Origin of the sequence: Phytobacter sp. RSE-02 (assembly GCF_040578655.1) — a bacterium.
Classification (GTDB): domain Bacteria; phylum Pseudomonadota; class Gammaproteobacteria; order Enterobacterales; family Enterobacteriaceae; genus Phytobacter; species Phytobacter diazotrophicus.
Map to the genome: position 1 here is coordinate 451,486 of NZ_JBEULY010000003.1, position 212,895 is coordinate 664,380.

Sequence of the window (212,895 nt, forward strand, 5' to 3'; positions counted from 1 at the left end):
ATCGCTACCCGTCTGGAATACCAGTGGGTTAACAACATCGGTGATGCAAACACCGTTGGTACCCGTCCGGACAACGGCATGCTGAGCGTAGGTGTTTCCTACCGTTTCGGCCAGCAGGAAGAAGCAGCGCCGGTAGTAGCGCCTGCTCCGGCTCCGGCTCCGGAAGTACAGACCAAACACTTCACTCTGAAGTCTGACGTCCTGTTCAACTTCAACAAAGCGACTCTGAAACCGGAAGGTCAGCAGGCACTGGATCAGCTGTATGGTCAGCTGAGCAACCTGGATCCGAAAGACGGTTCCGTAGTGGTTCTGGGCTTCACCGACCGTATCGGTTCTGACGCTTACAACCAGGGTCTGTCTGAGAAACGTGCTCAGTCCGTTGTTGATTACCTGGTTTCTAAAGGTATCCCGGCGAACAAAATCTCTGCACGTGGCATGGGCAAATCCCAGCCGGTTACTGGCAGCACCTGTGACAACGTGAAAGCGCGCCCTGCGCTGATCGATTGCCTGGCGCCGGACCGTCGTGTAGAAATCGAAGTTCGTGGCAGCAAAGACGTTGTAACTCAGCCTCAGGCTTAAGTTCACGTGCTGTAAAAAAACCCCGCGATGCGGGGTTTTTTATTGTCTGAACAAAACCAACTGTACAAAAAATCACTCTTTGCCTAATAGCGCCTGCAAATCCTGTTTCAGTGACGACATGGTGGTGGCGTATTTTTCTTTATGCTCGGCATCTTCAATTAACTGCACAATGGTCTCCGAAAGGGTTTTGCCCCGACGCTGTGCCAGAGCAGCCAAACGTTGCCAGACAACAAACTCCAGATCGATTGATTTCTTGCGCGTATGCTGATGCTCAGCATTAAAATGGCGTTTGCGCCGTGCCCGAATAGTCTGTTTCATGCGGTTCATGAGAGACGGATTAATATGCTGCTCAATCCAGGCATTCACCTGCACGGGTTCATTTTCGAGGGTTAGCAATAAATCGACGGCGTCTTTGGCCGCGCTGGCTTCAATATATCTTGTAATAAGCTCACCTTCCCGGTGCTTTTTCACCAGATACTTCCATTTCCAGCCGCTTTCAAGATTTTCCAGTTGTTGATATTTCATTGCGATCTCAACGTTACCGTGTAACTCTGTTCAGAATATCAGTTTTTTTCTGCTCTGCTGAAAAGAAATCACATTCTGTCTATCCCAACAACATATCTGCAACGGGAAAACGTGTATTCCCTGTGTGCTGCCCATGTGTTTACGGTATAATCCCGCCTTTTACATCAGACTAAAAAAACGACTTTGACCATTACAAAACTTGAATGGAATGAACTGACTCCGGATACCGAGAGCTATCAGGATGTGTTTAAGCAGTCCGCACTCACTGACGAGACGGTCTTCTTCCTGGGCGATACCCAACCCCGATTACACTATGCGCTGGAACAATTGCTTCATCCTGCGGCGACGTCACGCTTTATGCTGGCCAAAGCGCCAGAAGAAGAAGAGTACCTGACGATCCTCGCCGAGGCTGTGTCAGCGCTGCAGTCCGAGGAGATCGACGTTGTAGGTGGCGACTATCAGGTTAATGGTGCGACAGTTACGCTTACCCCTGCGCAAAACGCAGAAGCCAATTTTGCCGGTAAAAACCAGGTAGTTATTGCCGATTGGGTTGAAGCTGAGCAGTTGTTTGGTTGCCTGCGCCAGTTCAATAACGAGATTACCCTGCAGCCAGGACTGGTACATCAGGCCAACGGTGGCACGCTGGTTATCTCTCTGCGCACCCTTCTGGCGCAACCTTTACTGTGGATGCGTTTAAAAACCATGGTGACGCGCCGTCGTTTTGACTGGGTTGCATTCGATGAGTCTCGTCCTCTGCCCGTGTCAGTTCCGTCATTGCCGCTCGAGCTGCGGGTTATCCTCGTGGGTGAACGAGATTCTCTGGCTGATTTCCAGGAGATGGAACCAGAGCTGGCCGAACAAGCTATCTATAGCGAATACGAAGACAACCTGCAGATTAGCGATGCGGAAACACTGGCGCAATGGTGTCAGTGGGTTCAACTGATCGCCCGGGAGGCTGAATTACCTTCACCGTCTGCAGATGCGTGGCCGGTACTGATTCGGGAAGCCGTTCGCTATACCGGCGATCAAGAGACGCTCCCGCTCTGCCCGCTATGGTTAACACGCCAGTTAGGCGAAGTGTCCGCTATGACCGATGCCCAGACCTTTGATGCTGAGCAGCTCACCACCATGCTTACTCAGCGTGAATGGCGAGAAGGCTATCTGGCGGAGCGCATGCAAGATGAAATTCTGTTAGAGCAGATCCTCATTGAGACTGAAGGTGAACAGGTCGGTCAAATCAATGCCCTGTCAGTGGTCGAGTTTCCGGGACATCCACGTGCATTTGGCGAACCTTCACGTATAAGCTGCGTTGTGCACATCGGCGATGGCGAATTTAACGACATTGAACGTAAAGCGGAACTGGGCGGCAACATTCATGCGAAAGGCATGATGATTATGCAGTCTTTCCTGATGGCTGAGCTGGAGCTTGAGCAACAGATCCCGTTCTCCGCATCGCTGACCTTTGAGCAATCTTACAGTGAAGTAGACGGCGACAGCGCCTCGATGGCTGAACTGTGCGCCCTGATCAGCGCCCTGGCGGATGTCCCTGTCAGCCAGAGTATCGCTATCACCGGTTCGGTGGATCAGTTTGGTCGCGCCCAGCCTGTGGGTGGGCTCAACGAAAAGATCGAAGGATTCTTCGCTATCTGTCAGACTCGTGGTCTGGACGGCAACCAGGGGGTGATCATACCCGTTGCCAATGTGCGCCATCTTTGTCTGCGCCAGGAATTGCTGGATGCCGTCAAGGCAGGGCAATTCTCTATCTGGGCCATAGAAGATGTCATGGATGCACTCCCCTTATTGACCAGACTGGTCTGGGATGCAGAAGGACAAACTACACTGAAGCAGACCATCCTGGAGCGTATCGCCCAGGCGACGCAACAAGACGCTCGTCACCGTTATCCGTGGCCGCTTCGTTGGCTTAGCTGGTTCAGTCCCAACTGATCGGACTTGTTCAGCGTACACGTGTTAGCTATCCTGCGTCCGAAACTCACAATAAGGCTTACATAGAACATGGTAGATAAACGCGAATCCTATACAAAAGAAGATCTTCTTGCCTCTGGTCGCGGAGAGCTGTTTGGCGAAAAAGGCCCACAATTACCAGCTCCAAGCATGCTGATGATGGACCGTGTGGTGTCAATGACCGAAAACGGTGGGAATTTCGACAAAGGATATGTTGAAGCTGAATTAGATATTAATCCGGATCTGTGGTTCTTTGGTTGCCACTTTATCGGCGACCCGGTAATGCCGGGGTGCCTCGGTCTGGACGCTATGTGGCAGCTCGTTGGTTTCTACCTGGGCTGGCTCGGTGGCGAAGGCAAAGGCCGTGCGCTGGGCGTAGGCGAAGTGAAATTCACCGGTCAGATTCTGCCGACCGCGAAAAAAGTAACCTACCGTATCCACTTCAAACGCGTCATCAACCGTCGTCTGGTGATGGGCCTGGCCGATGGTGAAGTGCTGGTTGATGGCCGTGTTATCTACACTGCGACCGACCTGAAAGTGGGCCTGTTCCAGGACACTTCTGCATTCTGATGCAGATTGCCATGTAACGCGCCACAAAATGGCGTAGGGCAAAAAAGGCGAAACCTCCGCAATGCGGAGGTTTCTTGTTAAAGAGACAGAATCAGGCAATGACGGCCCTGTCCTCCATGGCTTCTCGCCAGCCTCCCATCCATTCGGATCTCTGATTCAGCGTCTGATAAGGACACATTTCTTTTGGCCGTCCCGTGATTCCGGCCTGATACCCACGTTGATGTGCCCGTTCCAGGCGATCTCGCTTTTGTCTCTTCATGCCTCGTTTCCCTCATTTTTTGGTCTGGTGGAAAAGAAAACAGTGGTTACTAAGTATGCAACCACAGGCTACGAATACCCTGGATACGGTTTGTCGTCAATGCGCAAAATTCACGCCAGTGTCATAAATGTGACCTAAACAGAAGTTCATTTGTACAAAAACTGTGAACCAGCACAGGTAATGAATTGAGCACAAAATAAAAAAAGCCGTCAGACAAAAATGACCTGACGGCAGTGATAATGCAGTCAATTTTACTATGGCAGACGTTTAAGCTCGCTGGCGATGCTTGCCGATTCCTGTTGCCAGGCCTGGGCCAACATTTTCACCATCTCGTCATAGCCATCTTGCTGCTGCTTAAGCTCAATGTGGAAAGGACGCTTAATCAGTTGCCCACGATGATTAACCAGCCATTCGCCACTCACGATAACCCGCCCGTCATAACGACCATGAAAGCCGGTTACGGTGACGTTGAGGGTGTCCTGCTCACTGCCAAGCGGTTGCGAAGCCACAACCCAGCCGGGAAGAGCGTTACTTAAATTCGCTACCAGCGTCGTGCGAAGCTGTTGGTCCAGCGGGCTCGCCCACAGGTTATTAGTGGCAATAACGTATTGCACATCGGTGGTCTGATAGACCACGCCATTTCCTGCGAGATAATCCGGCACCGTCACCTGCTCAACCCACAGCAGGTGTTGCCCACGCGCATCACTTTGCGTCACCGTTGATTGCGGCGGTGATGGTAGCTGATAATAGCTCTTCTTATCGCCGCTCGCGCTGCAGGCCGTCAGAAGCATGGCCAGAAGCGCTATCATTCCTTTTTTCATTCTTTCGCCCTCTTCGGCTGCGGATCGTCTTTACCCTTCGCTTCAAATACGAGCGCATTACTCTTATCGTTCAGCGTTTTGAGCACCGGCTGTAGCTCACGCAACACCTGATCAAGACGCTGCATATCCGCCACCATCTTGTTGTACGCGGCCGACCCCGGCTGGAAGCCCTGCATACTGCGATTGAGCTCACGCAGCGTATTTTGCATATCTGCTGGCAACTGCTGCATAGACTGACTGGCTGTCAGCTTATTCAGATTATCGAGTGTCGTCTGCAGACGGCGCATCGTCTGCTGGCTCGCCGTCAACGTATTGGTTGCCTGCTCGATCATTGGGTTAAGTGGCAGATTGTTAATTTTATCCAGCGTATCCATCAGTTTTTGCTGAATCTGCGCCAGACCGCCGCTGACCGTCGGGATGATGCGATAACCACCAAATTCCGGCATATCGGTGACAGGTGGTGCCTTAGGATAAAAATCGAGGTCGACATACAGGGCACCCGTCACAATATTGCCGGTTTTCAGCGCCGCACGCAGGCCACGTTTCATTAACTCAGTTATATGCTCATCCACGTTAGGATCGCCGCCAAACTGACTAATCAGACGCTGAGGCTCAATACGAATCAGAATAGGTATCCGGTAATCATCATTCAATTTCTGACGCATTTCTGGCGTGAAGAACGGGACTTTCGCCACGGTCCCCAAGCGAATACCGCGAAATTCAACCGGCGCTCCGGGTTGCAGACCGCGAATCGAATCTTTGAAGAACATCAGATAATCGATATGTTCGGTATACAGCGACTCCTGAATACTGCGCTGGTCGTCATACAGCATAAACGCCGTTTTTTCTGCAACAGGCTCGCCCAGTTCATTCCCTTCCGGCACGTCAAAGCTCACGCCACCACCAAACAGGGTACTAAGCGATCCCATTTCAACCCGCATTCCGGCAGAGGTTAAATCAACGGCGATACCGCTGTCTTTCCAGAAACGCACGTTGCTGGTGACCAGACGATCGTTTGGCGCATTAATAAAAAGCTGATAGGTGATCGTACGTTTCTGCGTGTCGAAAGTACTTGTCTCGACAGAGCCGACGCGGTAACCACGGAAAAGTACCGGATCGCCCGGAGAGAGTTGCCCCGCTTTTTTGCTGTCCAGGATAATCCGAATCCCTTTTGCATCCGGCGGTGCCAGCGGCGGCGAATCAAGCAGGTTATATCTCTCCGGCTGATTGCCCTTTTTCCCTGGCTGGAGCTCGATGTAGGCGCCAGAAAGTAATGTCCCGAGCCCGCTGATCCCTTCACGGCCAACCTGCGGTTTAACCACCCAAAAAACGGAGTCGTTGTAAAGCAACTTTTCCATCCCGGTATTCAGGCGCGCTTTAATCTCAACATGGGTAAGATCGTCCGTCAGCGTCGTGCTCTCTACCACGCCGACATCCACGCTACGGCTTTTGATGGTCGTTTTACCCCCGATGATACCTTCGGCATTGGTGGTAATGAGGGTGACTTCCGGCCCCTGGTGGCTGTAATGGTAAAAGAGGATCCACGCACCGATGAGGGCCGTGACGATCGGGAATATCCATACCGGCGACCAGTTTTTAACTTTCTGCACTTTCGCCTCCCCACTGGTTTTCTCCATGTTCTTACGACTCCTCATGGCTCGATTCAGGCTCGCGATCCCAACTCAGGCGGGGATCGAACGTCATTGCCGCAAACATTGTGATGATGACGACCAGCGCAAACATCAGCGCCCCCATGGCCGGATAAATATTCATTAATCCTCCCATGCGCACCAACGCGGAGAGCACGGCGATGACAAACACATCAATCATCGACCAGCGCCCAACAAATTCTACGATTTCATAAATAAAGTGCATACGTTCACTGTCTCGTCGGCCGTGGCCTTTCGCATCCCAGCATAACCAGGCGATAGCGATCATTTTCAAGGTCGGCACCATGATACTGGCGATGAAAATCACCAGCGCAACCGGATACGACCCCTCGCTCCAGAGTAAAATCACCCCGGCAAGGATCGTCGATGGCATCTGATCGCCCAACAGATCGGTAATCATGATCGGCAAAATATTGGCGGGCAGATACAGCAGGATCGACGTCACCAGTAGCGCCATCGTCCACTGCAGACTGTTTCTGCGCCTGACATAGCCTTTGGTATGACAACGCGGACAGACGGGTTCGTCCGCCGCCACAATGGCGGTGCAACATGGGCAACTGCGTAATCCCTGATGAATGCCCGGCACACCAACGCGCAGCGGCGCGACCGGCACCGGCGCAGGGGCGATATCATCCCACAACCAGTGACGATCCACACACTGCATGGTACGCAGTTGTAGCAGGCAAAACAGACACCATGGAATAAAGCTGCTACCGATGCCCACATCCCCATAGGCCATCAGTTTGACAAAGCTCACCAGCACGCCGGCCAGAAAAATCTCTGCCATACCCCAAGTTTTAAGCTGGAAAAGGATACGCGCCAGAAACGTTTTGGTCTGCTGCGACATCGGCACGCGATTGACCAGCAGCAGTATGGTCACCAGGCAAAATGCCGGGACCATCTGAACGAAGAGTAAAAAGAGCGTCCCAAGACTGGCGTAATCTTCCGAGAACATCACGCCCGGGATCTCCAGTAGCGTCACCTCACTGGTGACGCCTGCTACTTTCATATTCACAAAGGGGAACAGATTGGAAAGCAGTAGCATGAACAGCGCCACCAGCGCATACGCGGTGGGCCGTTGTCTGGGCTCATCCCATTGCGTGGTTAATGTTGCGCCACAGCGGGGGCAAGCCGCTTTATGACCATGCTGCAATGGCGGCAAAGCCACCAATAAATCGCACTGGGTACATAAAATATGCCGTGTGGCGTGGTGATGTTCACACATACTGACTTCCTGAGTTATGCGCCGTTTTTTAGAGCCTCCAGATACTCCCAGCGTTCAAACGCTTCTTCCAGCGCCTGTTCCGCCGAAGCCAGTTCGGCTAATACTTTCTGCGTGTGGTCGTGAGGCTGGCTGAAAAAGCTGGCATCTGCCACCTGCGCCTGCAATGTTTCCAGTTCCGCCTCCAGCTTTTCCAGCTTTTGCGGCAATTGTTCCAACTCACGTTGCAGGTTATAGCTTAGTTTGTTACTGGTTCGTTTAACACTTTCTGTTTTGTTAACCGAAACTTCGGCAACTTTCTTCTCGGATGCGGCTTTGTAGGCCTGCGATGCCGCTTGCTGACCACGCGCATCGTGATAACCGCCAACGTATTGACCAATCCGTCCGGCGCCTTCGAAGATCCAGCACTCCGTAACGGTGTTATCGACAAACTGACGGTCGTGGCTGACCAGCATAACAGTGCCCTGGTAGCTGTCGATAAGCTCTTCGAGCAGTTCCAGCGTTTCGACATCCAAATCGTTGGTAGGTTCGTCGAGAATCAATAAGTTACTGGGTTTCAGGAACAAACGTGCCAGCAAAAGTCGATTACGTTCACCGCCAGAGAGCGCGCGAACCGGTGTCATCGCCCGTTTCGGATGGAAGAGAAAGTCCTGCAGGTAGCCCAGCACATGGCGTGGCTTACCGTTCACCAACACTTCCTGTTTACCTTCCGCCAGGTTATCCATCACCGTTCTGTCCGGATCGAGCTCCGCGCGGTGCTGGTCAAAGTAAGCCACTTCCAGCTTGGTACCGCAATGAATACGCCCGCTGTCGGCCTGCAACTGACCCAGCATCAGTTTGAGCAGCGTGGTTTTACCACAGCCATTCGGTCCGATCAGGGCAATCTTGTCGCCGCGCTGAACCTGAGCAGAGAAATCTTTGACCAGCACTTTGCCGTCCACTTGATAGTCGACATTTTCCATCTCAAAGACGATTTTGCCCGAGCGGCTTGCCTCTTCCACCTGCATCTTCGCGCTGCCCATCACCTCGCGGCGTTCGCTGCGTTCGCGACGCATGGCTTTCAATGCGCGCACACGGCCTTCATTACGGGTACGGCGAGCCTTGATGCCCTGGCGGATCCAGACTTCTTCCTGCGCCAGCTTGCGGTCAAACTCCGCATTTTGCAGTTCTTCAACGCGCAGGTTTTCTTCTTTTTCCAGCAAATAAGTGTCGTAATCGCCGGGATAGGTCACCAGTTTGCCACGATCGAGATCGACAATACGTGTCGCCATATTGCGGATAAAGGAACGGTCATGCGAGATAAAAATAATGGTACCGCTGAAGGTTTTCAGGAACCCTTCCAGCCAGTCGATGGTTTCGATATCAAGGTGGTTTGTTGGTTCATCGAGCAGCAGTACTTTCGGTCCGCTGACCAGCGCTCGGCCCAGCGCCGCCTTACGCAACCAGCCGCCCGAGAGCGACGCCAGCGGCATGTCAGCTTCCAGACCCAATTGTGCCAGCACTTCATTGATACGGTTTTCGAGCTGCCAGAGACCGTGGTGGTCCAGCAGTTCCTGTAAGCGCGCCATCTCGTTCAGGTTTTTATCGCTCGGATCGGTCATCACCAGATGCGAAATTTCGTGATAACGCTTGAGGTACTCCGCCTGCTCTTCAATCCCTTCGGCCACAAAGTCGTAGACGCTGCCCGCGACATTACGCGGCGGATCCTGTTGCAAACGTGCCACGATCAAATCCTGTTCGTACACGATGCGGCCATCATCCAGACCCTGTTCGCGGTTGAGGATTTTCATCAGCGTCGATTTGCCCGCGCCGTTACGTCCAACCAGACAGACACGTTCGTTATCCTCGATATGCAGTTCGGCATTATCGAGGAGGGGCGCATCGCTAAACGACAGCCAGGCGCCATGCATACTAATTAATGACATCTATTTATCCTTTCAGGCTGCGGTAATCAGCCAGCAGTTGTGGATCTGACGGTTACGGGCGAAATCTTGCGACTGCGTTTTTTGGGTAATTTCTTGTGCTTTGAGCCCAAGCGTAGCCAGCCCTTCAGTATCCATACGGAAACCGCGTTTGTTGTTTGAGAACATGATCGTGCCGCCTTTACGCAGCAAACGTTTAAGATCTTTCATCAGTGCCAGGTGATCACGCTGGACATCGAAAGAGTCCTCCATACGTTTTGAGTTCGAAAATGTGGGGGGATCGATAAAAATCAGATCGAACTGCTCGTCACTTTCGCGTAACCATGCCAGTACATCGGCCTGTAGCAGGCGGTGCGGGCGACCGGTCAGACCGTTGAGACGCAAATTGCGCTCCGCCCACTCCAGATAGGTACGCGACATATCCACGGTCGTGGTGCTGCGCGCGCCGCCAAGCCCGGCGTGTACACTCGCGCTGCCGGTGTAAGAGAAGAGATTCAGGAAGTCTTTGCCCTTACTCATCTGGCCCAGCATACGGCGTGCGATACGGTGGTCGAGGAACAGGCCCGTATCAAGATAGTCCGTCAGGTTAACCCACAGTTTGGCGTTGTATTCGCCGACCTGAATAAATTCACCCTTTTCATTCATCTTCTGATACTGGTTATTGCCTTTCTGCCGCTCACGGGTTTTCAGCACCAGTTTATTCGGCGCAATACCCAGCACGGCGATGGTAGCGGCAATGATGTCAAACAGACGCTGACGCGCTTTTTGCGCATCGATGGTTTTGGGCGGCGCGTACTCCTGCACTACCACCCAGTCACCGTAGCGATCGACAGCCACGTTATAATCCGGCAGATCGGCATCGTACAGTCGGTAGCATTCGATGCCTTCCTGACGCGCCCATTTTTCCAGTTTCTTGAGATTCTTACGCAGACGGTTGGCATAATCCTCAGCCATCACCGGCGCTTTTGCTTCGCCGGTGTTTTCCGCCAGGTGGTAGTTTTTCTGCACGCAATCCAGCGGGCCATTTTTAGCCTTGAACTGACGGTCAGCACGCAATTGCAGGCAGTTAAGCAAATCGACAGAAGCGCTGAACAACGACAGATTCCAGCCGCCGAACTGCGATTTCAATGTCCTTCCCAGCAGGCTGTGCAGGGCAATCAGCGCAGGTTCGCTCTCCAGACGTTCACCGTACGGGGGGTTGCTGATAACCGTGCCATACGGCCCTTTTGGCAGCGGGTTGCTTAACTGCGCCACGTCTTTTACATCGAAAGTGACCAGCTCACCAACGCCAGCACGGCGGGCGTTACGCTGCGCGCGCTCAATGACGCGAGGATCGTTATCGGAGCCATAAAAATGCGATGTGTAATTAGCCAGCCCAGCCCGCGCGCGGGTCTGCGCCTCGGCTTTCACTTCCTGCCAGATTGCCTCATCATGTTGAGCCCAGCCGCCAAAGCCCCAGCGGCCGCGGTGTAAACCTGGCGCACGGTCGGTAGCCCACATGGCCGCTTCGATCAATAAAGTGCCGGAACCGCACATCGGATCAAGCAGCGGCGTGCCCGGCTGCCAGCCAGAGCGCATCACAATCGCCGAGGCGAGGTTTTCTTTGATTGGCGCCATACCGGTGCCATCACGGTAGCCACGCAAATGCAGCCCTTCACCACTCAGGTCGAGCGCAATGCTGGCTGTCTCTTTGTTCAGCCAGACGTTGATGCGTAAATCCGGCGATTCGCGATCAACATTCGGACGCGGCAGATTTTTGCGCGTAAAGCTATCGACAATGGCGTCTTTTACTTTCAGCGCGCCATACTGACTGTTACGAATTTCTTCATTCAGGCCGCTAAAATGCACCGCAAAGGTGGCGTTCGGGCTGAAAATCTCCGTCCACGGAATCGCCTGCACGCCGAGATAAAGGTCCAGATCGCTGTAAACCTTACACTCACTGAGCGGCATCATGATGCGCGAGGCCAGACGACTCCACATCAGGCTTTGGTAAATCAGCCGTGTGTCACCATGGAAATGGACGCCCCCCTGAACCACCCGGCACTCTTGCCCGCCCAGGTTTTCCAGTTCAGTTTTTAATAGCTCTTCCAGCCCACGGGCCGTACTGGCAAACAGAGAAATCATAAAATCACTTATCGATGAAGAAAATTGTTGCGCATTATAGCCAATCTGGCGTTCATGTCATAAAGTTGAGGGCTTATTTTCGTTCACAGAGGAAATGACGTGGCTACCCTTTCGCGTCTTTTTATCCATCCAGTGAAATCCATGCGCGGTATTGGCCTGACGCATGCCCTGGCAGACACCAGCGGGTTATCCTTTGATCGCATTTTTATGGTGACCGAAGCGGATGGCACCTTTATTACTGCACGACAGTTCCCGCAGATGGTCCGTTTTATTCCCTCTCCCCTGACGGATGGCCTGCATTTAACCGCACCTGATGGCAGCAGCGCCGTGGTGCGTTTTAATGATTTTGCGCCTCAGAGTGAGCCAACGGAAGTATGGGGGAATCATTTTACTGCCCGGGTTGCACCCGAACACATCAACCAGTGGCTCAGCGGTTTTTTTGCTCGAGACGTTCAGCTTCGCTGGGTGGGGCCGCAAACCACGCGCCGGGTAAAACGTTACGAGGATGTTCCGCTCTCATTTGCTGATGGCTTTCCGTTTTTATTGACCAACGAAGCCTCATTACGTGATTTACAAAACCGCTGCCCGGCAAGTGTACAAATGGAGCAGTTCCGCCCCAACCTGGTGGTCACAGGTGCCGGTGCATGGGAAGAGGACACCTGGAAAGTAATACGCATCGGCGATGTCGTCTTTGACGTGGTGAAACCGTGCAGCCGTTGCGTTTTTACCACCGTCAGTCCCGAACGCGGGCAAAAACATCCCGCTGGCGAACCCCTGGCAACCCTCTCCCGTTTTCGCACTGCGCAAGATAATGGCAATGTTGATTTCGGTCAGAACTTAATTGCCCGCAATAGTGGTGTCGTCCGGGTAGGTGATGAGGTCGTGGTCCTTTCCAGTGCACCCGCTAAACCCTATGGCGCAGGACAGGCTGTTGAGTCTGTAGAACAAGAACAGAAAACAGAGGACGTGGTAGATATTGTCTGGCAGGGGAAAAGCTTTCGCGGTAACAATCAGCAAATCTTGCTTGAGCAACTGGAAAACCAGGGGATACGCGTGCCCTATTCCTGTCGGGCGGGCATTTGCGGCTGCTGTCGCATTCGCCTGATTGAGGGTGAGGTCAGCCCGTTGAAAAAATCAGCTATCGCACAAGATGGTTCTATCCTGAGTTGTAGCTGCGTACCTAAAACCTCAGTTCGCCTGGAAAGTTAAACGGCCTGTTCAAAGCTGAAACTGGCAGCACTGAGCTGCGGTTTCAGCCTGTCATTCATGATCTTAATGGGATCGCCTAATTGCATCGTACGCCCGGCGATAACCACACCCGGCTGGGCCAGCAGACAAAGAGCGGCATTTTCACCCGGTTCAACGACCAGTAAACTCACCTCTTCGCCGCTGTCACTCATCACGACGCTCGCAGCTTCTCCTGCACAGGGAGACCACGGCTGATTGTAGCTGGTAAAGTGCCAGCTTTTTGGCATTTGCGGCTTCAGAAAACGAATGGCCACCAGTGCATTAAGCACCAGCTCGGCACGTTGTTCGTTAGAGAGCATCAGGTCGCGGCATTTTTCATCAAAGGAGAAGTATAAGGCGGCATCGTCTACGCAAAATCCGCAGGGGGAAAAGGCATCCGGGGTAAGCATTTTACGAGCAAAACGCGAGCGAAATAACATGCCATTGGCCAGATCGAGCATCATACGATCGTGCTCGTCATCAAAATACCAGCGCCAATTATCGTCAGGTTTAATTCGCATTTCGTTCCCCTCTCTCCGTAAACATCCCTTTGCCTTTTTCATCCTGTGCCGTTTCGCTTATTACGCTAAATAAGCAAAGACTAAAATGTACAAATTAGCAACAATCACGGAATATAAAACAACCAGGGCCGGAAATAAAGCCCTGGTTGTCCGATAGTGAGCAAAAGATTAGATATGGGTAACGATTTCTTTAATCAGTTGCGGTCCTTTAAATATAAAGCCGGAATAAATTTGTACCAGTGATGCTCCCGCGTCCATCTTCTCGCGCGCGGCAATCACAGAGTCGATGCCACCCACGCCGATAATCGGTAAGCGGCCATTTAATTCCTGGGACAGGCGACGAATAATTTCGGTGCTTTTTAATTGCAGCGGACGACCACTTAACCCACCCGCTTCATCACAATTTTTCATTCCGCGAACCAGTTTTCTGTCCAGCGTTGTATTGGTGGCAATGACGCCATCAATATTATGGCGAACTAAACTGTCGGCCACCTGGATCAATTCTTCCTCGGAAAGATCCGGGGCGATCTTCACAGCAACAGGAACATATTTATGGTGGGTCTGATGAAGCTCATTCTGTTTATTTTTAATGGCACCCAGAAGGTCATCCAGCGCTTCGCCATATTGTAATGTTCGCAGGCCCGGCGTGTTTGGCGAGGAAATATTAATCGCGATATAACCGGCATAGGCATAGATTTTTTCCATACAAATCAGATAGTCATCTTTGCCGTTTTCAACGGGCGTATCTTTATTTTTGCCAATATTAATACCCAGTACGCCGTCAAAATGCGCTTTTTTCACATTCTCAACCAGGTTATCAACGCCCAGATTATTGAAGCCCATACGGTTGATCAACCCTTCTGCGTCGACCAGGCGGAAGAGGCGCGGCTTGTCATTGCCCGGCTGCGGGCGCGGCGTCACGGTACCGATCTCGATCGCGCCAAACCCCATAGCCCCCAGCGCATCGATACATTCACCATTCTTATCGAGGCCAGCGGCAAGTCCCAGTGGGTTTTTAAACGTTAGCCCCATGCATTGTACCGGTTTTTCCGGCACACGCTGACGCACCAGTGCCTCTAGCGGCGTACCCGTAATGCGGCGTAATTGTTGAAAAGTAAATTCATGAGCGCGCTCGGGGTCGAGCTGGAAAAGGGCTTTACGAACGAAGGGGTAGTACATGAACTCTCCTGGATTCCCGGTGTGCAAACCGGGGGCGTATTATCTTTGATTAACCAAAGAAATGGAATTGACCTTGGGCAAAAAAAAGGTGAACTGAACGCAATCGTTTCCTTATCCTTTTCTGCATATTCGTTTTTTAACGTGTTTTCACTAAAAAAATCATTTAGCGGAATATAAAACCTCTGCGACACTGAGAAAATAGTTATCGATGCTTGATAAAACGAAGTAAATGGTTATAAGGAGTGAATATGCGAGTTGTTACCCTGGCGGGAAGCCCGCGTTACCCTTCCCGCTCAAGCGCCCTGCTGGAATATGCGCGCGAACGCCTGACGGCCCTTGATGTTGAAGTGTGTCACTGGCATTTGCATAACTTTGTCCCGGAAGATTTGCTCTACGCCCGCTTCGACAGCCCGGCGCTGCAGACACTGCTCGAACAATTACATGAGGCCGATGGGCTGATCATCGCTACCCCGGTGTACAAGGCCTCTTTTTCCGGCGCGCTAAAAACCCTGCTTGATCTGTTCCCCGAACGAGCGCTGGAAGGCAAAGTGGTCCTTCCGGTCGCCACTGGCGGTACCATTGCACATATGCTGGCCGTGGATTATGCGCTCAAGCCAGTTCTGAGCGCACTGAAAGCCCAGGAAGTGTTGCATGGGGTCTTCGCCGATGACAGCCAGGTGGAGGATTATCAGCATAAGCCCCGCTTCACCGCGAATTTGCAGACGCGCCTGGACGGTGCACTGGAAACATTTTGGCAGGCCTTACACCGCCGCGACACGCAAGTCCCCACCTTCGGTGCTCATATACCGGGTGTTGCCAGAGCTTCGTAATAAAAAAAACCGGGTCGCGCTGTAGACGCTAACCCGGCTTGTTATCACACAGGACCTGCCCGCTGAATGTTATGCCAGCGCTTTACTGATTTTCTCAAACAGATCGCCTGACAGATTCGGCAATGCTTTGAGTTGCTCAAGCGCCGCACGCATTTTTTCCTGACGTTTCGCATCGTAACGTTTTAAACGAATCAGCGGTTCAATCAGGCGCGAAGCTACCTGCGGGTTACGGCTGTTCAGTTCTGTCAGCATTTCGACCATGAACTGATAGCCGCTACCGTCTTGCGCATGGAATGCTGCCGGGTTACTGCTGGCAAACGCGCCAATCAGTGAACGCACACGGTTCGGGTTGCTCATCGTAAACGAACGGTGTTTAAGCAGACCGCGCACGGTATCCAGCACATTTTCTGCCGGGCTGGTGGCCTGAAGGATCAGCCACTTGTCCATCACCAGACCATCCTGGTGCCATTTGTCATCGTATTCCTGCATCAGCGCATCACGGCACGGCAGTTGGGCGGCAACCGCGGCAGACAGCGCCGCAAGCGCATCCGTCATGTTATCAGCATTGTGATACTGCTCGCTTACCAGCTTATCGGCCAGTTGCGCGTCGCCGAAGGCCAGATAACGCAGACAGGTATTACGTAAGGCACGCTTACCGATATCCGCATGTTCCACGCGGTAGGTATCCAGCTTATTGGCGTTATAAACGGCCAGCACTTCATCTGCCAGTTCGGTGGCCAGGGTGCGGGTTAGCGCTTCACGTACCGTCACGATGGCTACCGGGTCGATAACGTCAAACAATTCGGCAATCTCATTTGCTGAAGGCAGCGTCAGAATTTCCGCAGCCAGAGCCGGATCGATATGTTCGTCCAGCAGGATCGCGCGGAACGCATCGGCAACGTGCAGTGGCAAAGACAGCGCCTGCCCCTGCTGATGGCGGGCAACGTTGAGCTTAATGTGCGTCGCCAGCAGACTCTGTGCGGCATCCCAGCGAGAGAAATCATTGCTGGCGTGGCGCATCAGGAACGTCAGTTGCTGATCGCTCCATTTATATTCCAGTTTCACCGGCGCGGAAAACTCACGCAGCAGCGACGGCACGGGCTGGAAGTAGACGTTATCAAAGACAAAAGTCTGTTCTGGCTGGGTGACATTCAGCACATGATGCACCGGGTGACCGTCTTTCTGCAGCGGGATGACCTTGCCTTCATTATCATAAAGTTCAATATCAAACGGGATATGTAGCGGGTGTTTCTCCTGCTGTTCCGCTGTAGGCGGCGTACGCTGGCTGATGGTGAGCGTGTATTGCTCGGTCGCCGGGTTGTAATCGTCATGTACCGTGACAATCGGCGTCCCCGCCTGGCTATACCAGCGACGGAAATGCGACAAATCGATATTTGAGGCATCTTCCATTGCCTGGACGAAATCATCACAGGTTGCGGCGCTGCCATCGTGACGCTCAAAATAGAGCTGCATCCCTTTCTGGAAATTCTCTTCACCCAGCAGGGTGTGGATCATGCGGATGATTTCTGAACCTTTCTCATACACCGTCAGGGTGTAGAAGTTGTTCATTTCAATCACTTTATCCGGGCGAATTGGATGCGCCATCGGGCTGGCGTCTTCGGCAAATTGCAGCCCGCGCATGGTACGGACATTATTGATACGGTTTACCGCACGGGAACCCAGGTCCGAGCTAAACTCCTGGTCGCGAAACACAGTCAGCCCTTCTTTCAGGCTGAGCTGGAACCAGTCGCGACAGGTCACGCGGTTACCGGTCCAGTTGTGGAAATATTCATGACCAATCACCCGTTCGATATCAAGATAGTCTTTGTCGGTCGCGGTATCGGTCCGGGCGAGCACATATTTGGAGTTAAAGACGTTGAGGCCTTTATTCTCCATCGCGCCCATATTAAAGAAGTCCACGGCGACAATCATATAGATGTCGAGGTCATATTCGAGGCCAAAACGGGTCTCGTCCCATTTCATGGAGTTCTTGAGCGAGGTCATTGCCCACGGCGCGCGGTCAAGGTTGCCACGGTCAACGAAGAGTTCCAGTGCAACTTCACGCCCGGAGCGGGTTGTAAAGGTATCGCGCAGCACATCAAAATCACCCGCTACCAGCGCAAACAGGTAACACGGTTTCGGGAACGGATCCTGCCACTGCACCCAGTGACGGCCATTATCCAGCTCGCCCTGGTCCACGCGGTTACCGTTAGAGAGCAGGTAAGGATAGGCAGCTTTGTCGGCGATGATTTTAGTGGTAAACCGCGCCAGAACATCAGGGCGGTCCAGGTACCAGGTAATATGGCGGAAACCCTCTGCCTCACATTGGGTACAGAGTGCTTCGCCAGACTGATAGAGGCCTTCAAGCGCAGTATTCGCAGCCGGGCTGATTTCATTCACGATACGCAATGTGAATCGCTCAGGCAGGCCGTCAATGACCAGGTGATTGTCTTCTTCTTTATATTGTGTCCATGGCTGGTCGTTAACATGGATTGACACTAACGTCAGGTCTTCGCCATTCAGACGCAATGGCACTGGAGAGGCGCTATGACGCGAAATAGTGCTCAGCGCAGTGACAACGGTTTTTGCAGCATCCAGGTCAAAGGTCAAGTCAATATCGCTAATCAGGTAATCCGGCGCACGGTAGTCGTGGCGGTATTTGGCTTGTGGCTGTTGTGTCATAAAAAACCTTTAGCATCTTCTGTTTGGTTACGTCTCCAGTCTATTCCTGTTGCGTAAATCCCGCCACGCAGAATGTTCATCTTTTCAGGGAGAAAAGCTCACTATGCTACATTTTAGTAACACGCGGCACGAAATGCCCTCGACCCGTTTTGCGCCTTATGGTGTGATCGGGGTTCAATAAATCAATAAACAAGGTATACTCCAGCGGTTTCCACCTGCTTTGTTTATTGTACTAAACGCTCCTGTGAGAGGATGCTACGGCGCACCATGACACGACTCGCTCCCCCTGCTCTGCAGACGCTGCTGGATACTGATGCCTACAAATTGCATATGCAACAGGCGGTGTTCCATCACTATTACGATGTGCATGTCACAGCGGAGTTTCGCTGCCGCGGCGACGACCTTCTGGGCATTTATGCCAGCGCAATTCGCGAAGAAATTGACGCGATGCAACATCTGCGCCTGCAGGAAGACGAATACCAGTGGCTTTCCGGCCTCCCCTTCTTCAAAGCGGATTACCTGCAGTGGTTACGTAATTTCCGTTATGATCCGTCGCAAGTGACTGTCATTAATGATAATGGCAAGTTGAACATTCGTATGTCCGGGCCATGGCGTGAAGTCATCATGTGGGAAGTGCCGCTACTGGCGGTGATTAGCGAACTGGTGCATCGCTGCCGCTCTCCACAAGTGGGTGTTCAGCAGGCCCTGCTACATCTTGAAACGAAACTGGCAGATTTTGCTACTCGCACCGCAGAGCTGGATATGTCAGGCTTCCGTCTGATGGATTTCGGCACACGCCGCCGTTTCTCGCGCGATGTACAGTACGCCATCGTGGAACGTCTCAAACAAGAACCGTGGTTTATTGGCACCAGTAATTACGATCTGGCGCGCCGTCTGTCGCTTACGCCAATGGGAACTCAGGCGCACGAATGGTTCCAGGCGCATCAGCAGATCAGCCCGGATCTGGCGACCAGTCAGCGTGCTGCACTGGCCGCGTGGCTGGAAGAGTACCCGGAGCAACTTGGTATTGCCCTGACAGACTGCATCACCATGGATGCCTTCCTGCGTGATTTCGGGCCGGTGTTTGCACAACGTTACCAGGGGCTGCGCCATGACTCGGGCGACCCGGTGGAATGGGGTGAAAAAGCCATCGCCCATTATGAGAAGCTCGGCATCGATCCGTTATCGAAGACGCTGATTTTCTCAGACAATCTTGATCTGAATAAAGCGCTGGATCTCTACCGCCACTTCGCCTCCCGCATCAAACTGGGCTTCGGTATTGGCACACGGCTGACCTGCGACATTCCACATGTGAAGCCGTTGAATATCGTCATCAAGCTGGTTGAGTGTAACGGCAAACCAGTGGCGAAGTTGTCTGATAGCCCCGGAAAAACGATTTGTCACGACAAAGCGTTTGTGCGTGCGTTACGCAAAGCATTTGACCTGCCGCAGGTTAAAAAGGCCAGTTAATCCTTGTTAATAAGCGTCCTTATCGGGACGCTTTTTTTCGTGGCGAACGTTCGCGATATGGCCAATATAAAAAGCAAATCCGCGCGCTGTTTTCACTTCTCCGCTCAGTATCTCAGCGTTAGCAAAAGATTAATTTCCGAAATCCCCCTTTTCGCTGCGAATTCTGCTTGTCTGATGGCGCTCGCCAGGTAACATAGGTATCCCCCCTTTGTGGGCGGACAAACGATGATCTTTTCCAGACAATTAACAGAGAGAATATTATGAGCGTTGTGCCTGTAGCCGACGTACTCCAGGGCCGCGTTACCGTTGACCAAGAAGTCACCGTGCGCGGATGGGTACGTACCCGCCGAGATTCAAAAGCTGGCATCTCCTTCCTCGCCGTTTATGACGGCTCCTGCTTTGATCCTGTACAGGCTGTCATTAATAATTCTCTGCCCAATTACAATGAAGAAGTTCTTCATCTGACCACCGGCTGCTCCGTTGTTGTCACTGGCAAAGTGGTGGAGTCCCCTGGTGAAGGCCAGAGCTTCGAGCTGCAGGCGACTCAGGTAGAAGTCACCGGCTGGGTTGAAGACCCTGACACTTACCCGATGGCGGCGAAACGCCACAGCATCGAGTATTTGCGTGAAGTGGCGCACCTGCGTCCGCGTACCAACCTGATTGGCGCTGTCGCCCGTGTTCGTCATACGCTGGCGCAGGCGCTGCACCGCTTCTTTGATGAGCAGGGTTTCTTCTGGGTTTCCACGCCGCTGATTACCGCATCTGACACCGAAGGTGCGGGTGAAATGTTCCGCGTTTCCACGTTGGATCTGGAAAACCTGCCGCGTAACGATCAGGGTAAAGTCGATTTCGACAAAGATTTCTTTGGTAAAGAGTCTTTCCTGACCGTATCGGGCCAGTTGAACGGCGAAACCTATGCCTGCGCGCTGTCCAAAATCTACACTTTTGGGCCAACGTTCCGCGCGGAAAACTCCAACACCAGCCGTCACCTGGCGGAATTCTGGATGCTGGAGCCGGAAGTGGCATTTGCCGATCTGGAAGATAACGCCCGTCTGGCGGAAGCGATGCTGAAATATGCCTTCAACGCAGTTCTGACTGAGCGTATGGATGACATGAAGTTCTTCGCTGAACGCGTTGATAAAGATGCAATTGCCCGTCTGGAGCGTTTTGTTGCGGCTGATTTCGCGCAAGTGGACTACACCGACGCCGTGACTATCCTTGAAAACTGCGGTGAGAAGTTTGAAAACCCGGTTTACTGGGGCGTTGACCTCTCTTCCGAGCATGAACGCTACCTGGCCGAGAAACACTTTAAAGCACCGGTCGTTGTGAAAAACTACCCGAAAGACATTAAGGCTTTCTATATGCGCCTTAACGATGACGGTAAAACCGTAGCAGCAATGGATGTTCTGGCGCCGGGCATTGGTGAAATCATCGGCGGCTCGCAGCGTGAAGAGCGTCTGGATGTGCTGGATGCGCGTATGGCTGAAATGGGTCTTAATAAAGAAGACTACTGGTGGTATCGCGATCTGCGCCGTTATGGCACCGTACCGCATTCAGGTTTCGGCCTGGGCTTTGAGCGTCTGATCGCTTATGTCACCGGCGTGCAAAACGTACGTGATGTTATCCCGTTCCCACGCACACCTCGTAGCGCCACGTTTTAATGATAAAAGCCAGCGTATGCTGGCTTTTTTTGCTCTTCATTATTCCTTCACCTAACCGGGACATCGTGGACCGGTTAACGCTTCCCTATCTTTATCGGCGTTATATCTGTGAAATACTTCTGAACAAAAAATAAAGCACACTTATATTGTGGGTTAGTTTTATCTCATCTGATAGCACGTCTGGATAAAAATCACACAGCTTTCCAGACGGCTAAAAAGGTCAGCGATAAAAAGTAAGATGAGAATGGTTCCTGTACAAGATTCACCCTTATCTCAATTAAACATAAGCAATTCATATATATAGTTATGAGGCCGTTGTTTTTGACAACGATCGCTCCCGAACTTTGAGGTGGTTCACAAAGTTCCTTAAAATACATAAATTCTTACACATAATTGCTTTTTGTAACCTCTTTAAGACATTTGTAGCACTTTCAGGCTAGCGAAACGATTATATGAATGGAAAGATGCCTCTCAGACACAGAAAGACACCAAACTCTCATCAATAGTTCCGTAAATTTTTATTGACGGAATTTATTGGCGGCAGTGGCAGGTGTACAAAAAAACCAATGAGGGTAATAAATAATGATGAAGCGCAATATCCTGGCAGTGGTTATCCCTGCCCTGCTGGTAGCTGGTGCAGCTAACGCTGCAGAAGTTTACAACAAAAACGGCAACAAACTGGACCTGTACGGTAAAGTTGTTGGTGAGCACGGCTTCACCACTTCTGGCGATAACACCTCTAACAAAGATTCTTCCTACGGCCAGATCGGCTTCAAAGGCGAGACTCAGGTAAACAGCGATGTTACCGGTTACGGCCAGTGGGAATACCGTGCTAAAGCGGGCGAAGCAGAAGGCAACCAGACTAACGTAACTCGTCTGGCTTTCGCTGGTATCAAAGTTGCTAACGCTGGTTCTCTGGACTACGGCCGTAACTACGGTGTGGTTTACGATGTAGAATCCTATACAGATATGGCTCCGTCCTTCTCTGGCGAAACTTGGGGTGGTGGTTACACCGACAACTACATGACCAGCCGTTCTACTGGCCTGCTGACCTATCGTAACAGCAACTTCTTCGGTCTGGTTGATGGCCTGAGCTTCGCTGTTCAATACCAGGGTAAAAACGATCGTACTAACCTGAACCAGGCTAATGGCGACGGTGTTGGTTACTCCCTGGGTTACGACTTCGGTTCTGGTTTCGGCGCAACTGCTGCATACAGCAACGCAAACCGTACTGTTGGTCAAAAAGTTGACGGCAAAGGCGACAAAGCCGAAGCATGGGCAGTTGGCGCTAAATACGATGCAAACAACATCTACCTGGCAACTGTTTACGCTGAAACCCGTAACATGAGCATTCTGGACGGCGACGCAACGACTATCGCTACCGGTTACAACGTTGCTAACAAAACTCAGAACTTCGAAGTTATCGCTCAGTACCAGTTCGACTTCGGTCTGCGTCCGTCCGTTTCTTACGTTCAGTCCAAAGGCAAAGAGCTGGGCGCTGGCGTGAAAAACGACCTGGCTAAATACGTTACTGTTGGTGCGTACTACTACTTCAACAAAAACTTCAACGTATACGGCGACTACCGTATCAACCTGCTGGATAAAGAAGACACGACTTACTCCTGGGTTGGCACTGCAGACCAGGCTACTGTTGGTGTAACTTACCAGTTCTAATCAGCACACCTCGTTATTATATGCGTGAAAAACAGGGCTTCGGCCCTGTTTTTTTATTGTCTCGCCGCCAAAAAGACTAACTTCTAAAAAGACGCACGCTTTTTATCGCAAACGGTTGGCAATTGTCACATCAACCGTTAACCTGATAGCGGATCTCCCTTCTGTCATCATAATGGAACCTCGTCATGTTTGAGAATATTACCGCTGCCCCTGCTGACCCTATTCTGGGTTTGGCCGATCTGTTTCGCGCCGATGAACGTCCTGGCAAAATCAACCTTGGTATTGGTGTCTATAAAGACGAAACCGGGAAAACGCCGGTACTGACCAGCGTTAAAAAAGCGGAGCAGTATCTGCTGGAAAACGAAAACACAAAAAATTACCTCGGCATCGACGGTATTCCTGAGTTTGGTCGTTGCACGCAGGAACTGCTATTCGGCAAAGGCAGCGCGATTATTAATGACAAACGTGCGCGCACCGCGCAGACCCCGGGCGGTACGGGTGGCCTGCGTGTTGCCGCTGATTTCCTGGCGAAAAACACCTCAGCAAAACGTATTTGGGTAAGTAATCCAAGCTGGCCGAACCATAAAGGCGTGTTTAACTCCGCCGGCCTTGAAGTGTGTGATTACGCCTATTATGACGCGCAAAACCACGCGCTGGATTTCGATGGCATGGTTGCAAGCCTCGAAGCCGCACAAGCGGGTGATATCGTACTGTTCCACGGTTGCTGTCATAACCCGACCGGTATCGATCCGACGCTTGAGCAGTGGGAGACACTGGCCAAATTGTCCATTGAAAAAGGCTGGCTGCCGCTGTTCGATTTTGCCTATCAGGGTTTCGCCCGCGGTCTGGAAGAAGACGCAGAAGGTCTGCGCGCCTTTGCCGCGCTGCATAAAGAATTGATCATCGCCAGCTCCTTCTCGAAAAACTTCGGTCTGTACAATGAACGTGTCGGTGCCTGTACGCTGGTGGCCGCGGACCAGGAGACAGCGGACCGTGCATTCAGCCAGATGAAGTCAACCATCCGCGCTAACTACTCTAACCCGCCGGCTCACGGCGCCTCCGTTGTGGCAACGATCCTGAGCAATGATGCGCTGCGTGCCATCTGGGAACAAGAATTGACAGATATGCGCCAGCGCATTCAGCGTATGCGTCTGCTGTTTGTAAATACCCTGCAAGAAAAAGGGGCGGATCGCGATTTCAGCTTTATCACCCGTCAGAACGGCATGTTCTCTTTTAGCGGTCTGACCAAAGAGCAGGTGCTCCGCCTGCGTGAAGAGTTCGCTATCTACGCGGTTGCATCAGGACGTATTAACGTTGCGGGCATGACACCGGATAACATGTCGCCGCTGTGTGAAGCTATCGTCGCGGTGTTATAAACGACAATAGACAATAAAAAAGGTCGCGAATGCGACCTTTTTTGTTTTACCAGACCGGCAGTTCATCCTGCAGGAAAGGGTTATGTAGCCGCTCGTTGCCAAGCGTGGACATCGGGCCGTGACCAGGAATAAAGGTCACATCATCCCCCAGAGGCAACAGTTTGGTTTTGATGGCATCAATCAACTGCCCATGATTCCCTTTCGGGAAATCACTGCGCCCTACGCCGCCTTTAAAGATAACGTCGCCGGACACCAACAGCCGGGATTGCGCATCAAAGAAAACCACATGTCCTGGCGTATGCCCAGGACAATGCAAAACATCCAGTCTCACATTGCCTACGCTCACCGTGTCGCCTTCGTTTAACCAACGATCCGGCGTCAGCGGCTGGCAGTCATCCAGACCAAACATACGACTTTGGGCGGGTAGCCCTTGCAGCCAGAACTCATCTTCTTTTTCCGGACCAATCACTGGCACGCCATAGTGCTGCGCCAGCTCGGCAGCCGCACCAACATGATCAAGATGACCATGGGTAAGCAGTATTTGCGTTAACGTCACGCCGGAGGCTGCCACTTCCTGTTTGATGCGTTCAGCATCGCCACCGGGATCCACTATTGCTGCCAGCCGGGTTTGCTCACACCAGACTAACGAGCAGTTCTGGGAGAAGGCGGTAACCGGAATAATACGATAGTTCATACTGCTCCTGTCTCTTTTAACTGAGTTTTACCAGTGCCGTAGCGGCCCGGTATCAATATGCACAAAGTTGCTGATGGGGTAATATCCTACACCACCTGCACGCATAGATAACGCAGCTTTGCGAATATTGCTCAGAGAAATCCCTTCGATATGGAAATCCATCGCCTGTCCTTTGGTGTGATAGCTTTTTTTGGCAACACCAGAACTGTGGGCCCGGAGTTCGTTATTCGTGTCGACAGAACGGTATCCCGAGACCAATTGCACCGGTTTGCTTGTTCCTAACAAACCTTGCAGGCGATAAAGTTGATCAAACAGTCGTGGATCGATGGTTTTAATTTTATTCGCGCGATAATCACGGAAAAAATGGTTGAGCTTTGCTAATTCATCCTGAATATAGCCCCGGCCATCGAAAAACTGCGCCTTAATTGTTTCTCCAGTATGGAGATTATTCAGCGTTAAAATACGCGGACGTGGGGTGGAAAGGGTTGCAAATGCTTGTTGAGGTAAGATGGCTGCACCAAGGGCAATACCACCTAACGCCAACAATTTGCGGCGATTAGCGTCAAATTTGTCCATGATAATCAGGTCTGCAAGATAACAAAGTGATCGTAATTTATGCACTTTTATTGCGCACGAAAGGCACCTTACCGGGCAAAAACGTCTGCGTCAAGGTAGCCAAACCCCAGCAAAGACGGGCCTTACAGCAGATCCGGCCCGTTTTCGCTAATTATTACGACAATGTTATTTCCCGAACTGCTTCATTTACCTGATTAATTGTTCGGCTTTCGCCAGGATTTGTGCGCCAGATCGCGCCGTCAGATCATAATTGTAAATATCTGTACGATATTGGGTACGACCATCTTCGCCAACAAATGCGGTCAAATAATAAAGATTCACCGGTATATTTTGACGGATATTAACGTAACGGGTATCTCCTTGTTTTAATGCATCGGAAATCCGCGTGTCGTTCCATCCCGCATCCTGTAATAGCATATTGGCAAGCTCAGAGGCTTTATTCACCCTCACACAGCCTGAGCTCAACGCTCGCGCATCTTTCTGGAAAAGATTATGGTTGGGTGTGTCATGAAGATAGATAGCGTCAGAACTCGGCATATTGAACTTATAGCGGCCGAGCGAGTTTTGCGCACCCGGCGCCTGCTGGAAGCGGAAAGGCAGATTAGATGGCGTGATGGTTGCCCAATCCACCATCGTCGGGTCAATAGCCTCTTTACTGTTCCAGCCACGCAGCACGGTATAACCATGCCGTTCCAGATAGCCTGGGTCATTCCATACTTTCGGTAGAATATCTTTGCGTGCCAGCGTCGGTGGAACATTCCACGGCGGGTTAACCACCACGTTATTCAGCGCACTGCTCATCATCGGCGTTTTGCGATCCGGCCGCCCGACAATCACGCGGGAGGCCAGCACCTGGTTGCCGTTCAGATAATAGACCAGCGAATATTCCGGAATGTTAACCATAATCCCCGTGGAGAGTTTACCCGGCAGCAAACGCAGACGCTGAATATTCAGCGCCAGAACCCCGGCGCGCTGGGCTGGGGTTACATTCAACCAGTCGCGGGTCGACTGCCCTATCACGCCGTCGGCATGCAGCCCCTGAGCGGCCTGGAAGCGTTTGACTGCGGCAACTAACTGGCGATCATAGTCACTACTGAGCGTACTTGCTGGTTTCGCTTTCTTGGTCAACTGCGCCGTTGTTGTTCCCGCCGTATCAACCGCGATGGCAGACGGACTGACGACGCTGCTCGTTGCATCATCGCCGGGCAGCGCGATTTTCGGTGCATCATCCATCATGCCGCTACGTTGCAGGATTTCGCGCAGCGCGGGTACATCCCTGCTCTTCTGTCCGGGACGCAGTGAAACGGTACTGGTCAACTGCGGCCACGGTGAATTGTCTGCCACCAGCGTCAGTAAAGACTGATGCATCGCAGCATACTGCGGATGATGAGGTGCAAGGGTTTCGATAAATTGCGGCAGGTTGCCTTTATCCAACGCTAATTGCCACTGATTGATTACCGACAGCGGCGGTGTTTCCAGCGTGTAAGGTTTACTGCTGTAGAGCCAGCGGTTGCCTTTCACCGGAATACCGGCGACGAAATGCAGATACCCCATCATGGCGTCCGATAAGACCAAATCCCGCGCCATTCCTGAGATATTCGGATCGGTCAACAGCCCAACCCAGGTCGTGAATTGCGGCTGGAAACCGGCAATCGCGACTTCGGCGAGTTGTTGCTGGAAAGCCTGAACGGCATCACGATTATCCCACATCGGCTTCATTTCACGCGCGGCATACAACGCGGAAAGCGAATCCATGTAGACCGGTGTCCAGTTAGCAGGTAAGAGTGCCTGCAATGCGCTACGCGCGTTAGCAGGCGCATCTGCTGCCGGATAAGGCTGCAAGCCTGCCATCATTGCCGTCGCAGGCGACTGTTCCAGCGGCTGCGATAATGCCGTGGGTTGATCGCCAAGCGTCGCGGAACTGTCAACCGGTACCACCTCAGGCTCATCGGCCAGGGCCTGAGCGCTAAACAGCGGAGCAAATGCGAATGCCAGACATAAACTCAATGTCGACATCCGACGACCATACGATTTCTTAAGCAACATCCCTTGCCCCCTGTTTCTTCATTACACTCACAATGCTCTTTCTATCAGTATATAAAGACAAAAAAGCATTTGCCTTACCAAATGTAAAGAAGTTTAAAGAAGAGCGCGTGGTCGGGTGCGGTGTTTCAGAAAAGAAAAAGGGCGGCATCTCTGCCACCCTCATTGTTTAAGCGAACCGTTAAGAAGCGTCTGCCGTACCAGGTAATGTCTCCGGTAGCTGAGCCGCGAAGCCGCGCAGACCCACAACGTGAACATGCTCATGGTTCTGGAAGACTTTACGCACCAGTTTATAGGTGGTGCCTTTTTCCGGACTGATGTTCTCCGGAGCCGCAATAATCAGTTGCATTTCAAGGCGTTCGCAGAGTTCGAACAAGGTTGCGATGGAGCGGGCATCCAGACGTGCTGCCTCGTCGAGGAACAACAAGCGGCATGGCGAAATATCTTTACCACGCAGACGTCGCGCCTCGTCTTCCCAGCTCTGGACAACCATCACGAGGATAGACATCCCGGTACCGATGGCCTCACCGGTCGACAGGGCCCCGGATTCCGCACGCAGCCAGCCATCCGAACCACGGTTGACTTCCACTTCCATCTCAAGATAGTTGCGGTAATCAAGCAGCTCTTCGCCAATGGTTTGCGGCGTACGCTGACCAAGATCGATTTGCGGATTCAGGCGTTGATACAGTTTCGCCAGTGCTTCGGAGAAGGTCAGGCGATTGCTGTTAAACAGGTCCTGATGCTGCTCATGTTGCTCGGAAAGCACCGTCAACAACATTGCATGACTCTCGCGGACGTTAACATTCAAACGGACACTGTGTACCTGACCGAAGGAGACGTTTTGCAGCCCCTGGTTAAGCTGACGGATACGGTTCTGCTCGCGCTGAATCGTTTTGCGGATGATATTCGCCACGCTACGAGAGCTGATCGCCAGTTTCTGCTCGCGGGAGGTTAGCTCTTCCGTCAGGCGGCTGAGTTCAATCTCCATCTGTTCGATAGCTTCAACAGGATCGTCAGTACGAATAATATCCTGGCGGATACGCTCGCGCAGATGCTGGTATACCGCGACAAAGAACTGAATCTTACGCTCCGGACGTTTCGGATCTTCCGACATACGCAGCACATCACGCAGATGTTCGTTGTCCGCCACGGCGAGGCGCAACGCACCTAACGCCTTATCCGACATGGAACGCAGTTCGTCACCAGAAAGGTAAGCCAGTTCACGACGATGCAAGCGACGTTCAACGCCGTTATCTTTCACCATTCGCATCACCGCACACCAGCCTGCTTTCGCCGTGACGACTTGTTCGCGCATCTCATGATAATCACGTTCAAGGCGACGAAGCGCACGGGTCAGGTTATCCATTTCCGCTTCGCAGAAGGTCAGCGCTTTTTCCAGTTGATTGCGACGGGCACGGTTGCCGGACAACTGGGCATGCAGCTCATCGCGACGAATACGCGCGCGCTCCTCCGCGCCACTGTCGGCACGGACACCAATTTCCTGCAGCTCTTTTTGCAGATCGTTGAGCAGTTCTTTTTTGGTATCGAACGAGCTTTTCAGCGATGCCAATACCTGGTTGTACTGACTGAGCTGGGCCGCGTGGCTACGCAGCGCCTCACGCGTACGGCTACGTTCACGTTCTGCCTGCTCGAGCCGCTGACGCAGCTTCTCGTTGAGATCGTTATTGCCACTGAGCATTTCCGCAGAATCGGAATAGCTAAAGTGCGCCCGGCGCTGTACAACTTCGATCAGCGCAAATGCCTGCTGGCGTGCTTCACGCTGCACTTGCTGGGAATACGCATAATCTTCTTTCAGTTGTTCATACTGTTCCGGGTCGTTTTGCAGCACCGAAACAACGGGCTCCAGTTTCGCCAGATGGTTGCCAAACTGTTGAATAAAACGCACGGCTTCCTGAGCTTCGTCCAGACGCTCCTGAATTTCATCAACGCGATCGGCAAGGGTTTCATCTGCCAGCAAGCTCAGGCGTGGCAGCAGGCGGTTAAGCTGAGCAACCCCCTCTTTCGCCTGCTCGAACTGCATGCGGTTCTGCTGGTTGTCATTCTCATGATTACTCAGCGCGCGCTCCAGTTCACCACGGCGGCCACTGAGCGTACGAATTTCAGCTTCCGGGTCTGCATCAAACGCCACGGCAAGATGGCTACCGATAAAACGGCTGAAGGCCTGATGCAGGCGCTGCGTTTTCTGCACGTCGAAGGATAATGTGGCAAAACGCTCGGCAAGCTCTTCACGCTCGGCGTGGAGCCCTTCGATACGGCTTTCACGTGCGGCACGACCAAACAGCGGCACCGACGGGAAACGGGAGTAGCGCCACTGACGATCGGCTATCTTAACCACCACCGCTTTTTCCAGCTCATCGACGCTGAACACACTGTCATCGAAAGATTGCGGATCCCCTTCAATCAGATAGAGATCTTCCGGGCAATCCTCGAGCCCTTCAAGCTGTTCTGAAATGAGGGAGAGGTCCGGGACCACGATCGCGTGACGTGATGGGCCGTACAACGCGGAAAAATAGGGCGCATCGTCAAGGCTAACGTCATCGTAAATTTCAGAGAGCAGCACACCGCCAAAGCGTTCAGCCAGCGTGTTAAGACGCCCGTCTTCGGATCCACCCGGCTGACTCAGACGTTCGATTTCTTCGTCCACCGCGCGCTTGCGTGCCCCGACTTCATCGCGTTCAACGATAGCTTCGCGTTCACGCTCCAGCAATTGTTGCAGGTATTCCGTCACTTGCTGGCCGGATTCAAACTGCTCGCCGCTCTGCTCACACAACTGGGTCAGGCTGCTTTGCGCTGCCAGCCAAATCGGTGCGCGCTGGGTCAATATTTGGATGCGTGACTGTAGCTGTTCCAGCTCCTGGCGCAACGCCATACGCTGCTCACCGGCCATGGCCACATTCTCGGAAAGCGCGGCAATTTGCGCCTCCAGCTCATGATGCAGAGCCTCAAGTTCGTCAGCATCGTACTGTTTATTCTGCCGTTTGCAGAATTCCGCCAGCATGCGTTCAGCATCCTGTTGCTCACGCAGACGCTGTTCTAGTTCGTTCAGACGCGCGCGCAGCGATGGCGCCTGTTCTGCCAGATGGCGCTGGTTTACCCCTTCTCGTAAAAGGTCACGTGCGACATCCCAGGCTTCATCACGGGCCAGCGGACCATTGATAGCGACGACCAACTGGTAAGCTTGTTCAAACTGGCTGTGCGCGGTTTGCGCCACGCTCATACGTTGGTCAAGCGACAGGAGTTTCTCTGTAGCTTCCTGCTCTTTCGCCTGGAAGGTTTCCAGCCATTCGTCTGCCGTTTCTGCCGTCAGGTCCGGTAGCTGGCAAAGTTCTTTTGCACGCTGTAAGGCCTGTTGTGCCTGATTGTACTGAATCGCGCGGGTTTGCTGCACATCCAGAGCCTGTTGGTAGTCGGCAAGCTGGTTTTTCAGCTCATCCACTTCCAGTTCAGCGGCCTCGGCGCGCGCTTCGTTCTCTTCCTGATGATCGGTAGCTTCGGCCACCACTTCATTTTGTTCTTCAAGGCGGATTTGCAGTTCGTCCAGATCCGACTCGTAGCGCTCAATTTTTTCCTGCTGGCGCAGCGCGGTCTGCACCAGATTCAGGTGATCGCTGGCGGCCTGATAGTCAGCCTCAAGATCCCCTTCTGCCCCGGTGTGTTCTGCCAGTTCGCGCGCCATATCGACATGTTTGTATTGCTCAGCCGCCAGCTTTTGCCGTGAACTGAACAGATCGCGACGGAATGTCAGCGCCTGATCAAGGTGAATACGTCGTTCGTTGGCATGGCGCATGTAATCCGCCGCCACATAGTTGGTCGCTTCACTGATCAAATGCTTGAACAGATCGCGATCCGACTGGGTAACGCGAATCGCTTCCAGCGTCATGCGGTTTTCGCGCAGTGCCGCTTCCATGTCCTGGAAGGCTTTACGTACACCGCTATTTTCCGGCAAGAGATAGTCGCGCAGAGAACGGGTGATCGCACTGGAGATACCGCCATACAGCGACGCTTCGATCAGGCGATAGAATTTGCTGCGATCGGATGCTGAGCGCAAGCGACGTGCGACGATGCCCAAATCGAACATCAGAGAATGATAATCGGTGATGGAGTTGAACTGCTTAAACTGCACCCCTTCCATCGCATCCAGCTTTTCCTTCACTTCCTGCAACGGCAGCACGCGCGCCTGACGCTCGTTAAGCGTTTCTGTCAGCAGTTGTGTCGGCTGAACCGCCGTTGGCAGCCCCTGAATAGCGAACGGTTTGATGTCGACTTTACGATCGCGACCGGCCACCTGTTGCAGGCGAACCCCCACCAGCACGCGCTGATGACGCGAGTTGATCACATCAAGAACAGAGTAGCAGACCCCGGCTTTCAGTTTACCGTGCAGGCCTTTGTCACGAGAGCCAGACGTCGCGCCTGCCTCGGTGGTGTTACGGAAGTGCAGCAGCGTTAAGTCCGGGATAAGCGCGGTGACGAACGCCGCCATGGTGGTGGATTTACCGGCACCGTTTCCCCCGGACAACGTGGTCACCAGTTCGTCCAGGTCAAACGTACGGGCAAAAAAACCGTTCCAGTTAATCAGCGTCAGTGAGCGAAATTTACCGCGATCAATCATTATTCTTCCTCTCCACTATCCGGCTGATTGTCTTCGTTCTCATCATTGAGCTGCAGGTGATTTTCTACAGGCATGGCTTCACCGTCACGGATCAAGCGCCGCTGAGCCTCGCGTGCATCGTCACCGGAGCGCACATCCGCGCCGAAGCGGAACACAGACTCGGTAATACGAAACTTGCTGCTGTCGTTACCCATAAACCAGATCATGCCAAGACGACGCAGGCGGTTCAGGGAGGAACGCACTTTTTCCTGTAATTTTTGGCGATCCAAATCAGAACCGGTTGAGCGGTTGTTCACCAGCTTCAACAGTTTGGCTTCGTCTGCCAGCGCCATCAGCTCGTCATACAGCTCCTGCTGAGTGAAGATGCCTTCATTGGCCAGACGTTCCGGGCTGAGATAGAGGTAACAAAGAATTTTACCGACCATCATGTCCAGTTCAGACAACACCGAGCGTGGGATCAGCGTTGTCGAGCGCGGGCGCAGGTAGAAAAAACCTTCTGGCGCACGGATCAACTCAACGTTGTAACGCCCGTAAAACTCCTCCAGAAATTCCTGGAAATCCATTAAAAAGGCGTGATTATCCAGCTCATCAAGGCCGATATGGCGGCCTGAGCGCAGCGCACTGTCGAGCGCCGGAAAGAGTGGGTTTGCCAACGCCTGGGCCAATTTGATCGGCATCACTTGTTCAATATTTGTCAATGACATGCGCCTGTACCTTGGCTCCGTAATCATTAATCGGCTGCCATTTTGCTGGCAGGCCGGTGAAATCTGCTTGCGCTACGCCGAGGCGTACCGCCTGATCAATGACGATCCGCGCGATATCAAAATGCCGCGCGCGCGGGTACCGCGCCAGATATTCGCGTACAACCAGCCCAAGATCCAGTGGAGCTTGTCTGGTTTTATATATCGCCAGTTGTTCTTCGATCATCGCCGCAAGTTGTTCGCGGATTTCGTTGAACTCTTCATATTCCAGGTCAGGCGGAAGCTCACCTGTAACCTCGGCATCGCTCAACGCAATCTCTTCATCGCGCATATCCAGCAGCCTGTCGGCGTTCGCATAGGTCAATGCCCAGGGAGCATCGAAGTAACCCTGTACCGACTGACGCAAACGCTGGGCAAATACGCGGTTTTTATCCATATCGATAGCGGTACGAATAAACTTGTGTACGTGGCGATCATAGCCAATCCACAAATCGATAGCCTGCTGTCCCCAACTGACGATGCGGTCCAGTTTGCTCTGTAAATCAAAAACCAGCCGATCGACAAACTCCAGATCGTTATGCGCCAGCGTCGCGTCCTGGATACGTAATAAGTTCGCCTGCAGCTTATCCCCTGCCGCCTCCAGCGTATCCTGTAATTCACGCAGCGTACCGGAGGTTTCGGAGAGTAACAGCTCACAGCTTGAAATAGCCGCACGCCAGTCTTTATTCAATAACTGAGCGATATCATCTTTGACTAACTGCTGCTGCTCATCCATCACGCGCTGGGTGAGATCGATGCTGTCGAAAATTTCTGCCACCGAGTATTTCAACGGCGCATAGACGTTGCGATGCCAGTGGAATTCATCCCCACCCTCATCTGCGGCATCAGCAGCGCGTTTCAGTTCTCCCGCCACGATAGATAACTGCATGGACAGGCGCAGCGTAGAAAACTCGCGCTGGCGGATATAGTAATCGGTAATGCCAATGCCGAGCGGCGTCAGACGATAGATGGCATTACCGTCAGCCAGTTCGCTGGTAAAACGGTTTAACAGGCGCTGACGCACCATATCGTTTATGGCATTGTTCGCACGCTGAGCAATGGTTTCGCCGCTTTGTTCAAATGCTTCGCTGACGTGGCGAAACGCATCAACAAGCTCTCCCTCGCTCATTTCGCCATCCAGGCGTTCACCGTTCAGCGTGGCAACCGCCAGCAAAAACGACAGTCTGTCTACCGGAAGCGTGATAGAGAAATCGTTTTTCCTGGCCCAGGCAACCAGTTCGGGAACTGTCTGGGAAAATTCACTCATCGTTCATCCTTTCATCTCTCTGCGGCTTGAGCGCGGTCACATGGATATAACGCCCCAGGCTAATATACGGCTCCTGACGACAATATTGCGTTTCAAGTTCAAGCAAGGAGTCAAAACAGTCACGTTGTTGGTGTTTTTCGCGTAAGTAATCGTGAAACACCCGAACACCCGTTTTCCCCGTGATCTGCCAGCCAATCGCATTCAGCCAGCTATAGACTTCATCCGGATGTCGCGGATAATCCGGGGACAATGTGCGCTTTTTCTTTTTAGGCATACCCGCCAGCACATAGTCGAAATTACCTGCCACCATATTGTGCATCAACAGGCCATTCGCATTGTAAAACATCAACGACAACGTCCCTGCGGGCTTTAAAACCGACCACAGCGTTCGCAAAACGTCCACCGGTTCAGCGACCCATTCGAGCACAGCATGGAACAATATCAGATCGACGGGCGATTCCAAATGTCGCGCAATGTCCTGAGCGGGGCATTGTACAAAATGCATGTTACCGCTCACACCTTTCTCTTCTGCGGCTGCGGTAGCACGCGCAATCATCTCCTGCGACACATCACACAGCGTCACATGATGACCCCGTTCTGCCAGACGAATCGCTGTCTGGCCTTCGCCGCCGCCCGCATCCAGTACACGAAGCGTGCGATCGCCCATTTCGGCGAGAACCCTATCCAAATCCTGCCACAGGATCGCCTGACGCAGTTGACCTTTGGTCGTGCCATAGATATTGCGGGAGAATTTTTCCGCGATGTCATCGAAATTACGATCCTGCATGGCCGCTCCGCGATCCTGACAAAACCGCTATTTTGTCACAGCCGTGCTCAGAATGAACCCATCTGGTGTAAGATCCACGCAAAACGCCTGCTGTATGGTTAAAAAGGAGACGGACGCGTGCTTTTTACGCTCAAGAAATACATTGGCGGCCTGATGCTGCCCCTGCCGGCATTGCTTATATTGATTGGTTTTGGGCTGTTGCTTGTCTGGTTCAGTCGCTGGCAAAAAACGGGCAAAGGCATCATTAGCGCAAGCTGGTTGATTCTGCTGCTGCTGAGTCTGCAACCCGTTGCGGACAAAATGCTCAAACCCATCGAGGACATCTATCCCACCTGGCGCGGCGCAGAGACGGTCAAATATATCGTGGTTCTGGGCGGCGGCTACACCTGGAATGACGCCTGGGCACCAAGCTCAAATCTCATTAATAACAGCCTGCCACGTTTGAATGAAGGCATTCGCCTGTTACATCAGAATCCTGGTGCGAAATTAATCTTTACCGGCGCGGCGGCAAAAACGAACCCGGTCAGCACAGCAGAAGCCGGAGCCAGAGTGGCGGAGAGCCTGGGCATACCGCGCAGCGATATCATCACCCTGGATTCGCCAAAAGATACCGAAGAGGAAGCTGCCGCCGTCAAACAGGCTATTGGCGATGTACCTTTTTTACTGGTGACGTCCGCATCGCATATGCCCAGAGCAATGGTTTTCTTCCGTAATGCGGGGCTCCATCCCCTGCCCGCTCCCGCGAATCAGATGGCTATCGTTTCCCCTCTCAATCCGTGGGAACGCGCCATCCCGTCCCCGGTCTGGCTTATGCACAGCGACCGGGTCGGGTATGAAACACTAGGGCGGATCTGGCAGTGGTTCAAAGGTGACTCAGGAAAGCCAGGGAAGGAGTGACTTAGACGCCAAATCAAAACTGGGGCGACTGAAGTGGCCAGTATTCACCAGTTTCGCCACTTCATCCCACAGCAAATAGAGCCAGCGCCGCCACATAAAGGATTCTGCGACAGGTGCGCGCTGGAGATAATGCCAGAACAGCCCTTCGGCCAGCGGGCCATCCGCCAGGCGGAACAACTCATATTCTCGCGGCGCCCAGAGCATAATACCCGGCCCGACCATCGCCAGAAGCTGGTCGCTCCGGGCATCTTTCAACATACTGCGCAAATTGAAATTGCCATGCACCAGTACACAATTGTCGTTGAACCCTTCGAACAGCGACGGCAGGCACTCTCTGGTGCGGAAGAGGATACGTTTATCCTGCATCGTGAGCCCCGTATTGTGGTACTGATTCAGCGTGGTCCATAGTACTTCTACCCGCTGGCGATACCAGGAGGGCCAGATGTTCTCCTGAGTATTGTCCACCATTCCCACACAGCCGTGGCTGTCCTGTCTGTGCCAGGACAATAATCCTTCCACGATTTGATCTTTCAGATGTTCCCAGCGTTCGGGGGTACGTGCAGGCGCTTCAACCGGCACGCCGCGCAGGCGTTCCATAAGCAGGACATCTGGCCCTGGATGTTCTTCATGGGTCATTACGCCATACACAACAGGCATACGTACCGTGCCACTGCGCGCCAGCATTGAGATTTTCCATGCCAGTTGCCGCGCAAGGCCAGGGGTGGAAAAACTCCTCGCCAGTAACGGCATCGGATTTCCCTGGCTGTCATACAAGGACCATAAGGTTGTATCAGGTCTCTCGCTGACACATTCCATGCGGCTCAGCTTTTCACCCAGCAGGTGGCTTAATTCAGCGCGCAGTTGTTCCATATCAGATTGCCCTCATGAAGACTACTGCTTTTATAATGAGCGCCGGATGACGGGATGTCACCTGATGAGATCAAATCAATACGAGAATTTGCTGGAAAATCGCAAATCCCCCCAGAGTGAGGGGATTGAGAAGGGAAAATTAACGCATTTCAGCGCGCACGCGCACGAGGTCTTCCTGCGTATCAACGCCAGTACCCGGAACTTCCGTCGCAACAGCGACGTGAATTTTTTCGCCGTACCACAGCACGCGTAACTGCTCCAGCATTTCGATATTTTCCAGCGGACTGGCTTCCCAATTTACATAACGACGGATAAAGCCGGCACGATAACCGTAAATACCGATATGACGCAGGAAGGTATCGCCAATTGTCTCACGAGAAACAGCAAAACGGTCACGATCCCACGGAATGGTCGCCCGCGAGAAATAGAGCGCATAGCCTTGCGCGTCGGTCACCACTTTTACCGCGTTCGGATTAAATGCTTCATCGGCATGATGAATCGGCACTGCCAGTGTAGCCATGCCAATGTCGCGAGCGGCCAGATTTTCTGCCACCTGACGAATAATGGCCGGCGGGATCATCGGTTCGTCGCCTTGCACATTGACGATCACGGTGTCATCACTGAAACCACATTTTTCGACGACTTCGGCCAGACGCTCCGTTCCGGACTGATGATCGGCGCGGGTCATGCAAACCTCTCCACCCGCCGCTTCTACCGCACGCGCAACATCAGCATGGTCGGTCGCAACAATAACGCGTGCCGCCCCTGACTCACGCGCACGTTCCAGCACATGCACCACCATGGGTTTCCCATTGATATCAACCAAAGGTTTCCCCGGTAAACGGGTGGACGCGTAACGCGCTGGAATAATGACAACGAAACTCATGGCCGACTCTCTTCTTCTGTTAATGAGCGCGCTTCGTTTTCCAGCAGTACTGGAATGCCCTCGCGCACGGGATAAGCGAGGCTATCCACTTTGCAAATCAGTTCTTGTTTATCCTGGCTGTAATAGAGTTTGCCGTTACAAACCGGACAGGCGATGATTTCCAGTAACCGATGATCCATATTTCCTCCTGGCGGACCTGACGCATGATCCGTAAATTTTACCATATTCATTAGTCAGGCTGCGTCGACTTCCAGCCCCTGACGATGCTCAATAAAAAGCTCTTCCGGCAGTTTTCCAAAGGTAACACGCTGCGCACCTTGCCAGCGGGCAAAATCACCGATAGCGGTTATAAGCCCATTTTCAAGCATGCGTCCCGGTTTTACACCGTTTTCCAGATAGAGCGCAATGACCTCCAGCACCGCTTCTTTGCGATGCATTTTGGCATCCATTCGCCCGACCAGACGGCCACGATGCAATAGCGGCAGCACAAAATAACCGTACTGACGTTTTGGCGCAGGCGTATAGCACTCCAGCCGATAGCTAAAATCAAACAGTTGTTCCGCCCGTTTGCGATCCCACACAACCGGGTCGAAGGGTGAGAGCACAGCGCTATGGGTTGCCGTCAGTTTTCCGGCCGCCGCGAGTTCAAGCTGCGGCAATAAATCAGTATGCAACCAGGCGGGGCCAAGTTTTTCGACATCCACCGGGACAATGTTGCCCTCTTCCTGGAGACGCTCAAGCAACAGCGGTAACGCAGGCTGGCGCAGACGGTAATAATCCGCAAGCCATTCAGCACGAAAGAGGCCCAGACTGCGCGCACTCTTCGCAAGCATAAGGTGCTCGGCCTCAGCCTGCGCCAATAAGTCACGCTCGTCATTCCAGTGTGGCATCACCCGATGAGTAAGATCATAAACGCGCTGGAAATTGCGGCGTTCGATAACCATCACCTTCCCTGCGGTAAACAACCCTTCCAGATGGCGCTTATGTGGCTTCCATTCCCACCAGCCGCTGGCCCCTTTACGCGCATGTTCAAAATCAGCCGAACGAACGGGACCGTTTTGCTGAATGTGTGCGATGAGCGACTCAATTTCCTGCGCATGCTCTTGCATCCATGCCTCGCGATACTTCCAGCCCATCTTATCGGGGGCAAGCATACGATGGCGGAATAAGGCAAAATCGCTACGAGGTAAAAAGCAGGCTTCGTGCGCCCAGTACTCCATCAGTTCGCCATTTTTCAGCGCGTCATCGAGCCACTGGGTAGGGTATTTGCCAAGACGGCTGAAAAGTACCAGATAGGGACTACGCGCCACAATGTTGATGGTATCAATTTGTAGCAACGACATACGTTGAATCGTCGTCAGTATGTCGCCAGGCGTGGCGCGACGGGATGGTTTTCTCAGTAAGCCCTGAGCGGCAAGATGAAGATGACGGGCCGTTTGCAGCGTGATTTGTGGCACAGACATAGGCTTCCCGGTTGTAGAACACGGCGCGCCCCGACAAGAGCGTCAGCGCACCAGATTTATGAGTTCCTGCAACAACTTCTCTGCTTGCTTATCCTCAAGATGCGCATCCACGGGCAGATACCACCAGTTATTTTCCGCAAAGGCGCGACACTTGACGGCATCTTTTTCCGTCATGATAAGCGTCTGCTCTGGCTCAAGCAGTGCCGCAACATCCTGCCGGGAAAGTGCCTGATGATCGGCCAGCGCAACGGTTTTCACCGGCCGCGCGCCGCTTTCATGCAGCGTAGCAAAAAAACGCGGAGGATGACCAATTCCGGCCATTGCAACCAGATTTTGCAACGCATTGACATTACGGCGCTCACCGGTAAGTAAATTCACGGCCAACCCTGGCTGCAATCGCATGGCTATCTCGCCAGGCTGAGCAATGCCACCATTGGTGATCACCGCGTCAACGGTTTTAAGACGCGATGCCCGCTCACGCATCGGCCCTGCGGGAAGCCACCAGCCATTACCAAAACGTCGCACGCCATCAATAACGACAATCTCTTTATCACGGTGCAGACGATAGTGCTGCAAGCCGTCATCGGTGACGATCAGTTGCACAGATGAGTCCGCCAGAAGTGCTTTAACGGCATCGACTCTGGCGGGAGACACAGCGACAGGCGCGCCCGTACGCTGAAAAATAAGCACTGGCTCATCACCTGCCTCGGTAGTCGTAGTTTCAGGGGTAAGCAACAGCGGGTAGTGCGCGGCTTTACCGCCATACCCTCTGGAAACCACCCCTACCCGGATACCGCGCTGCTGTAACTGTTCAACCAGCCAGACAACTACCGGCGTTTTACCGTTGCCGCCGGCAGTCAGATTACCGACCACGACAACGGGAACAGGTGCCTGCCAGGCTTTTTTTAACCCCAGCCGCCAGCACAAACGAATAATGCCGCTGACCAGGCCATAGAGCCAGGACAGCGGTAATAACAACAGCCACAGCGGTGATTCACCGGACCAGATGCGCGCAATCATTCGCCAAACTGCATTTTATGCAACTGCGCATAGACACCACGTTGCGCCAGAAGCTCGCTATGACTTCCACGCTCAACGATGCGCCCATCTTCTACCACCACGATTTCATCTGCCTGCTCGATCGTAGAAAGGCGGTGTGCAATCACCAGCGAGGTGCGGTTTTTCTGCAATTCATTAAGCGCCGCCTGAATCGCACGCTCGGATTCCGTATCCAGCGCCGATGTTGCCTCATCCAGGATAAGGATGGGGCTGTCACGCAACAGCGCACGGGCAATCGCAATACGCTGACGTTGGCCGCCGGAAAGCAGTACGCCGTTTTCACCGATAATGGTATCCAGACCATTGTCCATCTTATTGATGAAATCCATGGCATAGGCCATTTTCGCCGCCTGTTCGATCTGCTCACGGCTGTACTCTTCCGTACGGGCATAGGCAATGTTATTTGCCACGGTATCGTTGAAGAGGTGCACATTTTGCGAGACCAGTGCGACCTGGTTACGCAATGACGTCAGCTTATATTCACGCAGATCATGACCATCCATCAGGATCTGGCCTTTATCAATGTCATAGAAGCGCGTGATAAGACTCGCCATGGTCGATTTACCCGAACCAGAGCGGCCAACCAGCGCCACCGTTTTTCCTGCAGGAATACTCAGGTTGATATTACGCAGTGCAGGCGTCTCGCGCCCCGGATAAGTAAAGGTCACATCACGGAACTCAACGTCGCCTTTTGCACGTTCAATAACCAGCGTACCTTCGTCTTTTTCCTGCTCGCTATCCAGAATCGCGAACAGCGTCTGGCAGGCAGCCATCCCGCGCTGAAACTGTGCGTTAACGTTGGTCAGCGATTTAAGCGGGCGCATCAGAGCAATCATTGACGAGAACACCACGGTAATGGTCCCTGCCGTCAGGGTATCCATCACGCTTGGGAAACTTGCGGCATAAAGCACAAATGCCAGCGCCAGTGAGGCAATAAGCTGAATGATCGGGTCAGAAATGGATGATGCAGAGACCATTTTCATGCCCTGCAGACGCATCTTGTTACTGACTTTCTCAAAGCGGCTGGTCTCTACTTCCTGACCGCCAAACATCAGCACTTCTTTATGACCTTTCAGCATCTGCTCGGCGCTGGTGGTCACCTGCCCCATCGTGTTTTGCATGTTTTTGCTGATATTGCGAAAACGCTTTGACACAACGCGAATAGCAAAAGAGACGATCGGCGCAAGTACAATCAGGATTGCCGACAGTTGCCAGCTGTAATAGAACATCATCACAAACAGACCGATGATAGATGCCCCTTCACGAACCACAGTGATCAGCGCACTGGAAGAGGAAGAAGCGACCTGTTCAGAGTCATAGGTAATGCGGGACAGGAGCGTCCCGGTAGATTGTTTGTCGAAGAAGGATACGGGCATCCCCATCATATGGCCAAACAGGCGGCGGCGCATGGTCATCACCACCTTGCCAGAAACCCATGAAATACAGTAGCTGGATATATAGCTGGTGATGCCGCGTAAAATCATCAGCCCGATAACCACCAGTGGCATCCACAGCAACACTGAGCGGTCCGTTTTACCAAAACCATCATCCAGTAATGGTTTGAGGAGCGATAACATGAATGTATCGCTGGCTGCGTTGAGGATTAACGCTACTCCCGACACGATCAAACCCGTTTTAAACGGCGCAATGATGGGCCAAAGTCGGCGGAATGTCTGCCATGTAGAGAGATCTTTGTCGTTATGCATTCAAAAAACCAGCACTTGTTGAAATAGCCGCATATTCTACCCGTTATCTCCAGGTACGCCAAACCACTGATGATACCAACGTGGGAAAATTTGCTCGCGTAAGCTTAAGATTTTCCAACCTTGCCGCGAGAATAAGACTGTTATTTGTCCATGATGCGGCGTATCAAACCACTGGTAAGCCTGTTGCCGATAGCGCTTTTGCACTTTTACCGACGGCAAACGCCAGTTGTTGTAACGCGATGCCGATGCCAGCGCCACCTTTCCATTCACTCTCTGAATAAAAGGGAGCGTGGAGGAGGTGTTGCTGCCATGATGAGGCACCTGGATAAGTGTAGCCTGGAGATGCTGCCAGTAATGGCTCATCATCGCCATTTCCCCTGCGCTTTCAATATCTCCCGTAAGCAGTATGCTTTGTTGCCCATCATCGACTTTGACCACGCACGAGCGATTGTTTCCCTTCATTTGCACGCCGTTGAGTGGCCAGTGCGCCGTGAAAGTAAGCCCCTGCCATTGCCAGCGTTCACCGCGAAAACAGGGCTGATGGCCGGCCCAGCCCAACGGGCTTTTAACCCACAGTGATGGCCAGTCGGCGAGAAGAGTATTAAGCCCACCCCGATGATCGAGATGCTCATGGCTGAGAATAATGCCTTCCGGTTGCAGATGATGCCAACGCAACCACGGGGTAATCAGTTGCTGCGCGCTATCCCCACCCGGCCAGGCAAGCCCGGTGTCGTACAAAATTGCTTTACCGTTGCGTTCAATAACCATCGCCAGCCCCTGGCCTACATCAAGCATATGTACCGCCCAGTCACCGTCGCGATGGGTCTGCCAAAATGGGAACAGCAGGAGAAGAATTGCCGTACAACTGGCAGCAGGAAAGGTGCGCCAGCAGCGTAATTTTCCCATGATAAGAAAAAACCAGGGAAGCCAGGCTAGCCCAAGCCAGCGCACATCGACATGAATCCAGCCGAGCGGCAAGCTCTGCAGAAACCAGAATAAAATCGCAAGAGAACCATCAGCCAGATACCAGACACATGATTCAATACTTTGCGGGCCGATAAGATGCAGCAGCATGCCGAAGAGGACGAGTGGGACCGTGACAAAGGTAACCAGCGGTACTGCGATTAAATTCGCCACCATTGAACTCAGGCTAAGGCCGTGAAAAGACAAAACCTGCAGCGGCATCAGCAATAATGTCATTCCCGCCTGGATATACAGCAGATCGATGAGGATCCGGCGCCACCAGCACAGGTTATGAATCCGTAACGGGAGCCACTGATACCAAAAAATCAGTGCCGCGACGGCGAAAGCAGACAGCCATAAACTTTGCGACAACACAGCAATAGGGTCGATAAACAGTATACCGGCAATGCAGCACACCCAGACCTGCCATGGTGTCCACAAGCGCCCGGAGAGACGTAATGCAGCCCATATGCCAATAGAGAGACTGGTTCGAAAGGCGGGTGGCTGCATCCCCGTTAAACCGGCATAGCAGATAGCGCAGACCACACCTATCAGTAGCGGTAAATGCCAGTTGATTCGTCTTGCGGGGAAAAAGCGCTGCACGCCTCTGGTCAGTAGCACACCCATCATCGCTGTCAGTGCAATGTGCAACCCCGATATGGCCATCAGGTGGGCTGTGCCCGTCTGACGCATGATATCTTTTACGTCACTATCCAGCGCCGCGCGTTCACCAAGCCCCAGCGCCATGATGACCTGCCGCCAGGGGTACGCTTCCAGGTGCGTACTCAGCGAATCCAGATATCGACCACGCCAGCTACACTTGCCATTTACAATATTTGCCTTCACAAAGCGACCGGTCAGCGGTAAATGCGACGACAGCGCATGGCGCTGAGTATCGAATCCCCCATCATTGAGTTGCCCGTGTACAGGCCGTGCTCTTATGGTCATATCCCACTGCTGACCAACGCACACCGGTTGCGGCAAATATTCGCCATAGAGCGTAATGCCTGCCGCGGGAATGACGCGTTTACCATCCAGGTGGGTGATGTCAGCATAGTGCGTTGTTGCATGATCGGTGCCGGTAATCACTACCCTCACCAGCCGATTCGCACCCGGCAAATGTTGTGTAGGCCAGAGAACCTGCAATGCCGCCAGTAATCCCCAGGCGAAAAACAGAACCGTAAAACCTGCATAGCGAATGTAGCGCTGATGCCTGCTGGCGAGCAGTAATCCTGTCACAGCTATCATCCAGACATGTTCAATTTCAGGCAGTGTCGGGAGAAATAATAGTGGCAATATGCCTAAGTTCACACAAAGTGCTAATGCAGGTAATGGCATGCCCACCTCCTTGTTACGGGAAGTGTGACCAGCGTTACGTATGCCGTCTGGCATGATTTTCTTGTTTTGCGGCGAGGGTGGGCAGATTTAAACGCGCTTGCATCTAAAAACACGCATTTTGCGAGCAGCTTTCCAGGATGCAAGGACCAGAAATGAAAAAAGCACCTGTCGGTGCTTTTCACGATGATTAGGTTTCAATACAGATTAAAACTTAACCTTCATAAATATTGGCGCGGTCACGTAATTCTTTACCCGGCTTAAAGTGCGGAACGTATTTCCCTTCCAGATCCACTTTATCGCCCGTTTTCGGATTACGTCCGGTGCGGGGTGCACGATAGTGCAGAGAAAAACTGCCGAAACCGCGGATCTCAATACGCTCACCCTGGGCAAGAGTAGAGGCCATATGCTCCAGCATCTCTTTCACCGCGTCTTCCACCGCTTTCGCGGGAATGTGCGATTGCTGGCTGGCAAGTCTTTCAATCAATTCTGACTTGGTCATGATTCCTCCGGTTTCCTTCAGGGCAAATTAGCTTAACAGCTTGAACAAGGGCGGCCGTAGCCGCCCTTTGTGCTTGATTACAGGACGAAATCTGTAATCTGTCAAGTATACTCATCATACTTCGCGTGTCAGACACCATTGCTTCGCAATATCGCCCCGGTCATTTACCGAGGCGATGTACTAACAGCCGTCTGGCAGTCCAAAGTATGGAGAAATATTACTCGCCTTTAGCTGCTTTGAAGGCTTCTGCCATAGCGTTGGAGAAGTTGCCGTCTTCCTGTTTGTTGTTAACAGTTGCGATAGCATCTTTCTCGTCAGCTTCGTCTTTAGCACGAACAGACAGGCTAACTACACGGTTTTTACGATCAACGCCGGTGAATTTAGCTTCAACATCGTCACCTACGTTCAGAACCAGAGTTGCGTCTTCAACGCGGTCACGGGATGCTTCAGAAGCACGCAGGTAACCTTCAACACCGTCAGCCAGTTCTACGGTTGCGCCTTTCGCGTCAACTGCAGTTACTTTACCGGTTACGATCGCGCCTTTCTTGTTCAGAGCAACGTAGTTGTTGAACGGATCTTCTGCGAGCTGTTTAACGCCCAGAGAGATACGCTCACGCTCTGCGTCAACCTGCAGAACAACAGCTGCGATTTCGTCGCCTTTTTTGTATTCACGAACTGCTTCTTCGCCTGCAACGTTCCAGGAGATGTCAGACAGGTGAACCAGACCGTCGATGCCGCCGTCCAGGCCGATGAAGATACCGAAGTCAGTGATAGACTTGATTTTACCTTCAACACGGTCACCCTTGTTGTGGGTTTCCGCGAACTGCTGCCACGGGTTAGCTTTGCACTGTTTCAGGCCCAGGGAGATACGACGACGTTCTTCGTCGATATCCAGAACCATAACTTCCACTACATCACCAACGTTAACAACTTTGGATGGGTGGATGTTTTTGTTGGTCCAGTCCATTTCGGAAACGTGTACCAGGCCTTCAACGCCTTCTTCGATTTCAACGAAGCAGCCGTAGTCAGTCAGGTTGGTTACGCGACCGGTCAGTTTAGTACCTTCCGGGTAACGTTTAGCGATAGCAACCCACGGATCTTCGCCCAGCTGTTTCAGGCCCAGAGATACACGGGTACGCTCGCGGTCGAACTTCAGCACTTTAACAGTGATTTCGTCGCCCACGTTGACGATTTCGCTCGGATGCTTAACGCGTTTCCATGCCATGTCAGTGATGTGCAGCAGGCCGTCAACGCCACCCAGATCAACGAATGCACCGTAGTCAGTGAGGTTCTTAACGATACCTTTAACTTCCATGCCTTCCTGCAGGTTTTCCAGCAGTTGATCACGTTCAGCGCTGTTCTCGGATTCGATAACGGCACGACGAGAAACAACAACGTTGTTACGCTTCTGGTCCAGCTTGATGACTTTGAATTCAAGCTCTTTGCCTTCCAGGTGCAGCGTATCGCGAACCGGACGAACGTCTACCAGAGAACCTGGCAGGAACGCGCGAATACCGTTCAGCTCAACAGTGAAGCCGCCTTTGACTTTGCCGTTGATTACACCGGTAACAGTTTCAGCTTCTTCGTACGCTTTTTCCAGCGTGATCCAAGCTTCGTGACGTTTAGCTTTCTCACGGGACAGCAGGGTTTCACCGAAGCCGTCTTCTACTGCATCCAGAGCAACGTCAACTTCGTCGCCAACCTGGATTTCCAGTTCGCCCTGGGCGTTTTTGAACTGCTCAGCCGGAATGGCAGACTCAGATTTCAGACCGGCGTCAACCAGTACTACGTCTTTGTCGATAGCAACAACAACACCACGAACGATGGAACCCGGGCGGGTTTCGATTTCTTTTAAGGATTCTTCAAACAGTTGAGCAAAAGATTCAGTCATGTTTAATCTTCAGGTTAATATTAACGTCCACCTGGCTCCGTGCCGGATGGGGTTGTTTCACATACCCGCCTTCAATCCTTTGCAGCGGGGGTACTACTAATTCTGTCGCGATTACGCGAGTGCCAGTTTTTGGCGCGCATATTGTAGCGCTTTTTCAATCACTTGCTCAATAGTTAAACTGGTGGAATCCAGCACTAAAGCATCTTCTGCAGGAACAAGTGGGGCGACGGCGCGGTTACGATCGCGGTCATCGCGCTCTTTTATCTCGGATAAAAGGCGATCAAAATTAACACTAAACCCCTTTTCCTGCAACTGTAGCATGCGGCGGTGCGCACGCTCTTCGGAGGAAGCGTCAAGGAAAATTTTCACTGGCGCATCGGGGAATACGACGGTTCCCATATCGCGCCCGTCGGCGATAAGACCCGGCGCTTCACGAAAAGCGCGCTGACGACGTAACAGAGCCTCACGCACGCGTGGAAAAGCCGCAACCTGCGATGCTGCATTAGCGACTTCCTGCGTACGAATCTCACCGCTCACGTCCTCACCTTCAAGAATCACTTCAAGGTTGCCGTCAGTCGAGACAAAACGTACGTCGAGGTGCGCCGCCAGCGGAACCAGTACGTCTTCTGAGGTGACATCAACATGGTGGTGCAGCGCCGCCAGGGCCAGCACACGATAGATTGCGCCTGAATCCAGTAGATGCCATTGCAACGCTTCCGCCATTGCCTTGCACAGAGTGCCTTTCCCCGCACCGCTAGGCCCATCAATGGTGATTACCGGGGCAATTGCCGCCATCTTTTTCTCCTTCATAAAGGCATACCGTTAACGTAAACGCCGCGCATTATACGCTGCAACGTCAATGACCGTTACTACCAGGTATAAATAACGGGATTAATCGTGCTGAGTGAAGAAGGTTTGCGCAATTATAGAGGGGCTGGAGGATTACCAGCCCGAAAGTGACAATTATTTACTTTTTATCTGCGGCGATACGATCACGAATGTGCTGCGCGCGCTCTGCTGATGGCGGGTGAGAATCGAACAGTGACTTCGCGTGGCCGGAGTCCATTTTCGCCAGTTTTTCAAAACTGGTCACCAGCCCTTGTGTTTTAATGCCGCGTTTTTTCAGCAAATCATAGGAAAAATCATCCGAATCCGACTCCTGACTGCGAGAAAATGCGGAATTGATAACGCCATTGGCCAAATCCCCCAACTGTGAGCGGGACAACTGCGCTGCAACGCCGCTGGTCGCAGAAATCGCATCGCGGGCGGCAATCGTCGCGTATTCAGCCTGCATGGCTTTCTTCGAATGGCCCAGCGCCACATGCCCAAGCTCATGACCCAGAACCGCTTCGACTTCGTTATCTGTCATCATGTCCATCAGGCCACTGTAAACACGGACGCAGCCGTTCGCCATTGCCCAGGCATTCACATCCGACGTTAAATAGACTTTATAATTAACAGGCGTACCGTCGGCATTGTTGCCCAATGCTTTCGCTATTGTATTCAGGCGTTTTGTATATTTACTTGATGCGCCCGCCACTTTGTTGGTGGCATCCATCTGCTTACAGGCATCGTTCGACAGCGCTTTGACATCTGCATCCGATAATGTTGCCGCTTTGAAGGCAGAGACACCCGAGCTGGCAAGCATATTAGCATTCATATTTTTGCAACCTACCAGCACTACCGCTGCCACGGCTAATGCCAGAAGTTTCTTTGTATTTGTCATGTGAATCATCCGTTGATTAAACATATAAAATATATATAAATCATCACCTTATATTAAGGCGATGCGCAAAAATAGCATTCAATGGGGAAGGCAGCAAGGCGGAGAAAATAACAACGCCGACAGAAGTCGGCGTCAGAAGCAAAGCAACAGGAACAGAATCAGGCAAGCGTACTGATACGCGCCAGTTGCTCGAAATAGTCAGGGAACGTTTTGGCGGTACATTTCGGATCGAGGATCGTGACCGGTGTATCCGACAACGCTACCAGCGAGAAACACATTGCCATACGGTGGTCATTATAGGTGCCAATTTCCGCATACTGAATGTGTGCCGGTGGGGTTACGCGAATATAATCTTCACCCTCCTCCACCTCGGCGCCGACTTTACGCAGTTCTGTCGCCATGGCAAAAAGACGGTCGGTTTCTTTAACGCGCCAGTTATAGATGTTACGCATCGTGGTAGTACCGCGCGCAAATAACGCCGCCGTTGCAATGGTCATCGCCGCATCAGGAATATGGTTCATATCCATATCAATGGCATTCAGCTCACCGTGCGTACAAGAAATAAAATCATCACCCCAGACAACCTGCGCACCCATTTTTTCCAGTACGTCGGCAAAACGAATATCGCCCTGCACGCTGTTGCGCCCAATACCGGTGACTTTCACCGTGCCGCCTTTAATCGCGCCGGCCGCCAGGAAATAGGAGGCAGAGGAAGCATCACCTTCCACCAGATAATTCCCCGGAGAGATGTACTGCTGCTTACCACGCACGACAAAGCGCTGATATTGCTGATTTTCAACCTCGACACCGAAAGTGTTCATCAGATGCAACGTAATGTCGATATAGGGTTTGGAAACCAGGTCTCCTTTAATAGAGATAACGGTATCCTGCGTTGCAAGCGGAGCGGTCATCAGCAATGCAGTTAAAAACTGGCTCGATACGCTGCCGTCAACCTCGACGACGCCGCCGCTGAACCCGCCGCGCAGACGCAGAGGCGGATAATTTTCCTGTTCCAGATAATCAATCTGCGCGCCGCCCTGCCGTAGCGCATCCACCAGATGGCCAATCGGACGTTCTTTCATACGCGGTTCGCCGGTCAGGACAATGTCATTGCTGCCAAGGCACAGCGCTGCTGCCAATGGTCGCATTGCCGTACCTGCATTACCCAGGAATAATTCCAGCGGTTTTTCTGCCGTTAACGGTCCACCGACGCCGGTTACTTCACAGCGGGTACGATCCGCAGACAGCGTGAAGGAAACTCCCAACGCACTGAGCGCATTGAGCATATGGCGCACATCGTCGCTGTCCAGAAGATTGGTCAGAACGGTGGTGCCCTGTGCGAAGGCGGCCAGCAACAAGGCGCGGTTGGAAACACTTTTTGAACCAGGCAGATTAATGGTGCCATCTACCCGCGCGATGGGTTGTAACGTCAGGGATTCCATGAAACTCAACTCTCAACAAACAGAATAAAAACCCCCGCAGCCAGGCTACGGGGGTACGGAGCAAGCCAAATTTAGCCGTGGCGACGTTCGAAGTCAGCCATAAAGTCGGTCAGCGCTTTTACGCCTTCCAGCGGCATCGCGTTATAGATAGAGGCACGCATACCCCCAACCACACGGTGACCTTTCAGTGCATGCAGCCCTGCCGCCAGTGACTCTTCCAGAAAAATTTTGTCGAGCGCGTTGTCAGCCAACTGGAACGGAACGTTCATGCGAGAACGGTTCGCTTTGGCAACATCGTTACGGTAGAAATCGCTTTTATCAATCACACCGTAGAGCAGGTCAGCTTTTTGCTGATTAATACGGTCCATGGCTGCCACGCCACCGTTGTTTTTCAGCCATTTGAAGACGAGGCCAGCCAGATACCAGGCAAATGTCGGCGGCGTGTTAAACATGGAGTCATTTTCCGCCAGGATGGTGTAATCCAGAATTGAAGGGCAAGATTGATGCGCTTTACCCAACAAATCCTCACGAACGATCACCAGCGTTAAGCCTGCCGGGCCGATATTTTTCTGCGCACCGGCATAAATCACACCGTAGCGGGAAACATCCAGCGGAGTTGACAGAATAGTGGAAGAGAGATCCGCCGTTACAACCACATCGGGCGCAAAGTTCGGCGTTTCATTGATGGCAATACCGTCAATGGTTTCGTTCGGGCAGAAGTGCAGATAGGCGCTGTTATCGCTCAGTTGCCACTCGCTCATTGGCTTCACACCACGCAGACCCTCAATAGAGATTTTTGCGTCGATAACGTTTGGGGAGCAGTATTTTTTTGCTTCTTTGATTGCACTCGCCGCCCAGTAACCTGCGTCAACATAATCTGCAGTGGTTTTATCACCGAGGATGTTCAACGGAATACCGGCAAACTGACCACGGCCGCCGCCATGACAGAACAAAACTTTGTAGTTCGAGGGAATATTCAGCAGATCGCGAAAATCCTTTTCTGCTTCCTCAGCCACCTGAATAAATTCTTTACCACGGTGGCTGATTTCCATCACCGATGTACCAAGACCATGCCAGTCACAAAGTTCCTGTTGAGCCTGTTTAAGCACATCCGCCGGTAACATTGCCGGACCTGAACTGAAATTAAAGACCTGAGCCATTTCCCCTCACCACGCTAAAAGCAATAAGTTATAACAGTGGATATCGGTTTTATCATTCAGTGACACGCGCCGCAATGTCTAAAACTTATGACCCCAAATATGCGGTCGCTGTCACACAAAACATTCTTCCGCTGAATCGTCATAAAACCGACATAATGGCTATCAAGTTACCCGAATTCCCCGGCTGGCCTTCGACCATTCTGGATTTGCACAACGCGGACATAATTGATGGCAACCCGCCGGCATGGCAATGATTTTACTGCATTGAACGCAGGCGTAGTCTCCCGCTTCCGGTATGGTAGTGAAACGTTCAGAAAATGCCTTAGGCAAAATACAGAGACCCGGTTTTACATCCTCATCCGTATAGTAAAAGACACTCAGTTGACCATTGGTCTCCAGGATAGCCAGCCTCACCTGCCCAAGATGATCAACGCCACGGATGCGTAGTTCCATAAAGAATTCAAATTCCGTCATGTTCTGCTTATCTAATTTCTCCCAGACAAATTCCCCTTCGCGAATAATGATGGCAGGCTTACCTTCCAGCAGATCCTCCAGTTTCTCGCTGTGCGTCATGAACCACATCACTAAGCGGTACAATACGGCCAGAGTAACAAATACCACCAGTACCGGAAGCATGGGCACATCGTCATAAAACGCAACGTCGCCTGCCGCTGAGCCTAATGTCAGGATGATTAATACTTCAAAGAGCGACATCTGACGCACGCCGCGCCGCCCCGTGATTTTGAGAAATATAAAGACCAAAACAAAGGTATAGAGGCTGCGAAGCGCCACTTCGCCAAGAAACTCCAGAGGAACCTTATCCAACGCCATGCGGTGGAGATCAAACGCTTTCATTTTTTTATGTCCGAACAAAGAGTTAGGTTCATTAATGATAGTCAAAAGTTTTATTTTCGCAGACCGGGTCCCGAAGATAGCGTCAGTCACGTAAAACCCGTATGATTGCCCGCTTTACGTACAAAAAAGTGACTGCTATGACGCAAACCTATATCCCCGGCAAAGACGCCGCACTGGAAGATTCCATCGCTCGCTTCCAGCAAAAACTGCTCGACCTCGGCTTCAATATTGAAGAAGCTTCCTGGCTAAACCCGGTACCGAACGTCTGGTCCGTGCACATTCGCGATAAAGACTGCGCGCTGTGCTTTACTAACGGTAAAGGCGCAACCAAAAAGGCGGCACTGGCATCTGCGCTGGGTGAATATTTTGAGCGTCTGTCCACTAACTATTTCTTTGCCGATTTCTGGCTGGGTGATGAAGTGGCTAATGGTCCATTCGTCCATTATCCAAATGAGAAATGGTTCCCGCTGACCGAAGACGACACACTGCCGGAAGGCATTCTCGATCCGCGTCTGCGCGCATTTTACGATCCGGAAAACGAACTGACGGCAGGCATGCTGATCGATTTGCAGTCCGGCAATGAAGAACGCGGGATTTGCGCCCTGCCTTTTACCCGCCAGTCAGATGAACAAACCGTCTATATTCCGATGAATATCGTCGGTAACCTGTATGTCTCCAATGGCATGTCAGCGGGCAATACCCGCAATGAAGCTCGCGTCCAGGGTTTGTCTGAGGTTTTCGAACGTCATATTAAAAACCGTATCATCAGCGAACGTATCAGCCTGCCTGAAATTCCTGCCGAGGTCCTTGCACGCTATCCTGGCGTTGTGGCATCTATTGAGAAACTGGAAGCCGAAGGTTTCCCGATTTTTGCCTATGATGGCTCGCTGGGCGGTCAATATCCGGTGATTTGCGTTGTCCTGTTTAACCCGGCTAACGGCACCTGCTTTGCCTCATTCGGCGCACACCCGGACTTTGGCGTGGCACTCGAACGTACCGTGACCGAACTGCTGCAGGGCCGTAGTCTGAAAGATCTGGATGTCTTTACCCCGCCGACGTTTGATGATGAAGAAGTCGCAGAGCATACCAACCTCGAAACGCACTTTATCGACTCCAGCGGTTCGATCTCCTGGGATCTGTTCAAGCAGGATGCAGACTACCCGTTTGCTGACTGGAGCTTTGCCGGAACAACCGAAGAAGAGTTTGCCACCCTGATGGCCATCTTCAATGCAGAAGATAAAGAAGTGTACATCGCCGACTACGAGCATCTGGGCGTTTACGCCTGCCGCATCCTGGTTCCGGGCATGTCAGATATTTATCCGGCGGAAGATCTCTGGCTGGCAAACAACAGCATGGGCAGCCATCTGCGTGAAACAATCCTCTCTCTGCCAGGCAGCGATTGGGAAAAAGAAGACTACCTGAATCTTATCGATCAGCTTGATGAAGAAGGTCATGACGATTTCACCCGCGTCCGGGAGCTGCTGGGTGTGGCGACCGGTAAAGACAATGGCTGGTTTACGCTGCGTATTGGCGAACTGAAAGCGATGCTCGCGCTGGCGGGTGGCGACCTTGATCAGGCGCTCTCCTGGACGGAGTGGACAATTGAATTCAACGGTTCGGTATTCAGCGCTGAGCGCATCAATTATTACCGCTGCTTGCAAACGCTGCTGCAACTGTCTCAGGAAGAAGAGCGTCAGCCGCTGCAATATCTGAATGCTTTTGTGCGCATGTACGGCGCGGATGCGGTTGAAGCGGCCAGCGCGGCGCTAAGCGGAGAAGCGCCTTTCTATGGTCTGCAGGCAGCGGATGGTTCACTGACGGCGTTTCCGGCGCATCAGGGCTTGTTAGCGGCTTACGAAAAATTACAACGGGCCAAACGTGCCTTTTGGTCGAATTAACGACAAGTAACACGACAATCTGTAGGCTTAATCACAGGTCTACGTTATATTACGGGGCAATTTCATTGCCCCTTTTTATTTATATTTCGGCAATGAGTGCCAATTGTAATAATTAAGTTAACCATGGGTGAATATATTTATATAAACCCAGGGATTATTGTTACTCTTTATGGCAATTACCCCATTTTAATTAACTGTTGTTTGGGAGGCCGCATAAAAAAGTTCAACTGTAATTGCAAATTTTAAACTTTATTTTTATTTGGATAATCAACATGTTACTCTGCATTTGCTGAAAAACCATGCACTTTGCAGTCCTATAAGCCAGGCGAGATATGATCCATATCAAATTCTCTTCTATAATGCTTTGTTAGTATCTCGTCGCCGACTTAAATAAAGAGAGAGTTAGTGTGAAAGCTGACAACCCTTTTGATCTAATACTTCCAGCTGCGATGGCCAAAGTTGCCGAAGAAGCAGGTGTCTACAAAGCAACTAAGAAACCGCTGACAACGTTCTTTTTGGCGATTACAGCAGGTGTCTTTATCTCCATTGCGTTTGTTTTTTATATTACTGCCACCACAGGGACAGCATCAATGCCGTACGGCATGGCTAAACTGGTTGGTGGGATATGCTTCTCATTAGGGTTAATTCTTTGCGTCATTTGCGGCGCAGACCTTTTCACATCAACTGTGTTGATCGTGGTGGCGAAAGCCAGTGGACGTATCACCTGGGGCCAATTGGCTCGTAACTGGGTAAACGTCTATATCGGTAACCTGATTGGCGCATTGTTGTTCGTGCTGCTGATGTGGTTATCCGGGGAGTATATGGTAGCGAATGGCGGCTGGGGCTTGAATGTCCTGCAAACAGCCGACCACAAACTGCACCATACCTTTATTGAAGCTGTCGCACTGGGTATTCTGGCGAACCTGATGGTCTGTCTGGCCGTATGGATGAGCTACTCAGGTCGCAGTCTGACCGATAAAGCGTTGATTATGGTGCTGCCGGTGGCCATGTTTGTTGCCAGCGGTTTTGAGCACAGTATCGCAAACATGTTTATGATTCCGATGGGTATCGTAATCCGTCACTTTGCGAGCCCGGAGTTCTGGACCGCTATCGGCTCCAGCCCGGAAAGTTTTTCTCACCTGACTATTGCAAATTTCATCACCGATAATCTGATTCCGGTAACAATTGGGAATATCATTGGTGGAGGATTGTTAGTTGGGTTGACATACTGGGTCATTTACCTGCGTGGCGATGATCATCATTGATTGATGCTTGTTTCAGGCAGTAAATAAAAAATCCACTTAAGAAGGTAGGTGTTACATGTCCGAGCTTAATGAAAAGTTAGCCACAGCCTGGGAAGGTTTTGCGAAAGGTGACTGGCAGAAAGAAGTCAACGTACGCGACTTTATCCAGAAAAACTATACCCCTTACGAGGGTGACGAGTCCTTCCTGGCTGGCGCAACTGATGCGACCACCACGCTGTGGGACAAAGTAATGGAAGGCGTTAAACAGGAAAACCGCACTCACGCGCCTGTTGACTTCGACACCTCTGTTGCTTCTACCATCACCTCTCACGACGCTGGCTACATCAACAAAGCGCTTGAGAAAATCGTTGGTCTGCAGACCGAAGCACCGCTGAAACGTGCGATTATCCCGTTCGGTGGTATCAAAATGGTTGAAGGTTCCTGCAAAGCGTACAACCGCGAGCTGGACCCGGCCCTGAAAAAAATCTTCACTGAATACCGCAAAACTCATAACCAGGGCGTTTTTGACGTTTACACCAAAGACATCCTGAACTGCCGTAAATCTGGCGTGCTGACCGGTCTGCCGGATGCCTATGGCCGTGGCCGTATCATCGGTGACTACCGTCGCGTTGCGCTGTACGGTATCGACTTCCTGATGAAAGACAAATACGCTCAGTTCCTGTCTCTGCAGTCTGACATGGAAAACGGCGTAAACCTGGAAGCGACTATCCGTCTGCGTGAAGAAATTGCTGAACAGCACCGTGCTCTGGGTCAGATCAAAGAGATGGCCGCTAAATACGGTTGCGATATCTCTGGTCCGGCTACTACTGCTCAGGAAGCTATCCAGTGGACTTACTTCGGCTACCTGGCTGCTGTTAAATCCCAGAACGGCGCAGCAATGTCCTTCGGTCGTACCGCTACCTTCCTGGACGTGTTCATCGAACGCGACCTGAAAGCAGGCAAAATCACCGAACAAGAAGCGCAGGAAATGGTTGACCACCTGGTCATGAAACTGCGTATGGTCCGCTTCCTGCGTACCCCTGAGTATGATGAACTGTTCTCCGGTGACCCGATTTGGGCAACTGAATCTATCGGTGGTATGGGCGTTGATGGCCGTACTCTGGTTACCAAAAACAGCTTCCGTTTCCTGAACACCCTGTACACCATGGGGCCGTCTCCGGAGCCGAACATCACCATTCTGTGGTCTGAAAAACTGCCACTGAACTTCAAGAAATTTGCTGCGAAAGTCTCCATCGATACCTCTTCTCTGCAGTATGAGAACGATGATTTGATGCGTCCTGACTTCAACAACGATGACTATGCTATCGCTTGCTGCGTAAGCCCGATGGTCGTTGGTAAACAAATGCAGTTCTTCGGTGCGCGTGCTAACCTCGCGAAAACCATGCTGTATGCCATCAACGGCGGCGTTGATGAAAAACTGAAAATGCAGGTTGGTCCGAAATCTGAGCCGATCAAAGGCGATGTGCTGAATTTCGCAGAAGTGATGGATCGCATGGATCACTTCATGGACTGGCTGGCTAAACAGTATGTCACCGCGCTGAACGTCATCCACTATATGCACGACAAATACAGCTACGAAGCCTCTCTGATGGCGCTGCATGACCGTGACGTTATTCGCACCATGGCGTGTGGTATCGCAGGTCTGTCCGTTGCGGCTGACTCCCTGTCTGCTATCAAATATGCGAAAGTTAAACCGATTCGTGACGAAGACGGTCTGGCTGTTGACTTCGAAATCGAAGGCGAATACCCGCAGTTTGGTAACAACGATGCACGTGTAGATGACCTGGCTGTTGACCTGGTAGAACGTTTCATGAAGAAAATTCAGAAACTGACTACTTACCGTAACGCCATCCCGACACAGTCTGTTCTGACCATCACCTCTAACGTTGTGTATGGTAAGAAAACCGGTAACACCCCAGACGGTCGTCGCGCAGGTGCGCCGTTCGGACCAGGTGCTAACCCGATGCACGGTCGTGACCAGAAAGGTGCTGTCGCTTCTCTGACTTCCGTTGCTAAACTGCCGTTTGCCTACGCTAAAGATGGTATCTCTTACACCTTCTCTATCGTTCCGAACGCACTGGGCAAAGACGACGAAGTTCGTAAGACTAACCTGGCAGGCCTGATGGATGGTTACTTCCACCATGAAGCGTCCATCGAAGGTGGTCAGCACCTGAACGTGAACGTAATGAACCGCGAAATGCTGCTCGATGCGATGGAACATCCGGAAAAATATCCGCAGCTGACCATCCGTGTATCTGGCTACGCAGTACGTTTTAACTCCCTGACTAAAGAACAGCAGCAGGACGTTATTACCCGTACTTTCACTCAGACCATGTAATTGGTGTAACCCGATGGATTTCGGGTTGCATCAAGGCGGCAAGAGCGCGAATCCCGATGAGCTTACTCACGTAAGTGATTCGGGTGAGTAAACAAAGCCAACAAAGATGTAGCCTGAAAGACGACGGGTATTGACTGAAATCGCGATTTAAAAAGCGTACAATAAAGGCTCCACACAAGTGGGGCCTTTTTAACACCCCCCTCTCCAGTCTGCTTTGCCAGATATCTATGCCAAAACGATGGATATCAGCCAAAATAGACTTAAACACAGCCGGTGAGCTGTGCATCAATACAGGCCCCGGATGGGCCACATCTGGAGAAAACACCGCAATGTCAGTTATTGGTCGCATCCACTCCTTTGAATCCTGTGGCACCGTTGATGGCCCAGGTATCCGCTTTATCACCTTCTTCCAGGGCTGCCTGATGCGTTGCCTGTATTGCCATAACCGCGATACCTGGGACACCCATGGCGGCAAAGAAATCACGGTAGAAGATCTGATGAAAGACGTGGTGACCTATCGCCACTTTATGAATGCGTCCGGCGGCGGCGTAACAGCCTCCGGAGGGGAAGCCATTTTGCAGGCGGAGTTTGTCCGCGACTGGTTCCGTGCCTGCAAAAAAGAGGGCATTCATACCTGTCTTGATACTAATGGCTTTGTTCGCCGTTACGATCCGGTGATTGATGAGCTGCTGGAAGTGACTGATCTGGTGATGCTCGATCTCAAACAGATGAATGATGAAATTCATCAGGATCTGGTGGGTGTTTCTAATCACCGTACGCTGGAGTTCGCGAAATACCTGGCGAATAAAAATATTAAGGTCTGGATCCGCTATGTTGTTGTACCGGGCTGGTCCGACGATGACGACTCCGCGCATCGCCTCGGTGAATTTACCCGCGATATGGGCAATGTCGAGAAAATCGAACTGCTGCCTTACCATGAGCTGGGTAAACACAAATGGGTGGCGATGGGCGAAGAGTACAAACTGGATGGCGTTCATCCGCCGAAGAAAGAGACCATGGAGCGCGTGAAAGGCATCCTTGAGCAGTACGGTCACAAAGTGATGTATTAATTAAAACGCCCGGTTCCCCGGGCGTTTTAATTTTATTGGAACACACCATTAATAATTGCTGTCACAACGGCAGTACTCAGCGCCACCAAAACTAAGTCGTCGCCTACAATTCGCCATTCATATCCCGGATAGGATGGTAACTGCCCCAACATAGACGCAGGCACCGTTTTCTTCGCAATACCTGGCGGTAGTGCTTTACCGCGCGCAACGTTTTTTGCGATTCCCGGTGGTAAAGAGTCATAGCCCGTCAGGCCATAATTCACAGCCAGCGTACGCGCACGGTCGTAGCTGACATTCACTGAAACATCATTACCGTCTTTTTGTTTAGCGGATTTGTGTTGATTATTTGACGAATGATTTCCGTTATCACCATGTGAGCCGGAATTGCCATGGTTGCCACTATTGCCCTGCCCTCCGCCATTACCATTCCCATTACCGGGATTAGCCATAGCAGGTATTGATACGAGGGAACACGCGAGAAAAACAGCCAATGCGGCAGTATTGAAACGACGTAAAGACATCATGATGGAGGCCTTCTTAAAGTGAGTCCAGGCGCAGAATATCTGAGAGATTCAACGGGTCACAATAGGGAGAACTCCCATAATGGAGGCTTTTCGTCTGCAAAGAGAAAAAGCCTGCGTATGCAGGCTTAAAATCAGGCATGCGCCACTGGCGTTGGATGCTGACCAGCTTTACGCATCAGCATTAGCAGATAGATAAAGGACACGCTGGCAATCATGATAAACAGCAGACTGTCGGAATAGCTCTGCATCAGCATCGCGGTCAGCGTTGGTCCTGAAAGGCTGCCTACGGTATAGCTCAGCAGCAAAGCCTGGTTCATCGCCACCAGTTGATGGTATTCGACTTTTTCGCAGGCCCACGCCATCGCCACCGGATAGAGTGTGAAACCGGCAGTCCCCAATACAAAAAGCGCCGGGGCCATAGCCGCGTTGCTGAGCATTGCGAAACAGCCAAGGATCACAACAAAGACCTGAACACGCAGCACCAGCAGTCGTCCAAAACGATCTGCCAGGCGGCCAATTGGCCATTGCCCAATGATACCGGAGCTCACCATTAACGCCATCCAGAACCCAATACCCGCATCACTGATGCCCTTATGGTTCAGATAAAGCGGCATCAACCCATACAAGGAGCCCAGAATGATCCCGGAAATAATGCAGCCATTAACGCCAAGCCGCGCCTGACGCAGGCGAAGCATAGGCCAGATTGCCGTAGTACCGTGAGATTCATCACGCTGCTCCATAATGCGCGTGAAGAGTAACGGTAAAATCCCTGCCAGTATTAACCCCACCGCCCAGGGCAGCACATGCATCAGTTCAGTGGACAGTTTGCTCACCATCAACTGCCCCAGCACCGTGCCCACGTAATAGACCATCATATAGGCCGCCAGTAAGCGCCCGCGATTACGGGATGTTCCGCTGCACATCAATGCGCTTTCCACCACAACCCAAATCATTGCGCAACCGATACCCGCGACGAAACGCCAGCTAAGCCAGCTCCAGAAACCCACATTCAGCCCCAGCCCTGCGCAACCAACCGCAAAGATGATGGATGCAATGTAATAACTGCGGTTAAACCCAAGTCGTTGGATCACACGCCCGGTCAGCAGTGTCCCCAATAAGTTGCCGGTAAAATAGGATGAGCCGACTATACCAACCTGCCAGGTAGGCATGTTTTCATGGGCGAGCCAAAGCGGGACGAGCGTGTTCAGCACTGCAATCGCCAGCGTCAACAGCAGCAAGCCACAGAGCAACAAAAGCACTGGGCGAGTATAAGTGGGCATGGGTAAAAACCGTGAGGAAGTTCAAGATTCGTGCGCATCATGCCACTGGCAAAAACATTGTCAATCTACCACTTTTATCCATCGGTACGTTTTACGGCTGGACGATATATAAAACTAATCCAGCGAAGTTTCCGTAGGGTTAAAAGTTTCATTACGTGATTGATTAGACTGGCTTATATCAGAATGGCATCGACAGGGTTCAGTTGAAAAAATTCATGATGATTTCTTGTGAAAACAGCCCTGAAAAGCCGGGACTTCCGCCCCGGCTGCTACAACGTTACCCTGCCACCGCCATACCCACGGTCATGTGCAGGCCGTAAAATACGCCACGACCAATCATTTCCCCCACAAGTACCAGGACAAATGCCAGGCTCAGTAACGGGATCGCTGGGTAGTGGCCTTTCAGTTGTGGCGCCACCCAGCATACTACAGCCAGGACCAGTGCAACGACGCGCCATGCCATTAATGCGCCGTAATCCGGCACCAGCGCAGACGCCTGCTGGACGGAACTATGGATAGAAGCAAGTTCACTTCCCTGCATCAGCACGACAACCATACTGGCAACCAGTGCAAGCAAAGTAATCACTGGCAGCAGTCGCATTGCCCAGCCTTCAACGCCCACTATGCGCAGTAACAAATAGCCGAGTAGCGGGCCGCCAATGAACAGCGTCAGGAAGAAACTGAGCGGCGTCCAGAGCGTGTACCAGGTCGGTACCGTATCAATGGTGTTGTATACGCGCACCATCATCCAGACAAACACCACGCCCAGCACCGCCGTCACAATGAGCCACAACTGGCGCCCCCCCTGCGACAGTTTTCCCGCAATCGCCAGCAGCCAACCGATACCGCCAACAGCAAAAAACAACGATCCTGAGGCAATTTCATTGCTTAACGTCGAGGAGCCGATCCGGTTAAGGGAATTCAGCGCCCGCATTGGCGTACCGAGGTGAAGCATTGATGCAATAAAACCAATACCCATCAGTACCCACAGACCAAACATCACGCGGACAATACGTTGCTGCGTCCCGGAGTGAACATCACCTTTCAGGAGCGCCACAGCCAGTACAATGAAGCCACCCACCACACACTGGCCAAAGACAGTGAAGATCATCAGCGGCCATTCATGCCATCCGTTACCCATCTCACACCTCCCGCGGGTTTGCCAGATAGCCGGTGGTATCCCCTGTCGGGCGGCTGTTGGCGTTAGGTTTAATCACGATGCACGGCCTGGTGAAGTGCGACGCCGGGAGCGGGGCGACTGCCGCCAGCTCACCGTATTTTTTACGCAGATCTTCAATGGGACCGAAGTCCAGCGCACGCAGCGGGCAGGATTCCACGCAAATCGGCTTATGGCCCTCGGCAACACGACTGTAGCAGCCGTCGCATTTGGTCATATGGCCTTTTTCGGCGTTGAACTGCGGCGCACCGTACGGGCAGGCCATATGGCAGTAACGACAGCCGATGCAGATATCTTCGTCCACCACCACAAAGCCATCTTCGCGTTTGTGCATCGCCCCGCTGGGGCAGACTTTGGTACAGGCCGGATCCTCGCAGTGGTTACAGGCGATGGAGAGGTAGTAGGCGAAAACGTTCTGGTGCCAGACGCCGTTATCTTCCTGCCAGTCTCCCCCCGCGTATTCGTAAATGCGGCGGAAGCTAACATCCGGGGTTAAGTTCTTGTAATCCTTACACGCCAGCTCACAGGTTTTGCAGCCGGTGCAGCGTGCGGAGTCGATATAAAATCCATATTGTGTAGCCATCTCTTACTCCTTACGCCTTCTCGACCTGAACAAGGTTAGTGTGCGATGGGTTACCCTTCGCCAGCGGTGAGGGACGTTGAGTCGTCAGGACGTTGATACTACCCGCCTGGTCTATACCTTTCGCATCCGGCGCATACCAGGCGCCTTCGCTCAACGCGACGACGCCCGGCATCATGCGCGGCGTCACCTTCGCTTCAATATGAACTTCGCCACGATCGTTAAAAATACGTACGCGATCACCGTTGCTTATCCCACGTTTGCGCGCATCAATCGGGTTGATCCATATCTCCTGTCGACAGGCCGCTTTCAATACATCAACGTTGCCATAGGTCGAGTGCGTACGGGACTTATAGTGGAAACCGGTAAGCTGCAAGGGGAATGTTTTGTTCAGCGGATCGTTGTAATTCTCGAACCCTGGGGTATAAATCGGCAGCGGGTCGATAACATCGCCTTCCGGCAATTCCCAGGTCGCCGCGATCGTTGCCAGCGCTTCCGAATAGATCTCGATCTTACCTGACGGTGTGGTCAGCGGGTTGGCCTGTGGATCGTCGCGGAACCCTTTATAGGCGACGTAGTGCCCATTCGGATCGCGCTGTTTGAACATTCCCTGCTGACGGAAGGTGTCAAAATCCGGCAAATCCGGGATCGCTTTGCGTGAAAGCGCGTGCAGGTGACGCATCCACTCTTCCTGCGTGCGACCTTCGGTAAACTGCTGCTCAACGCCAAGACGTTTTGCCAGCCCGGACATCATGTCGTAGATGGTTTTACACTCGAAACGCGGCTTGATGACCTGATCATTAAAAATGACGTAAGACATATTGCCGCAGGAGGCATCCAGCGCGAAGTCCATCTGCTCAGACGCCGTGCAATCTGGCAGCAAAATATCGGCATATTTTGCTGATGACGTCATATGGCAATCAATCACCACAATCAGCTCGCATTTTTTATCATCCTGCAGGATGTTATGCGTACGGTTGATATCTGAATGCTGGTTGATGAGGCAGTTACCAGCATAGTTCCAGATCATCTTAATCGGCACGTCCAGCTTCTCTTTGCCGCGCACACCATCACGCAGCGCCGTCATCTCAGGCCCGCGCTCAATGGCGTCCGTCCATAAGAACATGGAAATACTGGTTTGTACTGGGTTGTCCAGCGTCGGCATTCGTTCGAATGGCAGGGCGTAAGACCCCTCGCGCGCCCCTGTGTTGCCGCCGTGGATCCCGACATTGCCTGTCAGGATAGCCAGCATTGAAATTGCACGGGTCGCAATCTCACCGTTGGCATGGCGCTGTGGCCCCCATCCCTGGCTGATAAACGCGGGTTTGGTACTACCGATTTCTCGTGCCAGCTTCACAATGCGCTCAGCAGGCACACCGGTAATTGTCGACGCCCACTCAGGCGTTTTGGCCACACCGTCTTTCCCCTGCCCAAGAATATAGGCTTTGTAATGACCATTGGCAGGTGCACTGGCTGGCAACGTTTTTTCGTCGTAACCTACGCAGTACTTATCGAGGAATGGCTGATCAACAAGGTTTTCCGTAATCAGCACCCATGCAATGCCATTTACCAGTGCGGCGTCTGTACCGGGACGAATGGGGATCCACTCATCTTCACGCCCTGCGCCGGTATCGGTATAACGCGGATCGACGATAATCATTCGGGCATTCGATTTTGCCCTCGCCTGTTCAAGATAATAGGTCACCCCACCACCGCTCATACGCGTTTCGCCAGGGTTGTTACCAAATAGCACGACCAGTTTGCTGTTTTCGATATCTGACGGACTGTTACCCGCCGCCCAGCCACCGTAAGTGTAATTAAGCCCCGCAGCAATTTGTGCCGAGGAGTAGTCGCCATAATGGTTAAGGTAACCGCCACAACAGTTCATCAGGCGTGCCACCAACGTTTTTCCCGGTGGCCACGAACGCGTCATTGTGCCACCCAGCGTACCGGTACCATAATTCAGATAGATGGATTCGTTACCGTAGTCTTTAATAAGACGCGTCATATTCTGCGCGATTGTGTCGTATGCTTCTTCCCAACTGATTCGCTCGAATTTACCTTCGCCGCGTTTGCCAACGCGCTTCATCGGATATTTCAGACGATCGGGGTTGTAGACACGACGGCGCATTGAGCGGCCACGAAGGCAGGCGCGAACCTGATGCAATCCATCGTAGTTATCATCGCCTGTATTGTCAGTTTCGACATATTTAATCTCGCCATCCACGACATGCATGCGCAGCGGGCATCGGCTACCGCAGTTGACCGTACAGGCACTCCAGACAACTTTTTCACTGGTGGAAGGTGGAGAAATGGCGTCAGCGGCGCTGACGAGTCGGGAAAAAGGTAAAGTGAAGGCGCTTCCTGCCGCCGCGAGCCCGCCAATAGCGGTTGTTCTCATCAGCCCACGTCGACTCACCTCCACACCGAGTAGTGTATCGGGGGTCTTAGTTTTCATATGTACTCACTTTGCTTACAAAATTAAAATGCGAGTCCGATATATAATTTTCTATATAACGAAATCTCAACTTTTTAGTGATTTATTCTGATTCGGCAAAGTGAATATTAATCTTATTAAAAGTGAGGTTATTGTCGGGAATCAAGGTGGGCAAAAAAAAGCGCCCGTAGGCGCTTTTTATAAGACGGGAGTGCTAGCCGATATACTCAAGCCCACGCATATAAGGACGCAGGACTTCCGGGATCTCAATCCGCCCGTCGGCTTGCTGATAGTTTTCCAGCACCGCAACCAGCGTACGACCGACCGCCAGACCGGACCCGTTCAGGGTATGTACCAGGCGTGTTTTTTTATCGGATTTGCTACGGCAACGAGCCTGCATACGGCGCGCCTGGAAGTCCCAGACGTTGGAGCAGGAGGAGATTTCGCGATAGGTATTTTGCGCCGGCACCCACACTTCCAGGTCGAACGTTTTGCAGGCACCAAAACCCATGTCACCCGTGCAGAGTGCAACACGACGGTACGGCAGGCCGAGCAGCTCCAGCACTTTTTCCGCGTGACCGGTCATCTCTTCGAGTGCGGCCATAGAGTCTTCCGGACGAACAATCTGTACCATCTCGACTTTGTCGAACTGGTGCATACGGATCAGACCGCGCGTATCACGACCATAAGAACCGGCTTCTGAACGGAAGCATGGTGAATGCGCCGTCAGCTTAATCGGCAAGTCGTCTTCGTCGATGATTTCATCGCGAACAAGGTTAGTCAGCGGTACTTCTGCGGTCGGAATCAGCGCATAGTTACTGCTGTCAGCTTCTTCCTCCAGCGGACGCGTGTGGAACAGATCGCCCGCAAACTTCGGCAATTGCCCCGTACCGTACAGCGTATCCTGGTTAACCAGATATGGAACATAGGTCTCGCTATAGCCGTGCTGCTCGGTATGCAGGTCGAGCATAAACTGCGCCAGTGCACGATGCAGGTGAGCGATTTGACCTTTCATCACCACAAAACGGGAGCCGGTCAGTTTAACCGCTGCAGCAAAATCCAGCCCCGCGTGCATTTCGCCGAGCGAGACATGGTCACGAATTTCAAAGTCGAACTGACGCGGCGTACCCCAGCGTTTCACTTCAACGTTGTCGTTTTCATCTTTACCAACCGGAACGCTGTCATCCGGGATGTTGGGGATTGCCAGCGCGATATCACGGATTTCCGCCAGCAGCGTTTCCAGCTCGGCTTTCGCCGCGTCCAGTTGTTCACCCAGTTTGTTCACTTCCAGGCGTAATGGCTCAATGTCTTCCCCGCGCGCTTTCGCCTGGCCGATGGATTTCGATCGCGAGTTACGCTCTGCCTGCAGGTTTTCGGTGTTTACCTGCAAAACTTTGCGACGTTCTTCAAGAGCGCGCAATTTATCTACATCCAGCTTAAAGCCCCGGCGTGCCAGTTTTTCTGCGACTGCGTCTGGCTCGGTACGCAGCAGATTGGGATCGAGCATGCTTATCCTGTGCTTATCGAATTGAAAAAATGAGAAAGTGACCGCAGCCTGCGGCCACAGAGATACACCGACAACATTACCGCAACGCCACTCTCAGCGATAGCGTTTTGTGGGGCTTTTATGATCCTGTTCAGCGAGCCAGGCGAGCTTTTCGCCAATCTTGCCTTCAAGGCCTCTGTTTGTCGGATGATAATAGCGTGTTTGTGCTAACTCTTCGGGGAAATAAGACTCGCCAGCCGCATAGGCATTGGGTTCGTCATGAGCATAGCGATACTCCTGACCATAACCCATCTCTTTCATCAGTTTGGTTGGCGCATTACGTAAATGGACGGGAACGTCGTAATCCGGACGTTCGCGCGCATCAGCCAGTGCGGCTTTGAAGGCGGTATAAACCGCATTACTTTTCGGGGCACAGGCCAGATAAACAATCGCCTGCGCAATGGCCCGTTCACCCTCCGCAGGCCCAACGCGGGTGAAACAATCCCAGGCCGAAATAGCCACCTGCATCGCGCGCGGATCGGCGTTACCAACATCTTCTGACGCAATCGCCAGACAGCGGCGCGCCACGTACAATGGATCGCCCCCGGCGCTGATAATACGTGCATACCAGTACAACGCCGCATCTGGCGCACTACCGCGCACCGACTTATGCAGCGCTGAGATCAAATCGTAGAAACGGTCACCTTTGTTATCAAAACGCGCACTGCGCTCACCGGCAATCTCCGTCAGAAGTGAGGGTTGCAGGACGCGCTTACCGGAGTCATCCAGCTCAGCCATGTCGGCCATCATTTCCAGCGTATTAAGCGCCCGGCGTGCATCGCCGTTGACCAGCTCAGCAATCGCGCGACGGGTCTCATCCGGCAGAGAAATATCCTGACCGCCATAGCCCCGCGCCTTATCTTCCATCGCTTGCGTTAATACCTGTTCAATATCCGCTGTCGTCAAAGATTTCAGCAGATAGACGCGCGCACGAGAGAGCAAAGCGGAATTGAGTTCGAATGAGGGATTTTCGGTGGTGGCACCAATGAAAGTGATCGTACCATCTTCAATATGGGGTAAAAAGGCATCCTGCTGGCTTTTGTTAAAGCGATGGACTTCATCAACAAACAGGATCGTGCGACGCCCCGCATTGCGATTTTGCCGGGCTCGCTCAATAGCTTCACGAATCTCTTTCACGCCCGATGTGACCGCAGAAATGCGTTCAACATCGGCACTGGCATAGCGGGCAATCACCTCTGCCAGCGTCGTTTTTCCCGTTCCGGGCGGTCCCCACAAAATCATCGAATGGAGATGACCGGCTTCAATCGCCCGAGGCAGGGGTTTACCCGGAGCCAGCAAATGTTGCTGACCTATATATTGCGCCAAATTTTCCGGCCGCATACGCGCGGCCAGAGGTTGAAACGCATTGTCGGAAAAATCGAGCGACAGATTGCTCACGCATGCCTCTTAGTTACGTTGATCGTCGACCGTTACGCCTTTTGGCGGAGTAAAGGTAAACTTAGCAGCATCTACCGTGCCATTTTGCTGGGCTTTTAGCTGGTAGTTACTTTTCTGATCATCCTGCTCAATTGCGCTGAACTGGTGAATGGTGCCATCACGGCCAACGTTGATCGTGAACTGCTTGAGGTTGCCATTGCTGCTTTTTGGTGTCAGGACAAAATCATCGCCGTTCTGCTGAATATTGTACTGCTGCCAGTCGCTACTCTGGTTACGCGCAATCAGCATAAACGGTGTGTTGCTGGTAGCATCTTTCAGCCAGGTTGCCGTAGCTTGCTCAACAAACGGGTTGTAGAACCACAATGTTTTCCCATCGGAAACAAGGACACTCTCATCGGGTTGCGTCATGTGCCAGTTGAACAGATTTGGACGCTTGACCCACAAATCGCCCTGACCTTCCTGTACCGCCGCACCGCTTCCGTCCGTCACTTTTTGGGTGAAGCTCGCATGGAAACTGTTCACTTTGTCGAGACGGCTTTTCAGATCGCTGGAAGCATCCGCCCACACGCTGCTCACCATAAAGCTGCCAAGTAACGCACAGGTTATCGCGATTTTTTTCATTGTTTTTCCTCAAAAACGTCGCTCCCGGTACGGGAGAACACTTCTGTCACTCTAAAAGCTCATTGCCACAAGTGACAGAAGAAAAGACTGAATTTTTACGGCTTTACCGATCTTTGCAATCACTCGAACGGCGGAGGCGCTAACACCTCACGGTTGCCATTGTGCCCCTGCTCGCTGACGATGCCCTGCGCTTCCATCTGCTCAATGATACGCGCCGCGCGGTTATAACCGATACGGAATTGACGCTGTACGCCAGAGATGGAAGCCTTGCGTTTCTCGGTGACGAAATTAACCGCCTGGTCGAATAACGGATCCAGCTCTTCACCGCCGTCAAAACCACCGCCGCCGCCCCCTTCGCTTTCGCTATCGGAGGTAATACCGTCAACGTATTGCGGACGACCGCGCGCTTTCCAGTCCTGCACCACGGCATGCACTTCCTGGTCACGCACAAACGCACCATGGACACGTACCGGCATTGTCGAGTTTGGCCCTGAATAAAGCATATCCCCCATCCCCAGCAGTGATTCTGCACCGCCCTGGTCAAGGATGGTACGGGAGTCGATTTTGCTCGATACGGTAAAAGCAATACGGGTCGGGATGTTGGCTTTAATCAGACCGGTGATAACGTCAACAGAAGGACGCTGCGTCGCCAGCACCAGGTGAATACCCGCAGCACGCGCTTTCTGCGCCAGGCGGGCAATCAACTCTTCGACCTTTTTACCTACGGTCATCATCAGGTCGGCAAATTCATCGACCAGCACGACGATGTACGGCAGTTTTTCCAGCACCGGATGGTCAATCGCCATGCTGTCACCCGGTTTCCAGTATGGATCCGGGATTGGGCGGCCCATTTTCGCCGCTTCGGCGATTTTTTCGTTATAACCCGCGAGATTACGCACGCCAAGCGCCGACATCAGTTTGTACCGGCGTTCCATCTCATTAACGCTCCAGCGCAATGCGTTGGCAGCGTCTTTCATGTCGGTGACCACCTCAGTCAGCAAATGCGGAATACCTTCGTACACGGAAAGCTCCAGCATTTTCGGGTCGATCATGATGAATTTCACGTCTTCCGGCTGCGCTTTGTAGAGCATGCTGAGGATCATGGCGTTAACCCCAACGGATTTACCAGAACCCGTGGTCCCCGCAACTAACAGATGGGGCATTTTGGCCAAATCAGCAATCACCGGCTCGCCACCGATATCGTTGCCCAACACGACGGTCAAAGGCGACGGGCTTTCGCGGAATTTCGCGCAGTCCAGCACTTCGCGGAGATAGACGGTCTGACGCTTTTTGTTCGGTAACTCCAGACCAACGTAAGGTTTACCCGGAATCACTTCTACAACACGAACCGCCGCGGTCGACAGGGAACGCGCCAGGTCACGCGACAGGTTAGAAATTCGCGCCGCCTTCACGCCCGGCGCCAGGTTCAGTTCAAAACGTGTAATCACCGGACCCGGAGAGTAGTTCACCACGTCAGCTTTGATACGGAAATCGGCCAGGCGCGCTTCCACCAGACGAGCCATTTGCTCCAGCGCGAAAGTATCAACCGGCTCAACCTCAGCCGGCGGTGGCGTCAGCAAATCCAGCGAAGGCAGTAGTGTCGTCGGTTTTGGCAACGGGCGGCTGTCACCGTTACGCATCAACAGCGGATGAATCAGGCTTTCCTGGGGCGCAGGTGCTTGTGGTCTGGCCGCTGCAGGTTGCGCATGGACAGGCGCGGAAGACGGAGCAGAATAATTTACAGCAGGCTGCTGCGTTGGCTGTTCAGCTTCTGGCATCACGCCGGGCGTAAACAATGGCTCGCCAGGGCCATCATCCACCAGCGCTTTAAACGGCGAGAATGCAAAATCATCAACTGAAAAGGCATGAGCACCTGTCGGCTGTTCACCGGAATAGCGCTGCTGCTGGGTGGCGGCAAACTGACGTGCCAGTTCAGCCTCTTCGGCCTCATCGTCATCAAGAATGGGTGCTGTCGTATCGTGCTGATACTCCTCGCCATAGCGGTTCTGCTGACTGGTCGCGAACTGTTGCGCCAACTCGTGTTGTTGTAGCATGTCGGCATCGTCATCATCCAGCGCACCATTTTGTTGGCGCCCGGCTTCACGCGCGCGCTCTTCTGCCATGCGCTGCGAGGGCAGTTTGATGCCATAGGACGCCAGTTCACGACGTGTAGGCACGCGGACACGGTTCGGGCGCGGCAGTTGTGGTCCAATGCCCTCTTTCACCTGCGGACGAGCAGCACCGCCATCGGCAAGACTAAACACCGGCGCAGTAGCCACTGCCGCTGTCGCAGCGACATCTTTCGCGCCTGCAGCAACAGGCGCGACTGTCGGCACAACGCTGGGTTCAACAGGCGTTGTCGGCGCAGCAGGAACAGAAGGCATTGCTGGCGCGACCGGACGCGTCGGCTCTTGTACCGGCTCCGGGATGGGCTGATACCAGGCGGCAAGCTGTTCACGCTCACGTGCTCGCTGGGCTTCAACCTCTTCAAAATAGTAAAGTGGCGGGCGCGTCTGCTTCACCTCTTCTACTACTTCCGGCTCAATCTCCGGCGCGGGCTCTTCGTATTGAGACTCTTGCCACGCCTGATATGCTTGCGGCTGTGGTGCAACAGGCGGCGCTTCCGGCTGCCACTCATTATTCTGTGCAGGCGCGGCGTAATGCGAAAGCGGAACCTGCTCGGGCTCTGGCTCATATTGTGCCGCATAGTCGCCAGAAGCTGGCTGCCACGGCGGCGTTTCCACCGGAGGCTGGACCACAGGGCTGGCTGGCGCAGCATACGCCTGTGCCGCCGTCATGGCTGCAGCGGCGGCTGAAACAGGTTCGGCTACGCGTTGCCCGCTTAACAGCGGATCGTAAGCGTCGATATCCGGCTGTGTGGCTCTATGGCCAGAAAACAGGACATCATCAGCATCTGCTGCGACACCGCGGGCACTGTAAGCAATATCCTCTTCATCATCATCCATCCGCTTTCCGGAGAACAATGCTGCGTCGGTTTTACGGCCAAGTGGGTTGGCGAATTTCTCCGCGACGCGTTTACGGCGCGCCAGTGCTCCACGCAGAATACGGGCACGACGCGATTCGCGCGGGGCGGCGGGCTCGTCGTCGTACTCCTCTTCTTCCTCGTATTCCTCTTCATCAACCCAGGTATCGTCACGGCGCGTGCGATTACTGGCGAAGGTGAGAATACCGAGGATAATGCCACCGAGTTTTTCAGCAATGGTCACCCAGGACCAGCCAGTAAACAGCGTGAGCCCGGCAGCCCAGACACACAACAAGGCGATGGTGCCCCCGCTGCTATGCAGCAATGGTTGCAATGTTGTGCTCAGCAAACTACCGATGACGCCGCCTGAGGCGAAATACCAGATATCGTCAGCGTTGATAGCCGCCAGACCGCAAGAGGTCAGGATTAGCGCCAACGCGCCAATAAGACGTAATGAAACGGCGAAATAATCAATAAAGTCTTCATTGGCACGATGTCGATAAGCAAACCAGCAACCACCGATGATAATCACCGGCAGGGTGTAAGCCATTACACCAAAAATGAAGAATAACGTATCCGCAAGCCACGCTCCCGGCGCGCCACCCAGATTATGTATGGGTTCATGCCACGCGGTTTGCGACCAACTGGGATCGGAAGGATTAAAACTAATGAGGGCCGCCATTAACCAGACGGCAAACAGAGAAACAAGGATCAGCAACGCCTCAAGGAGTCGACGCCCGCTGCTTAGCTTGGTTAGTGTGACTTCTTTGTCTTCTGTGTATTCCTGGCTCAAGTAAGGCTCTCCAGCTAAAACGGACAACAGCGCCGGGTCACCCCGGCACTGTTGCTGTATGGATTAACAGGAGTGTAATCAAAAAAAGCTGATTTTGCACCTGTTCCGTATTAGCGCGTCTTGATAACCAGACGGTTGCTCTGTTTGACTTCTTCCATCACCACATAAGTACGGGTGTCATTCACGCCCGGCAGTCGCAGCAGGGTTTCCCCTAGCAGTTTGCGATAAGCAGACATATCCGGCACACGTGTTTTCAACAGGTAGTCGAAATCACCGGACACCAAATGACACTCTTGAATTTCTTCAAGTTTTTGTACTGCGGCGTTAAATTGCTCAAACACATCCGGGGCGCCACGATTCAGAGTAATCTCAACAAATACCAGAAGTGATGCATCCAGATAATGCGGGTTCAGCAGCGCTGTATAGCCCTGAATGAAGCCCTGTCTTTCCAGCCTGCGCACGCGCTCAAGGCACGGCGTAGGAGAAAGTCCCACTCGTTTAGAAAGCTCGACGTTGGAAATACGCCCATCTTTTTGCAATTCGTTCAGAATATTACGATCAATGCGGTCGAGATCTTTGCCAGGGCGCTTCTTGCTATCTACCATTATTATTGTCTCTCTGTATTCCTTCCCTACTCCTGTCTTGACCCTGTGCACTTCACTGTTCAGGGTCTTTGCCCGTCGCTTTACGTGCGGGTTAATAACGATAACGCCGCATGTAATCCCAGGGTCTGCATTAAGAAGTCCGTTGCCATACGGCAGCTATCGACATCACGAATGGCGTCTGTCCACGCCATGCGTAGATTTCGCTAGCCCGGTAAAAATGGTATTTACATGCATGAATTTGCATCACGCGCGAAACACTGCTTTTTTTCTTCCTTTGATGTTTTCGCAAATGCGCAGGGGATTGTCAAAGCAAAACATCTTTTTTTAGTACAACATGCCAGATATTCATCATCCCCCTTAGGCGATACTCATTTAATCACCTTATAACGGCCCGTTTTTCAGTAGAAATTGTTATATTTAGGATCTCACTCAGCGTTAAATGATTAATGCCATCTATTACACATATCGTTAACAAAACCGCTGTGCCCTTTTTTTACGCCTGCAAATTCCCTACAATCCAGCCCAATGTCTGCCAAACAATAATGAGGATCTCATGGGTACGGCCAAACACAGTAAGCTGCTTATCCTTGGTTCAGGGCCTGCGGGATACACCGCTGCGGTCTATGCTGCACGTGCAAACCTGGAGCCGGTGTTAATTACCGGTATGGAGAAAGGCGGTCAGCTCACCACGACCACTGAGGTGGAAAACTGGCCAGGCGACCCGCACGATCTGACCGGTCCGCTCCTGATGGAGCGCATGCATGAACATGCCGCAAAATTTGATACCGAAATTTTGTTCGATCATATCAATAAAGTTGATCTGCAAAACCGTCCGTTCCGTCTTATCGGTGATAGCGGCGAATATACCTGTGATGCGTTGATTATCGCCACCGGTGCCTCCGCGCGTTATTTGGGTCTGCCATCTGAGGAAGCATTTAAAGGCCGCGGTGTTTCTGCCTGCGCCACCTGCGATGGTTTCTTCTATCGCAATCAGAAAGTCGCGGTCATCGGTGGGGGTAATACTGCCGTTGAAGAAGCACTGTACCTGGCAAACATCGCCTCTGAGGTACACCTGATTCACCGTCGTGATTCTTTCCGCGCGGAGAAAATCCTGATTAAACGTCTGATGGATAAAGTGGCCAGTGGCAATATCGTGCTGCACACCAACCGCACCCTGGAAGAGGTGACGGGCGATCAGATGGGTGTTAGCGGTCTGCGTATTCGCGATACCGAAAATGCGGATAATATTGAATCACTGGATGTCGCCGGCCTGTTTGTCGCTATTGGACACAGCCCGAACACCGCCATTTTTGATGGTCAACTTGAACTGGAAAATGGCTACATCAAAGTACAGTCAGGTATTCATGGCAATGCCACCCAGACCAGTATTCCAGGCGTTTTCGCTGCGGGTGATGTGATGGATCATATCTATCGTCAGGCAATCACCTCGGCCGGTACCGGCTGTATGGCGGCACTGGATGCAGAACGTTACCTTGATGGGTTAGCACAAAGTAAATAAACGTTACAACTCAGTAACAAAGGTAAATAAGGCGACTATAAGTCGCCTTTATTTTTGCGCCGATGTAACATTGCGAAGCTCAAAAATTCCGATAACTTCACCTGCAAAGCGCGCAATGAATAAAACCCGTCAACAAGAGTTAACCCGCTGGTTAAAACAGCAAAGTGTCATTTCCCGTCGCTGGCTTATGATGTCTCGCCTGCTGGGCGTGGCGAGTGGCGTTCTTATCGTTGCTCAGGCCTGGATACTCGCCAAAATCCTGAATCATATGATTATGGAAAATATCCCGCGCGAAGCATTGCTGCTGCCTTTTGCCTTGTTGGTGCTGATTTTTGTTTTGCGCAGTTGGGTCGTCTGGTTGCGTGAGCGCGTCGGTTTTCATGCCGGCGTCCACATCCGTTTCGAAATACGCCGTCAGGTGCTCGACAGGTTGCAGCAAGCTGGTCCAGCGTGGATTCAGGGTAAGCCCGCAGGCAGTTGGGCTACGCTTATCCTCGAGCAAATCGACGATATGCATGATTTTTATGCACGTTATCTGCCTCAGATGGCACTGGCAGCCAGCGTACCGTTGCTGATTCTCATTACCCTCTTTCCAGTTAACTGGGCCGCAGCCTTGATTCTGCTGGCAACCGCGCCGCTCATTCCGATCTTTATGGCGATGGTGGGGATGGGCGCAGCCGATGCAAACCGACGCAACTTCAAAGCACTGGCGCGCCTGAGCGGCCATTTCCTTGACCGCTTACGCGGCATGGAGACGCTGCGTATCTTCGATCGTGGCGCAGCGGAGACAGAAAATATTCGTCAGGCCTCAGAGGATTTTCGCAGCCGTACGATGGAAGTCCTGCGTATGGCGTTTCTCTCCTCCGGCGTGCTTGAATTTTTCACCTCGTTGTCCATCGCTCTGGTGGCCGTCTATTTTGGCTTCTCTTACCTGGGCGAACTCAATTTTGGCCATTACGGCACGGGCGTAACGCTGTTTGCCGGTTTCCTGGCCCTGATTCTGGCTCCGGAGTTCTTCCAGCCGCTGCGCGACCTGGGGACGTTCTATCACGCGAAAGCCCAGGCTATTGGTGCCGCCGACAGCCTGAAAACCTTTATGGAAGCGCCACTTGCCCATCCGCAGCGTGGCGAGATCGTGCTGAAAGCGGATGAGGCGGTGAGCATCACAGCGGAAGATCTGGTTCTCAAATCGCCAGAAGGCAGCGTCCTTGCCGGGCCACTGAACTTTACGCTGCCAGCCGGTCAGCGCGTGGTGCTGGTGGGGAAAAGCGGCTCCGGTAAGAGTTCGCTGGTGAATGCCCTTTCCGGGTTCCTGCCGTATGAGGGCTCCCTGCGGATAAATGACATTGAGTTACGAGACCTGAACCCGGAGAGCTGGCGTCAGCTTATCAGTTGGGTCGGGCAAAACCCGCAACTTCCGGCCACCACATTACGGGAAAATATCCTCCTGTCTCGCCCGGATGCCAGCGCCGCTGAATTGCAGGCCGTATTGGATAAAGCCTGGGTGAGCGAATTTTTACCGCTCTTACCACAAGGGCTGGAAACAGCTTGTGGCGATCAGGGAACGCGTCTTTCCGTAGGCCAGGCCCAGCGCGTTGCGGTTGCCCGCGCCCTGCTTAACCGATGCCAGCTATTGATGCTCGATGAACCCGCCGCCAGCCTTGACGCGCACAGTGAACAGCGCGTGATGCAAGCGCTTAATGATGCCTCACTGAACCAGACAACGCTGATGGTGACACATCAGTTAGAAGGGCTGGTCGACTGGAGCGCCATATGGGTCATGGATGACGGAAAAATCATCGAACAGGGGACTTTCGCGGAACTCTCCACAGCGCAGGGAGCCTTTGCCGCGCTCCTCGCCCATCGCCAGGAGGACATTTAAATGCGCGCACTTCTGCCCTATCTCGCTCTGTATAAACGCCACTTCTGGTTGCTGTTGCTGGGTGTGATCCTTGCGATTGTCACACTGCTGGCTAGTATCGGCCTGCTGACATTGTCCGGATGGTTTTTATCAGCATCTGCGGTGGTCGGCGCCGCCGGACTCTACAGCTTTAATTACATGCTCCCGGCTGCGGGGGTTCGCGGTGCCGCGATTACCCGTACCGCCGGGCGCTATTTTGAGCGGCTGGTCAGCCACGATGCAACCTTCCGCGTGCTGCAACATTTGCGCGTCACTACATTCAGCAAACTGCTGCCGCTCTCTCCTGCCGGCCTGTCACGTTTTCGCCAGGGAGAGTTACTCAATCGCGTGGTTGCGGATGTCGACACGCTTGATCACTTATATCTGCGCGTGATTTCACCTCTTGTTGGCGCTCTTGTGGTGATTGTTGTGGTCACCGTCGGGCTAAGCGTACTGGATGTCCCACTGGCGCTGATGCTGGGTGGAATTATGCTGGCTACGCTGATCGTCCTGCCGCCGCTCTTTTATCGTGCCGGGAAACCCACCGGCGAAAATCTGACTCAACTTCGCGGACAATACCGTCAGCAGTTAACCACCTGGCTACAGGGCCAGGCGGAACTCACGATTTTCGGCGCCAGCCAGCGCTACCGCGAACAGATGGAAAATACGGAACTAAGCTGGCATGACGCCCAGCGTCGCCAGTCCGATCTGACCGCCGCGTCCCAGGCAGTGATGTTACTGATTGGCGCGATTGCAGTGCTGACCATGCTGTGGTTCGCCGCTGGCGGCGTGGGCGATAACACGCAACCAGGTGCGCTTATTGCCCTTTTCGTGTTCTGTGCTTTAGCGGCTTTTGAAGCGCTGGCCCCGGTTACCGGTGCATTCCAACATCTTGGACAAGTTATCGCCTCTGCGATACGGATTACGCAAATTACCGACTGTCCGCCGGAAGTGCAGTTCCCGCAAACCTCAGTGATGGCCCCCACTGCGGTCAATGTCAACCTGCAGGACATCTCATTTAGCTACCCTGAGCAACCGCAAAAGGCGCTGGATGGCATTAGCCTGTCTATTGCCGCTGGCGAGCATGTTGCTGTGCTGGGGCGTACAGGGTGTGGTAAATCAACGCTGCTACAGCTATTAACGCGTGCCTGGGACCCGCAGCACGGCGAGGTATTACTCAACGGAGTGCCACTGACTCAATATGGGGAAACGGCGCTACGCGCGAGTATCAGTATGGTACCGCAACGTGTGCATTTGTTCAGCGCAACGCTGCGCGATAACCTGCTGTTGGCCGCCCCGCAGGCAACTGATGAGGCGCTGGCTGCTGTACTTACCCGCACGGGCCTTGAGAAATTACTCGATGACAGCGGCCTGAATGCCTGGCTGGGTGAAGGCGGTCGTCAACTGTCCGGCGGTGAGCTTCGCCGTCTGGCTATCGCACGAGCGTTATTGCACGATGCGCCGCTGGTCCTGCTGGATGAGCCGACCGAGGGGCTCGATGCTGCCACGGAGAGCCAAATCCTTGAGTTACTTGAGGAAGTGATGCAGGAAAAAACCGTGCTCATGGTGACACATCGCCTGCGTGGACTGAGCCGATTTGATCAGATAATTGTGATGGACAACGGGCAAATAATTGAGCAAGGTAATCACGCAGCGTTAATGGCAAAACAGGGTCGATACTACCAGTTTAAGCAACGTCTGTAGTCTATGGATGTCGTCATTTTCAGCCTCCCGTTGAGGGATGATTCTAAAGTGCTGTGCCGGAAGTGACGATATATATGGGGTATTCCTTGTTGCGTTGTGGAGCGTTGTGTCATGCGCCTGGTCCAGCTGTCTCGTCATACCCTTGCGTTCCCTTCGCCGGAAGCGGCGTTGCGTGAACCAAATGGCTTGTTGGCACTGGGTGGGGATCTTAGCCCTGCCCGTCTCCTGATGGCGTATCAACGCGGTATCTTCCCGTGGTTTTCGCCAGGCGATCCCATTCTCTGGTGGTCGCCAGATCCACGTGCCGTGCTGTGGCCGGCAGAGTTTCATGTCAGTCGTAGCATGAAGCGTTTTCACAAATCCTCCCCCTATCGTGTTACGGTCAATCATGCCTTTGGGCGGGTAATCGACGGCTGCACAGAAGATCGTGATGAGGGAACCTGGATCACACCGGATGTGGTGCTGGCTTATCACCGACTGCATGAGTTAGGACATGCCCATTCAATTGAAGTCTGGGAGGAGGATGAACTGGTCGGTGGCATGTATGGCGTATCGCAGGGGAGATTGTTTTGCGGCGAGTCGATGTTCAGCCGCCGCGTTAACGCATCCAAAACCGCGTTAATGGTGTTCAGCCACGCCTTCGCTCGCGATGGGGGTCAATTGATTGATTGCCAGGTGCTGAACTCGCATACCGCCTCGCTGGGCGCCGTGGAAATTCCGCGGCGCGAGTACCTTGAATGGCTTAGAGAGCTCCGTTTGCAAAAACTCCCTTCCCATTTCTGGGTCCCCAGAGAACTGTTTTTACCCGCCTGATGAATGTTTTCGGCACATTTTTTATCAGGGTGTTATAATGGACGCTCAGAGCAGCTTCTGCCTGTTACCCCGCCACCATTCGGGAAAGCTTGTATCAGGGACGTCCTTCATTTCCTTCTTCGTTCCCCTTTACACGTTGCGCATATTGCGTGCCGTGAGTGTGGCGTGAGGGTAATGCGCAAAAGCCGCTTTGCTGCGTTTTATCGCACAAATCTTTACTTAACAGACGAACTTCGGCATTATCTTGCCGGTTCAAAAAAATATGGTAGTGATACCCCCGAGGATTAGATGGCCAAAGAAGACAATATTGAAATGCAGGGCACCGTTCTGGAAACGTTGCCTAATACTATGTTCCGCGTAGAACTGGAAAACGGTCACGTGGTCACTGCGCATATCTCCGGTAAAATGCGTAAAAACTACATCCGCATTCTGACGGGCGACAAAGTGACAGTTGAGCTGACCCCGTACGACCTGAGCAAAGGCCGCATTGTCTTCCGTAGCCGTTAATTATTGAAGCACGCACGTGCAAGAATTTGAGAGCCGGACGCGCAGTCCGGCTTTTTTCGTTTCCGAATACGATGCGCCCCGCTTTCCGGGGATGTTGCCAATATCAACACCAGTATGCTACGCATAAAAAAACCGGACATCAGTCCGGTTTTTTATTTCAGGCGGTGAGATTAATGTGCGGCTTCCGGTTTGTGCTTTTGCGCACTCTGGAAGTCATATTTCAGCTCATCTTTCTCTTTATCCAGCGTTACCGTTACCTGGCCGCCATCAACCAGCGAACCAAACAGCAGTTCATTGGCGAGCGGTTTTTTCAGGTTATCCTGGATGACGCGTCCCATTGGACGTGCCCCCATCGCACGATCATAGCCTTTTTCTGCCAGCCAGTTGCGGGCATCCTGACTGACTTCCAGAGACACGCCTTTCTGATCCAACTGCACCTGGAGCTCGACGATAAATTTGTCGACCACCTGATGGATCACCTCAGTCGACAAGTGATCGAACCAGATGATGTTGTCCAGACGGTTGCGGAACTCCGGCGTAAAGATCTTTTTGATCTCTTCCATCGCATCGGTACTGTTATCCTGGTGGATAAGACCAATCGATTTACGTTCGGTTTCACGCACCCCGGCGTTGGTGGTCATCACCAGCACCACATTGCGGAAATCCGCTTTGCGCCCGTTGTTATCGGTCAGCGTACCGTTATCCATGACCTGCAACAGCAGGTTAAAGACGTCAGGATGCGCTTTCTCGATCTCATCAAGCAGCAGGACCGCATGAGGATGTTTAATGACCGCATCCGTCAGTAAGCCGCCCTGATCAAAGCCGACATATCCTGGAGGCGCACCAATCAAACGGCTGACGGTATGACGCTCCATATATTCGGACATATCAAAACGCAGCAGTTCGATACCCAGCGCTTTGGAAAGCTGGACCGTCACCTCGGTTTTCCCGACCCCGGTAGGACCGGCAAACAGGAAGGAACCGACCGGCTTATGATCGTGGCCCAGACCCGCACGGCTCATCTTGATGGCTTCGGTTAATGCCTCAATGGCTTTATCCTGTCCAAAGACCAGCATTTTCAGACGATCGCCGAGATTTTTCAGCGTATCGCGATCGCTTTGCGACACACTCTTCTCAGGAATACGCGCGATGCGGGCCACCACCGATTCGATATCCGCCACATTGATGGTTTTTTTACGCTTGCTGACGGGCATCAGTCGTGCACGCGCGCCTGCTTCGTCAATCACATCAATCGCTTTATCCGGCAGATGACGATCGTTGATGTATTTCACCGCCAGTTCCACCGCCGCACGCACCGCTTTCGCGGTATAGCGCACGTCGTGGTGTGCTTCGTATTTCGGTTTCAGGCCATTGATAATCTGTACAGTCTCTTCGACAGAAGGTTCAGTAATATCAATTTTCTGGAAACGACGCGCCAGCGCACGGTCTTTCTCAAAAATGTTGCTGAATTCCTGATAGGTCGTCGACCCCATCACGCGAATCTTACCGCTGGAGAGCAACGGTTTGATCAGGTTAGCGGCATCCACCTGTCCACCCGACGCGGCACCCGCACCGATAATGGTGTGGATTTCGTCGATAAACAGAATGCTGTTGCTGTCCTGCTCAAGCTGTTTCAACAGCGCTTTGAAACGCTTCTCAAAGTCACCGCGGTATTTGGTGCCCGCCAGCAGAGAACCGATATCCAGCGAATAGACGGTGCAATCGGCCATAATTTCAGGCACGTCACCCTGCACAATACGCCATGCCAGACCTTCGGCAATCGCCGTTTTACCGACACCGGATTCCCCCACCAACAGCGGGTTATTTTTACGGCGACGGCAGAGAACCTGAACAGTGCGCTCAAGCTCTTTGTCACGCCCAATCAACGGGTCAATACCGCCGACACGAGCAAGCTGATTGAGATTGGTGGTGAAGTTTTCCATACGTTCCTCCCCGCCTGCTTGCTCTTCATTATTCGCCTGACTGCTTGAATCAGAAGAGGATTGTCCCGGCTCGTCTTTGCGCGTGCCGTGAGAGATGAAGTTAACCACGTCAAGGCGGCTCACTTCATGTTTGCGTAGCAGATAAGCCGCTTGCGACTCCTGCTCGCTGAAAATGGCAACCAGCACGTTCGCCCCGGAAACTTCGCTACGACCGGAGGACTGAACGTGAAACACCGCGCGCTGTAAGACACGCTGGAAGCTGAGCGTCGGTTGAGTATCGCGCTCCTCTTCACTCATCGGCAGGACGGGTGTGGTTTGTTCGATGAAGGCTTCGAGTTCCTGTCGCAACGCCACCAGGTCCACAGAACACGCTTCCAGCGCTTCGCGGGCCGAGGGGTTACTGAGCAATGCCAGTAACAGGTGTTCGACGGTCATAAACTCATGTCGGTGCTCACGCGCTCTGGCGAAAGCCATGTTTAAACTGAGTTCCAGTTCTTGATTGAGCATTGGCACCTCCCCCAAGTTTTATGCCTGCATTCAGGCTCTTTCCAGCGTACACAACAACGGATGTTCGTTTTCCCTGGCATATTTATTTACCATCGACACCTTCGTTTCCGCGACTTCTGCGGTGAAAACACCACAAATTGCCTTTCCACGATAGTGCACAGTCAGCATCAATTGCGTTGCACGTTCTACATCATAAGAAAAGAACTTTTGTAGCACGTCAATAACAAATTCCATTGGCGTGTAATCATCGTTCATTAACATAACTTTATACATGGATGGCGGCTTTAGCGCGTCACGCAGTTTTTCATCCGCCAGGTGGTCAAAATCCAGCCAGTTATTGGTCTTGCCCATCGTCAGTTTTCATCTTAGGTTACAGGTCCCGACCCAAATCAATCGGCCGATTACATGAGTCTAGATGTATTTTTAATCTACATCAGGTGTTAGATAACTATCATCTATCGTTGTCATCCGCGACGGCTGTCACAAACCCCTCCAATAGCGTTAACTGCTTCAAATTTTTGATTGATGCACCCCGCATAACCCCTGCCAAACGCTTGACGCGATGCCTGATTTCTCTAAATTGTACAGGCGAGAGTTGGCGAGGTTTTGAACAAACCCACACTCTGCCACCGGTTCATTCCATCTTACTTAAATAAGATTTACGAAGGATGTCGAAGCATGGAAACGGGTACTGTTAAGTGGTTCAATAATGCCAAAGGGTTTGGTTTCATTTGCCCCGAAGGCGGCGGCGAAGATATCTTCGCACATTACTCCACCATTCAGATGGATGGTTACAGAACGCTAAAAGCCGGGCAAACCGTCCGGTTTGATGTACATCAGGGCCCTAAAGGCAATCATGCCAGTCTCATCGTGCCCGTAGAAGCAGAAGCCGTCGCCTGACGGCGCTTTCTTCATTGTGTACATGCCGCAGTTAAAATGCCAGTCCAGTCGACTGGCATTTTTATTTACTCGCGAGCCAGCGCATCCACCGGGTCCAGTCGCGCCGCGCTGCGGGCTGGCAACCAGCCAAACAGCACGCCAGTAAAGGTTGAGCAGATAAAGGCCGTCAATAGCGCAACTGGCGAAAAGCCTATCTCCCAACCCGGCAGGAACAATTGTAGCGTGAAAGCGATAGCCATCGAGAGCGCCACACCCAGCGCGCCCCCCACCAGGCATACCAGCACGGCTTCAATCAAAAACTGCGCCAGTACATCGCTCGCCCTGGCCCCCACCGCCATGCGGATACCAATCTCTCGGGTTCGTTCCGTTACTGATACCAGCATAATATTCATTACACCAATACCGCCAACCAGAAGTGAGATTACCGCAACCAACGTTAAAAACAGCTGAAGAGTACGTGTGGTCTTTTCTGCCGTTTTCAATACACCGTCCATATTCCAGGTGAAGAAATCCTTTTTGCCGTGGCGTAATGACAGCAACCGCGTAAGCTGCTGCTCCGCCTGCTCACTGCTGTAGCCTTCATTGACACGCACGGTAATAGAGTTCAACCAGGATTGACCCAGAACGCGCGCCGAGAGCGTGGGATATGGTAGCCAGACGCGCAAAATCTTACTGCTGCCAAACATTGACTGCTTCTCTTCGGCCACACCAATCACCGTGGCGGGCATATTTCCCACCAGAATCACTTCACCTGTAACCTGCGCTTTGTTCGGGAAGAGCTGGCGACGCGTATTGCTGTCGAGAACCACCACCTGTGCCCGTCCTTTTTCCTGCTCGCTGTTGAACGTATTCCCTTCGCTAAAGGTCATGCCATAGACGTTGAAATACTGACCGCTAACGCCATTCGCGCTGGCCGCCACATCAATATTTCCACTGCGCAGGCGCACGTTTTGCGAGACAGATGGTGTGGCCGAGCGCACCCATGGCTGCTTTTGGATGGCAACCATATCGTCGTATTTCAGCGCCTGTTGATACTGCGGGTCGTCATCGCCGAAATCTTTACCGGGGTAGACATCAATGGTGTTGGTGCCAATGGCCCGAATATCAGCCAGTACCAGTTGTTTAGCGGCATCCCCCACCACCACAATCGACACCACCGAGGCAATGCCAATAATGATGCCGAGCATGGTGAGCAAGGTACGCATCTTATTTGCCGCCATCGCCCGCCACGCCATCATCAGCGCTTCCTGGAAACGCCCGGAGAATTGTCGCCAGTTGCCGGGTTCCGTCCCTGCACTCATAGTCTTCGGCGCGTTGTCGTGCTTCGTAGAGGGAGGATTATTAATTATCTCGCCATCGCGGATTTCGATAACTCTTTCAGCCTGTGCGGCAATGTCCGCATCGTGGGTGACGATAATGACCGTGTGGCCGCGATCGCGAAGCTGATGCAGGATAGCCATCACCTCTTCACCCGAATGGCTATCCAGTGCGCCGGTAGGTTCGTCAGCAAGGATAACCTGCCCGCCGTTCATCAGGGCGCGCGCGATACTAACGCGCTGCTGTTGCCCACCTGAGAGCTGCGACGGCGGATATTCCATCCGTTCATCTAATCCCAGTCGCGCCAGCAACTCCTTTGCCCGCGCCAGACGTGCCTTACGGTCAACACCCGCATAAACGGCGGGAACTTCGACGTTCTGCGCGGCCGTAAGATGCGACAACAGGTGATAGCGTTGAAAGATGAAACCGAAGTGTTCCCGGCGTAGCCTGGCCAGCGCATCGCCATCGAGCGTTGCAATATCAATCCCTGCAACCCGATAGCTGCCACTGGTCGGCTTATCCAGGCAACCCAGGATATTCATTAATGTCGATTTGCCGGACCCGGAAGCCCCGACAATCGCCACCATCTCACCGGCATGGATATCAAGGGTGATGCCTTTAAGAACGTCCACCTGCCCGTCACCGGAAGGATAACTACGGCGAATACCTTTAAGTTCGAGCAGCGCCGTCATTTATTAGCCCCTGGTTTGATTTCCGAAATGACCACCTCCTCTCCGGCATCCAGCCCTTTTGTCACCTCAGCATCAGTATCATTGCGGGCACCCAGCGTCACTTCACGATCGCGCACTTCACCGTTACGTAGCACTTTCACTTTGTAGCGGTTATCACCCACCGGATCGCCTAACGCGGCAAGCGGCACAGTAAGGACATTTTTCACACCCGTTAGCTGAATATGTACCTGCGCCGTCATTTCCAGACGAAGAATGCCTTGCGGGTTAGGCACCTCAAAACGCGCATAGTAAAAAATGGCGTCATTCACTTTCTGCGGCGTGGGGAGAATATCCTTAAGTTTGCCTTCATAACGGGTGTCCGGGTCACCCAGCACGGTAAACCAGGCCTTTTGTCCCGGCTTGAGGTGGATGACATCAGCCTCGGATACCTGCGCTTTCACCAACATGGTACTCATATCGGCCAGGGTCAGAATATTCGGAGCCTGCTGAGCGGCAATGACCGTCTGGCCCTGTAACGTGGTGATTTCCGTCACCTCGCCCGCCATAGGCGCAACAATGCGGGTGTAATCAAAATTGGCTTTCGCCGTGTCGAGCGTCGCCTGATTACGCTGAATCTGGGCATCTATTGTGCCAATTTGCGCCTCTTTAACCGCCAGGTCGGTAATCGCCGTGTCCAGGTCCTGACGCGAGATAAGATGCGTTTTAGCCAGTTGTTGCTGGCGTGTGAGCGTGACCGCTGCCAGTTTGCGCTCAGCCTGAGCCTGACGACGTTGCGCACGCAACTCCATCAGGGTCGCTTCCACTTCCTTGATCTGGTTTGTTGCCTGTTCCGGATCGATAACGCCGAGCAGTTGATCTTTTTTAACTTTATCACCGATGTTCACCGACAGCGTTTTGAGCTGCCCGCTGACCTGAGCGCCAACATCAACTTTGCGCAAAGCATCCAGCTTACCGGTCGCCAGCACGCTCTGCTGCAATTCGCCTGGGCGAACGATCAAGGTTTGATAGTGAGGCACTGGCGCATTCAACTGCTTAAAGAGCCATATCGCCGCCAGTACGATCAGTACTATCAGCACCAGCCAGATTTTTCGACTTCTTCCCTTCAAATTCATAACTTTTCCAGATATCCAAACTGACTCTATTGATGCCAGTATTCATTAAACAATTGCTCAACGAAACCTAATCTTCTCTCTTTTCACATAATCCATTTATCCCGCGTTGAGGCACCTTTTGTTGAAATATCGGCACTACGATTACAATTTCGAGTTTGTGTCATGTCCACTATCGCTGGAATCACTTCCCCCGTACTCTGTGCAAAAACAGGCTGGCAACTTTTTTGTCATCTTGCCAGCGGCAAATTAATGCCAGGCCTTGCATGGAAAAATCCCTCTTATCGGCGAAAATTTCTGCTGCGTTCGTTGTTCAAACCTCTCGGTACCGCGAAACTGCTATCCAGCCTGGCACAGCACCCGGATTTATTGCTTATTCTTAATGCCCAACCGGGTTTGCCTTGCCGATTACATCGCCCGTGGCTGTCATTAACCTTCGACGAGAAAAAAACACTCGCCGCGCTCGATTATCATTACAAAACCCTTTGTGCGCAGTTACCCACCGAGGTACGCTCAAGCTTTTTTACGCCGCAGGGCGTTACCTTTGCCGAATTAACCGGCAAGAATGGGGAGCAGTACACTATCCGTTTTTATACGGACCCGATGCAGGACAAAGAAGGTGAAGCGACACTGGTTTTCTGCGATGAACAGCATACCCAACTGGCGGGAATGACCTTCGCGCTGTGCCTGCATCAGGGGAAACGCACGCTGTTTATCGGTGGCTTACAGGGCGCAAAAGCGAATATTCCTCATGAGCTTATCCAGGCCGCAACCAAGAGTTGCCACGGCTTATTTCCTAAGCGCCTGCTGCTGGAGGCCTGTACAGAGCTGGCATCATATCTGGATATTGAACAGATTATCGCTGTCAGTAATGACACGCATATTTACCAAAGCTGGCGCTACCGCAAGAAAAAACAGGACAAGTTGCACGCCGACTACGACAGCTTCTGGGAATCCCTCAGCGGCGAACGCACCGCCGAGGGAACCTTCCGCCTGCCAATGTTGATTGCGCGAAAAACCATGGAAGAGATTGCCAGTAAAAAACGCGCGGAGTACCGCCGCCGCTATGATTTACTGGATTCACTGCAAAACCAGATGCGTCAGATTTTACACCGCTAATCCGCTCTCCCGCGCGCCAGCCAGAGTACGCGGGAGAACATCTTACGTAGAAGTAATGGCACCGACTCCACGCCCCGCCGCCCCGCTTCCATCGCGACTTCAATAGCTAAGTCGGGTTTCGACGAACGATGAATCGCTTTGATAATGATACGCCGCATATTCATCGGCACATTTTCAGGCAACTGCGCCACACGGCGATACACCTCGTCAAACCCCTCGCGAAACATAAAATGCTCCATGTCCAGCGCCGGCAGTTCGGTTAAGTGCTCACGCACCTGGTCACGTTCCTCGTTCAGCAGACCGCGTACCGTTGCCGCATATTTTTTGCCCGCTTCATCCCCGTCGACCAGCACATGCCATTCAATGCCCATGCGTCTGGCGAATTTGATCAAGGGCTTTAACCCGGACTGGGCAAATTCAATAACCTTAATCCCTTCCGCGTCGAAATGGTGCCCGCACTGCCGTGCCAGCTCGTTAATCACCCAGGTCTCCGTTTCCCCTTCTACCAGAAGCCAACAGCGGGCAAACAGCGCCGATGCGCGGTTAAAACGAATATGGAAGGCAATACGCCGCCCCTCCTCTGCGTTCATGCCGCCCGGCCCCAGCCGCCATGCAGCAACCCGTGAGGACTCCCTCACAAGGCGGCATACATGCTCAACCGGGGTGAGCGAAAGCAGTTCTCCTGAGTTAGTGGTCGTGATTTGCTGTAACGGCAGCAAGTTGAGTAATTGCCAGGCGACGGAAAGCATAATGGGGTGCAGTCGTGTTTCCGGATCTTCAACCAACAGAAGCGGTCGGGCGTCGCGATCCAGGCGCACTGTCCCTTTGGCCTGTAACAACGTCGCAAAAAAGCCTAACAGAATGACCCGGTACATACGGCCGCCGGGTTTATCGATCATACGGTTAATGATATCGAGGTAACGCCAGCTACGCTGCTCATCGTGAGAGCGACGGCGCATCAGGCGCTGATGGGATGGACCGCTGCCCTGTTCAGCAAAATAGTGCTCCAGCAGTTGCACCATGGCTGACAGCCCGTGGCGAATTTGCCCGTCGGTCAGGTTTTGCGGATGGGTCACCAGTTCCCGTGAGAGAAAATCAAGCTGACGCGCGGTTGCTTCCACTTCCAGCGTCTGCGGCAGCGAACCATTACGGATACGTCGCATAAAACGCGCATCACGCAGACGCAGCACCGGCATCAGGCGGATAAGATGGCGCGCCAGGTCATCAATATCGTCGAGTATCAACGGGTGCCCCTGGGCATCAAGAAAGCTTCGTAGCGTCATTACGCTCTCATCTTGCGCCAGTTCCCCTTCCAGACGGTAAAACAGACGTTGATAGCCGTCATCGCTGGGCACCCAGCAGGGCTGAAGCGGTCGATAACGGCGTGTACGGTATCGCCCCGGTTCGGATTCACGAAATGTCAGGATAATGTGCAGATGGTGTTCCCGCCCCTGAATGTCTCCCGGCGGAAACCAAAAATCTTCACGTACAAAATGATATAAATCTGTCTCCGGCGAGAGTAACAGCGTCAGCGCATCCAGCAGGCTTGATTTACCCCAGGCATTTTCCCCGATCAGGACGTTGGTTTGTTCCAGCATCAGCGATAGCCGATTGATACCGCGAAACCCGACAATCTCTACGCGCTCCAGAATCATAGCCCCTCCGGGAAATATGTCTTTTTTCCATTAAGTTAGCTCAAGTATAGCGGCATGAAACGGGGCAAAAAACCGTATTTATCATAGATTAAGCATCTTTGAATGTGAGCCAGCGTATCGACGCGCTTATGGTTTAATTTTTTAGCGCATGGCTTATTTCATTCGAAATAATTTCCTGCTGCGTTTCTTCGTTCATTGAAAGGCTATTATCATCATTTTGCCTTAAATCAAATTTAAGCCATTTATTTGGCTGGTCCTCACGCGTCATTATTTCTAAAATAGTGACACAGCAGCCAGAAAAATGTTTTTGGCTGTCTTCACAGGATGTAGATTTTTATTGAGGATATTATGTTTAGAAAATTAGCGGCGGAATGTTTTGGTACATTCTGGCTGGTATTTGGTGGTTGCGGGAGCGCGGTATTCGCTGCGGCATTCCCTGAACTGGGAATTGGTTTTGTTGGCGTAGCGCTGGCATTTGGTTTAACCGTATTAACGATGGCTTACGCTGTCGGGCATATTTCTGGTGGACATTTTAATCCCGCTGTAACCCTGGGATTATGGGCGGGTGGTCGTTTCCCGGCAAAAGAGATTATCGGCTATATTATTGCGCAACTGGCAGGCGGGATAATTGCTGCCGGTGTGCTATACCTGATTGCCAGCGGTAAAGCGGGCTTTGATGCTGCCGCCAGCGGCTTTGCGTCAAATGGCTACGGTGACCATTCTCCTGGTCAATATTCCATGACCTCAGCCATCATAATTGAAGTTGTTCTGACTTGTGGCTTCCTGTTAGTTATTCTCGGCGCGACGGATAAATATGCACCTGCTGGTTTTGCCCCCATTGCCATTGGTCTTGCTTTAACGCTGATACATTTGATCAGTATCCCTGTTACAAATACCTCCGTAAACCCGGCACGTAGCACTGCAGTGGCACTCTTTCAGGGTGGCTGGGCGCTAAATCAATTATGGCTATTTTGGGTCATGCCAATTATTGGCGGCATCCTTGGGGGTATGTTGTATCGCACTCTGCTGGAAAAACGTGATTAATTCGAATTAAGCCCATAGGCTATTGGTTTATTTTATCTCTTCGTTTTACGTTGTCAGTTACTCCGAACATTCCTTCTGCCTCTAAGCGGCAACCGGCGTTTTTCATTTAAGGGAGACGCCGGTATTTTCGCCTCTACCAGTATTGCTAATAATTCTCTTTATTATTAAATGCTCTCTCATTTACCCCCTAAGCGGTAGACTGACGGCCTTAAAATTGCGCTAAATCAATCTCTCTGCACATTGCATAAAAAACATCTTTTAAGCCTTTCGGGAGCAGCATAATCTTAAACATGCATTTCAAATATAACTTTAATTTATAAGGTGTGACTATGTTTTGTGTGCAATGTGAACAGACCATCCGTACCCCGGCTGGTGATGGCTGCGCTTATGCGCAGGGTATGTGCGGCAAAACGGCCGAAACATCGGACCTGCAGGATCTGCTGATCGCCGCGCTGCAAGGGCTGTCAGCCTGGGCCAGCAAAGCGCGTGAATACGGCATTATCGTTCATGACATCGACAACTTTGCCCCGCGCGCCTTCTTCTCTACGCTGACCAACGTCAACTTCGATTCCGTGCGTATCGTTGGTTATGCGCGTGAAGCGATTGCCTACCGTGAAGCCTTAAAAGCACAGTGCCTGAGCAAAGATCCGGCAGCCACGGTTGATAACCCGATGGCAGAACTGCAACTGGTCAGCGACGACCTGGGCGATTTGCAGCGTCAGGCGGCAGCCTTCACACCGAATATTGATAAAGCGGTTATCGGTGAAAATATTCTCGGCCTGCGCCTGCTGTGCCTGTACGGCCTGAAAGGGGCCGCAGCCTATATGGAGCACGCCCACGTACTCGGCCAGTACGACAATGAGATTTACGCCCAGTACCATAAAATTATGGCGTGGCTGGGTACCTGGCCTGCTGATATGAACGCCCTGCTCAACTGCTCGATGGAAATCGGTCAGATGAACTTTAAAGTGATGAGCATCCTGGATGCGGGCGAAACCACCGCCTACGGTCACCCGACGCCGACTCAGGTCAACGTAAAAGCGGTTGCCGGTAAATGTATCCTGATTTCCGGTCACGATCTGAAAGACCTGCATAACCTGCTGCAGCAGACCGAAGGCACGGGTGTTAACGTCTATACCCATGGTGAAATGCTGCCAGCCCACGGCTACCCGGAACTGCGTAAATATAAACATCTGGTAGGTAACTACGGCAGCGGCTGGCAGAACCAGCAGGTTGAATTTGCCCGCTTCCCGGGCCCCATCGTGATGACCTCTAACTGCATCATCGATCCGACTGTCGGTTCCTATGATGACCGTATCTGGACGCGCAGCATCGTCGGCTGGCCGGGTGTTAATCATCTGGAAGGCGATGACTTCACCCGCGTTATCGATCAGGCACAACAACTGGCAGGCTTCCCGTACAGCGAAATCGAGCACCTGATCACCGTTGGTTTTGGCCGTCAGACGCTGCTCGGTGCAGCCGATACTCTGATTGATCTGGTGAGCCGTGAAAAACTGCGTCATATCTTCCTGCTTGGCGGCTGTGATGGCGCGCGCGGTGAACGTAACTACTTTACCGACTTCGCCACCAGCGTACCGGATGACTGCCTGATCCTGACCCTGGCGTGCGGTAAATACCGCTTTAACAAGCTGGACTTCGGCAATATCGAAGGTCTGCCACGTCTGGTGGATGCCGGTCAGTGTAACGACGCCTACTCGGCCATTATTCTTGCCGTCACGCTGGCAGAGAAACTGGGCTGTGGCGTGAACGATCTGCCGCTGTCACTGGTGCTTTCCTGGTTTGAACAGAAAGCGATTGTGATTCTGCTGACCCTGCTCTCGCTCGGCGTTACCAATATCGTGACCGGCCCAACGGCGCCTGGCTTCCTGACGCCAGATCTGCTGGCAGTACTGAATGAGAAATTCGGTCTGCGTTCAATCACGACCGTAGAACAGGATATGCAGCAGTTACTGGGCGCGTAAGGAGTAGAGAATGACGATGCCAACCCCGCAGTGTCCTTGGCGTATGCAGGTTCACCACATCCAACAAGAAACACCGGATGTCTGGACGCTGTCGCTGTTATGCCACGATTATTACCCGTACCGCGCAGGACAATATGCGCTGGTCAGTATTCGCAACAGCGCTGAGCAGATGCGTGCCTATACGATCTCCTCCACGCCGGGCGTCAGCGAATACATCACGCTGACCATCCGTCGTCTTGATGGCGGTCTGGGCTCAGAGTGGCTGACGCGAGACGTCAAACGCGGCGATTATCTCTGGCTGTCTGATGCGCAAGGGGAGTTCACCTGCGACAACAAAGCCAGTGATAAATTACTCTTGCTGGCGGCGGGCTGTGGGGTAACACCGATCATGTCGATGCGCCGCTGGCTGGCAAAATACCGTCCGCAGGTTGATGTGCAGGTTATTTTTAGCGTGCGTTCACCCCAGGATGTGATTTTTGCCGATGAGTGGAAAAACTACCCGGTTACCCTGGTGGCGGAAAACAACGCCACGGCTGGCTTCCTTGCCGGTCGCCTGACGCAAGAGATCCTGCGCAGCGTCCCGGACCTTGCTGCCCGTACCGTCATGACCTGTGGGCCAGCGCCTTATATGGACCAGGTTGAGAAAGACGTTAAAGCTCTGGGTGTGACGCAGTTTTTTAATGAGAAGTTCTTCACCCCGGTGGCAGAAGCGGCAACCAGCGGTCTGACATTCACCAAACTACAGCCGGCGAAAACGTTCTACGGTCCGGTTGGCACTACGTTGCTGGAAGCATTCGAAAGTAACAAGGTGCCGGTCAATGCGGCCTGTCGTGCGGGTGTCTGCGGGTCTTGCAAAACGAAAGTGGTGTCCGGTAAGTACAGCGTCACCAGCACCATGACATTAACGCCGCAGGAAATTGCTGAGGGTTATGTTCTGGCCTGCTCCTGTCACCCGGAAAGCGATCTGGTACTGGCATAACAGCCAGTACCCTGTTAAGCAAAAGCCCTTCCTTTTCAGGAAGGGCTTTTTTTAAACCTTAACGCCACTCGGCTGGCGCAACGGAGTAACGCCCCGCGCCCAGGAAGGCCAGTGCCAGTGCGGCAACAAAGAAATAGACCAGGCTTTCGATCGCCCATGCGCCCGTTTTATCCAACATTGCCGTGTTGTTAATACCCACCATCAACCAGGCAACGACCATTGTAAATGCCAGCACCAGCGCTGCCGGACGGACCAGAATGCCCAGAATGATCAGGGCCGGGCAAATCACTTCGCCAATCAGCACACCGTAAGCGATAAAGCCAGGCAATCCTTTCGCCACCAGCATACCCGCGATGCCATCAATACCGCCGATGAGCTTGTGCAATCCGTGGAACAACATCAATCCACCGACAGTCAAACGCAGCAATAAACGACCAAAGTCTTCGTGCGCTAACATCTTATTAACAGAACCCAACAGAGATTTAACCATTTGAAATGATTCCTATTTTTATTCGACTGTATGCAGATTATTCCTAATCCAAAAATAAATAAAGCCCTAACTAATAAGGGGCAATTTACGCACAAATAATGACATTTCATCGACTACGCTTGTAGACGGAACAATAAGATGGAGGCGTAACGATGAAACAGACTGTAGCCGCTTATATCGCCAGAACACTTGAGCAGGCAGGGGTGAAACGCATCTGGGGTGTAACCGGAGATTCGTTAAACGGATTAAGCGACAGCCTTAACCGCATGGGCACCATTGACTGGATGTCCACGCGCCATGAAGAAGTTGCTGCATTTGCGGCAGGCGCGGAAGCGCAACTTACCGGTGAGCTGGCCGTTTGTGCTGGCTCCTGCGGGCCAGGCAACCTGCATTTGATTAACGGGCTGTTCGACTGTCATCGCAACCACGTACCTGTGCTGGCGATTGCCGCTCACATTCCTTCAAGCGAAATCGGCAGCGGCTATTTTCAGGAGACCCATCCGCAGGAGTTGTTCCGCGAATGCAGCCACTATTGTGAGCTGGTTTCGACCCCCGAACAGATCCCGCAGGTGCTGGCCATCGCCATGCGCAAAGCCATACTTAACCGTGGTGTTTCCGTTGTCGTCATACCCGGAGATGTGGCGTTGAAACCGGCACCAGAGACCGCCAGCAGCCACTGGTATCCGGCCCCGCAACCGGCGGTAGTCCCCACAGAGGAAGAGTTGAAAAAACTGGCGCAGTTGCTGCGCTACTCCAGCAACATCGCCCTGATGTGCGGCAGTGGCTGCGCGGGTGCGCACAGTGCGTTGATTGAGTTTGCCGGTAAGTTGAAAGCGCCAGTCGTACATGCCATGCGCGGTAAAGAGCATGTGGAGTATGACAACCCGTACGATGTTGGCATGACCGGGTTGATTGGCTTCTCGTCGGGTTTTCACACCATGATGAATGCCGATACGCTAATCCTGCTCGGCACCCAGTTCCCCTATCGGGCGTTCTACCCCACGGATGCCAAAATTATTCAAATTGATATCAATCCAGGCAGCATTGGCGCCCACAGCAAGGTAGACATGGCGCTGGTGGGCGATATCAATGCCACCCTCACCGCCCTGCTCCCGCTGCTGGAAGAAAAAACCGATCGCCGTTTTCTGGACAAAGCGCTGGAACACTATCGCGATGCGCGTAAGGGGCTGGACGATCTGGCAAAACCCAGTGAGAAAGCCATCCACCCGCAATATCTGGCGCAACAGATCAGCCATTTCGCCAGCGATGACGCCATCTTCACCTGCGATGTAGGCACACCGACCGTCTGGGCTGCACGTTATCTGAAAATGAACGGTAAGCGCCGCCTGCTGGGATCGTTCAACCACGGTTCGATGGCCAATGCGATGCCCCAGGCTCTGGGGGCGAAAGCAACCTACCCACAACGGCAGGTTGTGGCGATGTGCGGCGATGGCGGTTTCAGCATGCTGATGGGGGATTTTCTCTCGGTGGTGCAAATGAAGTTGCCTGTCAAAATCATCGTTTTTAACAATAGCGTGCTTGGCTTTGTGGCGATGGAGATGAAGGCTGGCGGCTATCTCACCGATGGCACGGAACTGCACGATACCAATTTTGCCCGCATTGCCGAAGCGTGCGGGATTACCGGCATCCGGGTGGAAAAATCCGCCGATGTAGATGAGGCTCTCCAACGGGCGTTCTCCATTGATGGCCCGGTGCTGGTGGATGTGGTGGTCGCCAAAGAAGAGCTGGCCATCCCACCGCAGATCAAACTGGAACAGGCCAAAGGCTTTAGCCTTTATATGCTGCGCGCCATTATCAACGGACGCGGCGATGAGGTGATGGAACTGGCGAAAACGAACTGGCTCAGGTAAAACATCCTTTTTGCCTCGACACAAAATCCTTCATGATGCACCAGGACGGCACGTCCTCTAACCCCAGACGCGGAGATAACAATGCGACAGGGGTTAGCGGGCGCAGCCTGCACAGAGACAGCCTGAGGGATGACGTGTAAATAAGGAAGTGCCATGATCGATTTACGCAGTGATACCGTCACCCGCCCGGGGCGAGCCATGCTGGAACATATGCTGGCAGCGCCCGTCGGGGACGATGTTTACGGGGATGACCCGACCGTCAATGAACTGCAGCGTTACGCGGCTGCGCTGGGCGGTAAGGAAGCCGCGCTGTTTCTGCCTACGGGTACCCAGGCAAACCTGGTAGCGTTGCTCAGCCACTGCGAGCGCGGCGAAGAGTACATTGTCGGCCAGGCCGCACATAATTATCTGTACGAAGCCGGTGGCGCTGCCGTTCTGGGCAGTATCCAGCCGCAGCCCATCGACGCCGCACCGGACGGCAGCCTGCCGCTCGATAAAGTGGCCATGAAAATCAAGCCGGACGATATCCACTTTGCCCGTACCCGCCTGTTAAGCCTGGAAAACACTCACAACGGTAAAGTCCTGCCACGCGACTACCTGCGTCAGGCGTGGGAATTCACCCGCCAGCGCAACCTTGCGCTGCACGTGGATGGCGCGCGTATTTTCAATGCCGTGGTGGAATATGGTTGTGCGTTGCGCGACATCACCCAATACTGCGACTCGTTTACTATTTGCCTCTCTAAAGGTCTTGGCACGCCCGTCGGGTCACTGCTGGTGGGAAGCAAGGATTACATCAGGCGCGCTACCCGCTGGCGTAAAATGACTGGCGGCGGCATGCGTCAGGCGGGAATACTGGCGGCAGCCGGTCTTTATGCGCTTGAGCACAATGTCCAGCGACTGAAAGACGATCATGATAACGCGGCCTGGCTGGCGGCACAGTTGCGTGAAATTGGCGCCGACGTGATGCGCAATGACACCAATATGCTGTTTGTCCGCGTAGGGGAAGAAAACGCGGCGGCGCTCGGAGCCTTTATGCGTGAGCGCGATGTGCTGATTAACGCTTCGCCGATTGTGCGCCTGGTGACCCATCTGGACGTCAGCCGCGATCAGCTTGCCGATGTTGTTTCTCACTGGCAGGCGTTTTTGCAGCGTTAAGGAGCAGGGTGTGCCGCAACGAATTCTGGTGCTCGGGGCCAGTGGCTACATTGGTCAGCACCTGATCCAGGCGTTAAGTCAGCAGGGGCATGAGATTCTCGCTGTGGCACGCCATCTTACTCGCCTGCAAAAACAGCAGTTGCCGGGGGTAAGTTGCCATGAAACGGATCTTATCTGGCCGGACAATCTCCCGGCGCTGTTTCAGGGGATCGATACCCTCTACTTCCTGGTACATAGCATGGGCGAGAGCGGCGACTTTATCGCCCAGGAACGACAAATTGCCCTCAACGTGCGCGATACGCTGCGGCAATGCCCGGTCCGGCAGGTGATTTTTCTCAGCTCATTGCAGGCCAAAGGCTCCAGTGACTCCAGCCATCTGATTGCCCGCCAGCTCACCGGCGATATCCTGCGCGACGCGAGGGTTCCTGTTACGGAATTGCGCGCCGGGATAATTGTTGGCGCAGGCTCGGCCGCGTTTGAAGTGATGCGCGACATGGTTTACAACCTGCCGGTGCTGACGCCGCCGCTGTGGGTGCGTTCACGAACCACTCCCATTGCGCTGGAGAATCTGCTCCACTACCTGCTGGAGTTACGCCATCATCCGTCGCAAGAGCACCGCGTTTTTGAGGCTGCCGGCCCGGAAACGCTGAGTTACCAGCAACAGTTTGAACACTTTATGGCGGTCAGTGGCGTTACCCGTCCGTTGATCCCTGTCCCCCTGCCCACCCGGCTTATCTCGGTCTGGTTTTTACAGGTCATCACGTCCGTGCCACCGACTATTGCGCGTGCGCTGATTCAGGGGTTAAAGCACGATCTGCTGGCTGACGATGGCCCCCTTCGCCAGCTCATCCCCCAACCGCTGATCACTTTCGACGAAGCGGTTCGTCGTACGCTTCGCGAAGAAGAGAAACTGGTGAATTCCAGCGACTGGGGATATTCCCCGCAGGCATTTGCACGCTGGCGTCCACAATACGGCTATTTCCCCAAACAGGCAGGCTTCACCGTTGAAACCGCCGCCAGCCTGGAAGCGCTGTGGGAGGTGGTTAATCAGATCGGCGGTAAAGAGCGTTACTTTTTTGGCAATGTTCTCTGGCAAACCCGCGCCGCGCTGGATCATCTGATCGGCCATCGTCTGGCGAAAGGCCGTCCGCAGCGTCCGTTTTTGCAGCCAGGCGACCAGGTTGATAGCTGGAAAGTGATCATCGCCGAGCCGCAAGAGCAACTCGCACTGCTGTTCGGGATGAAAGCGCCGGGGCTGGGTCGCCTGAGCTTTACCCTCACCGACAAAGGTCAATACCGCCTGCTGGATGTGCGCGCCTGGTGGCATCCGCACGGTATGCCAGGGCTGCTCTACTGGCTGCTGATGATCCCCGCGCATCTGTTTATTTTTCGGGGCATGGCGCGGCGAATTGCGCGACTGGCAGAACAAAACGCAGAAAAAAAGTAAATTCAGACATTATTCTTTCATGTTTCCCATTGCATACCGCCCTGTTTCACGGAAGAATGCGCACGCAATGATTGCGGGTCACTATAGTGGATTGCTATGAAGGTTCTGGTCACAGGCGCAACCAGCGGTTTAGGCCGAAACGCCGTCGAATATTTGCGTCAAAAAGGCATTAGCGTACGCGCAACGGGCCGCAACAAAGCCATGGGCGAGTTGCTGACAAAAATGGGCGCTGAGTTTATTCACGCCGATCTGACCGAGCTGGTCTCTTCGCAGGCCAAAGTGATGCTCGCCGGGGTGGATACCCTGTGGCACTGTTCCAGTTTTACCTCTCCCTGGGGTACACAGGCGGCCTTTGACCTGGCGAACGTCCGGGCAACCCGCCGCCTCGGCGAATGGGCCGTGGCCTGGGGCGTGCGTAACTTCATTCATATTTCATCGCCATCACTCTATTTCGATTATCACCACCATCACGACATTCGTGAGGATTTCCGTCCGGCGCGCTTAGCTAACGAGTTCGCCCGCAGTAAAGCCGCCAGCGAAGAGGTGATTCAACTGCTTGCGCAGGCCAACCCCAATACCCGTTTTACAGTTTTACGTCCGCAGAGTCTGTTCGGGCCACACGATAAAGTCTTTATCCCCCGCCTGGCGCAGATGATGCACCACTACCGCAGCATCTTACTGCCGCGCGGTGGGCAAGCGCTGGTCGATATGACTTACTACGAAAACGCGGCGCATGCGATGTGGCTGGCAAGCCAGCCCGTTTGTGATGCGCTGCCGTCCGGGCGGACCTACAATATCACTAACGGCGAGCCGCGCACCCTGCGTAGCATCGTGCAAAAGTTGATTGACGATTTGGGGATGGACTGCCGCATCCGCTCCGTGCCTTATGCGATGCTGGATATGATCGCACGCAGCATGGAACGTTTCGGCGACAAATCAGCGAAAGAGCCTTCGCTCACCCATTATGGGGTATCCAAGCTGAACTTCGATTTCACGCTGGATATTCAAAGAGCGAAGGACGAGCTGGGATATGAGCCTATTGTTTCTGTCGATGAGGGCATTGCCCGCACGGCTTACTGGCTGCGGGATCACGGGAAGTTGCCGCGCTAAACGGTCCTTCCCTCAAGCGTACTCATCCCTGACCATATTTTTCCAGCAGCGCCTCGGCAATCGCCTGACTTTCCGCATCGGCTATGCCATTCCATAATGTCGGGCGGAAATGCATCTGGAAGGCCATAATCACCCTTTTCTGCTGGGCGGCGCTCATCTCCGGTTTGACCTCATAACCGTAGCGCGCCAGCAGATCGAGCAGTGAGGCCGTCTCTACCGCTTCATACGGCGCTCGGCCATTCAGATAGAATGCCACACGCGCGGCATCCGGCCATGCCCCTATCCCCTGTGCCGCCAGTTCACGCCACGGGAAAAGTGGCCCCGGATCATCTTTGCGCTGCGGGGCGATATCCGAATGCGCCACCACGTTCTGTGGCTGGATATGATAACGACTGACAATGTCTTTCATCAGCGGAACCAGCGCGGCAATCTGTTCAGGCTCAAAGGGGGTAAATCGCTTCACCCCTGCCACGTTTTGCCAGCCACGGTTTTCCAGCTCAATACCGATAGAGGTATCATTGATTCGCGTGGCGTTGCGCCAGTAGCTGATCCCCGCATGCCAGGCCAGCTCACTTTCCGGCACCAGTTGCCAGATACGCGGCTTACCGTGATGGACAGGCGGGTGCGCCGGAATCAAATAGTGCGAACTCACCTGCTTATCGGTGAGCGTCGCCAGCGAAACATCAAAGTCATCCGCCGTGTAGTGCACCACCAGCACTTTGATACGCGGATACGCCGCCTGCGCCTGACGGCGGGTATCAAGCTGGTAACCGTCTTTATCGACGATCCCCTTCTCACCCGCACAACCCACCAGAAGCAGCGCTAACAACAGTAAGGATAAAAAGCGGCTCATCAGCGTGTTTTCACCGCCGTACCGCTCACACTCACCATCAGCATGCTGCTGTCTTTGCCCACCGTTTCGTAATCGATATCGATACCCACGACGGCATTCGCGCCCAGCGCTTTTGCCTGCTCGCCCATCTCGCGAAACGCAATTTCACGCGCCTTGCGCAACTCTTTTTCATACGCGCCTGAACGGCCCCCCACGATGTCGCGAATACCGGCGAAAAAGTCGCGAAAAATATTGGCCCCCAGAATCGCTTCGCCTGTGACGACGCCGCAATATTCGACTATCGGCTGGCCTTCAAGGGTGGGTGTTGTTGAAAATTGCATCAGCGTCTCCTTTTGATACTCAGTGCGTTATAAAGCACATTATCGGAGCAATACACTATTCTTGAAAGGTGGTTATATCCGAAGAGAAAATAAGGAAATCAATATGCGCTACTCTGCTTTGACTCTCGTTTTACCGTGCGCGCTGCTGCTCAGCGCCTGTACCACGGTTACACCAGCGTTTAAGGATATCGGAACCCGCAGCGGCCCTTGTATCGAAGGCGGCCCCGATACTGTTGCACAACAATTTTACGATTATCGCATTGAGCACCGCAGTAATGATTTTTCCGCACTGCGTCCGTACCTGAGCGACGATCTGGCGGCTTCGCTCACCGCGGCCAGTAAAGATAATCGCAATACCACGCTCCTGAAATCCGATCCCTTCTCCAGCAGAACCGTAATGCCGGAGAAAGCGAGCGTTGCCAGTGCCTCAACGATCCCGAACACCGATGCGCGAAACATTCCACTGCGGGTCACCCTGACTCAGGGCTCCCAAAGCTGGCAGGATGAAGTGCTGATGATCCGTGAAGGTCAGTGCTGGGCTGTGGATGATGTGCGCTACCTCGGTGGCGCGGCGCATGCTCCGGCCGGGACATTGCGCCAGTCTGTTGAGCATCGCTAACAAGAGGCCCATGAAAGTGGGAAATATGCATTAATCCCCGCAAAATGTCTGGCATTCCAGCGTGAATGCCGACATTTATGCCTGCTTCCATCACGCCCCGGTATTTTGTGCTAACTTTATGTGTGAATGCGGTTTATATTTAAGTTTTAACGCACAAATATTGCATAACTATTCTGCGAACGTTACTATTTGCGGCCTCAATTGCTATTAGATTGCCTCGATGAGTATAAAATTAAACGGCATTAACTGCTTCTATGGTGCGCACCAGGCGCTCTTTGACATTACGCTTGACTGCCCGCAGGGTGAAACACTTGTGCTGCTTGGCCCGAGTGGCGCGGGTAAGAGCTCATTATTACGCGTATTGAACCTGCTTGAGATGCCGCGCTCCGGTCAGTTAAGCATCGCAGGCAATCACTTCGATTTTGCCAAAGCCCCTTCTGACAAAGCGATTCGCGATTTGCGTCAGAACGTGGGTATGGTGTTTCAGCAATACAATCTTTGGCCGCACTTAACGGTAGCCCAGAACCTGATTGAAGCCCCGTGCCGCGTGCTGGGTCTGAGTAAAGATGAGGCGCTCGCCCGTGCGGACAAACTGCTGGAACGTTTACGTCTTAAGCCCTACAGCGATCGTTATCCGCTGCATCTTTCCGGCGGCCAGCAGCAGCGTGTGGCCATTGCCCGCGCACTGATGATGGAGCCGCAGGTTCTGCTGTTTGATGAACCGACGGCCGCGCTGGACCCGGAAATTACCGCGCAAATCGTCAGCATCATTCGTGAACTGGCAGAAACCGGTATTACGCAGGTTATCGTGACCCATGAAGTGGAAGTGGCGCGCAAAACCGCCAGCCGCGTGGTCTATATGGAAAACGGTCATATTATCGAACAAGGGGATGCGAGCTGCTTTGCTTCGCCGCAGACCGACGCGTTTAAATATTATTTATCTCACTGAGTTCTCGGGGAAATGACAATGAAAAAAGTATTGATCGCCGCGCTACTTGCAAGCGTCAGCCTGTCGGCTTCTGCAGCACAGACTATCCGTTTCGCCACCGAAGCAAGCTACCCTCCGTTTGAATCTACCGACGCCAACAACAAAATCGTTGGTTTCGATGTGGACCTGGCAAACGCGCTGTGTAAAGAGATTGATGCCACCTGTACCTTCACCAACCAGGCGTTCGATAGCCTGATCCCCAGCCTGAAATTCCGTCGTTTCGACGCGGTAATGGCCGGTATGGACATCACCCCGGAGCGTGAGAAACAGGTTCTGTTTACCACTCCGTACTATGACAACTCCGCGCTGTTCGTAGGTCAAACCGGTAAATACACCAGCATTGATGCCCTGAAAGGCAAGAAAGTGGGCGTGCAGAACGGCACCACTCACCAGAAATTCATCAATGATAAGCACCCGGAAATCACCACCGTTCCGTACGACAGCTATCAGAATGCTAAGCTGGATCTGCAGAATGGCCGTATCGATGCCGTATTTGGTGACACCGCAGTTGTCACAGAATGGCTGAAATCGAACGATAAACTGGCTGCCGTTGGCGACAAAGTGACCGATAAAGAGTACTTCGGCACGGGCCTGGGTATCGCCGTTCGTCAGGGCAACACCGAGTTGCAGCAGAAATTCAACACTGCGCTGGAAAAAGTGAAGAAAGATGGCACCTACGAAACCATCTACAACAAATGGTTCCAGAAGTAATCCTTGATGAATGAAATTTTTCCATTAGCAAGCGCCGCCGGGATGACCGTCGGCCTTGCCGTTTGCGCACTGATCATCGGCCTGGTTCTGGCGATGATCTTTGCGGTATGGGAGTCAGCCAAATGGCGTCCTGTTGCGTGGGCTGGCTCGGCGCTGGTCACTATTTTGCGCGGCTTACCGGAAATTCTGGTCGTGCTGTTTATCTATTTCGGCTCGTCACAGCTACTGTTAATTCTTTCTGACGGTTTCACCCTCAATCTGGGGTTCGTGCAACTCCCGATACAGGTGCAGATCGAGAACTTTGATGTCAGCCCGTTCTTCTGCGGCGTGATCGCATTGTCATTGCTGTACTCCGCCTACGCGTCACAGACCTTACGTGGCGCGTTAAAAGCGGTACCGCAAGGTCAGTGGGAATCGGGCCAGGCGCTGGGGTTGTCAAAAAGCGCCATTTTCTTCCGTCTGGTCATGCCGCAAATGTGGCGTCACGCGTTGCCGGGCCTTGGCAACCAGTGGCTGGTACTGTTGAAAGATACCGCGCTGGTATCGCTTATCAGCGTTAATGACCTGATGTTGCAAACCAAAAGTATCGCCACCCGTACCCAGGAACCCTTTACCTGGTACATTGTGGCGGCAGCGATTTATCTGGTGGTCACCCTGCTCAGTCAGTGGATCCTTAAGCGTATCGATCTGCGCGCCACACGCTTTGAACGGAGACCAGACTGATGCTTGAGTACTTACCCGAGCTGCTGAAAGGCCTGCACACCAGCCTGACGCTCACCGTGGCGTCGCTGATTGCCGCGTTGGTTCTGTCGTTGCTCTTTACCATTGTGCTGACGCTAAAGACGCCCGTTCTGTCGTGGATAGTCCGTGGCTATATCACGCTGTTTACCGGTACCCCGCTGCTGGTGCAGATCTTCCTGATTTACTACGGTCCGGGCCAGTTCCCGGTGCTGCAGGAATATCCGGTTATCTGGCACCTGCTGTCGGAACCCTGGCTGTGTGCCTTGCTGGCGCTCTCCCTGAACAGCGCGGCCTATACCACGCTGCTGTTTTACGGGGCGATCCGCGCCATTCCGCAAGGCCAGTGGCAGTCCTGTAGCGCGCTGGGGATGAGCAAGAAAGACACGCTGGCGATTCTGCTGCCGTATGCATTCAAACGCGCCTTATCGTCCTATTCGAACGAAGTGGTGCTGGTGTTCAAGAGTACATCGCTGGCCTATACCATTACGCTGATGGAAGTGATGGGGCACGGCCAGTTGCTGTACGGACGCACTTACGATGTGATGGTATTTGGTGCTGCCGGGGCGATTTATCTTATCGTTAACGGCCTGCTGACCCTGATGATGCGTCTCATTGAGCGTAAAGCGCTGGCCTTTGAGCGTCGCAACTAAAACCACACAAAATGCATAAATAGTAATCAAGAAAGCGAGCAACTTATTAAATGCTCGCTTTTTTTATGTGAAAAATAAAATAATTAATCAAATATATTGCATATAAATTCATTAAATGGCATTGTTAGCCCCATGCCTCAGACACGGCAACCGTAAAACAATAAGATTGACAGACAGGAGCTCCAAAAATGAAAAAACTGATTCTGGCCGCATTACTTGCCTCTTTCGCTGCTGGCGCAACCGCCGCAGACAAAATTAATTTCGGTGTCTCTGCTACCTACCCGCCGTTTGAATCCATGGATGCGAATAACAAGATTGTGGGTTTTGATATCGACCTGGCAAACGCGCTCTGTACCCAGATGAAAGCAGAGTGTACTTTCACCAACCATGCCTTTGACAGCCTGATCCCGTCCCTGAAATTCAAAAAATATGACGCGGTTATCTCCGGCATGGATATCACGCCTGAGCGTAGCAAACAGGTCTCCTTCACCGAGCCATACTACGCCAACTCCGCCGTGGTTATCGCCAAAAAAGATGCGTATAAAACCTTCGATGACCTGAAAGGCAAACGTATCGGTATGGAAAACGGCACCACGCACCAGAAATACCTGCAGGACAAACACCCGGAAGTGAAAACCGTAGCTTATGACAGTTACCAGAACGCGATTATCGACCTGAAAAATGGCCGTATCGATGGCGTGTTCGGTGATACCGCGGTGGTCAACGAGTGGCTGAAAACCAACCCGCAACTGGGTGTTGCGACCCCGAAAGTGACCGATCCGCAGTATTTCGGCACAGGCCTTGGTATCGCGGTACGTCCGGATAACAAAGCCCTGCTGGAAAAACTGAACGCGGCCCTGGCGGCCATCAAAGCTGACGGCACTTATCAGAAAATCAGCGATCAGTGGTTCCCGCAGTAATCGGAATTGAAGAGAAAAAGCCGCGTAACGCGGCTTTTTTTATGCTCTCACGCTCCCTGAAACGGCAGCGTAAAGCGGAAACACGACCCCGGTTGCGCATCCACCAGCCGGATATCGCCACCGTGCAGTTGCAGCATACGCCGGACAATCATCAGCCCCAGCCCGCCGCGCGACTCTCCCGCACTGGCCTTGTCCAGCACCGACGGGCGCTGGAACAACGTAGCCCGCAGCGCACCCGGTACACCGGACCCGTTGTCCTCAACCTCAACCATAAGCTGGTCATCCTGCTGACGGGCGCGCAGATAAATCTTCCCACCGTTGGGCGTATGACGCACCGCGTTATCCAGCAAATTGGTGAGCACCCGTTCCATCATCGACAAATCGGCATACACCAGCGGCAGGTTGGTGGGCAACTCCAGCAGTAATCGGATGTCGCGCGTTTCCGCCATCAGATCGAATTTTTGTGCCACATCCTGCAAAAGTTCTGCCATTGAGAAGGGTTCCGGCTGCGGTTTGATGCCACCATGTTCCAGCCGCGCCAGTTCAAAGAGCTGTTGAGACAGGTGCCGGACTTTGTTTCCCTGGCGCAGGGCGATGCTCAGATAATGCTTCGACTCTTCCGGCGTTAAATGCCCGGCCTTCACCGAAAGGGTTTCCAGGTAGCCCAGTAATGAGGTCAGCGGGGTGCGTAAGTCGTGCGAAATATTGGCGACAAACTCCCGTCGCTGTCGGTCATTGTCTGCCAGTTGATCCCACTGGCTGGCTATCTGCCGGGAAAGCTCAATAAAGGCGTTTTCCAGGACCGCGACTTCATTTCCTGCCTCAGGATCCGGCGCACGCAACGCCAGTTGCTTGATGGCGCTGATGCTATCCTGCTCCAGCCCCTGCACCTCGCGGGTCAATTTTTTCACCGGACGCGTCACCCACCACCAGGTAAGACCGCCTGCCAGTGCGCCAAACACCGCCACTAACAGCAACGACCACAGCAATGCGCTCCACAGCGCTTTTTGCCAGGCAGTATCCGCCAGCGCGTTCAGGTTCTCACCCTGCAAAATAATGTAGAGATAACCCCGCAACTGACCATCGAGGCGAATCGGCGACACGCTAAAGACTTTTTGTTTGTCGATACTGCGCGGATCGTCGCCGTAGACTGGCCAGGCCGAGCCGGATAAAAAGTGCTGCAACGGGGCGACATCAATATGCTCGCGACGAAGATGCCCCGGCGGTGCGGCATCGGCCAGCAAGTCGCCTTCCGGGGAGATCATATACAGCTCGACGCTGGGGTTGAGCGTCATCAGGCGGTCAAACAGCGATTTCAGCGTCTGGCGATTCACTTTGCCCTGGGAATCAAGCAGCGGCTCACTGCTGGCAATTTGCTGAGCAAGACCCGCAGAAAGCCGTTGCACCATCGCATCGCCGTAGCGGGTGCTACTGTAGAGCTGAACGCTGCAGGCTGCGGCGGCGCAGAGCAGGAGCAGCACGGTGAAGAGCAGCGTCAGGCGCTGAGTCAGACTTAAACGACGCATCATTCCCCCTCAGGCTCCGAAACGGCAAATTTATAGCCTTTCCCCCAGACGGTCAGAATAATTTCCGGTGCGGCGGCATCCTTTTCAATCTTCATGCGCAGACGGTTGATATGGGTATTAACCGTGTGCTCATAGCCTTCATGCTGATATCCCCACACCTGATCGAGCAGCGCCAGGCGCGAGAAGACCTCTCCGGGGTGACGGGCAAACCAGTAGAGCAGATCGAACTCGCGCGGCGTCAGATCAATCAACTCGCCGCGCAGGCGCACCTCGCGGGGAAGCGGGTCGATGGTTAAACCGTGACAGGCAATGCTACCCATATCAAGACGCAGGTTGCGTCCCATCGCCTCCTGGCGACGAAACAGCGCCTTCACCCTCGCCACCAGTTCCAGTATCGAAAATGGCTTCGCCAGGTAATCATCCGCCCCCATTTCCAGCCCCAGAACCCGATGTGTCTCACTGGTTCGGGCGCTGATGATAATAACCGGCAGATAGCGGGTCATCTGGCGGATGCGGCGGCAAATCTCCAGCCCATCGACATTCGGCAGCATCAGATCGAGGATCACCGCGTCCCAATCGGTCTTTTCAAGCTGGGCGAGCGCACGCGCCCCATCCTCTTCATGAACAATCTGGTAGCCCTCGTCCTGCAAATTAAGCCGCAGCAGGCCAGCAATATCCCGATCATCTTCGACCAGCAGTATTTTTTTTGCGGTTTCCATAGCCCGTTCCGGTTGCCTTTCTCTTTATTAGCTTACCCAATAGTCGCGCATTGAGTTATCACAAATAATTTATATTTCCGTGAGGAAGTCGTGACCGGTCCAGGCGTAAGCTGCGGCCTGTCACCCACACTTTCCGGAGTCAGGCAAGAGAGTCAGGTGACATCCCCTCTCACCTTGCAAGGAAACCACGATGAAAAAGATGATCCTCACCCTCACCACCCTCTGTGCCTTTGGGGTGGCTAACGCCCATGCCGCCGACGCGATGAGCCAGGACGGTATGAAAAAGCAGGACGACAGCACCATGATGAAGAAAAAGGCGCCGATGAAACATGACGGGATGACAAAAAAAGAGAGCACGATGAAGCACGGCGACATGGCGAAAAAAGGGACCATGGGCAAAGACGACGACATGATGAAGAAAAAATCGGACGGCATGGACAAATAATCTCCCCGCCTGCACCCCGGGCAGTATTGCCGGGGTCACTGGCCGGGCTGCGCCCACTGTTTACCCTAATCCAGAACGATGTCTCTTTTTTGTTGCCGCTCTGGCGTCATGGGCTGCGCATTCAACGCCATGACCATATCACGCAGCGTGATGAGGGGAAAAAACGGGTTGTGGTCAAGATTTTCCAGTGTACGCCCGGCCCTTGTCGCCGCATCAGAGAGCGCATCGAAAAGCTCCTCGTCATCGTCTAAAGCAAAAAGTGCCAGGCTGTCGTCCGCCCGCAGGGGGAAATTCAGCCGCACCAGGTCACGCCCGCCCCACGCCATCACGGTTTCCCAGACAGCGCGGATCACCCAGGCGTCCACATCCCGTCGAGGAAATGCGCGCGCAAACTGGCAAATGCTTTCGCCCTGACGCGCCTGCGCCAGTGCCAGGAGCCTTGCGCGCCGCTTGCGGCTGTCGACCATCCCGGAAACGCTCAACAGCACCACAAACAGCGCAACGGCAAAAATAAAAGGATTCCCCGTGCTAACAAAGTCACGCAACAGGCGATAAGCGCCGTAAAGAACCCCAGCCAACAGCGCAAACAGAACGACGAACGCCACCACACCGGAACCCGGTGCGGCAGGTTTAAGAGGGAATAAGTAACGAGATGGCATACGCATGGTCAGTGCCCCCTGATGAGCGAATGCCTTAAACCGTAGAACATTTCACCAACAGTGTCAGCACTTCGTAATGCGCCGTGTGGGGGAACATATCAAACAGTTGTACACGCTCCACGCGATAGCCCTCCAGCGCGTGTAAGTCTGCCGCCATCGTGCGGGCATTACAGCTTGAATAGACGATATACGGCGGCGCCATCCGGCTCAGATAATCGCAAAGCGCCTGGCCAATTCCACGACGCGGCGGGTTTACCAGCACCAGTTGTGGCGCATCCGTCTGGGCGGTCGCGAACCGGGTGGAGTCCAGCGCCTGAAAGTGCAAATCGGTCAGCCCCAGCTCAGCCGCGGACTGCTTCGCGCAGGCAATCGCCTCCGGGGCGATTTCGATACCGGTGAGCGTCATCTCCGGGGTTGCACAGTGCAGACCAAAACCGCCGACACCGCAAAACAGATCCCACATATGGCGTACCGGCAGCGCTCTTACCCACTCACGCGCCGTAGCGTACAGCGCACTGGCGACAACCGGATTGGTTTGAAAGAAACTCTGCGGGCGGATCCACAACGGCACGCCGTTGAAATTTTCCGCCAGCGCCTGCTGCTCAGTCAGGAAGATTTCCGTCTCCCCTTCCATAATGGCCATGTGCACCGGCTGGATATTGACTGAAATGACGCGAAGCTGCGGCAATTGCGCCTGTAACCACGGCAGCGCGGCACGAAGCTGCTCAAGCTTGGTCTGTGAACGCAGCACAAAACGCAGCATCATGCCGCCCGTGTGCTGGCTTTCGGTTAATAGCAGGTATTTCAACTCACCGCGTTTACGCGCCACGTTGTAGGGCGTTAAGCCCGCACGGCCGATAAAAGGTTTAAGGACGGCGAAAACCGCCTGAAACGAGGCGGGATAAAGCGGGCAATCGGTCAAATCTTCGGGGGTACCGTCGCGATGCAACATGCCGAGCAGCGGTTTCTCCACGCTGCCGCTCACCACCATCTTGGCTTTATTACGAAACCCCTGTTCCGGGCCGCTAACCGGCGCGCACCATTCTGTCACCGGCAAATCCGCCAGCAAGGTGCGGAGATCGGTCATTTTTGCACAGAGTTGGTCGCCAGTCGGTTGTTCAATCCACTGACAGGAGTGACAGCGCCTGGCGTCAAAGAGTGCGCACTGCATAATAAAACCTTCTTAATTGCGGGGCGGCGATTGTACCCCGTTATTGCAGACGGAAAAAGCGTCGGCTGGGAGAAGGGACAAACAACAAGAAGAGTACCAGCAGGTCGGGCATTTTCTGCATCATTAGCGTACGGAAAATCTCACGTTTTGATTCGCCGGCAATACTGAACAGCTCAGGATATCCATACCCCAGCGATGCCGCCCACAGATAACCTGTGGCAATAATTTGCGTCAACAGATACAGCCAGCGCGCCCAGTTTCGCCCCTTCACCACGGAAAAAGCACAGAGGATTTCAACGAAGACCAGCACCAGGCTGCCGAAGAAAATCAGCGTCAGGCTCCAGGTTTGCGCGCTGCGTACCACGAAGTCGATCATTCCCCGTATGCCCAGCACATTGCAGAGCATGAAGACATCCACACAGCGGATAAGAATAATGGCGATAGCCGCCACTTGTACCAGTGCGGGTACATTCGGACGGGCGTGAGACTGATGCGCTTTAGTAAAGAATCCCAATGTGCAATATTCCCTGTGAAAAATGCCGCGACAAGCGCGGCATCCGTGACACAACGTTTAAGATTCTAGAATCATTGTCCCTGTCTTGCACGCTGGATATCGCGCACTCGCTGCTTTTCCGCGCGCGCCATCAGATACCAGGCGATTAAACCAACAATCCCTACGACACCCAGTATCAGGCTCGCCAGGGCGTTGATCTCCGGGTTCACCCCCATACGCACGCTCGAGAAGACCAGCATCGGCAGCGTTGTCGCCCCCGGGCCGGAAACGAAGCTGGCGATAACCAGATCGTCAAGAGAGAGGGTAAACGCCAGCAGCCAGCCAGAGATAATCGCGGGCATGATCATCGGTAGCGTAATAACAAAGAACACTTTCAGCGGCGTCGCGCCAAGATCCATCGCCGCCTCCTCAATTGACCTGTCAAGCTCACGCAGACGTGAGGAGATAACCACCGCGACATAAGCCGTACAGAAGGTCACATGCGCCAGCCAGATGGTGAGCATGCCACGATCCGATGGCCAGCCAATCGCATGGCCAAGGGCAACAAACAGCAGCAATAGCGACAACCCGGTGATCACATCCGGCATCACCAACGGCGCGGTAATCATAAACGCAAAACCGTTGGCGCCACGGAAACGGCCAAAGCGCACCATCACCACTGCCGCAATCGTACCGAGGATCGCCGCCATCGTCGCGGCGCAGGCGGCAATGGTCAGACTCAGTCCCACCGCACTCATCATGGCGTCATCATGGAACAACTCGCTATACCAGCGCGTTGACCAGCCAGCCCACACCGTCACCAGTTTGGAGCTGTTGAAGGAATAGATGACCAGCATCAGCATCGGCGCATAGAGGAACGTGAACCCCAGCACCAGAATCAAAATACGCCACGGGGAACGCACTACCGGCAAGTTATTCATGCGTTGTCTCCCATCTGTTTCTGCTGATGTTTATGGAACCACATGATTGGCACGATCAGCAGCAGCAGCATAATAATCGCCACCGCCGAGGCCACCGGCCAGTCGCGGTTATTAAAGAACTCCTGCCACAGGACGCGACCAATCATGATGCTGTCCGGGCCACCGAGCAGTTCCGGGATCACGAACTCACCCACCGCCGGGATAAACACCAGCATGGAGCCAGCGATAATACCCCCTTTGGTCAACGGCACGATCACGCTAAAGAAGGTTTTCAGCGGGCGCGCGCCCAGATCCAGCGACGCTTCAACCAGCGAGTAGTCAATACGCGTCAGCGCGGTGTAGATAGGCAGCACCATAAACGGCAAATAGGCATAAACGATACCGATATACACCGCCAGGTTGGTGTGCAAAATCGTCAGCGGCTGATCGATAATCCCCAGCCACATCAGGAAATTATTCAGCACGCCGTTACTTTTCAGGATCCCCATCCAGGCATAGACGCGAATCAGGAAAGAGGTCCATGAAGGCAAAATAACCAGTAGCAGCAGAATATTACGCGTCGACGGCTTACTGTGCGCAACGGCCCAGGCCAGCGGATACCCCAGAATCAGACAGCAGATCGTCGACACCGCCGCGACCTGTAATGACTGGAGATACGCTTCAAAATAGAGCGGATCGTCGGTCAGTTGCAGGAAGTTATTGATGTTGAGCGAAATGGTGAGCTGATTATCGGCCCACTCCACCAGATCCGTATAGGGAGGGATCGCGCGCGCCATCTCTGCCAGACTGATTTTGAAGACAATCAGGAACGGCAGTAAAAACAGTAAGATCAACCAGATATAGGGAAGCGCGATAACGAACTTGCGCCCGTGCTTCATCTGAAAACGCGCCAACCACAGGTTAAAACCGCCCGGTTTTTCGACGCGGGTCGGTGGTTCAAGTGTACTCATCACCGCTCCTTAAACCGTCAGAACCACACAACTGTCGGCATCCCAGCACAGGCGAACTTCATCGCCCCATGTCGGGGTACCTTTACGATAGCGGTGCTCGTTCTGCAACTGCGCACTGATCATTTGCCCGCTTTGCAGACGAACGTGGTAAATCGACAGATCGCCAAGGTAGGCAATATGCACCACCTCACCCACCGCGAAGTTATAACCGTCAGCAGGCGGCTCTTCGCAGAGCATGATTTTCTCCGGGCGCAGCGCAACATAGACCGGCACGTTATCCACAACAGAAGCATCCGGGTCCACTTTCAGCGGATGAACCAGCCCCGGCGAATCAATCACCAGACCGTCGTCCTCACGCGCTTTAAGCAGGCCTTCGAACACGTTAACCGAGCCGATAAATTCGGCGCTGTAGCGGGTGGTCGGGTGTTCATAAATCTCTTCAGGTTCGCCAATTTGCACAAACTTACCGCGGTTCATAATGGCGATACGTCCGGCCATGGTCATGGCTTCTTCCTGATCGTGGGTGACCATAACGCAGGTCACGCCAACGCGCTCCAGAATGTCCACCACTTCCAGTTGCATACGGTCACGCAGTTTCTTATCCAGCGCACCCATCGGCTCATCAAGCAGCAGGAGTTTTGGGCGTTTTGCCAGACTACGGGCCAACGCGACACGCTGACGCTGACCGCCAGAAAGCTGATGCGGTTTACGCTTCGCGAACTCCTGCATGTGCACAAGACTCAGCATCTCCGCAACACGGCTGGCGATTTCCGCTTTGGGCAGCCTGTCCTGCTTGAGGCCAAACGCGATGTTCTGTTCAACGGTCATATGCGGGAACAAGGCATAGGACTGAAACATCATATTGATAGGACGCAGATAAGGCGGCACATGCGCCAGATCGACACCATCGAGCATAATTTGCCCGGTCGTTGGCTGTTCAAAGCCTGCCAGCATTCGCAGCAGCGTTGACTTGCCGCAACCAGATGCACCCAGCAGCGCGAAGATTTCGCCTTTATAAATGGTCAGACTGACGTCATCAACGGCGTGCTGGCCGTCAAACGATTTGGTCAGATTGCGGATTTCAAGCAGAGGCGTTAAATCCTTACGGGTTTTCGCCTGTGGGCGGGGGATAGCGTCATTCACTCAAGTGCTCTCCGGCAAAAAAACTCAACCAGTACCAGCTAGTTGTCTACAAATGACCGGACAGAGGCCGATGACCTCTGTCCAGGTTTAGGGCAATTGCACCGCCCTGGTGCAACGCAATCACTGTTCAGGTGATTGATTATTTGCCGCTTTTTACTTTTGTCCACGCGCGGGTTCTTACGCGGTCAATTTTCGGATCCTGCACTTTCAGCGTATACAGTTTCGCGAAAACATCCGCCGGCAGATAGATTGCCGGGTTGTCACGTACTTCTGCGCTGATCAACGGTTTGGACTCTTTGTTACCGTTAGCATAGAAGACGTGATCACTAATGTGCGCGATAACGTCAGGACGCATCAGGTAGTTCAGGAATTGATACGCTTCGTCTTTATTTTTCGCGTCAACAGGCATGGCGAAGACGTCGAAGAACGCCAGGGCGCCCTCTTTCGGAATGATGTAGTTAACATGCACGCCGTTCTTCGCTTCTTTAGCACGGTTAGCCGCCTGCCATACGTCGCCCGCCCAGCCGATGGCTACGCAGATGTCGCCATTTGCCAGATCGTTAATGTACTGAGAGGAGTGGAAGTAGCGAATGTTCGGACGCAGTTTCAGCAACAGATCGGTTGCCGGGCCGGAATAATCATCCGCTTTGGTGCTGTTCGGATCTTTACCCAGGTAGTTCAGCACGGTAGCGAAAATCTCTTCTGGCGCATCCAGGAAGGAGACGCCGCAGCTTTTCAGTTTTTCGAGGTTTTCCGGTTTCAGCACCAGATCCCAACTGTTGACCGGCACATCGCCCAATACGGCTTTGACTTTATCAACGTTATAGCCAATGCCGGTGGTGGCCCACAGGTACGGCACCGCGTATTTGTTGTCCGGGTCATGCTGAGCAACCATTTTCAGCACATCCGGATCCATGTTCTTCCAGTTTGGCAGCTTGCTCTTATCGAGCGGCTGGAACACACCGGCGGTTAACTGGCGCTCAAGGAAGCTTGCAGAAGGCACCACCAGGTCGAAACCGGTGCTGCCCGCCATCAATTTGCCTTCCAGCACTTCGTTGGAATCGAACACGTCGTAAACAACTTTAATCCCGGTCTCTTTTTCAAAGTTGGCGACCGTATCCGGCGCAATATAGTCAGACCAGTTATACACATGCAGCGTCTTTTGCTCTGCGGCGAGTGTGCTGGCAGAGACAGCCATTAATGCACCCGCAACAAGACCTGATAACCATTTTTTACTCAAAGCGGTCATATCTCATTCCTTCTGGAAAGTCCGTTACCATACGAACTAAGTGTACGCATTTAAGATATGCAAAATTCATGCATATTTTGTCAGTCTGCACTGGTCGAAGAGGAAAATTCTTTCGGCCGACGCCGCATGCTTTCAAAGCACCGCAAGAATAACTGTAGCCAGGGTTAGAGGCTATAGGGCAGATTAAAAAACGCCTTTTATCAATTTTTTATGCAGATTCTGTCTATGTGATAAGCCGAAACAACGGGAATAGCGGTGAATAATTCTTTAAAAGAAGGTTAAAAGCAGAATTAAAACATTCATTATGCAGCCGCTCTGGCAGCGACTGCGCTAATGTCAGGCAGGTTTAGTGAAGAAAATTGTGTGCGTCTTCGCCAGCTTTGAGCTCTTCTTCTTCGGGTACAAACAGCATCTGATGGGCGCGGGCTTCAAGGATCACCATTGAAATTTGCTCTTCGCTCTGGCGCATGAACCATGCAAATTGTTCGAGCGTCACCCCGGCGCCTGAGGATAATGTCTGGCAAACGACCAGCTTAGGCAGGTTATCATCCTGAATATCGAGAAATGCTTTCACCGTCAAAGAACTGGCATTAATGGCGGAAAGATCGGCGGCCAGTGCCAGCAAGGCGGAAGGCTTCACTTCCGCCATCGCCGTAAACAGGACAACGTCGTTAATCAGATCGATTTTGGCGTCAAACACCCCGTCGAAATTCTGCATATGCGGCAGGTGCAACGCCTGGCAGGTATCGCATTCGAAGAAACTGATACCCAGTTCATCAAGCCATTGACGAAGCGTGTCCAGACCAGGTGCGACGAGTGAATTCATGCGCAAAACAACCTCTGACGAAAAAATGGGAGCCATAGCTTACGCAAAAAGCAGGCCGCATACCATTATGTAGCACGGAAAATCGACTATCCGCCGGTTTTGAGGCAATAGCCGGGCGTAGCATGGCGCTCAATCCAGGCAATCATTTTACCTGCGATATCCACCCCTGTGGCCTTCTCAATACCTTCAAGCCCAGGCGATGCATTCACCTCCATCACCAGCGGCCCCCGATTGGCGCGCAGGATATCCACCCCGGCGACATCCAGACCGAGCGTCTGTGCGGCTTTAATCGCCATCTCCCGTTCACGCGGAGTGATTGTCGCCACGCTGGCCACGCCGCCACGATGCAGGTTAGAGCGAAAATCGCCCTCTTTCGCCTGCCGCTCAATCGCCGCGACAACCTCATTGCCCACCACCAGGCAGCGAACATCCCGCCCCTTCGCTTCCTCAATATATTCCTGGACCAGAATATGGGCGTTCAGGCCGCGAAAAGCGTCAATCACACTTTCTGCCGCCTGCCGTGTTTCGGCAAGGACCACGCCGATCCCCTGCGTCCCTTCCACCAGTTTTACCACCAGCGGCGCGCCGCCGACCATGGCAATCAGATCACTGGTATCATCCGGTGAATGGGCGATCCCCGTCACCGGCAGATCAATCCCCTGGCGGGCCAGAAGTTGCAGAGAACGCAATTTGTCACGCGCGCGCGTAATCGCCACCGATTCATTGAGCGGATAGCTGCCCAGCATTTCAAACTGGCGCAGCGCGGCGGTACCGTAAAAGGTAATCGCGGAACCAATTCGCGGGATCACCGCATCAAAATGGGGAAGTTGACGGCCTTTGTAATGGACCGAAGAAGCCGCGGGGTCGATATTCATATAACACGACAGCGGATCGAGAATTTCGACCAGATGCCCGCGCGCAATGGCAGCTTCGCGCAGGCGTTTGCATGAATAGAGCGTTCCGTCCCGGGACAATATGGCGATTTTCACCCTGCACCTCTCTGAAAAGACTGGCAATACTCTACCTTTTTCACGTTGCCGGCAGGCGGCAAGTCAGTGAGGCCCGGCAGCATAGACAACGCTATGTCCAGGGCGCGCAGTGACATAGCAAACGCACTGGCAACGTGAAGTATGACGAGTAGAAAGCCTGCGTATCATACACGCAGCGAGACACAGGATGAACGGGAATTAGCGCACTGCCCACCCTTGTTTATGCAAATAGTCGAGGATGAACGGACGGTTTTCTTTAATGATGGTGCGCCGGATATGATCGCTCCAGGTATCCTGACGGGTATTGCTGCCTCGCGACCTATAATACGCGGCAATTTGCGCATCATATTGTGCAAGGATGCCCGCATCGACAGGCTGATAGCTGTTTTCATGCACCACCAGCGCGGCGGGTAAACGCGGCTTCACCTGCGGATCGTCGGCAGGCCAGCCAAGACAGAGCCCAAAGAGTGGCAAAACATGCTGAGGCAAATGAAGTAATTCGGTCACCGCCTCAATGCTGTTACGGATCCCACCGATATACACACCGCCAAGGCCGAGTGATTCCGCAGCCGTCATGGCATTTTGCGCCATCATGGCCGTATCGACGACACCGAGAAGCAGTTGTTCCGCCAGCCCCAGTTGCGCCTGCGGGCAAATTTGCAGATGGCGATTAAAATCGGCGCAAAACACCCAAAATTCAGCAGCATCAGCCACATGCTGTTGACCGCCAGTCAGCGTAACCAGTTGTTGGCGTAACGCCGGGTCGGTCACGCGAATAATTGAACTGCACTGTAAAAAGCTGGAACTGGAGGCGGCCTGAGCACCGGCGATAATCGCTTCACGCTGCGCTGCGGTAATGGGTTCCTGGGTGAAATGGCGGATAGAGCGGTGAGCGCGGAGCAGATCGATAACTGGAGTCATGGTCGTTTTCCCTGGAAACAAAACCCCATTATAGCGAACACTCAGACCGGAAATGCTCGTCAAAATGTGTTGAAAGGTTGCGGAAATTAACATAACAGGCACAACCTGTTTTATGCGTGGGCACAAAAGCCGCATTATATCCCTGCTTACCGTCTGGTTTAAGGAGGATTCATGTACACAGTGATATTTGGTCGCGCAGGTTGTCCACAGTGCGCACGCGTAAAAGAGTTGGCTGAAAAAGTCAGCAAAACACAGGATAATTTTGAGTGGCGCTATGTTGATATCCATGCGGACGGCGTTACCCGCGCGGCGCTGGAACAAGCCGCAGGCAAACCCATCGAAACGGTGCCGCAAATTTTTGTCGATCAAAAACACATTGGCAGCTTTACCGAGTTTGATAAGTTCGTTCGCAAACAGTTCGGTAGAATAAAATAAACAGGCATCAACCGGGCGACGCTGGCCTTAACGCGTCCCGTTGCCAAAGAAACTGCTGATAAACAGATAACAGAGCGCGCCCAGCGCACACCAGAATACCGCACTAAACAGCCACGCCAGTTCCTGCCATACAGAACGCACCGGGGTAAAAAACAGACGCATGACGACGAAGCAGAGCGGTGCGGCGAGGATCGCGCCAAACAGTGGCAACATCACTTTACGGCGACGTGAAAAAATACTGGCAACAGCGCCCGGTAACGTAAAAAACAGCAACCCCAGTTCAGGATGCCCGGACGCACGAAAGGCACCTTTCATATTCGTCACTTCTAAAAAACAGACGACAATGAAAAGTAAAAAACAACAAATGATGCCTGCAAGTCCGCGTTTATGTTTCAAACAATCCTCCTGACTTTTCTCTATCAAACTCTTCATCCGTTGCAATGAACGAACGGTCAGATAAAGCGTTATGGCACTCCCTGCCGAAAAACCCCCGCGCGAATAGATGATTCTTACTAGCCGTTGCAATTCAATACGATTAAACTAGCGGCCAGTTATTGTGTTGCCGGGAATAAAGACGCACTGGTGCGTTTTTCAACCTCAGATTCTTCGCAAAACAGTAGCCCAAATAACCCATTCTTTCAATAGCTTACAAGTAAACAAGAAGTTAGCCTCCGTGAATATAAACGTCGCAGATTTGTTAAACGGGAATTACATACTGTTATTATTTGTTGTTCTGGCGCTCGGACTCTGTCTGGGGAAATTACGCCTGGGTTCTGTACAACTCGGTAATTCCATTGGCGTTTTAGTGGTTTCCTTATTATTAGGTCAGCAACATTTCAGCATAAACACTGATGCCCTCAATTTAGGTTTTATGCTGTTTATTTTTTGCGTAGGAGTGGAAGCTGGGCCAAACTTTTTTTCTATTTTTTTCCGCGACGGCAAAAATTACCTGATGCTGGCGCTGGTATTAGTCGGCAGCGCATTGTTGATTGCCCTTGGGCTCGGCAAATTGTTCGGCTGGGATATTGGTCTGACGGCGGGGATGCTGGCAGGCGCAATGACGTCCACGCCTGTACTGGTGGGTGCCGGTGATACGCTACGTCATTCGGGTATGGACAGTACCCAGCTTTCACAAGCACTCGATCACTTAAGCCTCGGCTACGCCCTGACCTACCTTATTGGCCTGGTCAGTTTGATTGTCGGCGCTCGCTATATGCCGAAGTTGCAGCATCAGGATCTGCAGACCAGCGCCCAACAGATTGCCCGTGAGCGTGGACTCGACACCGACACCAACCGGAAGGTCTATCTGCCGGTCATTCGCGCCTATCGCGTCGGCCCGGAGCTGGTGGCCTGGGCGGACGGCAAAAATCTGCGTGAGCTGGGTATTTATCGCCAGACAGGCTGTTATATCGAGCGTATTCGTCGTAACGGTATTCTCGCGAACCCGGACGGCGATGCGGTGCTGCAAATGGGCGACGAAATCGCGCTGGTTGGCTATCCGGATGCGCATGCGCGTCTCGACCCCAGTTTCCGTAACGGAAAAGAGGTATTCGACCGCGACCTGCTCGACATGCGCATTGTCACCGAAGAGGTGGTGGTGAAAAACCACAATGTGGTGGGGCGCCGTCTGGCTCAGATTAAGCTGACCGACCATGGCTGTTTCCTCAACCGCGTTATCCGCAGCCAGATTGAGATGCCGATTGACGACAACATCCTGCTCAATAAAGGGGATGTCTTGCAGGTGAGCGGTGATGCCCGTCGTGTGAAAGCCATCGCTGACCGCATCGGCTTTATCTCTATTCATAGTCAGGTCACGGACCTGCTCGCCTTCTGCGCTTTCTTTATTGTTGGCCTGATGATCGGCATGATCACCTTCCAGTTCAGCACTTTCAGCTTTGGTATCGGCAACGCGGCGGGCCTGCTGTTTGCCGGGATCATGCTCGGCTTTCTGCGCGCCAACCACCCGACTTTTGGTTACATCCCTCAGGGTGCGCTGAATATGGTGAAAGAGTTTGGTCTGATGGTCTTTATGGCGGGTGTCGGCTTAAGCGCCGGTAGCGGCATTGGTAACAGCCTGGGTGAAGTGGGCGGACAGATGCTGATCGCGGGCCTGATTGTCAGCCTGGTGCCTGTGATGATCTGTTTCCTGTTCGGTGCCTGGGTGCTGAAAATGAACCGCGCACTGCTGTTTGGCGCGCTGATGGGGGCACGTACCTGTGCGCCAGCAATGGAGATTATCAGCGATACCGCGCGCAGTAACATTCCGGCATTGGGTTACGCAGGCACCTATGCGATAGCGAACGTACTGCTTACGCTGGCGGGGACGCTGATAATCATTGTCTGGCCGGGCTTAGGATAACTCCTAACTTAAAAAAATAATTAACACCTGGAGAACTTTTTTTCTCAGCATTAGTCATAACTAGTGCCACTGCTTTTCTTTGATGTCCCCAATTTGTGGAGCCCATCAACCCCGCCATTTCGGTTCAAGGTTGATGGGTTTTTTGTTGCCTTAAAACTGTCCCCTTCCCTCACTCACCCGCAATCCTGCCCACCATCGCGCGAATATCCGCACGGCTCAGCGGTTCCCGGTCCACCACAAAATGCAACGTCATCCCTTCGATAAAGGCATCCAGCGCACGGGCGGTTACCGGGTCGAACCATCGCTCCAGCGTGGTCTGACTGGTGCGCATCCAGTTTTGCATTACGCTTTTCAGCATCGGTTTTTTGCTCATCAGGGCATAAAGCTGATACATCAGCTCCATATTGTGCGGTGTCGTCACCTGAGCACTGAAAATCAGTTCAGTCACGGCATCACAGGCGGTTGCGGCGCTATCAACCTGAGTAAAAAAGGCCGCATATTGCGCGGACATTTGCTGCGTAAACCGGGTAAAAGCTTCATCCAGCAGCGCATCAATGCCGGTAAAATAGTAGGTCATAGAACCGAGCGGCACATCGGCACAACTGGCAATTTTTCGGTGGGTGACGGCATGAATACCGTGCTGCGCAATGGTCTCCAGCGTGGCATCCAGGATGCGTTCACGCCGCTGCGGGTCGTTCGGTCGTCGGCTCATAAATCCTCGCAATCAGATATGTACAAATGTACACATGCTTGCTAGTGTTGTCCTCTCTTTTCCTTGCAGGATGCGACGTAATGCCAGTCACCTCACATCGTAATGCGCTAAAACACCGGCTCTGGGCGCTTTTTACCTTCTTCTTCATCCCGGGACTGTTGATGGCGTCGTGGGCGACCCGTACCCCGGCCATCCGCGACATCTTATCTGTCTCAACGGCGGAAATGGGTGCCGTGCTGTTTGGCCTCTCCGTGGGCTCCATGAGTGGCATCCTCTCATCCGGCTGGCTGGTGAAACGCTTTGGTACGCGCAAAGTCATTCGTGCCAGTATGGCTGCCGCCATTGCCGGCATGCTGGTATTAAGTCTCGCCCTGTGGCTGGCTTCCCCGTTGCTGTTTGCCGTTGGACTGGCGTTTTTTGGCGGCAGTATGGGGGCTGGCGAAGTGGCGATAAATATTGAAGGCGCGGTGGTCGAGCGCGAAATGAACAAAACCGTTCTGCCGATGATGCACGGCTTCTACAGCCTCGGCACGCTGGCTGGCGCAGGGGTTGGTATGACCCTGACCGCATTGGGTACGCCGGCAACCTTGCACATTCTGCTGGCGGCCGTGGTCGCCATTACGCCTATCGTGTTGGCTATTTCTGCCATTCCCGAAGGGACGGGAAAAGACACGCCGGAAGATAAAGCGCGTAACAAAGCGGGCCTGCCCTTTTATCGCGATATCCAACTGCTGCTGATTGGGGTGGTGGTGCTGGCAATGGCCTTTGCCGAAGGTTCTGCCAATGACTGGCTGCCGCTACTGATGGTCGACGGACACGGGTTTAACCCCACCTCCGGCTCGTTGATCTATGCCGGTTTTACCCTCGGCATGACGGTCGGGCGCTTTACCGGCGGCTGGTTTATCGACCGCTACAGCCGCGTCGCCGTGGTTCGCGCCAGCGCAATGATGGGGGCATTGGGTATTGGGCTGATTATTTTTGTCGATAATGCATGGATTGCCGGAATGTCGGTGATCTTCTGGGGACTGGGTGCATCGCTGGGCTTCCCGCTGACCATTTCTGCCGCCAGCGATACCGGCCCCGATGCGCCAACCCGCGTCAGCGTAGTCGCCACTACGGGTTATCTGGCGTTTCTGGTGGGGCCGCCGCTGCTTGGTTTCTTAGGGGAACACTACGGATTGCGCAGCGCGATGCTGGTGGTGTTAGGCCTCGTGCTGGTTGCCGCACTGGTTGCTAAAGCGGTAGCAAAGCCGGAGCGCGACATGCAATCCGCAACCGAGTAATGCGCACACGCGGCAACACATTGCCGGGATCGATTACGCATACTTCGCCCCACTGCGTGGCTGTCGCTCTGCCAGCCACCGTCAATTATCGAGGCGAAAATGAAAATTCAACTGTTAACGGCACTGCTGCTTAGTACGCTCTCCATCGGCGCTCTGGCGCAAAACGTGACGGTCAATGTCCCGGACGGTTACAAAATCGAGTTAGTCCCCATCAACACCCCGACAGCGCAAACGACCTATGTTGCGCCGCAGGTCGTTGCCCCTGCGCCTGTGGTCCGCGTTGCACCTCGTGCCCGCCATCTGGCAAGCGTCGGTGAAGGGATGATCATCGAACATCAGATTGACGATCATCACTAACCCTTCAACAGAAATAACGCGCGCGCATTTTCTTATTTATTTCTGTTTAGTTGTCCTCTCTTCTCTGGCTAGCAGCAGGCTCAATGAAGCAGGTAATACCGTCAGTGTTACCAGCGTGGCCACGAGAAGCCCCCCGATAATGGCATAGGCCATCGGCCCCCAAAAAACCTGATGTGATATGGGGATCATCCCCAGTATTGCCGCGCAGGCCGTTAAAACAATGGGACGTGAACGATGTTCCGCTGCCGCAACGATAGCGTCGCGCGAAGCCATCCCCTGCGCCAGGTTACTGTCCACTTCGCTTATCAGGATGACCGCATTGCGAATAATCATCCCTGCCAGCGCGATCACGCCCAGCAATGCCACAAACCCCATCGGCGTACCTGTCGGCAGCATGGCTAATACGATGCCAGGCAAGCCAAAAGGCGCCATAAAGAGTGCCAGCAACATGCGGGAAAAACGTTGCAACTGAATCATTAACAGAACCAGCATAGCGATGAGCGTCACAGGTAACACCGCGAAAACTGAGCTATTTCCCTTCTCCGATTCCGCGACCGTGCCCCCTTCTTCGATGTGATATCCCGCGGGCAGTTGCGCGCGTAATGTATCGATATCCGCACGCAGAGCAGACGACACGGTCTGTGCATTCAGGTCCGGCGCCAGGTCTGTTTGCACGGTAATGAAAGGCAGTCGTTGGCGACGCCAGATAACCGGATCGTCAACGCCCCATACGGGTGTGGCGACTTCGCCAAGTGGGATTTTCTTTCCCGCCGAGGTTGTCAGCACCAGTGACGATAAGGTGCTGATATCCAGACGCGCCTTATCGTTTGCACGTAGCACCACATCCACGAGGCGATCATTATCCCGCACGGTGGTGACGGTCCGACCAGACCAGACCGTATTAAGCGTTTGAGCAATATCCTCTGAGGAGACGCCCGCTGCCCGTGCAGCAGTCTGGTTAACATTAAAGGTGATCACCCTTTCCGGTTCGCCCGCGGTCAGGTTAACTTCCCGCGTAAAAGGCGACGCTCCCGTTTTAGCGGCAACACGGTTGGCGATCAAGCGCACCTGGGCATAGTCAGGCCCGCTCACGCGGTATTTTATCGGCCAGCCTACTGGCGGCCCTAATTCGAGGGGGGATACCCGCGTCGTCAGCTCGCCAAACTGGCTGGCTAACAGGGCCGAGAGTTGCCGTTGTAAGCGGTCTCTTGCCGCTAAATCCTTCGCGACGATAACGAGTTGCGCAGTGTTTTCATTATCCAGCAAGACTTCCATTGGCAAATAAAAACGTACGGCGCCCGATCCGACATAGGTCGTGTAGTGATCAATATTTTCATTACCGCTTATCGCTTTTTCGAGACGCTCGGCCTGCCGTTCTGTTTCGGGTTGTGACGTATTCGCCGGGAGCGAAAGACTGACGAGCAATTCGGGCCGATCCGATGCCGGGAAAAATTCCCCCTGCATGTAGGTCGCCCCAACGCCTGACAAAATAAGCGCCAACAGGGCAATTCCGATTGTCCTCAACCGATAACGCAACACGCGATCCAGTAACGCACGATAGGCCCGGGCAAGCCTGCCTGCGCTCCCGCCATGATGCTTAACATGCGCAGGAAGTAACCAGGTGCCGGTCAGTGGCGAGAACAGGATGGCGACGACCCAGGAGCAAAGTAGCGCAATCAGGACAACGGCAAACAGTGAGAAGCAATATTCTCCGGCACTCGACGCCGCAAAGCCGACAGGAATAAACCCCGCTATCATCACCAGGGTGCCCGTCAACATGGGAAAAGCCGTGGTTTTGAACGCATAAGTGGCGGCGTTTTTACGCGAGTCTCCCGCCTCAAGCCGCGCCACCATGGCTTCAACCGTTATCATCGCATCATCGACCAGAAGCCCGAGCGCAATAATGAGCGCGCCCAGAGAGATGCGCTGCAAGCCAATATTGGCCAGCATCATGCCGACAAATGTCATTGCCAGTACCAGAGGTATTGCCGCAGCAACGACCAGCCCGGCGCGCATACCGAGCGAGATAAATGAAACAGCCAGAACGATCAGAACGGCTTCGATAAGCACGCGAACAAAGCTGCTGACAGCATCGCTCACGACCACAGACTGATCGGCAACTTTTACCATTTCAATACCATGCGGTAACTGGTTTTTGACCTCCGCCATTCTGGCGTTAAGCGTCTTACCGAAAAGCAACATGTTGCCGGTTGAGGCCATCGAAATCGCAAGCCCTATCGCAGGCTGTCCGTTTACCCGAAAAACAGGGGTGGCGGGCTCGGCAATTTGACGCGTGACGGTCGCAATATCCGTCAGGGGAATGTACCGATCATTGATATGCAGTGTGACACCGCGAAGGCTCTCTTCTGAGGTCAACGCACCGCTCACACGCAAGGCAACGTTATCGTTTCCGGTACGAATCGTTCCGGAGGGTTCAACGGCATTCTGGGCCTTTAATGCCTCGCTCACCTGCTGAACATCTAATCCCATACCGGCAAGTTGTCGGGGGGAAAAGGCGATAACCATCTGCTCCTGCTGTTCACCCAGAAGCGTAATCTTCCCGATATCTTTCACCGACATCAGATTACGCCGGACAGCTTCTACACGATCGCGTAACTCCCGCGAAGTGTAACCGTCTGTAGTGAAACCATAAATAGTGCCGAACGTATCATCAAATTCATCATTCACAGCAGGCCCTTGCGCCCCCTCGGGTAACGAGGTTGCGATATCCTGCATTTTTTTACGCACCTGATACCAGATCCCCTGAACATTCTGCGGTGGCGTGTCGTCTCGCAAATTCACATAAATCACGCTACTGCCTGCCCGGGTTTCACTTTCGATATAATCAAGCCAGGGCGTCTCTTGCAGTTTTTTCTCCAGCACATCGGTCACCAGCCGGGTCGTATCCTCAATGTTGGCGCCGGGCCACTGCGCAGAGACCACCGCCGTTTTTATGGTAAATGCCGGATCTTCATTACGCGGGAGCTTTTGATAACAGAGGATCCCCGCCACGAGAATCAGCATCATAAACATGCTTACCAGTTGCTGATGTTCAAGCGCCCAGGCGGAAAGATTGAAGCGTTGCTTTTTATCGGGAGCGTTCATGGCTGGCGCTCCCCCGGAATAATTTTTTCGCCATCGCGTAACTTAGTCACCCCTGCGGTAATGACTTTATCGCCGGGATAGAGGCCGGATGAAACGAACGCGGAAGCGGCCGAGTAGCCTGATAAAGTGACCTCACGTAACTGCGCCTCTCCGTTATTACCAATAACAAAGATGGCAGGTTTATCGCCCGTGCGACTCAGCGCAGAGGCTGGGATCTTATAACCAGGTAATGTCGACGACGGTATTTCAATGGTCGCGCTTGCCCCTAACGCCATAGCAGGCTGGTCATTAAGAGCAACCCTGACTTGCCAGGTTCGGGTTTGTGGGTCGGCCTGCGGGCTGATATCACGAAGTACGCCGGTGGTCTTTACGTCTGGACTCGACAACAACGCGACCTGAAATACCCGCTCTTTCGCATCGGGTGCGGAAAGTTGCTGCGGGTCAGCAATATCAAATACCACATCGCGTGCCTCACTGGTCGCAAGGGTAAAGACCGTTTGTCCTGCACTGACGACCTGCCCTGCAGAAACACTGACGCGGGTAATCACGCCATCTGCAGGCGCAGTCAGTTTTGTCCAGCCAAGGTTATCCTGCGCATTACGCAACGCGGCCATACTGCTTTTAAGGCGTGACGCCGCCGATTGCCAGTCAGCGCGCGCCGTATCAAGCTGAGTACGGGCGATAGCGCCGGAGGGCAACAATTTTTGCATGCGATTCAAATTCAGCAACGCGACTTGTTCGGCGGCTTTGGCGCTCTCCACATCGGCGCTGGCGCTGGCAAGCTCATTTGTGCCGGTCTGGTTTTCTAATGTGGCCAGCACTTGTCCCGCATGCACATGATCGCCGATATCAACGAGACGGCTCACCATGCGGCCACTCAGTCGGAAAGCGAGCAGGGTTTCATCGTGGGCACGAATTTCTCCGGTTCGCACATCGACCGGCAAAGAGGATAACGTCTGGATAACCACGTAGCGAACGGGCCGCGGCGGCGCAGCCTTGTGCGTATCCTTCTCGCCACAGCCGGTCAGTAAAAAAATGAACACCAGCGGGGCGATAAACGGCAAAAAAGAAAGAATAGAAAACTGACGCGCGGCATTAAAAAGATGATGCACACTTTGACGAAATAACACGGTGAGTTCTTCTGACATAACGCCACTCCTGATCGGTAATGGCGTCATTACATCTTTATGAAGTCGAGATTCTCTTCATTTTTCATCAAGGATTCATCAAGAATGCATTTATCTGTTTTCAGATGGCAGCGTTATTTCTATCAGCAGACCGCCCTTTTCAGGTAAAGACGCGTCAATATTCCCACCGTGGGCAAGGCAAATCGCCCTGGCTATGGATAACCCCAATCCACTGCCCCCGGAATGCCGCGCCCGCGATGCATCGGCCCGCGTGAAGCGCTCGAAGATGATCGGTAAGAAATCGGGGTCCACGCCAGGGCCGTCATCCGCAAAAGTGATGCTGAACACCTCAGCATCCCGACGAATGCCAATGTTTAAATGCCCACCCTGTCGACCATAGCGTAAGGCATTTTCCATAATAATCGTGAAGGCCTGACCCAGACGCAGCGCATCCCCATTGAAAAGCGCAGGTGCAGTATCAACAACATTAATACTCACGCCTGATGTATCAGCCTGTAGCTTTAGCCAGGCTGCACGCTCACGCAATAACTCCCCAAGGCAAAGAGGATGGCGATCGAGCGTCAACTGTCCGGCATCCGCCAGTGAAAGTAAGTGTAATTCCCCGGTAAGACGGTTCAGGAGAAGCAACTGGTTCATCACCATATTCAGTTGCTCTTGCGTAGGGCTAAAGACGCCATCCAGCATCCCCTGCAACCGACCTATGGCCGCCGTTAACGGGGAGCGAAGTTCATGCGCCATCGCCACATGCGAAGCGCGCAGTTCGCGTTCATACAGGGCAAGTTGCTGTGTCATGCTATTAAAATCAACGGCGAAACGTATCATTTCCGCAGGTGCATCCTTGATAAGTTCCGCCTGGCTGCCGAATTGCCCTTGTGTGACTTTATCAGCCGCCTCTCGTAACCGGCTGAACTGTGAGGATAAGGGCCGCGCGTAACGTAGCCCCATAATGACAATAAAAGGGATCATCACCAGGACAAGTACACCAACCATGATCCAGTCGGTCGAGGCAATGGAGGGGGTCGAGTAACTGATTCCCCACCACGTGTCGACAATGTAATGGAAGCGATCCGGGTTCACATGCGGGTTGTCTTTCAATGCGAGGAATTCGGCTCTGACACTGGCGGGCATATCATGCAAAGCCCAGTAATTCTGGACGGCATAACGTAGCCACATGCACAGCGCAATGATAATCACAGTCCCGATGGCAAGGGCAAGGATACGGGCGCAAATCCAGCGCCACAGGGACTGATGAACGGGACTCTTCATAGCTGCTGGAACCTGTATCCAATACCGCGTACGTTTGCCAGAACGCCAGTGACCCCAGCGCTCTCTAATTTTTTACGTAAATTATAAATATGTGTATCCACAACGCGCTCTAGCGCATCGCTGTCCGGAAGGCATTGTTCCAGCAGGAATTGCCGCGTAAAAGGGCGCGTGGGATGGCGCATTAGCGTCGTCAGCATGGAAAATTCAGAGGGCGTAAGATCCAGAACAATCGCCGGTTTTTCGCGATCGGTCACTATGGCTGTAATCGCCACCGTATTGACCGACAGATTTTGCCAGTTAAGTGTCTCTTCGGGTTTTTCAGCACGCGCAGTGCGGCGCAATACAGCCTGGACTCGCGCAACGACTTCACCAGGAAAATAAGGCTTAACAACGAAATCGTCAGCGCCATAGCGCAATGCGCCAATACGTTCCGACGCCTCCCCCATTGCGGTGACCATAATGACCGGGACATCGCTGTCGCGCCGAATGGAAGCCAGCACTTCGGTGCCACTTATGCCAGGGAGCATAATATCCAACAGAATGAGATCGGGTTTAAGGCGCCGCGCCATTTCCAGCCCTTTAGTCCCGTTTTCTGCTATCAGTACGTCAAAACTATCCCGACGGAGGTAGGCTTCCAGTACGTCGGCAGCATCCGTATCGTCTTCAATTATCAATATTTTTCGACAAACCATTTATGTACCCTGGTTTTTTTAGAGAACAGCAATTGCCGATCTGTTACGCCAATACATACAATACTCTTTTCATGACAGTAAACGCGCATCGATAAAATGACAAATGATATAAACCGCCCGGAGAAGATTAAATTCATCAGAGACAGCGCGCCAAAAAGCGGAACTTGACAGTATCTTAACAATTCCCTGACTGATTATTGATAACAGTCCTTCATACTGAACCATCAGAAAACCATGCGCTGAAATAATACGCTTTTAATGATTCCGGAGATGCTCAATGTTCCCCCAAAAAACAGTACCGTTGATGGCAGGTTTACTATTTACCTCGGTAACGTCGTTTGCGAATGCGGATGATACTGCCGCTAATACAGACACGTTTACCATGGGGATTGCAGGGCAATACGCGCCGCGTTACAGCGGGTCAAATCATCAATTTTTCCAGGTCTTGCCCGTTATTCAGGGGCGAAAAGGCGCGTTTTTTGTTGATTCGGAAAAGGGTCTGGGATATGACCTGCAGGCCGACAATGGCCTGTATTTAGAACACACGCTGGGTTATAGCCTGGGGCGTTCTGAGCGTAATTCCAACTGGCGGGATGGCGCAAATGAATTAAAAGGAATGGGCAATATTAAAGCGGCCATGAATACTGCGCTGGCAGTTGGCTGGTCCATAGCGCCCTGGGTAAGCATTGAAGGAAAAGCCATTCTTCCTGTCACTGATAGCCAGGGAGTAGAATATCAGGCTTCCTTTACGCTTATTCCTTTGCAGAATGAAATCGATACTATCGCACTGCAGAATACAGCCATGTTCGGCGATCGTCGATATATGCAAATTCATTATGGTGTCAGCCAAAAACAGAGCGATCGCACAGGATATCAAACATTTACCCCTGGCGGAGGCTTATACGGCATAAGCGCAAATCTGCTGTGGAACCATCAAATTGACACACATTGGGGAACAACCTTAAGCGCGGGTTATAACTGGCTGAATGATGATGTTGCAAATAGCCCTATTGTTTTCAGACGAAATACATTCTCTTTTACCGGTGCCATCACCTATACATTCTAACTACACGTTTTCAAAAATGGAGAGTGAGGATAGACGAGCAAGAGATAATGGCGAGGCGCAGAAAAATGCCACAATTACAAGCAACGGTAATCATGGAAATAACAATGTGGATTGACGCCAACCTGGATAAAAACATCACCATAGCAATCGCCGCAAAAAGAGCGGGGTATTCTAAAAGGCACCTGCAAAGAATCTTCAAACATCACACAGGGCTCAGCCTTGCTCGATACATCAGACAAAAAAAGATCATGGAAGCAACATCAGATCTACAAAAAACCAGTATGCCTATTATTGAAATAGCCTCTAAGTACGGATTTGACGATCAGCAAAGCTTCTCAAAGACTTTTAAGAAAATTCATAATGCGCCACCCAGACAATGGCGAAAAAAGAATGGCGAATAGCAGATAAATGCTCACAGAAGTACTGAGATTACTTTTTCGATAAAATAATTAACAGGGCGTTTTACGTTTAATCCTTTTTTAATTCGTTACCATACAAATAACTGGCATTGCCGCCGGTAACGTTTACCGACGGCAGTGTTGCGAATCAGTGGCTGGCTTTTTTAATCGCGGCCTGAATCTGCTCCGCACTCGCCAGCCCCGGGAAGACGGTGATGTTCTCCGGGGTTGCGCCTTTAACCGGCATCACAATCAGCCCTGGCGTCCCGGTGAGTTCCAGCGTCTGCGCCAGCGTATTGGTGTTCTCAAGGATATTGCTGTAATCCGCCTGCAGCTTATCCGTGGCACCGGCAGCCTTCGCGGCAGCATTGATATCCCCGACGGTCAGTTGGCCTTCGTTATGCCCGGTATGGTAAATGCTGTTGTGATAGATGGCATACCCGGCAGCGCCTTTCTGCTTCCAGACATCAAGACCGCGCAGCGCGGCTTTCTCTGAGTTTTCCCAGCGCGATGCGAAAATAGGCCACTCTTTGAAGATATAACGCACGTCCGGACTGGCCTTCATGACTTTCTCCAGCTCCGGGGCGAGTTTGCTGCAATAAATGCACTGATAATCGAAGAATTCGATAACCGCCACGCTCGCATCCTGTGGACCAATCACCGGCGTATCTTTGTCACGCAAGAGGGCTTCCTGATTCTCCATCACCTTCCGGGTAAGCGCCATCTGTTGGCGCTCCTGCTCTTGCTGCTGCAATTTCTGGCTGACCTGCACCAGCACCTCCGGATGGGCAACAAGGTAGTCGGCGGCGATTTTACCGATTTGCGCTTCCTGCTCAGGCGTAAATGCCGGCGCAGAGGCGGCCAGCACAGGGCTTAAATGGAAAAGAGTGTATGTGGTCACTAAAGAAATCAGCGTCTTTCTGAAGGTCATCGGTGGTGTCCCTAACGTTTTCTCTGAATAGTTTGCGAACAGGCAGGTGCGTCGTGCTCCGCAATATCGCCATCAAAGATACGCGTTTTCAGTAAAGGTGACACGCCGGAAGTGATAACAGATATGTCGATATAATTGCAGGCGGAATAACGAGTGACTCAGGCTTGCGCGATACCCGCTGCCCGCAGGCTACCGCGGGTAACGAAAGCGCATCACTGGCCGAATGATGCTCTCCCCTCACCCGCCGGGAGCCTTAGCTTTCGAGCGAGTTCCCGACGCTTTTATCACGCAGGAAAATCACCATTAGCCCCAGCCAGAACAGGCCGTTGAGCAAATTAAAGAGGCTGAACAGGCCGTTGCCGCCGACCAGATACGCATGTTTACTGACTTCGATACCGACGGTGAAAATCAGCATTTGCAGCATGCCCATCGCCGCCGAAACCGCGCCTTTACTGACATCGCTGGCAAACAGCGTCAGGCGCACCAGCCCGGCGTTAGCCAAACCAATACCAAACGCGTACAGGCTCAAACCTGCCGTCATCCAGAGATATGCATGCGAAGAGGCTACCGTTGCAATGGCCGCCAGGATAAGCCCGGCAGCAATCGGCCAGCCGCCAAGAATAATCAGCGACCGCACGGTACGCCGCGAAGTCAGCCGCGCCAGCACAAGGTTGCCGACAATCAGCGCGCCAAAAATCGGCACCTGCAATAACCCATATTCATAGCTGCTGAGCTGTTCGCCACTGATAATAATAATCGGTGACTGGGCAATCCAGGCCAGCAACGGCAGGCTGACAAAGCCGGTTGCCAGCGCCCCGGCGACGAAGCGAATGTTTTTCATCACCAACGCATAGTCGTGCCACAGGGCTTTTAACGAAAGCGGTTCACCCAGCCGGGTGGCGGTTTCTGGCATCGCCCGTTGCAGCCCGACAAACGCCACCGCCGCCAGCACGGCAAACAGTACAAACATCCCCTGCCAGGGCGCGGCATGAACCCAGGCTGCACCCACCAGCGGGCCGAGCAGCGGTGCGATAAGCGCCACGTTGGCCATCAGCGCGGTTATCTTAATGCACACCGCCTCTTCAAAAGATTCCTGAATGGCCGCATAGCCGACCGCGCCAATAAAGCACAGGCTGATCCCCTGCAAAAAGCGCAGCAGGGTGAACTGTTCAATGGTTTGCGCCAGCAGCGTGGCAAGGCAGGTCACTACGAACCACACCACCCCGGTCAGCATAACCGGTCGACGGCCAATACGGTCCGACAGCGGCCCCAGCAGCCACTGTAAAAACATGCCACCCGCAAGGTAGGCGGTCATTGATGTCGGCACCCACTCAATCCCTGCCTGATATTGCTCGACCACGGCCAGCATACCGGGCTGAATCATATCGTTGGCGATATAGGTTGAGAATTCGTAGAGGACCAGGCAAAGGGGAAATAACAGTGCCTGCCGTCCCAGGCGGCGACCAGTAAGTGTAGGGTTTTGCATGCCATCTCTTTTACGTGAAAAATCGCGCAGAGTGTAATCAAAGCAGTCGGTCGACGATAGCGAATTATGCCAGTCGCGCCGTGGAAAGCACTTTTTTCGACCTTAAGGTTTACTTAATCATCCCTGCGTACCGTGTCACAACAATGCAATAAACGGCTTAAGAATCGTCTAACTCTCCGCGAAATAAGCGGAAACGACTTTACCGTTTATCGCGCCGCTTTTAAGGTGAGCGCTGTCATCAAACATTCACATCAGCCAGAGCCCGGAGTCATAAAGAGCATGTTGGAAAATCTGAATTACACGCTGTTCGCGATGATCAACGCCACACCGGATTCCCCCGCATGGATGATTGCCGCCGCACGGTTTATCGCCAACGATGTAATCAGCATCGTGCCGCTACTTGCCGTAGCGCTATGGCTCTGGGGGCCGCGTAAACAGCTTAGCGCACAGCGCCAGTTAGTCATTAAAGTTACCATGGCGATGGCGATCAGCATGAGCCTTTCGCTGGTGTTGGGGCATCTGTTCCCCCATAACCGCCCGTTTGTCGATCATGTCGGTTACAACTTTCTGCCCCATTCGCCGGATTACTCGTTCCCGAGCGATCACGGTACGGTGATTTTTACGTTTGCCATTGCCTTCATTGCCTGGCATCGGGCCTGGTCCGGCGCGGTGCTGATGCTGGTTGCGCTGGCGATTGCCTGGTCTCGCGTGTACGTGGGCGTACACTGGCCGCTCGATATGGTGGGCGGTCTGTTTGTTGGTCTGTGCGGTTGTCTGAGCGCGCAGATACTGTGGCAGATCTTCGGTCCGGCGCTGCACCGCACGCTACAGCATCTTTACCGCCTCTGTTTTGCCTTTCCGATTCGCCGGGGCTGGGTACGTGACTAAGCCCGGCGGCAAAGGTAAGATGAACGCCCTGCTAAACGCGGGGCTTTCTTTTATTCAGGGGTATTATGGAAACAAGACGTGACGAACGGATAAGCCAGTTACTGTCGGCGCTCAAGCGCAGCGATAAGCTGCATCTGAAAGAGGCCGCTGCCCTTCTGGGTGTTTCAGAAATGACGATTCGCCGCGATCTCAGCGCCAACAGCGCGCCGGTTGTGCTACTGGGCGGCTATATCGTGCTTGAGCCGCGCACCGCCAGCCATTATCTGCTAAGCGATCAGAAAACCCGTCTGGTCGATGAAAAGCGCCGTGCGGCAGAATTAGCCGCGCAACTGGTGCAGCCACACCAAATGGTGTTTTTTGACTGCGGCACCACCACCCCCTGGATTATCGAAGCCATTCCGGCCGACCTGCCGTTCACCGGGGTGTGCTACTCCCTGAATACGTTCCTTGCCCTCCAGGAAAAGCCGCTGTGCCGCGCCATCCTGAGCGGCGGCGAATTTCATGCCAGTAATGCCATTTTTCAGCCGCTCAATTTCAAAGAGACACTGAGCTATCTGCGCCCGGATATGGCCTTTTATTCTGCCGCCGGGGTTCACATTGAGCAGGGAGTTACCTGCTTTAATCTGGAAGAGTTACCGCTAAAACACTGGGCGATGGCGAGCGCGCAATTTCATGTACTGGTAGTTGATCACAGTAAGTTCGGCAAAGTGCGTCCGGCGTGCATGGGAGATTTGAGCCATTTTGACGCTATCGTCAGCGACTGTCGCCCGGACGAAGCGCTGGTTGAGTTCGCCAAAGCCGAACAGATCAAACTGGTATTCTGACCGTGCCCCCACGGGGCACGGTGTGCCGTTATCAGGCGAACCAGCCAAACCACTGGTGGAATTTCATCAGGACAAAATCCCACATCCGGCCAAAGAATCCGGCCTCTTCAACCGCTTCCATCACAATCAGCGGGCGCTTCTCAATGGTCTGTCCGTTAAGCTGAAAATCAATGGTGCCGACAACCTGCCCCTGTTTAAGCGGCGCGGTAAGCTGCGGTTCGGTTAAGGTATAAGAGGCTTTGAGGTTTTTCAGTTGCCCTTTCGGGATGGTGACCGAACCGGCCTCCCCCGCGCCCAGTTTTGCCTCGCTTTGCGCGCCAAACCAGACGCGTTGATTCACAAAGGTGGCGTCTGGTTTGATAGGCGTGACCGTTTCGAAGAAGCGGAAGCCCCAGGTCAACAGCTTTTCCGACTCGTTAAAACGGATGCGGTCGGTTTTCGCCCCCAGTACCACGGAAATGAGGCGCATGTCACCCATCGTTGCCGACGCCACCAGGTTGTACCCAGCGCCATCCGTTGTCCCGGTTTTCATCCCGTCAACGTTCATGCTGGTACTCCACAGCAGACGGTTGCGGTTCGGCTGACGAATTTTGTTGAAGGTGAACTCTTTCTCTTTGTGGATAGCGTACTCGTCCGGCACGTCGTGAATCAGCGCCTTACCGAGCAACGCCATATCGCGGGCGGTACTAAACTGCCCCGGCGCGTCCAGCCCGTGGACGGTCTTGAAGGTGGTGTTGGTCAGGCCGAGCTTTTGCGAGTAGCTGTTCATCAGGCTGACGAAAGAATCCTGGCTGCCCGCCACGAAATCGGCAATGGCGATGCTGGCGTCATTGCCAGACTGAATAATGACCCCTTTGTTGAGGTCAGCCACCGAGACCTGATCGCCCGGCTTGAGGAACATCAGTGAAGAGCCCCGTAACGCCGGGTTTCCGGTAGCCCAGGCATCTTTACCTACCGTCACGATGTCGGTCAGGTGAATCTTCCCTGCCTTCAACGCCTGGCCGACAACGTAGCTGGTCATCAATTTGGTGAGGCTGGCAGGGTCCAGTTTCTCATCGGCATTCCCTTCTGCCAGCACCTTACCGCTGGCGTAATCCATGAGGATCCATGCGCGGGCATCAACAGGCGGAGCCTCCGGCGCTTGTTCCACTGCATACAGAGAAGGTGAAAAGAGAACGATCAATGCGGCTCCCGCCGCCAGGCCGCGTGGAAATAAAGAAAAATGCGTCATATAGGCCACCCAGGTATCCATTCTGAAATCAACGTCGCACCACCGTGCAGCAACAAGCCGTGAGTAATAGCGCATAACAAGCGTGAATAAAAGCACTGGAAAGTAAAGTTTATGCAATAACATATTGTTGTGCTCTGGCGCGTGGATAATTTTGTAAATCGTTGCCAGAACGTTAACTTTATCTCAACATGGAAGGCCTCAGACTGGGTGGTAAACACAAGGGGGTAACATGATTACGCTATGGGGCAGGAATAATTCCTCCAACGTCAAAAAAGTGCGCTGGATACTTGAAGAGCTTGAACTGCCGTACGAACACATTCTCGCGGGCGGCGCGTTTGGCCTGAACCGCGAAGCCGAATTTCTGGCAATGAATCCCAACGGTCTGGTGCCATTGCTGCGCGATGACGAAACCGACGTTGTGCTGTGGGAATCCAATACCATTGTTCGCTATCTGGCCGCGCAGTATGGTCAACGCCGCCTGTGGAACGATGAACCCGCGGTGCGCGCACAGGGGGAAAAGTGGATGGACTGGGCGCTGTCCACGCTGGCGCCGAAACACGGTATTTTGCTGGTGGGACTGGTGCGCACCCCCGTCGAAAAACGCGACAATGCGGCTATTGAAGCGGGTATCAATGCCTGTGAAGCGCTCTTTGCCCTGCTTGACGACGCCCTGGCCCAACAGCCGTGGCTCTCCGGCGCGGAATTCGGCCCCGGTGATATTGCCGTCGCGCCCTTTATCTACAACCTCTACAACATCGGGCTGAGCTGGACGCCACGCCCACATCTTGAACGCTGGTACCAGACGCTGACGCAGCGCCCGGCGTTTCGTGACGTGGTGATGATTCCGGTAACCTGATAAGCCTGCCCGGTGCCCCTTACCGCGCCGGGCTGACTTTTAGCAGTTCCCCGTCTGACGCATCGGTCAGCACGTACAGATAACCATCCGGCCCGACGCGGACATCGCGAATACGCGCCTTGCGATCTTTAAGGATGCGTCCGTCTTCGGTCACGGTGTTGCCGTTTACGCTCATCACAATGACATCTTCATCTTTCAGCGCACCGATAAAGAGTTTATTTTTCCACTCGGGGAAGACATCGGAGTTATAGAACGCCATGCCGCTGATAGCCGGCGATTTTTTCCAGTAGAAAATGGGCTGTTCGGTCCCCTCGACCCTGCCCCCTTTCGCCTCGGGAATGGGTAATCCGCTGTAATTTATCCCCCAGGTCGCCAGCGGCCAGCCGTAATTTTTTCCTTTCCCGGCAATATTGATTTCATCACCGCCACGCGGGCCATGCTCATGCATCCACAGGGTGTGACTCCACGGATTCATCGCCATCCCCTGTGGGTTACGAAGCCCGTATGCCCAGATTTCAGGCCGTGCTCCGGCTTTCCCAACGAAGGGGTTATCCGGCGGGACTTTACCCTGGTCGGTCAGACGAACCAGTTTGCCCTGTAATTTGTCGAGGTCTTGTGCAGTGGGGCGTTGGTTATTTTCCCCCAGCGCAATCCACAGGTAGCCTTTACCGTCAAACACCATGCGTCCGCCAAAGTGATTGCCGGTCGACAATTTGGGCTGCTGGCGAAACACGACCTGGAAAGCCTCAAGGTGTTTTGCATCATCACTAAGGCGGCCATACCCCACGACTGTGCCTGCTTTGCCGTCCTGCCCGGCTTCGGCGTAGCTCAGCCAGACCCGTCGCGACTTAGCAAAGTCCGGGGCCAACACCACATCCAACAGACCTCCCTGCCCGTTAGCCCAAACCTTCGGAATGCCGGTTATCGGGTCAGAAAGGCCTTTCCCCGGCTGCCATTGTCGCAACTGACCGCCGCGCATCGTTATCAGCATGCCCTGATCGCCTGGCAAAAAAACCAGAGACCAGGGGTGATCGAGTTTGGTTTGTAACACCTCAACCTTCACGGGCGCGGGGGCTGCGATGACAGAGGCTGAAAGGAATATCGCAGGAATAATAAACGCGGCGGAACGATGCATGACCCACTCCTTTATTCATGGTTTGCATAAAGGTTAGCCAGCACGGCCAGGCGAAAGGGGATTTTTACAAAAGCTTAAAAAGAAAGGGGGGAGTGGCCTCCCCCGCGTTTAGATTTCGGCAAGCGATACATGTTCGGAAAGATACTTGATACTGAAATTCAGCACGTTAAAGGCTCTTTCCAGTTTTTCGACGTTCACCGCTATATAGGTTGGGCAATCCTGGCGCCCGCTTAACAGGCACACCGCCACAGAGGAGATAGCCTCCTCCGCGCGATATAGCGCCCCTCGGGTATCGGCATCCTGCAATGTGTTCAGTTGCACACCGTTATCGCGTATTTCCCTGGCAAGATCGAAGAAGTGCTCGCGTAATTGATCGTTTTCGCTGACTGACATATACCCTTTCGCTTTTCGCATCTGGATATAGGTCGCAAGATCAGCTCTGGCATCGACCAGTTTGTCCAACAGACATTGTGTAAGTTCGTCAACGGTCATACGTTTCCCCCCTTGTCAGCCATCAGGCACAACTTATAGTATGGCTGTTTTTTGAGCGAAAGCATGCGCAACTTCAATTATTAAACGCAGACGAAACTTCTTTACACTTTAGGGCTGCTTAACATTATCCCCGACTGGCAAGCCACGCGCGCCAGCCGCCATATTCTGTGATGTCCGTTGCGCCCTCTAATCCATTATTTTCACAAATGAATCCGGTCATCCACTGCCCCTCTTCGAGCTCCACTTTGCCTAACCCGAGCGGTGCCGGGATCCCCGCCAGAAATGATCCCAATTCACTGGACGGCAGCGCCCACACCTCAACGGCAATGGCCCTGCCGCCTTCGCTAACGCGAACCATCCCCGGACGCTTGCCATCCGCCAGCGCATACAGGCGGTAAGCAGGTGCACTTAGCGTCGCCTCCACCAGATGTCCCTGACGCTGGCGCAACTGATAATTGAGCGCCAGACCGTCAAGATGCGCACCGCAGACCACCACGTTTACCCGGTCATTTACCGCAGCATGCGTGGGGGCATCAGCCCCGATGGTCGTGCCCCCAGGCAAGCTCAGCGGATTCACACGCTGCAAGGCATCCGCCACGCTCAGCAGATACTGATCGGTAAAGGCGCGGCCAAACAGGGTCACGCCCGAGGGGAGTCCATTGGACATAAACCCGACCGGAACCGCGACTGCCGCGTAATCGAGCAGGTTCATGAAATTGGTGTAGTACCCGAGATCAGAATTGCGCTTCACCGGCTCATCGCGCAGTTCGGCGAGCGTTACCGGACGCGGGTAGGTCGGCGTCAGTACGCAATCCAACTCATCGAGCAAGGCATCGCATTGCCGTTTATAGCTCTGCAACCGATACAGACCGTCAAACGCGCTGACCGCATCGGTGGTCGGGGCTTTTTGCAGAACATCGCGGATAACCGGCAGCACCGCATCCGGCTGCTGCTCAATCAAATGGCCTGCCACATGGTAGCGCTCTGCCACCCAGGGCCCTTCATAAAGCAGTTTTGCCGCCGCCACAAACGGCGTGAAATCAAGCGTGATCGGTATTCCCCCCAGCGCCTCCAGTTGCGCTTTGGCGTGATAAAAGAGCGCTTCACTCTCGGCACAGCCCAGGAACTCCAGCGTATCCGGCACGCCAAAACGGAACCCGGCCTGCGGCACGCCAAACGCCTGTTTGCTGTTCCACAGCGGGTTGCGACGGCTGTAGTCGTCATCCGGGTCCTGGATTGCGGTCAGCGCCAGCAGGGTACTGGCCTCGTCGGCCGTGGCGGTAAAGAAGGTGACGCAATCCAGGGTTCGGCACGCTGGCACGACGCCCGCCGTTGAAATCAGCCCTTTGGTGGCTTTCAGCCCCACCAGATTGTTCAGCGACGCGGGGACGCGCCCGCTGCCGGCGGTGTCGGTGCCTAATGAAAAACTGGCGACGCCCAGCGCCACCGCCAGCGATGACCCGGCGCTGGAGCCACCCGACGGATACTCAGGATGAACGCTGTTGCGACAGGCGCCATAAGGCGAACGGGTGCCGTTCAGTCCGGTGGCAAACTGATCGAGGTTGGTTTTACCCAACGGAATCGCCCCCAGGGCAATCAACTGGCGCACCAGGGTGGCATCCTGCCCGGCCATATAAGCAAATGCCGGGCAGGCCGCGGTGGTGGGAACGCCTGCGAGATCGATATTGTCTTTGATGGCGAACGGAATGCCGTACAGCGGCAGATCCTCCGGCTGATGTTGTTCCAGCGCCGACAGATACGGTTCCAGTTCGGCTTCATTCAGAATATGAATGAACAGATGAAATTCCGGGTTGAGCGCCATCGCCCGCTCGCGCAATTGCATGATAAGCGCACGCGGCGTTATCTCACCGCTGCGGTAGCGTTTCGCCAGTGTATCGAGGCGCAAATCAAAGGTCTGTGTCATTGTGCTTTCTCCATCACCACTACGCATTGCCCGGCGCGCACGGAGCTTCCCGGCTGCACCCGAACCTGACTGACCACGCCGTCATGCGGCGCAGTTAACGGAATTTCCATCTTCATCGACTCCAGCACCACCAGCGCCTGGCCCTCTTTCACCACGGAGCCCACTTCCACATTGACCTGCCAGAGGTTGCCGGAAACCGGGCTGTCGACGCCGCTTTCACCGGCCCTGAGCGGGGCATCGTCCCCTTCGTCGGCAATCACATCGCTGCTGTCGAAATGGGCCTGGCCGCTGGCAATCCAGCGATCGCGCTCAGCGGCAAACGCCTGCTGTTGATGGGTGCGGTTCGCCGCAATACTCTGCGCTTCATCGGCCAGGAACTGTTGATATTCCGCCAGACGCAGAGTGGTCTGTTCGATGCGCAGCGGATAGCGCCCGAGCGGGAAGTCCCGGCGGATGGTGAGCAGTTCATCGGCTGAGACCGGGTAAAAGCGAATCTGATCGAAAAAGCGCAGCAGCCACGGCTTACCGCCAAAATCAGCGACCGCACGATAGCGATTCCACATTTGCAGGGTGCGGCCCACAAACTGATATCCCCCCGGCCCTTCCATGCCATACACACAGAGGTATGCGCCGCCAATGCCGACGGAGTTTTCCGCCGTCCAGGTACGCGCCGGGTTGTATTTGGTGGTCACCAGACGGTGGCGCGGGTCGAGCGGTGTCGCCACCGGCGCGCCAAGGTAAACATCTCCCAGCCCCATCACCAGATAGCGGGCATCAAAGACGGTTTTGTAGACCTCGTCGATATTTTCCAGATCGTTAATCCGGCGGATAAATTCGAGATTACTCGGGCACCATGGCGCGTCGCGGCGCACGGTGGTCATGTATTTTTCAATCGCCTTCTGACAGGCCGGGTCATCCCAGGAGAGCGGCAGCCAGACCACCCGCGACGGCACATCCAGATCTTCGTGCTGGCACACATCGGCCCACAGATCGTGAATAATCGCCAGCAAACGGCTCAGCGCCAGGGTTTCCGGCTGATAATGCACCTGCAATGAACGGATCCCCGGCGTCAGATCGATAACCCCCTCCAGCGCGCGGGATTCCAGCGCCTGCATCAGGGCGTGACCGCGAAAACGCAGCACCAGGTCGAGTTCCGGTTCGCCAATTTCCAGCAGCAGATGGGTATCGCCTGAAAGACGCGCCACCAGCCGCTTATCCGCTTCCCCGGTCTCCAGCACCACCGGGGAAGCCAGCGCGGCAGGATGCCAGTTGACGGCGACAGGTTGCAGTGTTTCCACTTCCTGGCGGCTGGCCTGTGCCAGCAGTCGCGCCGTTGCCACGTCCACCGGGACGAAACGCACCTTGTCCCCCGCTTTCAGTTGCCCAAGCTGGTGCAAATCCGCTTCGATAACCGTCACCGGGCAGACAAAACCGCCTAGGCTTGGGCCATCCGGGCCAAGGATAACCGGCATATCCCCGGTGAAATCCACCGCGCCAATGGCATACGGGTTGTCATGAATATTGGACGGGTGCAGCCCCGCCTCGCCGCCGCTCTCGCGTACCCACTCCGGCTTCGGCCCAATCAGGCGGATCCCGGTTCGGCTTGAGTTGAAGTGCACTTCCCAGTCGGTGGCAAAAAAGGTGTTGATATACGCGCCGGTGAAATATTCCGGTGCCCCATGGGGCCCATAGATCACGCGCAGTTCACGCACGGCAGGCAGTGTGGTCTGCAACGCCTGCGCGAGCACAACACCGCTTGCGCGGTTCGTCAGCGGATTGAGATGCAGCACATCGCCAGTACGCAGCGCGCGCCCGGCGTGACCGCCAAACTGCCCAAGGGTGAAGGTGCTTTTGCTGCCAAGATAATCCGGCACATTAATGCCACCGCGCAGGCAAAGATAGCTGCGCACTCCGGCACCGCTCACCTCACCCAGACGCAGGGTGCTGCCCGCGGAAATCGTAAACACGGTATTCATCGCAAGCGCTGTACCGTCGAGCGTGACCCCGATACTCGCCCCGGTCACTACCGCCACGGCGTCGGTATTAAATTTCAGCGTCGGGCCGGTGAGCGTGATTTCCAGCGCAGCATCGGTTGCGGCATTCCCCAATAACGCATTACCCAGACGCAGCGCGCGGTCATCCATCGGGCCGGACGGCGGTACACCCACCGCCCAGTAGCCCTGGCGGCCAGGGGCATCCTGCACCGTGGTTTGAGTTCCGGCGCTCACCACCTCAAGGGTAGTGGCCTCGTAGCGCAACCCTTCCAGGCAGCGCGTCCAGGGCTCGCCCTCCGCAAACGGGGCAAAGGCTAAAATCTGGCGCAGGTACTGGCGGTTGGTCTCTACGCCATACAGACGGGTTTCGCCCAGCGCGGCATCCAGGCAGGCAATCGCCTGCGCACGCGTGGGCTGCCAGGTGATGATTTTCGCCAGCATCGGATCAAAGAACGGCGGCACTTCGCAGCCCGCTTCCACCCAAGTGTCAATGCGCAGCGTACGGCGATCGTCGGCAGGAAACGCCACGTCGGTCAGTAGCCCCGGCGACGGCTGGAACTGGCGGCCCGGATCTTCGGCATAGACACGCGCCTGCACGGCATGTCCCTGCGGCGTAAGCCCTGCAACCAGCTCGGTCAACGGCGGCAGATCGTCGGCGGCGAGTTCAATCATCCAGCGCACCAGATCCACGCCCCAGACCTGCTCGGTAACACCATGCTCCACCTGCAAACGGGTGTTCACTTCCAGGAAGTAAAAGCGTTTTGCGTCACTGTCATAGACAAATTCAACGGTCCCGGCGCTGCGGTAATTCACCGCTTTACCCAGTTTGATCGCCGCTGAGCACAGCGCCGCTTCCATGCCATCCGGCAGGTTCGGCGCGGGGGTCTCTTCCAGCACTTTCTGGTTACGGCGTTGTACCGAGCAATCGCGCACGCCAAGGGCAACAACCTCACCCTTACCGTCGCCAAAAATTTGCACTTCCAGGTGACGCGCGCGCTCGATGTACTTCTCAATAAACACACCCGCGTCGCTAAAGTTGTTTTTGCCCAGCCGCACTACCGTGTCAAAGGCATCGGCCAGTTCATCGGCGCTATAGCACACCCGCATCCCGATACCGCCGCCGCCCGCGGTGCTTTTCAGCATCACCGGGAACCCCACCTGCGCGGCAGCGTGCTGCGCTTCATCAAGGTTTGCCAGCAGCTCTGTGCCTTCCAGCATCGGTACGCCATGCGCTTTGGCCAGCGCGCGGGCCGTATGTTTTAAGCCAAAGACCCGCAGTTGTTCCGGCGTCGGGCCCACAAATGCCATTCCTGCGGCTTCGCAGGCTTCGGCAAAGGCGGCGTTCTCAGAAAGAAAACCGTAGCCGGGATGAATCGCCTGTGCGCCGCTCTGGCGGGCCGCATCGATAATTTTTTCGCTGACCAGATAGGTCTGTGCCGCCGGGCCGTCACCCAGGCTAATGGCTTCATCGGCATCACGAATATGCAGACTGCTGGCGTCGGTCTCAGACCAGACGGCAACGCCGGTGACATTAAGTGTGCGCAAGGTGCGCAGGATACGGCAGGCGATCGCGCCACGGTTAGCGATAAGGAGTTTCGTAAACATAGTCAGGACTCAATCCTGGCGGGTCGTCCCGCCGAAATTCGGCTCGCCTTATGGCCGTCCATAAGGGGCTGGTCGTTTACGGACGCGGTGGTGTCTCGCGCGGCTGACTGAGCGGTAAACGGTTCGCACGCACCTCAAACAGGCGGTAAATAAAAAGGCGCAGACGCGCACCCCGGCTCAGTTCCATACCAGCACCTCCGCCGGGGTCGGGTTCCAGCCATTGCACGGGTTGTTCAACTGCGGGCAGTTGGAGATGAGCACGATGACGTTGCATTCGGCGCGCAGTTCAACGTATTTCCCAGGCGCTGAGATGCCGTCTTCGAAGGTCAGTCCGCCCTCCGGGGTCACCGGAACATTCATAAAGAAGTTGATGTTGGCGCCAATGTCGCGCTTGTGCAGACGTCCATCGTGCAGGCAGGCGCAGAGAAAGTTATCGCGGCAGCTATGCATATGGCGTTTATCCAGCGCATAACGCACGGTATTGCTCTCCTGGGCGCACGCGCCGCCGAGGGTGTCATGGCGGCCACAGGTATCGGCGACAATGGTCAGCAACGGGTTACCCATATTGGACCACAGCACGCTGCCGGTGGTCAGATACGCATTGCCCTGGCGGCGCAACGTGCGCTGCGGATCGTAGCGTTCCCGGGCGTTGTCGGCGTTATAAAACAGCGTATCCACGGCCTGGTTCCCTTCAAGGTCGAGCAAACGCAGGGTCTGGCCCTTTTTTACTTCAAACAGGTACGGCTCCCCTGCCGGGATCACATGGCGAAAAACGGCCTCGTCGGGGTGCTTCTGGCTGGTGACATTCATCATGCGGCTCCTTACAGGGCAAATAAACGGGTGTTGGTGAAGGCACGCGTGTTTTCCGGGCGCGTCATCAAAGCCTCAATGGCGGCGTTTTCGTCTGCCTCCTGTCGCCAGGCCAGTTGTACCGGGCGCGGCGCATAATCTGCGGCGGGGTCCATCGGGTGTTGCAGCGCGGTGAGCACCACCAGCACATCCATTGGCGCAAACAGTTCAACGTAGCTGCCAGCCTTCGACGCACCGCTGTGGAAGGTAAAAGCGCCGTGCTCATCCACCGTGACTTTGCTAAAAAAGTTCACCACCATCAGCAGGTCTTCAAGGTTCAAATCCCATTTGCCCATCTCAACGAGCAGGTTGTCGGCGCCGTTGCGGAAAAAACCGTTACGCAAATCCTGATAACGCCCCTGACCATATTTCTCCTTCACTTCTGCCGCATTCAGCACGCCGCCAAACGGGTCATGCCAGCCGCAGGTATCCGCGATAATCCCCGCCAGCACACGCCCCATATCGGAGTAAAAACAGTGGCCTGCCGTCAGGCGCGCGGTGTGCTGGCCTTTTAAGGTATCGGGCAGGTTCAGACGTTCGCTCTTTTCATGCGGGTTAAGCATCATCAGGCTGACGTTTGCCCCACCTTCGGTGTCGGTCATGCGCAGGATCTGCCCGCGCTTGAGAATAAAGGAGAGACTGCCGCCGCCTGGCAGGGTCTCTTCACGCAGAACAGATGTTTCTTTATCTAATAAAGTCATTAAGTTAACTCCTTAATGCGTAGACGTTATCGGGCTGCGGGTCGGTCATTTCCGCCAGACGCGCTTCATTGAGCGGAATGTCATAAGTAATGCGCGCGCCGTAGGCATTGGGTTCGTGCGGGTCAATACGCACCTTGTCAAACACCAGCAGCCGGGTGCCGAGGTTAAAGCCCTCGGAGAGATCGTGGGTGACCATAAAAACCGTCATCCGGGTTTCGCCCCACAGTTGCAGCAACAGGGCGTGCATATCTTTGCGAATGCCGGGGTCGAGTGCGCCAAAGGGCTCATCAAGCAGCAACACGCGCGGTTGCATAATGAACGCCTGGGCAATAGCAAGGCGCTGTTGCATACCGCCGGAGAGCTGGGCCGGGTATTTATCCAGCGCCTGCCCAAGGCCCACTTTTTGCAGCATCCACACGGCACGCTCCCGCGCCTCACGTTTGCTGGCGCCAAACAGACGCCCGAGGAAGCGCGCATTCGGCAGCTCAAGGCCAATGGTGACGTTATCGAGCACGTTTAAATGGGGAAAAACGGAGTAACGCTGGAAGACCACGCCACGGCTGCGGTCCGGCTCAGCCTGCAACGGCTTGCCATCAAGCAAAATGGTGCCGCGACTCGGCGCTTCCTGGCCCAGCAACAGGCGCAGAAAAGTCGATTTCCCGCAGCCGGATGCTCCCACCATTGAGCAAAACTCCCCGGCGTTGACCCGCAGGTTGAGGCGTTCGAGCACCACATGGGCGCCATATTCCTGCCAGATATTGTTGATTTCGATAAAACTCATGCCTTCCCTCCTTCCGCCCAGGGAAAACAGGTTTTATGCAACTGGCGCAGGCCGAGGTCCATCAGCCATGCCAGCAACGTTATCCACACCACGTAGGGGATGATGACGTCCATCGCCATATAGCGGCGCACCAGAAAAATGCGATATCCCAGCCCTGCCGTTGAGGAGATGGCCTCTGCCGAGATAAGGAACAGCCAGGCCGATCCCAACAGCAGGCGCAACGAGGTCAACAGGCGGGAGAGAAGCTGCGGCAGTACCACCCGCAGCACCAGCGTCCAGCTTGATGCGCCCAGCGTTTGCGCCTTGATCAGGATTTCCGGCGGAATTTCGCAGGCGCGATGCTCAAGGTCGCGGGCGAGCATCGGGGTGATACCAATCACAATCAGCATCACTTTTGACAACTCATCCAGCCCGAAGACAATGAACAGCACCGGCAGGATCGCCAGAGGCGGGATCATCGACAGCACGGTCATCAGCGGCGAGAGCGAGGCGCGCCACATCGGAAAGACCCCGGCGGTAATGCCCAGGCACAGACCAATCAGCGAGGCTATCGCCAGCCCGGTCAACAGGCGCGCCAGGCTCACCAGCGTATCCATCCAGAAGAGGTAGTCGCCGCTGCGTTTATCCGGGGTGAATGCCATTCGCGACATTGCGTCCAGCATCTGCTGCATGCCGGGCAGCAGCTTATCCTGCGGGTTGGCCTCCAGCCGCACCGCAGAGCCCAGAAAGTACGCCGCCAGCAAAATGACGAAAGGCAGCAGAACAAGCGTCAGACGCATGCCCCGGGTCGGATGGCGGTTAATGTGTCGCATGGCGTGAGTTCCTGTCATTCGCTCAAAGCTTGCCGTCGGCGGCCATCTTCACGAAGCTGTCGTCAAAGCGCAGCTTCACGTTGGCAACATCCCCGGCTGAAACGTTGCCCGGAAAGGCCATGCCGATGAAATCCGCACTTTGCGCGCCGTCACCCAGCAACCCTTTTTCAAAGGAGAACGTCGCAACGCGCTGCATGGTTTTCGCCAGATCCGGGGAGCTGATAAACGCCAGATTATCGGCCGGGGTATAGAAGAGATGGGTGGTTTTAAGCTGCGCCTGATAGCCCGCCAGGTCGGTGCCGGACGCCGCCGCCATGGCGCTCAGCGCCTCTTTATTCTGCGCCTTCATCTGCGCCATCATTTCGTACCATGCGCCAGTCAGGGCTTTACCCAACGCCGGGTTATCTTTCAGGGTCTGGGTGTTGACCACCATCATGTCGATAAGCTCGCCGGGTACCTGCGAGGAGCTAAAGACTTCGGTGGTTTTCGGCGTGCCTTTGATAACCGACAGTTGCGGATTCCAGGCGACAGCCGCCTGCACTTTCGGGGTGGCGAAGGCAGAGACGATATCGGCATCGGAGGTGTTCACCACGGTGACATCTTTTTCTGCCAGTCCGGCTTTCTCCAGGCCGCGCACCAGCAGATAGTGGGAAACGGACAGTTCAGGCAGGTAGATCTGCTGGCCTTTCAGGTCCTTGAGGGTTTTGCCCTCGCCTTTCATCACTACTCCGTCGTTACCTTCGGAGTAGCTGCCGAGAATAAGCGCGGTGCTGTCCACGCCGCCCGCCGCCGGAATGGTCAGCGCATCCATGTTGGTCATGGTGCAGCCATCAAACTGGCCCGCGGTATACTGGTTAATAGATTCGATATAGTCGTTGAGCTGTACGATATTGATTTTAATACCGTATTTGTCCGCCCACTTATCAATGATTTTGCTGTTACTGATGGTGCCCCACGGCATCCAGCCTGCGTAGATGGTCCAGCAGACATTGAACTCTTTCTTCACGGCGGCAAAGGTTGGGAGAGTGGTCAGCATGACCAGCGACAGCACGAGAGAGCGGAGTAATGGAGATTTCTTCATTATTGACCTCTGATTGGTACAAAAAAAGGGGGCAGCGCGACACCCACTGGTGCTGCTGTCTCCCGGGTTTTTGTCCCGCCGTGTAACCTCTCAGAGGTCGCCAGCTCTTGGACCAGACATCCGCCTTAGCGAACCGGAACCCTAGCCAGCTATTTATCAAATTGTGTGTTGCACTGCGCTAGCGTTATTGCAAGCACTATGCCAGGTTGCGATTAATGACATTTCAGTAACTTAGCGATAACTCAGGGCAAACGTACCCATTTTGGTGAACCAGAATGAGGCAGCGCACCACGCTGGTGCTCAAGGGCCCTGTAGCCAGGTGATGCGCTGCTGATGTATTGTTTCTAAACGATTAATCTCGCAAAAGGCGATTCGCGTCATGCTGAAAATATTGGGTAAAACGTCTTCAATTAACGTGCGTAAAGTGTTGTGGACCTGCGAAGAAGCGGGGCTGGCGTATTCACAGGAAGACTATGGCAGCGGCTTTGCCTCGACGCAGACGGACGCCTTCCGGGCCATGAACCCAAATGCGATGGTACCGGTACTCCTTGATGATGACTTTATCCTGTGGGAATCCAACTCCATTTGCCGCTATCTGGCACGTAAAGCGGGCCGCGACGATCTGCTTCCTGGCGAACCGCGAGCTTGCGCGAATGTGGAGCACTGGATGGACTGGCAGGCCACCGACTTTAATAGCGCATGGCGCTACGTTTTCCCGGCACTGGTGCGTAAAAACCCTGACTACAACGATCAGAATGCGATTGCCGCCGGTATCAAGGAGTGGAATCACTGCGTCGGCATTCTCGACCAGCAGTTGCAACGCACGGGCGCCTGGACCGCCGGGGAGACGTTCACTCTTGCCGATATCGTGCTGGGATTGTCGGTGAACCGCTGGAAGATGACGCCCTTTGAACACCCGGATTTCCCGGCAGTGGAGGCATGGTTTGAACGCTTAAATCTGCGCCCTGCTTTCCTGCGCTATGGAAATAACGGTACCCCGTGATGCAACGCTTTCTATGTAGAGATATATAGAGAGTAGAGAAAATCCCCATGCGCATGAAATCCGGGATCTGCTCATGGGGGCATGCAAATGCATGATGCGTTACGCCGCCACTCTTTCACCCGGGCGTTCACACGGGCGCAGCGGCACAAATCATACACTGTCTGATTTTTATACTATGTTGACGGCCATCACAGCGCACATTTAGCCAAAATTTAGCGATAAATATGGCTGACACGGTATCATTAGCAAGCTATTATTTAGTTCGTAAATCATTATGTTTCTGCGTAATTCCGTGTTGTCTCTATGCCGTTCGTCCGAGCGGCTTTTTTTTGGTTTTTATATTTACACGCAAACACCGTAACCTTTTCGGTGTAAATTCAATCCGCAGAGATACCCTTTAGAGGTATTTTCCCCGGCCCGATTTCGTACCCCGAAATACCCCGTTAACGGTTTATGAAGAACCACGAAGTGCGTGTTATGTTAATGCCATACACCGTATTACAAGGGTCGCTATGAACACGTTTCCGCTGCCAGTCGCTATTCATAAGCACAATGCAGATTCCGCCGTACAGCTTCAGCATTATCTTGAGCAAAACCGACAAAATCCGGCGCTTATCCCCATTCTGAACATGGACTTAACCTTCATCAGCCCGCATGCGCGCTCAACCAACGATTTCGTTATCAGCAGGGTTGAGCATCTACACGACAATACATACGTGCTTTATTATCAAATTAACTATTTCATCTTTAATTTATGCCAGGACATGAATATTGAAGATGTTTATGAAACCAGTATCAGCTTCAATGTCGTTCAGGATTATTTAGCGTTTACCGTTATTCATGCTGACCGGGATACGGTTGATGAATTTTGATAGCGGTAATTTTCGTCGTATTAAATTATAACGAAGCCGTTGCCAGGCAGGCAGTCGTTTTTTCACCCTGCCCGGCCGAGAATCCTCTATAAATCTCCCGGCGTTATCTGTACAATCCCTGCCCTGAGCATCCCTTAACTGATTATTTTTTGAACTATGAGCAATGTGACCCTGCAGCCGAAAATCGGCTTTGTTTCTCTCGGTTGCCCGAAAAACCTCGTTGACTCCGAGCGCATCCTCACCGAACTGCGCACCGAAGGCTATGACGTGGTACCGAGCTACAACGACGCCGATATGGTTATCGTCAACACCTGCGGCTTTATCGACAGCGCGGTACAAGAGTCGCTGGAAGCCATTGGCGAAGCCCTTAATGAAAACGGCAAAGTGATTGTCACCGGCTGTCTGGGCGCCAAAGTCGATCAGATTCGTGAAGTCCATCCAAAAGTGCTGGAAATCACCGGTCCGCATAGCTACGAGCAGGTGCTTGAGCATGTGCACCACTATGTGCCGAAACCGAAGCACAACCCGTTCCTGAGCCTGGTGCCGGAACAGGGCGTCAAACTGACCCCTCGTCATTACGCGTATCTGAAAATTTCCGAAGGCTGTAACCATCGCTGCACCTTCTGCATCATTCCCTCGATGCGTGGCGATCTGGTAAGCCGTCCTATTGGCGACGTTTTAAGTGAAGCCAAACGTCTGGTGGATGCGGGTGTGAAAGAGCTCCTCGTTATCTCCCAGGACACCTCCGCCTATGGCGTGGACGTGAAGCACCGTATGGGCTTCCACAATGGCGAACCGGTCAAAACCAGCATGGTTGGTCTGTGCGAACAACTGGCAAAACTGGGTATCTGGACGCGTCTGCACTACGTCTACCCTTACCCGCACGTTGATGATGTCATTCCGCTGATGGCAGAGGGCAAAATCCTGCCGTATCTGGATATTCCGTTGCAGCACGCCAGCCCGCGTATCCTGAAACTGATGAAACGTCCTGGTTCCGTGGATCGTCAACTGGCGCGCATCAAGCAGTGGCGTGAAATCTGCCCGGAACTGACCCTGCGCTCGACCTTCATTGTCGGCTTCCCTGGCGAAACCGAAGAAGATTTCCAGATGCTGCTCGATTTCCTCAAAGAAGCGCGTCTGGATCGCGTTGGCTGCTTCAAATACAGCCCGGTAGACGGTGCGACCGCCAACGAACTGGCCGATCAGGTGCCGGAAGAGATCAAAGAAGAGCGCTGGAACCGCTTTATGCAGCTCCAGCAGCAGATCTCCGCAGAGCGTCTGCAGGAAAAAGTGGGCCGCGAAATTCTGGTCATTATCGATGAAGTCGATGAAGAAGGGGCAATCGGCCGCAGCATGGCGGATGCGCCGGAAATCGACGGCGCGGTCTATCTGAACGGGGAAACGAAAGTGAAACCGGGCGATATCATCCGCGTGAAAGTCGAAAACGCCGACGAGTACGATCTGTGGGGTAGCCGCGTCTAACCCTGTCGCCGCCTGTTTCCAGGCGGCGCCTTTCTCTCTTTATGCAGCGTCAACACGTTCAAAGCGTGTCGCAATCAGTACATAACTCACCACCGCCAGCACACCGTGCGCCGCCACAAACCACAACGCGTTATTAAACGAGCCGGTCACCGTCACCACATAACCGATCACCAGTGGTGTCACAATCCCGGCAATATTACCGATGCCGTTAAACACGCCGCCGCACAGGCCAATCATGGTTTTCGGCGCAACATCGGACAATACCGCCCAGCCCACTGCCGCGAAGCCTTTACCGAAGAACGCCATTGCCATCAGGAAAATTACCGCGCTGTTACTGTCGACGAAATTAGCGAATACCAGCATGGTGGACAGCCCCATCCCCAGCACAAACGGCGTTTTACGGGCACGGGAAGGATGCATGCCCCGGCTAATCAGAATGTCAGACAGATAGCCCCCCAGCAGACCGCCGGTAAAGCCACAGATGGCAGGCAGTGCGGCAACCCACCCCGCCTGCATGATGGTCATACCGCGCCCCTGAATCAGGTAGATGGGGAACCAGGTAATAAAAAAGTAGGTCAGCGCGGTAATACAATACTGCCCCAGGTAAATGGCCCACAGGTTGCGGTTGGTAAACAGACATTTGGCATCGCGCAGCGAGGTTTTCTTCGCCTTTGCCGCCCCTTCACTGTCCAGATCCACCAGCGCCCCGCCCTCGCGCATCAGGTTTTTCTCTTCTTCTGTCAGGCGCGGGTCTGTATGCGGCTCCTTATACCAGGCAAACCAGACGGTCGCCAGCACCAGCCCCACGCCCCCCATCCACAGGAACACATGTTCCCAACCCCATGCATGGGTCAGCCAGGCCATGATCGGCGTGAAGACCACTACCGCCATGTATTGCCCGGAGTTAAACAGCGCCGAGGCCACGCCACGCTCACGCGTCGGGAACCAACTGGAGACGATACGGGAGTTTGCCGGGAATGCGGGGGATTCCACCAGACCCAGCATAAAGCGCATCAGAAACAGGGTCATCGCCGCCAGACTACCGGTCATCCCGATCCAGCCCACGGTGCCCTGTAGCATGGTGAACACGGACCACAGCACCAGGCTCATGCCGTAGACTTTTTTGGCACCAAAGCGGTCCAGTAGCCAGCCGCCGGGGATCTGCCCCAGCGCGTAGGCCCAGGCGAAAGCGGAGAAGATCATCCCCAACATCATCGGGTCGAGGCCCAGCTCTTTCACCACCGAGGTGCCAGCAATCGACATGGTCGCGCGGTCGGCATAGTTGATAACGGTGATGATGAAAATCAACCCCAGCACCCAATAGCGGTGATGTCCGACCCGTTTGACCTGCTCCAGCGAGACATCCATTTGTTTGCTCATTGTTTTCTCACTTTTATTTGTAGGGTTCAGAAACGATGGCTATACCCGGTGTGGCGGCACGTTGCCGCTAAAACAGGCCGCCAGATTCGCCAGCACAATGTTGCCCATCTCCAGGCGAGTCTGAACGGTCGCGCTGGCGCGGTGCGGCTGCAGGGTGACATTATTGAGGGTGAAAAAGCCTTCCGGTACGTGCGGCTCATGGGCAAACACATCCAGCCCGGCTCCGGCAATACGCTTGTGGGTCAGGGCATCAAGCAGCGCCGCTTCATCCACCAGCTTGCCGCGCGCCACATTGATGAAATAGCCCTCTGGCCCCAGCGCCTCCAGCACCGACTCACTGATGATCACCTCGCCGCTATCGGCAGAGGCGGCAAGCACCAGAACATCCACTTCCTGCGCCAGCGCCTGAATATCAGCAATAAAGGTGTAATCAAGGGCGGCAATCGGCGCGAGGTCGGTATAGAGAATACGGGCGTCAAAGGCGGCGACCCGTCTGGCAATGGCCTGGCCAACACGCCCCATGCCGATAATCCCCACCGTCGTGCCAGTGACTTTGCGCGCCAGCGGCAGGTTGGTTTGCGGCCAGCGCCCCGCACGGACGACCTGCTCACCTTCGCTCATTTGTCGCAGGGTGGAAATCAACAGGCCCAGCGCCATATCCGCCACGTCATCGGTCAGCACGCCGGGTGTGGTGGTGACATAGATACCGTGCTTTGCGGCATACGCCAGGTCGACGGCATCTGTGCCGATACCGCTGATGGCGACAATTTTAAGCGCCGGCAGAGATTCCATTATCTCCCGGGAAAGCCCTTTCGCGCCGCCGGTCACCACACCTTCAATCCGTGGGCCAATTTCCGCCAGCATTTTTTGCGGTTCGCTCGCCTGGTAAAGACGATGCACTTCGTAATCACGCCGTAATATTTCATCAATTGGTGCTGGCACCGCCTGGGTTAATAAAATGTGTGTTTTTTGTTGAGCAATATTATTCGTCATATCTATCATCCGTCGCGTAGTTAATAACCAGATGATGGACAGGGCAATAATTCATGTCTAATATAAATCCGGTATTCATTAATATAAGAATTGAATTATGGATTTACATCAGTTGCGTTGTTTCATCGCCGTTGCTGAAGAGTTGAACTTCGGACGCGCCGCAGCCCGCCTGCATATGACCCAGCCGCCGCTCAGCCGCCAGATACAGCTTCTGGAGAAGAGTCTGGGCGGAGCGTTGTTTGAAAGGAATAACCGTCACGTGCAGCTTACCCATATGGGTCAACATTTGCTGACGGAGTCACGATTAATACTGAAATTAGCAGACCGACTTGAATCCTCCGTTCAGCAATGTGCATCCGGCGAAATCGGCACGTTATCTATGGGATTTACGGCGGTATTTGCCTGGAGCTTTATTCCGCAGTTGCTTAAAGCGCTGTCGGTGAAATTACCGGGGGTGGATTTCCGTCTATTTGAGCAGGTCTCGCACAAACAAATTAGCTCTGTCGAAAATAACAGTATTGACGTTGGTTTTGTGCGCCATGTCCCACCCAACCCGCTGCTGGCGTATCAGCCTCTGCAGGGGGAGACGTTTGTCGCCGCCTTTCACTGCGATCACCCGCTGGCACGCAAGCGAAAAATTCCCCTCAGCGCCTTTAACAATGAGCCCTTTTTTCTCTACAGCCCGGATGAAGCGCGCCACTTTTACGACCGCATTACCGACCTGTTCGTCTTTAACGACATCACGCCGGATTTTAAATATCAGTTGGCCCAGACCCACACGATCCTCGGAATGGTGAATGCCGGGCTTGGATGCGCCATCGTGCCTGCATCATCGCGCGCGCTGGGCATGGCCAATGTCACCTTTATGAACATCGAAGGGGTCAATATTCAGGCACACAACTTCCTGGTGTACTCAAAGGCCAATCCAAACCCGGTGCTTCCCGCGTTTCTCAAGGCCCTGAGTGAGGTATTAATTACCCTTTGATTTTGGGATCCAGCGCGTCCCGGAGCCCGTCGCCCAGCAGGTTAAACGCGAGCACGGTCAGGAAAATCGCCAGGGAGGGGAACAGCGCCACATGGGGAGCAATCACCATATCCGCGCGCGCTTCATTGAGCATGGCGCCCCACTCCGGTGTGGGCGGTTGCGCCCCCAGGCCAAGGAAGGAGAGGCTCGCCGCCGAAATGATCGACGTGCCGATACGCATCGTGAAATAGACGACGATCGACGACACCGTACCCGGCAGAATATGGCTAAACAGAATGGTCATATCGCTTGCGCCAATACTGCGCGCCGACTCAACAAAGGTCTGGTGTTTAAGGACCAGAGTATTGCCGCGCACCAGCCGGGCGAAAGCCGGAACAGAGAAAACCGCCACGGCAATGATGACATTCGCCATACCGCTGCCCATCACCGCCACCACGGCAATCGCCAGCAAAATACCGGGAAAAGCGAACAGCACATCGCAAATGCGCATGATGATGCGATCCCACCAGCCTTCGTAATACCCGGCCAGCAAGCCCAGCACGGTACCAATCAGCGCGCCAATCAGTACCGCCAGCACCCCGGCTGCGAGCGAAATTCGCGCCCCCAACAGCACGCGGCTAAAAATATCGCGGCCCAGGGAATCCACGCCAAACCAGTGCAATGGCGATGGTCCGTCATTAAGGCGGTCGTAATCGAAATAGTTTTCGGCATCGAAGGGGGCAATCCAGGGGGCGACGATAGCCAACAAAATCAGAATCACCACAAACAACCCGGCGGTCATCGCCAGGGGCTGACGACGAAAACGCCGCCAGAACTCATGCCACGGGGTACGCACCTGGTCCGGTTTCAGCCCAGGCATGGCGTTTAAAATCGCCGCTCGACGCCAGTTTAACAATCGCATCCTTACTTGTACCTGATAGCGGGGTTAATGGCGGCGTACAGCACATCCACCACTAAATTGATAAGAATAAACTCCAGCGAGAAGAGCAGAACTTCCGCCTGGATAACCGGGTAATCGCGCATATCAACGGAGTCCACCAGCAGACGCCCGAGGCCGGGCCAGTTGAACACTTTTTCGACGACAATCGAGCCGCCAAGCAAAAAGCCGAACTGTAGCCCCATCATGGTGATCACCGGGATCAGCGCATTGCGCAGGCCATGCTTGAGTATGACCCATTTTTCGCTGAGCCCTTTGGCGCGCGCGGTACGCATGTAGTCTTCATTGAGCACATCGACAAAGGACGCGCGAGTAAAGCGCGCCATTACCGCGGCCACGGCGGCCCCCAGCGTTATCGACGGCAAAATATAGTGCCGCCAGCTATCGGCCCCGACCGTCGGCAACCAGCCCAACTCCACGGAGAAGACCTGCATCAGCAGCATGCCCAGCGCAAAAGCCGGAAAGGAGATCCCGGTCACCGCCAGCGCCATGCCGAGCCTGTCCGGCCAGCGGTTGCGCCATACCGCGGCGGCAATCCCCGCCACCAGGCCAAACAGCATCGCCCAGGTCATACTGGCGATGGTCAACCAGAACGTCGGGAAAAAGCGGCTGGCGATCTCTTCCACTACCGGACGGCGGGAAGCCATCGAGATACCGAAATCACCCTGTAGCACATTAACAATGTAGTGCCCGAACTGGATATAGAGCGGCCTGTCGAGACCTAACTGCTGGCGTACCAGTCCAATCACCTGCTCATCGGCCTCCGGCCCGGCGATCAACCGTGCCGGGTCGCCCGGTAAGAGGTGAACAAATAAAAACACCAGCACCGCCACGATCAGTAGCGTCGGGATAAGACCCAGAAGGCGTTTCAAAACATAATTCAGCATCGTCTCTTCCGTCACTCCCCTCTCGCGAAGAGAGGGGACATGCGCTCTTATTTCAGGTCGGCCTCGTCAAAGCTAAAGCCGGTGTCCGGCATGATGTAGAACCCTGTCAGGTTCTTGTTGTGAGCGGAAACCAGCTTCTCCACCACCAGCGGCACCCAGGGGGACTCTTTCCAGATGATATCCTGCGCATCCTTGTAGAGCCTGGTTTTTTCCTCATTATTGGTGGTTTTCAGCGCGTCGGCCAGGTCTTTATCCACCTGCGGGTTGCTGTAGAACGCCGTGTTGAAGAGGGTTGGCGGCCAGTTCTGCGAGGCGAACAGCGGCGACAACGCCCAGTCGGCTTCCCCGGTCGACGCCGACCAGCCCGTGTAGAACATCCTCACGCCGCTCTCTTTCTGCCCTTTCGCTTCCACTTCCGCCGCACGCTGTCCGGCATCCATCGCCGTCACCTGCGCTTTGATACCCACCTGCGCCAGTTGCTGCTGGGTAAACTGCAGCACTTTTTGCGCGGTACTGTGGTTATGCGATGACCACAGCGTGGTGCTGAACCCGTTTGGATAGCCAGCCTCTTTCAACAGTTCGCGGGCTTTTGCCGGATCGTAAGGCCACGGCTGATAGGTTTGCGCATTCGCCAGTGACGGTGGAACAATGCCGGTTGCCGGTGTTGCATACCCGGCAAACGCCACTTTCACCAGCGCCTGACGGTTAATGGCGTAGTTGATGGCTTCACGTACTTTCGGGTTGTCGAACGGCTTTTGCGTTACGTTCATGCTGATGTAGCGCTGCATGATCGAGGGGCTGGCCACCAGCTCCAGTTTGCTGTTTTTCTGCAGCACCGCCGCCTGCTCATAGGGAATCGGGAAAGCGAACTGCGCTTCGCCCGTCTGCAACATCGCCGCTCGGGTATTATTGTCGACCACCGGACGCCAGGTGATGGTGTCCAGTTTCGGCAGCCCTTTTTGCCAGTATCCGGCGAATTTCTTCACCTTCACAAAGTCGGTCTGGTTCCAGGTGTCCAGTTCATAAGGACCTGTCCCCACCGGGTGAAAACCAATGTCCTTACCGTATTTTTCCAGCGCGGCAGGCGAGATCATCGCCGTCGCCGGGTGGGCCAGGATATTGATAAAGGCCGAGAACGGCTGTTTCAGGGTGATTTTGACCGTTGTCGCATCCACCGCATCGGTTTTGGCGATGTTTTTATAGAGGTTGTAGCGCTTGAGCGCATTTTCCGGATTACTCGCGCGATCGAGGTTCGCCTTCACCGCCTGGGCGTTAAAGTCGGTTCCATCCTGGAATTTCACCCCCTGACGCAGCTTGATGGTGTACACCAGCCCGTCATCCGACACCGTATAGCTTTCGGCGAGCACATTATGCAGCTTCATGTCTTTATCAAGGCCAAACAGCCCCTGATAGAATGACTTAGCGACGGCCTGCGACAATGTATCATTGGCATTGTAGGGGTCGAGAGTGGTGAAATTTGACGCCACTGCGACCACAACATCTTTGGCAGCCAGTGCTGGCGCGGCGCTCAGCGCGATGGCAACTGCGAACGCAATCTGCCATTTACGTGGTAAAGGTTGTGTCATGTTGTTCTCCTGAGTGTCCCTGCCTGTTTCTGTCAAAAACGTGATTGTGTGCTGCCCGGTGTCGAACGGGCGACGAAATGACCCGGGCCGATGTTATGTAACTGCACACGCTGTACCGTCTCGCCGCGTTTATGGATGTTGCTGGGGATTTCATCCGACAACAACACCCGTTGCGCCCTCGGGTGAGACGGGTCGGCCACCGGAACGGCGGCCATAAGTTTACGGGTGTAAGGGTGCTGCGGGTTCTCAAACACGGCGCGACGTGGGCCAATTTCCACAATCTGACCGAGATACATCACCGCCACACGGTGGCTGATTCGCTCCACAACCGCCATGTCATGAGAGATAAACAGAAACGCAATCCCCATCTCCCGTTGTAAATCGAGTAATAAATTAATGATTTGCGCACGGATCGAGACATCCAGTGCCGAAACCGATTCGTCTGCCACCACCACGCGCGGGTTTAAGGCCAGCGCTCTGGCAATACAGATACGCTGGCGCTGACCGCCGGAAAACTCATGGGGATAACGCCACGCATGTTCCGGTTTCAGCCCGACACGTTCCAGTAACCACAGCACGCGCCGCTGGGCATCTTCTTCATTCATTACGCCATGCACCCGCAGCGGCTCCATGATGGAATAGCCCACGGTCTGCCGGGGGTCGAGGGAGGCGTAGGGATCCTGAAAAATAAACTGAATGTCCCGACGCAGTGGCTGCAACTTACTGTCGGGAAGCGTATCGATACGCTCGCCTTTAAAGGTAATCACCCCGCTCTGGCTTTCCACCAGCCGCAGCAGCGCCCGCCCGGTAGTCGACTTGCCGCAGCCGGACTCCCCCACCAGCGATAACGTTTCGCCGGGCCACAGGTCGAAGCTCACCCCTTCCACCGCATGCACTTCTCGGGTGACGCGATTTAACACCCCGCTGCGCAGCGGGAAGCGCGCCACCAGGTCGCGAACCTGCAGAATCGGCTCGCCCGCCACCACGGTGTCCTGCTCGGTTTCCGGCTCCTGATTTTCAGGATGTTGTAACGAAACCAGCGGAAAACGACGCGGCAGATCGCTGCCGTTCATCGCGCCAAGGCGCGGCACCGCCGCCAGCAATGCTTTCGTGTAAATATGCTGCGGTGCGCTAAAAATCTGTTCTACGGTGCCCGTTTCCACCGCTTCGCCCTGATACATAACCAGCACGCGGTCGGCAATATCCGCCACAACACCCATATCGTGGGTTATAAAAATCACCCCCATCGCCATCTCTTTTTGCAGCACGGCGATAAGTTGCAGAATCTGCGCCTGGATAGTGACATCCAGCGCCGTGGTCGGCTCATCGGCAATCAGCACCGCCGGACGGCAGGAGAGCGCCATCGCAATCATCACCCGCTGGCGCATACCGCCGGAAAGCTGATGCGGATAACGAGACAAAATGGCCTGTGATTCAGGGATGCGCACCAGGTCCAGCATTCGCCGGGCTTCCGCTATCGCCTCTTCTTTGCCCAGCCCCTGATGCAGACGGATGGATTCGGCAATTTGCTCACCCACCGGAAAGACCGGATTCAGTGAGGTCATAGGCTCCTGAAAAATCATGGCAATGTCGGCCCCACGCACGCCGCGCAGGCGAGAGGCGTTGAGCGTCGCCAGATCGACACGCTCCCGGTTACGGCGCAACAGCCGCATATGATCGCAACTCACCTCGCCGCCGGATTGTTCCAGCAGGCGCAGTAGCGACATGGCGGTGACCGACTTACCGGACCCCGATTCCCCGACAATCGCCAGCGTTTCACCGCGTTTGAGGGTAAACGACAGGTTACGCACCGCCTGGGTGAGCTGTTTGTCATGGCGAAACGCGACATTCAGATTGCTGACATCCAGCACCACATCGGCGTCTGTTTCATACCCGTGCGACACCCTACTCTCCTTATTCACGATAAATCCCTACACTTGGCGCATCTCCGGCATAGCCCCAGGCGCGATACATCCCTTCACTGTTAAAAGGCAGTGCAATGTTACCTTCACGATCGACGGCAATCAGGCCGCCGCTACCGCCCAGCGCAGGCAGTTTTTCCATTACCACCGCCTCACAGGCTTCGTGCAGGCTTAAACCGCCGTAATCCATTAACGCGGCGATATCATAGGCAGCCAGCGCGCGGATAAATACTTCCCCGGTTCCGGTGCAGGAGACCGCCACGCTGGCGTTGTTGGCATAACATCCCGCGCCGGGCAGCGGACTGTCCCCTACCCGACCCGGTAATTTATTGGTCATTCCGCCTGTCGAAGTCGCCGCCGCCAGGTTTCCCTGCTTATCCAGCGCCACCGCACCGACGGTGCCCATTTTTTTCGTTTCATCCAGCGGCGCACCGCTATGATCCAGCACGGTCTGCCCCTCGGCACGGGCGGCAAGAAGCTGCTCGTAACGCTCCGGCGTCGAGAAAAGCTCGGGAGACACCGGCTCCATCCCTTCGGCAAAGGCGAAGTTCTCCGCCCCTTCCCCCACCAGCAACACATGGGGGCTGCGCTCCATCACCAGACGCGCCGCCAGCACCGGGTTACGTAAGCGGCTTACACCGGCGACGGCCCCCGCGCGCAGCGAATACCCGTCCATCACGCAGGCATCCAGCTCATGGGTTTCATCGCGGGTAAAAACAGAACCAATGCCCGCGTTAAACAGCGGACACTCTTCGAGTAAGCGCACGGCCTCGGTCACCACGTCCAGCGCGCTTTCACCAGCATTGAGCATCTTCTGGCCGGTTTCGACAATGGCCGATAGTGCGGCAATGTACTGCCGTTCTTTTTCCGGGCTCAGTTGCGCGCGGGAGATGGCCCCTGCGCCACCGTGAATTGCAATTACCGCTTTGGTCATTTTTTTATCGCCCGGTCAGGATAGCTTGCTGCTTTTTCTATAAATATCATTATCGTCGTCACAGCTTCATACAATTTTTGAATATAGAAAGTCGATCCTGCGATGTAAAGCAGGCATCTCACTATGGCACTTGAGGAGTATATGCAGCCAGGCCTCATTTTCTGCCATAATGGCCCCTTTCACGCGTGGTGCTGGAGTAAATTATGGAATATACCGCAGGCTTGATCCCGCTGGATTCAGCCCTGGCGCAAATGCTGTCCCGCGTTTCGCCACTCACCGAGAGCGAAACCCTACCGTTGCTGAGCTGCTTTGGTCGCGTTGTGGCGCAGGATGTGATTTCACCGCTGAATGTGCCGGGCTTTGACAATGCCGCCATGGACGGTTATGCCGTACGCCTTGCCGATATCGAAAAAGGTGAACCGCTGCCGGTTGCCGGAAAAGCGTTCGCCGGACAGCCCTTTCACGGCGAGTGGCCTACAGGCACCTGCGTGCGCATCATGACCGGTGCCCCTGTCCCGGCTGGCTGCGAAGCCGTAGTGATGCAAGAAGAGACTGAGCAAACCGACGCGGGCGTGCGCTTTACCGGTAAGGTTAAAGCCGGGCAAAACATCCGCCTGTTGGGTGAAGATATTCGCGCGGGCGCCGCCGTGTTCAGCGCCGGGAAGAAACTGACCGCCGCCGAACTCCCGGTGCTCGCCTCGCTGGGCATTGCCGAAGTGCCAGTCGTCCGTAAAATCCGCGTGGCGCTCTTTTCCACCGGCGATGAGCTGCAACTGCCTGGTCAGCCGCTGGCGGACGGACAAATCTACGATACCAATCGCCTGACGGTTCACCTGATGCTGGAACAACTGGGCTGTGAGGTCATCAACCTTGGTATCGTGCGTGACGATCCGGCCACACTGCGCGAAACTTTTATCACGGCAGACCAGCAGGCCGATGTGGTGATCAGCTCCGGCGGCGTGTCGGTGGGGGAAGCGGATTACACCAAAACTATCCTGGATGAGCTGGGTGAAATCACCTTCTGGAAGCTTGCTATCAAACCTGGCAAACCGTTCGCCTTCGGCCATCTCAAGAATAGTTGGTTCTGTGGCTTACCCGGTAACCCGGTCTCTGCCGCGCTGACCTTCTACCAGTTAGTACTGCCGCTGCTGGCGAAGCTGAGCGGTAATACTGCCAGCCCACTGCCGCTACGCCTGCGCGCCCGCGCGGCAACCCGCCTTAAGAAAACACCGGGTCGCCTTGATTTCCAGCGCGGCATCCTCAGCCGTGATAGCGACGGAGAGCTGATTGTCAGCACCACCGGCCCGCAAGGTTCACATATTTTCAGCTCCTTTAGTCAGGGCAACTGCTTTGTGGTGCTGGAGCGTGAGCGCGGTCATGTGGAAGCCGGTGAATGGGTCGAGGTTGAAACCTTTAACCATCTCTTCGGAGGCTAAGATGGCAGACGAGTTGAGCGATGAGGAGATGCTGCGCTATAACCGGCAGATTATTCTGCGCGGCTTCGATTTTGATGGCCAGGAGCGGTTAAAAGCATCACGCGTGCTGGTGGTGGGATTAGGCGGTCTTGGCTGCGCAGCCGCACAATATCTGGCTGCGGCGGGGGTTGGTCAGATGACGCTGCTGGATTTCGATACCGTGGCGCTCTCCAATCTCCAGCGCCAGACGTTGCACAGCGACGCGACAATTGGCGAGCCAAAGGTGGAATCCGCCAAAGCTGCCCTGGCGCGAATAAATCCGCATGTTCAGCTCGACACCCTTAACGCCCTGCTGGATGAAAGCGCCCTGTCGGCGCAGATTGCCGCCCACGATCTGGTGCTGGATTGCACCGATAATGTCGCCATTCGCAATCAGCTCAACGCCGGGTGTTTTGCGCAGAGTATTCCGCTGGTCTCCGGTGCCGCCATTCGTATGGAGGGGCAAATCAGCGTCTTTACCTGGCGGGACGGCGAGCCCTGCTACCGCTGTCTGAGCCGTCTGTTTGGTGAAAACGCGCTGACCTGTGTCGAAGCAGGCGTGATGGCGCCGCTGGTGGGGGTGATGGGTTCATTACAGGCGCTGGAAGCGATTAAAGTGCTGACGCACTTTGGCGTGCCCGCCGCCGGAAAAATCGTAATGTATGACGCGATGACCTGCCAGTTTCGGGAAATGAAGTTGATGCGCAACCCCCAGTGTGAGGTCTGCGGAGGTAAACAGCAAAAGGCAACGTAAGTTGCCTTTTTAGTGTTTGCTCTCTCTCCCGTGGGAGAGGGCCGGGGTGAGGGCATCAGACCGCACAGGGTAAATTGCCCGGTAGATGCTGTGAACGTCTTCAACCTTGTTAGCCACGACTGACTCGTTTTCCCGCATGACAACCATAGCGACATCTTTGACCCCCTGGCGCAGAGCATGCAGCGAGGGGGAGTGAGTCCCCGCTGAAATCGGTGAGAGGAAGACCCGATGATAAGGTCAGGCCGCCAGGGATGGCGGACTGAGGTTTGTCGAGACAGGCCGTCGAGTCAAACCGACAGCAGGCAGCGGGGCGGGAGGCGAACGCAGTGCGAAGCACCGATTTCTTTGCGGGGTTGCGGGGATTGTAAAGGGGAACGCGGTGTTCCCCTTTACCCGTTCACGTATTCGGGAGATTCCATTTCGCCATGAACATAAAGGGAACGGAACCCACCTCCCGAGCCGCATTTTCCCCCTCACCCTGGCCCTCTCCCCAAAAGAGGAGAGGGGACCGTTCGTGCTCGCATTTTGTGTGGGGTCCCTCCTCCCTACGATCGGGCACCGAACCCCTGGCCCGGCTCAGGCGCTTACGCCGCCATCCGGGAAAGGCATTGATGTGGAACCCTGTGTAGCCCGCACAGGGTTAAATCGATGTCCGGCCAAACGCCGCTTGCCAGTCCTGCTCAAACTTCGCGACAGCAGCCTCTACCGCGGGTGCGGCGATAAACTGTTGCGCCACATCCAGCGGCAGCGTAATCGACTCACAGCCTGCCAGCAGACACGCCAGCGCCTGGCGCGGTGTCTTAAAGCTGGCCGCCAGCACCTTCGCCCCTGGCGCATGCAGGCTCAACAAACGCTGTAAATCATTTACCGTCTGAACTCCGTCACCGCCCTGCGCATCCACGCGGTTCACATACGGCGCGACATACTCAGCCCCCGCGAGTGCGGATAACAGCCCCTGCCCGGCGCCGTATACCGCCGTGCCAAGCGTTGGAATGCCTTCCGCTTTCAGACATTTAATGGCTGCCAGCCCCTCCGCCGTCACCGGCACTTTCACCACCAGATCGGGAATAATGGCACGCAGCTTATGGGCATCCGCCACCATCCCCTCAGCGGTGTTCGCCATCACCTGGGCAAACAGGCGGCCTTTGCCATCCAGCGCGTCGTACAGTTGCGGCAGCAACACCTCAACAGGCGTTTTGCCTGCCGCCACAATACTCGGATTGGTGGTCACGCCCGCCAGCGGAAAAATGCGCGCCAGCCGTTTTACCGCCGCCACGTCTGATGTATCGAGATACAGTTCCATTCTTTCACCCTCAAAATGTGAGATTCAGCATGCTTTAAAACTAACACGCACCAACCTGCCCAAGAGTTGACCTTTATCAATATAACTTTCATTCGAAAGTAATTTAATCTTCATACGCAAGATGAGGGCAACCTATGATTTTCAATATTCAACGCTATTCCACCCATGATGGCCCCGGTATTCGCACCGTCGTCTTTCTAAAGGGCTGTTCATTAGGCTGCCGCTGGTGTCAGAACCCGGAGAGCCGCGCCCGCGATCGCGAAGTGCTGTTCGACGCCAGACTGTGCCTGGAAGGCTGCGATCTTTGCCAGCAGGTGGCCCCGAAAGCCATTAGCCGGGCGCTTAACGGCCTGCTTATTGCCCGTGACAATCTGACGGATAGCGACCTTAACGCCCTGACCGACTGCTGCCCGACGCAGGCACTGACCGTCTGCGGAGAAGATAAATCCGTCGATGACATCATGGCGACAGTGTTGCGTGATAAAGCCTTTTATACCCGCAGCGGCGGCGGTATTACCCTTTCCGGCGGCGAGCCGTTTATGCACCCGGAACTGGCTTTCTCCCTTTTTAAAGCCAGCCACGAGCAAGGGATCCACACTGCCGTTGAAACCTGCCTGCATGTGCCATGGCGCTACATTGAGCCCGCTCTGCCCTATGTGGATCTGTTTCTCGCCGACCTGAAACATGTGGATAGTGGTGCGTTTAAACAGTGGACCGACGGCAGCGCCAGACGCGTGCTGGACAACCTGAAACGACTGGCACAAGCCGGTAAGCAGATGACCATTCGCGTGCCGTTGATTCCCGGCTTCAATGCCGATGAAAAATCCATTGCCGATATTACCAATTTTGCCGCCGACGAACTGAACGTCCGCGAGATCCACTTTTTGCCCTATCACACGCTGGGCATGAATAAATACACCTTACTCAGTCAACCCTACACCGCCCCTGACAAGCCGCTTGATGCACCGGCGTTACTGGCATTCGCCCAGAACTACGCCTGCGAGAAAGGGCTGACAGCGATATTACGAGGATAATCTCATGACGACTTTACAACTCTCGACCCTGACCGATCGTATTAAGGCGCATAAGAACGCACTGGTGCACATTGTAAAACCTCCGGTGTGTACCGAGCGTGCGCAGCACTACACCGAGATGTATCAGCAGCACATGGATAAGCCCATTCCGGTACGCCGCGCGCTGGCGCTGGCCCATCATCTGGCGGAGCGTACCATCTGGATCAAGCACGACGAGCTGATCATCGGCAACCAGGCAAGCGAAGTGCGCGCCGCGCCGATCTTCCCGGAATATACCGTCAGTTGGATTGAAAAAGAGATCGATGACCTGGCAGATCGTCCAGGGGCTGGCTTTGCGGTAAGTGAAGAAAATAAACAGGTGCTGCACGCCATTTGTCCGTGGTGGCGTGGCCAGACCGTGCAGGATCGCTGCTACGGTATGTTTACCGATGAGCAAAAAGCGCTGCTGGAAACCGGCATCATCAAGGCCGAAGGCAATATGACGTCGGGCGATGCGCATCTGGCGGTGAATTTCCCGCTACTGCTGGAAAAAGGGCTGGACGGCCTGCGCCATAAAGTGGATGAACGCCGTTCACGTATTAACCTTACCGTTCTGGAAGATTTGCACGGTGAGCAGTTCCTGAAAGCGATTGATATCGTGCTGGATGCCGTCAGCCTGCACATTGAGCGTTTCGCCAACCTCGCCCGTCAAATGGCCCGTGCAGAAACCCGTACCAGCCGCCGCGATGAACTGCTGGCGATGGCGGAAAACTGCGATGTAATAGCCCATGAGCAGCCGAAAACCTTCTGGCAGGCACTGCAACTGTGCTACTTCATTCAGTTGATCCTGCAAATCGAATCCAACGGCCATTCTGTCTCCTTTGGCCGTATGGATCAGTATCTGTATCCGTACTATCGCCGCGATGTGGAGCTGGACCAGTCGCTTTCCCGCGAGCAGGCCATTGAAATGCTGCACGGCTGCTGGCTGAAATTGCTGGAAGTGAACAAAATCCGCTCCGGCTCGCACTCCAAAGCCTCAGCGGGCAGCCCGCTGTATCAGAACGTCACCATTGGCGGTCAGAAACTGGTCAACAATGCGCCGATGGATGCCGTGAACCCGCTTTCGTATGCGATTCTGGAATCCTGTGGCCGCCTGCGTTCAACCCAGCCGAACCTCAGCGTGCGCTACCACGCGGGCATGAGTAACGACTTCCTCGACGCCTGCGTACAGGTGATCCGCTGCGGCTTTGGGATGCCGGCGTTTAACAACGATGAAATCGTGATCCCTGAGTTTATTAAGCTTGGCGTCGAACCACAGGATGCGTATGACTATGCGGCGATTGGCTGTATTGAAACCGCCGTCGGTGGCAAATGGGGGTATCGCTGCACCGGGATGAGTTTTATCAACTTTGCCCGCGTGATGCTGGCAGCGCTGGAAGGCGGTCGCGATGCCACCAGCGGCAAAGTGTTCCTGCCGCAGGAGCATGCGTTGTCGAAAGGCAACTTCACCCACTTCGACGAGGTGATGGCCGACTGGGATACGCAGATTCGCTACTACACCCGGAAATCGATTGAGATTGAGTATGTTGTCGACACCATGCTCGAAGAGAATGTCCACGATATTCTCTGTTCCGCGCTGGTGGATGACTGTATCGAGCGGGCGAAAAGCATTAAACAGGGTGGCGCGAAATATGACTGGGTGTCTGGCCTGCAAGTGGGCATCGCCAACCTCGGCAATAGCCTGGCGGCGGTGAAAAAACTGGTCTTCGAACAGGGGGCTATCGGGCAACAGCAGCTTGCGGAGGCGCTGGCCGCTGATTTCGATGGGCTGACGCATGAGCAGTTGCGCCAGCGTTTGATCAACAACGCGCCGAAGTATGGCAATGATGATGATAGCGTGGATGCGCTGCTGGTACGTGCTTACCAGACCTATATCGATGAACTGAAAAATTACCATAATCCACGTTTCGGACGCGGCCCGATTGGCGGCAACTATTATGCGGGGACATCGTCTATTTCCGCCAACGTGCCATTTGGTGCGGCAACCATGGCGACACCGGATGGACGTAAAGCCAAAACGCCGCTCGCCGAAGGGGCCAGCCCGGCATCGGGCACTGACCATCTCGGCCCGACGGCGGTGATCGGTTCAGTGGGGAAACTGCCGACAGCGGCGATCCTCGGTGGCGTGTTGCTTAATCAGAAGCTGAACCCGTCAACGCTTGAGAATGACAGTGACAGGCAGAAACTGATGTTGCTGTTGCGCACGTTCTTTGAGGATCATAAAGGCTGGCATATTCAGTACAATATTGTGTCCCGTGAGACGTTGCTGGAAGCGAAGAAACATCCGGATCAATATCGCGACCTGGTGGTCCGTGTTGCAGGCTATTCCGCGTTCTTTACCGCCCTGTCACCGGATGCGCAGGATGATATTATCGCGCGTACTGAACATACGCTTTAACATCCCATCCCCGGCTGGCGCTTCGCTTAGCCGGGCTACCAGGCTCGACAGGTCCCCTCAGCCTTAAGGGAGAGGGGCAAACACCAAAAGCGGCAACCTCAGGTTGCCGCTTTGTTTTTACCGTGCTTTCGAATGAAATAAATTTGTGCTTCAGGTCACACTGTTATTACAATGTTACGAGTGGTACCCAGACCAGGAGCTTATGTATGACTGTAAAAGTTATCGTCACTGATATGGACGGAACTTTTCTTGACGACGCCAAACAATACGACCGCGATCGTTTTATGGCACAGTTTGCCCAACTCAGGCAGCGTGATATTGAATTTGTCGTCGCCAGCGGCAACCAGTATTACCAGCTCATCTCCTTTTTCCCGGAACTGAAAGATCAGATCTCTTTTGTCGCCGAAAATGGCGCGCTGGTCTTTGAACACGGTCAGCAACTGTTTCACGGTGAACTTACCCGTCATGAAGCCCAGGTCGTTATCGGCGAGTTACTGAAGGACAAAGCGCTGAATTTCGTCGCCTGTGGGCTGGAAAGCGCCTGGGTCAGCGAAAACGCGCCGGATAGCTTTATCGACCTGATGGCAAAGCACTATCATCGTCTGCAACGCATCAGCGACTACCACCAGATTAACGATACCCTGTTCAAATTCTCGCTCAATTTACCGGACAGTGACATCCCGCAACTCATTGATAAATTGCATGTTTCGCTGGATGGCATCATGAAGCCTGTGACCAGCGGCTTTGGTTTTGTCGACCTGATCATTCCCGGTCTGCATAAAGCCAACGGCATTACCCGTCTGCTGAAACGCTGGCAGTTGTCGCCGCAAGAGTGTGTGACGATTGGCGATAGCGGCAACGACGCCGAAATGTTGCGCATGACGGCGTTTTCGTTCGCCATGGGTAACGCCAGCGACGCTATCAAAGCCATTGCCCGTCATCGCACCGATGACAACAACCACCAGGGCGCGCTGAATGTGATTCAGGCGGTACTGGACGGTGCCCCCCCGTTCCAGTGATTTCCTGGCCGGAGTCGTCGCTCCGGCCTTTCCCCTTCTCTCTTTCCCTGCCCTTCTTTCAGCTTTGTGCTCTGCATCAAGTTTTTAAACTTGCATTAACTTATTTTTAACTTAAATTATCACTTGTAAGCTTAATTACTTTCGAATGAAAGATTGCGAGGCCATTATGACGTTCACCAGCGAAACTTTACCCGTCGACCATAAAGCGGCTATCCGGCAAATGAAGCAGGAATTGCGCCAGCAAATCGGTGACGTGAAAGCCGTATTCAATCAACTCCACGCGCGGATTAGCCAGCGCGTCGCAGAGATCAACGCGTTAAAGGCGCAGGGCGAGGATGTCTGGCCGGTGATCCCCTTTGAAGCGGTAAAACAGGGGCGGGTAAGCGAGCAACAGCGTGCGCTGATTAAACAACGCGGCTGTGCGGTGATCAAAGGGCATTTCCCCCGCGAGCGGGCGCTCGGCTGGGACCGCGACATGATGGCCTATCTTGAGCAAAACCACTTTGATGATGTCTACAAAGGGCCAGGCGATAACTTCTTTGGATCTCTCGATGCCTCTCGCCCGGAAATTTACCCTATCTACTGGTCGCAGTCACAAATGCAGGCACGCCAGAGCGACGAAATGGCTGCCGTGCAGTCGTTTCTCAACCGCCTGTGGCGCTTTGAAAGCGAAGGGACAACGTGGTTTGATCCGGATGTCAGCGTGATTTACCCGGACCGTATTCGTCGCCGTCCGCCGGGAACGACGTCAAAAGGTTTAGGTGCCCATACCGATTCCGGCGCCCTGGAACGCTGGCTGCTTCCGGCGTATCAACGGGTCTTTGCCAACGTCTTTAACGGCAAACTGGACGAATACGATCCGTGGGATGCCGCGCATCGTACCGAGGTGGAAGAGTACACCGTCGAGAACACCACCAAATGTTCGGTGTTCCGTACCTTTCAGGGCTGGACGGCGCTCTCCGATATGATCCCAGGCCAGGGGTTATTGCATGTCGTGCCGATCCCGGAGGCAATGGCCTATATTCTGCTACGCCCACTGCTGGATGATGTGCCGGAAGATGAGTTGTGCGGTGTGGCTCCGGGTAAGGTGCTTCCTATTTCTGAGAAATGGCACCCACTCCTGATAGAGGCGTTAACCTCCATCCCGGCGCTGGAAGCGGGCGACTCCGTCTGGTGGCATTGCGATGTGATTCACTCCGTCGCCCCGGTAAACGATCAGCAGGGCTGGGGTAACGTGATGTATATCCCCGCAGCCCCCCTGTGCGAGAAAAACCTCGCCTGGGCGCGTAAAGCAAAAGTCGCGCTGGAAAATGGCGTATCGCCAGGTGATTTTCCACGCGAAGATTATGAAGCAAACTGGGAGGGACGCTTCACGCTGGCCGATTTAAACGCCTATGGGAAACGGGCGCTGGGCATAGACTAAACGTCATACAGCCCTTCTCGCTCCACGGCGGTACGTCGTTGTCCCGGACGTATCCGCCGTACCGACTCCCTCACCACCAGCATGCCATTAATCAGCAGCGAGCCAATTGCCGCCTGCGGGCGAATCAGCCGCTGCTGCAACATGTGAACGGCCTCAGTACCGAGCTCATCGCGCGGCACATGAACCGCCGTCAGCGGCACATCCTGAATAGCCGCCAGGTTGAAGGCATCAATGCTCATCACCGAGACATCCTGCGGAACGCGTAAGCCGCGTTGTTGCAGCGCCCGTACGGTCCCTTCCGCCATAAAATCTCCCCCGACTAAAAACGCGGTCGGCGGGTTTTTATGTGCGGGACTGTCGAGCCACTCTGCAACCCGCTGCTGGGCTTCTCTTGCGCTAAAACTGGGAACAGTGATCAGATCGCGCTTACTCTGAAACCGCAGATTTCGCTGTTGCCAGGCTTCTTTAATGCCCGCCAGCCGCAAATCCATGGTATAGCGGCGCAGACACATCACGACCACCATATCGCGATGGCCGGAGTCAAACAGATAGTCAGCGGCAAACTCACCGATTGCCCGGTGATCCGGGGCCACCGTTGGCAGGCGCATCCGCTTATCGCGACAGTTAATCAGTACGCAAGGTTTAGCAAAATCCGCGGCCAGTTCGTGAATATGCGGATCGTCAATCCCCAACAAAATTGCCGCCTGGGTTTCCGGCTCATTCATTCGTGTAATAAATACATTAGCATCGCTATCCAGCTCCTCCAGCGGGCAGTAACGCAGCCGCACCTCATGAAAATCCAGCGCCTTACTGATGCTTTGAATCACGCGGTAATAAAAGATATCGGAGCGCTCATCGAACGCCCGCTGTGGTGCGAAGATCACCAGGTTATTGAGCAGCAACCTCCCGGCTGCAATCCCCTCCATTACCCCTAAATCACGCGCACATTCCAGTACCAGGCGTCTGGCCGTTTCGCTGGTATTGGCCTTACCCGCCAGCACGCGGGAAACGGTGCTGGTCGACAGGTTGGTGCGCCGGGCGATTTCAGTGATTTTTAGCTTTTTATCCATTTTGTGATCTTGCTCCGTTTCCGCGATGGGAAAATTTTCATGAAACACAGGCCTCATGAATACTGACCTGGAAAGCATAATGCCCTTTTCTTTGGCGAATTGATGAGAATCTTTGCACAAAATCCACTATGGCTGACCTTTTTTCTCCCCTAACGTAAAGATGTCGTACAACTTCCATACTAGTTGTCGGCGTATTTCAGGCTGAAGCAGAAAAAAATCCCCATGCGGTCCAGATCGGTATAACAAATTTCGAATGGCCCGCAACGACTTCCCTACAGAACGGTGCGTGGAGAAAAAAATGAGCCAGGGAATCAACAATAATGAAGTGGTGGCAAGCAAAAGCCGCCGGATAGTCAAAAACTTACGCTGGTGGGTGCTGGTCCTGTTTTTACTGGGCGTCACGGTGAACTACATCACCCGTAACTCACTCGGCATTCTTGCCCCCGAACTAAAAACCAGTATGGGCATTACGACCGAGCAGTACTCATGGATTGTGGGCGCTTTTCAGTTAGCCTATACCGTTTTCCAGCCATTATGCGGTTGGTTGATTGACGTGATCGGCCTGAAAGTGGGCTTTATGGTCTGTGCCATCATCTGGGCGCTGGCCTGTATTTTCCACGCCGGGGCGAGCAGTTGGTTGCAACTGGCTATTTTGCGTTTCACGATGGGGGCATCCGAAGCGGCCGCCACGCCAGCGAATGCCAAAACCCTGGGCGAGTGGTTCCCGAAATCTGAGCGCCCGGTTGCCGCAGGTTGGGCTGGCGTTGGTTTCTCGATTGGCGCCATGCTGGCACCGCCAATTATCTATTTTGCCCATGCCTCTTTTGGCTGGCAGGGCGCGTTTATGTTTACCGGTGTTCTGGCGCTGGTGTGGGTGCTGCTGTGGTGGGCGTTTTACTATAACCCGGAAAAACACCCGAACCTGAGCAAAGAGGAACTGGCCTATATCAAGCAGGACAACGAGGCGCCTGCGGTCAAACTGCCCTTCTTTTCCGCGCTGAAAACCGTCGCCAAAAACAAACGCTTTTACGGTATCGCCATCCCGGCATTTATGGCGGAACCCGCCTGGGCCGTGCTGAGCTTTTGGGTACCCCTGTATCTGGCGAAAGAGCATGGGATGGACCTTAAGCAAATCGCCATGTTTGCCTGGCTCCCCTTCCTTGCCGCCGATCTGGGCAGCGTGGCAAGCGGCTACCTCACCAAACTGTATACCCGCTGGTTCGGCTGCTCTCGGGTGAACTCGGTGGTGGCAAGCTCCGTCACCGGTGCGTTTCTGATGATCTCGCTGGGCATCGTCGCAATGACCCGCGATCCCTATATCACTATCGTGCTGATCTCGATTGGCGGTTTCGGCCACCAGATCATCTCCTGCATGCTGAGCGCGCTGGTGGTGGAATCCTTTGATAAGGGCCAGATGGCTACCGTTAACGGTATGCGCGGCTCGGCGGCATGGATCGCCAGCTTCCTCTTCTCTCTGCTGATTGGCGTTACCGCTGACAAAATAGGTTTCAATCCGCTGTTTATCGCAATGGGCTTTTTTGATCTGATTGGGGCCATTTTCCTGGTGTCATTTATTGCTGAACGTCGCGCGAAACGCGTCTGATAATGGATGTCTGATATGAAAACGTTGAAAAACTGGACCTTACAAAAACAGGCGGCTCACCATATTGAACTGTTGGTGGATGGGCAGCATACGCTGTGCCTGTATGTGCTGGAAAAAACGCTGTTCCGCGTGCTGTTAAAACGTAAAGGTGAGCTGGCGCTGGACAGAACCTGGAGTATTGCCCCCACGCAGGATGTGCCATGGGAAGGCCGTCATCGTGAAGATATCAGCGGCTTTACCTGCCCGGACTGGAGGCTTGAGCAACACGATCAGCAGTTGGTTCTCGCCACCGAAGCGTTACGGGTCACCGTGCACCAGCCGCTGTGGCTGGAATGGCACTATCGTAATGAGGCCGGGGAGTGGCAATGGCTGGCAGGCGATCGTCCTACCAGCGCCTATCAACTCAATGCCCATAGCGACGGTGTGGCGCATTATCTGAGCCGTAAAAAAGATGAGCGGTTTTATGGTCTGGGCGAGAAAGCAGGTAATTTGCAGCGTAACGGCAAACGTTATGAAATGCGCAATCTGGACGCGATGGGCTATAACGCGGTCAGTACCGATCCTCTCTACAAACATATTCCGTTTACCCTCACCCGCCGGGACGACATCAGCTACGGTCTGTTTTATGACAACCTGAGCAGTTGCTGGCTGGACTTGGGTAATGAAATCGATAATTACCATACCGCCTATCGCCGCTGGCAGGCCGAAGCGGGCGATATCGATTACTACCTGTTTACCGGCGCACGGGCGCTGGATGTCACCAAAGCGTTTGTCCGCCTGACCGGGAAAACCCTGTTTGGGCCGAAGTGGAGTCTGGGCTACAGCGGATCCACTATGCATTACACCGATGCGCCGGATGCGCAAAACCAGCTAATGAACTTTATTCGCCTGTGTTCTGAGCATGCGATTCCCTGCGATTCGTTCCAGCTCTCTTCGGGCTATACCTCCATTAATGGTAAGCGCTACGTCTTTAACTGGAACTACGACAAGGTGCCGCAGCCAAAAGTCATGAGCCAGGCCTTCCACGATGCGGGCCTGAAACTGGCCGCCAATATCAAGCCGTGCCTGCTGCAGGACCATCCACGCTATAACGAAGTGGCAGAGAAAAGGCTGTTTATTCGCGATTCAGAAAAGGATGCGCCAGAACGTTCGAGTTTCTGGGACGATGAAGGGTCGCACCTCGACTTTACGAATCCGCAGACCGTCAAATGGTGGCAGCAAGGCGTGACCACGCAACTGCTGGAGATGGGCATCGACTCAACGTGGAATGATAACAACGAGTTTGAAGTGTGGGATGGCGAAGCCCGCTGCTACGGTTTTGGCCGCGAGATTGCCATCAAACATATTCGCCCGGTGATGCCGCTGCTGATGATGCGCGCCTCGCTGGAAGCACAGCAACGATTCGCCCCGGATAAACGTCCGTACCTGATCTCCCGCTCTGGCTGCGCCGGGATGCAGCGCTACGTACAAACCTGGAGCGGTGATAACCGGACCAACTGGGATACGCTGCGCTTTAACACGCGAATGGGGCTCGGGATGAGTCTGTCCGGACTGTATAACGTGGGGCACGATGTGGGCGGCTTCTCCGGGGATAAACCGGATGCTGAACTGTTTGTTCGCTGGGTACAAAACGGCGTGATGCACCCTCGTTTCACCATCCATTCATGGAATGACGATCATACGGTGAATGAGCCGTGGATGTATCCGGGGGTGACGCCGGCCATTCGCAGCGCCATCGAACTGCGTTACCGTCTGTTGCCCTATTTTTATACCCTGTTGTGGCAGGCGCATGCGGATGATGAACCGATGCTGCGCCCGACTTTCCTCGATCACGAGCATGACACGCAGACGTTTGAAGAGTGCGACGATTTCCTGCTGGGCCGCGATATTCTGGTGGCCAGCGTGGTCGAAGAAGGCCAGCGCGAACGCCGTGTCTGGCTGCCTGCGAACGAGACCGGCTGGTATGATTTTTACACTCACGAGTGGTTCTGCGGCGGGCAGTGGATTGTGCGCGACGCGCCGCTGGAAAAACTGCCATTGCTGATCCGCGCCGGGGCGGGATTGCCGCTCAGCGCGCGAATCAGGCATGTTAGCGCAACGGCGGATGATACCCGTGAGCTGAAACTGTTTCCGGTGAAAGGAACGGGGCGCTCAGACGGGTTGTTGTTTGAAGATGACGGTGAGAGCTGGGGTTATCAGAACGGGAATGCCCTGTGGCTGGAATGGACAATGGCCTGCGACGCGGACTCTATCAATCTGACGATCGCCGCAACCGGTGATTACCGTCCGGCATGGCCGTCGCTTAAGGTATCGTTACCGGCAGGCGAAGGACGTAAGCTTCTGATCAACGGCGAAGCGCGGAGCGAGTGGGTACTGTAATCCCCTCACCCGGCCCTCTCCCAAAAGGGAGAGGGTGAATACCGCTTCGGGCAAATAATTAACCCGCAAGGCTTTCGTTATCTGCCTGTAGCTGTTTTAGCTCATCCCGCGCGTGCACTGCGTAAAGGTACTGCGCAATTCGCTCTGCAACCTCCGCGCCGTCCAGCTTCTGTTTGCCGTTTTCATCACTCTGAATAAGTTTGCCGGCCAGTAAAATGGTCACGGCACGCTTGCCTGGGTCAAAGCGAATAGTGCGCATAAAGCGTTTGGTCGTGATATCGGGTTCATACCCGTCGCGAAGATAGAGCTCTACCGTCACCGTTTCCGATGACTGGCGAACGAGCAAGGAGTCAATGTTATGTAGCGGCAATGGGCTCGCAATAAAACAACTGGTAATACTCTCCTCGTTTAAGGAGAAGAGCGGATGCGCAGCCTGTTTTATCTGCTTATATCCGGCGAGGATCAGCAGCAATCCGGGGAAAAGCAGGATACAGCCAAGAAGCGGGAAAAAGGGCTCGCTATGGGATAAAGATAAAAAGAGCATCGCCAGCCCCCCCAAACCAAACAGACCACCTAATACGAGCGAAAACCACGCCCCAGCCTTATTCCCCCAAAAATCGAGCGTCGTCTGAGACTGCTGTACATAGGACTCAAGCGCCTCCCGATATGCGGCTTTTTGTTGGTGAATTTCGGCTTCAACCTTTTGCGCCAGCGGCAGGCATAACTTCGCAATATCGTTAAACATTGCGCAGAACATCAGCCATCCGTCTTGCGTAACCGGACGAGCCGCGCGCTCAAAAAGAGTGGGATGCAGTGCGACGCCGAGATTCTCAATGCGTGCCCGTGTAGCAGGATGGCTGTCCATGGGATGCTCAAGCGCCATCTCCAGCCCCGCCTCTACTTTTAACGGCTGGCCGTTTTGCTGTTCGGCGATAAGGTTTTCAACCCAGCCAACCAGAGAAACGTCACCGCTCGCCGCCGCATCTGCATTTTTATCCACATACTCGCTCAGGGCAGTAATGCGTAGCAATGCGCTGGACAGGGCGGGCGCAGATGCCGCACGCGCGCCTGCTTCATCAGCCGCATATTCACGAATGCGGCTCCAGTGGCTCACGGTTTCATGAAAACGGTCAAGAAACCACGCCCCCATATCCAGTGACGGGATAAGCACAACCTTGTCCACCCACGAGCCAACCTGCGCCCCATTCGCTATCTCATGCAGGCTGGTTATCATGCCAGCGTAGAGCGGCGCGAAACGCAGGCTGTATTGGGTATCATTGCCGGTGAAGTGCCCCAGTTCATGGCCGATGACCGCCGCAATTTCTTCTTTATCCATCAGCGCGGCGTAACCCAGGGGCAGGTACAGTGTATTCCCGGTCAGGCGCGTCCCCTGTTCCAGTTGAATAGCGTTAGCCGTGACGTAAAAGCAGTCAAAATAACCGATAACAATATTGTCCGGTACGATAAGCGCGGCGCGCTGCGCCAACGTTTCGACCCATGACCAAAGTGCAGGCGCATCGTGGCGCAGAACATTCACACCGTAAATATGTGAATCATCCTGCTGGAAAATAGCGAAACATTTTTTGATAGAGAGAATGCCTTTAAACAGCATCCAGAGAATACTCAAAAGCGTAAACAGGGCGATTAGGACTATTTTTATTCCCCCGCCGTTCAATCGAAAATTATCGGTAAACCATGCTATTTCCGACAGCGCTATACAGACTATCGCCAGCCCACAAAATACCATTTCCCCTACCATTAAAAATGGCAACAGTCGTCGGCAACGGGTAAATTTCGCAATTAATATATCCTGCGACTTTCGGGAAGCGCGCGCGCTGAAATGACACAACGCCATAGCATAGCCAATTGTAACGGCTGCAAGGACAGCAAAGACAATACCCAGGCAAGTCATGCCGTAACGAAAAATAACGGTATTATCCTGGAAATAAAAAGCCAACTTCGCCAGGCCGCTCACCCGCGAATATTGCCATAAACCATAAATAAAAATAATGACTGGAATAATAAATGTTCTGCCAATATGCCTTTCCACGAAAAACGCTCCTTGTGTTTTGTGTTTATTGCAGACGTGCATCCCGCACGTTAAAAAAGTCTACCGTATTCTCTTAATAAGGAAATAGAACTAAAATTTGGTTTACACGGAATCAGAAAAAATAAAAACGCTTTCTTCCGGATGGAAGAAAGCGTAAAGAAATTATTCGATGCCTTTACTGCGCAGATAATCTTCGTAATTGCCCGTAAAGTCGATGACTTTCTCCGGCGTAATTTCGATGACGCGGGTCGCCAGCGAGCTCACAAATTCACGGTCGTGAGAGACGAAAATCAGCGTACCCTGATACATCTCCAGCGCCATGTTCAACGATTCGATAGATTCCATATCCAGGTGGTTGGTCGGTTCGTCCATCACCAGAATATTGGGTTTTTCCATCATTAGCTTGCCGAACAGCATGCGGCCTTTCTCACCACCGGACAGCACCTTCGCGGGCTTTTTGATGTCATCCTGGCTGAACAGCAGACGCCCCAGAATGCTGCGTACCGCTTGCTCATCATCGCCCTCTTGTTTCCACTGGCTCATCCAGTCAAACACGGTGAGGTCGTTTTCGAACTCGTATTCGTGGTCCTGCGCGTAATAACCAATCTGCGCATTTTCCGACCATTTCACGGTGCCCTTGTCCGCTTCCAGTTCACCCACCAGCGTTTTCAGCATGGTGGATTTACCCACGCCGTTCGCACCGAGGATCGCGAGCTTCTCACCCACTTCCAGCAGCAGGTTAACGCCTTTAAACAGCGGGCCTTCATCAAACCCTTTAGCGAGGGCTTCCACTTCCAGCGCGTTACGGAACAGTTTCTTGTCCTGCTCGAAACGGATGAACGGGTTCTGACGGCTGGAGGCTTTAACCTCTTCCAGTTTGATTTTATCAATCTGGCGCGCACGGGATGTAGCCTGGCGAGATTTAGACGCGTTGGCGCTAAAGCGGCTAACAAACGACTGCAGATCGGCAATTTGCGCTTTCTTCTTGGCGTTATCCGCCAGCAGACGTTCGCGCGCCTGGGTTGCCGCCGTCATATATTCGTCGTAGTTGCCCGGATAAACGCGCAGCTCGCCGTAATCCAGGTCAGCCATATGGGTGCAGACCATATTCAGGAAGTGACGGTCATGCGAAATGATGATCATGGTGCTGTTACGTTCGTTCAGCACCTGCTCCAGCCAGCGAATAGTATCGATGTCCAGGTTGTTCGTCGGTTCGTCGAGCAGCAGGATGTCCGGATTGGAAAACAGTGCCTGTGCCAACAGGACACGCAGTTTCCAGCCGGGAGCCACTTCGCTCATCGGACCGTAATGTTGCTCAACCGGGATCCCGACGCCGAGCAACAGTTCGCCTGCGCGCGCCTCGGCGGAATAACCGTCCATCTCGCCATATTGCGTTTCGAGATCGGCGACTTTGTACCCGTCCTCTTCGCTCATTTCGGCCAGACCGTAGATACGGTCACGCTCCTGCTTCACTTCCCACAGCTCACCATGACCCATGATCACGGTGTCGAGGACAGTGAACTCTTCGAAGGCGAACTGATCCTGACGCAGCTTACCGATGCGTTCATTCGGATCGAGGGAGACATTCCCCAGCGTCGGCTCTAAATCGCCGCCGAGGATTTTCATAAAGGTGGATTTACCGCTCCCGTTGGCGCCGATCAGGCCGTAACGGTTGCCGCCGCCAAATTTGACGGAAATGTTTTCAAACAGCGGCTTGCTGCCGAACTGCATGGTGACGTTGCTGGTGACTAACACGGAATTATCCTGAAATGTGTGACAAACACCCTATTATGCCACAATTCCGAATTAGATTCCTGCCCGGAAACGAAGGGCTAAAATGAAACCAACGGGAAAAAAGTGTGATTTCGTACACATCTCAATTCCCTGTGCGCGGGAATGCACATATAATGCGCTCCCATCTATTAGAAAGAACCATTAACCTAACGGCCTGTGGCACGAATCTCGCACACCATGAATATGAAATTAACAACGCTTTTAGCGGCGGCGTTTGCCGTCGTGGGCTTTTGCAAAACCGCGTCTGCTGTAACTTATCCTCTTCCGACCGATGGCAGCCGAGTGATCGGTCAAAACCAGGTCGTAACCATCCCAGAGAACAACAGCCAGCCGCTGGAGTACTTTGCCGCGCAATATCAGATGGGTCTTTCCAATATGCTGGAAGCGAACCCGGGTATTGATGCCTATCTGCCGAAAGGCGGTACGGTGATGAACGTGCCTCAGCAGCTTATTCTGCCGGATACCGTCCATGAAGGTATCGTTATCAACAGCGCCGAAATGCGTTTGTACTATTACCCGGCAGGGACCAAAACCGTTATCGTTCTGCCGATCGGTATCGGCCAGTTGGGTAAAGACACCCCGATTGCCTGGACCACTAAAGTAGAACGTAAGAAAGCCGGTCCAACCTGGACCCCGACGGCGAAAATGCACGCTGAATATGCCGCCGCAGGTCAACCGCTGCCGCCAGTCGTCCCGGCGGGTCCGGATAACCCGATGGGTCTGTACGCACTGTACATTGGTCGCCTGTATGCGATCCACGGGACCAACGCCAACTTCGGTATCGGTCTGCGCGTAAGCCACGGTTGTGTGCGTCTGCGTAACGACGACATCAAATTCCTGTTCGAAAACGTACCGGTCGGCACGCGCGTACAGTTTATTGATGAGCCGGTAAAAGCCACCACCGAGCCGGATGGCAGCCGCTACATCGAAGTACACAACCCGCTGTCCACCACCGAAGCGCAGTTCAACGGCGGCGAAATCGTGCCGATCGCGCTGACCAAGAGTGTACAGAGCGTTACCAGCCAGTCTGACGTTGACCAGAACATCGTAGACCAGGCAATTCAGAACCGCTCCGGTATGCCGGTTCGTGTGAACTGATCCTTGCGCAAGCATGAAAAAAGCGGGTTTAAAACCCGCTTTTTTTATCCGTTATTCACCACAATGATGCCGCCATGATCGTAGCGGTAACGGCAATGGGCATACTCCAGCGGCGTGCCATCCTCCAGATAAATCACCTGCTCCACTTCCAGCACCGGGTCCGTCTCGTCACAGTTCAGATATTCACGGTCCTCAACGCCAGGTTTCAGCGCGCGCACGATACGATAAGAACCCATAATCTTGAGCGCCAGATCGTCCTGCACATAGCGAAACACCGAACTTTCAAGATGTCCACGGTTAAGCCCTGGCACCAGGTTTACCGGCATCAGGGTAAATTCCAGAGACACCGGCTCCCCTTCCAGCAGGCGAAGACGATTAAAGTCGTAGACCGGCTCGTCGGGCCCCAGCAGTAGCGAGTCCTGCTCTTTTTCCGTCGGGAAACGCAGCTCGAATTTGATGATTTTACTGGTGACCTGGCCAACGTTTTCCCAGGTCTTGGTCGCCCCGTAATAGTCGCTGCCCGGTAAATCCCAGCGGGAGAGTTGCATAAAATTCTTGCGTACAAAGGTGCCCAATCCTTTGCGGGTATAGACCAGCCCTTCGACAATCAACTGACGCATCGCCTGCTGGATGGTCATGCGGCTGGTATTGAATTCCGCCGCAAGGGCAAACTGATCGGGCAATGGCTCATTGGACGAGTACTGCTGACTCAGGATCCGTTGTTTAATTTCGCGCGCAATAGAAATGTATTTCGACGCCATTGCCTTTCCTTCTTGTTATTCAGCTATCCCATTGTTTCTTAAGGCCACTCTCTCGGCTATTTTGAGGAAAGGCAGGTAGAAGAATACACCAAAGATGATGATTATCAACTGAACCACCACCGCCCGCCAGTCTCCCGCGGTCGCCAGCCAGGCGCTTAAAATGGGTGGTGTCGTCCACGGGATCATCACCACACAACGCGACATCCACCCCAGCGTGGTACACAGCCAGGCAAAGTAAATGCCGATGGCGGGCAGCAAAACAAAGGGGATCATTAGCGGCAGGTTAAAGACAATCGGCAGACCGAAGATAACCGGTTCGTTTATATTAAACAGCCCCGGCGAAATCGACAGCCGCGCCACCTGTTTCGCCGATTTCTGACGCGAGAAAATGAATATGGCCAGCAACAGGGAAATCGTACTACCCGTCCCGCCAATCATGCCGAAGGTCGGCACAAAGATATTATTGATGATATGTGGAATCGGCTGACCATTGGCAAAGGCCAGCATATTCTCATTGGTGTTGATAAGCAGGAACGGTTCCAGAATCACCCCATTTACCACCGATTGATGAATCCCCAGGGTAAACAGGAAGTTGCCAAAGCTATAAATAAAAATGGTTCCTGGCAGGCTGGTGTTAATCAGCCGCAGCGGTTGCTGGATAAGCGTAGTGATCAGATGAATTAAATCGGTATGCAGCACATTAGCCAGTACGGCGGCGATCACCGCGAACGTCGACAGAGTGATAATGGTCGGAATCAGAGCGGAAAAGGATTTACCCACCGCCGGTGGTACATTTTCACCCAGTGAAATATTCAGCTTTTCGATGCTGGCGATGCGGATAAACAACTCCGTCGACAGCAAACCGATAATCACCCCGGCGAAAATACCGGTGGAGCCGATATTAGCAAAAGAGAGCATCTGGCTGACGGTAACGGTCGCTTTCGCCCCATCCGGCACCACCTCCAGATGCATCGGCATCATCATAATGTAGCTGGAGAGCGCGATAACCACCGCCGAAACCGGGTTATCAAAGTTGCGATTGCGCGCCAGCGACCAGGCTGTCATGGGGGCAATCAATAGTGCTGCAATGTTCAACGTACCGTTGATGACCGCTTCCCCCCAGACCTTGAAGCGCACTAACGTCTCGCCTTCCAGAATCCACGGGAACACCACGTTATTGACCAGAACCGCCAGGCCGGCAAGGATAAAGATCGGCATCACGGCGGCAAAGGCGTCTCTTAAGGAACGCAGATGAACCTGGTTGGCCAGGCGGGCGGAAAAATCGACGAACTTATCCACAAAAGACTGCATGTTCGCTGTTGTTTTTGTTTCAGGCATCATGGTCTCCCTTCGTTCGGCATCAAACGGTACGCTGCTGTTTACAGTTCGCGGCCGTTGCTGTGTATCACCTGTTTTAACCAGGCATAGCTCCGTTTCGGCACGCGTTTTAGATCTTTAAGGTCATGGTTTTCGCGATTGACGTAGACCACGCCATAACGCTTACGCATATCACCCTGTGAGCTGAGAATGTCGATAAGCCCCCAGCCGAGATAGCCCACCACCTGCGCGCCATCTTCAAACATGGCGTCTTTCATCGCCTGCAGGTGATCACGGTGATAGGCAATGCGGTAATCGTCATTGACAGGGTTCACACCGTCCCAGGTTTCAATCACGCCGATACCGTTTTCAATGGGGAAAACCGGCAAGCGCCAGTCGTTGTAGTAGCGGGTGATAATGGCGCGAAAACCGAGGGGGTCGATTTGCCAGTTCCATTCGGTAGCGTGCAGATACGGATTAGGCACATCGCCCTGTTGCAGGTAATAGTTCACCGGTGCGTCTGGTGCGATCGCGTCGCTGTTAAGCGCCTTGCTGGCGTAATAGCTAAACGCCATATAGTCGCTTTTCACACAGGCAATGAGCGCTAAATCCTCAGCACGATAGATATCGCTAAAGCCTTCGCGCTCAACCACCGCCATCACCGCCGGGCTGTAGCCCTGGCCGGCAAACACCCGAAGGAGATTCTGGTTGAGAAACTCGTCGTATTGCTGGGCACAAAAGACATCGCGCGGTTTACAGGTTGCCGGATAGACAAGCTGATGGGCCAGCATACCGCCCATTAGTTTGCCGGGTTTGGTCTCATGCAGGTACTGGGTTAGCTGTACGTGGGCCATCATCACGTGATGCTGAATTTGATACAGCTCGCGCAACGTTTTGTCGCCGCGCAGATAGCCACTGACCCGAAACGCTTCCGGCATATGGTAGATATTCTGCTCGTTGAACGTCAGCCACCAGGTTACGCGATCGCCAAAGCAGTCGATCATCTTCTGCCCATAACGAACAAACGCGTCCAGCACGTGACGATCGGTAAAACCATTGTATTTTTCCGCCAGCGCCAGCGGCATATCGAAGTGGTACAGGCAGATCATAGGTTCGATGCCGCGAGCGAGCAGATCGTTGATAAAGCGATCGTAGAAGGCGATACCTTCCTCGTTGAACGCGCCGTCACCGTCCGGGCAGACACGGCTCCAGGATATCTGAAAGCGGTAGCAATTCATGCCCAAATCGCGCATGTAATCAAAATCTTCCTGATACCGATGGTAGGAATCGGTCGCGACTTTCCAGTCGGAAGCAAACTCGCTGGCTTCGCGAATGTCGTAAACCGATGGCCCTTTTCCACCTTCATTCCATGCCCCTTCGGTCTGCATACTGGAAACGGAATTTCCCCATAAAAAGCCTGGCGGCAACGTTTTACTCATCTGGACATCTCCCTCATCTTATGACTAGTCATTTCGTGTATATGAATAGTCATATAGTCAAAGGTGAAAAGTCAGGCAAAACGAAAGGATCGTTTTTGTGAGCGGGATTGAGAAATTAGGTGGAAGAAAAATCCCCGGTCAGCGACATGCCGCCGGGGAAAAATCAAAATGCGGGGTTACTTGTGGGCTAACTGGTTACGACGATATTCACCCTGGCGTTCGAGCATCCAGCCGGGGTATTCGCGTGGCAACGCACTCACTGCATCAAGCTGGCGCAGCTCCTCTTCCGTTAAGCGAATATGAGTCGCGGCGATATTGTCCTCAAGCTGATCCGGGCGTTTAGCGCCGATGATCACGCTGCTTACTACCGGCTGGTGAAGTAGCCAGGCCAGCGCTATCTGTGCGACAGAAACACCTTTTGCCTCGGCGATTACGCGCATCACGTCGATGCAGTCAAACGCGCGGTCTTTGTTCACCGGCGGGAAGTCAAACTCCAGACGACGACTGCCCTCTTCGCCCTTGCCATCGCGGCTGTATTTACCGCTAAGCAGGCCGCCCGCCAGCGGGCTCCAGACCATCAGGCCGACATTTTCGCTTTGCAACATCGGCGCCAGTTCACGCTCCAGGTCACGCCCGGCGATAGTGTAATAGGCCTGCAAGGACGCGAAACGCGCCAGCCCGAGCCGTTCAGATATGCCCAGTGCTTTGGCAATCTGCCACGCCGCCCAGTTGGATACGCCGATATAGCGGACATGCCCATGTTGTACAAGATTATCCAACGCGTAGAGCATCTCTTCCATGGGCGTCGCCGGGTCAAAGCCGTGCAACTGATAGAGATCGATATGATCGAGCTGCATCCGTTTCAGGCTCTCTTTCACGCTGCCAATAATGTGATAGCGGGAACTGCCGCGCGAGTTCACCCCCGCCGTGCCGGTTTCGCCGAACACTTTGGTCGCCACCACCACATTTTCACGCGGCACCTTGAGGTTTTTCAGTGCCTGACCGGTGATTTGCTCGGAGCGACCTTCGGAATAGACGTTAGCGGTATCGATAAAGTTGATGCCTGCGTCCAGCGCGCTGCCGACCAGCTTGTCCGCCTGCGCCTGATCCAGTTGCCCAATTTTGCCCCACATGCCGCCTTCACCACCGAAGGTCATGGTGCCGAGGCACAGTTCAGAAACAAACAGACCGGTATTGCCGAGTTTTTGATAACGCATTTGGCGTCTCCTCACACTGTTGGTTGACGCAGATAGTTATACGCAATACGGCGTGCTGTGGAATGTGGCGATCCTGTCTGTTTCTTGCCCAATCCTCCAAACCTTATCCACGCGGGGCATCGCCAAAGACAGAATATTCCGGCAAACGCACCTGCTGATAAGGCTCCCAGCCGCCGCCAAGCGCTTTATACAGCGCCACTAAATCCAGACTGCTCTGCACCCGCGCCTGCGCACGCTGCTGCTCCGCCTGCGCCAGTTGACGTTGGGCATCAAGCACATCGATAAAGCTGGCAATACCTTGCCGATAACTGTCGCTGGCCAGCGTGAAGGCGTTATGCAGCGCATCAAGGGTTTTATCCAGACCGGCCTCGCGCTGCTGATCGGCGCGATAGCTGACCAGCGCATTTTCCACATCCCCCAGTGCTTCCAGAACTGTCTGGCGGTAATTGAGCACCGCCGCCCCCTGCTGCGCGCGGGCCAGTTTCACGCTGGAGACCAACCGCCCGCCCTGAAAGACAGGGATAGAAATCTGCGGGCCGAAACTGTAGAAATGGCTGCTCCAGTCGGTGAGCCAGTCGGTCTCACTGTTACGCAAGCCAAACTGCCCGCTCAGCGTCAGGCTCGGGAAAAGCTGCGCGACAGAGACGCCGATTTGCGCCGTCGCGGCGTGTAATGACGCCTCTGCCTCACGAATATCCGGGCGTCTGCGGGCAAGCGTCGACGGAATGCCGGTTGAGACCAGCGCAGGCAGCTTCGGCAATGGCTGCACATTCCTGAGTTCGCTATCCAGCGCACCTGGTGGTTTGCCGAGCAAAATCGCCAGCGCATTCATGGCCTGACGCTCCTGGGCCTGATACTGCGGTAGTTGCGCTTCCAGGCTACCCACCTGGGCCCGGGCATTTTCAACGTCCATTTGCGGCGACAGTCCACTACGCTGGCGGTTATCCGTCAGGGTATAGGTTTGCTGCGCCGTCTCGATTTGCGTCTGCAAAGTGGAGATAACGCTTTGCGCGCCGCGCAGTTGCAGCCACGCACGCGCCACTTCCGCCTCCAGCGACACCAGCGCATCGTTACGTTGTTCAATCGCCTGCTGCTGCTGCGCCTGCGCCCCTTCAACCTGACGGCGCACTTTACCCCACAGATCCAACTCCCACTGCGCGTCGAAACTGCCCTGATAGAGGTTCACCGGCTGCGTTAATGCCCCCAGCGCCCCGGCGATTTGCGGGTCAACATTATCCAGTTGGCCGTAAACATCGTGGGATTTCAGCTCCCCTTCCAGCCCCAGTTGCTGGCGCGTGGCTTTGACGCTGCCGTTGACCGCCGGTAAAAATGCGCCGCCAGCCTGATTAATCTGTTCACGCGCCCCAGCGATACGTAGCACCGTTTGTTGCAACGAGAGATTCCCGGCGATAGCACGCTCAATCAGGCTATTAAGTTGCGGTGACTGAAAGGTGGTCCACCAGCGCGGGTTAACCGCCTGCGACACGGTCTGCGAGGCCACGGTTTTATCGCCCGGATCGTTCCAGTGCGTTGGGGTTTGCGGCGACGGCTGCTGGTAATCCGGACCCACGCTACAGCCTGCCAGCCAAAGAGAGAGAAATGTCAGTGAAACACCACGCCTGGACATATTAATGTGCTCCTGCGCTGCCTTCGCTCTTAATCGGCGATAGCAGTAAACAAAAAGGAATCAATAACAGTGCGACAATACTGAGCAGTGTGAACACGTCGATATAGGCCAGAAAACGCGACTGCGCGATCATCGTTTTATACATCTGCCCCATCGCTGTATTCATCGGGTCACCCACCAGTGCAGTGAAATTGCGGATCGCCTGCGCTGATTCGCGCACCGCCAGTTGGAATTGTTCATTAAGCGGCGACATGTTATAGGCCAGATGTGCACTGTGCGCCTGCGACCGTTCGGTTATCGCCGCCGTGGAAAGCGAAATGCCCACCGATCCCGCGACATTGCGGAACATCGTGAACAGCGCGGCCGCATCGGCATTAAGCTGGCGAGGAATGGTAATAAAGGCAATGGTGGTCAGCGGTACAAACAGGAAGCCCAGACCTATCGATTGCGCGCTGCGAAATAGCATCAGGGTTTCAAAATCGATATCCGGCGTCAGCGTACGCGACCACCAGAACGAGGCCGCGAGGCAGAAAAAGCCAAAGGCGATAATCCAGCGCGTTTGCACGATGGGCATCAGTTTGAGCACCAGCGGGATAGTCAGCACAATAAGTACCGCGCCCGGTGACAGTACCAGCCCGGACCAGGTAGCGGTATAGCCCAGATCTTGCTGCGCCAGTTGTGGGATCACCACGGAGCTGCCATAGAGGATCATCGCCATACCCGCCATCAGCAGACTGGAGACAGCAAAGTTTTTATCGGCCATACAGCGCAAATCCACCACCGGCTTTTTGGCATATAGCAGCCAGTAAATCGCGCCGACAATGCCGACTGCCGTCAGTACGGCAAAAATGCGCGTAAAATCTGAGGCGAACCAGTCTTCATCTTCCCCACGGTCCAGCATCACCTGCAGGCAACCGAGTCCAAGGGCGATAAGGCCGATCCCCGGCCAGTCGATGGTCAATTTTTTGTCCGATTTACGCTCCCACGGCGGATCTTCCAGTAGCTGATAAATCGCGAGTACCGTGACAATACCGACCGGGATATTGATAAAAAAGACCCAGCGCCAGGAGTAGTTATCGGTGATCCAGCCGCCCAATGTTGGCCCCATTACGGGGGCAACAATGATGGCAATCGAAGAGAGGCCAAACGCTTTGCCGCGATCCTCAGGCTTGAAGTAATCCAGCAGCACCGACTGTTGCGTTGGCTGTAAGCCGCCGCCAAAAAAGCCCTGCAGCACGCGAAAAAGTATGATTTGCCACAGTTCCGTCGCGATACCGCACAAGAAGGAGCAAATCGTGAACATCACGATGCAAATCAGGAAAAACTGCTTGCGACCGAACACGCGGCTGAGAAACGCCGAAATGGGCAGCACGATACCATTGGCCACCAGATAACTGGTCAGTACCCAGGTGGATTCGTCGTAACTGGCGGAAAGCGAACCGGCAACATGCGGCAGTGCGACGTTAACGATGGTGGTATCGAGGATCTCCATAAAGACCGCCAGCGTCACCACCCAGGCGACGGCCCATGGGTTACTGGCCGGTCGCCAGTTTTCATGGCTAACGTCAGTCATTCCACGGTTACCTTCGGTTCAACTGACAGACCCAGCGGCAGCGGACGGTTCGTATCCAGCCCTTTATCAATGACGATTTTCACCGGTACGCGCTGGACGATTTTGACAAAGTTACCGGTAGCGTTCTCGGACGGGAAAGCAGAGAATTTCGAGCCGCTCCCCTGCTGAATACTGTCAACGTGCCCTTCCAGCTCCAGATCCGGCCAGGCATCGACCTTCACCGTCACTTTATTGCCCGGACGCATGCGTTCAAGCTGCGATTCTTTGAAATTCGCCGTCACCCAGATTTGCGGTGAGACCAGCGAAAACAGCGCCGTACCCGCCTGCACCAGGGTGCCGGTTTGCACATTACGTTTGGTGACAAACCCGTCGAACGGCGCACGGACCTCAGTCCAGGAGAGATTCAGCTCGGCGGTTTCAAGCTGTGCTTTCGCCTGATCCACCTGACGCTGACGGGCCTCGACATTGGTCTCCTGCTGGCGAATCTGCAACTGCACCTGATCCGCCACTTCCAGTTGCGCCTGCGCGCTCGCCAGTTGTGCCTGCGCGCTGCGTAACTGCGCATTGGCGCTGTCGATATTTTGTTGTGTCGTGGCGCGAGGATCGACACCGCGCTGGCGTTTATAGGCAGCCTGCGCGTTAGCTAAATCCGCCTGCGCCTTCAGCACCTGCGCCCGCGCTTCGTCGCGCTGGGCCGGGTACTGCACTTTTGACAAATCCAGTTGTGCCTGCGCCTGGTGGAGCTGCGCCGTCGCCAGCCCAAGTTGCGCCTGCGCCTGATCGCGCTGCGCCGTGGCGTCACGGGGATCAATCACCACCAGCAGATCGCCCTTTTTCACCTGCTGGTTATCTTTTACACGCAGTTCAGTGACGTAGCCCGCCACTTTCGGCGCAATGGTGACCGCATCGCCGTCGGTGAACGCATCGTCTGTCGTCTCTTCATTGCGGGTCAGTAACCACCACACCAGCGCGACGACAACCATCACAATCACCACAATGCCGAGGATGATGAGGGGCTTTTTACCGGGGCGTTTGCGGTTTTGCGTCTCTTCTGTTTGAGTTTCCTGCCCGTTCTCAGGGGCGGTTGAATGTTCTGCCATAGTACGCAACAGTCCTGTCAGTGAACGGCGTCACAGTTACGCCGTTCACTAAACTTAGGCGGTAGCTATACATTTGCCAGGATAAACTGACAAATCAGCACTATCTGACCAGGAATAGTCCGTAGCCAACCAGCGCGGCCCACAGCAGCATGGGAAGGGAATAAACATGGAAGCGCCACCAGATGCGACGGTCATTCGCCATACGCAGCGCAATCAGATTCGCCAGCGAGCCGGGCAACAGGCCAAATCCACCGACATTGACCGCCCAGGCCAGCAGGGTGTCTGGCGGCACATAATTGAGCAGCAAAATGGTCGCGGGCACATTACTGATAAACTGCGACAGACCAATCGCCGTCAGCCACAGACCGGACGGCGAAAGCTGGCTGGTACTGGCGAGCAAATGGTGCAATGCGGGCAACTGGATCAGCAAATGCACATCGATAAACATGGCGATAAACACCAGCAGCAACGTCCAGTCCACGCTTAGCACAACGCGCCTTGCGAGCAATAAGAAGCCCACGCCTACCACCACCAGTCCCCACAGCTCCTGCTTTAGCTCCAGCGCCGTAATAAAGACCAGGTAAAAGCCCAGGCAACTCCAGACCAGCCTGGGTTTCCAGTCCGGGTTTTTAACGCCGCTATGGTAGTTAAGCGTCTTACTGGAAAAACAGAACCAGCACAGCACCAGCAGCGTCACCATCATCGCCAGCGCCAGGGGTGTCATCTGCCAGATAAAGGCCGGGAATGACATCCCGGAACGTCCCCAAATCAGGATATTTTGCGGGTTGCCAATGGGGGTTAACAACGACCCCGCGTTCACCGCCAGCGCCTCAAAAATGATCAACCGATTGACCGGGATTTCGCACAGTTTTTTTAAGGTGATGGTAAGCGGCACCACAATAAACAGCGCCACGTCATTGGTCAGGAAGGTGGAAAGGAGTGCCGCCGCCAGGACCATAAACATGGCCAGTTGCCGCTCGGTACGAAAACGCCGCACCATACGACGCCCCAGCACATCAAAATAGCCGCTCAGCTCCACGCCCTTCGTCAGCAGCATCAAACCGCTGAGGGTAATAATGGTGTGCCAGTCAATGGCACCCGGCCAGGTGGCAGGCGCAAAAGGAACGGCAAAACAGAGACCCAGACCAATAACCAGCAGGAGGTGCAAAAAGCGATCGCGCAGTAACGCGCGAAAGAATGGAAGGTTCATTCAGACGGCAACCCTTGTTGCAAAGTGAACAGACGAAAACGCTCAAGCGTTTCTTCACTGACGTGGTGTTCCATTCCTTCCGCGTCACGGCGTGCAATCTCCGGGCTCACACCGAGCACCAGTAAAAAGCTTTCAACAATTTGATGGCGTTCGCGGCTGGCCTGGGCGAGTCTCTCCCCTTCCGGCGTTAAAAATACCCCGCGCCAGGGAATTTGCTCAATCAGCCCTACCGTCGCCAGCCGTTTTAACATTTTTGCTACCGTTGGCTGAGAGACGCCCAGCCGCGCGGCCATATCCACCTGGCGAGCTTCGCCCACTTCGCGGATTAAATCTGAAATCAATTCAACATAATCGTCGATCAGCTCGCGGCGATGCGCTTCACGCACCTGACGAAAGCCTTCCACATGCTCTTCAACATTTACCAGCGTCACTTTTTTTATTGTTTGCTTACCTGCGCGACGGTTCATTGTGCTTCCTCTGGGGGGTGACGCGATACCCGCATCATATAAGAGAAGGCACATTGTAAACCATAGGTGAACCAGCACAAAAAATTAACGTCTTAGCCATAGCTATAAAATATAGCCTGTGCTATATCTGTATGTAATACGTTCAACCGGGCATGGATGGTCGGGAGCGAACAAGTCAGTAAGGAGGTCAATATGAACGAATTTCAGAGGTGCATGAGCGTGTTTACTCACTCCCCGTTTAAAGTTCGTCTGCTGCTGCTGAACATGCTGTGTGATATCTTTCACGGCAAGCCACAGAAAGACGATAAAACTTCTCATTAATGCGGCGTCGCGGTACGCCGCTTCATTTTTCCGTCACATTCTCCCGTTATCATCGGATTGCCCGCACATAATTTTCACTTATTTGTTTGATTTGCAACCGCCCTCCCAAAACGACACGGTAGCAGGTGTTGACCTTCAGCACGGCTAACTTTATCTTTGCGCAGCCCTGCACAAATTGCGGCTCGCAGAAGCGGACCTCTTCCCCTCTCCACGCACTGTCCGGCAGGTTTTGACCCTTTCGCCAGGGTGAGCACATGGCGTTTTCGTGAAGTAATCTATGAGCATAATCCTTAAAGAATCCGTTGCCTTCCGCAGCCAGACGATCAATCCGTGGACAGGTTTCTACTTTCTCCAGTCAATGTTGATTAATTTTGCTCTTGGTTATGAATTTAGTGTCTTGTACGCCGTGGTCTTTACCTGTGCTCTGTGCGTACTGTGGCGGCATGCGCCCCGGGCGCAAAAAATTGTCATCGGTATTACCTCGCTTGTCGCCGCCAGCTATTTCCCGTTTGGCCAGGCCTATGGCGCACCGAACTTTAATACCCTGCTGGCCCTGCACTCGACCAATATGGAAGAGTCGACGGAAATTCTGACTATTTTCCCGTGGCACCACTACGCTATCGGCGCGTTTATCTTTGCGATGGGTATTGTGTCAATGCGTCGCCGGGTAACGCAGCCGTCAACCCCGTGGCTGAAATGGGATACGCTCGGCGTGGTATTTTGCGTTGCGTCCTATTTTATTGGCCCGGTACAAAACCACTTCCGCGGCTTTGAGTTCAGGCTCATTGATACCGGCGTTCCGGTGCTGCGCTTCGTGCGCGATGTGGCAGTGAACAACTACGAAGTGGTGAAAGAGCAGGAAAACATGGCGCAGCTCGCCAGCATGAAGGACACCTGGACCGTCCTTGGCGTCAAACCAAAGTATCACACCTATGTGGTGGTGATTGGCGAGAGTGTACGCCGTGACGCGGCGGGCGCCTTTGGCGGCCACTGGAACAACACGCCGTTCGAAAGCCAGGCCAATGGCACATTCTTTATGGATTACATCTCTGCCAGCGGCTCGACACAGAAATCGCTGGGCCTGACGCTCAACCGAGTGGTCGATGATAAGCCGCAGTATCAGGATAACTTTGTCACCCTCGCAAACCGCGCGGGCTTCCAGACCTGGTGGTTCTCCAATCAGGGGCAAATTGGCGAGTACGACACCGCCATTGCCAGTATCGCGAAACGCGCGGATGAAGTGCAGTTCCTGAAAAGCGGTGATTTCGAAGCGGATAAAAATACCCGTGATGACGATCTGCTTAAGCTGACTAATCAGGTACTGGCCACCAAACGCAACCAGCCGCAGTTAATTGTGCTGCATCTGATGGGCTCACACCCTTCCACCTGCGAGCGCTCCGGCGGTAAATACAGCGAGTTCGTCCAGTCAAAAGAGACCTCTTGCTACCTCTATTCCATCACCGCAACAGATGAACTGCTGGGTAAACTCTACTCCCAACTGGTCGCCACGAATGACAGTTTCTCAATGGTCTACTTCTCTGACCATGGTCTGACATTCAGAGAGCGTGGGACGGATGTGCAATATCTGGCGCATGACGACCTGTTTAAACAAAACTTCCAGGTGCCGTTTATGGTGCTGTCGAGCGATGATACAAAGCATCGGGAGATTAAAGCGCGCCGTTCCGCGAACGATTTCCTGAGCTTCTTCTCGCAGTGGACGGGGATTACCACACAAGAGATTAAAAATTCTTACCCCTTCATGTCCGAGCAAAAAGCCGGGCCAGTCTACATTACCAACTTTAAGTTACAGAAAATTGACTACGACCGCCTGGCGACCGATGTTTTCGATACACACCGCTAAGCGAATTTCCGAATAGCAGGCAAAAAAAATCCGCCCCTTGAGGCGGATTTTTTATTGCCAGCCGAATTAGAAACGGTAGCCGACGCCTGCGATCCAGGTGCCTACGTCAACGCTACGAATGCGAGACTGCTCGTAGGAGAAGTCCAGTGCAACGTTTTCCATCGGGTTGAACTGCAGACCCGCGCCGTAGGAGAAGCCGTAGTCGCTGGTATCGGAAACTTTAGCAGTGTCAACGGTCTGCTGGAATTTGCCGTAGCCAACACCTACAACACCGTAGATGCTTGCCCAGTCGTTCAGACGGTAAGCCGGACCTGCAGTGATACCGTAGTACTGGCCTTTGTTATAGACGCCATCTTCAGTGCGATCTTTTTCAGTGTACGTGAAGGAGCCAATAACACCCAGCGGGTTGTTGTCCTGCTCGTAGCGGTATTTCAGGTTGAAGCCGTTTGCTTTGTTCGCTACACCCTGAGCGTCGCTCTGTGCGTAACCACCGGTAACAGTGGAAGTAGCTGCAAAAGCGGAACCTGCGGATACCGCCAGAACAGCGGCCAGTGCTGAAAGACATGCAATTTTTTTCATAACCACCTCAAATGTGCTTCAAGTAAATCCTAAGTTTTAAATATATCAAAAATTGTTAAGAAACTCTTTGGGATAAACGATGTCTAATGGCCCATTTCATGTAACAGAACATTTCATAAGCTTACTAACTCTTTCATTAAACGGTCATTTTTCCGCAGGACATGCCATTATGAAACGTGTTACCCGGCATGTTCATCCAGATTATTCCTAATCGGACAGGTTAATTAACCATCAACTGTCATCTATTTTACGTATTTTTAGCCGCTGTTTTTCAACAAAGTCTCAACCAGCCGGGGCTATTTCAAGTAGACTGCAGGTTTTACCTTGATTGACATAATTTGACAGGAGAAAGGATGCCTGGGTCGTCTCGTAAGATACCGGTTTGGTTATCTGTAGTGGTGTTGCTCATTGCGATGTGTTCGATACAGGGGGGCGCATCACTGGCAAAATCGCTATTTCCGATAGTGGGCGCACCGGGAATGACCGCGCTCCGTCTGGCACTGGGTACGCTGATTCTGGTGGTTATCTTTAAACCCTGGCGTCTGCGTTTTACCCGCGAACAGCGCCTGCCCCTTCTGGCCTATGGTTTATCACTGGGGGCGATGAACTACATGTTTTATCTCTCTATTCAGACAATACCTCTGGGTATTGCGGTTGCGCTGGAGTTCGTCGGTCCCCTCTCCGTTGCCCTTTTTGGCTCCCGTCGCCCCATTGATTTTCTGTGGGTCATTCTGGCGGTGCTCGGTCTGTGGTATTTATTACCGCTTGGTGACAATGTTTCCCATGTCGATTTAACCGGCGCGGCATATGCGCTCGGCGCAGGCGCATGCTGGGCTGTATATATTATTTCTGGTCATAAGGCCGGGGAAGAACATGGCCCGGCAACCGTTGCACTGGGTTCATTAATAGCCGCGCTGGTTTTTGTACCTTTAGGAACTTTCCAGTCCGGCGCCCTATTATGGCAATGGTCTGTGCTGCCGCTGGGAATAGCGGTCGCAATATTATCGACCGCACTGCCTTATTCGCTGGAAATGATTGCCCTCACCCGGTTACCGACGCGCACCTTTGGGACACTGATGAGCATGGAACCCGCTCTGGCGGCAGTATCAGGCATGATCTTCTTGAGTGAAACACTTTCCCTTCAACAGGTTGCCGCGCTGATGTGCATTGTGATTGCCTCAATAGGCTCAACCATGACGCTACGCAGAGAAGTAAAAGTCGAGAAGGTGGAGATAAGATAATAATTATTATTCAGCATGGTTATCGTATCATGCTGAATAAGCATTCATGTCAATAAAACCTGTTTCATTGCGATAAATTGTCACACTTCAATATATATTCTTACATCCCAAGCCCACGTTTCCGATAATTTATACGCATCGCGAATGGCGAAATAATAATTATTATCCACCAATATAGATGTATGTTTACCGCTGCTATTGAACCGATAGGTATATCCAAAACAGCAATCAAAAATCTGGTGCTATACTTAGTTTCGATAATTACCTGGGACACAAACATCAAGAGGATATGAGATTATGAGTACCGCTAAACTGGTTAAAACGAAAGCGTCTAATCTGCTTTATACCCGTAACGATGTATCAGACAGCGATAAAAAAGCGACTATCGAGTTGCTCAATCGCCAGGTGATCCAGTTCATTGACCTGTCACTGATCACAAAACAGGCCCACTGGAATATGCGCGGTGCTAACTTCATCGCCGTCCATGAAATGCTCGACGGCTTCCGTACTGCCCTTGTTGATCACCTTGATACCATGGCAGAACGTGCCGTGCAGTTAGGTGGTGTCGCACTGGGCACAACGCAGGTCATTAACAGCAAAACGGCACTGAAAAGTTACCCGCTGGACATCCACAGCGTCCAGGATCACCTGAAAGAACTGGCTGACCGTTATGCCATCGTCGCGAACGATGTGCGTAAAGCCATCGACGAAGCAAAAGATGAAGATACCGCAGATATCTTTACCGCTGCTTCACGCGACCTGGATAAATTCCTGTGGTTTATCGAATCCAACATCGAATAAGCCCTGTCGCTAACATAAATACTTCAGATGACCCCTTTGCCGCCCCGGCAAAGGGGTTTGCACTTTTATGGTGCATCATTTTGTTCTTCCCCGCCCGAAAGACCGCCAGACTGTTATCATCACTTCACAAAATTGTTAAGAAAAGATTGTTAAATGGTGCATTCCTGCGCTAAATAATCGTGTTTTCTGTGCAGAAGTTAATGCGCACCAACGTGGAGCCCCAAAATGGTGCGTAATGCCACTTGCGCTTCGCTCAGGGCACAGATTCAGAAGATCGCCTCTTTACAAAACAACAGGTTGTAAACCTGGCATGATTTTTTCATACTGCGTACGTTCTCGCAGGGGATCGCCCCGTGGATATAAAAGGAAAAACTATGAAGTCTGTATTCAAACTTTCCCTGGCTACACTCGCTCTCGCGTTTGCTGTTTCTTCCCAGGCTGCAAACAAACTGGTTGTCGCAACCGACACCGCATTCGTTCCTTTCGAATTCAAGCAGGGTGACAAATACGTTGGTTTCGACGTTGATCTGTGGGCCGCTATCGCGAAAGAACTGAAACTGGATTACGAGTTAAAGCCGATGGATTTCAGCGGCATCATCCCGGCTCTGCAAACTAAAAACGTTGACCTGGCGCTGGCCGGTATCACCATCACCGAAGAACGTAAGAAAGCGGTTGAGTTCTCTGATGGCTACTACAAAAGCGGCCTGATGGTGATGGTTAAAGCCAATAACAACGACGTAAAAAGCGTAAAAGATCTCGACGGTAAAGTGGTTGCCGTGAAGAGCGGTACCGGTTCTGTTGATTACGCGAAAGCGAATATCAAAACCAAAGACCTGCGTCAGTTCCCGAACATCGACAACGCGTACATGGAACTGGGCACCAACCGTGCTGATGCGGTCCTGCACGATACCCCGAACATTCTCTATTTCATCAAAACCGCAGGTAACGGTCAGTTCAAAGCGGTAGGTGATTCACTGGAAGCACAGCAGTACGGTATCGCGTTCCCGAAAGGTAGCGACGAACTGCGTGAAAAAGTGAACGGCGCGCTGAAAACGCTGCGCGATAACGGTACTTACAACGAAATCTATAAAAAATGGTTCGGTACCGAGCCTAAATAATATTTTGTTCTGTGCGGTAGTGTTGCCCGGCAGCGCTAAGCTTACCGGGCCTACGTAAGCAGATTTATCACCCGTAGGCCGGGAAACCGGCACTATGGGTGTTTGTATATTTCCACCACGGTTTACAGGAATTCATCATGCAGTTTGACTGGAGTGCCATCTGGCCTGCCATTCCGCTTCTGATTGAAGGCGCAAAAATGACGCTTTGGATCTCGGTCCTCGGCTTAGTTGGCGGCTTAATTATTGGACTGGCGGCAGGTTTCGCACGCACCTTTGGCGGCTGGATCGCCAACCACATCGCACTCGTTTTTATTGAGATTATTCGCGGTACCCCGATTGTTGTTCAGGTGATGTTTATCTACTTCGCCCTGCCCATGGCATTCAACGATTTGCGTATCGACCCCTTTAGCGCCGCCGTTATCACCATCATGATTAACTCGGGCGCGTATATCGCGGAAATCACCCGCGGTGCGGTACTGTCCATTCATAAAGGTTTTCGTGAAGCAGGCCTGGCGCTGGGGCTGTCTAAGGGTGAAACCATCCGCCACGTTATCCTGCCACTGGCGCTACGTCGTATGCTGCCACCGCTGGGTAACCAGTGGATCATCAGCATTAAAGACACTTCTCTGTTTATTGTTATCGGCGTCGCCGAACTGACCCGTCAGGGCCAGGAGATCATCGCCGGCAACTTCCGCGCCCTGGAAATCTGGAGCGCCGTTGCGGTTGTTTATCTGATCATCACCCTGGTGCTGAGCTTTATTTTGCGTCGTCTTGAAAGAAGGATGAAAATCCTGTGATTGAATTTAAAAATGTCTCCAAGCACTTTGGTCAAACCCAGGTGCTGCATAACATTGACCTGAACATTACCCAGGGCGAAGTGGTGGTGATTATCGGGCCATCGGGCTCAGGTAAATCAACCCTGCTGCGCTGCATCAACAAGCTCGAAGAGATCACCAGCGGTGAGTTGATTGTTGATGGCCTGAAAGTGAACGATCCCAAAGTTGACGAGCGTCTGATCCGTCAGGAAGCCGGGATGGTGTTTCAGCAGTTTTATCTGTTCCCACACCTGACCGCGCTGGAAAACGTTATGTTTGGTCCGCTGCGCGTGCGCGGTGCGAAAAAAGACGAAGCCGAGAAACTGGCAAAAGAGCTGCTGGCGAAAGTCGGCCTTGCCGAGCGTGCGCATCACTATCCGTCTGAATTGTCCGGCGGCCAACAGCAACGTGTGGCTATCGCCCGCGCGCTGGCGGTAAAACCAAAGATGATGCTGTTTGATGAACCGACCTCCGCACTCGACCCGGAGCTGCGCCATGAGGTGCTGAAAGTCATGCAGGATCTGGCCGAAGAAGGGATGACGATGGTTATCGTGACACACGAAATCGGTTTTGCCGAGAAAGTGGCCTCTCGTCTGATCTTCATTGATAAAGGTCGCATTGCCGAAGACGGCAATCCACAGACGCTTATCGAGAACCCGCCAAGCCCGCGCTTGCAGGAATTCTTGCAGCACGTCTCCTGAGTTGTCGCTACCCTCTTCCCGACGGGAAGAGGGTTATCTCCCCTTCTCCCCGGATTTATCTCATTTCCTTCGACGCATTTCCCGGCATCTATACTTATCATTTTGCTGGACTTTCTCGCCGGAGGCACCCATGCCGTGGATCCTGTTACTCATCAGTCTTATTTGGCTGCCCGCTCAGGCGGCTGGTATTCCCGGCGTCACAACCGGGGCCACGAGCACACAGCCCACCGCCGAAACCCCAACCCCCGATATTGAGCAGAAAAAAGCCGCCTATGCCGCGCTGGCTGATGTGCTGGATAACCAGCAATCACGCCAGGAGCTGATTGACCAACTGCGCAAAGTCGCAGCGACACCGCCACAGGAACCTGTTCCCGTCATTACGCCACCGCAAATCGTTGAGCAAAAAACGGTACTGGAGAACGTTACGGAAGTCAGCAGCCGCTATGGTGAAGAGTTCGCGTCGCGGTTTGCTCAACTCTATCGCAACATTACCGGCTCTCCGCATAAGGCCTTTAACCCGGAAACCTTTACCAGTGCCGCCGGACATTTTTTACTGCTCGCCATACTGGTGTTCGCCTTCTGGCTGCTGGTGCGCCTTGCCGTGATGCCGTTGTACCGCAAAATGGGCTACTGGGGACGTAATAAAAACCGTGAGCGCAATAACTGGTTACAACTTCCGGCGATGATTATCGGGGCGTTTATCGTTGACCTGCTGTTGCTGGCGCTAACGCTATTTGTCGGTCAGATACTTAGCGTCAATCTGAATAATGGAAACCGGACCATCGCTTTTCAGCAAAGCCTGTTTTTAAATGCTTTTGCTCTGATTGAATTCTTTAAAGCCATCCTGCGGCTTATCTTCTGTCCACGCATTCCGGAGCTGCGCCCATTTCGTATAGAGGACGACACCGCCCGCTACTGGCATTTGCGACTCAGCGCGCTGAGCAGCCTCATCGGCTACGGCTTGCTTGTCGCCGTGCCGATTATCTCCAATCAGGTGAATGTGCAGGTAGGCGCGCTGGCTAACGTGACCATCATGCTCTGTATTACCATCTGGGCGCTGTATCTGATCTTTCGCAATAAGCGCATTATCCAGCACAACCTGATCCATCTGGCGGACCATTCACTTGCCTTCTTTAGCCTGTTTATTCGCGCTTTCGCGCTTATCTGGCACTGGCTCGCCAGCGCTTACTTCATCGTGCTGTTCTTCTTCTCACTCTTTGATCCCGGCAACAGCCTGAAATTTATGATGGGAGCGTCATTGCACAGTGTGGCGATTTTAAGCATCGCGGCGTTTCTTTCCGGCATGCTGTCGCGCTGGATTAATAAGACCATCACCCTGTCACCGCAGGTGCAGCGTAACTACCCGGAACTGCAAAAGCGGCTTAACGGCTGGCTTTCTGCGTCGATGAAAGCGGCACGTATTCTCATTGTCTGCGCCACCGTACTGCTGTTGCTCAACGCCTGGGGCCTGTTCGATTTCTGGTACTGGCTGACCTATGGCGCAGGCGAAAAAGCGGTTGATATTATTATTCGCATTGCCCTGATTCTGTTTTTCTCTGCCGTGGGCTGGACGGTACTGGCAAGCATTATCGAAAACCGCCTCGCCTCCGATATTCACGGCAGGCCGCTTCCCAGCGCGCGTACCCGTACGCTGTTAACCCTGTTCCGTAACGCGCTGGCAGTGGTGATCAGCACCATCACGGTGATGATTGTGCTCTCGGAGATAGGCGTTAATATCGCGCCGCTGCTGGCGGGTGCCGGGGCTCTGGGTCTGGCGATCTCTTTCGGTTCGCAAACCCTGGTGAAAGATATTATTACCGGCATCTTTATTCAGTTTGAAAATGGGATGAACACCGGGGATCTCGTAACCATTGGCCCGCTCACCGGTACGGTTGAACGGATGTCGATCCGTTCCGTTGGCGTACGCCAGGATACCGGGGCGTACCATATTATTCCGTGGTCATCGATAACCACCTTTGCCAACTTCGTACGCGGGATCGGTTCGGTTGTCGCCAACTATGATGTGGATCGCCACGAAAACACGGAAAAAGCGAATCAGGCGTTGAAAGATGCGGTCGCAGAGTTGATGGAGATGGAGGATATTCGCGGGCTGATTATTGGCGAGCCGACATTTGCCGGGCTGGTCGGACTAACCAATACCGCGTTTACGCTGAGGGTGACATGCACCACGCTGCCGCTCAAACAGTGGACAGTGCGCTTTGCGCTGGACAGCATGGTGAAAAAACACTTCGATTTAGCCGATGTTCGCGCGCCGGTACAAACTTACCAGATACTGCCCATGCCGGGCAGTACCCCTGCGCCACAAGCGGTTAACGCGCCGCAGCCGCCTGTTGAGCCTGCGCCTTAAATCGGGTTTGCGCCCAGCGCTTGCGCTGGGCCTCATCCTGAAATGTCCAGGCGATAAAGCGGCTCTGCTTCTGCCCTTGTGACATCTCTTTTTTGACCACGTTAACGGCACCGGCCTGGGTCAGCGCGCGATATAGCGGCGGTAAATTATCACCACGAGAAACCAGCGAGGTAAACCAAAGAACCTGACGCGCGAACTGTTTGCTCTCATCAATCATCTTGCTGATAAACGCCACTTCCCCGCCTTCGCACCACAGCTCCTGCTGCTGGCCGCCGAAGTTGAGCGCCGCGTCATTATCAAGCCCAAGATTGCGGCGTTTACGCTCACTGCCCGCCTGCGCAGCCTGCGCGCTGTCATGAAAAGGTGGGTTACAGAGCGTGGCATCATACTGCTCATTTTTATGGATGATGCCCGCCAGGATCGCCGCCGGATCTTTTTGTCGACGTAAACGCACTGAACGGCTCAGGCCAGGATTGGCGTTGATAATCGCCTGTGCGCTGGCGAATGCGGCATTGTCGACTTCGCTGCCGGTGAAGCGCCAGCCATATTCATGGGCGCCAATCAGCGGATAGATACAGTTTGCCCCGGTGCCGATATCCAGCACGCTGGCCTGCGACGGAACAGCCCCGTCAGTGTCCTGGGCGAGCAAATCGGCAAGATGGTGAATATAGTCTGCGCGACCAGGAACGGGTGGGCAAAGAAAGCCCGGCGGAATATCCCACTCTTTTACGCCATAAAAGTGCGCCAGCAGCGCTTTGTTCAGCGCTTTCACGGCCAGGGGATCGGCAAAATTAACCGTCGGTTCGCCCGCCGGACTGGTAATCATAAATTCACGCAATGGGGGCATCGTGGCGCAAAGGGCGTCAAGATCGTAGCGGCTATTGTGACGGTTACGCGGGTGCAATCCCGGCTTCTGGGCTTTCATGGCTTTCTCCTGTTGGCAGCGGCGTAAGATACCCGTTGACGGCGGCAGGGTAAATAAGTGAGGCTAAAGAAACTCGCTTCCCAAAGGGACTCGCAATGTATTTTTACGAACCGTCTCAAGGCCATGGCCTGCCCCACGACCCGCTCAATGCGATTATCGGCCCGCGGCCTATCGGCTGGATCTCCTCGCTCGATGGTGAAGGACGACAGAATCTCGCCCCGTACAGCTTCTTTAACTGTTTCAATTACCGCCCGCCTATTATCGGCTTTGCCAGCAGCGGCTGGAAAGACAGCGTGCGCAATATTTGTGAAACCAAAGAGTTCGTCTGGAATCTGACGACCCGTGCGCTGGCGGAGCGTATGAACGAGACATCCGCCTCACTCCCGCACGGCGAAGATGAGTTCGCCTTTAGCGGCCTGACCCCGCTTGCCAGCCGCATTATTAAAACACCGCGTGTCGCAGAAAGTCCGGTGCATTTTGAGTGCCGCCTGTCTCAGTGCATTCAACTGACCAAAGCAAACGGTGAGGCGCTGGATAGCTGGCTGGTACTGGGTGAGGCGGTTGCCATTCATATTGATGAATCCCTGCTTGAAAATGGCATCTACCAGACGGCCAAAGCGCAGCCGATCCTGCGCGCGGGTGGCCCGACGGCCTATTACACCGTTACCGACGCGCAGCGTTTTGATATGCGTCGTCCGGATGATCGCTAAGGTATCAATGTGTGTCAGGTGGACACTGTTTCGTTCACCCACACTTCTGCGCCGAACACGTGAACATATTAAAGGGGACCACCGCGGCCCCCTTTAATATGTTCACGTTGCCCTGTACGGAAATCGGTGCGTTGCACTACGTTCGCCTCCCAACCTTCCGTCTGTGGTCGGTTTGACTCACGTGACTGGCCCCATCGCATTAAGCCCGCCGTCGTTTAGTCACAAAAAGCCGCTGTATACGTTTTTATTCACCCATCCATTGAAATGGCGAATATTTGCGCAAATAGTATACTGATATGTCCTTACTCACTGAGGAGAAAACACAATGGCATCCGGTTGGGCAAATGACGGAGCGGTACAGGATCAAATAGACAGCACTATTGAAGATGCTGTGGCGCGTGCGCGTCACGACTTGCCGAAAGGAGAAAGCCTTAAAGAGTGTGCAGAGTGCGGCGAACCGATTCCGGAAGCGCGTCGCAAAGCGATTCCCGGCGTTCGTTTCTGTCTGCAATGCCAGCAACAGAAAGATTTACATAACTCTACACATGCAGGATATAATCGCAGAGGATCGAAGGATAGCCAGCTTCGTTGACTGTTCTTTACCTCTCTCATCAGCGCAAGCGGTTGCTTTCTTGCGCACAAAATTCCGCAGATAAAGTAGCATTCTGTGCCAGAAAAAAATCCCGCGGCTGCCGAAACGGCAAAACACATAATTTACATCAATAAATCACAATAATTTCATTGACTTGGTGATTGTTCAATTTTTTAGAACAAGGTCGTCAATTCTCTTAGATTTTCTCTCTCGCAAAAAACCGTGATACTTATCACATCGACGGAACAACGTCTCCTTAACAGAATAACCTGCGAGATTATGACCATGAAAACCATCAAATATGCTGTAGCCGCTATCGCTCTTTCAACCCTTTCTTTCGGTGCTTTCGCTGCACAGGCCATCAGCCCGTCTCAGGCACAGAGCATGAATAAAGTCGGTGTAGTCTCTGCTGACGGCGCGACCACGCTGGACGGCCTTGAAGCACAACTGGCTGAGAAAGCAGCCGCCGCTGGCGCAACGGGTTACAGCATCACGTCCGCAAACAGCAATAATAAAATGAGCGGTACTGCGGTTATCTACAAATAAGAATGTTTTACCCCGTCGGCGACCCTCCGACGGACACTGCTCCAACCCTCATTGACCCTGTTGTTGTTACCCTTTTTGGCCCGTCCAGTGATGAGACGGGCTTTTTTTCGTTTGAACCACGCTTAAAAACTCGCGTCGATACGCGCTAATGCGCTCTCAAGCGACTCTGACTCGCCAGTTGCCACCAGGCAGCACGCCATTTCAATTTTTAACGACTGAGGGACAGGCTCACTTCCGGCCAGGCAGCGTTCAATCCATTTAGCCGTGGTTTCGGCATCTTTGGCCGCCGGCAGAACGACATCCGCCAGTTCATTCTGACGTTCATAGATAACGCGGCTCCCCTGCGCATCAATCAGATTGATTTGCGGGCAGCGTTGTGGATTGGCGTAAACCTCCCCTTCCGTTCCGTGCATCAACAAACCTCGCCCACCGATATCGCTAAAGAATTTCCCCACACGCGAGACGTATTCGGGATGCGACACGCTGGAGAGGCGCAGCGCGGCGTCTTTCTCAAACGGTGTGGCCAGTTTCGCCAGCGTATGGGCGCTGTTACGCACGCCCATTATCCAGCGCAACGCTAACTGTTTTTCCAGCGGCGGGCACAGCGCGCTCACCGGAATGTACACCGGCTGATGTCCATCGAGCCGTGCCTGGGCCTGACCCGCATGGTGCGTCGCCTCAATACCCAGCAGCGCGAAAATGGTTTCGCTGACTACCCGCGTCGGATCCTCGCTGACACCGTGGACCACCACCGGGAAACCCAGTTTGTGCAATAAAATAGCCAGCAGTGGCGTCAGGTTTGCCTGTTTACGCGCACCGTTGTAGCTTGGGATCACAATCGGCATCGGTTTCGCGACTGGCGGCGTAAGGCGCATCGTACGTTGCTGCATTGCCTCGTAAAAACCGAGCATTTCCGCTTCGCCTTCACCTTTAATACGCAGAGCTATCAGGATCCCCCCCAATTCCAGATCGGGTACATCACCCTCCAGCATCCGGGTGTAAAGCCCCCGGGCGGTATCAAAATCCAGATCGCGGGCATGATTTTTCCCCCGGCCAATCTCTTTAATGATTTTGCGGTAATCCATCAAAACTCCTTACAGGCTCACAATGTCAGCGGCGCTTACGGCGGCTTTGTTTCGGTTTCTTCACTATAACGTCTGGTACATCTGGTTGGGAAATAGGAAAAACCGGCAGCGCGTCCAGCAGACGTTTGCCGTAGCTTTTACTGAGCAGGCGGTTGTCATAAATGACCACTTCACCGTGACAACTGTGGCTACGTATTAAACGCCCCACCTGCTGAATCAGCGTAAAGGAGGCGCTGGGGAGACTTTGCACCTCGAAAGGGTATCGATTGAGGCTTTTAAGCCATTCGCCTTCGGTAATCACCACCGGGCTGTCGATAGGCGGGAAGGCAATTTTATGGATATGTACCTGGGTCAGGTAGTCACCTTTTAAATCAAGCCCTTCGGCGAAGGACTGCAGCCCCACCAGCACGCTACGCTCGCCGCCGTCGATACGTTTACGGTGCAGTTCCACCAGACGGTAGCGCGGCTGATCGCCCTGCACCAGCAACAACAGCCGTAGATCGGTCACAAACGTCAAAAAGAGCTGCATCGCCCGCTGACTGGCGAACAAAACCAGCATCCCCCGGTGAGCGTTGCTCTCTACCTGTTCGCGGAAATAAGCCGCCATCTCAGCAAGATGTTCCGCCTCGTTCTCAACCAGCGGGGCATAGCGCATTTGTGGAATGACAATTTTGCCCTGCTCAACATGATTGAACGGCGAATCCAGGCTCACGAAGCGATCGCCTGCTTTTTCTTTCAGCCCGCTCATCTCCTGCAGGCGCGAAAAACTGTTCAACGAGCGCAGGGTCGCAGAGGTCACAACAATATGCGGCACGCTGCGCCAGAGCAGTTTTTCAAGTTGATCGCTGACGCGAATGCCAACACAGTGGAAGTACATATGCAGTTGCCCGTCGCGCACTTCACGGGTTGCCCATTTCGTGACCGGCGCGCCAGAGGCCTGCGCCATTGCCGCCAGCCGCCATAATTTGCTTTGCGCCTCAAACATTCCCAGCGCCCGGTTCATCTGCAACAGAACCCGGTGCAGACGCACAATGTCGTGACTACCGGTTTTCTCGCTCAGGTCGTTGAGAAACAGTTCTGCCAGCCCGCGCAGCATATCGGTGAGTTTGGCCAGCCGCTGACAAATAGCCATCACTTCGTCGGGCAACTCCCCCATCGCAAACCGGTGTTCGGCCTCCTGGGCGGCGGGCATATATAAATTGAGGATGTTGTTAAGCGAAGCAATCAGTTCGTAGAGTTCTTCGCAGTGGGCATTCAGGCGCTCAGGCGTCGCCAGCGGCGGCGTAGTTTTCGGGCGAAATTGCTCAAGGCAGGTCGCCACCAGCTTGCAGAAAAGGTCGAGTTGCAGGCGAAACCAGGGAGCGGTGATCTCGGCACTCATCTCCAGCGCATCACGCGCTACATCCGGCAGATGATGGCCTTCATCCAGCACCAGTAGCAGGTTTTTCGGTTCCGGCAGCACTGCCTCGCTTTCCATCGCCGCCATCACCAGCGCATGGTTAGCCACCACCACTTCGGCTTCCTGGATCTCACGCCGGGCGACAAAAAACGGACATTCACGGTAGTAGTGACAATTACGATTGAGACAACTGGCTTTGTCGGTGCTGAGCCGCCGCCAGAGATCGTCTTCGATAGCCTGATCCGTATGATCGCGTAAGCCGTCCCACTTGTAGCTGTCGAGATCGGCTTTCAGCTTCGCGCAGCGCTTCTGCTCTTCCTGATTATTAGGGGTTAATTCGTCATCCAGAAAGGCCAGCAGATCTTGCTGCGAAGGCTCGGTGCTCGCCAGCGCGGTCAGGTTACGCGGGCAGACGTAGCGCCCACGCCCAAAGGCAGCGGTAAAGCGCAAATCGGGGATAATTTTACGCAGCAGCGGCAAATCTTTGCTGTAGATCTGATCCTGCAAGGCGACGTTGGCGGTACTGACCACCAGCGTTTTTTGTTCTTCACGGGCGATGGCAATGCCGGGAATGAGGTACGACAGGGTCTTACCGACGCCTGTCGGCGCTTCAATGGCCAGATGCCGCCCCTCTTCCCCGGCGAGCGTTTTCGCCACATCGGCGATCATCTGCCGCTGCGGTGCTCGAGGAATAAAGTCCGGAATCTGTTGTTGCAACGCCTTATACCAGGCGGCAATTTGCGCTTTTAGCGCGGCGGTGAGGGCCATCGATAAACCTGAAACACTGTATAAACAGCCACTATTGTGGCATTTTTCACGTTTCAGGGGTAACGCTTTTTCGTATTACGGAAAGCCGCTCGCAAAAATGACTCTCAGCAAACCGCCACCCGGCATCCCTTGGATAAAACCGTTCTTCGCAATCACCTGGTTGAGCCGGGTAAGGGTTCCGGGTTGCGACCTGACAGACATTTTCTGTCGCCGCGCCCGTTTTCGCAGACCGGATCACAATTTGGCATACGAATTTACGCAACGCCTTTTGTCACATTGAATAATTTTTTTCGCGGTGCTAGGTTTTAACTGCATTACGCTTGTTACCGACTATCGGGCAAAACCTAAATGCAGACTGAGGGGCCAATCTGCCCATATCTGTATTTATGTCTTGCCCGTTTTTGTTTTCAGGAGTTGGCGATGCTGGTCAAACAAATATTAAATAATAATGTTGTCAGCGCAGTGGATGAGGATGGTCTGGAGGTTATTTTAACCGGCCGGGGGCTGGGGTTTAATACCCACAACGGTGCCAGCATCGACCGTGACGCCATCGATAAAATATTCCGTCTGGAAGATTCGCAAATTTCTGCTCGTTTTAAAGACCTGGTCAGCGAAGTGCCGGTGGATATTTTGCAGTTAACCGCCGATATCATCACTCACGCGCGCAGCGTGCTGACGCACAAGCTCAGCGATGGGCTCTATGTGACCCTCGCAGACCACCTGCATTTTGCGTTGCAACGCCAACAAAACAATGAAGTTTTACCCAATCCGCTGGAGTGGGAAGTTCGCCATTTCTACACCGCGGAATACGCCATTGGCCGCCAGGCGCTGGGGATGGTTGTCGCCCGCACCGGAACATTATTACCCGACAGCGAGGCGTGTAGTATCGCTCTGCATATTGTGAATGCCGGGCTCAATGACACCATGGGAAAAACCGCACAAATTACACGGCTTATTTATCAGTTACAAAACATTGTGAAGTATTTTTTTAATATCCCGCTTGATGAGCATAGTCTGAATTACCAGCGATTTATCACTCATCTAAAGTTCTTTGCCCAACGGGTGATTGATGGGGTGGTGTTAAATAATGACGACGAAGAGTTCTTCGAACTGGTCCAGCGCCGTTATCAAACTACGCTGAAATGTGTCGAAGCAATGAATGAGTTCGTCAGCAAGAATTATCACCACCCCATGAGCAACTCGGAAAAGCTCTACCTTGCGGTGCACATCGAGAATATTGTGCAGCGGACGGTGCCCGACGCAGGGAAAATTTAACGCGTCAGGAAGTCTGAAACATATCGTTATTCCATCCAGGCTTGTTACTGTTCATCCCCTAAATAGACGGGTAGATCAGGCAAACCCCAGAGGAAACAAGGTCCCGATGCAGATCGGTCATTGTTGATGAAGTCGGTTTTTGACTTCAGTCTGGAGGAATTTTTATGAACTATCAGGACACGGCTCGCCAAATCATCGACAGGATTGGCGGCAAAGAGAACGTACTCTCGCTGTTTCACTGCATTACCCGCCTGCGTTTTCTTCTTAAGGATAACGACAAGGCTGACCGCGCCGCCCTCGAAGCCCTTGATGGCGTCATGGGTGTGAATATTTCCGGCGACCAGTTCCAGCTTATTATTGGTAACGATGTCGAACCCTTGTGCAAAGCCTTACTCGCAGTGCTCCCCGATCTCGACAATGCCGCTCGCCCCACCAAACGGCGTAACCCGGTTTCGGTGGTACTGGAAGGCCTGTCGAGTATTTTTTCGCCGATTATTCCGGCCATTGCCGGGGCCGGTATTCTGAAAGGTATGCTGGCGTTGATGGTGGCCATGCAATGGGTGGAAACCACTAACCAGACCTATCAAATCCTGCTGGCAATCAGTGACGGCGTTTTTTACTTCATGCCGTTAGCGCTCTCCTTTAGCGCAGCGAAGAAATTCGGTGCTAACCCTTACGTTGCGGTCGCACTTGCCGCCGTTCTCTTTCATCCGGCTATCCAGACATTGTTTAAAGCCGGCGCGCCGGTGAATTTTATCGGCCTACCGGTTCCCACCGTAAATTACGCCTCAACGGTGATCCCGATTCTGCTTGCCGTGTGGTTGCTCAGTCATGTTGAGCGCCTCATTGACCGCTTTATGCCCGGCCCGCTGAAAACCATGTTTGTGCCACTGCTGTGCCTGCTGATTGTCACGCCCATTACCCTTATTGCCATCGGCCCGGTGGGGATTTATACCGGCAATGCCCTCTCTGGCGGCATTATCTGGCTGGTGGAGAATATGGGGATCGTGGCAGGCGTCGTGGTCGGCGGCACGCTGTCGCTGATCATCATTACCGGCATGCACTATGTGATCGTGCCGATCATGATCAATAACATCAGTACCATGGGCTTCGACCCTATCAAGATCCTCTTTTACATTGCCAACCTCGGGCAGGCCGGTGCCGCCTTCGGCGTCTTCTTGCGTGCTCGCGATAAAAAGCTCAAATCACTGGCATTGACCACCAGCTTTAGCGCCATGATGGGGATTACCGAACCGGCGATGTACGGGGTCAACATCCGCTACAAACGGCCCTTTGCCGCAGCGCTGGCAGGCGGGGCTTGCGGCGGTGCTTTCGCCATGGCGATGGGAGTGAAAACCTACGCCTTCGCCTTAAGCGGCCTGCCTGGTCTTCCGGCGCTGGTGGGCCCAACCTTTTTGTGGGCGCTGGTCAGTATCGCCATCTCCTTTGTCTGTGCCGCCACCCTCACGGTGATTCTGGGGTTTGAAGAAGCAGCCCAGCCGGTCGTCGCAGGCGTAAGCCCGATGCCTATCGCCCGCTCAGAAGAGAAGCTGTTTGCGCCAGTAAGCGGTGAGCTGAAAGCGCTTAACACCCTGAGCGACCCGGTCTTTGCCGACGAGATTTTCGGCAAAGGACTGGCAATTTATCCCACCACCGGAGAGTTACGTTCCCCTGTTAACGGCAAGGTGGCATCGGTCTTTGAAACTCACCACGCACTGGCGCTGCAAAGCGATACCGGGGCGGAAATCCTGATTCATATCGGTATCGACACCGTCAAACTCGGCGGCAGGCACTTCACCAGCCATATCGAGGCCGGACAGTTTATCGAAGTGGGCGACCTGCTGGTCACCTTTGATCTTGACGCCTTACGGGCCGAAGGCATTGATCCGAGCGTCATCCTGGTAGTGACCAACAGCGAATGCTACGGCGATATCAGCCCGGTTAAAGCGAACGGCGATGTTGCCAGCCGCGACGAATTTCTGACACTGACCGCATCAGCGGCATGAGGAGCAAGCGCATGACATTTTCTAAATCATTTCCGGAAGGGTTTTTATGGGGTGGCGCGACGGCGGCAAACCAACTCGAAGGGGCGTGGAACGTCGATGGCAAGGGGCTGTCCGTGTCCGATGTCTACACCTTTGACATCAATACGCCCAAAGAGCGCTGGCTCGATCAATGGCTGGGAATGACCCACGCGCAGGTGCGTGAAGCGCAGGATCCGAACAGCACCAAATATTATCCGAAACGCAAGGGCAATGACTTTTACCACCACTTCAAAGAGGATATCGCCCTCTTCGCCGGGATGGGCTTTAAATGCTTCCGCATGTCGATTGCCTGGACGCGTCTCTTCCCGCGTGGTGACGAAAGCGAGCCTAACGAAGCCGGGCTGAAGTTCTACGACGAGGTGTTTGACACCCTGCACTCTCACGGTATCGAACCGATTGTTTCCCTCTCCCATTACGAAATGCCGCTGGCGCTGGTGACCGATTACGGCGGCTGGCCGAACCGTCAGTTAGTGGATTTCTATGTGCGTTTCGCCACGACCTGCTTTACCCGTTATCGCAAAAAAGTGAAGTACTGGATGACCTTCAACGAGATTAACTGCGTGAAGCACCACCCGTACGTCAGCGTCGGGGTGATTGAAGAGGATAACCCGCACCTGGAGCAGGATAAATACCAGGGGGCGCATCACCAGTTCGTCGCCAGCGCCCTGGCGACTAAAGCCTGCCATGCGATCATTCCCGACTCGAAAGTCGGCTGCATGATCAGCTACCAGATGCTCTACCCCCACACCTGTCACCCGGACGATTTGCAGGCCTGTGAAGAGATGCAGCGCGTGTCGCTGTTCTTTAGCGATGTGCAGGCGCACGGCTACTACCCGGCTTATACCGACCGTATGCTGGCAGAGAAAGGCGTCAGGCTGCAAAAAGTGGTGGGTGACGATGAGATCCTGCGTCAGCACCCGGTGGATTTCGTCTCGTTCAGTTATTACATGTCCAGCACCGTCAGCGCCCACCCGGAAAAACTGGAAGGGGCCGAGGGCAACCTGATCACCGGCGGTGTTCGTAACCCGCATCTGCCCACCAGCCAGTGGGGCTGGCAGATTGATCCGAAAGGGCTGCGCCTGGCGCTAAATCAGTTATATGACCGCTATCAGAAGCCGCTGTTTATTGCCGAAAACGGCCTTGGCGCAGTAGACACGGTGAATCCGGACGGCTCTATCGACGACGATTACCGCATTGAGTATCTGCGTCTGCACATCGAACAGATGCGCGAGGCGCTGGCCGATGGCGTGGATCTGTTTGGTTACACCTGGTGGGGGCCAATCGACGTGGTGAGCGCGGGCACAGCGCAAATTTCCAAACGCTACGGGTTTATCTATGTCGATCAGGATGACATGGGTAACGGCACACAGAAGCGTTCCCTGAAAAAGAGCTACCACTGGTACAAAAAAGTGATCGCCTCCAATGGCGAAGATTTGGCGGATTAAGGAGTGGATATGTCTGTTTTCCCGAACGATTTTTTATGGGGCGGCGCCATTGCCGCTAACCAGGCAGAAGGGGCATGGAATGTGGACGGCAAAGGGCCGTCTATCTCCGATGTGGTACGCGGCGGTATCGCCTCCGGCAAACATGATGCGGTTATCGACCCGCATAAATACTACGCCAGCCATGAAGCCATCGACTTCTATCACCATTACAAAGAAGACGTGGCGCTGTTCGCTGAGATGGGCTTTACCTGTTTTCGCACCTCTATCGCCTGGACGCGCATCTTCCCGCGTGGCGATGAAACCTCGCCTAACGAGGCCGGGCTTAAATTTTATGATGACCTGTTTGATGAGCTGCTGAAATACGGTATTCAGCCGGTGATTACGCTCTCCCACTACGAAACACCGCTGGCGCTGTATCAGGAGTATGGCGGCTGGAAGAACCGCAAACTGGTGAATTTCTTCACCCGCTACTGTGAAGTGGTGTTCAGGCGCTATCGCGAGAAGGTCAAATACTGGATGACCTTTAACGAACTGAACAATATGAACCGGATGCCCTTTGCGACAGGCGCGGTTGACCCCAGCTCCACGCCGCAGGAGCTATATCAGGCAAACCATCATCAGTTTGTCGCCAACGCGCTGGCCAACAAGCTGTGCCATGAGATTATCCCGGACGCGAAGATAGGTTGCATGCTGTCGCTGAGCACAGTCTACCCGGCCACCTGCAACCCGGAAGATATTTTCTCGACCATGCAGTTGCGCCGCCGTTCACTCTTCTACTCTGATGTGATGATGCTGGGTGAATATCCGGCCTGGACACCACGCCTGTTTCGCGAGCAGAACATTGAGCTGGTCATGGAGGATGGCGATCTCGACCTTATCGCCCGTTACCCGTCCGATTACCTGGGCTTTAGTTATTATCGCAGCGTGCTGCATCAGGCAGGCGGGGAGTTTCGCGTCGATACTGGCGGAACCGTCGGTCAGGACAATCCGTATCTCGAAAAAACCGCCTGGGGCTGGCCGATTGACGCCAAAGGTTTCCGTATCGTCTGCAATGAACTGGCGGACCGCTATCGTAAGCCGCTGTTTGTCGTCGAAAACGGCTATGGCGGGGTGGATGAGCCAGATGAAAACGGTGTCATCAACGATACCGCGCGTATTGATTATGGTCGCCAGCATATCCGTGAGATGGGCGAGGCCATTGCCGATGGCTGCGACATCATGGGTTACACCTGGTGGGGACCGATTGATATTGTCAGCGCCGGGACCGGCGAGATGAAAAAACGCTACGGTTTTATCTATGTCGATAAGGACAACGACGGCAACGGTACGCTAAAACGCAGTAAAAAGCGCAGCTTTGACTGGTATAAGCAGGTTATCGCCAGCAACGGCGAAACACTGTAAGGTAATGACGGAGCGGGAGATTTCCCGCTCTGCAAATATTACCGAGACAGACAAGGCTACATGATGAACACATGGAATTTGGTCGATCCTGAATTACGCCCGGCACTGGCGGATAGCCGCCCCCTCACCCTGACACAAGACGCTCTCGTTGCCCTTCGCCAACAACGCCAGCAGGCAGCGCTGGCTAATGTGCAACGTTTCCGGGATACCGGGCTATCGGTGGAAGAACATCTTATCTCCTCACCCGCACATCCTGCCGTCAGAGTCTGTGTCATTACCCCCGCTACGCCGGGGCAGAACCGAATGGGCATTTTGCATATTCACGGCGGCGGTCATCTTTTCGGTAGCCCGGAGCAGTCACTGTCGCTGACCAGCGCCACCGCGTTGCAACACGACTGCGTGATTGTCTCTGTCGATTATCGTCTGGCACCCGAAACGGTCTTTCCGGGATCGCTGGAGGATTGTTACGCTGCGCTGGTATGGATGAGCGAACAGGCCACCGCACTCGGTATCCATTCTGACCATATTGGGCTAATGGGCGACAGCGCAGGGGCCGGACTTGCGGCCTCGCTGGCGCTGCTGGCCCGCGATCGCAATGGCCCACGCATTGCCTTTCAGAACCTGATGTTTCCGATGCTCGATGATCGTACGGTGACGGAAGAAAACCCGAATCCGGTGACCGGTGAGTTCGTCTGGACGCGTGAATATAACCGTTTTGGCTGGCGATCGCTGTTGGGCTGCGAGCCGGGCTCGGAGGGGGTGTCAGCTTATGCTGCGCCGGGACGAGCAACGGACCTGACTAATTTGCCCCCTACCTGGCTCGGCGTGGGCACGCTGGATCTGTTTCTTGATGAGAATCTTCGCTTTGCGCAGGCGTTAATCCGTGCAGGCGTGGCGGTAGAAATGAGTGTGTGGCCTGGGGCGTATCACGGCTTTAACTCTGATCCGCAGGCACGCGTGGCCCAGCGGGCGCGGGAACAACGTCAGGCATGGATTGCACAATTCAGGCCGATGGCGGTATAAGCTTTTCCCCCTCACCCCTACCCTCATCTCCCCAGGAAGAGGGAGAAAAACAGAACCGAACTCAGCTCAGCTCGATCGGCCCCCCTCTCCCTCCAGGGTGTACGGTCCGGAGACATGGCAGACAGGTGTTCGGAGACATGGTGAACACTTTTTAACACCCTTTACCCATGATGATCGACCTCTTTTTCAGGTCGATCATCCCCACTTTCGTGCTGTACCACCACACCTCATAACACCCGTCCTCTGCCGTTTCCCGCAGGCCCACATACTCGCCCCTGAATGCTTTCCCCGCGCTCAGGCTCACCCCTTTTATGCTCAGCTTCCCGCTCACATCCACCTTCCTCACCTGCACCCCTTCATCGTATTCCGGGGCCTGCACCGCCCCGTTGTACTGCCTTGATGACGGCTGATAGCGTGATGCCGGAACCGCCATGTCCAGCGCTTCGTGCGGACGCTCCAGGTTATAGACCGCGCGCC

General features: G+C 53.8%; 176 protein-coding genes, 2 pseudogenes and 1 riboswitch (1 of these 179 only partly in view). Of the genes and pseudogenes, 74 read left to right on the forward strand and 104 right to left on the reverse strand.

Features of this window, described 5'->3' with window-relative positions:
• On the forward strand, positions 1–579 hold the 3' portion of the coding sequence (gene ompA, locus ABU190_RS09200) for a porin OmpA (protein WP_071194674.1). 480 nt of this gene lie to the left of the window's left edge; 579 of the gene's 1,059 nt are visible here — the last part of the coding sequence; its start codon lies off the left edge, out of view; the stop codon is at positions 577–579.
• Positions 580–651: 72 nt separating this feature from the next.
• On the opposite strand, the gene matP is transcribed toward ompA, so the two are convergent.
• The gene (gene matP / locus ABU190_RS09205) at positions 652–1,104 is read right to left on the reverse strand and encodes a macrodomain Ter protein MatP (RefSeq protein ID WP_047371001.1); all 453 of its coding nucleotides are present in this window, start codon (positions 1,102–1,104) and stop codon (positions 652–654) included.
• 183 nt (positions 1,105–1,287) lie between these two features.
• Between matP and ABU190_RS09210 the strand changes: the two genes are divergently transcribed.
• Entirely contained in the window at positions 1,288–3,048 is a 1,761-nt protein-coding gene (locus ABU190_RS09210) for a Lon protease family protein (RefSeq protein ID WP_354691120.1), read from the forward strand.
• A gap of 69 nt (positions 3,049–3,117) precedes the next feature.
• Positions 3,118–3,636 carry a bifunctional 3-hydroxydecanoyl-ACP dehydratase/trans-2-decenoyl-ACP isomerase gene (fabA, locus tag ABU190_RS09215; RefSeq protein WP_071194677.1) on the forward strand — a complete coding sequence of 173 codons (519 nt, stop codon included), beginning with the start codon at positions 3,118–3,120 and terminating at the stop codon, positions 3,634–3,636.
• 91 nt (positions 3,637–3,727) lie between these two features.
• Here the strand turns inward: fabA and rmf are convergent, their stop codons facing one another.
• From rmf to rlmKL, 6 genes are all read right to left on the reverse strand, one after another.
• A complete protein-coding gene (gene rmf / locus ABU190_RS09220; RefSeq protein WP_039078582.1) occupies positions 3,728–3,895 on the reverse strand; it encodes a ribosome modulation factor in 168 nt (55 codons plus the stop codon).
• Positions 3,896–4,149: 254 nt separating this feature from the next.
• Entirely contained in the window at positions 4,150–4,716 is a 567-nt protein-coding gene (gene pqiC, locus ABU190_RS09225; protein ID WP_071194678.1) for a membrane integrity-associated transporter subunit PqiC, read from the reverse strand.
• On the reverse strand, positions 4,713–6,353 hold the full coding sequence (gene pqiB, locus ABU190_RS09230; RefSeq protein WP_039078580.1) for an intermembrane transport protein PqiB: 1,641 nt from the start codon (positions 6,351–6,353) through the stop codon (positions 4,713–4,715). The genes pqiC and pqiB overlap by 4 nt, the downstream gene beginning before the upstream one ends.
• 4 nt (positions 6,354–6,357) lie before the next feature.
• Positions 6,358–7,611, reverse strand: coding sequence for a membrane integrity-associated transporter subunit PqiA (gene pqiA / locus ABU190_RS09235; RefSeq protein ID WP_039078579.1), 1,254 nt, complete (start codon positions 7,609–7,611; stop codon positions 6,358–6,360).
• 14 nt (positions 7,612–7,625) lie between these two features.
• The gene (locus ABU190_RS09240) at positions 7,626–9,533 is read right to left on the reverse strand and encodes an ABC transporter ATP-binding protein (RefSeq protein WP_132441223.1); all 1,908 of its coding nucleotides are present in this window, start codon (positions 9,531–9,533) and stop codon (positions 7,626–7,628) included.
• Positions 9,534–9,545: 12 nt separating this feature from the next.
• Positions 9,546–11,654, reverse strand: a complete 2,109-nt coding sequence (rlmKL, locus tag ABU190_RS09245) for a bifunctional 23S rRNA (guanine(2069)-N(7))-methyltransferase RlmK/23S rRNA (guanine(2445)-N(2))-methyltransferase RlmL (RefSeq protein WP_354691121.1) — start codon at positions 11,652–11,654, stop codon at positions 9,546–9,548.
• Positions 11,655–11,753: 99 nt separating this feature from the next.
• Between rlmKL and ABU190_RS09250 the strand changes: the two genes are divergently transcribed.
• A complete protein-coding gene (locus tag ABU190_RS09250; protein WP_354691122.1) occupies positions 11,754–12,863 on the forward strand; it encodes a YcbX family protein in 1,110 nt (369 codons plus the stop codon).
• Here ABU190_RS09250 and zapC read toward each other — a convergent pair.
• Together zapC and pyrD are read right to left on the reverse strand one after the other, a co-directional pair.
• Positions 12,860–13,402 (reverse strand): cell division protein ZapC, encoded by a 543-nt coding sequence (gene zapC, locus ABU190_RS09255; protein ID WP_039078575.1) that lies wholly within the window; start codon positions 13,400–13,402, stop codon positions 12,860–12,862. The two genes, ABU190_RS09250 and zapC, sit on opposite strands and share 4 nt — an antisense overlap.
• 168 nt (positions 13,403–13,570) lie before the next feature.
• Positions 13,571–14,581, reverse strand: a complete 1,011-nt coding sequence (gene pyrD, locus ABU190_RS09260; RefSeq protein WP_271850927.1) for a quinone-dependent dihydroorotate dehydrogenase — start codon at positions 14,579–14,581, stop codon at positions 13,571–13,573.
• A 248-nt stretch (positions 14,582–14,829) separates the two neighbouring features.
• Here pyrD and ssuE point away from each other — a divergent pair, with 248 nt between their 5' ends.
• Positions 14,830–15,411, forward strand: a complete 582-nt coding sequence (gene ssuE / locus ABU190_RS09265; protein ID WP_354691123.1) for an NADPH-dependent FMN reductase — start codon at positions 14,830–14,832, stop codon at positions 15,409–15,411.
• Positions 15,412–15,480: 69 nt separating this feature from the next.
• Here ssuE and pepN read toward each other — a convergent pair whose 3' ends face one another.
• Positions 15,481–18,093, reverse strand: a complete 2,613-nt coding sequence (pepN, locus tag ABU190_RS09270; protein ID WP_354691124.1) for an aminopeptidase N — start codon at positions 18,091–18,093, stop codon at positions 15,481–15,483.
• 267 nt (positions 18,094–18,360) lie between these two features.
• Here pepN and pncB point away from each other — a divergent pair, with 267 nt between their 5' ends.
• From pncB to ABU190_RS09290, 4 genes are all read left to right on the forward strand, one after another.
• The gene (pncB, locus tag ABU190_RS09275) at positions 18,361–19,563 is read left to right on the forward strand and encodes a nicotinate phosphoribosyltransferase (protein WP_039078571.1); all 1,203 of its coding nucleotides are present in this window, start codon (positions 18,361–18,363) and stop codon (positions 19,561–19,563) included.
• Positions 19,564–19,823: 260 nt separating this feature from the next.
• On the forward strand, positions 19,824–21,224 hold the full coding sequence (gene asnS, locus ABU190_RS09280) for an asparagine--tRNA ligase (protein WP_039078567.1): 1,401 nt from the start codon (positions 19,824–19,826) through the stop codon (positions 21,222–21,224).
• 582 nt (positions 21,225–21,806) lie between these two features.
• Positions 21,807–22,898, forward strand: a complete 1,092-nt coding sequence (locus ABU190_RS09285; RefSeq protein ID WP_079496811.1) for a porin — start codon at positions 21,807–21,809, stop codon at positions 22,896–22,898.
• A 185-nt stretch (positions 22,899–23,083) separates the two neighbouring features.
• The gene (locus tag ABU190_RS09290) at positions 23,084–24,274 is read left to right on the forward strand and encodes an amino acid aminotransferase (protein ID WP_071194681.1); all 1,191 of its coding nucleotides are present in this window, start codon (positions 23,084–23,086) and stop codon (positions 24,272–24,274) included.
• A gap of 46 nt (positions 24,275–24,320) precedes the next feature.
• Here ABU190_RS09290 and ABU190_RS09295 read toward each other — a convergent pair whose 3' ends face one another.
• The 7 genes from ABU190_RS09295 to cmoM all read right to left on the reverse strand — a co-directional run bounded on the left by ABU190_RS09295 (position 24,321) and on the right by cmoM (position 35,011).
• Positions 24,321–24,968, reverse strand: a complete 648-nt coding sequence (locus ABU190_RS09295; protein WP_039078564.1) for an MBL fold metallo-hydrolase — start codon at positions 24,966–24,968, stop codon at positions 24,321–24,323.
• A gap of 27 nt (positions 24,969–24,995) precedes the next feature.
• A complete protein-coding gene (locus tag ABU190_RS09300; RefSeq protein ID WP_354691125.1) occupies positions 24,996–25,544 on the reverse strand; it encodes a YcbK family protein in 549 nt (182 codons plus the stop codon).
• Between the two features lie 186 nt (positions 25,545–25,730).
• Positions 25,731–27,590: a L,D-transpeptidase gene (gene ldtD / locus ABU190_RS09305; RefSeq protein WP_108701728.1), complete on the reverse strand. Its 1,860-nt coding sequence runs from the start codon at positions 27,588–27,590 to the stop codon at positions 25,731–25,733.
• Between the two features lie 178 nt (positions 27,591–27,768).
• The gene (gene mukB / locus ABU190_RS09310) at positions 27,769–32,217 is read right to left on the reverse strand and encodes a chromosome partition protein MukB (RefSeq protein WP_110296584.1); all 4,449 of its coding nucleotides are present in this window, start codon (positions 32,215–32,217) and stop codon (positions 27,769–27,771) included.
• Positions 32,217–32,921 carry a chromosome partition protein MukE gene (gene mukE, locus ABU190_RS09315; protein WP_039078560.1) on the reverse strand — a complete coding sequence of 235 codons (705 nt, stop codon included), beginning with the start codon at positions 32,919–32,921 and terminating at the stop codon, positions 32,217–32,219. Before mukE ends, mukB begins: the two co-directional genes overlap by 1 nt.
• Positions 32,902–34,224, reverse strand: a complete 1,323-nt coding sequence (gene mukF, locus ABU190_RS09320; protein ID WP_039078559.1) for a chromosome partition protein MukF — start codon at positions 34,222–34,224, stop codon at positions 32,902–32,904. Before mukF ends, mukE begins: the two co-directional genes overlap by 20 nt.
• On the reverse strand, positions 34,217–35,011 hold the full coding sequence (gene cmoM, locus ABU190_RS09325; RefSeq protein ID WP_354691126.1) for a tRNA uridine 5-oxyacetic acid(34) methyltransferase CmoM: 795 nt from the start codon (positions 35,009–35,011) through the stop codon (positions 34,217–34,219). The genes mukF and cmoM overlap by 8 nt, the downstream gene beginning before the upstream one ends.
• Before the next feature lie 117 nt (positions 35,012–35,128).
• On the opposite strand from cmoM, the gene elyC reads away from it, so the two are divergent.
• The gene (elyC, locus tag ABU190_RS09330; RefSeq protein WP_354691127.1) at positions 35,129–35,908 is read left to right on the forward strand and encodes an envelope biogenesis factor ElyC; all 780 of its coding nucleotides are present in this window, start codon (positions 35,129–35,131) and stop codon (positions 35,906–35,908) included.
• Here the strand turns inward: elyC and ABU190_RS09335 are convergent.
• From ABU190_RS09335 to ABU190_RS09400, 14 genes are all read right to left on the reverse strand, one after another.
• A complete protein-coding gene (locus ABU190_RS09335) occupies positions 35,885–36,778 on the reverse strand; it encodes a YcbJ family phosphotransferase (RefSeq protein ID WP_039078556.1) in 894 nt (297 codons plus the stop codon). The two genes, elyC and ABU190_RS09335, sit on opposite strands and share 24 nt — an antisense overlap.
• Positions 36,779–36,917: 139 nt before the next feature.
• Positions 36,918–37,664 (reverse strand): 3-deoxy-manno-octulosonate cytidylyltransferase, encoded by a 747-nt coding sequence (gene kdsB / locus ABU190_RS09340; RefSeq protein ID WP_071194686.1) that lies wholly within the window; start codon positions 37,662–37,664, stop codon positions 36,918–36,920.
• Complete coding sequence (locus ABU190_RS09345; protein ID WP_039078554.1) at positions 37,661–37,843, reverse strand: Trm112 family protein; 183 nt, start codon at positions 37,841–37,843, stop codon at positions 37,661–37,663. The genes kdsB and ABU190_RS09345 overlap by 4 nt, the downstream gene beginning before the upstream one ends.
• 54 nt (positions 37,844–37,897) lie before the next feature.
• Entirely contained in the window at positions 37,898–39,127 is a 1,230-nt protein-coding gene (locus ABU190_RS09350; RefSeq protein ID WP_354691128.1) for a winged helix-turn-helix domain-containing protein, read from the reverse strand.
• 42 nt (positions 39,128–39,169) lie between these two features.
• On the reverse strand, positions 39,170–40,147 hold the full coding sequence (gene lpxK / locus ABU190_RS09355) for a tetraacyldisaccharide 4'-kinase (RefSeq protein ID WP_354691129.1): 978 nt from the start codon (positions 40,145–40,147) through the stop codon (positions 39,170–39,172).
• On the reverse strand, positions 40,144–41,892 hold the full coding sequence (msbA, locus tag ABU190_RS09360) for a lipid A ABC transporter ATP-binding protein/permease MsbA (protein ID WP_296438403.1): 1,749 nt from the start codon (positions 41,890–41,892) through the stop codon (positions 40,144–40,146). The genes lpxK and msbA overlap by 4 nt, the downstream gene beginning before the upstream one ends.
• Positions 41,893–41,928: 36 nt before the next feature.
• Positions 41,929–44,193 carry a ComEC family protein gene (locus ABU190_RS09365; protein ID WP_354691130.1) on the reverse strand — a complete coding sequence of 755 codons (2,265 nt, stop codon included), beginning with the start codon at positions 44,191–44,193 and terminating at the stop codon, positions 41,929–41,931.
• A 211-nt stretch (positions 44,194–44,404) separates the two neighbouring features.
• Complete coding sequence (gene ihfB / locus ABU190_RS09370; protein WP_039078549.1) at positions 44,405–44,692, reverse strand: integration host factor subunit beta; 288 nt, start codon at positions 44,690–44,692, stop codon at positions 44,405–44,407.
• A 217-nt stretch (positions 44,693–44,909) separates the two neighbouring features.
• Positions 44,910–46,583 carry a 30S ribosomal protein S1 gene (gene rpsA / locus ABU190_RS09375; RefSeq protein ID WP_039078548.1) on the reverse strand — a complete coding sequence of 558 codons (1,674 nt, stop codon included), beginning with the start codon at positions 46,581–46,583 and terminating at the stop codon, positions 44,910–44,912.
• A 111-nt stretch (positions 46,584–46,694) separates the two neighbouring features.
• Complete coding sequence (gene cmk, locus ABU190_RS09380; RefSeq protein ID WP_039078547.1) at positions 46,695–47,378, reverse strand: (d)CMP kinase; 684 nt, start codon at positions 47,376–47,378, stop codon at positions 46,695–46,697.
• Positions 47,379–47,550: 172 nt separating this feature from the next.
• Entirely contained in the window at positions 47,551–48,309 is a 759-nt protein-coding gene (locus tag ABU190_RS09385) for a M48 family metallopeptidase (protein WP_039078546.1), read from the reverse strand.
• Between the two features lie 158 nt (positions 48,310–48,467).
• Positions 48,468–49,751, reverse strand: coding sequence for a 3-phosphoshikimate 1-carboxyvinyltransferase (aroA, locus tag ABU190_RS09390; RefSeq protein WP_354691131.1), 1,284 nt, complete (start codon positions 49,749–49,751; stop codon positions 48,468–48,470).
• 71 nt (positions 49,752–49,822) lie between these two features.
• The gene (gene serC, locus ABU190_RS09395; RefSeq protein WP_354691132.1) at positions 49,823–50,911 is read right to left on the reverse strand and encodes a 3-phosphoserine/phosphohydroxythreonine transaminase; all 1,089 of its coding nucleotides are present in this window, start codon (positions 50,909–50,911) and stop codon (positions 49,823–49,825) included.
• Between the two features lie 162 nt (positions 50,912–51,073).
• Positions 51,074–51,766, reverse strand: a complete 693-nt coding sequence (locus tag ABU190_RS09400) for a DUF421 domain-containing protein (RefSeq protein WP_354691207.1) — start codon at positions 51,764–51,766, stop codon at positions 51,074–51,076.
• Between the two features lie 137 nt (positions 51,767–51,903).
• Between ABU190_RS09400 and ycaO the strand changes: the two genes are divergently transcribed.
• From ycaO to pflA, 4 genes are all read left to right on the forward strand, one after another.
• Positions 51,904–53,664, forward strand: coding sequence for a 30S ribosomal protein S12 methylthiotransferase accessory factor YcaO (ycaO, locus tag ABU190_RS09405; RefSeq protein ID WP_354691133.1), 1,761 nt, complete (start codon positions 51,904–51,906; stop codon positions 53,662–53,664).
• Positions 53,665–54,071: 407 nt separating this feature from the next.
• Positions 54,072–54,929, forward strand: coding sequence for a formate transporter FocA (focA, locus tag ABU190_RS09410; RefSeq protein WP_271850944.1), 858 nt, complete (start codon positions 54,072–54,074; stop codon positions 54,927–54,929).
• Between the two features lie 55 nt (positions 54,930–54,984).
• A complete protein-coding gene (gene pflB, locus ABU190_RS09415) occupies positions 54,985–57,267 on the forward strand; it encodes a formate C-acetyltransferase (protein WP_039078541.1) in 2,283 nt (760 codons plus the stop codon).
• 329 nt (positions 57,268–57,596) lie between these two features.
• Positions 57,597–58,337, forward strand: a complete 741-nt coding sequence (gene pflA, locus ABU190_RS09420; protein ID WP_039078540.1) for a pyruvate formate lyase 1-activating protein — start codon at positions 57,597–57,599, stop codon at positions 58,335–58,337.
• Between the two features lie 32 nt (positions 58,338–58,369).
• On the opposite strand, the gene ABU190_RS09425 is transcribed toward pflA, so the two are convergent.
• From ABU190_RS09425 to lrp, 10 genes are all read right to left on the reverse strand, one after another.
• Complete coding sequence (locus ABU190_RS09425) at positions 58,370–58,858, reverse strand: anti-virulence regulator CigR family protein (RefSeq protein ID WP_354691208.1); 489 nt, start codon at positions 58,856–58,858, stop codon at positions 58,370–58,372.
• Positions 58,859–58,992: 134 nt separating this feature from the next.
• Positions 58,993–60,141 (reverse strand): MFS transporter, encoded by a 1,149-nt coding sequence (locus tag ABU190_RS09430; RefSeq protein WP_354691134.1) that lies wholly within the window; start codon positions 60,139–60,141, stop codon positions 58,993–58,995.
• A 277-nt stretch (positions 60,142–60,418) separates the two neighbouring features.
• Entirely contained in the window at positions 60,419–61,282 is an 864-nt protein-coding gene (locus ABU190_RS09435; RefSeq protein ID WP_354691135.1) for a dimethyl sulfoxide reductase anchor subunit family protein, read from the reverse strand.
• Between the two features lies 1 nt (position 61,283).
• A complete protein-coding gene (locus ABU190_RS09440) occupies positions 61,284–61,901 on the reverse strand; it encodes a DMSO/selenate family reductase complex B subunit (RefSeq protein WP_354691136.1) in 618 nt (205 codons plus the stop codon).
• Between the two features lie 10 nt (positions 61,902–61,911).
• Positions 61,912–64,356, reverse strand: coding sequence for a dimethylsulfoxide reductase subunit A (gene dmsA / locus ABU190_RS09445; RefSeq protein WP_354691137.1), 2,445 nt, complete (start codon positions 64,354–64,356; stop codon positions 61,912–61,914).
• A gap of 193 nt (positions 64,357–64,549) precedes the next feature.
• Positions 64,550–65,842, reverse strand: a complete 1,293-nt coding sequence (gene serS, locus ABU190_RS09450) for a serine--tRNA ligase (RefSeq protein WP_039078535.1) — start codon at positions 65,840–65,842, stop codon at positions 64,550–64,552.
• Positions 65,843–65,935: 93 nt separating this feature from the next.
• Complete coding sequence (gene rarA / locus ABU190_RS09455; protein ID WP_039078534.1) at positions 65,936–67,279, reverse strand: replication-associated recombination protein RarA; 1,344 nt, start codon at positions 67,277–67,279, stop codon at positions 65,936–65,938.
• A 9-nt stretch (positions 67,280–67,288) separates the two neighbouring features.
• Positions 67,289–67,900 (reverse strand): outer membrane lipoprotein chaperone LolA, encoded by a 612-nt coding sequence (gene lolA / locus ABU190_RS09460; RefSeq protein WP_354691138.1) that lies wholly within the window; start codon positions 67,898–67,900, stop codon positions 67,289–67,291.
• A gap of 119 nt (positions 67,901–68,019) precedes the next feature.
• Entirely contained in the window at positions 68,020–71,676 is a 3,657-nt protein-coding gene (locus tag ABU190_RS09465; protein ID WP_354691139.1) for a DNA translocase FtsK 4TM domain-containing protein, read from the reverse strand.
• A gap of 110 nt (positions 71,677–71,786) precedes the next feature.
• A complete protein-coding gene (gene lrp, locus ABU190_RS09470) occupies positions 71,787–72,281 on the reverse strand; it encodes a leucine-responsive transcriptional regulator Lrp (protein WP_000228469.1) in 495 nt (164 codons plus the stop codon).
• Positions 72,282–72,834: 553 nt separating this feature from the next.
• Between lrp and trxB the strand changes: the two genes are divergently transcribed.
• The 6 genes and pseudogenes from trxB (at position 72,835) to infA (ending at position 78,724) form a co-directional block, all read left to right on the forward strand.
• On the forward strand, positions 72,835–73,800 hold the full coding sequence (gene trxB / locus ABU190_RS09475; protein ID WP_039078531.1) for a thioredoxin-disulfide reductase: 966 nt from the start codon (positions 72,835–72,837) through the stop codon (positions 73,798–73,800).
• Between the two features lie 115 nt (positions 73,801–73,915).
• Positions 73,916–75,682, forward strand: a complete 1,767-nt coding sequence (gene cydD / locus ABU190_RS09480) for a cysteine/glutathione ABC transporter permease/ATP-binding protein CydD (RefSeq protein WP_354691140.1) — start codon at positions 73,916–73,918, stop codon at positions 75,680–75,682.
• Entirely contained in the window at positions 75,683–77,404 is a 1,722-nt protein-coding gene (gene cydC, locus ABU190_RS09485; protein ID WP_354691141.1) for a cysteine/glutathione ABC transporter ATP-binding protein/permease CydC, read from the forward strand.
• Positions 77,405–77,515: 111 nt separating this feature from the next.
• Entirely contained in the window at positions 77,516–78,217 is a 702-nt protein-coding gene (gene aat, locus ABU190_RS09490) for a leucyl/phenylalanyl-tRNA--protein transferase (protein ID WP_354691142.1), read from the forward strand.
• 205 nt (positions 78,218–78,422) lie between these two features.
• A pseudogene (locus tag ABU190_RS09495) lies at positions 78,423–78,578 on the forward strand (hypothetical protein); the annotation flags it as partial.
• Positions 78,506–78,724, forward strand: a complete 219-nt coding sequence (infA, locus tag ABU190_RS09500) for a translation initiation factor IF-1 (RefSeq protein ID WP_001040187.1) — start codon at positions 78,506–78,508, stop codon at positions 78,722–78,724. The pseudogene ABU190_RS09495 and the gene infA, both read left to right, overlap by 73 nt.
• A 170-nt stretch (positions 78,725–78,894) precedes the next feature.
• Here the strand turns inward: infA and clpA are convergent, their stop codons facing one another.
• On the reverse strand, positions 78,895–81,174 hold the full coding sequence (gene clpA, locus ABU190_RS09505) for an ATP-dependent Clp protease ATP-binding subunit ClpA (protein WP_039078527.1): 2,280 nt from the start codon (positions 81,172–81,174) through the stop codon (positions 78,895–78,897).
• Between the two features lie 30 nt (positions 81,175–81,204).
• Positions 81,205–81,525, reverse strand: coding sequence for an ATP-dependent Clp protease adapter ClpS (clpS, locus tag ABU190_RS09510; protein WP_039078526.1), 321 nt, complete (start codon positions 81,523–81,525; stop codon positions 81,205–81,207).
• 327 nt (positions 81,526–81,852) lie between these two features.
• Between clpS and cspD the strand changes: the two genes are divergently transcribed.
• A complete protein-coding gene (gene cspD, locus ABU190_RS09515) occupies positions 81,853–82,074 on the forward strand; it encodes a cold shock-like protein CspD (RefSeq protein WP_039078525.1) in 222 nt (73 codons plus the stop codon).
• A gap of 65 nt (positions 82,075–82,139) precedes the next feature.
• On the opposite strand, the gene macB is transcribed toward cspD, so the two are convergent.
• Both macB and macA read right to left on the reverse strand, forming a co-directional pair.
• Positions 82,140–84,083, reverse strand: a complete 1,944-nt coding sequence (macB, locus tag ABU190_RS09520; protein ID WP_354691143.1) for a macrolide ABC transporter ATP-binding protein/permease MacB — start codon at positions 84,081–84,083, stop codon at positions 82,140–82,142.
• Positions 84,080–85,195 (reverse strand): macrolide transporter subunit MacA, encoded by a 1,116-nt coding sequence (macA, locus tag ABU190_RS09525; protein WP_071196079.1) that lies wholly within the window; start codon positions 85,193–85,195, stop codon positions 84,080–84,082. Before macA ends, macB begins: the two co-directional genes overlap by 4 nt.
• Before the next feature lie 249 nt (positions 85,196–85,444).
• Here macA and ABU190_RS09530 point away from each other — a divergent pair, with 249 nt between their 5' ends.
• Complete coding sequence (locus tag ABU190_RS09530; protein ID WP_354691144.1) at positions 85,445–86,311, forward strand: VirK/YbjX family protein; 867 nt, start codon at positions 85,445–85,447, stop codon at positions 86,309–86,311.
• Here the strand turns inward: ABU190_RS09530 and ABU190_RS09535 are convergent.
• Positions 86,308–87,966 carry an ATP-dependent endonuclease gene (locus ABU190_RS09535; RefSeq protein ID WP_354691145.1) on the reverse strand — a complete coding sequence of 553 codons (1,659 nt, stop codon included), beginning with the start codon at positions 87,964–87,966 and terminating at the stop codon, positions 86,308–86,310. The two genes, ABU190_RS09530 and ABU190_RS09535, sit on opposite strands and share 4 nt — an antisense overlap.
• Positions 87,967–88,314: 348 nt before the next feature.
• Here ABU190_RS09535 and aqpZ point away from each other — a divergent pair, with 348 nt between their 5' ends.
• The 3 genes from aqpZ (at position 88,315) to hcr (ending at position 91,971) form a co-directional block, all read left to right on the forward strand.
• Positions 88,315–89,010, forward strand: coding sequence for an aquaporin Z (gene aqpZ / locus ABU190_RS09540; protein WP_354691146.1), 696 nt, complete (start codon positions 88,315–88,317; stop codon positions 89,008–89,010).
• Between the two features lie 329 nt (positions 89,011–89,339).
• Positions 89,340–90,992 carry a hydroxylamine reductase gene (gene hcp / locus ABU190_RS09545; protein ID WP_110295643.1) on the forward strand — a complete coding sequence of 551 codons (1,653 nt, stop codon included), beginning with the start codon at positions 89,340–89,342 and terminating at the stop codon, positions 90,990–90,992.
• A 10-nt stretch (positions 90,993–91,002) separates the two neighbouring features.
• Positions 91,003–91,971 (forward strand): NADH oxidoreductase, encoded by a 969-nt coding sequence (hcr, locus tag ABU190_RS09550; RefSeq protein WP_354691147.1) that lies wholly within the window; start codon positions 91,003–91,005, stop codon positions 91,969–91,971.
• 58 nt (positions 91,972–92,029) lie between these two features.
• Here hcr and ABU190_RS09555 read toward each other — a convergent pair whose 3' ends face one another.
• Complete coding sequence (locus ABU190_RS09555; RefSeq protein WP_354691148.1) at positions 92,030–92,461, reverse strand: DoxX family protein; 432 nt, start codon at positions 92,459–92,461, stop codon at positions 92,030–92,032.
• A 152-nt stretch (positions 92,462–92,613) separates the two neighbouring features.
• Between ABU190_RS09555 and poxB the strand changes: the two genes are divergently transcribed.
• From poxB to ABU190_RS09575, 4 genes are all read left to right on the forward strand, one after another.
• A complete protein-coding gene (gene poxB, locus ABU190_RS09560; protein ID WP_354691149.1) occupies positions 92,614–94,332 on the forward strand; it encodes a ubiquinone-dependent pyruvate dehydrogenase in 1,719 nt (572 codons plus the stop codon).
• A 153-nt stretch (positions 94,333–94,485) separates the two neighbouring features.
• Positions 94,486–95,487 (forward strand): low-specificity L-threonine aldolase, encoded by a 1,002-nt coding sequence (gene ltaE, locus ABU190_RS09565; RefSeq protein ID WP_107222897.1) that lies wholly within the window; start codon positions 94,486–94,488, stop codon positions 95,485–95,487.
• Between the two features lie 10 nt (positions 95,488–95,497).
• Positions 95,498–96,934, forward strand: coding sequence for a DUF2867 domain-containing protein (locus ABU190_RS09570; protein ID WP_165158928.1), 1,437 nt, complete (start codon positions 95,498–95,500; stop codon positions 96,932–96,934).
• Between the two features lie 96 nt (positions 96,935–97,030).
• Positions 97,031–98,044 (forward strand): NAD(P)-dependent oxidoreductase, encoded by a 1,014-nt coding sequence (locus ABU190_RS09575; protein ID WP_354691150.1) that lies wholly within the window; start codon positions 97,031–97,033, stop codon positions 98,042–98,044.
• Between the two features lie 22 nt (positions 98,045–98,066).
• Here the strand turns inward: ABU190_RS09575 and ABU190_RS09580 are convergent, their stop codons facing one another.
• Together ABU190_RS09580 and ABU190_RS09585 are read right to left on the reverse strand one after the other, a co-directional pair.
• The gene (locus tag ABU190_RS09580) at positions 98,067–98,897 is read right to left on the reverse strand and encodes an N-acetylmuramoyl-L-alanine amidase (RefSeq protein WP_354691151.1); all 831 of its coding nucleotides are present in this window, start codon (positions 98,895–98,897) and stop codon (positions 98,067–98,069) included.
• The gene (locus ABU190_RS09585; protein ID WP_039078511.1) at positions 98,897–99,217 is read right to left on the reverse strand and encodes a heavy metal-binding domain-containing protein; all 321 of its coding nucleotides are present in this window, start codon (positions 99,215–99,217) and stop codon (positions 98,897–98,899) included. The genes ABU190_RS09580 and ABU190_RS09585 overlap by 1 nt, the downstream gene beginning before the upstream one ends.
• 103 nt (positions 99,218–99,320) lie before the next feature.
• On the opposite strand from ABU190_RS09585, the gene ABU190_RS09590 reads away from it, so the two are divergent.
• From ABU190_RS09590 to artJ, 6 genes are all read left to right on the forward strand, one after another.
• Positions 99,321–99,836 carry a lipoprotein gene (locus ABU190_RS09590; RefSeq protein WP_071196070.1) on the forward strand — a complete coding sequence of 172 codons (516 nt, stop codon included), beginning with the start codon at positions 99,321–99,323 and terminating at the stop codon, positions 99,834–99,836.
• 220 nt (positions 99,837–100,056) lie between these two features.
• Entirely contained in the window at positions 100,057–100,785 is a 729-nt protein-coding gene (gene artP, locus ABU190_RS09595) for an arginine ABC transporter ATP-binding protein ArtP (RefSeq protein ID WP_039078509.1), read from the forward strand.
• 18 nt (positions 100,786–100,803) lie between these two features.
• Positions 100,804–101,535: an arginine ABC transporter substrate-binding protein ArtI gene (gene artI, locus ABU190_RS09600; protein ID WP_071196069.1), complete on the forward strand. Its 732-nt coding sequence runs from the start codon at positions 100,804–100,806 to the stop codon at positions 101,533–101,535.
• A gap of 6 nt (positions 101,536–101,541) precedes the next feature.
• Positions 101,542–102,258 (forward strand): arginine ABC transporter permease ArtQ, encoded by a 717-nt coding sequence (gene artQ, locus ABU190_RS09605; RefSeq protein WP_039078507.1) that lies wholly within the window; start codon positions 101,542–101,544, stop codon positions 102,256–102,258.
• A complete protein-coding gene (artM, locus tag ABU190_RS09610; RefSeq protein ID WP_039078506.1) occupies positions 102,258–102,926 on the forward strand; it encodes an arginine ABC transporter permease ArtM in 669 nt (222 codons plus the stop codon). The genes artQ and artM overlap by 1 nt, the downstream gene beginning before the upstream one ends.
• A 188-nt stretch (positions 102,927–103,114) precedes the next feature.
• A complete protein-coding gene (artJ, locus tag ABU190_RS09615; protein ID WP_039078505.1) occupies positions 103,115–103,846 on the forward strand; it encodes an arginine ABC transporter substrate-binding protein ArtJ in 732 nt (243 codons plus the stop codon).
• 47 nt (positions 103,847–103,893) lie between these two features.
• Here artJ and ABU190_RS09620 read toward each other — a convergent pair whose 3' ends face one another.
• Both ABU190_RS09620 and ABU190_RS09625 read right to left on the reverse strand, forming a co-directional pair.
• Entirely contained in the window at positions 103,894–105,375 is a 1,482-nt protein-coding gene (locus ABU190_RS09620) for an ATP-binding protein (protein WP_354691152.1), read from the reverse strand.
• Complete coding sequence (locus ABU190_RS09625; RefSeq protein WP_039078503.1) at positions 105,372–106,091, reverse strand: response regulator transcription factor; 720 nt, start codon at positions 106,089–106,091, stop codon at positions 105,372–105,374. Before ABU190_RS09625 ends, ABU190_RS09620 begins: the two co-directional genes overlap by 4 nt.
• Before the next feature lie 190 nt (positions 106,092–106,281).
• Between ABU190_RS09625 and ABU190_RS09630 the strand changes: the two genes are divergently transcribed.
• Entirely contained in the window at positions 106,282–106,536 is a 255-nt protein-coding gene (locus tag ABU190_RS09630; protein WP_354691153.1) for a pentapeptide MXKDX repeat protein, read from the forward strand.
• A 65-nt stretch (positions 106,537–106,601) separates the two neighbouring features.
• Here the strand turns inward: ABU190_RS09630 and ABU190_RS09635 are convergent, their stop codons facing one another.
• The 10 genes from ABU190_RS09635 to nfsA form a co-directional block, all read right to left on the reverse strand.
• Complete coding sequence (locus ABU190_RS09635) at positions 106,602–107,201, reverse strand: hypothetical protein (protein WP_354691154.1); 600 nt, start codon at positions 107,199–107,201, stop codon at positions 106,602–106,604.
• A 28-nt stretch (positions 107,202–107,229) separates the two neighbouring features.
• Positions 107,230–108,366, reverse strand: a complete 1,137-nt coding sequence (gene rlmC, locus ABU190_RS09640) for a 23S rRNA (uracil(747)-C(5))-methyltransferase RlmC (RefSeq protein ID WP_354691155.1) — start codon at positions 108,364–108,366, stop codon at positions 107,230–107,232.
• Positions 108,367–108,406: 40 nt separating this feature from the next.
• The gene (locus tag ABU190_RS09645) at positions 108,407–108,904 is read right to left on the reverse strand and encodes a YbjO family protein (RefSeq protein WP_223878808.1); all 498 of its coding nucleotides are present in this window, start codon (positions 108,902–108,904) and stop codon (positions 108,407–108,409) included.
• Between the two features lie 47 nt (positions 108,905–108,951).
• The gene (gene potI, locus ABU190_RS09650; RefSeq protein WP_079498317.1) at positions 108,952–109,800 is read right to left on the reverse strand and encodes a putrescine ABC transporter permease PotI; all 849 of its coding nucleotides are present in this window, start codon (positions 109,798–109,800) and stop codon (positions 108,952–108,954) included.
• Positions 109,797–110,750, reverse strand: a complete 954-nt coding sequence (gene potH, locus ABU190_RS09655; RefSeq protein ID WP_317085966.1) for a putrescine ABC transporter permease PotH — start codon at positions 110,748–110,750, stop codon at positions 109,797–109,799. The genes potI and potH overlap by 4 nt, the downstream gene beginning before the upstream one ends.
• A gap of 9 nt (positions 110,751–110,759) precedes the next feature.
• A complete protein-coding gene (gene potG, locus ABU190_RS09660) occupies positions 110,760–111,893 on the reverse strand; it encodes a putrescine ABC transporter ATP-binding subunit PotG (RefSeq protein WP_039078496.1) in 1,134 nt (377 codons plus the stop codon).
• 139 nt (positions 111,894–112,032) lie between these two features.
• Positions 112,033–113,142: a spermidine/putrescine ABC transporter substrate-binding protein PotF gene (potF, locus tag ABU190_RS09665; RefSeq protein ID WP_354691156.1), complete on the reverse strand. Its 1,110-nt coding sequence runs from the start codon at positions 113,140–113,142 to the stop codon at positions 112,033–112,035.
• A 346-nt stretch (positions 113,143–113,488) separates the two neighbouring features.
• Complete coding sequence (locus tag ABU190_RS09670; RefSeq protein ID WP_039078494.1) at positions 113,489–113,968, reverse strand: YbjN domain-containing protein; 480 nt, start codon at positions 113,966–113,968, stop codon at positions 113,489–113,491.
• Between the two features lie 86 nt (positions 113,969–114,054).
• Positions 114,055–114,957, reverse strand: a complete 903-nt coding sequence (rimK, locus tag ABU190_RS09675; protein WP_354691157.1) for a 30S ribosomal protein S6--L-glutamate ligase — start codon at positions 114,955–114,957, stop codon at positions 114,055–114,057.
• 198 nt (positions 114,958–115,155) lie between these two features.
• On the reverse strand, positions 115,156–115,878 hold the full coding sequence (nfsA, locus tag ABU190_RS09680; protein ID WP_354691158.1) for an oxygen-insensitive NADPH nitroreductase: 723 nt from the start codon (positions 115,876–115,878) through the stop codon (positions 115,156–115,158).
• A 171-nt stretch (positions 115,879–116,049) separates the two neighbouring features.
• Here nfsA and ABU190_RS09685 point away from each other — a divergent pair, with 171 nt between their 5' ends.
• Positions 116,050–116,313, forward strand: coding sequence for a GrxA family glutaredoxin (locus tag ABU190_RS09685; protein ID WP_039078491.1), 264 nt, complete (start codon positions 116,050–116,052; stop codon positions 116,311–116,313).
• Positions 116,314–116,340: 27 nt separating this feature from the next.
• Here the strand turns inward: ABU190_RS09685 and ABU190_RS09690 are convergent, their stop codons facing one another.
• Positions 116,341–116,709, reverse strand: a complete 369-nt coding sequence (locus tag ABU190_RS09690) for an inner membrane protein YbjM (RefSeq protein ID WP_071196063.1) — start codon at positions 116,707–116,709, stop codon at positions 116,341–116,343.
• 277 nt (positions 116,710–116,986) lie between these two features.
• Between ABU190_RS09690 and ABU190_RS09695 the strand changes: the two genes are divergently transcribed.
• Positions 116,987–118,672: an aspartate:alanine antiporter gene (locus ABU190_RS09695; protein ID WP_039078489.1), complete on the forward strand. Its 1,686-nt coding sequence runs from the start codon at positions 116,987–116,989 to the stop codon at positions 118,670–118,672.
• Between the two features lie 169 nt (positions 118,673–118,841).
• On the opposite strand, the gene ABU190_RS09700 is transcribed toward ABU190_RS09695, so the two are convergent.
• Entirely contained in the window at positions 118,842–119,384 is a 543-nt protein-coding gene (locus ABU190_RS09700) for a TetR family transcriptional regulator (protein ID WP_039078488.1), read from the reverse strand.
• An 80-nt stretch (positions 119,385–119,464) separates the two neighbouring features.
• Between ABU190_RS09700 and ABU190_RS09705 the strand changes: the two genes are divergently transcribed.
• Positions 119,465–120,667 (forward strand): MFS transporter, encoded by a 1,203-nt coding sequence (locus ABU190_RS09705; protein ID WP_039078487.1) that lies wholly within the window; start codon positions 119,465–119,467, stop codon positions 120,665–120,667.
• Between the two features lie 99 nt (positions 120,668–120,766).
• A complete protein-coding gene (locus tag ABU190_RS09710; protein WP_354691159.1) occupies positions 120,767–121,024 on the forward strand; it encodes a hypothetical protein in 258 nt (85 codons plus the stop codon).
• Between the two features lie 36 nt (positions 121,025–121,060).
• On the opposite strand, the gene ABU190_RS09715 is transcribed toward ABU190_RS09710, so the two are convergent.
• The 4 genes from ABU190_RS09715 to ABU190_RS09730 form a co-directional block, all read right to left on the reverse strand.
• Positions 121,061–124,129 carry an efflux RND transporter permease subunit gene (locus tag ABU190_RS09715; protein WP_354691160.1) on the reverse strand — a complete coding sequence of 1,023 codons (3,069 nt, stop codon included), beginning with the start codon at positions 124,127–124,129 and terminating at the stop codon, positions 121,061–121,063.
• Positions 124,126–125,277 (reverse strand): efflux RND transporter periplasmic adaptor subunit, encoded by a 1,152-nt coding sequence (locus ABU190_RS09720; protein WP_354691161.1) that lies wholly within the window; start codon positions 125,275–125,277, stop codon positions 124,126–124,128. The genes ABU190_RS09715 and ABU190_RS09720 overlap by 4 nt, the downstream gene beginning before the upstream one ends.
• A gap of 90 nt (positions 125,278–125,367) precedes the next feature.
• Positions 125,368–126,543: an ATP-binding protein gene (locus tag ABU190_RS09725; protein ID WP_354691162.1), complete on the reverse strand. Its 1,176-nt coding sequence runs from the start codon at positions 126,541–126,543 to the stop codon at positions 125,368–125,370.
• A complete protein-coding gene (locus ABU190_RS09730; protein ID WP_079498308.1) occupies positions 126,540–127,235 on the reverse strand; it encodes a response regulator in 696 nt (231 codons plus the stop codon). The genes ABU190_RS09725 and ABU190_RS09730 overlap by 4 nt, the downstream gene beginning before the upstream one ends.
• A gap of 304 nt (positions 127,236–127,539) precedes the next feature.
• Between ABU190_RS09730 and ABU190_RS09735 the strand changes: the two genes are divergently transcribed.
• The gene (locus tag ABU190_RS09735) at positions 127,540–128,301 is read left to right on the forward strand and encodes a MipA/OmpV family protein (protein WP_354691209.1); all 762 of its coding nucleotides are present in this window, start codon (positions 127,540–127,542) and stop codon (positions 128,299–128,301) included.
• A 65-nt stretch (positions 128,302–128,366) separates the two neighbouring features.
• The gene (locus ABU190_RS09740; RefSeq protein ID WP_354691163.1) at positions 128,367–128,702 is read left to right on the forward strand and encodes a helix-turn-helix transcriptional regulator; all 336 of its coding nucleotides are present in this window, start codon (positions 128,367–128,369) and stop codon (positions 128,700–128,702) included.
• A gap of 145 nt (positions 128,703–128,847) precedes the next feature.
• On the opposite strand, the gene ABU190_RS09745 is transcribed toward ABU190_RS09740, so the two are convergent.
• Both ABU190_RS09745 and ABU190_RS09750 read right to left on the reverse strand, forming a co-directional pair.
• On the reverse strand, positions 128,848–129,630 hold the full coding sequence (locus tag ABU190_RS09745; RefSeq protein WP_354691164.1) for a DsbA family protein: 783 nt from the start codon (positions 129,628–129,630) through the stop codon (positions 128,848–128,850).
• A 253-nt stretch (positions 129,631–129,883) separates the two neighbouring features.
• The gene (locus ABU190_RS09750; RefSeq protein WP_354691165.1) at positions 129,884–131,116 is read right to left on the reverse strand and encodes an MFS transporter; all 1,233 of its coding nucleotides are present in this window, start codon (positions 131,114–131,116) and stop codon (positions 129,884–129,886) included.
• Positions 131,117–131,395: 279 nt separating this feature from the next.
• Here ABU190_RS09750 and ybjG point away from each other — a divergent pair, with 279 nt between their 5' ends.
• Together ybjG and deoR are read left to right on the forward strand one after the other, a co-directional pair.
• Positions 131,396–132,004 carry an undecaprenyl-diphosphate phosphatase gene (gene ybjG / locus ABU190_RS09755; protein ID WP_039078477.1) on the forward strand — a complete coding sequence of 203 codons (609 nt, stop codon included), beginning with the start codon at positions 131,396–131,398 and terminating at the stop codon, positions 132,002–132,004.
• 65 nt (positions 132,005–132,069) lie between these two features.
• Complete coding sequence (gene deoR / locus ABU190_RS09760) at positions 132,070–132,828, forward strand: DNA-binding transcriptional repressor DeoR (protein ID WP_039078476.1); 759 nt, start codon at positions 132,070–132,072, stop codon at positions 132,826–132,828.
• 31 nt (positions 132,829–132,859) lie between these two features.
• Here deoR and dacC read toward each other — a convergent pair whose 3' ends face one another.
• A complete protein-coding gene (gene dacC, locus ABU190_RS09765) occupies positions 132,860–134,059 on the reverse strand; it encodes a serine-type D-Ala-D-Ala carboxypeptidase (protein ID WP_039078756.1) in 1,200 nt (399 codons plus the stop codon).
• A 229-nt stretch (positions 134,060–134,288) separates the two neighbouring features.
• Between dacC and ABU190_RS09770 the strand changes: the two genes are divergently transcribed.
• Positions 134,289–134,915, forward strand: coding sequence for a glutathione S-transferase family protein (locus ABU190_RS09770; protein WP_039078475.1), 627 nt, complete (start codon positions 134,289–134,291; stop codon positions 134,913–134,915).
• A gap of 19 nt (positions 134,916–134,934) precedes the next feature.
• Here the strand turns inward: ABU190_RS09770 and ABU190_RS09775 are convergent, their stop codons facing one another.
• The 9 genes from ABU190_RS09775 to ABU190_RS09815 form a co-directional block, all read right to left on the reverse strand.
• A complete protein-coding gene (locus tag ABU190_RS09775) occupies positions 134,935–136,050 on the reverse strand; it encodes a PQQ-dependent sugar dehydrogenase (protein WP_354691166.1) in 1,116 nt (371 codons plus the stop codon).
• A gap of 108 nt (positions 136,051–136,158) precedes the next feature.
• On the reverse strand, positions 136,159–136,542 hold the full coding sequence (locus ABU190_RS09780) for a biofilm formation regulator BssR (RefSeq protein WP_039077160.1): 384 nt from the start codon (positions 136,540–136,542) through the stop codon (positions 136,159–136,161).
• Between the two features lie 124 nt (positions 136,543–136,666).
• Positions 136,667–138,466 carry an allophanate hydrolase gene (atzF, locus tag ABU190_RS09785; protein ID WP_354691167.1) on the reverse strand — a complete coding sequence of 600 codons (1,800 nt, stop codon included), beginning with the start codon at positions 138,464–138,466 and terminating at the stop codon, positions 136,667–136,669.
• Entirely contained in the window at positions 138,463–142,065 is a 3,603-nt protein-coding gene (gene uca, locus ABU190_RS09790; protein ID WP_354691168.1) for an urea carboxylase, read from the reverse strand. Before uca ends, atzF begins: the two co-directional genes overlap by 4 nt.
• A 177-nt stretch (positions 142,066–142,242) precedes the next feature.
• Entirely contained in the window at positions 142,243–142,875 is a 633-nt protein-coding gene (locus ABU190_RS09795; protein WP_296439285.1) for an urea amidolyase associated protein UAAP2, read from the reverse strand.
• 11 nt (positions 142,876–142,886) lie between these two features.
• Positions 142,887–143,615, reverse strand: a complete 729-nt coding sequence (locus ABU190_RS09800) for an urea amidolyase associated protein UAAP1 (protein WP_354691169.1) — start codon at positions 143,613–143,615, stop codon at positions 142,887–142,889.
• A gap of 4 nt (positions 143,616–143,619) precedes the next feature.
• Entirely contained in the window at positions 143,620–144,396 is a 777-nt protein-coding gene (locus tag ABU190_RS09805; RefSeq protein WP_039077165.1) for an ABC transporter ATP-binding protein, read from the reverse strand.
• Positions 144,393–145,208, reverse strand: coding sequence for an ABC transporter permease subunit (locus ABU190_RS09810; protein ID WP_039077166.1), 816 nt, complete (start codon positions 145,206–145,208; stop codon positions 144,393–144,395). The genes ABU190_RS09805 and ABU190_RS09810 overlap by 4 nt, the downstream gene beginning before the upstream one ends.
• A gap of 22 nt (positions 145,209–145,230) precedes the next feature.
• On the reverse strand, positions 145,231–146,289 hold the full coding sequence (locus ABU190_RS09815) for a putative urea ABC transporter substrate-binding protein (RefSeq protein WP_354691170.1): 1,059 nt from the start codon (positions 146,287–146,289) through the stop codon (positions 145,231–145,233).
• A 57-nt stretch (positions 146,290–146,346) separates the two neighbouring features.
• A riboswitch (guanidine-I (ykkC/yxkD leader) is annotated at positions 146,347–146,445 on the reverse strand.
• Between the two features lie 223 nt (positions 146,446–146,668).
• Here ABU190_RS09815 and ABU190_RS09820 point away from each other — a divergent pair.
• The 3 genes from ABU190_RS09820 (at position 146,669) to rimO (ending at position 149,646) form a co-directional block, all read left to right on the forward strand.
• The gene (locus ABU190_RS09820) at positions 146,669–147,292 is read left to right on the forward strand and encodes a glutathione S-transferase (protein WP_354691171.1); all 624 of its coding nucleotides are present in this window, start codon (positions 146,669–146,671) and stop codon (positions 147,290–147,292) included.
• A gap of 512 nt (positions 147,293–147,804) precedes the next feature.
• Positions 147,805–148,164, forward strand: a complete 360-nt coding sequence (locus ABU190_RS09825; protein WP_071196050.1) for a hypothetical protein — start codon at positions 147,805–147,807, stop codon at positions 148,162–148,164.
• A gap of 156 nt (positions 148,165–148,320) precedes the next feature.
• A complete protein-coding gene (rimO, locus tag ABU190_RS09830; RefSeq protein WP_039077169.1) occupies positions 148,321–149,646 on the forward strand; it encodes a 30S ribosomal protein S12 methylthiotransferase RimO in 1,326 nt (441 codons plus the stop codon).
• Positions 149,647–149,685: 39 nt separating this feature from the next.
• Here rimO and ABU190_RS09835 read toward each other — a convergent pair whose 3' ends face one another.
• Together ABU190_RS09835 and ABU190_RS09840 are read right to left on the reverse strand one after the other, a co-directional pair.
• Entirely contained in the window at positions 149,686–151,026 is a 1,341-nt protein-coding gene (locus ABU190_RS09835; RefSeq protein WP_354691172.1) for an MFS transporter, read from the reverse strand.
• Between the two features lie 39 nt (positions 151,027–151,065).
• Positions 151,066–152,019 carry a 2-hydroxyacid dehydrogenase gene (locus ABU190_RS09840; protein ID WP_354691173.1) on the reverse strand — a complete coding sequence of 318 codons (954 nt, stop codon included), beginning with the start codon at positions 152,017–152,019 and terminating at the stop codon, positions 151,066–151,068.
• A gap of 97 nt (positions 152,020–152,116) precedes the next feature.
• Here ABU190_RS09840 and ABU190_RS09845 point away from each other — a divergent pair, with 97 nt between their 5' ends.
• Positions 152,117–153,004, forward strand: a complete 888-nt coding sequence (locus ABU190_RS09845; RefSeq protein WP_039077172.1) for a LysR family transcriptional regulator — start codon at positions 152,117–152,119, stop codon at positions 153,002–153,004.
• On the opposite strand, the gene gsiD is transcribed toward ABU190_RS09845, so the two are convergent.
• Genes gsiD through iaaA form a run of 5 tightly spaced genes read right to left on the reverse strand, consistent with a single transcriptional unit; the run spans position 152,994 to position 159,270 of the window.
• A complete protein-coding gene (gene gsiD, locus ABU190_RS09850) occupies positions 152,994–153,905 on the reverse strand; it encodes a glutathione ABC transporter permease GsiD (RefSeq protein ID WP_354691174.1) in 912 nt (303 codons plus the stop codon). The two genes, ABU190_RS09845 and gsiD, sit on opposite strands and share 11 nt — an antisense overlap.
• 2 nt (positions 153,906–153,907) lie before the next feature.
• Positions 153,908–154,828: a glutathione ABC transporter permease GsiC gene (gene gsiC, locus ABU190_RS09855; RefSeq protein WP_039077174.1), complete on the reverse strand. Its 921-nt coding sequence runs from the start codon at positions 154,826–154,828 to the stop codon at positions 153,908–153,910.
• Between the two features lie 47 nt (positions 154,829–154,875).
• Complete coding sequence (gene gsiB / locus ABU190_RS09860) at positions 154,876–156,414, reverse strand: glutathione ABC transporter substrate-binding protein GsiB (RefSeq protein WP_039077175.1); 1,539 nt, start codon at positions 156,412–156,414, stop codon at positions 154,876–154,878.
• A gap of 32 nt (positions 156,415–156,446) precedes the next feature.
• Positions 156,447–158,318: a glutathione ABC transporter ATP-binding protein GsiA gene (gsiA, locus tag ABU190_RS09865; protein ID WP_354691175.1), complete on the reverse strand. Its 1,872-nt coding sequence runs from the start codon at positions 158,316–158,318 to the stop codon at positions 156,447–156,449.
• A gap of 10 nt (positions 158,319–158,328) precedes the next feature.
• Complete coding sequence (gene iaaA, locus ABU190_RS09870) at positions 158,329–159,270, reverse strand: beta-aspartyl-peptidase (RefSeq protein WP_354691176.1); 942 nt, start codon at positions 159,268–159,270, stop codon at positions 158,329–158,331.
• A gap of 203 nt (positions 159,271–159,473) precedes the next feature.
• Here iaaA and moeA point away from each other — a divergent pair, with 203 nt between their 5' ends.
• Both moeA and moeB read left to right on the forward strand, forming a co-directional pair.
• Positions 159,474–160,706 (forward strand): molybdopterin molybdotransferase MoeA, encoded by a 1,233-nt coding sequence (gene moeA / locus ABU190_RS09875; protein ID WP_110295672.1) that lies wholly within the window; start codon positions 159,474–159,476, stop codon positions 160,704–160,706.
• A 1-nt stretch (position 160,707) separates the two neighbouring features.
• Positions 160,708–161,478: a molybdopterin-synthase adenylyltransferase MoeB gene (moeB, locus tag ABU190_RS09880; RefSeq protein ID WP_354691177.1), complete on the forward strand. Its 771-nt coding sequence runs from the start codon at positions 160,708–160,710 to the stop codon at positions 161,476–161,478.
• A gap of 640 nt (positions 161,479–162,118) precedes the next feature.
• Here moeB and fsa read toward each other — a convergent pair.
• Positions 162,119–162,781, reverse strand: a complete 663-nt coding sequence (gene fsa, locus ABU190_RS09885; protein WP_108701764.1) for a fructose-6-phosphate aldolase — start codon at positions 162,779–162,781, stop codon at positions 162,119–162,121.
• 134 nt (positions 162,782–162,915) lie between these two features.
• On the opposite strand from fsa, the gene ABU190_RS09890 reads away from it, so the two are divergent.
• The 4 genes from ABU190_RS09890 to ABU190_RS09905 all read left to right on the forward strand — a co-directional run bounded on the left by ABU190_RS09890 (position 162,916) and on the right by ABU190_RS09905 (position 168,694).
• Complete coding sequence (locus ABU190_RS09890; protein WP_354691178.1) at positions 162,916–163,815, forward strand: glycyl-radical enzyme activating protein; 900 nt, start codon at positions 162,916–162,918, stop codon at positions 163,813–163,815.
• 4 nt (positions 163,816–163,819) lie between these two features.
• On the forward strand, positions 163,820–166,252 hold the full coding sequence (locus ABU190_RS09895) for a formate C-acetyltransferase/glycerol dehydratase family glycyl radical enzyme (protein ID WP_354691179.1): 2,433 nt from the start codon (positions 163,820–163,822) through the stop codon (positions 166,250–166,252).
• Positions 166,253–166,458: 206 nt separating this feature from the next.
• Complete coding sequence (locus ABU190_RS09900) at positions 166,459–167,271, forward strand: Cof-type HAD-IIB family hydrolase (protein ID WP_071195624.1); 813 nt, start codon at positions 166,459–166,461, stop codon at positions 167,269–167,271.
• A gap of 166 nt (positions 167,272–167,437) precedes the next feature.
• The gene (locus tag ABU190_RS09905) at positions 167,438–168,694 is read left to right on the forward strand and encodes a DUF1479 domain-containing protein (RefSeq protein WP_039077184.1); all 1,257 of its coding nucleotides are present in this window, start codon (positions 167,438–167,440) and stop codon (positions 168,692–168,694) included.
• Here ABU190_RS09905 and ABU190_RS09910 read toward each other — a convergent pair.
• The gene (locus ABU190_RS09910) at positions 168,691–169,764 is read right to left on the reverse strand and encodes a LacI family DNA-binding transcriptional regulator (RefSeq protein WP_354691180.1); all 1,074 of its coding nucleotides are present in this window, start codon (positions 169,762–169,764) and stop codon (positions 168,691–168,693) included. The genes ABU190_RS09905 and ABU190_RS09910 overlap by 4 nt on opposite strands.
• 298 nt (positions 169,765–170,062) lie before the next feature.
• Here ABU190_RS09910 and ABU190_RS09915 point away from each other — a divergent pair, with 298 nt between their 5' ends.
• A complete protein-coding gene (locus tag ABU190_RS09915) occupies positions 170,063–171,367 on the forward strand; it encodes an MFS transporter (RefSeq protein WP_354691181.1) in 1,305 nt (434 codons plus the stop codon).
• Positions 171,368–171,382: 15 nt separating this feature from the next.
• Complete coding sequence (locus ABU190_RS09920) at positions 171,383–173,746, forward strand: glycoside hydrolase family 31 protein (protein ID WP_354691182.1); 2,364 nt, start codon at positions 171,383–171,385, stop codon at positions 173,744–173,746.
• A gap of 58 nt (positions 173,747–173,804) precedes the next feature.
• Here the strand turns inward: ABU190_RS09920 and ABU190_RS09925 are convergent, their stop codons facing one another.
• Both ABU190_RS09925 and ABU190_RS09930 read right to left on the reverse strand, forming a co-directional pair.
• Positions 173,805–175,796: a M48 family metalloprotease gene (locus ABU190_RS09925; protein ID WP_354691183.1), complete on the reverse strand. Its 1,992-nt coding sequence runs from the start codon at positions 175,794–175,796 to the stop codon at positions 173,805–173,807.
• Positions 175,797–175,958: 162 nt separating this feature from the next.
• A complete protein-coding gene (locus ABU190_RS09930; RefSeq protein ID WP_039077188.1) occupies positions 175,959–177,551 on the reverse strand; it encodes an ABC-F family ATPase in 1,593 nt (530 codons plus the stop codon).
• A gap of 216 nt (positions 177,552–177,767) precedes the next feature.
• On the opposite strand from ABU190_RS09930, the gene ldtB reads away from it, so the two are divergent.
• Positions 177,768–178,688: a L,D-transpeptidase gene (ldtB, locus tag ABU190_RS09935; RefSeq protein WP_039077189.1), complete on the forward strand. Its 921-nt coding sequence runs from the start codon at positions 177,768–177,770 to the stop codon at positions 178,686–178,688.
• Between the two features lie 44 nt (positions 178,689–178,732).
• On the opposite strand, the gene ABU190_RS09940 is transcribed toward ldtB, so the two are convergent.
• From ABU190_RS09940 to mntR, 9 genes are all read right to left on the reverse strand, one after another.
• Positions 178,733–179,449: a GntR family transcriptional regulator gene (locus ABU190_RS09940; RefSeq protein WP_039077190.1), complete on the reverse strand. Its 717-nt coding sequence runs from the start codon at positions 179,447–179,449 to the stop codon at positions 178,733–178,735.
• A gap of 15 nt (positions 179,450–179,464) precedes the next feature.
• On the reverse strand, positions 179,465–180,787 hold the full coding sequence (locus ABU190_RS09945) for a PTS transporter subunit EIIC (protein WP_071195620.1): 1,323 nt from the start codon (positions 180,785–180,787) through the stop codon (positions 179,465–179,467).
• 41 nt (positions 180,788–180,828) lie between these two features.
• A complete protein-coding gene (locus ABU190_RS09950) occupies positions 180,829–182,205 on the reverse strand; it encodes a glycoside hydrolase family 1 protein (protein WP_354691184.1) in 1,377 nt (458 codons plus the stop codon).
• A gap of 176 nt (positions 182,206–182,381) precedes the next feature.
• Positions 182,382–183,422 carry an aldo/keto reductase gene (locus ABU190_RS09955; RefSeq protein WP_271849840.1) on the reverse strand — a complete coding sequence of 347 codons (1,041 nt, stop codon included), beginning with the start codon at positions 183,420–183,422 and terminating at the stop codon, positions 182,382–182,384.
• A gap of 103 nt (positions 183,423–183,525) precedes the next feature.
• The gene (locus tag ABU190_RS09960; RefSeq protein ID WP_354691185.1) at positions 183,526–185,049 is read right to left on the reverse strand and encodes an efflux transporter outer membrane subunit; all 1,524 of its coding nucleotides are present in this window, start codon (positions 185,047–185,049) and stop codon (positions 183,526–183,528) included.
• Position 185,050: 1 nt separating this feature from the next.
• Positions 185,051–186,622 (reverse strand): DHA2 family efflux MFS transporter permease subunit, encoded by a 1,572-nt coding sequence (locus ABU190_RS09965; RefSeq protein WP_071195617.1) that lies wholly within the window; start codon positions 186,620–186,622, stop codon positions 185,051–185,053.
• Positions 186,619–187,722 carry an HlyD family secretion protein gene (locus ABU190_RS09970; protein ID WP_103245799.1) on the reverse strand — a complete coding sequence of 368 codons (1,104 nt, stop codon included), beginning with the start codon at positions 187,720–187,722 and terminating at the stop codon, positions 186,619–186,621. The genes ABU190_RS09965 and ABU190_RS09970 overlap by 4 nt, the downstream gene beginning before the upstream one ends.
• A 100-nt stretch (positions 187,723–187,822) precedes the next feature.
• A complete protein-coding gene (locus ABU190_RS09975; RefSeq protein WP_039077197.1) occupies positions 187,823–188,932 on the reverse strand; it encodes an anion transporter in 1,110 nt (369 codons plus the stop codon).
• Positions 188,929–189,399, reverse strand: a complete 471-nt coding sequence (gene mntR, locus ABU190_RS09980; RefSeq protein WP_039077198.1) for a manganese-binding transcriptional regulator MntR — start codon at positions 189,397–189,399, stop codon at positions 188,929–188,931. Before mntR ends, ABU190_RS09975 begins: the two co-directional genes overlap by 4 nt.
• Before the next feature lie 192 nt (positions 189,400–189,591).
• Here mntR and mntS point away from each other — a divergent pair, with 192 nt between their 5' ends.
• Both mntS and ABU190_RS09990 read left to right on the forward strand, forming a co-directional pair.
• Entirely contained in the window at positions 189,592–189,720 is a 129-nt protein-coding gene (mntS, locus tag ABU190_RS09985) for a manganase accumulation protein MntS (RefSeq protein WP_354691186.1), read from the forward strand.
• A gap of 277 nt (positions 189,721–189,997) precedes the next feature.
• Positions 189,998–191,581 (forward strand): phosphoethanolamine transferase, encoded by a 1,584-nt coding sequence (locus ABU190_RS09990; protein WP_354691187.1) that lies wholly within the window; start codon positions 189,998–190,000, stop codon positions 191,579–191,581.
• Positions 191,582–191,647: 66 nt separating this feature from the next.
• On the opposite strand, the gene ompX is transcribed toward ABU190_RS09990, so the two are convergent.
• Positions 191,648–192,160 (reverse strand): outer membrane protein OmpX, encoded by a 513-nt coding sequence (gene ompX / locus ABU190_RS09995; protein WP_354691188.1) that lies wholly within the window; start codon positions 192,158–192,160, stop codon positions 191,648–191,650.
• 353 nt (positions 192,161–192,513) lie between these two features.
• Between ompX and rhtA the strand changes: the two genes are divergently transcribed.
• The 6 genes from rhtA to ybiO all read left to right on the forward strand — a co-directional run bounded on the left by rhtA (position 192,514) and on the right by ybiO (position 199,204).
• The gene (rhtA, locus tag ABU190_RS10000) at positions 192,514–193,401 is read left to right on the forward strand and encodes a threonine/homoserine exporter RhtA (RefSeq protein ID WP_354691189.1); all 888 of its coding nucleotides are present in this window, start codon (positions 192,514–192,516) and stop codon (positions 193,399–193,401) included.
• Positions 193,402–193,698: 297 nt separating this feature from the next.
• The gene (dps, locus tag ABU190_RS10005) at positions 193,699–194,202 is read left to right on the forward strand and encodes a DNA starvation/stationary phase protection protein Dps (protein WP_047371162.1); all 504 of its coding nucleotides are present in this window, start codon (positions 193,699–193,701) and stop codon (positions 194,200–194,202) included.
• 374 nt (positions 194,203–194,576) lie between these two features.
• Complete coding sequence (gene glnH, locus ABU190_RS10010) at positions 194,577–195,320, forward strand: glutamine ABC transporter substrate-binding protein GlnH (RefSeq protein WP_039077204.1); 744 nt, start codon at positions 194,577–194,579, stop codon at positions 195,318–195,320.
• 137 nt (positions 195,321–195,457) lie between these two features.
• On the forward strand, positions 195,458–196,117 hold the full coding sequence (glnP, locus tag ABU190_RS10015) for a glutamine ABC transporter permease GlnP (RefSeq protein ID WP_071195613.1): 660 nt from the start codon (positions 195,458–195,460) through the stop codon (positions 196,115–196,117).
• Positions 196,114–196,836 (forward strand): glutamine ABC transporter ATP-binding protein GlnQ, encoded by a 723-nt coding sequence (glnQ, locus tag ABU190_RS10020; RefSeq protein WP_039077206.1) that lies wholly within the window; start codon positions 196,114–196,116, stop codon positions 196,834–196,836. The genes glnP and glnQ overlap by 4 nt, the downstream gene beginning before the upstream one ends.
• A gap of 130 nt (positions 196,837–196,966) precedes the next feature.
• Positions 196,967–199,204, forward strand: a complete 2,238-nt coding sequence (gene ybiO / locus ABU190_RS10025) for a mechanosensitive channel protein (RefSeq protein WP_354691190.1) — start codon at positions 196,967–196,969, stop codon at positions 199,202–199,204.
• Here ybiO and rlmF read toward each other — a convergent pair.
• The gene (gene rlmF, locus ABU190_RS10030; protein WP_354691191.1) at positions 199,167–200,129 is read right to left on the reverse strand and encodes a 23S rRNA (adenine(1618)-N(6))-methyltransferase RlmF; all 963 of its coding nucleotides are present in this window, start codon (positions 200,127–200,129) and stop codon (positions 199,167–199,169) included. The two genes, ybiO and rlmF, sit on opposite strands and share 38 nt — an antisense overlap.
• A 95-nt stretch (positions 200,130–200,224) precedes the next feature.
• Between rlmF and ABU190_RS10035 the strand changes: the two genes are divergently transcribed.
• The 3 genes from ABU190_RS10035 to ybiJ all read left to right on the forward strand — a co-directional run bounded on the left by ABU190_RS10035 (position 200,225) and on the right by ybiJ (position 201,977).
• Entirely contained in the window at positions 200,225–200,839 is a 615-nt protein-coding gene (locus tag ABU190_RS10035; protein ID WP_354691192.1) for a flavin reductase family protein, read from the forward strand.
• Between the two features lie 325 nt (positions 200,840–201,164).
• On the forward strand, positions 201,165–201,431 hold the full coding sequence (locus ABU190_RS10040) for a DksA/TraR family C4-type zinc finger protein (protein ID WP_039077210.1): 267 nt from the start codon (positions 201,165–201,167) through the stop codon (positions 201,429–201,431).
• Between the two features lie 285 nt (positions 201,432–201,716).
• Positions 201,717–201,977, forward strand: coding sequence for a DUF1471 family protein YbiJ (gene ybiJ, locus ABU190_RS10045; protein WP_039077264.1), 261 nt, complete (start codon positions 201,717–201,719; stop codon positions 201,975–201,977).
• Between the two features lie 122 nt (positions 201,978–202,099).
• Here ybiJ and ybiB read toward each other — a convergent pair whose 3' ends face one another.
• Together ybiB and dinG are read right to left on the reverse strand one after the other, a co-directional pair.
• Positions 202,100–203,062 (reverse strand): DNA-binding protein YbiB, encoded by a 963-nt coding sequence (gene ybiB, locus ABU190_RS10050; RefSeq protein WP_354691193.1) that lies wholly within the window; start codon positions 203,060–203,062, stop codon positions 202,100–202,102.
• 25 nt (positions 203,063–203,087) lie between these two features.
• Positions 203,088–205,229 (reverse strand): ATP-dependent DNA helicase DinG, encoded by a 2,142-nt coding sequence (gene dinG, locus ABU190_RS10055; protein WP_071195609.1) that lies wholly within the window; start codon positions 205,227–205,229, stop codon positions 203,088–203,090.
• Between the two features lie 420 nt (positions 205,230–205,649).
• Here dinG and licT point away from each other — a divergent pair, with 420 nt between their 5' ends.
• The 5 genes from licT (at position 205,650) to ABU190_RS10080 (ending at position 212,418) form a co-directional block, all read left to right on the forward strand.
• Positions 205,650–206,504, forward strand: coding sequence for a BglG family transcription antiterminator LicT (gene licT, locus ABU190_RS10060; protein ID WP_271849848.1), 855 nt, complete (start codon positions 205,650–205,652; stop codon positions 206,502–206,504).
• Between the two features lie 164 nt (positions 206,505–206,668).
• Complete coding sequence (locus ABU190_RS10065; protein ID WP_354691194.1) at positions 206,669–208,510, forward strand: beta-glucoside-specific PTS transporter subunit IIABC; 1,842 nt, start codon at positions 206,669–206,671, stop codon at positions 208,508–208,510.
• Positions 208,511–208,521: 11 nt separating this feature from the next.
• Entirely contained in the window at positions 208,522–209,994 is a 1,473-nt protein-coding gene (locus tag ABU190_RS10070) for a glycoside hydrolase family 1 protein (protein WP_354691195.1), read from the forward strand.
• Between the two features lie 9 nt (positions 209,995–210,003).
• Positions 210,004–211,395: a glycoside hydrolase family 1 protein gene (locus ABU190_RS10075; protein ID WP_108701778.1), complete on the forward strand. Its 1,392-nt coding sequence runs from the start codon at positions 210,004–210,006 to the stop codon at positions 211,393–211,395.
• Positions 211,396–211,458: 63 nt separating this feature from the next.
• Entirely contained in the window at positions 211,459–212,418 is a 960-nt protein-coding gene (locus tag ABU190_RS10080; protein ID WP_354691210.1) for an alpha/beta hydrolase, read from the forward strand.
• A 151-nt stretch (positions 212,419–212,569) separates the two neighbouring features.
• Here ABU190_RS10080 and ABU190_RS10085 read toward each other — a convergent pair.
• A pseudogene (locus ABU190_RS10085) lies at positions 212,570–212,895 on the reverse strand (IS481 family transposase); the annotation flags it as partial.

Excerpts from the sequence above, each read along its gene's own strand:
- matP (WP_047371001.1), bottom strand. The coding sequence starts at position 1,104 with ATGAAATATCAACAACTGGAAAATCTTGAAAGCGGCTGGAAATGGAAG.
- fabA (WP_071194677.1), top strand. The coding sequence starts at position 3,118 with ATGGTAGATAAACGCGAATCCTATACAAAAGAAGATCTTCTTGCCTCT.
- rmf (WP_039078582.1), bottom strand. The coding sequence starts at position 3,895 with ATGAAGAGACAAAAGCGAGATCGCCTGGAACGGGCACATCAACGTGGG.
- pqiC (WP_071194678.1), bottom strand. The coding sequence starts at position 4,716 with ATGAAAAAAGGAATGATAGCGCTTCTGGCCATGCTTCTGACGGCCTGC.
- pqiB (WP_039078580.1), bottom strand. The coding sequence starts at position 6,353 with ATGGAGAAAACCAGTGGGGAGGCGAAAGTGCAGAAAGTTAAAAACTGG.
- pqiA (WP_039078579.1), bottom strand. The coding sequence starts at position 7,611 with ATGTGTGAACATCACCACGCCACACGGCATATTTTATGTACCCAGTGC.
- ABU190_RS09240 (WP_132441223.1), bottom strand. The coding sequence starts at position 9,533 with ATGTCATTAATTAGTATGCATGGCGCCTGGCTGTCGTTTAGCGATGCG.
- rlmKL (WP_354691121.1), bottom strand. The coding sequence starts at position 11,654 with ATGATTTCTCTGTTTGCCAGTACGGCCCGTGGGCTGGAAGAGCTATTA.
- zapC (WP_039078575.1), bottom strand. The coding sequence starts at position 13,402 with ATGCGAATTAAACCTGACGATAATTGGCGCTGGTATTTTGATGACGAG.
- pyrD (WP_271850927.1), bottom strand. The coding sequence starts at position 14,581 with ATGTACTACCCCTTCGTTCGTAAAGCCCTTTTCCAGCTCGACCCCGAG.
- ssuE (WP_354691123.1), top strand. The coding sequence starts at position 14,830 with ATGCGAGTTGTTACCCTGGCGGGAAGCCCGCGTTACCCTTCCCGCTCA.
- pepN (WP_354691124.1), bottom strand. The coding sequence starts at position 18,093 with ATGACACAACAGCCACAAGCCAAATACCGCCACGACTACCGTGCGCCG.
- pncB (WP_039078571.1), top strand. The coding sequence starts at position 18,361 with ATGACACGACTCGCTCCCCCTGCTCTGCAGACGCTGCTGGATACTGAT.
- asnS (WP_039078567.1), top strand. The coding sequence starts at position 19,824 with ATGAGCGTTGTGCCTGTAGCCGACGTACTCCAGGGCCGCGTTACCGTT.
- ABU190_RS09285 (WP_079496811.1), top strand. The coding sequence starts at position 21,807 with ATGATGAAGCGCAATATCCTGGCAGTGGTTATCCCTGCCCTGCTGGTA.
- ABU190_RS09290 (WP_071194681.1), top strand. The coding sequence starts at position 23,084 with ATGTTTGAGAATATTACCGCTGCCCCTGCTGACCCTATTCTGGGTTTG.
- ABU190_RS09295 (WP_039078564.1), bottom strand. The coding sequence starts at position 24,968 with ATGAACTATCGTATTATTCCGGTTACCGCCTTCTCCCAGAACTGCTCG.
- ABU190_RS09300 (WP_354691125.1), bottom strand. The coding sequence starts at position 25,544 with ATGGACAAATTTGACGCTAATCGCCGCAAATTGTTGGCGTTAGGTGGT.
- ldtD (WP_108701728.1), bottom strand. The coding sequence starts at position 27,590 with ATGTTGCTTAAGAAATCGTATGGTCGTCGGATGTCGACATTGAGTTTA.
- mukB (WP_110296584.1), bottom strand. The coding sequence starts at position 32,217 with ATGATTGATCGCGGTAAATTTCGCTCACTGACGCTGATTAACTGGAAC.
- mukE (WP_039078560.1), bottom strand. The coding sequence starts at position 32,921 with ATGTCATTGACAAATATTGAACAAGTGATGCCGATCAAATTGGCCCAG.
- mukF (WP_039078559.1), bottom strand. The coding sequence starts at position 34,224 with ATGAGTGAATTTTCCCAGACAGTTCCCGAACTGGTTGCCTGGGCCAGG.
- cmoM (WP_354691126.1), bottom strand. The coding sequence starts at position 35,011 with ATGCAGGATCGTAATTTCGATGACATCGCGGAAAAATTCTCCCGCAAT.
- ABU190_RS09335 (WP_039078556.1), bottom strand. The coding sequence starts at position 36,778 with ATGGAACAACTGCGCGCTGAATTAAGCCACCTGCTGGGTGAAAAGCTG.
- kdsB (WP_071194686.1), bottom strand. The coding sequence starts at position 37,664 with ATGAGTTTCGTTGTCATTATTCCAGCGCGTTACGCGTCCACCCGTTTA.
- ABU190_RS09345 (WP_039078554.1), bottom strand. The coding sequence starts at position 37,843 with ATGGATCATCGGTTACTGGAAATCATCGCCTGTCCGGTTTGTAACGGC.
- ABU190_RS09350 (WP_354691128.1), bottom strand. The coding sequence starts at position 39,127 with ATGTCTGTGCCACAAATCACGCTGCAAACGGCCCGTCATCTTCATCTT.
- lpxK (WP_354691129.1), bottom strand. The coding sequence starts at position 40,147 with ATGATTGCGCGCATCTGGTCCGGTGAATCACCGCTGTGGCTGTTGTTA.
- msbA (WP_296438403.1), bottom strand. The coding sequence starts at position 41,892 with ATGCATAACGACAAAGATCTCTCTACATGGCAGACATTCCGCCGACTT.
- ABU190_RS09365 (WP_354691130.1), bottom strand. The coding sequence starts at position 44,193 with ATGCCATTACCTGCATTAGCACTTTGTGTGAACTTAGGCATATTGCCA.
- ihfB (WP_039078549.1), bottom strand. The coding sequence starts at position 44,692 with ATGACCAAGTCAGAATTGATTGAAAGACTTGCCAGCCAGCAATCGCAC.
- rpsA (WP_039078548.1), bottom strand. The coding sequence starts at position 46,583 with ATGACTGAATCTTTTGCTCAACTGTTTGAAGAATCCTTAAAAGAAATC.
- cmk (WP_039078547.1), bottom strand. The coding sequence starts at position 47,378 with ATGGCGGCAATTGCCCCGGTAATCACCATTGATGGGCCTAGCGGTGCG.
- ABU190_RS09385 (WP_039078546.1), bottom strand. The coding sequence starts at position 48,309 with ATGACAAATACAAAGAAACTTCTGGCATTAGCCGTGGCAGCGGTAGTG.
- aroA (WP_354691131.1), bottom strand. The coding sequence starts at position 49,751 with ATGGAATCCCTGACGTTACAACCCATCGCGCGGGTAGATGGCACCATT.
- serC (WP_354691132.1), bottom strand. The coding sequence starts at position 50,911 with ATGGCTCAGGTCTTTAATTTCAGTTCAGGTCCGGCAATGTTACCGGCG.
- ABU190_RS09400 (WP_354691207.1), bottom strand. The coding sequence starts at position 51,766 with ATGAAAGCGTTTGATCTCCACCGCATGGCGTTGGATAAGGTTCCTCTG.
- ycaO (WP_354691133.1), top strand. The coding sequence starts at position 51,904 with ATGACGCAAACCTATATCCCCGGCAAAGACGCCGCACTGGAAGATTCC.
- pflB (WP_039078541.1), top strand. The coding sequence starts at position 54,985 with ATGTCCGAGCTTAATGAAAAGTTAGCCACAGCCTGGGAAGGTTTTGCG.
- pflA (WP_039078540.1), top strand. The coding sequence starts at position 57,597 with ATGTCAGTTATTGGTCGCATCCACTCCTTTGAATCCTGTGGCACCGTT.
- ABU190_RS09425 (WP_354691208.1), bottom strand. The coding sequence starts at position 58,858 with ATGTCTTTACGTCGTTTCAATACTGCCGCATTGGCTGTTTTTCTCGCG.
- ABU190_RS09430 (WP_354691134.1), bottom strand. The coding sequence starts at position 60,141 with ATGCCCACTTATACTCGCCCAGTGCTTTTGTTGCTCTGTGGCTTGCTG.
- ABU190_RS09435 (WP_354691135.1), bottom strand. The coding sequence starts at position 61,282 with ATGGGTAACGGATGGCATGAATGGCCGCTGATGATCTTCACTGTCTTT.
- ABU190_RS09440 (WP_354691136.1), bottom strand. The coding sequence starts at position 61,901 with ATGGCTACACAATATGGATTTTATATCGACTCCGCACGCTGCACCGGC.
- dmsA (WP_354691137.1), bottom strand. The coding sequence starts at position 64,356 with ATGAAAACTAAGACCCCCGATACACTACTCGGTGTGGAGGTGAGTCGA.
- serS (WP_039078535.1), bottom strand. The coding sequence starts at position 65,842 with ATGCTCGATCCCAATCTGCTGCGTACCGAGCCAGACGCAGTCGCAGAA.
- lolA (WP_354691138.1), bottom strand. The coding sequence starts at position 67,900 with ATGAAAAAAATCGCGATAACCTGTGCGTTACTTGGCAGCTTTATGGTG.
- lrp (WP_000228469.1), bottom strand. The coding sequence starts at position 72,281 with ATGGTAGATAGCAAGAAGCGCCCTGGCAAAGATCTCGACCGCATTGAT.
- trxB (WP_039078531.1), top strand. The coding sequence starts at position 72,835 with ATGGGTACGGCCAAACACAGTAAGCTGCTTATCCTTGGTTCAGGGCCT.
- cydD (WP_354691140.1), top strand. The coding sequence starts at position 73,916 with ATGAATAAAACCCGTCAACAAGAGTTAACCCGCTGGTTAAAACAGCAA.
- cydC (WP_354691141.1), top strand. The coding sequence starts at position 75,683 with ATGCGCGCACTTCTGCCCTATCTCGCTCTGTATAAACGCCACTTCTGG.
- aat (WP_354691142.1), top strand. The coding sequence starts at position 77,516 with ATGCGCCTGGTCCAGCTGTCTCGTCATACCCTTGCGTTCCCTTCGCCG.
- infA (WP_001040187.1), top strand. The coding sequence starts at position 78,506 with ATGGCCAAAGAAGACAATATTGAAATGCAGGGCACCGTTCTGGAAACG.
- clpA (WP_039078527.1), bottom strand. The coding sequence starts at position 81,174 with ATGCTCAATCAAGAACTGGAACTCAGTTTAAACATGGCTTTCGCCAGA.
- clpS (WP_039078526.1), bottom strand. The coding sequence starts at position 81,525 with ATGGGCAAGACCAATAACTGGCTGGATTTTGACCACCTGGCGGATGAA.
- cspD (WP_039078525.1), top strand. The coding sequence starts at position 81,853 with ATGGAAACGGGTACTGTTAAGTGGTTCAATAATGCCAAAGGGTTTGGT.
- macB (WP_354691143.1), bottom strand. The coding sequence starts at position 84,083 with ATGACGGCGCTGCTCGAACTTAAAGGTATTCGCCGTAGTTATCCTTCC.
- macA (WP_071196079.1), bottom strand. The coding sequence starts at position 85,195 with ATGAATTTGAAGGGAAGAAGTCGAAAAATCTGGCTGGTGCTGATAGTA.
- ABU190_RS09530 (WP_354691144.1), top strand. The coding sequence starts at position 85,445 with ATGCCAGGCCTTGCATGGAAAAATCCCTCTTATCGGCGAAAATTTCTG.
- ABU190_RS09535 (WP_354691145.1), bottom strand. The coding sequence starts at position 87,966 with ATGATTCTGGAGCGCGTAGAGATTGTCGGGTTTCGCGGTATCAATCGG.
- aqpZ (WP_354691146.1), top strand. The coding sequence starts at position 88,315 with ATGTTTAGAAAATTAGCGGCGGAATGTTTTGGTACATTCTGGCTGGTA.
- hcp (WP_110295643.1), top strand. The coding sequence starts at position 89,340 with ATGTTTTGTGTGCAATGTGAACAGACCATCCGTACCCCGGCTGGTGAT.
- hcr (WP_354691147.1), top strand. The coding sequence starts at position 91,003 with ATGACGATGCCAACCCCGCAGTGTCCTTGGCGTATGCAGGTTCACCAC.
- ABU190_RS09555 (WP_354691148.1), bottom strand. The coding sequence starts at position 92,461 with ATGGTTAAATCTCTGTTGGGTTCTGTTAATAAGATGTTAGCGCACGAA.
- poxB (WP_354691149.1), top strand. The coding sequence starts at position 92,614 with ATGAAACAGACTGTAGCCGCTTATATCGCCAGAACACTTGAGCAGGCA.
- ltaE (WP_107222897.1), top strand. The coding sequence starts at position 94,486 with ATGATCGATTTACGCAGTGATACCGTCACCCGCCCGGGGCGAGCCATG.
- ABU190_RS09575 (WP_354691150.1), top strand. The coding sequence starts at position 97,031 with ATGAAGGTTCTGGTCACAGGCGCAACCAGCGGTTTAGGCCGAAACGCC.
- ABU190_RS09580 (WP_354691151.1), bottom strand. The coding sequence starts at position 98,897 with ATGAGCCGCTTTTTATCCTTACTGTTGTTAGCGCTGCTTCTGGTGGGT.
- ABU190_RS09585 (WP_039078511.1), bottom strand. The coding sequence starts at position 99,217 with ATGCAATTTTCAACAACACCCACCCTTGAAGGCCAGCCGATAGTCGAA.
- ABU190_RS09590 (WP_071196070.1), top strand. The coding sequence starts at position 99,321 with ATGCGCTACTCTGCTTTGACTCTCGTTTTACCGTGCGCGCTGCTGCTC.
- artP (WP_039078509.1), top strand. The coding sequence starts at position 100,057 with ATGAGTATAAAATTAAACGGCATTAACTGCTTCTATGGTGCGCACCAG.
- artI (WP_071196069.1), top strand. The coding sequence starts at position 100,804 with ATGAAAAAAGTATTGATCGCCGCGCTACTTGCAAGCGTCAGCCTGTCG.
- artQ (WP_039078507.1), top strand. The coding sequence starts at position 101,542 with ATGAATGAAATTTTTCCATTAGCAAGCGCCGCCGGGATGACCGTCGGC.
- artM (WP_039078506.1), top strand. The coding sequence starts at position 102,258 with ATGCTTGAGTACTTACCCGAGCTGCTGAAAGGCCTGCACACCAGCCTG.
- artJ (WP_039078505.1), top strand. The coding sequence starts at position 103,115 with ATGAAAAAACTGATTCTGGCCGCATTACTTGCCTCTTTCGCTGCTGGC.
- ABU190_RS09620 (WP_354691152.1), bottom strand. The coding sequence starts at position 105,375 with ATGATGCGTCGTTTAAGTCTGACTCAGCGCCTGACGCTGCTCTTCACC.
- ABU190_RS09625 (WP_039078503.1), bottom strand. The coding sequence starts at position 106,091 with ATGGAAACCGCAAAAAAAATACTGCTGGTCGAAGATGATCGGGATATT.
- ABU190_RS09630 (WP_354691153.1), top strand. The coding sequence starts at position 106,282 with ATGAAAAAGATGATCCTCACCCTCACCACCCTCTGTGCCTTTGGGGTG.
- ABU190_RS09635 (WP_354691154.1), bottom strand. The coding sequence starts at position 107,201 with ATGCGTATGCCATCTCGTTACTTATTCCCTCTTAAACCTGCCGCACCG.
- rlmC (WP_354691155.1), bottom strand. The coding sequence starts at position 108,366 with ATGCAGTGCGCACTCTTTGACGCCAGGCGCTGTCACTCCTGTCAGTGG.
- potI (WP_079498317.1), bottom strand. The coding sequence starts at position 109,800 with ATGAATAACTTGCCGGTAGTGCGTTCCCCGTGGCGTATTTTGATTCTG.
- potH (WP_317085966.1), bottom strand. The coding sequence starts at position 110,750 with ATGAGTACACTTGAACCACCGACCCGCGTCGAAAAACCGGGCGGTTTT.
- potF (WP_354691156.1), bottom strand. The coding sequence starts at position 113,142 with ATGACCGCTTTGAGTAAAAAATGGTTATCAGGTCTTGTTGCGGGTGCA.
- ABU190_RS09670 (WP_039078494.1), bottom strand. The coding sequence starts at position 113,968 with ATGAATTCACTCGTCGCACCTGGTCTGGACACGCTTCGTCAATGGCTT.
- nfsA (WP_354691158.1), bottom strand. The coding sequence starts at position 115,878 with ATGACTCCAGTTATCGATCTGCTCCGCGCTCACCGCTCTATCCGCCAT.
- ABU190_RS09685 (WP_039078491.1), top strand. The coding sequence starts at position 116,050 with ATGTACACAGTGATATTTGGTCGCGCAGGTTGTCCACAGTGCGCACGC.
- ABU190_RS09700 (WP_039078488.1), bottom strand. The coding sequence starts at position 119,384 with ATGAGCCGACGACCGAACGACCCGCAGCGGCGTGAACGCATCCTGGAT.
- ABU190_RS09705 (WP_039078487.1), top strand. The coding sequence starts at position 119,465 with ATGCCAGTCACCTCACATCGTAATGCGCTAAAACACCGGCTCTGGGCG.
- ABU190_RS09710 (WP_354691159.1), top strand. The coding sequence starts at position 120,767 with ATGAAAATTCAACTGTTAACGGCACTGCTGCTTAGTACGCTCTCCATC.
- ABU190_RS09715 (WP_354691160.1), bottom strand. The coding sequence starts at position 124,129 with ATGAACGCTCCCGATAAAAAGCAACGCTTCAATCTTTCCGCCTGGGCG.
- ABU190_RS09720 (WP_354691161.1), bottom strand. The coding sequence starts at position 125,277 with ATGTCAGAAGAACTCACCGTGTTATTTCGTCAAAGTGTGCATCATCTT.
- ABU190_RS09725 (WP_354691162.1), bottom strand. The coding sequence starts at position 126,543 with ATGAAGAGTCCCGTTCATCAGTCCCTGTGGCGCTGGATTTGCGCCCGT.
- ABU190_RS09730 (WP_079498308.1), bottom strand. The coding sequence starts at position 127,235 with ATGGTTTGTCGAAAAATATTGATAATTGAAGACGATACGGATGCTGCC.
- ABU190_RS09735 (WP_354691209.1), top strand. The coding sequence starts at position 127,540 with ATGGCAGGTTTACTATTTACCTCGGTAACGTCGTTTGCGAATGCGGAT.
- ABU190_RS09740 (WP_354691163.1), top strand. The coding sequence starts at position 128,367 with ATGCCACAATTACAAGCAACGGTAATCATGGAAATAACAATGTGGATT.
- ABU190_RS09745 (WP_354691164.1), bottom strand. The coding sequence starts at position 129,630 with ATGACCTTCAGAAAGACGCTGATTTCTTTAGTGACCACATACACTCTT.
- ABU190_RS09750 (WP_354691165.1), bottom strand. The coding sequence starts at position 131,116 with ATGCAAAACCCTACACTTACTGGTCGCCGCCTGGGACGGCAGGCACTG.
- ybjG (WP_039078477.1), top strand. The coding sequence starts at position 131,396 with ATGTTGGAAAATCTGAATTACACGCTGTTCGCGATGATCAACGCCACA.
- deoR (WP_039078476.1), top strand. The coding sequence starts at position 132,070 with ATGGAAACAAGACGTGACGAACGGATAAGCCAGTTACTGTCGGCGCTC.
- dacC (WP_039078756.1), bottom strand. The coding sequence starts at position 134,059 with ATGACGCATTTTTCTTTATTTCCACGCGGCCTGGCGGCGGGAGCCGCA.
- ABU190_RS09770 (WP_039078475.1), top strand. The coding sequence starts at position 134,289 with ATGATTACGCTATGGGGCAGGAATAATTCCTCCAACGTCAAAAAAGTG.
- ABU190_RS09775 (WP_354691166.1), bottom strand. The coding sequence starts at position 136,050 with ATGCATCGTTCCGCCGCGTTTATTATTCCTGCGATATTCCTTTCAGCC.
- ABU190_RS09780 (WP_039077160.1), bottom strand. The coding sequence starts at position 136,542 with ATGACCGTTGACGAACTTACACAATGTCTGTTGGACAAACTGGTCGAT.
- atzF (WP_354691167.1), bottom strand. The coding sequence starts at position 138,466 with ATGACACAGACCTTTGATTTGCGCCTCGATACACTGGCGAAACGCTAC.
- uca (WP_354691168.1), bottom strand. The coding sequence starts at position 142,065 with ATGTTTACGAAACTCCTTATCGCTAACCGTGGCGCGATCGCCTGCCGT.
- ABU190_RS09795 (WP_296439285.1), bottom strand. The coding sequence starts at position 142,875 with ATGAATGTCACCAGCCAGAAGCACCCCGACGAGGCCGTTTTTCGCCAT.
- ABU190_RS09800 (WP_354691169.1), bottom strand. The coding sequence starts at position 143,615 with ATGACTTTATTAGATAAAGAAACATCTGTTCTGCGTGAAGAGACCCTG.
- ABU190_RS09805 (WP_039077165.1), bottom strand. The coding sequence starts at position 144,396 with ATGAGTTTTATCGAAATCAACAATATCTGGCAGGAATATGGCGCCCAT.
- ABU190_RS09810 (WP_039077166.1), bottom strand. The coding sequence starts at position 145,208 with ATGCGACACATTAACCGCCATCCGACCCGGGGCATGCGTCTGACGCTT.
- ABU190_RS09815 (WP_354691170.1), bottom strand. The coding sequence starts at position 146,289 with ATGAAGAAATCTCCATTACTCCGCTCTCTCGTGCTGTCGCTGGTCATG.
- ABU190_RS09820 (WP_354691171.1), top strand. The coding sequence starts at position 146,669 with ATGCTGAAAATATTGGGTAAAACGTCTTCAATTAACGTGCGTAAAGTG.
- ABU190_RS09825 (WP_071196050.1), top strand. The coding sequence starts at position 147,805 with ATGAACACGTTTCCGCTGCCAGTCGCTATTCATAAGCACAATGCAGAT.
- rimO (WP_039077169.1), top strand. The coding sequence starts at position 148,321 with ATGAGCAATGTGACCCTGCAGCCGAAAATCGGCTTTGTTTCTCTCGGT.
- ABU190_RS09835 (WP_354691172.1), bottom strand. The coding sequence starts at position 151,026 with ATGAGCAAACAAATGGATGTCTCGCTGGAGCAGGTCAAACGGGTCGGA.
- ABU190_RS09840 (WP_354691173.1), bottom strand. The coding sequence starts at position 152,019 with ATGACGAATAATATTGCTCAACAAAAAACACACATTTTATTAACCCAG.
- ABU190_RS09845 (WP_039077172.1), top strand. The coding sequence starts at position 152,117 with ATGGATTTACATCAGTTGCGTTGTTTCATCGCCGTTGCTGAAGAGTTG.
- gsiD (WP_354691174.1), bottom strand. The coding sequence starts at position 153,905 with ATGCGATTGTTAAACTGGCGTCGAGCGGCGATTTTAAACGCCATGCCT.
- gsiC (WP_039077174.1), bottom strand. The coding sequence starts at position 154,828 with ATGCTGAATTATGTTTTGAAACGCCTTCTGGGTCTTATCCCGACGCTA.
- gsiB (WP_039077175.1), bottom strand. The coding sequence starts at position 156,414 with ATGACACAACCTTTACCACGTAAATGGCAGATTGCGTTCGCAGTTGCC.
- iaaA (WP_354691176.1), bottom strand. The coding sequence starts at position 159,270 with ATGACCAAAGCGGTAATTGCAATTCACGGTGGCGCAGGGGCCATCTCC.
- moeA (WP_110295672.1), top strand. The coding sequence starts at position 159,474 with ATGGAATATACCGCAGGCTTGATCCCGCTGGATTCAGCCCTGGCGCAA.
- moeB (WP_354691177.1), top strand. The coding sequence starts at position 160,708 with ATGGCAGACGAGTTGAGCGATGAGGAGATGCTGCGCTATAACCGGCAG.
- fsa (WP_108701764.1), bottom strand. The coding sequence starts at position 162,781 with ATGGAACTGTATCTCGATACATCAGACGTGGCGGCGGTAAAACGGCTG.
- ABU190_RS09890 (WP_354691178.1), top strand. The coding sequence starts at position 162,916 with ATGATTTTCAATATTCAACGCTATTCCACCCATGATGGCCCCGGTATT.
- ABU190_RS09895 (WP_354691179.1), top strand. The coding sequence starts at position 163,820 with ATGACGACTTTACAACTCTCGACCCTGACCGATCGTATTAAGGCGCAT.
- ABU190_RS09900 (WP_071195624.1), top strand. The coding sequence starts at position 166,459 with ATGACTGTAAAAGTTATCGTCACTGATATGGACGGAACTTTTCTTGAC.
- ABU190_RS09905 (WP_039077184.1), top strand. The coding sequence starts at position 167,438 with ATGACGTTCACCAGCGAAACTTTACCCGTCGACCATAAAGCGGCTATC.
- ABU190_RS09910 (WP_354691180.1), bottom strand. The coding sequence starts at position 169,764 with ATGGATAAAAAGCTAAAAATCACTGAAATCGCCCGGCGCACCAACCTG.
- ABU190_RS09915 (WP_354691181.1), top strand. The coding sequence starts at position 170,063 with ATGAGCCAGGGAATCAACAATAATGAAGTGGTGGCAAGCAAAAGCCGC.
- ABU190_RS09920 (WP_354691182.1), top strand. The coding sequence starts at position 171,383 with ATGAAAACGTTGAAAAACTGGACCTTACAAAAACAGGCGGCTCACCAT.
- ldtB (WP_039077189.1), top strand. The coding sequence starts at position 177,768 with ATGAATATGAAATTAACAACGCTTTTAGCGGCGGCGTTTGCCGTCGTG.
- ABU190_RS09940 (WP_039077190.1), bottom strand. The coding sequence starts at position 179,449 with ATGGCGTCGAAATACATTTCTATTGCGCGCGAAATTAAACAACGGATC.
- ABU190_RS09945 (WP_071195620.1), bottom strand. The coding sequence starts at position 180,787 with ATGCCTGAAACAAAAACAACAGCGAACATGCAGTCTTTTGTGGATAAG.
- ABU190_RS09950 (WP_354691184.1), bottom strand. The coding sequence starts at position 182,205 with ATGAGTAAAACGTTGCCGCCAGGCTTTTTATGGGGAAATTCCGTTTCC.
- ABU190_RS09955 (WP_271849840.1), bottom strand. The coding sequence starts at position 183,422 with ATGCGTTATCAAAAACTCGGCAATACCGGTCTGTTTGTTTCTGAACTG.
- ABU190_RS09960 (WP_354691185.1), bottom strand. The coding sequence starts at position 185,049 with ATGTCCAGGCGTGGTGTTTCACTGACATTTCTCTCTCTTTGGCTGGCA.
- ABU190_RS09965 (WP_071195617.1), bottom strand. The coding sequence starts at position 186,622 with ATGACTGACGTTAGCCATGAAAACTGGCGACCGGCCAGTAACCCATGG.
- ABU190_RS09970 (WP_103245799.1), bottom strand. The coding sequence starts at position 187,722 with ATGGCAGAACATTCAACCGCCCCTGAGAACGGGCAGGAAACTCAAACA.
- ABU190_RS09975 (WP_039077197.1), bottom strand. The coding sequence starts at position 188,932 with ATGAACCTTCCATTCTTTCGCGCGTTACTGCGCGATCGCTTTTTGCAC.
- mntR (WP_039077198.1), bottom strand. The coding sequence starts at position 189,399 with ATGAACCGTCGCGCAGGTAAGCAAACAATAAAAAAAGTGACGCTGGTA.
- mntS (WP_354691186.1), top strand. The coding sequence starts at position 189,592 with ATGAACGAATTTCAGAGGTGCATGAGCGTGTTTACTCACTCCCCGTTT.
- ABU190_RS09990 (WP_354691187.1), top strand. The coding sequence starts at position 189,998 with ATGAGCATAATCCTTAAAGAATCCGTTGCCTTCCGCAGCCAGACGATC.
- ompX (WP_354691188.1), bottom strand. The coding sequence starts at position 192,160 with ATGAAAAAAATTGCATGTCTTTCAGCACTGGCCGCTGTTCTGGCGGTA.
- rhtA (WP_354691189.1), top strand. The coding sequence starts at position 192,514 with ATGCCTGGGTCGTCTCGTAAGATACCGGTTTGGTTATCTGTAGTGGTG.
- dps (WP_047371162.1), top strand. The coding sequence starts at position 193,699 with ATGAGTACCGCTAAACTGGTTAAAACGAAAGCGTCTAATCTGCTTTAT.
- glnH (WP_039077204.1), top strand. The coding sequence starts at position 194,577 with ATGAAGTCTGTATTCAAACTTTCCCTGGCTACACTCGCTCTCGCGTTT.
- glnP (WP_071195613.1), top strand. The coding sequence starts at position 195,458 with ATGCAGTTTGACTGGAGTGCCATCTGGCCTGCCATTCCGCTTCTGATT.
- ybiO (WP_354691190.1), top strand. The coding sequence starts at position 196,967 with ATGCCGTGGATCCTGTTACTCATCAGTCTTATTTGGCTGCCCGCTCAG.
- rlmF (WP_354691191.1), bottom strand. The coding sequence starts at position 200,129 with ATGAAAGCCCAGAAGCCGGGATTGCACCCGCGTAACCGTCACAATAGC.
- ABU190_RS10035 (WP_354691192.1), top strand. The coding sequence starts at position 200,225 with ATGTATTTTTACGAACCGTCTCAAGGCCATGGCCTGCCCCACGACCCG.
- ABU190_RS10040 (WP_039077210.1), top strand. The coding sequence starts at position 201,165 with ATGGCATCCGGTTGGGCAAATGACGGAGCGGTACAGGATCAAATAGAC.
- ybiJ (WP_039077264.1), top strand. The coding sequence starts at position 201,717 with ATGAAAACCATCAAATATGCTGTAGCCGCTATCGCTCTTTCAACCCTT.
- ybiB (WP_354691193.1), bottom strand. The coding sequence starts at position 203,062 with ATGGATTACCGCAAAATCATTAAAGAGATTGGCCGGGGGAAAAATCAT.
- dinG (WP_071195609.1), bottom strand. The coding sequence starts at position 205,229 with ATGGCCCTCACCGCCGCGCTAAAAGCGCAAATTGCCGCCTGGTATAAG.
- licT (WP_271849848.1), top strand. The coding sequence starts at position 205,650 with ATGCTGGTCAAACAAATATTAAATAATAATGTTGTCAGCGCAGTGGAT.
- ABU190_RS10065 (WP_354691194.1), top strand. The coding sequence starts at position 206,669 with ATGAACTATCAGGACACGGCTCGCCAAATCATCGACAGGATTGGCGGC.
- ABU190_RS10070 (WP_354691195.1), top strand. The coding sequence starts at position 208,522 with ATGACATTTTCTAAATCATTTCCGGAAGGGTTTTTATGGGGTGGCGCG.
- ABU190_RS10075 (WP_108701778.1), top strand. The coding sequence starts at position 210,004 with ATGTCTGTTTTCCCGAACGATTTTTTATGGGGCGGCGCCATTGCCGCT.
- ABU190_RS10080 (WP_354691210.1), top strand. The coding sequence starts at position 211,459 with ATGAACACATGGAATTTGGTCGATCCTGAATTACGCCCGGCACTGGCG.